This is a genomic window from Kosakonia sp. BYX6, assembly GCF_038449125.1.
In the GTDB taxonomy this organism is placed as follows: domain Bacteria; phylum Pseudomonadota; class Gammaproteobacteria; order Enterobacterales; family Enterobacteriaceae; genus Kosakonia; species Kosakonia calanthes.
Window position 1 is genome coordinate 2173207 of sequence record NZ_CP151800.1, and the last position, 230686, is coordinate 2403892.

Here is a 230686-nt window from a genome sequence, read left to right on the forward strand (position 1 = left end):
ACCGTCACCAGCACTTTGCGCCGCCCCAGCCGGTCGCCCATTGATCCGAAAAACAGCCCGCCGAGTGGACGCATTAAAAAGCCGGAGCCGAAGACGGCGAAGGATTTCAGCAAGCCGACCGCCGGGTCGCTGCTGACGAAAAAGTTACTGGCGATGATCGCCGCCAGCGTGCCGTACAGCCCGAAGTCGAACCATTCGATAAAGTGGCCGACGCCCGCCGACAGCATGATTTTGGCGGTGCGTCTGGCGGGAACTTTCTGCTGCGCGGCAGCATAGTTTCCCGGCGAGGATGTTGTGTGCTCCATTTAACCTCCCGAGGTTAAGTAGGGTAGTCGGTGTGTTGTTATCGTCATCGGAGTGTTAAGGATTGGCGGGAAACAGGCGAGCGCAGTGCCAGGTTGCGTGAGGCTTATCAAAGATTGTCAGGAGAAATTGCTTCACATAGTGAAGCAGTGGGTATTTCGCCATACGGGCGGATGCCAACGCCTGATGGCGCTTCGCTTATCAGGCCTACGCGCTGACAAAACGTGCGCTTATCTTGACAATTTATTGACAGTTATATGCCTGGTCAGTAATTTCAAATGTAATTATTGTCCAGGCAAATATCATGAGTAACGCTGCGGATATTCCTAACCCCAAACTGCATCTCGGTTTGCTGATCCATCTGGCGAACCAGTTCAAAGACCAACTGATCAGCAACTACTTTTCGCCAGCGGATATCACCGCGGCGCAGTTCAAAGTGCTGATCAGCATTTACAAAGGGTTCAATAGCCCGGTGGAAGTGAGCAAAAATTTGCTGATGGACGCCGGGGCGATGAGCCGCATGCTCGAACGCATGGTCAAACGCGAGCTCATTTTGCGCACCACCAACCCCGAGGATAAACGCCAGGTCATCCTGGCCCTGACCGAAAAAGGGCGCTGTATTTGCGATCGTTTTCAGAACGAGGCGCTGGCCTCGATCTTAAGTTCGCTGACCTCGCGCCTGACGCCCGAAGAATCCCAACTGCTGGTAGAGCTTCTGATCAAAATGCTGCCGGACGAGGCAACCCAGCCACATCGCTAAGCTGTCCTGATTAAGGTAAAAAGATGTCAACTACTGCTACACAACCCGAGCGTGCACCGAGTAAACGTAAGCGCAATTTCGCTATTTTGTTCATTGTCTTGTTCTTGATCGCTGCGGGTTGCCTTGCGTGGTATCTGCTGTATGCGCGTTATTACGAAACCACCGATGACGCCTACGTCAACGCCAACCTGGTGACCCTGACGCCGCAAATCGCCGGTACCGTGACGCAAGTTTCCGTTGATGAAGGCGACTATGTGCAAAAAGGCCAGCCGTTGGTGCTGCTTGACCCAAGCGATACCGACATCGCTCTGCAACAGGCGCAAGCCGACCTCGCCAATACCGTGCGCCAGGTGCGCGGGCTTTACAGCACCGCTGATAATTACCGCGCCCAGGTCGCCGCGAAAAAAGTCGCGCTGCAAACCGCGCAAAGCGACTATGCCCGCCGTCAGAAGATTTTCGCCACTGGCGCGGTCACGGCGGAAGATCTTGCCCATTATCGTGACACTGTCACCAGCGCGCAAAGCGATTTAGCTGCCGCACAGCAGGCATTGAACACTAATCTGGCGATGGTGGATGACACCGTGATCGACAGCCACCCGGAGATCAAAAGCGCCGTCGCCACCCTGCGCCAGCGTTTCCTCGATAACGCACGCAGCACCATCGTTGCGCCGGTGAGCGGCTATGTCGCCAAACGCGCCGTCCAGCTTGGCATGCGCGTCGATTCCGGCAGCACGCTGATGTCGATTGTGCCGCTCGATCAAGTTTGGGTGGACGCCAACTTCAAAGAGAGCCAGATGAACACCATGCGTCTGGGGCAAAAAGTCACGCTGACGGCGGATCTCTACGGCGATGATGTCGAATACCACGGCACCATTGAGAGCCTCGGCATTGGTACCGGCAGCGCGTTCTCATTGCTGCCAGCGCAGAATGCCAGCGGCAACTGGATCAAGATTATTCAGCGTCTGCCGGTGCGCATTACCCTTGATCCGCACGACATGCAGAAGCACCCGCTGCGCGTCGGTTTGTCGATGTTCGCCCGCGTCGATATCCGCGAGACGGACGGTCACTTGCTGCCGCAAAAAACCGTGGCAGCACCGCGCTTTACCACCGACGTTTACCAAAACGCGCTGGAAAATGCCGATAAGCTGGTGGCGAAAATTCTTCATGACAACAGCCAGCCGGTAGCGTCATCCCGCGCCCGCTAAGAGAGACGTGATGCAAGATAAATCGGCATTTACGCCGCCCAGCCTGCTGCTGGCGACGATTGCGCTGTCGCTGGCGACGTTTATGCAGGTGCTGGATACCACCATCGCTAACGTGGCCTTGCCGACCATCGCCGGGAATCTGGGCGTCAGTTCGGATCAGGGCACCTGGGTTATCACCTCGTTTGCGGTGTGTAACGCCATCGCGCTGCCGTTAACCGGCTGGTTTACCCGCCGCTTCGGGCAACTGAAGCTGTTTGTCGGCTCTGTGGCGCTGTTTACACTGACGTCGTTCTTGTGCGGCTTCGCCCACAGCATGACCGAGTTGATTATCTTCCGCGCCTTGCAGGGTTTTTTCGCCGGGCCGATGTTCCCGATGTGCCAGACGTTGTTACTCGTTATCTTCCCGACCAGCAAGCGCAGTATGGCGCTGGCGCTATTGTCGATGGTTACCGTGGTCGCGCCGATCATCGGGCCGATCACCGGCGGCTGGATCACCGACAACTACTCGTGGCCGTGGATTTTCTATATCAACGTGCCGATCGGCATTTTCGCGGCAATTGTTGTCTGGACCCAACTGCGCGAGCGCGAGGAAACCACCGTCTCGTCGCCGATTGATTACATCGGCATTGCGTTGTTGGTGCTGGGTGTCGGCCTGTTGCAAGTGGTGCTGGATAAAGGCAACGATCTCGACTGGTTCGCTTCGACAGAAATCATCGTTATGTCGATTATCTCGGCGATTGCGCTGGTGTCGTTTGTCATGTGGGAACTGGGCGAGAAGCACCCGATTGTTAACCTGCGGCTGTTTCGCGATCGCAACTTTGCCATTGGCACCGCGACATTAACGCTCGGTTACGCGGCGTTTTTCGCCATCAACATTATTCTGCCGCAGTGGCTGCAAACCCAGATGGGCTACACCGCCATTTGGGCCGGGCTGGCAGCGGCGCCGATGGGCTTTTTACCGCTGTTGATGACACCGTTTATTGGCCGCTACGCCAACAAAGTGGATTTGCGCATTCTGGCCGCGCTGTCGTTCCTGACCATGGGCGCGTCTTGCCTGATGCGCGCGCAGTTCAACACCAACGTCGATTTTCGCACCATCGCCGAAGTGCAGATGTTTATGGGTATTGGCGTGGCGTTTTTCTTTATGCCAATCACCACCATTGTGCTGTCGAATTTGCACGGACAGGAAGTGGCGGAAGGCTCCGGCCTGGCGACCTTTTTCCGTGTGCTGGGCGGTTCGTTTGCCTCCTCGCTCACCACCTGGATCTGGTCGCGGCGCGAGGTTTATCATCATGCCAACCTCACCGAGAGCGTCTCTGTCTATAACCCGGCGGCAATGGACTACCTGCACAAAATGGGCGGCGTGACGCAGCAGCACCTGGCGGCGGTGGATAACACCATCGCAACGCAGGCGTACATGATGTCAACCATCGACTATTTCTGGCTGCTGGGCTGGGGCTTTATGGCGTTGATGATCTTGATTTGGTTTGCGCGACCGCCGTTTGTGCGCTCCGGTGCGCCGGGCGCGCCGTCGGCAGGGCATTAATAACAACGAAAAGAGAAAAGCTATGGCACCTGTTTTACCCGGCAGTGATGGACGTTTATTGCAGCACCGTTCGTTTGTGGCGTTCTGGCTGGCACGAACCAGCTCCAGTTTCGGTTTCCAGATGTTGTCGATAATCGTCGGCTGGCAGATTTACTCCCAGACCCAGAGCGCGTTTTGGCTCGGCATGATTGGCCTTGTGCAGTTTATTCCCTCCGTCACGCTGGCGCTGCCTGCCGGGCATATCGCCGATCAGTTTGACCGGCGTCGCGTCGTGCTGCTGGGGCAGATTTGTGAATGGGTGGCAATTGTCGCGCTGGCGTGGCTGACATGGCAGGGCGATGCCAGCGTGTGGGTGATCCTCGCGCTGATTTTTGTTATCTCCTGCGCGAAAACCGTGGAATCCCCGTCGATGATCTCAATGCTGCCCGCGCTGGTGCCGACGTCGATTTTGCCACGGGCAACCGCGGCGAATGCCGTTTCCGGCCAGGCGGCGCAAATCGTTGGCCCGGCGCTCGGCGGTTTTCTCTATGCGGCAGGCGCGGATGTGGTCTACAGCGTCACCGCCGCGCTGTATCTGGTCTCGCTGCTGCTGGTGATCACGCTGCGTTATGAGCAGGCGCCACCGAAACGCACGCCAGCCACGCTTTCCTCGCTGTTTGCCGGGGTGAATTTTATCCGCAACCGCCCGGATGTGCTGGGTGTGATTTCGCTGGATCTGTTCGCCGTGCTGCTCGGCGGCGCGACCGCGTTGTTGCCGATTTTCGCCCACGATGTGTTGCACACCGGCCCGCTTGGGCTGGGCCTGTTGCGCAGTGCGCCCGCCGTTGGCGCCTTGCTGATCGGCTTCTGGCTCAGCCATCGTTCACTGAAACGCAATGTCGGCATGATCATGTTTATGTGTGTGGCGGGCTTTGGCGTGGCAACGCTGGTGTTTGCCTTCTCAAGCTGGATGTGGCTCTCGCTGCTGGCGCTGTTCGCCCTCGGTGGTTTCGATATGGTGAGTATGGTGATCCGTGGTTCGCTGGTGCAACTTGATACCCCCGATGACATGCGCGGGCGCGTCAACGCGGTGAACTCCATCTTTATCAATACCTCCAACCAGCTTGGCGAGTTTGAGTCCGGCATGCTGGCCGCCTGGCTCGGTGCGGTGCCCGCGGCGGCGCTGGGCGGCATCGGTACACTTGTCGTGGTTGGGCTGTGGATGAAGTGGTTCCCTGGCCTGCGCCATCGCCAGCGCCTGGAAAGCACGCCGGAATAAGGGGACGTTATGCCGGATAAGCGCAAGCGCCATCCGGCGAAACTTACAGCCCCAAATCCGACAACCCCGGATGATCGTCCGGGCGTCGGCCGAGCGGCCAGTGATATTTGCGATCGGCTTCGGCGATCGGCAGATCGTTAATGCAGGCGTAACGCCGCGTCATCAGGCCGTCCGGGCCGAATTCCCAGTTTTCATTGCCGTACGATCGAAACCAGTTTCCCGAATCATCATGCCACTCGTAGGCGAAACGCACGGCAATCACATTTTCAGTAAATGCCCACATCTCTTTGATCAGGCGGTAATCCAGTTCTTTTTTCCATTTGCGCTCCAGAAACGCCTGACACTCCGCGCGCCCGGTAACAAACTCTGCGCGGTTGCGCCATTTTGTCTCCGGCGAATAGGCCAGCACCACTTTTGCCGGGTCACGGCTGTTCCAGCCATCTTCCGCCAGGCGTACTTTTTCGATTGCCGATTCGCGGGTAAACGGCGGCAGGGGCGGTCGGGTTGTGTGTTGTTCAGACATAAAAGCCTCTCTCATCAAGGTGTTGTTGAAACATTGGCGGGTTGCAGCAAGGCGAGGGCAACGGATTTCGCGCTTTCTGCCGCGTGGATATCTCCGGTGACTCTGGCAACCGTGATCGCGCCGTCGATCAGGATCAGCAACTGCCTGGCAAGCGGCTCCGGCTCGGCGCAACCCGCCTGCTCGCACAAGTGCTGAACGTAACTGAGCAGCCGCTGTTTGTGCCGTTTGCAGATCGCGCGCACTGGCGCCTCGGCGTCACCGATTTCGCAGGCGGTGTTGATAAACGCGCAGCCATAAAACTCCGGCGACGCGAACCAGCTAGCCAGCACGTTAAACATTTCAATCAGCCGGGCGTGCGGCGTCGCGGCTTTTTCGGTTTCCTCGCAAAACCAGTGCATCCAGCGATCGTCGCGGGCATCCAGCACGGCAATGGCGATGTCATCTTTATTCGTGAAATGGTGATAGATACTTTTCCGGGCGACACCGGAAACTTTCACCAGCGCGTCGAGGCTGGTGGCCTGGATGCCCTGTTGATAGATAAGCCTTTCCGCCGTGGAAAGGATTTTGTCGCGCGTCGTGGGGAGTTGTGTTTTCATGCCGACAAAGTAGAACGACCGTTCTACCTTGTCAATCGATGAAAAACGAAAGGGTACTCTGGCGCGTCGTTTTGCCCCTGGCACAGATGCGGGATGTTTCCGTTTCGCCTAATCTTAAAACAGCCAACGCTTTCGCAAGGAGTCGCATGAAAACTGACAGCAACACCATTACGGTTATTGATAAGCATGGGATCATTGGCAACCTGCAAACCTGTGCGCTGGTGACCGTCGAAGGCATGATTGATTTTCTCTGCTGGCCCAATTTAGACAGCCCGTCCATTTTCACCTCGTTGCTCGATCCTAAAAAAGGCGGTTATTTCTCCCTCGCGCCGGTGGGGGACGCGTGGCGGGCGATTCAGCATTACCTGCCGGACAGCAATGTGCTGCAAACCCGCTGGTTGTCGAAGGGGGCAATGGTCGAGCTAACGGACTTTATCGCCATCAATGACGACGTTGATGCCAACCCGGTGATCATCCGCAAAATCAAAATGATATACGGCAGCGCGACGATCAAACTGCACTGCTCGCCGCGCTTCAATTACGCCAGTGAAATCCCTGAGGTGAGCGTCGATAAAAAGGTTTACTGCTTTAAGGGCGAGCAAAACGTCGCCATGACGCTGGCGTCCTCTCAGCCGTTGAAGGTGAAAAAAGGCCAACTCGACGGCGAATTTACCCTGATGGAAGGCGAGTGCGCCGAGTTTGTGTTTGGCGACGCGAAGGTGAAACACGCCGCCTTAAAACACGTGGATCAGGAGTACCACAAGACGCTGGCATTCTGGCAGCAGTGGGTCAGCCAAAGCAAATATCGCGGACGCTGGCGCGAAGCGGTGACGCGCTCATCGCTGGTGCTGAAACTGTTAACCTCGCAGCGTTACGGTTCGATCGCGGCAGCGGCGACGTTCGGTTTGCCGGAACTGCCCGGCGGTGAACGCAATTGGGATTACCGCGCCACCTGGCTGCGCGATGCGTCGTTCAGTTGTTACGCGTTGATTCGCCTGGGCTATGTCGAGGAAGCCAAAGCCTTTAGCGCGTGGATTGGTCGCTGCATGGAAAACAGCAAATTCGACCCGAAACGCTTACAGGTGATGTACCGGCTGGACAGTGAAACGGATTTGACCGAGGAAATCTTGCCGCATCTTGCCGGCTACCTGAATTCAAAGCCGGTGCGCAAGGGCAACGAAGCCTATAAACAACTGCAACTGGATATCTACGGTGAATTGCTGGACGCCGTGTATCTCACCACCAAATATGGCGACAACGTGTCGCACCGCGGTTGGGGGCATGTGGTTCGGCTGGTGGATTATGTCTGCGAGATTTGGGACTCGCCGGATGCGGGGATCTGGGAAATGCGCGGCGAACCGGCGAATTTCCTCTACTCGCGTTTGATGTGCTGGGTGGCGCTGGATCGCGCGCTGCGTCTGGGCGCCAAGCGTTCACTCTCAATGCCGTTTGCCAAATGGGAAGCAACGCGGCAGAAAATTCGCGACGATATCTGGAACAATTTCTGGAACGATGAATTGGGGCATTTCACGTCGACGCGGCACGGCACCGATCTCGACGGTTCGATGCTGCTCATGCCGCTGTTTCGTTTTATCGGCTCGAAAGATCCGGACTGGCTGGCGACGCTTGCGGCGATTCGCAAAAAGTTGATGCGCGACGGCATGGTGCGTCGCTATCTGCAAGCGGAAACGCCGTCGGATTCACTGCGCGGCGAAGAGGGTTATTTTGTGCCCTGTTCGTTCTGGTATGTGGAGTGTCTGGCGCGGGCGGATTTTGTTGATGAAGCGAGGATCGAGTTCGAACGCTTGCTGCATTACGCCAACCATTTGGGGCTGTACGCCGAAGAGTTTGATGAGCGCGGCTTTCCACTCGGCAACTTCCCGCAGGCGCTTTCGCATCTCGCGCTGATCAGTGCGGCGTTCTACCTCGATAAAAAGATGTCCGGGAATCAGCAGACCTGGCAACCGTAATCGTTGGGTTTTACTCGCCGTGAATCGCGACGGTGAAACCCTGCTCACGCCAGTGCGCTAACTGCTGCGTCTGGCGTTGGGTTAACGCTCTGCCTGTCCAGACAAACAGATGCTGACCGGGGAAAAATTCCGGGTGAGGGGAGTCGAGCGGTTCGGCAAGCACATCAACACGCCATCCTTGCCCGGTCAGCCGCCAGGCTTCCAGCCATAAACGCGTGCGATCGTCATTACCCCACGAAACCAGCAACGCGTCTTTCACGGCGTCTTTGCGCGCCGCAGCAATGCGCAACACGGCGTAATCAATCAGCGCGCCATCCAGCAGGCTTAAAATGACCCGCGCCGTGTTGTGATCGCGCGCCAGACGCAGGCGCACCGGCATGATGATTTCGTCGATCAGTTGCTCAGACGAATGTTGGCGGCCTAATTCGACAAGGGCCGCGCGTAGCCGGGCAGGGTTCACCTGGCGCAACATGGACATCATCTCTTCCTGAATGGATCTCCAGCCGGGAACGTCGGTAACAACGTTTTCATCAAGCAATGCTTTAACTTTGCTAACGGATACGCCGCTTTCAATCCAGCGCTTTATTTCCATAATGCGCTGGATATCAGACTCATCAAACTGGCGATGCCCGCCTTCGCTACGCTGAGGTTTTAGCAATCCATAACGACGTTGCCATGCGCGTAGGGTGACCGGATTTATGCCGCATCGCTCGGCGACCTCGCCAATACTGTAAAAAGCCATGACCCCTCGAACTATTGATGCCGATATATTCTTTGCAAAGACTAATTAACCTCAACAAGCTGTACAAGCACTTTGTACACATTTGCTTATCGATTTATTCTCATTCTTCTTTCTTCTCAGGCCACGCCACCGCAGGAATACCGCCCAGATCCGGGCGGGCGAACAGAAAACCCTGGAACTGCGAAATGCCCGCAGACTCCAGCCACATCCACTCTTCCGCTTTCTCAATGCCGACGGCGGACACGGCGATTTCCAACGATGTACAACATTTAATAATGGCCTGGACAATCGCCTGGCGCGAGCCGCTCTTGTGCACATCCTGAATCAGATCACGATTAATTTTGATGCGATCCGGCTGGAACTGCGCCAGCAGCACCAGGCCCGCAAAGCCCGCGCCAAAGTGATCAATCGCCACGCGAATACCGGCGCCTTTCAGCAGTTTCACCGCACGGGTGAACTCATCAAGACGGGAGATGATTTCGCTTTCGGTAAACTCGACAATCACCTGCTCAGGTACCAGCCCGTTGGCGTTGATCTCCTGCAAAATAAACTCGACCGCGTGCGGGATTTCAACCAACGTCATTGGCAACAGGTTGACGGAGAGCGTCTGCGCGCCAAGGTTTAACGCGGCGGCCATGGCGAAAGCGACTTTCTTACTTTGCAGATCGGCCTGGTACAGCGCATCGCCCGTCAACCCCGCGAAATAGGTTTGCGGCGAATCACCGGCGGGCGTGCGCAGCAGCGCTTCAATGGCGACAATTTCGCGGGCAAACGGATCGATCAGCGGTTGAAACGCAAAGCGGCAATCGGCGGGGTTATCGCTTGCCGAGGCAGGCAGGGCGATGGCGTTGCCATCGGCAATAAACTCCCAGCTATCGGCTGACGGGATCTCAAAGTAGTTCTCTTTTTCACCCTCTTCGACAAAGGTTTGAAAAAACTGCAACGCGCGATCGTCATAAATCAACTGGTACTTAGAGGTACCTTTGTCGAGCACCGTCTGCAAAACCGCCTCACTGTTGTGATCGCGTAAATCAAAGAGCTCCATGCCCGTTTTACCAAAGCGGCGAGAAGGCGCGTAATCACGCAGCAACTCCACCACATTGTAATGACGTGGGTCCGCGCAAATGGCGTCATAGATGGGAACAACCGTCTCCTCCGGCCCTTCCAGCAACTGGAAGAAATGCGTGCCGTTGAACAGCAAAATGCCGGTGACGTTTGCCTGACCATTCTTGATATTGGCTGCTGCGACCATCTCTTCAAGCATCTGGTAGGTAACGTCGTCACGCAGATGGCTACGGTAAATAATGGTAGTGAGCATAGGAGCCCCGGTTGGCGGTGAATGAGCGACCACACTAACAGAAGCACACCATGGCGTCATGCTTGATTACCTTACGTTTTTCGCCTGCCAAACGCCCCACCGGCGACGATTTCTCACCTTTTCCTGAACTTGTACAGACTTCCGTTAACAGTCAGAAAAATTCTATCTCCGTAACCGACTGATAAACTGCAACATTATAAGATATTTCTTAGAGTGATAAAAAACTTGTACAAACTCTATGTACATATAAACCATTTTTGTATAAGTTTTAAGTCAACATTTACTGACTCAATGAATCGAGAGGCGTGACATATGCACCAGAACGGTTACCACCCGAGCACCGCTAATGCCATTACCCGCTACTTCAACAAAGCGACGCTGCCAACGCAGCAGCAGACACTGGGTCAAATTGCCGTGGAAATCCTTAGCGAAGGACGCAATCTGAACCGTAAAGCCATCTGTACTAAATTACTTTGTCGACTTGAGCAGGCTTCCAGCCCGGAAGAGGAGAGCCACTATCACGTGCTGATTGGTATGTTATTTGACCGCTAAGGCTGAGTGACCAATCGCAATTCATCAGACTTTTTGAGCTAATTCTCGCGGGGTGATAAGGCGTTTCTTCGCTCTGACTAGCATGAGTTAATCGTCCCCTCGGGAGAATTGGCTTCATGCCGCACGAGTCGTTCGGCAAGTCGCGGCAACCGAGATGCAGTTATGAACAGTAGTGAAAATGAGCAACTGACAGATGAACTTATCGGCGTGGCGGTACTGTCACTCCTGAATGACAACGCCCCCATCAGCACGAAGGCGCTCATCACCCGGTTGAGGTCGATGGAGGCCCACGAGCCAGACAGCGAGCGGCGTCAAACGCTGGGGCAGATCATCGCTGAAATCGATAGTGACAATCTGGCCGCGATGCGCCGCAGCGCGATAAGCCAGCGCAATCCGGATGAGGAAAGCCATGATAACGTCTATCAATTGTTTGGCGAAAAACAGCCAGGCGGCTCAAAAAAACACTAACCGGTAACCATTTACACAACACGGGGGGAGAAATCGATGAGCCAGGCGACGCTCGAACAATCAGAGGGATACGAAAATCTGCCCGACATCACGCTCGCTGACTATTTTCGCAGCCGCGGCGATTTGCTGGCAGAGGAGTCTGCGGTACTCGGTGCCGTGATCCGTCGTATTCTCGCTGCGGGTGAACGTATTAGCCATAAAGCGCTGATTCTTGAGCTGATAAGAATGCTGGAAACCACCGAAAACGTGGTGAAAAGTGATGTTATCCGCCATACGCTGGAAATCGTTGTTCACCACACCACCGACGATATTTAGTTCCCTGTCTGGCGCTGCCACCTTCCAGGTCTTCCGGCAGCGCCTTTTCTTTTTCCTTCCTGACTTTCCCCTTTTCCCGATAATGTCATTTTCATGACGGCTTTTCGGGAGTGATACCCGTAAATTCGCGCGTTTCCCCACACTTCATGCCCGTTAGCGGGAAGTTCTCCCGAGTGCATTACATCAAGTTGACACTCTGATTTGAGAATATTCCCCGGGATAAAAAGGTGTGACACGGAGACGGGGATGAAAAGTCGATTCGCCAGATCGATGTGCGCAGACACGCATGTGCAGCGTGGTTTCTCACTGATTGAAATCATGGTGGTGGTGGTCATTATGGGGGTGCTGGCGGCGCTTATCGTTCCCAATTTGCTTGACCGGCCAGACCAGGCGCGCGCCACGGCGGCGCGTCAGGATGTGGGCGCCATCATGCAAGCCCTCAAATTGTACCGCCTGGATAACGGCAGTTACCCGACCAACGAACAAGGGTTACGCGCGCTGACCGAAAAACCCACCACCGGCGTGGCGCCCGCCAACTGGCATAAATACCTCGAACGTCTGCCCAACGATCCCTGGGGAAACCCGTATCACTATCTCAACCCAGGCGCCAATGGGGAGATCGACGTGTTTTCGCTGGGCGCCGATGGTAAGCCCGACGGGGAAGGCACCCGCGCCGATATCGGCTCGTGGCAGCTCTAAGGCTGCCCAATGATCAGGCCCGCGAACGCGCAGTCTGGAATGGCGGTGATCGCCATGTTGCTGCTGGTGGCGGTCATCGCGCTGATGGCCTCGGCACTGCTGGCGCGCCAGACCACCGTGTTATACGGGGTGCAAAACGAACACACCCGGCTACAGGGACAGTGGCTGTTGCGCGGCGAAATCAGCCGCAGTCAGGTCGTGCTGTACGACGAAGCGCGCCGCACGCCGGTCACCCGCCTTGATGGCCGCTGGCGGCAGCCACGCAACGGGGCGATTGTCGGTCAACTGGGCGGCGCGACCGCACGTATCTTTTCTGAAATCGACGACGAGCAGGCAAAGTTCAACCTGCGCAACCTGGTGGATAACGGCGAAATGGATGCCCGGGAAACGGCGGCGTTCCTGCGTTTATGCGCCCTTGTTGGGGTTTCGCGCGAGCAGGCGTCGCTGATTGCCCGCCGGGTGGCGACAAGCCTGGTCGACGCGGAATCCCCTGGCAACGAGCAACTCAACGATCAAGATGCGCAAGCCGCGCAGGCAGCAGCGGAATCGATTGGCCTTAGCCATCTGAGTCGCCGCGAGTTGGCACCGAGGCTGCGCGATCTCAGCGATTTGCTCGCCGTGCCTGGCATTAGCGCCAGCAGCATCACCCGCCTGCAACCCTACGTGACGATGTTGCCGCAGCGCAGTTGGATCAACGCCAACACCGCCGGGCCTGAAGTGCTGGCCGCCTGGGTGCCGGGGTTAACGCTTGAGCGGGCAAAAGCGCTGCTGGTGACGCGCGATAACGGCCAGTGGTTTATCAACCGGGGCGATTTCACGCGGCGCCTGCAAATGCCGGAGCTTGATGAAATCGACATCATGATCGGCATCACCAGCCAGTGGTTTCGCTTCAACGGCGCGCTACGCACCCCGCAGCGCACGCTGCTCATCCAGGCGCTGCTGTTTGATAACAAAGCTAACCTGCCGCAGGTGATCTGGCTGAGGGAGGGAACATGACACCCCGGCACGTTGCCCGCTTGCATGTGCGCCTGCCGCCCCTGCGCGAGCTGGCGACCCGCGAGATAACTCTCGCGTGGCAGCCGATCAATGGTGAATGGCAGACCGAAACCGTTGCCAGCCTGCACGAAATAGCTGCGGGTTTTCAGGCTAGCCGCGTCGAGGTTTGTCCGCATCCGGCGGATGTCTCAATGACGGAAATCGACATTCCACCGCTGCGCGGCAGTGCGCTGCATAAAGCGGTGCGCGGCGCGGTTGAGTTGCTGGCGCTGATGCCGCCGGAACAACTCATCATTGGTTATGGCGAGCGCCATGATAGCGGCACGTTGCCGGTGGCCTGGCTTTCGGCAGCGCACCTGCAAGCCTTGCTGGCGGCACTGACTCACGCCGGGCTGCGCATCGACGCGCTGCTTCCGCCACCGGCGTTTTTACCGCAGCCCGTGGCGGATGAAGCCAGCGTCGCGCGTGTCGATAACTGGCTCGTGCTGCGTAGCGGCGCGGCCAGCGGGGCGATGTTGCCTTTCCCGCACGGCGCGCAAGACCCGGAAAGCCGGCTGCGCGACCCGTTTCCGGCGATCAATGCATTTCACTGGGTGCAGGCGAGTGAAGAGGGTGAAGGCTGGCACTGGTCATTTCCGCTTTCACGCCCGCGCAGCGATTCCCGCGCGTCAGAGTGGTTGCGTCCGCTGGTCGGCTGGACGCTCGCCGCCGCCGTGGTTTGGCTGGGCGGGCTGAATCTTTACGCGTGGCGTTTACAGCGTGAAGGGCTGGCGCTGAAACAGCAGATGGCTGAACAAGTGCAGGCGACATTTCCCGATGTGTCGGTGGTGCTGAACCCCTTGCAGCAGGCGCGGCAACTTCGGGATGCGCGCATCAGCGGCAACGCGCAGCAAAACAGTGCCGATTTCCCCACGCTGTTGCGCCTCGCCGCCACGTTGCTGAGCGCAAGCGACGGGCAAGTGGCGAAGGTGAGTTATCAGCAAGGCCAGCTTGATATCCGCTGGCGCGAAGGTGCCGCATTGCGCCGCGCCGAGGTTGACGCCCTGCAACAACAGGCGCGCGAACACCAAGTGCTGGTAATGAGCGACGCGCAGGGCCTCCATCTGCGCGCCGGGCAGGAACAGAGCAAACCCTCACCATGAAAACGCGGGTCGTTTTGCAGACGCTGCGACAACGCGTGGTGCTGCCGCTGCGTCAGGTGGTTCTCTACTGGCGAGGATTAACCCGGCGCGAGCGCCAGCAAGTGGCAGGGATGATCGCCGTGCTGGCGATTGCCCTGGTGTGGCTGCTATTGACCCGCCCGGCGCTGAACACGCTCAGCCACTGGCAGCAGGAATTACCGCGCCTGCGCTCGCAGCATGCCGCGCTGCAAAAGGTGCTGGCGGAGGTTGGTGGCGGGCCAATCAATAACGGCGCGCGCCAGGAAAGCCCCGAACAACGGCTGGCGCAGAGCATTGCCGCCGCTGGTTTGACGGAACAGCACGCGGTACAGGCAGAGGGCGCAAGTTGGGTGCTTATCTTTGCGCAACCGGTGAATGCGCAAAGGCTAGTGAGCTGGTTACTGAGCGCGTCCGCCACCACCGGCATGGCGGTACAGCAGGTCAGTATTGAGCGAGTGGACGCGGGTGAAACCGATACGCGCGTCACGGCTTCAGTGACGCTGGCAGCACCACAACAGAGGAAGGGAGAATGAAGCAAACTGGCCTGTCACGAAGCCTGACGCTGGGAATGGTGGCGTACTGCTTGATGCTGGCGGGGTGTAGCACCCATGGCGACGGATCGCTGTTTCGCAACGGGCCGTGGGTGGTGAGCACCTCATCACGCATGCCGAAAGAGAGTGCCGGAACCTTTGGCGCCGATCGCCCGTCGGACAGCCCTTCCCGGCGCGTTGAGCGCCAGACCACACACCGCTACGGCGGCGCCGGCGGCAACACCGGCGCGGCGCAGGCCAGCGGCGAGAAAGTGACGCTTAATTTTCGCGACACGGAGATTTCCGCTGTCATCGGCGCGCTGGCGCGCTTTCTCGGGCGCAACTTCCTGATGGACCCCCGCGTAAAAGGTCAAATCACCCTGGTTTCCGACGGCGACGTCGATCTCAACACCGCGTACACCATGCTCGGCTCCGCGCTGCGCATGCGCGGGTACACCATTGTCGATGTCGGCAACGTCAGCCGGGTGGTGCCGGTGGCGGATGCCAAAATGCAGGGTGGTGCTGTTAACAGCGCAACGTCCGGCGGCGGCATTGCCACACGCACCTATCGGCTGGCCTATGAGAGCGCGGAAGCGCTGGTGCCGGTATTAAAACCGATGATTGCCCCGGAAAGCAGCATTACCGCGTACCCGGCCAATAACACGGTGGTGATCACCGATTACGCCGACAATCTCGATCGCATCGCGCGGATTATCGCCAGCATCGATACGCCAACCTCGTTAGATACGCGGGTGGTGAAAATCTATAACGGCGTGGCGGTGGATATCGCCGCGCTGGCGAACGACATCCTGCAACAGCAGGGCGGCGCCAGCGGGCGTCAGGACATTGCCATTCTCGCCGACCCGCGCTCCAACAGCGTGGTGATCCGCGCCAGCAGCCCGGCGCGCAGCGAACTGGCGAATAATTTGTTAATTGAACTGGATAACGTGCAGGAAGATCCGGGCAATCTCCACGTGGTTTATCTGCGTAACGCCCAGGCGGTGTCCCTTTCCAAGGTGCTGCGCGGGTTGCTGAAAGGCGAATCCGACAGCACGAAACTCTCTGACAACGCGCGCAGCACGCTCGGCGCGGGCGGCATGACCAGCGGCGCGGGCACCAGCGCAAATACCACCGCCAGTAACTCTTCCTCTTCCACCAGTAACAGTAACGCCCTCAATACCGGCAGCCAGCGTTTCGGCACCGCGCCGGAAGACACCGTCGCAGAAGAAACGGGCACGGCCTTTAGCGCCGAAGGGGTGACCGTGCAGGCGGATGCCAGCACCAACACGCTGATTATCTCGGCGCCCGATCCGATGTACCGCAGCCTGCGCAAAGTGATTGATCTGCTCGACCAGCGTCGCGCGCAGGTGCTGGTGGAAAGCTTGATTGTCGAAGTCACCGCCAGCGACACCGCCGAGCTGGGCATTCAGTGGATGAAACAGAGCGGTCGGTTTATCGGCGGGAGCAATTTTGGCGGCACGGGCATCAATACGTCGGCCAAAACCGGCATTGACGCACTGCCTGCGGGTCTGAATCTCGGCATTATCGATGGCACCATTAATTTGCCGGGTGTCGGGCAGATTCTGAATCTGGAAGTGTTGGCGCGGGCGCTGCAAACCCACGGCGGGGCGAACATCCTGTCGACCCCGAACCTGCTCACGCTGGATAACGAGGTGGCGTCGATCATGGTCGGCAAAACCGTGCCTTTCGTCAGCGGCCAGTACATTACCTCCGGCAGCGGCGGGTCGGACAATCCATTTCAGACCGTCGAGCGCGAAGACGTTGGCCTCAAGTTGCAAATCCGCCCGCAGATTTCCGAAGGCGGCACCGTGAAGCTCGATATCTACCAGGAAGTGAGCAGCATTGATGCGCAAAGCTCCACCAGCGCGGGCATTGTCACCAATAAGCGCGCGCTGGACACCAGCGTTTTGCTCGACGACGGGCAAATTATGGTGCTCGGCGGCCTGCTGGAAGACTCCGTTACCGGCAACCGCCAGTCGGTGCCGATTCTCGGTTCGATCCCGCTCATCGGCAACCTGTTTCGCTACGACACCCGCGAGCGCGTGAAGACCAATCTGATGGTGTTTCTGCGCCCGTATGTGATCCGCGATGCCAGCGCGGGACGCGGGTTGACGCTGGATCGCTACGACTATATGCGCTCGGTGCAAAGCGACACCCAGCCGGGCAGCCATCCGCTGTTATCCGATATCAATGCGCCCATTTTGCCGCCTGCCGACATGCCGGTGGCGGGCAGCAATGATGCTGTAGATATGCGCTCGGCAGCATTACGCAGCACCGACAGCAATAAAACCGTGATTCAAGCCGCCGACGTTAGCCAGCGCGAAGAAGCGATTCGTATCGCCAGCCGCTTACGCATTAGCGGCCTTACCGCGTACATCGTGACCGCGCCTGGCGGCAGCGGTTACGCGGTGCGCGTCGACGTGGCGCGCGACGCCCGCACGGTGGATGCTTCCACCGAAACGTTGCGTGAATTGGGCTACCAACCGGAGCTTGTTGTGACACCGTAACTGAATTTCAGGAGGGCATAATGAGTGAAATGCAACTCCCGCACGGCTGGGCGCGCAGCCAGCGGATTGTATTACAGCGCGACGGCGAGGAGCCGTGGCTGACCACCAGCCCACGCACGCAGGGCTGGGCGCTGGCAGAAGCGTTGCGCCGCACCGGAGCACTGCGCTGGCAGGAAGTGGACGAAGCGCAAATGGACGCGCTGTTGGCAGCAACCTACGCGGAGGCGGGCAGCGCTGCGGAAGTGGTCGGTGCGGCGGAATCGGAAGTCAATCTCGAACGCCTGATGCAAGACATGCCTGCAATAACCGACTTGCTCGACGCCGACGATGACGCGCCGGTGATCCGCATGATCAACGCCTTGCTCACCCAGGCGACGCGCGACAGTTCCAGCGACGTCCATTTTGAAATTTTCGAAACCCATTCGATGGTGCGTTACCGCGTCGACGGCACGCTGCGTGAAGTGGTCTCCCCGCGCAAAGCGCTGCACGCGGCGCTGATCTCGCGCATCAAAATCATGGCCAAACTCGATATCGCGGAAAAACGCGTGCCGCAGGACGGGCGCATTACCCTGCGCGTCGGCGGGCGCGCCATTGATGTGCGGGTTTCCACCGTGCCGACGGTACACGGTGAGCGCGCGGTATTGCGTTTGCTGGAAAAAGATCTCGGGCGCTTGCAACTGGCGAATCTGGGGCTGGCAGGGGATGTGCAGCTTGAGCTGATACGGCTGATTCGCCAGCCGCACGGCATTGTGCTGGTCACCGGGCCGACCGGCAGCGGCAAAACCACCACGCTGTACGCCGCGCTTGGCGAGCTGGATAAAGGCGCCAGCAATATTTTGTCGGTGGAAGACCCGGTGGAGTATGACCTGCCGGGCATTAACCAAATTCCGGTGCACAGCAAAATCGGCATGACCTTTGCCGCCGCCCTGCGCGCGGCGCTGCGCCAGGACCCGGACAACATCATGATCGGCGAAATCCGCGATCTGGAAACCGCGCAAATTGCCGTGCAGTCCTCGCTCACCGGCCACGGCGTGCTGGCCTCGTTACACACCAATGACGCCGTTTCCGCCATCACGCGCCTTATCGATATGGGGATTGAACCCTATCTGCTTTCTTCTTCACTGCTTGGCGTGCTGGCTCAGCGGCTGGTGCGCTGTCTGTGCCCGGCGTGTCGCCAGCAAGAAACCTTGCCCAATGGCGAAACGCGCTGGGTGTCGGTCGGCTGTGCGCTCTGCAATCATTCCGGTTTTCGCGGGCGCACCGGAATTCATGAACTTTTCATTATTGATGACAGCATCCGCCGTTTGATTCACGAAGGCGGTAACGAACAGGCGATGCGCGCTGCCGCCCGACAGCGCGGCATGCGCACTTTGCGCGAAGACGGGCAGCGCTGGGTGCAGGCCGGGGTAACAACCGTTGACGAGATCCTGCGTGTCACCCGCGATGACGGTTAGGAGGGGATATGCCACGTTTTCATTTTGAAGCGGCGACGGCGCAGGGGCAGATCCAGCGCGGGGTGATCGATGCGGAATCTTCCCGCGCGGCGCGCTTGCAACTGCGCGATCGCGGCTTAACCGCACTGGAAGTCAGCGAAGCCGTCGCCCAACGCGGGCCCGCGTGGCTGGCATCTAAACTCGACGCCGCCGACCTGTGCTGGGCCACCCGCGAACTGGCGAGTTTGCTGGGCGCGAGCCTGACGCTGGAAGCCGCATTAACCGCCACGCTGGAGCAGGCGGAAAAACGCACCGTCAACGCCGCTTTCAGTGAGGTGCGCGACCATGTGCGCGCCGGCATGCGGCTGGCGGATGCGCTGGCCGAACGCCCGCGCGACTTCCCGGAGATCTACCGGGCGTTGATCAGTGCCGGGGAAGATTCGGGCGACCTGGCGAGGGTGATGGAGCAACTGGCCGATTACCTGGAAAACCGCGACACCCTGCGCAGCAAAATGCTCACCGCGTTTATTTACCCCGGCGTCATAGCCTGTGTTTCGGTCGGCATTGTCATCTTCATGCTCAGTTACGTGGTGCCGCAGGTGGTCAGCGCCTTTACTCAGGCGCGCCAGGACTTGCCGACCCTCACGCTGGTGATGCTGGCGGTCAGCCACTTTGTGCGCGAGTGGGGGCTGCTCACCAGCACGCTGCTGAGCGCTGCTTTTTTCCTGTGGCGTGGGTTATTGCGTGATCCGGCGACGCGGTTGCGCTGGCATCGCACCGTGCTGCGTTTGCCGATGATCGGCAAATACACCCTCGGTGTGAATACTGCGCGGTTCGCCTCGACGCTGGCGATCCTGATGAGCGCGGGCGTGCCGCTGCTACGCGCGATGGATGCCGCCCGCCAGACGCTGGGTAATGATTGCCTGAAACAGTGCGCCAGTGACGCCGCCGCTCGCGTGCGTGAAGGCGCGGCGCTGGCTTCGGCGCTGCGGGCGCAAAAAATCTTTCCCTCTAATCTTGTGCACCTGGTGGCCAGCGGCGAGAAAACCGGGGCGCTGGCGATGATGCTCGAGCGCGCGGCGGCAAACTTGTCGCGGGATCTGGAACGCCGCGCCACGCGTTTGACCGCCTTGCTGGAGCCGCTGCTGATCCTCGTGATGGGCGGCGTAGTGATGATGATTGTGCTGGCGATCATGCTGCCGATTATGTCGATCAACCAAATGGTGCAGTGATGATTTCGGGGGTACTTTTCGCGCGATTCGGGAGTGGCGGCGTGGGTGTAAAAACCCAAACCCGCAGGCGCGCGTACAAAAAAGAGAGGCTGTATCAACGGGATAACGATGAAACGACGAGCCGGGGAAGCCGGTCGTTATGCCCGCCAGTACACCCGGTTAATCCCCCGCGTTTCGGGAGATTTATTTTGCGTTCTGGGGATTTATCTTCGCTCAGATGTCACTGACGCCCCCAAAAATGGAACCCGTTACCAGGACGGGTAACGTAGCAGTCCGCGGATTTACCGTGTTACCTCGCACAGGCGGGGAAACACCAATCGAGTTTCAGTCGGTAGTTTTTTTCATTGCGTACTCGCAACGGAGTTAATCCTATGAAAGCGTTCCAACTGAAAGGGCTGGCCGCAATGTTTGCGGTTGGCATGATGGCGATAACGGGTGCTGCCTCGGCGCAAACAGTCAATGGCGCAGGTGCGACCCTACCGCAGCCGCTCTATGAAGACTTGTTTGGCCTGGACGGTACCAGCAAGGATGTGATCGGTACCTGGACCTACGACGGTGTCGGGAGCGGTGGCGGGAAAAGCCGTTTTCTGACCACCACCAACACTGTTAATTTCGCCGGGAGCGATTCCGTGCTCACCGCGACGGAATTCGCCACCTACAACTCATCGCAGCGCGCCAGCTGGGGGCCGCTGATCCAGATCCCATCCGTTCTGACGTCGGTCACGCTACCGTTCAAAATGCCGGCCAACGCATCGCAAACGACGCTCAATCTCACGCGTGATCAGGTGTGCCGCATTTTTGCCAACCAGATAACCACCTGGGGGCAAATCCTCGGTAACACCAACACCACGCCGTTTGTGGTGGTTTACCGCACAGAAGCCAGCGGAACCACCGAATTGCTCTCTAACTTCCTGACCTCTGCGGCGTGCAGCGGTTATAACTTCCAGAAATCCAACCTCTTTACCACCGTGGTGGCGAATTCCGGCGGTGTGAACAGCAACTGGATTGCGGCAACCGGCAGCGAAGGCGTGTCTAACGCGCTACAGACGGCAGGGCGCTTTGGCTACCTTAGCCCCAGCTTCGCTTTCAACCCTGGGTCGGCGACCGCCGTTGCCACCATTGGCGGCGCGCTACCTACTTCTGTGCAGCTTCCGGCCAGCGCGACACCGCCAACCGGTACAGCACGCAACAACCCGCTGAACTGGGTTCCGGCTTATGTGCTGCCTACCAATACCGCCGTTTACCCGATCTACGGGACGACGAACCTGCTGGTGGGTCAGTGCTACACCGGCGGAATTACCTCTGACAGCGTGGGCGGCGCGGTCAGAGACTTCCTGACCAAACTGAACAATGGCAGCTATGCATCGCAGATTGCCACACATCTGTTTATCAGCCTACCGGCCAGTTGGCGCACCGCTATCACTGACGCGTTCCTCACGCAGTCAAGCAGTCTTGGGATTGGCAACACCTCGGTCTGTAACGGGGTTGGCCGTCCACTGTAAGTGTTGTTGACAGGGCAAAGGCGGCGGACACTTCGGTGCCTGCCGCCCTTTACGTTGTAAGGCAGACCGCCGGGTAACGCGGTCTTTTGGCGTATTTAAAATAACAAGGGTGAGCCTGTCCTATGTCCACTACGTCATGTTTGCCGCGCAAAATAGCGCACCGCGTAAAAATGAAGCCCCTCGTCGAGGCCATTGCGCTGGCGCTGCTCGGCTTTGCCAGTGCGTCGCACGCCGCCACGCCGGTTAACAGCAACTGGTTTTCCAGCGCCAGAGCGGTGAATAACGCCCGCAGCGAGCGTGCAGGCCAGGTAGCAATCAACGAAGGCCTTGAAGCCGCGCGGCTCAGGCAGCAAGCGGCGGCGAAACAGACGTTACAACACTCGGTGGCGAACCTCGGGCGCACGGCGGCGGCGATTGCCGCCCAACAGGCGGCACAAAATGCGGCGCGCGCAAATGCGAATCAGACGGCCAGCAGTGTGCCGGACGGACTCGGGCAGGGCGGATTATGGGATCGTGACGCCAACGGCAATTTATTGACCTGGACGGGTGCCAACCGCGCGGTGCAAACGCAGAACAAGGGCAAAACCACCGTGGCGATTAAACAGACCCGCGACAAAGCGATTCTCAATTGGGACAGCTTTAACGTCGGGCGCAACACCACTGTGGATTTCCAGCAAAACAGCAGTGATGCGTTGCTCAACCGGGTGGTCGGGGCCGATACGCGCCCAAGCCAGATCCTCGGCGCGGTAAAAGGCGATGGCACGGTGATGGTCGTCAACCAGAACGGCGTGATATTTAGCGGCAGCAGTCAAATCAATGTGCGTAACCTGGTGGTGGCTGCCGCCAAAATCAGTGACGACCAATTCACCCGCAACGGCTTGTATGTCGACACCAACGGTAGTCAACCCACCTTTACTGACGCGCTGGGCGATATCGTGATTCAGCCCGGCGCACAAATCACCACCCTGCAACCGGCCAGTTCCACCGTCGGGGGCGGCTACGTGATGTTGCTGGGCGCTAACGTCAATAACGGCGGGCAGATAACGACGCAAAACGGGCAGGCCGCGCTGGCGGCGGGCGACAGTTTTTACATCCGCAAGGGCGTGGGTACGGAATCTAATGTCGATTCCACCACTGCCGGGAACGAAATCTCGACGCTACGCACCGCAAACAGCCAGGCCGGGCGCGTGGAAAATAACGGGTTAATCACCGCCACCACCGGCGATATCACGCTAACCGGGCATGACGTGGTGCAAAACGGCGTGGCGATTGCCACCACTTCTACCCGCCAGCGCGGCACGGTGCATCTCTCAACGCGCGCCAGCGACAACAGTGGCAGCGTGACGCTGACCGGCAATGGCGTCACCGCTGTGCTGGTGGATGGCAGCAACACAACCGCCTATGACAGCCAGCGCGACACGGCGCTTGAAAAACTCAACGGCAACAATAGCAACCTGCTGGCGCGTGGCAATTTTGACAACCTCAGCACGCTTGTTGATCGGCGCGATCTGTCGCGGATCGAGATTGTCAGCGGCAACACGGTGGATTTTGGCGACGATTCGCTGACCCTCGCCACCGGCGGCGAAATCGCCGTGACCGGTGCGAAACGCACGCTGATCGACAACCGCGCAACGCTGGATGTCGCCGGAGCGATTGGCGTCAAAGTGGCGATGGAGAGCAACAACCTCGCGGTGAATATTCAGGGCAACGAGCAGCGCGACAGCGCCAGCAATCGCGACAGCGGCAAACTGAACAACACCGATGTCTGGGTTGATAAACGCACGCTGGTGTTTGTCCCGGCAGGCACCAACGGGTACAGCACCGACCGCTGGTACACCGCAGGCGGCCTGCTGGAGGTGAGCGGTTACCTGGCGACCAGCGGCCACGCCGCCGGTGAATGGCTGGCGCAGGGCGGTACGATCACCGTAAGCGGCGGCGATGTGGTCACCCGCGCCGGATCCGACATTAACCTCTCCGGCGGTACGCTGGATGTGCAAAGCGGCTACCTGCGCCAAAGCTGGCTGAAAGGCAGCGACGGGCGGCTGTACGAACTTTCCCGCGCGCCGGGCGACCTGCTCTACGACGGCCTTTATCAGGGGTATCAAGTCACCAGCGCGCGCTGGGGGCAAACCAATACGTATTACAACCCGCTGATTGGCGCGAGCCAGCGCTATCAACCCGGTTACACCGTCGGGCGCGACGCGGGCAAACTGGTGGTCTCCACCACCAGCGCCGTGCTCGAGGGGAATATCATCAGCGATGTCTATCAAGGCGATGACCAAACCGAAGCCGCCCGTGCAGGCGTGGACGGTTACAACCAGTCGCACTATGCGGTGGCGCGCAAAGGCCAATTGATTGTCGGACAATATACGCCCATTTACGATGCGGCCGCTGGCATGCTGCGCTATGCGCTGTCGGCAATGATGAACAACGTCACGTTAAAAGCGAATGCCAACGGCGTGGCGCAAGATGTGCAACTGCAAGACGATGTGCCTGCCGACCGGCTCGGCGTTTTGCAACTTGATACTGATTTGCTCAATGACGCCCGACTCGGGGCGCTGCACATTGCCGCCAGAGAGACGCTGGCGGTGAAAGACGCGCTCAACGTCGACGCGGGCGGGGACATTGTCCTTTATGCGCCTGTCGTTGAGGTGGCGGCAGATCTCACCGCCAAAGGCGGCAGCATCCATCTTGGCAACGTGCTCAAGCAAATTTATGCCAACCCTGGCGACGACCCGCTGCGCGACACGGAAATCACCCCGCCGGACGGGCTAACAGGCGGTGTGCGGGTGGGCGAAGGGGTGACGCTGGATGCCTCCGGGATGATTGGCGATCTGCGCGAGCGCGGTGCGCAGCGCGACAGCGAAATGGCGTGGATTGATGGCGGCACAATCAGCATCCGCTCGACGGGCAGCGTAACGCTGGCGAAAAATTCGCTGCTGGATGTCACCTCCGGCGCGATAGTCAACAGTGACGGCAGCGTAAGCGGCGGCAAAGGCGGCAACGTTAAACTCGGTTCGGGGCTGATCGTCGCCAGATCCGGGAACAGCAACGCGGTGTTAACGCTCGATGGCACCATCCGCGGTTACGGCGTGCGCGGCGGCGGCACGCTGGAGATTGAATCGGCAAGTTCCGCCTCGATTGGCGGCCAGTGGCAGGATGGCCTGTTAAAACCGGGCGAAACCGTGCCATTCGGCCTGGTGTTACTCGACGATTACCAAGTGAAAGCGGGCGAACGTTTGCCCGCCGATTATCACTACTTATCCACCGTCGCACGGCCCGGCGAAGAAGTGGCGGCGAAGCCCTCGCTGGTGGGCATCACTCTGGCATCGGAGTGGACGCTGCCTTACGCCGTAAGAGGGAACTCTTACATTATTTTCTACCGCTTGCCGGGCGGCACCAGCGACCAGCAACTCCAGGTCAATCCTGCCGGTACGGCGAACGGCGCCGTCTATAAACTGCCTGCGGGGGCCACCATCACAACGTTTGTTCGCCCGAACAACTTCCCGCTGGATTACATTGTTCCGGCAAACGTCTTCCCCGACGGTATCCCGACGGAAGCCACGCCGCGCACTGCGGTTGCGGGGTCGGTGCTGGCAAGTGATGCGCTGTTTAAAGCCGGAACGGTGATCGAAGCCGGAATGAGTGTGGCGCGCCCGGTGGCCGTCGCCAATACCACCCATCTCGATACCGCGCTGTTCCAGTCCGGTTTCGCCAATTACGACGTGCGCGCGCATCACGGGTTGCTGGTCTCCGACGATGTGACGCTAGCCGTCACCCAGCCGGTGCTGTATGCCGATGCGAAAATCCTGCAAGCCGGCGGCAGCGCCGAACAGGCTTTGCAATGGCAACTGCCGGAACTCTGGCAAGCGGACAATAATGCGCGCAGCGTCACCCAGCGTGGCGGCACCAGCTTAACGCTTTCCGCCGGTGTCAAAGATGGCCTGACGTCCGGTATCACCGTGGTGGCTGACACCGGCGATAAAGGCACGCTGACCATTGCCGAAGGCGCGCGTTTACTGGTCGATCCCGGTTCATCTATCTCCCTGAATAGCCGTGGCAACCTGAATGTCGATGGCCTGTTGCAGGCGCGGGGCGGCAATATTACGCTGCTCGGGCCGCAAACCGCCGGGGCGAAAAGCATCAAAGAAGGCGGCGGGCTTGGCGACCCGACAGCGTCGCAGCGCGCGATTACGATCGGCGAGCATGCGGTGCTGGACGCTTCGGCAATAAGCTGGAGCACGCGCGATGCGTCCGGTCACCCGTTCGGTGTGGTGACAGACGGCGGCAACATTGTGGTGGGCGGCACGCTGCTGGAGTCCCTGGCGACCCGCGCATTGGCATCTGATGCGTTTGTGGTTATCCGCAAAGGCGCCTTGCTGGATGCCAGCGGCACTGCTGCCGTGCTGGATGTCGACGGGCGCGGCAGCCAGCGTGTTGCCAGCAATGGTGGGGCCATCAGCATCGCGTCGAATAACGGTCTTTTGCTGGACGGCACCCTGCGCGCGCTGGCGGGTGGGGCGAACGCCGCCGGTGGCAGCCTGACGGTGGCGTTAGAAGCGCCGAACTACAGTAGCAGCAACTCGGTGAATAAAGCGGTGCTGGCGCTGCGCGAATTGCGTCTGGTGCAACAAGTGCAAGCCAGCCCGGGCAATCTGATTTACGGTGACGGGCAACTGGCGGCAAGCCAGGTCTCGGACGGCGGCTTTTCGGCGCTCACGGTTTACAGCAATGGCGCCATCAGCGTTGACGGCGATGTCGATTTGACGCTTGGGCGCGAGCTGCGCCTGTATGCGGGCGCACTGACGCTGGCGCAAGGCGCAGATCCCGCGTCGAAAGTGTCGCTGACGGCGCCGTATTTGTTATTGGGCGGCGTCAGCGACAACATTGCTATCGCCGACGGTTTTCAGCGCCCGGCGTTTAGCGGCGGGGTCAGCAGCCTGCCCAGCCAGGCGGTGCTGAGCGCCAGCGCCGATCTCATTGATATCAAAGGCATGGTTGGCCTTGGGCTGAATGCCACCCGCAATGGGATAAACGCCGAGCGAGCCGGGTTTGCACAACTTATCCTCAACAGCCGGGGCGACCTGCGCTTTGTTAATGCCCAGGCGATCAGCGGCACCTCGCAGGGCGTGGTGTCGGAGTTGCGCTCGCCAGGCGACATCACCCTGCGCGCGACGCAAATCTACCCGGCGAGCGGTGTGAGTGCGCGGGTGATGGCCGGGATGCAGGCCGACGGCACCTTTGCGCCGGACAGTTGGTTGACCCTTGCGCGCAGCCAGGCGGGCACACCAGCGCAACCTTATTCGGTGTTTGGCAGTTTGCGGCTGGGCGCGGCCAATATCGCGCAAAACGGCGTGCTGCGCGCGCCGCTGGGATCGATTGTGCTGGGCGGCGGCGTGGCGGGCGGCGAACAGGGTACTCGCTCGGTAACGCTCGGTTCCGGCAGCCTGACCTCGGTGAGTGCCAATGGGTTGGTGCTGCCGTGGGGCGGCACCTCCGATGGCGTAACCTGGTACTACCAGGGCGAGAAAGTCGCGCTCACGGGTATCGGCAATGGGCCAACGCTGACGCTTGCCGCCACGCATGTGGCGGTGAATGATGGCGCGGTGCTGGATCTTTCCGGCGGCGGCGATCTGCTCGGTGCAGGCTTTGTCTCGGGTCGCGGCGGTTCCACCGACGCGCGTTTTTACCCGCTGGTGCAGGTCAGTAGCAACGGTTTTACCTTGCCGGCGCTTGGCAGCAACCCGGTGTACGCCATCATTCCCGGCTATGATTCCGCCTATGCGCCAGCAGATAACACTGGCGCAGTCAGCCCGCTCGCCGGGCAGCAAATCACCCTTGCCAACGGCGACATTCCGGGGCTTGCCGTCGGAACGTATACGCTGTTGCCGTCCAACTATGCCCTGTTACCGGGGGCGTTTCGCGTTGAACTCAACGGCGGCGCCACGGGCCTGAGCGGGTCGAAAACCGTGGCGCTGCGCAATGGTTCCTGGGCCAGTAGCGGGCGTTTAACCGTGGCGAACACCGCGATTGCCGACAGCCTGACCCGCCAGTTCATTATCACGCCTGCCGCTGTGCTGCGAAAATATGCGCAATACAATGAAACGCCGTACGCAGATTTCGTGCAGGCGCAGGCGGAACGGGCAGGTGGCGTGCGCGCGGTGTTGCCCGCCGATGCCAAAACGCTGTCGCTGCTCTCATCGGGCAACGACAACACATTTCGCTTTAAAGGGTTGGCCGATTTTACCCCGGCGAAAGGGGGTTATGGCGGCACGGCCAGCCTGATGATTGGCGATGACAACGCCGTGGGATCGATTGAGATCCTGGCGCGCGGCGCGACGCGAAGCCGTGATTTCGATGGCATCGCCGTGTATGCCGATGATCTGAACGCCATCGGCGCCAGCCGTCTGACCATTGGCGGCACGCTGGTTTCCAACTATCAATCGTCCAATGGGCAAAACCTCAGCCGTTACTTGCAGGTTATCGGGCGCGAAAAAAGCGTGGTACTGCGCGAAGGCGCTGTGCTTGCCGCGCCGGAAGTGTTTCTCTTCGCCGTTGGCAAAACCGGCGGCATCACCCTCGAAACCGGTTCGGGGATTAACACCATCGGGCAGGGCGATGTGGCGTATGACTCGACCGACGGCTTTGTTTACCAACCGCTGGATAGCGCCGTGGTCGCCGCCTCTAACGGCTGGCTGGATATGTTGGCCCCGCAAGCCGACCCGAACCCCGCCCCCGCCGATAAAGGTGCTGGGCCCGTCAATATCGGTGCCTGTGGCATAACCTGTCGCGGCATCACGCGGCTTTATTCCTCCGGCACATTGCTGGCGGCGACGCTGGCGGATTTCGATCTCGGCGAAGCGGTACGTTACGGTACGCGCAACCTGGTGCTGGGGGTCGGCACGGTCAATGCCGGGAGCAGCGCCGACCTTAACGCCGTTGCCGCGCGCGGTGCGTTGACGCGCGGGTTAGTGCTCAACCAGACGGTGCTCGATCGCCTGTTGCAGGGCGACACCGCGTACGGCGCGCCCGCGCTGGAGCGGCTGGTGCTCACCGCCGGTGAATCGTTTAATTTCTTCGGCAATGTCAGCCTGAACACTCTTGACGCCGCGACCGGCAAATCAAAACTGGCGAATCTGGTGCTCTCGACGCCCGCGATTTACGGCTATGGCGATGCCCGCGATGTGGCGACCATCACCACCGGGAAATTGACCTGGGCCGGGCTGAAAGGGGATGCGCCCGCGCCGGTGAAAGGCGGGCGAGGAACTGGCGAGGGCAGTTTGCGGGTCAACGCGCAGGTCGTGGAATTCGGTTACGACGAAAACGCGCAACCTAACGCTATCGATAACTTTGGCCGCACGATCCGCGGTTTTAGTGACATCACATTTGCGGCGAGCGATCGCATCACCGCCAATCAGCACGGTTCGTTGCAGGTTTTCGGCAATGTCACGCTCCGCGCGCCGCTGGTGACGGGCGAAGGCGGATCCGTTAACAGCATCACCGCCAGCGGCGCATTGCGGGTGGTTGCGCCGTTGTCCGGTGGCGGGGACGCGAGCAAGGTCTCGCTCGCCAAAAACGAAGAAACCGGCGCCGAGTTGAACCTGACGGGTAACACGGTGCTGCTGGATACCACCGTGGCGCTACCGAGCGGCAAATTAACGGCCAGCGCTACCGGCGATGTCACGCTGGCGGATGGCGCATGGCTGGATCTCGCCGGACGGGCGCTTAAATTTTATGACGCGACCAGCTATTCATGGGGCGGCGACGTGGCGCTGACGAGTAAGGCGGGCAACATTGTGCAATCCGCCGGGTCGACGATTGACCTCTCGGCGCAGAACAACAATGCCGGGACACTGAGCGCGGTGGCGCTGGCGGATACGGCGGGGCGTGTGGATTTGCGCGGCACGTTACTGGGCAGCAGCAACGGCCATTACAATGCGGGCGGCACACGGGTGCCCTATCGCGAAGGCGTGGCGATTATCCGCGCGCAAACGCTCGGCGACGGTGGTGTACTCAGCGAGCCGTTCGCCGCACTCAATAACCGCCTTAATGCGGGCGGTTTCTTTGGCGAGCGCAGCTTCCAGCTTAAACACGGGGATCTGCGCATTGGCGATGACGTGCGCGCCCATAACGTGGCGATCTCCCTGGATGGCGGCCATCTGAATGTGGTCGGTACGATTGATGCCAGCGGCGAACAGGTTGGCGCGATTCGTCTGGCGGCGGCAAATGGCTTGACGCTAAGCGGCAACGCGCGGCTCGATGCACACGGTACGGTGCTGCGCGTCGACAGCTATGGCGAAATCATTGATAGCCCGAACCGCGCGGTGGTTGAGCTGGACTCCGGCCACGGCACGTTGACGCTGGCGAACGGCGCGCGCATTGATTTGCGCCACGGCACTGCCTCAACGACGGGTGACGGGCAAGCGCGTGGCACGCTTGATCTCTATGCGCCGCGTATTGATGGCGCAGGGCAGGCCAACACGACCGATTCGGCAACCTTTGGCGATATCGCCATTGACGCCCGTGGCGCAATCGCGGTGCTGGGGGCGAAGTCGATAGCCGTCTACGGGCGGCAAATTTACCGCGATGCGCCCAGCGGCAACGGGCAAACGGCGGACGGTCACCCGTGGCAGGAGATTACCCAGACGTGGTTGGATGGCAAAAACGCCGACGCCAACCGCTTTATCAATGCGGCGCTCGCCAACAATACGTTGCTGAACAGTCGGCTGGCCGGGCTGAACAACAGCCGCTATGCCGATGTGTTCCATTTGCGCCCGGCGATTGAGGTGGTCAGCGCCACCGCAAACGGCGATTTGATCGTCAGCGGCGATCTGGATCTTTCCGGCTATCGCTATGCCAGCCTTAATCCGCATACAGCGAAAACGGGCGTTGCCGGTTCCGGCGACGTCGGGCAGTTGACGCTGCGTGCCGGGGGCAATCTGTCGATTTTTGGCAGTGTCACCGATGGTTTTGCCAAACCCAGTACCACGCCGGATGACGAAGGCTGGCTGCTGACACCGGGCGTGCAGGCTTTTGCCAGCGACGTAGTGGTGCCGGTCGCGGGCGTGACGCTCGACGCCGGAACGAAATATCCGGTCGGGAAAACCCTCAACTACGCGATCACCGCCGGGAATGTGACGCTGCCTGTTGGCACGACATTACCGGTGGCGGTCACGCTCGACAGCCCGTTAACGCTGCCTGCGGGCACGGTGCTCGCCAGTAATGTACTGGCTGCCGATGGTCAGGTTTTGCTGGCGGCGGGCACGGTAGTCGGCGCCGATGGGCTGGCGCTGCCAGCGGGCGCTCAACTCTTGGCGGGCGCGCATTTGCCGGTGGCGGTCACTCTCAGTCAACTGACCTGGCCGAAAGGCGTCGCGCTACCGGTCGCTATGGTGCAGGTGGGTTCCCTGACGCTGCCGGTCGGCGCGCTGATTGCCAGCGGCACCGATGTGGTGTTGCCGGATGACGCGCTGTTTGTCGATTTACGCCCGAAAAACGCGCAGGGCGAGTACATCGCGCGCAGCAATTGGGCGGTAGCGGACATGCTGCCGGCGGGTTCTCAGTCGTGGAATATCCGCGTGGTGGGCGGCAGTGATCTGCAAGCGGCGGACAGCCGCCTGACGCGCGAGGATGCCGGTGATGTGCAACTCGCCGACACCCATTACATCTCGCAAAAACAGTGGAAAAACGAAGGCGGGCCGGTCTGGTACTGGGCGGATAACAATAGCTGGGGCTTTGAAGGCGGCACGCCGTTTAACTTCGATGATGTCGGTTTTGATGTCTGCGGCTTCACCCCGTCCGAGTGTGTGAAAGTCACCTGGGTGTGGGCAGACGGCAACTTTTACGGCGGCGCGCCGGGCAAACCGGTCAATTTTGATGACTGGGGCGACTATAACGTCTGCGAACTCGAACCGGGCCAGTGCGTCAATGTCAGCACGCCGGGGGAAAACGTGCTGGTTGGCATCACCCCGACCTCGCCAATCTTCAGCGTGTTGCGCACCGGGACCGGCGATCTGGATGTCATTGCCGGGGGCAATGTGGCGATGCGCTCGGCGTGGGGCGTTTATACCGCCGGGACACAAAGTAAAAACCTGGATGTGCGCTGGAACCGGGCGCGCGGCAAGGTGGCGGAAGATGGCACGGTATTGGGCAACGGCGCAGGCGATGCGGCGCCAGATTACGAAGCGCTGGTCAGCGGTGACAACAGCCTTTACCAGGCCTGGTATCCGCAGCAGGGCGGTAATCTGACGATCGTTGCCGGCGGCGATCTGACCGGTGATGCCTGGAGCGCCGGTAGCCTGTTGCCGACCGCCAGCGCCAGTGTCGGAAATTGGCTGTGGCGACAGGGCTCGGGCAACACTGCCGGGGTCGATAATGTGCCGACGGCGTGGTGGATAAACTTTGGCACCTACACCTGGCAACCACAGACCGGCAGCGAGATGCCGATGGTCTCGGGCTTTACCGGCTTCGGCACGCTCGGCGGCGGCAACCTGTCGGTGCGTGTCGGCGGCGACGCTGGTGTATTAACGACGCCTGCGGTGAGCGGTGATTACCGGCAACTGGCGCGCAGCCAGGGCCTGGTATTGGCGATAGGCAGCACCGGGCGCGTCGGGCGCGATGGCAGTATTGCGTTTACCGGCGGCGGCGATCTCGATGTGCGGATCGGCGGCGGCTGGAACAGCCATGCGCAGGCGCGCGTGACCACAGACAACGGCACGCTGTTTCAGATGCACGATCTGTACGGATCGCTGGTGAACCTGCGCGGTGACATTGCCATGACGTCCTCACAAATTGGCACCCATCAATTGTTCTATGGCATTAACGGGCGCGCCGCCCAGCAGGATAACCACGAGGTGCGCCCCTCAACGCCCTGGACTTCCAGCGCCTCTAATGCCAGCGGCGGCTTGACGTTGGTGCTCGGCGACAGCACTGCGGCGATCGGTAGCCGGGGCGATCTGGTGCTCGGCGCGACGCTGGATGCTGGCTTGCTGGATATGGCCAACTATAGCGCTTACCGGGGCACGGCGGGTTCCGGGGAAAACGGGCAAAGCTGGTTTAGCCTGTGGACGGACAACACCGCGCTGAATTTACAGGCGGCGGGCGGCAATCTGGCATTCGACACGCGCCCGAGCGACAACCTGATCGCCACGACTGTCAATAATGATTTCGTCAAAAACGGCGGCTGGTATCTGTTGCCGGGTAACGTCAGCGCGGTGGCGGACAGCGGCAGCATTTACTATGGCAGTTCCGCGGCTTACACCAGCCAGAGCAACTACTCCAACAGCGGCGGGTTGCTCCTCGCCCCGCTCGGCAGCGGCAACATTAGCCTGCTGGCCGGTGAGTCGTTGTATGGCGGCGGTTTTGCGATCAGCCGTTCCGGCGCGGAAACATCGAGCATCGCCACGGTCTTCCATCCGGCATTTTATGCGCCGCTTGCCGATGGCACGGCGGTGACCAATCTTAGCGATACGTCACCGATCGCCGACGCGGGTGTCTATCCGCTGTTTGCGTTCGGCCTCAACACGGTTGGCAGTACGGCGGGGATTCGCGAGGCGGCACAAGCGCCATCACGCTTTTATGCGCTGAACGGCGATATCGTCGGGTTGCGCACGGGTTCGGTGGTCAGTTTCCAGAACGCGGGCGTGCGGGCAAATCAGGTGGATTATGTCGCTGCCGGGCCAGTGAGGGTGCGCGCCGGGCGCGATATTGTTTATACCGGCACGCGGGGTGATGAAACCTTGCCGCCACTGTTTGATTTTGCCAACGACATCTCCAGCGCTACCGTCAGCGGCAACCTGATTGTTCACACCCAGGCGAACGATGTGTCACTGTTCGAGGCCGGGCGCGACATCCTGTTTGCCAACATTGATATTGCCGGGCCAGGCACGCTGGAAGTCTCCGCCGGGCGTAACATCATCCAGAACGATGTTGCCAACCTGACCAGCATCGGCCCGGTGGTCAGCGGCGATCATCGCCCCGGCGCGAGCATTGTGGTGCAGGCGGGCATGGGCAGCGTCGGCGCACAATACGACGCGCTGTTGGCGCGCTACCTGGATATCGCCAACCGCGCCGAAAGCGGGGTGCCGCTGGCTGACCAGCCGGGAAAAGTGGTGAAAACCTACGATCAGGAACTGATCAAATGGCTTGCGCAGCGCTACGGATTCAGCGGTGATGCGAATGCGGCGTTGCGCTTCTTCGCCAATCTTGCGCCGGAGCAGCAGCGCATTTTCGCGCGGCAGATTTATTTTGCCGAACTGCTCGCCAGCGGGCGCGAGTACAACGACCCCGACGGCCCGCGTAGCGGCAGCTATTTGCGCGGGCGCAATGCCATCGCGGTGCTTTTCCCGCAGCGCTACAGCGGTGAATTGCTGATGTATGGCGCGTCGGGCATTCACACCAATCTTGGCGGCGATATTCAGATTCTGACGCCCGGCGGCGGGCAAACCTACGGCGTGGAAGGCGAGGCGCCACCGGCAACCGCGGGGCTGATCACCCGCGGCAGCGGCAATATCGCACTGTTTTCGAATGACAGTATTCTGCTCGGCCAGAGCCGCATTATGACCACCTTTGGTGGCAACATTCAGGCGTGGTCGGCGCAGGGCGACATCAACGCCGGGCGCGGGAGCAAAACCACGGTGGTCTATACGCCGCCGCGCCGCGTTTATGATAACGCGGGCAACGTGACGATTTCCCCGGATGTGCCGAGCACCGGAGCGGGTATCGCGACCCTGAACCCGATCGCCGAAGTACCGCCGGGCGATGTCGATCTGATTGCGCCGCAAGGGACGATTGATGCCGGAGAAGCGGGCATTCGCGTGTCGGGCAGTGTCAACATTGCCGCTCTGCACGTAATCAACGCCGCTAACATTCAGGTGCAGGGCGATTCGGCGGGGATCCCGGTGATGGCGACGGTAAATGTTGGCGCACTGTCTTCGGCGAGTGCGGCGGCGAGCACCGCCAGCCAGGCCGCACAGGCGGTGGTGCGCCAGCAGCAAAACGCCGACCGGCAAGGGCAGCGTTCATCGGTGGTGGTACAAATTCTCGGCTTTGGCGATCAGCCGTTATAAATCGCGGCGCGAAGCAGGGGCTAAAACCCCTGTTTCGCGATACTCAGCGCGGCGATAAAAAGCGTAGCCAGAATCAGCGGCGGGCCGAAGGGGCGGGGGGTGCGCAAATCGATGCCACGGCGCAACTGTATGAGGGCGAGCAGCAGGCCAAACAAGCCGCCTAACACCACCACCCATAACGTATCGTGCCAGCCAAGCCATGCGCTGACGGCGGCAACCAACTTCACATCGCCGCGTCCTAACCCTTCGCGTTGGCAAATCAGCCAGTAAAGCTCACTCACTGCCCGCAGCGCCAGGTAGCTTACCATCGCGCTGATGAGCGCAACGTCCAGCGTTACCAGCCCGTCACCCGTCCAGGCGAGCGCTAAGCCGCCCCAAAGCAAAGGTTGCGTTAACGCGTCCGGCAATAAACCGGTGCGCCAGTCAATGCGCGCCAGTTGCACCAACACCACCAGTGCGGCGGCGAACAGGCAGCCGGCCAAAAGTGTCATTAGTTGAAGACCAGCACGCGGCGATACGGCTGCGCCGGGCCTGCATTGCGGCGAACCGCGAGGGAAATTTCCAGCCCGGTTGCCGCAGAGGGGCTTTGTCGGGGGCGCGGTAAGGTCTGCCAGCCGCGCGACGGTATCCACACGCGAAGATTAAAGCTGGCGACACCGTCGAGCACCGCCACGCGGGCGTTCACGCGTGGCGCGGGGAGCGGATACTGCGCCGAAGGGAGACCGGCGGCACGCCATAACGTTCCGCCTTGCAGCCACCACTGCACCTGTTGCCATTGACCTGGCGCGGCGGGCGCGGCGCGCACTATTGTCATGCGCAATTGCCCGGAGGCGAATTCGGTGATTTGCATGCCCGCAGGCAGCAAATCCCCAGGTTGCAGATGCTCGCCGACACTCGTGCGCGGCGGCAACTCGACGGTGGTATGCCAGGCGATATCGCGATCAAGCTGCTGTAGGGCGCGCACGAGACGTGAATCCTCTTCACTGTGCAGTTGCAATGTGGTGTTGGCGCGGCTTAACACATCAATGCCGCGCCAGGCCATCAGGTTGATGATCGCCATAATGACAATGGCGATCATCACTTCAATCAGCGTCAGGCCGCTTTGCGAACCGGTGATGTGCGCGGGCGTCATGGCGCGGCGTCCGGCAGGCGCGTTTGCAAACTGAGGAGCGAGGAAGGGTCGCTGCGGCTGACGTACACCTCCACGGTGACGGTGCGTAGCCCTTGCTGCGGCGGATCGCTGCGCACGCGGCAGACAAATTTTTGCTCGGCTTGCGGGCAGTCAACCAGGGTGACCTCTGGCAATAAGGGGCTGTGCAAACGGCTTTCCGCCAGCGTGTTTTCGGCTGACATCATTGCCAGCGTGCGTTGTTCAATAAGCCCGTAATTGTGGGTGGTCTGGCTGCTTACCCGCAAAAACGCCGCCAGCGCTACGCTGGCAATGGTCAGCGCGATCAGCACTTCAACCAGCGTAAAGCCGGACTGGCGGGAATGTTGCGGGGCAGGCATTTCAAAGCACCCGAAACGCGCCGCTGGCATCGCGCTCCAGCGTCACCGTGGCGGTGGCGCTGCGTAGCTCCAGACGCAGCGGTTCGCCCACCCATTCGGCGGTCAGCAGCAGCGGTTTGCCGGGAACAACGGTGACGGCAGCCGCGCGCCAGCTTGCCGGGTGTAGCACCTCGTCGTGCGAAAACGTATCCAGCGCCTCGCGCGTGGAAACCTGCGGTACTACGCTGTCAGGCCGATTAACCCACACGCCGCGGCTAAACCGATAGCCATTGCCCACCGTTTGCCAGACGATCACGCGCCCATCAACGCGCACCGCTTGCTGGGCGGCATTCAGGCGCAGCGCCAGTTCACGGGCATCAAGGCGCAACGTATCCGCCGGGTTGGGCATCACGCTGAGGCTAATGGCCGCCGACGCAATACCGATAATCACCAGCACCACCATCACTTCAATCAGGGAAAACCCCGCACTGTGAATGGCCTGTTTCATCGTTTTTCCCGACGCGGGAGTGATAAATGGTCACATTTTAGGGCTGAAATATGGCACTGACATGAAGCGACAACATAAATCTGTTAGCGCTAATTCCGGGCATATCAACAGGAGAAAAGGATGGCGATCAGAGCGTCATTTTCAGCCGTCTCACCCGCACGTATAGCGCATATTCTCGGCGTTGCGCTGGTGGCGAGTGGCCTGCTGTTTTGGGGACTACGCGGGTGGCACATCCCGCCGCGCAGTGCGGCTTCACTCGCTGTTCAACCTGCGATTGAGAACCCAACGGCCAACGCGGTGGCGAAATGGCTGGGGCCGGGCGATATTCGCCTCAACGTGGTGGTGCAGGGGGTAATGATTCGCCGCCATCGCGCGGTGGCGCTATTGAGTATTAATGATGCGAACCCGGAACCGTTTATTGCCGGGGAACGTGTTATGGAAAATGTCACCGTCCACGCCATTAATGCCGAAGGCGTGGTGCTCGACCGTAAAGGAAAATTGTTCCTTATTACCTCCCCAATCTCTCCACAATTGCCGAAAAATGGCATCGTTCGCCGCGAACAATCGCGTTAAGTTCGGGAGTGGTTGTCATTATTTCGTCATCAAACGCGTGCTGATTAGGCTTATTTATCGGTTCCATTCGTCGCGCGTGCAGGGCGAACACTGTTAATGCCCGGTAAGCAATGGCGAGCTGATCGGCGCTGGCGAAGGGCGTTGTGACTGCGCGGAATGGCCGAAATTTGCCCCCATTCGCACCGCCGTCGCGGACTGGTTAAACAGCCCCAGATGATTGGCAGGTTGGTTGATTTGGCGAGCGGAAAGCGCGTTCAACCCTTTATTCTCACTGGTTTTTTCACTCATCTTCGGCGGCAACAGCCGCTGGCTCAGACAGTCATACGGCAGCGTACGGTTGCCATTGACGGTGACCGAGACACACGATTTTTCACCCTCGTTGGCGGCTACCATTGTGCTACCGACAGCCGTCAGTAGCAGTGTGATAACGATCACTCTATTGCGCATATTCCGCCTCGTTATGATCACGCTGACTATTAATTATCCGTCCGAGTCATGGGGCTGTCTATTGTCATAAACAACATAAATATTTACGGGTTTTTACTTAATTACTTTGTCACTTACAAAGAATAGGGTTTTCGCATTACGGAAATGAGTCGAAGAAAAAAGAATGGTGCGCAAGGGAAAATGTGCCGCAGTCGTTCACCTCATCCCGCCGTCGCGTATTGGGTGCTAAATCGGTCGGAGAATCCTTATGCAAAAAAGAAGGACGACGAAACAGAGCAAGCCGGTCAAGAAAGGAAACCGCGTCACGATGACCGAACTTGACGGGAAACTGGCGGAGTGGGTAGCCATCGCACGCAGTGAAGGCCCGGTGATTGTTGACCGTTATGAATCTCCCTGGGTTTGCATTGTTTCCTACCCAACCTGGCAGAAAATCAGTCACTTAAAGTCCTATATTCCTGCAGATAACCACGCGCTGATTAACCTGCGCGAAGCCATTGATAACGCGCTTGCCTATGCCGGAGACGCCCTTGTGGACCTGGCAGAACGCTGTGAAAGCGGCGTCGCGCCGAAAATCGTCATTCGCGCCTGGGTACTGCAAGTGGTGTATTCCGTCTGGCGAGACGAAATGGTTTGTGAGGCGCTGCATTACAACATGCTGTGGCGCTGGTTTGTCGGCTATACCGACGTGTGGGAAACCCTGCCGGAAGACACGATGTTCCTGCGCGATATGCAGCGTGTGAGCGCCGATCCCCGCGTCGTGGACATGATCCATCGCTGCCTGCTCAACAATATGCAGATGCTGGCGGATGCGGGGCAGTTTGTCGTCAATTACGGGTTGCTCAATACGTTGCGTGCGCATTTTGCGGTGACCGAGGGAAGTCACGAGGCCAAAGAGAGCCTGACGCCGCACGCCGCAGATCAAAAACCAAAGAGGAACGGCCCGATCATGCCTGGTTAACGTATGCCCGATTAACGCCTCAAAGCCACTTTCCCGAACTTTTTGAACAACGCAGGCGCAGGTTTTGCGGGGAATTCTGTATGCCAAATTTACGAACAAAACAGGTCCGGCGGTTAGTGCGAGTTGTCTTGTTAATGCCGGGAATGCTGGGTGTGGCGCAGGCTGCCGGGGAAGCGGCAACACCCGCGAAAGTGACGCTTCGCGAGTACATCGTGCGGGGCAACACCGTACTGGATACACAGACCATCGAACGGGCGGTGTACCCGTTTCTGGGGCCGGATCGCGCAATGAGCGACCTGCAAGCCGCCCGCGAAGCGTTGCAGAAAGCGTACAACGAACGGGGGTATGAATCGGTGTATGTCGATCTCCCCGAGCAGCGCGTGACCGGCGGCGTGGTGCTGTTGCTGGTGACGGAAACTCGCGTCGGGCGGTTGCGGGTGACCGGTGCGCAACATCGTTCGCCGCTGGAAATCCGCGACCAGGTTCCGGCCTTGCGCGAGGGCGAAGTGCCGGATTTTCGCCTTGCGCAGCGCCAGCTTGGCGAGCTGAACAGCGCCTCGCAGGAAGTGATCCCCAGCGTCAAACAGGGTGTGGTGCCAGGCACGATGGATGTTGATTTGCAGGTGAAAGATGAATCGCCGTGGGGAGCCAGTGTTGGCCTGAACAATGATTACAGCGTGGATACCACCACGCTTCGCGCGATGGCGACGCTCAGCCACAACAATCTGTGGCAAAAGTCGCACAGCGCATCGCTCACCTTTTACACCGCCCCGCGCGATAGGGACGACGCGAAAGTTTTTTCGGCGTCTTACTCGTTGCCATTGGCTTCCCGCTGGAGCCTCGATTTCAGCGGTTACACCAGCGACAGCGATGTCGCCACTGTCGGCGGCACCAACGTGTTGGGCAAAGGTTACTCGTTTGGTACCAGCGCGACCTATCGCTGGGAGCCGATAGGCAACGGGTATCACTCGGTTTCGCTGGGGCTGGAGCTGAAAAACTTCGACGAAGACGTGACGTTTGGCCCGGACAAACAGCATGTGCCGATTCGCTATGTGCCGTTCACGTTCGGTTACAGCGGCATGTGGTCGGCTGACACCTCGCAATCAATGGTGGATTTAAGCCTGACCGGTGCCTCACGCAGTTTCTTTTCCATCGGCAGCGATGAGGCGCGTTTTCAGGACAAACGCTGGCTGGCGAACCCCAGTTTCATGCTGTTTAAAGGCAATTTAAGCCACACGCAAGACATCTGGTGGCGCTGGCAATTGCACGGGCGGCTGGGCTTTCAGTTCGCCTCTGGCCCGCTGGTCTCTAACGAGCAGTTTTCCGCCGGCGGCGCGACCAGCGTGCGGGGGTATTACGCGGCGGAAAGCACCGGTGACGACGGTTATATGGCGGGCGTAGAACTGCGCACGCCGTCGTTGAGCAACTGGGTTGGCAAGCCGTTTAACGAATGGCGTTTCTACCTGTTCGCCGAAACGGCTGAGGTGAAACTGCAAGAACCGCTGCCTGAACAACGCTCGCGCTATCAACTGAGCAGCGTCGGCATTGGCACGCGTCAGCAGCTTTTCGATGGGTTTTCCACCGATGTCGATTGGGGATACCCGCTGCAAGATGGCCCAAACACCGACAAGTACGACTCGCGCCTGAACATGAACCTGAGCGCCAGTTTTTGATTTTTCAGAGACTTTCGGAGCTATGACGATGCTACTACGTTCTTTCATCAGTTTGCTCATCGTAACGGCAAGCCTGCTGTTGCCTTCGTTATCGCATGCCGCCGATTGGTGGCAAACGGAGTGGAAATACCGCAAGCAGATTGCTGTCGATGCGACGCCCAACAATGGCAACGTCAGCGAAACCGTCAGCCGCGTGCCGCTGCTGATCCGTCTGCATACCGGCAACTTTAGCTTTGACGGCGAAGGCGCCGAAGGTAAAGACCTGCGTTTTGTCACCGACGACGGGAAAACCGTCCTCAACTACCAGATTGAGAGTTTCGATCCGCTGCTCGGCATGGCGACCATTTGGCTGGATATGCCGCAAATCGAGGGTGGAACCCGCCACGACATCAGCCTTTATTACGGCAACGACGACGCGCCGCAGACTTCCAACGGTCAGACGACCTTCGATGCCAATTACACGCTGGTTTATCACTTTAACGGCGCGGCCGATGCGCCACCGCGCGATACCACCGCTTACGGCAACCACGCGCAAACCGTTGCCGGAACGCCAGTCGACAGCGTGATTGGTCGCGGTTTATTGCTGACCGGCACGCCGCTGATGCTGCCCGCATCGCCTTCTCTGGCGCTGGCGGCGGGTGGGGCGTTCACCTTCAGCGCCTGGGTGCGCCAGGATCAACCGGCGGGCGACCAACTGCTGTATGCCCGCCGCGAAGCCGGTAACAGCCTGTTGATCGGCGTGAGCCAGGGCACGCCTTTTGTTGAAGTGAACGGCCAGCGCAGCCCGCAGGCGCAACCGCTGACGCCCGGCGCCTGGCAGCATCTGGCGGTCGCCGCCGACGGCCAGCACGTGGCGCTGTATGTGCAGGGGCGACAAACCGCCGTGCTGGCGGTGGCGCTGCCCGCGCTGACCACGGCGGCGGCGATTGGCGGCGATGTGCCTGCGCCCGCCGAACCGAACCTTGCCGCGCCTGAGACCGGCGCAACTCAACCAGTGGCCTGGCTGCCCTTTACGGGCGCGATTGATGAAGTGCGCCTGTCGAAAATTGCCCGCCCGGCGGCGTTATTGCTGGCCGATGCCACTTCACAGGGCAGTGAATCGCGGCTGGTGCAGTACGGCGCGGATGAACAGCAATCCGGTTTTGATTTCGGCGGACTGGCTTTCCTGGTGAAAGCCGTGCCGTTCGACGCGTGGATCGTGCTGGTGATCCTTGGCTGGATGATGGTGCACACGTGGATTGTGATGATTGGCAAAAATAAGCGTACCCGCCAGTTACAGGTCGGCAACGAAGCTTTTCGCACTGCCTTTTCCAACGTCGGCATGCACCTTGAATCGCTGGCGGATAACCACGAAGCCCAGGCGCACCTGCGTGATTCCTCGTTGTGGCGGCTGTATGAAGTGGGCGTGCATGAGTTGCGCACGCGCCGCCAGCAAGGCGTCGACACCGCGCGCGTAACCAGCGAAACCCTCGAAACTCTGCGCGTCTGTATGGACGCGACCCGCACGCGCGAAATGCAGATGCTGGCGGCGCGTATGGGCGTGTTATCCAACGCCATCGCCGGTGGCCCTTACATCGGCCTGCTCGGTACGGTGCTCGGCATTATGGTGGTGTTTCTCGGCACGGCGATGGCCGGTGACGTGAATATCAACGCCATTGCCCCCGGCATGGCAGCGGCGTTGCTGGCAACAGCCGCCGGGTTGTTTGTCGCGATCCCGGCGCTCTTTGGTTACAACCGCATTCTCAGCCGTAACCGGGAGATCAGCGCCGATATGCGCGTGTTCGTCGATGAGTTTATCGCTCGCCTCGCAGAACACGGCGCTGCGCAACCCCAATCTTGAGGAGAGAGAATATGGCTTCCCCAACGTCATCCCCGGACGACGACGAAGGCAGCGCGGTCGATAGTATTAACATCACACCGCTGGTGGACGTGCTGATGGTGGTGCTGGTGATGTTTATTCTCACCGCCACCGCGCAGATTGCCGGTATTCAGGTCAATTTGCCGAAGGCTTCATCCAGCGTCTCGCTGTCGCAGCCGAAAACCAAAGCGATTTCGATCAACGATGCCGGGCAGGTGTTTCTTGATGCCTACCCGGTGACGCTGGCGGAGCTTGAAGAGCGCTTGCGCACCGAGAAGGCGCTTAACCCGGAATTCCCGGTGATTGTGCGCGGTGACCAGGTGGTGCAGTACCAGCGAGTGGTTGACGTGCTGGATCTGTTGCGCCGCCTGGAGCTTACACAAATCGGTCTGGTGACCGGTAAGCCGAGTTAAGCCCGTGAACGCACCCCTTTCAGCGCTGCGGCGGCTGGGCAAATACCTCATCGCGATAGCGCTGGCGGCGGCTGTCGGCTGGCAACTTTGGCAATGGTTGAGCGCGCCGGCGGGCGTGCAGCGTAAAGCGCCGGAAGTCACCACCATTATTCCGTTGCCGCCACCCCCTCCGCCGCCGCCAAAACCCGAGCCACCGCCGGAGCCAGAAACACCACCGCCGGAGCAGACGATGGTTGAACCCACGCCGGTGGAGAAGCCTGCGCCCGAAGAACCGAAACCGGCAGAGGAGCCAAAAGCCGCCGACAACAATGCGCAGCCGATGCAGATGAATTCCGACGCGCAGGCCGGTAGCGACGCGTTCAATATTGGCGCGGGTTCCGGCGGCGGTATGGCCGGTTCGGGCGGAGCCGGGCGTATCGGCAATGCGACGTACGGGCAGTATCTCGGCTATGCCCTGCAAAAACTGGTGCGCGAAAACGACAGTACCGGTTACCTGGCGTATCAGCTGGATGTCGATATCTGGATCGATCGGGAAGGGCGCGTAACACGCGCGGAAATCCGCCGCTCCAGTGGGGATGCCGATGTAGATGAAAAGGTCGCCACGGTGCTGCGCAACGCGGTACTGACGCAGCGACCCACCACAACGACAACCATGCCGGTGAAGGTCCGGCTGAATAGCCGCCGCCCGACCTGACGCGGGTGGTTTTGATATCCCTGTGGAGCACAACATTATGCTTTTTCAACCAACACCACGAGCAAGCTTGATGGTCATGGCGCCGATCGTTGGCCTATGGCAAACCCCCGCGCAGGCACAAACCCCGGCAAACGACGATGTCACCGTCGAGCTGATTCAACTGCTGGTCGAATCCGGCGTGCTGAAAAAAGAGCAGGCCAGCGCGCTGTTACAACGGGCGCAGGCCAGAGCGGCACAGGCCGCGCAAGCGCAGCCCGCAGCGCAAAGCGATACGGTGACTGCGCAGCCGGGAGATGTACGCGTGCCGTATGTGCCGACCACGGTGCGAAAAGAGATCGAGAAGAACGTCAAAGACGACATGCTTGCGCAGGCGAAAGCCGAGAACTGGGCGCAGCCGAACACCTTTCCGGACTGGGTGTCGCGCATTACGCTGGAGGGCGACGTGCGCGTGCGCGACGAGTCGCGCCTGTACGACAGCCGCAACAGTAATGAGCTGATTGATTTTGCGGCGTTCAACCGTGACGGGCCGGTGCCGACCATCGTCGCTAATCAGGCCAACCCGTTTGATTTCAAATATCTCAACACGCGCAAAGATCGGCGCAATCTGTGGCGCTACCGCGCGCGGCTGGGGGTTAAAGCCGACGTTAGCGACAACTGGCGCGCCGGCATTCGCCTCGCCAGCGGCAGCGATAACAACCCGGTGTCGACGTCCGATACTTTCGGCGACGGCATGAGCAAAAAGGATATCTGGCTCGATAACGCATGGATTAGCTGGCAGGCCGCACCCTGGGCGACCTTCACCGCCGGGCGCGCGTCCAGCCCGTTTATGGCGACCGACATGTTATTTGCCGATGATTTGCAATTCGACGGTATCTCCGCGCAACTGGCGCAAAACACGAGCGAAAATCCGTTAGCCCTGTTTGGCAACCTCGGGATGTATGCCCTCGATTTTAGCCACAACCCGTGGCGTGCGGAGTCGGGCACCGAAGGCGAGAGCGAAAACAAATGGCTGATGGGCGCGCAGGTTGGCGCGCACTGGCAACTCAATGAGGACAACCGGCTGACTGGCGCGCTGGCGTATTACCGCTTCGACAATGTTGAAGGACACCGCTCGTCGGCCTGTACCGTTTTCAGCGCGTCTGATGGCTGCGACAGCGACTGGTCGCGCCCGGCGTTTATGCAAAAAGGCAACACGCTGTTCCTGCTGCGCGACATTCGCCAGTGGTCGTCCGATCCCAATGACTGGAACGAGTGGCAATACGTTGGTCTGGCGTCGAAATTTGACCTGCTCGATCTGAACCTCGCCTGGGAAACCGCGCTGTTTGACAACCTCGACTTACGCCTTGACGGCAACTACATCCGCAACCTGGCCTACGACAAAGACGAGATGATCCGCCGCGCGGGCGGCATCGACAACATCGTCACCAACGCAGAAGGTTCGACACAAAGCGGCACGGCGGACGTCAAAAGCGGCCCCAACGCGTGGATGATGCAGGCAACATTCGGGCGCGGCATTGCGCTGGCGCAGCAGGGCAACTGGCGGTTGTTCACCGGGTACAAATACATCCAGCCGGACGCCTTGCCGGATGGCTTTAACGACAGCAGTTTCCACCAGGGGGGCACCAACGCGCGCGGATACTTCCTCGGCGGGGCGTACGCCTTTGATAAACATCTGTGGGGGCAGGCGAGCTGGAGCAGTTCACGCGAGGTCTACGGTGCGCCGTTGTCCATCGACGTGATCCGCGTCGACCTGAATGCCCAGTTCTGACGGAGGGGTGAGATGAAACATGGGTTATCTCTTGCGAGCGTCATTGCGCTGCTGCTGGTATCGACGTTCGGCCAGGCCGACACGATGGAGGAGCGCTTACGTGCGCAGTTGCGCAGCACCGCGCAACAGCTTCAACAAGTGCAGAGCCAGCAGGCGCAAATGACAGCGGCAAAAGCCGCCGCCGACGCCGAGCGTGATGCGCTCAAACGTGAACTGGCGGCGCTCAGTGCGCGTGAGAAAACGCAGCGCAGCCGCGCAGAAAAACGGGAAAGCGAGCAGCAGGCGCTGTATGCGCAGGCCGAGGCGCAGGTCAATGACAGCCGCCAGCAAGCGGCAAAACTCGCGGCGGCGTTGCAAACACTGCAACAGCAGGCGAACACCTTGCAAAGTGACGGTGTCACACTGAAGGAGAGCCTCAAAGAGCGCGAGACACAATTGGCGCAGTGTACGGTTAAAAATGCGCAGATGTACCGCGCCGGGCGCGAGTTGCTCAGCGCCTATGAGGCGTTTGGCAAGGGCGATCTGTTGGCGATTCGCCAGCCTTTTGCGGGCAAGGCGCGGGTGGAATTTGATGAACACGCACAGGCACTTGGCGACCGGCTTTATCAAAGCCAGGTGCAGGCGGCAACCGTCAGCAACAAATAATCGGCAGGGACAACAATGATCACCAAACAATTTCTCTTTACGCTGATGCCGCTGGCGTCGTTGATACTGTCGGCGCAGGCCGCGCAAAGCAGCTCGATTGCCAGCGCCGGGGATATTCAGCTTTCGCGCCAGGAGGTGGCCGGACGCGTCGCGGTGCTATCGGCGGCGCAACGCGAACAACTGGCGAAGAACCCGGCGCCGCTGGAAGCGTGGGTCCGCGAGCAACTCGCCGACCGTTTGTTGTTGCAGGAAGCCACAGCCCAGCAATGGGATAAACGCCCGGAAGTCGCCCAGCAGATCGCCGAAGCGAGCCGGGAGGTTATCGCCCGATCATATCTGCTCTCTGTCAGCCAGGTGCCGGAAGGCTACCCCAGCGATGCGGAGTTGCGCGCGGCGTATAACCGGGCGAAAGGGAACCTGCAAAAACCGGCCAGCTATCGCCTGAGCCAGTTGTTTATTGCCGCAGCGCCCGATGATGCGGATGCGCAGGCAAAAGCGCGCAAGCGGGCGTTGGAAGTAGTGCAAAAAGCGCGCAGCCCGAAAGCGGATTTCAACAAACTGATTGCCGAGTATGGCAAAGGCGAGAGTGACCAGGTGCAGAACGATACTGGCTGGGTGACGCTCGGACAGTTGCTGCCGGAAGTGCGCCCGGTGGTCGCCAGCCTGCAAGCGGGGGAAGTTTCAGATCCGATACAGTCCTCGGCGGGGTTACATGTGCTGAAATTGGTGGAAATGCACGAGCCTGAGCAAGCTTCCCTTGATGAAGTGCGCGACGCGCTGGCCGCACGCATGCGCCAGGAGCGGCAGGCACAAATTGCCCGCGCGTATCTCGACAGCCTTGCCAACGGCCCGATGGTGAAAGTCGATAACAAAGCGATTGACGAACTGCTCAAAGAGGGCACGACGACGGTGAGGGATGGGAAAAACAAAGAGGGCAGTAAAGGCGCGCGGTAACGGTGCGAACCTGCTGCCACAAAATATATCCTTACAATATCGCAATAACAAACTAACAAATAATCGGTATCGTTGCGCAAAAAATAACCGAATAGCGTTTTCCCTAAACACAGGAAGCTCATCATGAATGGTGCGGAAAGTTTGTTACGTACGTTGATTGCGAATGATGTTTCGGTCTGTTTTGCGAACCCCGGTACGTCAGAAATGCATTTTGTGGCGGCGCTGGACAAAGTACAGGGAATGCGGCCGGTTTTGGGTCTGTTTGAAGGTGTGGTAACCGGCGCGGCAGACGGCTATAGCAGAATGCTGGGTAAACCCGCGTGCACTTTGATGCACCTGGGGCCAGGCCTGGCAAACGGGGTGATGAATCTTCACAATGCGCGCAAGGCTTCATCGTCGATCGTCAATATCATTGGCGACCATGCGCGTTATCACAAACGTTACGATACGCCGCTTGCCTCCGACGTTGAGAGCATCGCCAGGCCGGTTTCCCACTGGGTTCACACTTCCAACAGTTCGCAGACTATTGCGACAGATGGCGCGCTCGCCGTGCAGGCCGCACGCCAGGCACCGGGCAAAATCGCCTCGCTGATTCTGCCTGCTGATGTCTCCTGGGAAGAGGCCGTCGTGCCCGCGCAGGCTTACCCGGTGCCCGAGCGGGCAAAGGTGAACCCGGAACTGGTGGTTAAAGCCGCCGAGCATATTCGCGCGGGCAAACGCGTGGTCTTTTTACTGCGTGGCGATGTATTACAGGCCGAAGGGCTAACCCTGATGCAGAAGATCGCCACCCAAGGGCAGGTGCGCATCATGGCCGATACGCTCTACCCGCGCATGCGGCGTGGCGCGGGTCACGTTGTTGTCGAGCGCATTCCTTACTTTCCTGAACTGGCGCTGAAATCGCTGGCGGGAACGGAACTGCTGATCCTTGTCGGAGCGGAACCGCCGGTGAGCTTTTTCGCCTACCCTGGCGTGCCGAATTGGCTGACGCCGGAAAACTGCCAAATCTTTACCCTCGCGCATCCTCATGAAGATGGCGTGGCCGCGCTGCAAGGGCTGTGCGACGAACTTGGCGCAAGCACGGCGTTGATTCGTCTGCCCACCCCGCAGCGCATTGAAATTAGCCATGACCAGCCGCTTAACGGTTTAACCATTATGCAAACCGTCGCCCGCCATCTTCCTGAAAATGCCATTATCTGCGATGAGTCCATTTCTGAGGGTTTGCCGTACAACGACTTGCTCAACGCGGCCGCCGCGCATGATTTCCTCAACCTGGCTGGTGGGGCGCTTGGCAGCATGATGGCGGTGGCGATCGGCGCGGCTGTCGCTTGCCCGGATCGTAAGATAGTCAACCTGCAAGCGGACGGCAGCGCGATGTACATCTTGCAGGCACTGTGGACACAGGCACGGGAAATGCTCAATGTCACGACCGTCATCTATTCCAATGGCGGCTATCAGATATTGCGCAAAGAGCTGGAGCGAACCGGAGCAACGGGGGAAAATCCGCTGGCTGAATCTTTATTTGATATCGAAAACCCGTCACTGAACTGGGTGGCGCTGGCGAACGGAATGGGCGTGCGGGCAATTTCCGTACGTACGCCGCAAGCGTTCGAGCACGCCTTTGTTGAGGCGATGCACAACCGTGGCCCGATGGTGATCGAGTGTCTTATCGAATAACAAAAGATGTCGAATGAGAAAGAAAAATCCACGCATTAGCGTGGATTTTTTGAAGCGAAGAAGGGGGAATCAGACGTTAATCCGTGATTTAAATTGTATCATATTGATATTTATGTTTTATTTAAAAATTTATCTTTATAATACTCATTGTTGTACTCATTTTGGAGTTAGCTTGCTTTCGCAATGCGAAGGTCGTAGGTTCGATTCCTATTATCGGCACCATCCTACCTATTTTAACGTCTCCCTAAGTCTACTCAAACACCCTTTAAACCCTTATAATACGCGGTTTCACGGCCCTTATTGTCTCTGCTCGTCTACTCACGTTCACAGATATCTACGGTGAGTTGGGGCATTGGTGGGGGCATATCGTGTTCGGTCTGGAGGAGATGCCCCCAAATGAAGCTCAATGCCAGATTGGTAGAGACTGCCAAGCCAAAAGATAAACCCTACAAGTTAGCGGATGGTGGGGGCATGTATCTGGAGGTGTTCCCGAACGGCACCAAAAGCTGGCGCATGAAATACCGCATCGCAGGTAAATAAAAACGTGTGGTGTTTGGCGTCTACCCGACCATTACCTTAGCCGATGCCAGAAGCAAAAGAGATGATGCTAAAAAGCTGCTGGTTAATGGCGTTGATCCGAGTGCGTTTAAGCAAGAAAGCAAACAAGCCCACATCGAAGAAGTCAAAAACACCTTTCAGCAAATTGCACTCGAATGGCACAGCATGAAAGTGAAGAAATGGTCTGCGGGATATGCCTCTGACATTCTTGAAGCTTTTAACAAAGACGTTTTCCCGTTCATTGGTCAACGCCCTGCTGCAGACATTAAGCCGCTGGAATTGCTAAACGTGCTGAAAAAGATGGAAGACCGAGGCGCGACCGAAAAAGCCAAGAAAGTGCGTCAACGCTGCGGCGAAGTGTTTCGCTATGCCATCGTGACAGGCAGAGCCGAGTATAATCCCGCGCCAGATCTCACCAGTGCCATGCAGGGGCATGAATCTACACATTACCCATTCCTGACCACTGAAGAGCTTCCTGCTTTCTTTAAAGCCCTTGCTGGCTACTCTGGTAGTGAACTGATGGTGCTGGCAGGTGAAAAACTGTAAACCCCCGGCCAAACCTAACTCCTCTAATTTGACACTTTTTCGTGAAAAATAGGGAAAAGTGTCAACCCAACCTAACGGATCCTAACGCTCACGCACAACAGCTGCAGCCAACGTGTAAAGGGCTGATGCGAAGCAGGGCAGTGTCAGCCTGTTATGGTTTGTTATGCCTTACTAGGGGGAACTGTCAACCGCTCCCCCTTTAGAAAACTTCAGGTACAGCTCGTTGGATGCATCTGTCAAAACTTGTCACTCACAGGCACAGCCAGCGGGGATTTTGGGCTGTAGGCGCTCTAAGTTACAGTTGCTTCCTTAAGTTGTTATCGTTGTAACGTTTATAAGGATTAATTGACCCTGACCCGAAATCCTGCGCCATTCAGAAACAGAATTCCGGCATGATCCATACTTCCCTGAACGGAGGGGGTGCCGATGAAAAAATCACGATTCACCGAAGAGCAGATTGTCTTTGCCCTGAAGCAGTCTGAGCTGGGTACGCCGGTGCCGGAGGTCTGCCGTAAGCTCGGCATTTCCGATGCCACGTTCTATACCTGGCGCAAGAAATACGGCGGCATTTCACCCTCAGAGCTGAAGCACATGCGCCAGCTGGAAGAGGAAAACCTGCGGCTGAAGAAACTGGTGGCCGATCTGAGCCTTGACAAGGCCATGCTGCAGGACGTTCTGGCAAAAAAGAGCTGACGCTGGCACGCCTGCGCGAGTGGGTCAGGGACTTACAGACTCGCTACGGGGCCAGCGAGCGGCAGGTCTGTTTTGCGCTGCGGGTCAGCCGCAGTTCGTTCCGTTACCGCTCAGTGGCGGCCGATGACAGCGCCCTGCGCCTGCGTATCCGCGAGATCACGGAAAGCCGTGTGCATTACGGTTACCGGCGGGTTCACATCCTGCTCAGGCGGGAGGGCTGGCGGGATAACCATAAACGCATTTACCGGCTCTACCGTGAGCAAGGCCTGTCCCTGCGTCTCAAACGTCCCCACCGGAATAAATCGGCACAGCGTCGCCAGCCACAGCCTCAGGGTCTGTATCCGAATCATGTCTGGGGCATGGATTTTGTCTCCGATGCGCTGTTTGACGGCCGCCGGTTACGTCTGCTGACTGTGATTGATCTCTACACGCGCGAATGCCTGGGGATCTGCGTGGGCCAGAATCTGCGCTCTGCGGAGGTGGCAGGGATGCTGAACACCATTGCGCTCAGACGTCCCTTACCACAGTTGCTGAAAACCGATAACGGGTCTGAATTTGCAGGAAAGATGCTGGACAGGTGGGTGTATGAAAGGGGGATACGTATTGACTTCTCGCGTCCGGGAACGCCAACGGATAATGCGACGGTGGAGTCCTTCAACGGCAGGCTGCGTCAGGAGTGCCTGAACGAGAACTGGTTCATGTCCCTGGAGGATGCGCGGTACAAAATCGAGGCCTGGCGCATACACTATAATCAGAGACGTCCCCATTCTGCACTGGACTGGATGACGCCATCTGAATTTGCTGAGAAGTCTGCCGGTTGCCAGAATATGCAGCCAACATGAAGCCGGTTATTCCTGATTACGGCTGGATCATATTCGGGGTCAGGATCAATTATAAATTTGTCTGATTGGTTTAGCAAGGCTGTTAGGGAGGTTGCATTCACTTCAATTTCACCCCCTCCCAGTTAACTAACGCCCTGTTCGCCGGTTCAGTCGGTCTAGAACTTTATTAGTGTTTTAATTTTTTGATTAATTTCTCGGCTATTTCTATACCTAGTTCGATACGCTTCATGTCGATATTTTCTGACGTAGAATGTACTTGGGAATTTCGAATTAAGCGTAACTCGGTAAGCTGATTGATATCAGTTATTTCCAGCACGCCCTCACGTTTTGCCATTTCCCATTTAAACGTATGGCCGGTATCTACACCAGAAGCCTCGAGTATTTTACGAACTAATGTCTCTACTTCGTTAAATAGTAATATAAGGTTTTCTAGCGTGGCCTCGGTGCCTTTTTGAACAATCATTACACCAAATAAATTATTCAATAAAACGGCTGCTATTTGCCGATAAGCATTTAGGTATCGTCTATCAACGGCTAAACCAGTTCCATCATGATATAGCCGATTTCTAATGCGATGATAATGCTCTATGTCACCATCATCCAAACCAGCTAATTTTGACTGAGCTTTATTGAACAAAAGATCAACCATCTTTGGAAAGCTATTACCTGCATCTTCAACTTCTTTTCGCTGGAATTTTACGCCTGATATTTTTTCTGGAAGAGATAGAAAAGTTCTGATGGATGTCTCAACTGAATTATCAACACTAATGAAGGCAATTCTGCTATCAAAAGCTGTTTCTAGTTTGAGGTGCGAATCAGCATGTCTTAACAACTCTAGTGATCCGGATGCCCAAGTTTTTTCCATATTCGATCTCTTATTTGTGAGCCTAAATTTTATTCTGCAGAAAGATCTGTACTTAAGCACTGACTTTTCCGTTTTTGTAAGTTTAATGAGCAGAACATTACATTGCAATATCAAAACTTACAATGAATTATAGATACAGCTTAGATTTTCTTAAGTAGCTAATATAGATTAAACTATCTAACAAGTAATAGAAGCATCTAGATACGAACAGGACATAATTATAGCATTGATGACTTAGCCAAGCGTTAGGAATGTCTGCTTCGGGTTCTAAAGTAGACTCGGAAGGATACTCGGCGATGAGTTATATCGTCGTGGTCCAGTAGATGCAATTGGTTTTTTATTTGAATGCTGTCATCCATGCATCTAGTTTATCAGCCCATTCCTGCATCATCACTTTACGTTCTTCAAGGTAAGTTGCATGGTTGTATGTGCGACGAACATTGTTGGTATCAGCGTGTGCAAGTTGGGCCTCAATAGCATCAGGTCGATAGCCCAATTCGTTTAAACGCGTACTTCCTGTAGTTCTTGTAGCATGGGGGCTATAAATGCCACTCCAGCCGAGGCTTTTAAGTAGCTGGCGCAGGGAGTGCGATGTCATTGGACCTAGCGGATTATCTCTGCCCGGGAAAAGGTTCTGCCGATGCCCGGTTAATCCCTGTAGTGTTCTGAGCATTTTGACAGCCTGGGAGGGAAGGGGAATAACGTGTTCTCTGCGGGCTTTCATTCGCGTTGACGGAATAGTCCACAGTGCGTTATCGAGATCGAATTCTGTCCATTCTGCCTCAGTTACTTCGGCTGGTCGCGCCAGCGTCCACCACATAAGCCACATGCAATAGTTAACCTGGTACGAGCCGCGACTGTTGTCAAAACAGCTTAATAGTTTCCCGATTTGCTGCGGATTCAATGCCTGTTTGTGCTGCGTTTTGTTTGCCGGAATCGCCTTACGCACCGGCCAGACAGGATCGCTATCTGCTCTGAGCGTCGCTACTGCCAACTCGAAAACTGATGAAATGGTTCGACGGGCTTCAGCGGCAACGGTCGGTGCTCCTCGTTTAGCAGTTTCTTGAAGAATTTTAAGAATGTGGTGTGGGGTGATCTCCCTGACTGGGAGCTTACCGATTGCGGGAAAAACCACTCGTTCAAGCATATCCAGTCGCCGCGTTTTGGTGATTTCGGCCCAGTCTTTCATCTGCAACCACTCTTTGGCGATCAGCTCAAAGGTGTTGGATGCGTCATTGACCTTGCGGATCTTATCTAGCTGACGAGCCTGTGTCGGACTAACTCCATCTGCGACTTGCTTACGCGCTTGCTCGCATTTCTCGCGAGCTTCTGCAAGTTTGACCGTCGGGTATTCACCCAATGCAAACATGCTGGATTTACCGTTGAGTTTAAACCGATAGCGCCATGCCTTTTTGCCATTGGGTTTCACTTCGAGGTAGAGACCATTGAAATCATTGAGTCGATAGAGTTTTTCTTTCGGCTTGGCAGTGCGGCATTGCGTATCGGTGAGCATAACGGGGCCTTGTTTATTTATTATACCGTTATTGTACTCACTTAAAATGAAGATGGAAGAATGTTGTACTCATCCGTGTACTCATTTTTGACAGCGTTGTTACGAGATGAATTGCGACATTGTGAAATGAAAAATCCACGCAATTGCGTGGATTTTATAGGGTTTCGCCGTTGTTATGAGATTCAGTGAAACCACATGAGACAACAAATTTAATTTAGACGTTGAACAGGAAGTTCATCACATCGCCATCTTTAACGATGTAGTCTTTACCTTCTGCACGCATTTTGCCGGCTTCTTTCGCGCCTTGCTCACCTTTGTAGGTGATGAAGTCTTCATAGGCGATGGTCTGCGCGCGGATAAAGCCTTTCTCGAAGTCGGTGTGGATTTTACCGGCTGCCTGTGGCGCGGTTGCGCCAACCGGGATGGTCCAGGCGCGGACTTCTTTCACACCAGCGGTGAAGTAAGTTTGCAGGTTCAGCAGCTCATAACCGGCGCGGATCACGCGGTTCAGACCGGGTTCTTCCAGACCCAGCTCGGCCATAAACTCGTCACGATCGGCATCGTCCAGCTCGGCGATATCCGATTCCACTGCCGCGCAAACCGCAACAACCACAGAACCCTCTTTCGCGGCGATTTCACGCACCTGATCCAGATACGGGTTGTTCTCAAAACCATCTTCATTGACGTTGGCAATGTACATGGTTGGTTTCAGCGTCAGGAAGCTCAGGTAGCGGATTGCCGCTTTGTCTTCTTCGGTCAGATCCAGCGAACGCAGCATGCCGGCGTTTTCCAGCTGCGGCAGGCATTTTTCCAGCGCGGCCAGTTCCGCTTTCGCGTCTTTATCGCCGCCTTTGGCTTTCTTCTGCACGCGGTGAATCGCGCGTTCGCAGGTATCGAGGTCAGAAAGCGCCAGCTCGGTATTGATAACATCAATATCTTCTGCCGGATCGACTTTGTTATTCACGTGAATGATGTTGTCATTCTCGAAGCAACGCACCACGTGACCAATGGCTTCTGTTTCGCGGATGTTGGTCAGGAACTGGTTGCCCAGACCTTCGCCTTTGGATGCGCCTTTAACCAGACCGGCGATATCCACGAATTCCATCGTGGTGGGCAGAATGCGCTGCGGTTTAACGATTTCCGCGAGTTTGTCCAGACGCGGATCGGGCATCGGTACGACACCGGTGTTCGGCTCAATGGTACAGAACGGGAAGTTAGCCGCTTCAATACCAGCTTTGGTGAGCGCGTTGAACAGGGTGGATTTACCTACGTTAGGCAGACCAACGATACCGCATTTGAATCCCATGATGTAATTACCTTAATCTCTTGATAATCAACCCGTTGCGAAAAACGGATTGTAGAAAAGTGAAAAACTTCGCCTAGTATACACGTAACCGTTGTAACGCGCGGCAAAAAAGCCTACGCAGCCCGGTTACTGGGCTTTGAAGGCATGCAGGCGGTTAGTGGCTTTCGTCAGACCTTCTTTCAGCCAAATTTCAGTGCAACGCGCCGCTTCGTCTACCGCTTCATCGATCAGTTTCTGCTCGGAAACCGGCGGTTTGCCTAGCACAAAACCGACAACTTTGTTTTTATCGCCCGGATGGCCGATTCCGACGCGCAAACGGTGGAAATTAGGGTTATTGCCCAATTTGCTGATGATATCTTTCAACCCGTTATGACCGCCGTGACCACCGCCCAGCTTAAACTTCGCCACGCCTGGAGGCAGATCCAGCTCGTCGTGGGCAACGAGAATTTCATCCGGGTTGATGCGATAAAAGGTTGCCATCGCCGCGACGGCTTTACCACTCAGATTCATAAAGGTGGTAGGGACCAGCAGGCGCACATCTTCACCCGCCAGAGTGATGCGTGAAGTGAAGCCAAAAAACTTCGGCTCTTCGCGCAATGGCGCGCGGGAGCGTTCCGCCAGTAGATCTACATACCAGGCGCCCGCATTATGGCGTGTCGCGGCGTATTCCGCGCCAGGGTTTGCCAGCCCGACAATCAGTTTAATCGTCACGTTCTCTTCCTGACCAGGTCAATGTCCGGCGCGTAGTTTACGTTGTGCAGCGCGCGTTGACAAAATTCTCACAGCGCAATGAAAGAAATTGAAATAATTGCGCCCATCAATTATTCGAAGATCAGGTAGTTCATAGGGTTATATGTAAATTTGTGTTAGCCCGATATGTGTAATTGTGATCGCCCCCGCAACCGCTAAAACGGTCACTGCCTATACTTTGTTCACAAGGATTGGGGTTATCCCATCCAACCCATCGTTCCGGAGGTGACAGATGAAACGCAAAAACGCTTCGTTACTCGGTAATGCGCTCATGGGGTTGGGGTTGGTCGTGATGGTTGTCGGCGTCGGTTACTCAATTTTGAACCAGCTTCCGCAGCTTAACCTGCCGCAATTTTTAGCCCACGGCGCTGTCCTGAGTATTTTCCTCGGCGCTGTTCTCTGGCTCGCAGGCGCGCGCGTAGGAGGCCATGAGCAGGTGTGCGATAAATACTGGTGGGTACGCCACTATGACAAGCGCTGCCGCCGTGACCGACAAAATCACAGCTAACAAGCACTAAAATTTCGATAACGGTTCCTGCGGGAGCCGTTTTTTTTGCTATTTACTCTCTCACTTAATGTGACGCCCGCAGTGCTGCAACGGCTCCTGCGGGCGATTGAAAGGATTACACGTCAGCTAACGCGGCGTCGCGATTGGGGAAGAAAGCCAGTCGACCGGGGATTGGCTGGACGCCAGCGCGCGCCAGCGTGCGCAGCGGCTGAAACTCCAGGTTGCTGACGCGAAGCTCCGTGCCTTCCGGCAGGCGGCTGACAAAGCGGCGGAATGCATCCAACCCACCGGCATCCAGCACCGGTACTGCATCCCATTTCAGCACCACAATGCGTTTGCCCGTGATACGTGTTTCCAGATCGCTGAACACGCCTTCTGCCGCGGCAAAAAACAGCGGGCCAATGACGCGAAGTACCAGCACGTCATCCGGTACGCTGACATTCACCGCCGCGAGGTGCGTCATGCGCGCGATGCGGCGCATAAATAGCAGGGAAGCGAGCACAATCCCGACGCTTATCGCGATAACCATATCGAACAGCACCGTCAGCGACATACAGAGCAGCATCACCACAATGTCATCCGCGGGCGCGCGCCTAAGCAGGTCGATGACTTTGTGCGCCTCGCTCATATTCCACGCCACCATTAAGAGCAGCGCGGCCATGGCCGAGAGCGGCAGCCACGAAAGCAGGGGGGCCAGCGCCAGCAGCGCCAGGATCACTAATAGCGAATGGATTATCGCCGAAACCGGCGATGTCGCCCCGGCGCGCACGTTCGCGGCGGAACGGGCAATGGCCGCCGTGGCGGTAATGCCGCCGAAGAACGGCGCGACAAGGTTACCCAACCCTTGGCCAATCAATTCACTGTTGGCTTTATGTTTAGTGCCGGTCATGCCATCCAGCACCACCGCGCAGAGCAGGGATTCAATCGCCCCCAGCATCGCCATTGAAAAAGCGGCAGGCAGCAGAGCACGTAATGAATCCAGGCTGAGGGTAAATTGTGAACCGGGCAGATCCCACGGCAACACCAGTTGTGGAAGAAGCTGCGGAATACCATTGCCCTGGCTGCCATCGGCCAGCACGTAATGGAACTGCGAACCGATGGTGGCGACATCGCCGCCGAGAAGGTTAACGACCAGCATGACCGCGCAACCAGCCAGCAGCGCGGGCAAGTGGCCGGGCACACGTAAACGCAGGCGCGGCCAGAGGATCAGCGTGCCGAGGGTCACAATGCCGATGGCCGCATCACCGGGATTGAGGGTTGGCAACGCCATCACCAGCGCTCCCACTTTTTGCAGATAATGTTCCGGCACATGCGCCATTTGCAGGCCGAGAAAATCTTTGATCTGCATGGTACCGATGGTGATGCCGATCCCGGAGGTAAAACCGAGGGTGACCGAGAGCGGAATGTATTCGATCAGACGGCCAAAACGCGCCAGCCCGAAAAGGATCAGAAACACGCCGGACATCAGTGTCGCGACCAACAAACCCGAAAGGCCAAACTGCTGCGATACCGGGTAGAGAATGACCACAAACGCGGCGGTCGGGCCGGAAACGCTGTAGCGGGAACCGCCGCTCAGAGCAATGACAATACCGGCGACTGCCGCAGTATAAAGTCCGTATTGCGGCGCAACGCCGCTACCAATGGCCAGCGCCATTGCCAGAGGAATAGCAATAATGCCGACTGTTATCCCGGCAATCAGATCGCGGGTAAAGCGCGCGGCAGTATATTTCTCTTTCCAGCACGCATCGATAAACGCGCGAAAAGGCATGATATGAGGGGAAAGCAACTTGTTCACAATGGTGATCGTCCGTGGGCGTCAGTTGTAAGGTCTTAATAAATCATACAAATAGTTTTTGGCGCTAAAAAAACCCGCCGGAGCGGGTTTGTTGTTCAGCATCGATCAATGTTCGAACATTGCCGAAATTGATTCTTCGTTGCTGATACGACGAATAGCTTCGGCCAGCATGCCTGAGAGCGTCAGCGTACGTACGTTTGGCAGCGCTTTGATCTCTTCGCTCAGCGGAATGGTGTCGCAGACAACCACTTCGTCGATAACGGAGTTGCGCAGGTTATTCACCGCATTACCGGAGAAAATCGGGTGAGTGGCATAAGCGAACACGCGTTTCGCGCCACGTTCTTTCAGCGCTTCTGCTGCTTTGCACAGCGTACCGCCGGTGTCGATCATATCGTCAACCAGTACGCAGTCACGGTTTGCTACGTCACCGATGATGTGCATCACCTGGGAAACGTTCGCGCGCGGACGGCGTTTATCAATGATCGCCATATCGGTATCGTTCAGCAGTTTGGCAATGGCACGAGCACGAACCACGCCGCCGATGTCCGGAGAAACCACAATCGGGTTGTCCAGGTTCAACTGCAGCATATCTTCGAGCAGGATTGGGCTACCAAAAACGTTATCAACCGGTACATCGAAGAAGCCCTGAATCTGTTCAGCATGCAGGTCTACGGTGAGGACGCGGTCAACGCCAACGCTTGAGAGGAAATCGGCAACAACTTTTGCGGTAATCGGCACACGGGCAGAGCGCACGCGGCGGTCCTGACGGGCATAACCAAAGTAGGGGATTACGGCGGTGATACGGCCTGCGGAAGCACGGCGCAGGGCATCGACCATGACAACCAATTCCATCAGGTTGTCGTTCGTTGGAGCACAAGTGGACTGGATGATGAAAATATCACCACCGCGTACGTTTTCATTGATTTGTACGCTGACTTCGCCGTCGCTAAAGCGACCTACAGCGGCGTCGCCGAGAGAAGTGTACAGGCGGTTGGCAATACGTTGTGCTAGTTCCGGGGTAGCGTTACCAGCAAAAAGCTTCATATCAGGCACGAGAAGAACCTCAGGCATGCGTCCAGTGGTGGATAGAATACGCCGAAATTGTGCGGTCAGGGCGAAAAACTATCCATGCGGTGTATTAAAGAGCACGATGCAACGTCTGGAACAAGTAACGTTGTCACCGGAGCTCAGCTTGCCCGGCGATGGTTTGTGCTAGCGGCGAGAGGTTGACGCCTCGCGCGACAAAACCGTGCAGCCATTCCGGGGCTTGCTCAAGCACCTGACGAGCGGCGGATTCGGTGTCAAATTCAGCAAAGACACAGGCTCCTGTGCCAGTCAGGCGCGACGGCGCGTATTCTAACAGCCAGGAAAGCGCCGCATCAACCTCGCGAAAACGTTTTCTTGCGATAACCTCGCAATCGTTGGCGAATTCACAGTTTAGTAACGTATCAATTGACCTGACGGGGGTATTTCGCGTCAGTTCGGGATCTTTGAAGATAACCGGGGTGGGAATGCTGACGCCCGGATGCGCCACCAGATACCATTTTTCCGGTGGGTTGACCGGCGTCAAAATCTCGCCGACGCCTTCCGCAAAAGCCGCGTGACCGCGCACAAACACCGGCACATCCGCGCCGAGCGCCAGGCCAAGCTCGGCCAACTCATCAAGGCTTAGCCCGCAGTTCCACACATGGTTAAGCGCGACCAGCACCGTTGCCGCATTCGACGAGCCGCCGCCCAGCCCGCCGCCCATCGGCAAGCGTTTTTCGATAACGATATCCGCGCCGCTGGCTGGTGCTAAACGCCCGGTTTCTTCGGCACGTTTCATCAATAGGCGCGCAGCGCGCACAATCAGGTTTTCTTCATCAGCAACGCCTTCAACCGGCGTCAGCAGGCAGATTTTACCGTCACTACGCGGTTCAATGGTCAACGTATCGCCATAATCGAGAAACTGAAAAAGCGTTTGCAGCGTGTGGTAACCATCCGCACGCTGGCCGGTAATGTATAAAAAAAGATTGAGTTTCGCCGGAGCAGGCCACTTCATCATTTGACGATCCAGTTATCCATCTTCAACTTGATGCGCTGCTTACCGTCGCTGAGCTCCATATTGGCGGGCAGAGCCGGCTGGGTTTTGCTGTCGTAACCGCCATACACCACTTTCCAGCTTTTTCCATCCTGGCTGTAATTCAACTCGCTCAGGCGATACTGGGAGTCAAGTTTGTAATCGGTGGCATCGCCCGGCAGGCCGAGGATCCACTGGCGCAGGCTGTTGAGCGGGATCGGCATGCCGGTCAGCTTACCGATCATCTCTTCGGCGTCATCGGCGGTATAGCGTTGACCTTTGTTATCAACCAGTTGCACGTTACCCGGTTGTGCATTCAGTTCCAGCTCCGTGCTGCCCAGCGGGTTGGTCAGCAGTAAACGGTAGCGATCCTGGCCGGTTTGTTGCCAGAAGAAGCGGGCATAGACTTTTTGTTCATCAGAAAGATAAGCAAACGCGCCGCGGGTTTGATACTGATTTAAATCACGCACCTGCTGTTGATGCTGGCGCCATTGCGGTGAGTCGGGGCTTTTACCCGGACCTTTCGGGGCATTGAGCGTACAGGCGGTGAGAACGAGGCTTGCCAGCGGTAGCAAGCGAATGAGGCGAAAATCCGGCAGAATCATAACGATGACGAATCCTTGGTCGAGTGTGCTGAGAGTAGGGTTAATGCTAGCGCCGCTCAGAAACAGCGTCTACGTTCAAGTTGTCTTAAATCATTAAAATACCAATTACTCCGAAAGGATAGTCTCTCTTTTATTGACTCCACTCATACTGTATGATGCGTCCAGTCTAACCTTATCAACGTTGGTACTATTCCCGCGCTCATGACCCTTTTAGCACTTGGCATCAATCACAAAACGGCCCCCGTTTCGTTGCGAGAACGCATTGCATTTTCGCCGGAAACGCTTGACCAGGCTCTGGAAAGCCTGCTGTCACAGCCGATGGTGCAAGGTGGCGTAGTGCTGTCGACGTGTAACCGTACCGAACTCTATTTGAGCGTCGAAGAACGGGATAACTTACAAGAAGCGCTGGTGCGCTGGCTATGCGATTATCACCACCTGCGTGAAGAAGAAGTCCGCCAGAGCCTGTACTGGCACCAGGATAACGACGCCGTCAGCCATTTAATGCGCGTGGCGAGCGGTCTGGACTCACTGGTGCTCGGCGAGCCGCAAATTCTCGGCCAGGTAAAAAAAGCCTTTGCCGATTCCCAACGTGGTCACGATAACGCCAGCGATCTGGAACGTATGTTCCAGAAATCATTCTCCGTCGCCAAACGCGTGCGTACGGAAACCGATATCGGTGCCAGCGCTGTGTCTGTCGCCTTTGCCGCCTGTACGCTGGCGCGTCAAATCTTTGAATCTCTCTCTTCCGTCACAGTGCTACTGGTCGGCGCGGGTGAAACCATTGAACTGGTTGCTCGCCATCTGCGCGAACACAAAGTGCAGAAGATGATCATCGCGAACCGTACGCGTGAACGCGCGCAGGTACTGGCCGATGAAGTCGGTGCGGAAGTTATTTCCCTGAGCGATATCGATGAGCGCCTGAAAGACGCCGATATCGTCATTAGCTCGACCGCCAGCCCGCTGCCGATTATCGGTAAGGGGATGATGGAGCGGGCGATGAAAGCGCGGCGTAATCAGCCGGTGCTGTTGGTGGATATCGCCGTTCCGCGCGATGTCGAACCGGAAGTCGGTAAAGTCGCCAACGCCTATCTTTACAGCGTGGATGACTTACAAAGCATCATTCAGCACAACCTGGCGCAGCGTAAAGCCGCTGCGGTGCAAGCGGAAACTATCGTTGCCCAGGAAACCAGTGAATTTATGGCCTGGCTGCGCGCGCAAAGCGCCAGCGAGACTATCCGTGAGTATCGCAGCCAGTCTGAAGATGTTCGCAATGAGCTGACCGCAAAAGCGCTTGCCGCGCTGGAGCAGGGCGGCGATCCGCAAACCATCATGCAAGACCTGGCGTGGAAACTCACCAACCGCTTGATTCACGCACCAACCAAATCTCTTCAGCAGGCCGCCCGTGACGGGGATGATGAGCGCCTGCATATTCTGCGCAACAGCCTCGGGCTGGATTAGCACAACACTCTCTTATTATTAAAAGGTGCATTTACGCCTATGAAGCCTTCTATCGTTGCCAAACTGGAAGCCCTGCATGAACGTCATGAAGAAGTTCAGGCGCTGCTGGGTGACGCGCAAACTATTGCCGATCAGGACCGCTTTCGCGCCCTGTCGCGTGAATATGCGCAGCTGAGCGACGTATCACGCTGCTTTACTGACTGGCAACAGGTTCAGGAAGATATTGAAACCGCACAGATGCTGCTCGATGACCCGGAAATGCGCGACATGGCGCAGGAAGAGTTGCGTGATGCGAAAGAAAAAGGTGAGCAGCTCGAACAGCATTTGCAGGTCTTGTTGCTACCAAAAGATCCCGACGATGAACGCAATGCGTTTGTCGAAGTGCGCGCCGGAACGGGTGGTGACGAAGCCGCGCTGTTTGCCGGGGATCTGTTCCGTATGTATAGCCGTTATGCTGAAGCCCGCCGCTGGCGCGTGGAAATCATGAGCGCCAACGAAGGTGAACATGGCGGTTATAAAGAAGTGATCGCCAAAATCAGCGGCGAGGGTGTTTATGGCCGTCTGAAATTTGAATCCGGTGGTCATCGCGTACAGCGCGTACCGGCCACCGAATCTCAAGGGCGTATTCACACTTCCGCCTGTACCGTGGCCGTTATGCCGGAGTTGCCGGAAGCCGAACTGCCGGATATCAGCCCAACCGATCTGCGTATTGATACGTTTCGTTCTTCCGGGGCGGGCGGTCAGCACGTTAACACCACCGATTCCGCCATCCGTATTACCCATTTGCCAACCGGTATTGTGGTTGAGTGCCAGGATGAGCGTTCACAGCATAAAAACAAAGCCAAAGCGTTGGCGGTGCTAGGTGCGCGCATTCGCGCGGCAGAGATGGCGAAACGTCAGCAGGCGGAAGCGTCTACGCGCCGTAACCTGCTTGGCAGCGGCGATCGCAGCGATCGTAACCGCACCTATAACTTCCCGCAGGGACGCGTAACCGATCACCGCATCAACCTGACGCTCTATCGCCTGGACGAAGTGATGGAAGGCAAGCTCGATATGTTGATCGAACCCATTGTGCAGGAATACCAGGCCGACCAACTGGCGGCGCTTTCCGAGCAGGACTAATGGATTATCAACAATGGTTACGCGAAGCCGTCAGCCAATTGCCGGCGAGTGAAAGCCCGCGGCGTGATGCCGAAATTTTGCTGGGTTTTGTGACCGGCAAAACGCGGACGTTTATTCTCGCCTTTGGTGAAACGCCGCTGAGCGCCGACCAGCAGCAACAGTTGGCAACGTTACTGGCCCGTCGCGCGCGCGGCGAGCCGGTGGCGCATCTGGTCGGGGAACGGGAATTTTGGTCACTGCCACTGTTTGTCTCACCGGCCACGCTTATTCCACGCCCGGATACCGAATGTCTGGTCGAGCAGGCGCTGAGCCGTCTTCCTGCTTCGCCGTGCCGCATTCTCGATTTGGGTACCGGCACCGGCGCGATTGCGCTGGCGCTGGCGAGTGAACGCCCGGATTGCCACGTCATCGCTGTTGATGTGATTCCGGAAGCGGTGGCACTGGCGCAGCGCAATGCGGCGCATCTTGGCATGAACAACGTCGAGATTTTGCAAAGCAGCTGGTTTAGCGCGCTGGATGGGCAGCCATTCTCCCTTATTGTCAGCAATCCTCCCTATATTGATGAGCAGGATCCGCATCTTGCGCAGGGCGATGTGCGTTTTGAGCCATTAACTGCGCTGGTGGCAGCGGAAAATGGGCTGGCGGATCTGCACAGCATTATTGCCGACGCTCGCCAATATTTGCAGGCGGGAGGTTGGTTGCTTCTGGAGCATGGCTGGCAGCAGGGCGCAGCCGTGCGAGAGATTTTCGAACGCTATGGCTGGCAGCAGGTGGAAACCTGCCGGGATTACGGTGGTAACGAACGCCTGACGCTGGGGCAAAAGCCTTCACAGGAGTGACATGCGATGAGCGGCTTTAACATCCTGATTATTCTGCATTTGACGTCGGTGGCGCTGACCATTAGCCTGTTTGTTTTACGTTACTGGTGGCGTTGGTCGAATAACCCACGCATCAACGCGCGCTGGGTGCGGGTTGTGCCGCACAGTGTGGACACCGTGTTGTTCCTGAGCGGAGCGGGGTTGATGTGGGTTACGGGTTATTTACCGTTGACTTCACAAGGCGCATGGCTGACTGAAAAGCTGTTTGGCGTTATCATCTACATCGTTTTGGGTTTTATTGCGCTGGGCCGATATCGCCCGCGCAGCCAGCAAACCGGTTTTATCGCCTTTTTGCTGGGGCTGGTGGTGCTGTACATCATCATTAAACTCGCCGCCACAAAAGTACCGATACTGGGGTAAGACATGAGGTCGTTAGCTGATTTCGAATTTAACAAAGCGCCGTTATGCGACGGGATGATCCTCGTTTCCGAGCTGATTCGCGATGATTTTTCTTCACAGTATGTGCAAGACGAACTGGAGCGGTTGCTCAGCCTTGCGCGTGAGGAGATCAGTCAGGCGAAGCCTCAGGACTGGCAACTGGAAAAACTCGTTGAGCTGTTTTACGGCGAATGGGGCTTCAAAGATACCCGTGGTGTCTACCGTTTATCCGACGCGCTGTGGCTTGATAAGGTGCTGCAAAATCGCCAGGGCAGCGCGGTGTCGCTGGGCGCGATTTTACTGTGGGTTGCCGGGCGGCTGGATATTCCGCTGACGCCGGTGATTTTCCCGACGCAGCTGATTCTGCGTGCCGAATGGCTGGACGGCGAAATGTGGCTGATCAACCCGTTTAACGGCGACACGCTGGATGAACACACACTGGAAGTGTGGCTGAAAGGCAATATCAGCCCGGTGGCCGAGCTGTTTAACGAGGATCTTGATGAAGCCGACAACGCTGAAGTGATCCGCAAATTGCTGGATACGCTCAAGTCGGCATTAATGGAAGAGCAGCAGATGGAGCTGGCGTTGCGCGCCAGTGAAGCGTTATTGCAGTTCAACCCGGAAGATCCCTATGAGATCCGCGATCGCGGGCTGATTTACGCGCAGCTCGATTGCGACCATGTGGCGCTGCATGATTTAAGCTATTTTGTGGAGCAGTGCCCGGAAGATCCGATCAGTGAAATGATCCGCGCGCAAATCAATACGATTTCACACAAACAGATTACCCTGCATTAAGCATTCACACTCGATAAGGCGATTTTATGAAACAAAAAGTGGTCAGCATTGGCGACATTAACGTCGCGAACGACCTGCCGTTTGTACTGTTTGGTGGTATGAACGTGCTGGAATCCCGCGATTTAGCAATGCGCATTTGCGAACACTACGTCACTGTGACCCAGAAACTGGGCATTCCGTACGTGTTCAAAGCCTCTTTTGATAAAGCCAACCGTTCTTCCATCAAGTCCTATCGTGGGCCGGGTCTGGAAGAAGGGATGAAGATTTTCCAGGAACTGAAACAGACTTTCGGCGTAAAAGTGATCACCGACGTGCACGAAGCAAGCCAGGCGCAGCCGGTTGCTGACGTGGTTGATGTGATCCAGCTTCCGGCATTCCTTGCTCGCCAGACCGATCTGGTGGAAGCGATGGCGAAAACCGGCGCGGTGATTAACGTTAAGAAACCGCAGTTTGTCAGCCCCGGACAGATGGGTAATATCGTCGATAAATTTATTGAAGGCGGTAACGATAAAGTGATCCTCTGCGACCGTGGCGCTAACTTCGGTTATGACAACCTGGTTGTGGATATGCTCGGTTTTAGCGTGATGAAGAAAGTCTCCAACAACTCGCCGGTGATTTTCGATGTGACCCACGCGTTGCAGTGTCGCGACCCATTTGGCGCAGCGTCCGGCGGCCGTCGTGGTCAGGTGGCTGAACTGGCCCGTGCAGGCATGGCGACCGGCTTGGCTGGCCTGTTTATTGAGGCGCATCCGGATCCGGATCATGCAAAATGCGACGGCCCGTCCGCGCTGCCGCTGGCGAAGCTGGAGCCGTTCCTCAAACAGATCAAAGCTATTGACGATCTGGTGAAAAGCTTCGACGAACTCGATACTGAGCACTAAGAGAAACCCCGCGAAAGCGGGGTTTTTTGTTCTGGTGACAGGCCGTTATGAACGTGCGTAATGGCTGGGCGGCTGCCCGACATGCCGGTTGAACGCCACGCTGAATGTGCTGGTCGAGCCGTAGCCCACACGTTCCGCAACCTCCGATACTGACAGTTGATCACCACGCAGCAAATCCTTTGCGACGGCCATGCGCCAGGCAAGCAGATACTGCATCGGCGCTACCCCCACCAGGCGCGTAAAGCGCTCAAAGAATACGGAGCGCGAAAGAACCGCGATTTTCGCCAGCTCATCAATGCTCCAGGCGTGAGCGATACGTTCATGCATCTGCCTCAGAGCGCGAGCAAGGCGTTCATCCGCTAAACCGCGTAACAGCCCGGGCGGAGCGCTCCCGGCTGCGGCCGAGCGCATGGCCTCCACCAGCAACAATTCTGGCAATCTGGACAGCATAAACTCGCTGCCTGGCTTCTGCTCTGCGGATTCTTCCGCCACCATCTGCACAAGCTGCGATAAACGAAGCGATTCCCGGACGTGGACCACACTGGGCAGCAGCGAAACCAGCAGGCCCGGATCGGCACAATCAAACAGAAAAGCCCCGCCCATTGCGCGCATATCCGGGGAACCGCCTTGTTCGCCATAACGAATCTCGCTGTGCAGGCTCGCGACTTGATGAGGATCGAGATAAACCGGGGGCGCAGGGACGAAGCTCGACAGGATGAAGGCGGGTGTTGTAGGCAGCAGGATGAAATCACCGGCGCACAGAGTAACGGGTTCATGTCCGTCCACCGTAAGCTGGCAGCTTCCTTCCAGCATGATGCAGAAACTGGGTAAACCGTATTCAAAATAACGCACGGCCCAGTTACCTTTGCCGCTGATGATATTGGCAAAGGCCGCACCCGGATGGAGTAGCCGAACGACTTCTGAAAGCGGATCGCTCATTTCAGGACTCTCGCTAAATAAAAACGGACGATGCATTATCGGCAATCCGGCGGCGTACGTCTATTGTTCAGGTTGAGCTAACCCACACCTGGAGCCTGCAATGAAAACTGTACTGATCACCGGCTGTTCATCCGGCTATGGCCTGGAAACGGCCCGCTATTTCCTCAAACAAGGCTGGAAAGTCATCGCCACCATGCGCACGCCTCAGGAGGCGTTATTTCCCGCTTCCGCGAACCTGCGCATGCTGCCACTGGATGTGACGAAACCCGACAGCATCGCTTCTGCCCTCGACGCAGCCGGCCCGATTGACGTGCTGGTGAATAACGCCGGGATCGGCCTGTTCGGCGCGTTTGAGGTCACGCCTATGTCCACCGTACGCGAGATCTTCGAGACCAATACTTTCGGCGTGATGGCGATGTGCCAGGCGGTGATCCCGCAGTTTCGGGCGAGTCGGGCGGGCACCATCGTCAACGTCACGTCAAGCGCCACGCTGGCTCCGTATCCACTGGTAGCGGCCTACACGGCCAGCAAGAGCGCTATTGAAGGGTTTACCGCCTCACTGGAACCTGAACTAAGGCACTTCGGCGTACGGGTCAAACTGGTGGAGCCGGGTTATGGTCCGACGACCCGTTTTGCCGCCAATGGTCAGCAGCGTATGCAGGGACTGATATCCGAAGCCTATGAACCTTTCGCCCGCAGTGTCTTTGCCGGCTACGAAACGTTTTCGGTATTTACCCGGGAAATCGAGGTCGCCGAAGCCGTGTTTAGGGCTGCGAGCAGGGGGGAGGATCAGCTTCGTTTCCGGGCGGGGGCCGATGCTCTGGCACTTCCCTGAGCGCCACAACCGGAGGCGTATTGCGCGCCTCCGGTCATCATCAGGCAAATATGGTCATGAGATAAGCCGCAAACAATGCCATATGCGCCGCGCCGTTGAGCACATTGGTGCGGCCGGTCGAAAACGAAATCTGGCAGAGCAGCAAAGAGGCCACCATCACAATCATTTCCGGCGCGCCAAGACCAAACACCAGATGGTTACCGGTAATCCATGCGATAAGCGTCACTACTGGTACGGTCAAGGAAATGGTCGCCAGCACCGAACCGAAAAAGAGATTCATCGCCCGCTGGACCTGATTATTCAGCACCGCTTTCAGAGCACCCAGACCTTCCGGCGAAAGGATCAGCAACGCCACCAAGAACCCGGTAAAAGCCACCGGCGCGTTCAGTTCCGTTAACAGGGCTTCCAGCGGTTGCGCATTCATTTTGGTCACGGCAATGACCGCAATCAGGTGCACAATCAGCCACGCGGTATGCCACAAATTGCCGTGTGCGGAAGGTTTACCGTGGTGCGGATCGTCGTCATCGCTGTCGTCTTCGTGCTCATAAACAAACAGGCTCTGATGAGTTTTGGTCTGGATCAGCAGGAAGACGCCATACATTGCCGCTGAAATCACCGCCACTAACAGTGACTGACCAATCGTGAAATTGGCTTCCGGCAGCGCCATCGGGAAGACCAGCACAATAATCGACAGTGGAAAGAGGGCAATCAGATACTGCTTGATACCAAACAGATTCATGTACTGGGTGGCAAATTTGCGGCCGCCCAATAACAGTGAAAAGCCGACCAAACCGCCGGTCACAATCATGATGATGGAGTAGAGCGTATCGCGCATCAGCGTTGGCGCAGCGTCGCCGGTTGCCATCAACGCGGAAATTAGACTTACCTCAAGAATAACTACCGAAAGGCTGAGGATCAGTGAACCGTAAGGTTCCCCCAGGCGATGCGCGAGAACGTCGGCGTGACGTACCACGCTAAATGCACTGGCTAAAATTCCCACCAGCGCCAGAAGGTTTATGCCAACTACCACCGGCAGCGACTGCGAACTTCCCCAAAAGAGCAGCACGGCCAGCGCCAGTACCGGGAAAATGAGGGATGTCTCCTTGTGGCGGGTTTTAACCGCCTCATGCGTTGTTGTCATTATGATTCTCCATCACAGTGCAGGTATTAGTGAATTATAGATAAAAATGCGTTGCACTTTAAAATAGCAAATAGCGCGGTTTTAACGGGTTTTTTTACGTAATTTTACTGACATCGTTAAACTTTCATGTGAGATGCCAGAAAGTAGTGGTTTAACTAAAATTATTATTATCTAACAATAAGATAAAAATATAGATGAGTAACGATTTTGTGAAAGTGGCGCAGGCGGCGATTATCGTCCAGACTTATCTTTTTAGCCGAAAAGGAGCAGGAAAATGCCGTATAAATCAAAATCCGATCTGCCCGATAGCGTGCAACACGTGCTGCCAGCCCATGCGCAGGAAATTTATAAAGAGGCCTTCAACAGCGCCTGGGACCAATACAAGGATAAAGAAGACCGGCGCGGCGATGCCAGCCGCGAAGAGACGGCTCATCGAGTCGCCTGGGCGGCGGTAAAAAATGAGTATCAAAAAGGTGATGATGATAAATGGCATAAAAAGAAATAACCCCTAAGGGCATTTGCTTTCGCCATATATAGCTCTAAATGATGAATTGACGCTATTGCAAGCGCCGCGTGAATTGAATATCTTCCCGGTAAGCTGTGTTGAAAATAAACAGCCGATGTCGGGAAGGCAGCAATAAAGCAGTCGCAAGGAAGTTGGTCGTGGCGGAGGTAGAAGATGTTAACGCGTGATTTCTTGCGAACAGTAGATTGTAAAACAGCGTTTGGGGACATAGACGAATCGTTGTTGTGGTCGGCAGAACAGCGGGCGGCATCGCTCGCGGCGACGCTGGCGTGCCGCCCGGATGACGGGCCGGTATGGATTTTTGGCTACGGTTCGCTGATGTGGAACCCGGCGCTGGAGTTTGACGAATCGAGCACCGGCACGCTGACCGGCTGGCACCGTGCGTTTTGTTTGCGTTTAACGGCGGGTCGCGGTACGGTTTGCCAACCTGGGCGCATGCTTGCCCTGAAAGAGGGTGGGCGCACCACAGGTGTAGCCTATCGGTTACCTGAAGCGATGCTGACCGAAGAACTGACTCTGCTGTGGAAGCGCGAAATGATCACCGGCTGCTATTTGCCAAGCTGGTGCAAATTAGCCCTCGATGATGGACGTGTCGTCAATGCGCTGGTGTTTATTATCGATCCGCGCCATCCGCTGTATGAATCGGATACCCGCTCGCAAACCATTGCTCCGTTGATTGCGTCAGCCAGCGGCCCGTTGGGAACCAACGCGCAATACCTTTTCTCGCTGGAGCAAGAGTTGATTAAGCTCGGCATGCAAGATGACTGCCTGAATGATCTGGTGAATAAAGTGCGTGTGCTGCTGGGGGGAGAAAAACCAGGCTCGAACTTGCTGCCTGGTTTTGCCTGCTGACAGTTGCGATTACGCCGCAACGTAGCTGATCGAGTGTTCCAGTGACTGGCTGTGGCTATCGATCAGCACACTCCAGACGCCGCTGTAAGGCACAGACAGATACGCGTTAGCGCGATTCTGTACACTCAGGATATCGGTCTGAGCGTTCGGGCTGTGACTCTTCTCGCTCATTAGATGGATATGACAATTTTCAGAACAACGAACAACAACTGTGTCCCCGCCAAATAACTTCAAACTTGCTTTTACCACCGCCATTTTAAACCCCGTAGTTTTTTAACAACGCGATCCGTGCGGGAAATTCCCCGTGCGTAACTTTACTTACAATTCGCTTACGGAATAACACCAAAGGGAAGGGGTTCTAATGCTGATTTTGATCAAAAAATGACGTAACGATTAAACAAAAATTACATTATTCGGTTCGGGTTAAGGTCGGCGCGTAAAAGCGTGGCTAAAACGCGCCGACAAGAGATTAAATGCGGAAATGCCCGGCGGTGTCGGCCAGCTCACTGGCTTGTGAACGTAACGCACCGGCGGCGGCGGTGGATTCCACTACCAGTTCAGCATTCTGCTGCACCATGCGGTCGAGATTGATAACCGCATGATTGATCTCCTGAATCCCTTTCATCTGCTCACTGGTGGCGACAGTGATTTCACGCATGATCACCGACACGCTGTCGATGCTGGAAACAATATCGGTCATGCTTTCGCCCGCTAGCCGCACGTAGCGCGAACCGGTAGCGACACTTTCCGTGGTCGAATCGATCAGTGATTTGATCTCTTTCGCCGCTTGCGCACTGCGGCTTGCCAGGTTACGGACTTCTCCAGCCACCACCGCAAATCCGCGACCTTGTTCACCGGCGCGTGCGGCTTCCACCGAGGCGTTGAGCGCCAGGATATTGGTCTGGAAGGCAATGCCGTCAATCACACTGGTGATATCGCCGATTTTCGCTGAGGCCACTTCGATGGATTGCATAGTATTAATCGCCTGATTCACCACCTGGCCGCCGCGCGAAGCCGCTTGCGAGGCGACATGCGCCTGATCATTGGCCTGCGCCGCCGCGTCGGTTGATTGGGCAACAGAAGCGGTGATTTGCTCAACGGCGCTGGCGGTTTCGCGCAGGCTGGAGGCCGCCTGTTCTGTACGCCCGGAGAGATCCTGGTTACCGGCGGCAATCTCTTGCGCCGCCAGTTGCACCGAATTGGTCGAATCGCGCAGCTTCACCATCACCACCGCCAGCTTGTCGCTGAAGGCGTTAAAGGCGTGAGCGATTTGCGCAACCTCATCATTACCGCCGACCGGCAAACGCTGGGACAAGTCGTTTGTACCGCTGCTGATGGCATTCATCGCATCACGGATGGTCAGCAGCCGTTTAAGCATTGTCGACACGATCCATTGCATAAATGCTCCGGCAATCAGCACCAGCACTACCAGCGACAATGAGGAGGCTTTCAACTGCGCGCGTAGGCCGGTAGTGGAATCGGCGCTATCCAGAGCGACCACCAGCAACCAGTTGGTGCCTTTGATCGGGCTTGCCCGCAACGCTTTGGCGGCGCCAGCATAAAGCCCGGTGGTCGCTTTACCGGCGCGAAGATCGGCAAAATTGACCTCGCTAATCGCTTCCGTAAAAGGTTTCATCGTCAGCTTATCGTTGGCGGCCGCAATGATGGCGCCATCGCTGGCGAGCAGCATACCGGTGCTGTTTGGCGTTGGGCTTATTCCACGCACGTTTGCTACGACGCTATCCATTGACACGTCGCCCGCCACAACGCCTTTCAGCGTGCCGTTCTCTTTCACCGGTACGGCAAAGGTGACCACCAGTGCGCCGGTGCTGGCATCGACATACGGTGCGGTGACCACCGGCGCATCCGCTTTGACCACTTGCTGATACCACGGGCGAATCGTGGGGTCATAATCCGCCGGTACGCCGCCGGGATCGGAGAACTTCGCCGTTTTGCTGGCATAGCCGACATAGACGTTGATGAAACCACCCGCGCGCGCTATTTGCGTGAATACCGGCACGGGATCGTCGGTTAATGCAACGCTTTGCAGCGATGCAATCATGTTCATTTTGCTGGACACCCAGTCAGCAATGGCAGCGCTGTGACTGGCGCTGGTGCTGGAGAGAATATCTTGCTGGGTTTGCTGATTGTGTTGGCGAGTGACCTGATAGTTAATGACGGTGTTAAGAAGCAATGCGATCGCGAGACACCCCGCTGTCGCCGAAATAATACGGGCTTTAATCGATCTGAACATTTTTATAGTACCTGCTGTGTTTGTCTTAAGTTGTGCTATCGGCAACACAGCAGGCAAACTTGATGACCTAACGTCATCCATAAGAAAATCGTATTAAACCTGTCGCAGGTTAAAACGTTAATACTTTATCTGCGGCCAGCGTCCACTGCGCCAGTTCGACCAATGTGCCAATTTCCACACCGTCGGCAAGCGGCAGCGAGGTGACGCCGCGGCCGTCCGTACAGGTTTTACACAGCTTCACCGGCACGTTCTGCGCGGTAAGAATCTCCAGCATTTGTTGGATGTTATAGCCCTCGGCAGGTTTTTGCCCGCGCAGCCCGGCGGTCACGGCATCGGACATCAAAAACAGCTGCAACGCGAGGCTTGAATCTTGTTCACGCAGGGCAATCGCCAGACGCAGGCTGTTAAACAGAGATTCACTTCCATAAGCCGCGCCGTTGGCGATGATCACTATCTTTTGCATCTTCACTCCTTCGATAAAAAGTAGACGTGCCGGCTATGCTACTGCGCCGCCGCCGTAGGTGAAAGGGTGGCGGCACAAAGTGTGGCGTGAAGAGCAAAATTACTGCCCGAAGCGGCCAATTAACCCGGCCGCCGCCAGCGTATGGCCTTTGAGTTTGCCGAACAGTTCTTCGCGGGTTAACCCCTCCGGCAATGTTGGCGCAAGAGACGTGGCGATCAGCGTAAACGTGTAGTGATGGGCGCCGCTGCCCGGCGGTGGGCAGGGGCCGTGCCAGCGGAAATTACCCGGCGTGTTTTTCCCGCCGGTATAGCCTTTGCCGTCACGCAGATCGTTTTGCGCGAACCCGGCGGCAGACGCGGCGATGTTATAAGCCACCAGATGAGTCACGCCCAGCCCGCTTGCGCCTTCGGGATCGTGGACCACCAGCGCGAAGCTTTTGGTATTGGCGGGTGGATGGTTCCACACCAGCGAAGGTGACAGGTTTTCACCGGTGCAGTTGGGGTTATTGCTGGCATTGCCGGCGAATTTCTTCTCCATCAGCGCGTTATCGGCAAAAGCCGGCGATTGCAGGATAAACAGCTCATCGGCGCTGGCCTGCACGCCGTAAAACAGCATTGCACTGCACAATACGTTGAGTTTCTTATTCATGGCGCATCTCTTTTGGCAATGGTGCATTAACTTTAGTCGCAGCGAAGCGCAAGGGATAAGGATTTTCCTGATATCTGCTCCGCGACTGTAAAGAGTGGCTAAAACCGTTAAACTTAGCGCGTGACTTCACAAAAATAGGACGGGAACTTCATCAGCGTTGTGATACGACATCTTTTCACTTATCCACTCTTTTCGCTCCTTGCCTTCATGCTGGCGGGGAGCACTGCCGGTGCCGCGCAGAACAGTTTCGTGCAGCAAGCGGAAAACCCTTTCGATAATGACGGCGACGGTTTGCCGGATCTCGGTATGGCGCCGGAAAACGGCGCGCAGGAAAAACATTTCGCCGAAATGGCAAAAGCGTTCGGTGAAGCGAGCATGACCGACAACGGCCTGACCACCGGTGAGCAGGCGCGCCAGTTCGCCTTTGGGCAAATTCGTGATGTGGTGAGTGATGAAGTTAACCAGCAGGTGGAATCGTGGTTATCGCCGTGGGGCAGCGCCAGTATTGATCTGCAAGTGGATAACGAAGGCGGGTTTAACGGTAGCCACGGCAACTGGTTTGTGCCTTTGCAGGATAATAACCGCTACCTGAGTTGGAGCCAGCTTGGGTTGACGCAGCAGGACGACGGGCTGATCGGTAATCTCGGCGTTGGCCAGCGCTGGATAGCCGGAGACTGGTTGCTGGGTTACAACACCTTTTATGACAATCAGATGGATGAGAATCTTGGTCGCGCGGGGTTAGGCGCCGAAGCGTGGGGGGAATACCTGCGGCTTTCCGCTAACTATTATCAGCCTGTTAGCCACTGGGATTACCAAACCGCCACGCAGCAGTTGCGCATGGCAAGAGGTTACGATGTCACGGCCCAGGCGCGTTTGCCGTTTTATCAGCAGCTTGGCACCAGCGTCAGTGTGGAACAGTACTTTGGCGATAACGTCGATCTGTTTGATACCGGCACGGGGTATCGCAATCCGGTTGCCGTGAAATTTGGCGTGAATTACACCCCGGTGCCGCTGGTGACACTCACCGCCGAGCACCGGCAGGGTGAAAGCGGCGTCAGCCAGAATGATTTAGGTCTGAAACTCAATTACCGTTTCGGCGTGCCGCTCTGGAAGCAGCTTTCTGCCAGCGAAGTGGCGGCAAGCACGTCATTGCGCGGGAGCCGCTACGACAGCCCAACCCGCAATAACGCGCCGGTGTATGAGTATCGCCAGCGTAAAACGTTATCGGTGTTCCTCGCCACGCCGCCGTGGGATCTTCAGCCGGGCGAAACCGTGGCGCTGAAATTACAGGTACGCAGTACACACGGCGTGCGCTCCATTACCTGGCAGGGCGATACGCAAACTTTAAGCCTGACGCCACCGGCGAACGCGCAAAGTGAAGAGGGCTGGACATTAATCATGCCGCGCTGGGACAGCAGTGAAGGGGCAACCAACCATTGGACACTGACGGCGCTGGTGGAAGATGATAAAGGGCAGCGAGTTCAGTCCAATACCATTGAGCTGAAACTGACCGAGCCGGTGATCCCACCGGCCAGCGAAAGCAGCGCGGGCTGGACAATGTCCGGCCCGTAATCCTCAGAAAATACGTTCCTGATGCACCCAAACGGCGGCTTCCACACGGGATTTGAGCTTCATTTTTTTCAGCATGTGCTTCACATGCACTTTTACCGTGCTTTCGGTGATATCCAGACGGCGGGCGATCATTTTGTTTGGTAAGCCCTGGGCAATCAGCTTGAGGATGTCGCGCTCGCGCGGCGTTAACTGCGAAATATCGCGATCGGTCGTAGCGCGGTTAGCACGCAGGCTGGCTGCCAGCACCGGCGTTAATGCTTCGCTGAGCACCATTTCGCCCGCCGCCGCTTGCTGCAACGCTTTCAGCAAATCCTCAGGTTCCATATCTTTCAGCAGGTAGCCGTCCGCACCGCGTTTCAGCGCGGTGACCACATCCTCTTCGTGGTTAGAAACGCTAAACACCACCACGCGGCCAGACAGGGTTTTTTCCCGCAGTTTATCCAGCGTTTCCAGCCCGTTCATGCCCGGCATATTGAGATCCAGCAGTATCAGGTCCGGATCCAGTGATTCCGCCAGTTCAATGCCTTGCTCCCCGTTACTGGCTTCGCCGACAACGGTGATATCAGGTGCCATGCTGATCAACTGCTTCACACCGGTTCGCAGCATTGGATGGTCGTCGATCAACAGGATAGTAGCGGGATCCTGATTACTCATGGGTATCTCCTTGCGTGGATGAGAGAAACGTCTCAGGTATAAACGTAACGACAACCTCGGTTCCCCCGGTTGCTCCGGGGCGCACCTGGCAATCGCCGCGCAGACTTTGCGCGCGGTCACGCATAATTATTAATCCATAGTGGTTGGTCCGTTCGGCATTGACCGGAATCCCACAACCGTTATCGGTAATGCGCAATATTACCCGGTTTTCCTGTTGTTGAACTGCGACGCTGACCGCGGTTGCGCCGGAGTGTTTTAAAGCATTGCTCAGTGCTTCACGGGCGATTTGCAACAGATGAATCGCCTGATGCGCGGGCACTAAACGGGGCGGTAACTGGTAGTCAAGCCGCACATCGAAACCGAAGTGCGCGCTGTACTCCTGGCAACTGGATTCCAGCGCCGGGCGTAACCCCGGTTCGCTTAATTGTAAGCGGAATGTGGTGAGTAGCTCGCGCAGTTGCGCCCATGAGGTGTTCAGTTCATTGCGAATTTGCCCCAGTAATTGCTGGCTGCTTTGCGGTAACTCGTCGCCCTGCATTTGCAAACAACTGACCTGCATCTTCATACAAGAGAGGGACTGGGCAATCGAGTCGTGTAATTCGCGGGCGATGGTGGCGCGTTCTTCCATCACCATTAATTGCTGCTGTTTGTCCTGATGCCTGTCCAGCGCCAGCGTGGCGGTGAGTTGTTCAACCAGCGTATCGACCAGTTGCTGCTGATCGTGGCTTAAATGCCGACCCGGCGGCAGCTTGGCCAGCAACAAACCGTACTGCATATGCGCATCCGCCAGCCGCCATTTGAGCGTCGAACCAATGCCAGTGGACTCGACAAGCTTGCCGTCGCGCGGGCATAAATGGCAGCCCCTTACATCACAGCTACTGGTCGACTGGCAGGTAAATTCCTGGTGGTTTTCCTCATCTTCCATATCGTAAACACGCAGTTCGATATCATGCAGCAACGTCAGATTTTGCAGGCCGTTGAGCACGGGCGACAGGCGCTCACAAAGTGGAATGGGTGAATGCAGGCGATGGTTGGCCTGCCATAAGAAAGAGAGAATTTGGTTTTTTTGCTCAAGCCCGGCGGTTTTCTCTTGCACGCGGCGCTCGAGCACCGCGTAACTTTCGCCCAGTTCTGCGGACATATTATTTAGCGCTTCGCCTAACGTCGCCATTTCATTCCGCCCGCTGATATGTGCGCGCTGGGTAAAATCGCGCTGACTGACGGCGCGCGCCATATGTAGCAACTGCTGCCACGGACGGAGTAGACGCGCCCGCAGCCAGACCACGGCAAACAGCAACAAAAGCCCCATTAACACCGCCATCACCCGGTGCATCACGATCACCTGTTCAATGCGCTGTTCAGTATTGCTATCAAATGCGGTGACCAGTTGGTCGATGCGACCCACGAAGAGAGTGATGATATTGGCGACTTCACTCGGTTGGCGAGCCTGTTTGATTGCCGGAACCACCACGCTGTGCCAATAAGTTTGCAGCTCGGCAAGTTGTTTTTGTTGGCCGTCGCGCGCTGCAGCCTGCGCCAGTTCCGGGCTGAATGCGGTGTGTTCCATTTCATCCAGCAGCGGTTGTTCATCTTCATGCAACGGGATTGCCGACAGCAACCGGTAGCTCTGCATGCGTAGCGATCCCGCCTTATTAATGGCATGGGCGCTGCCCTGAACGCCTTGTACCAGCCAGCCGGAAATCGCCATGCCCGTCACGCCGATAAGCGTGGACAACAGCATCAGCAACGCCAGTTGGTTAACCAGCGACATTGGTGAAAAAAGGCGTTTTAGCATAGGCGATTGAGGCTCCTCGGCCGCTTGGGGGGCGGGTGGCGTTATTGTCAGCTATCGCCTGGGGTATACCCATACCTCTAAAGGATTACTCCTTTATTGCCAGTGAGTCGACATTCGGGGGAAGAACCTGAGTAGAGGGGGTCAGAACCGTGAAAAACCACACCTTTTCTGCCAGTAAGTGCTACTCATAAATGAGCATGATGATTTTTTGCGCATTATAACGGCCGCTTTTCCTTTGATTTATATCAACTTAACTCGCGCCGTAGAAACTAATGTGGCACCCATTAACGTCATCAGCAGAGGTGTATATGCAACACTCATCCATCCCGGACAAGAGTGCGTCATCGCGGGTTATTACCGAGTGGCGTCCTGAAGATCCGGCCTTTTGGCAACAACAGGGACACGCGATTGCCAGCCGTAACTTGTGGATTTCCGTTCCTTGTCTTCTTTTGGCGTTCTGTGTCTGGATGCTATTTAGCGCAGTGGCCGTGAATCTACCAAAAGTGGGCTTTCAGTTCACTACCGATCAACTTTTTACGCTCACCGCGCTGCCGGCTGTTTCCGGCGCGTTGTTACGCGTGCCGTACTCTTTTATGGTGCCGGTATTTGGCGGTCGCCGCTGGACGGCATTCAGCACCGGGATTTTGATCATCCCGTGCGTGTGGCTGGGCTTTGCCGTACAGGATACGACGACGCCGTTTAGCACCTTTATCATCATCGCGTTGCTGTGCGGTTTTGCCGGGGCTAACTTCGCGTCCAGTATGGCCAACATCAGCTTCTTTTTCCCGAAACAGAAGCAGGGCGGCGCGCTGGGTATCAATGGCGGTTTCGGCAACCTCGGCGTCAGCGTAATGCAGCTGATTGCGCCGCTGGCCATTTCATTTTCTATTTTCGCCGCGTTTGGCGGGACGGGCGTTGCCCAGCCGGATGGCACCCTGCTGTATCTGGAAAACGCCGCCTGGGTTTGGGTGCCGTTACTGGCAATCTTCACGCTGGCGGCCTGGTTTGGCATGAACGAACTGGCCACCTCAAAAGCGTCGCTTCGCGCGCAATTACCGGTATTGAAACGCGCGCATTTGTGGATTATGAGCTTCCTCTACCTGGCGACTTTCGGCTCGTTTATCGGTTTTTCCGCCGGGTTCGCCATGTTGTCGAAAACCCAGTTCCCGGACGTGCAAATCCTGCATTTCGCTTTCTTCGGCCCGTTAGTGGGCGCACTGGCGCGTTCTGCGGGCGGGGCGATTTCTGATCGTCTTGGCGGGACGCGCGTGACGCTGGTGAACTTTATGGTGATGGCCGTTTTCAGCGCACTGCTGTTTCTGACCTTACCGACGGGCGGGGCGGGCGGTAATTTCGTTGCGTTCTTCTGCGTTTTCCTCGTGCTGTTCCTGACGGCCGGGCTGGGCAGCGGCTCTACATTCCAGATGATTTCGGTGATTTTTCGCAAAATGACCATGGATCGTGTGCAAAAAGCGGGTGGTAGCGAGAGCGACGCCATGCGTGAGGCTGCAACGGAAACGGCGGCGGCGCTGGGCTTTATCTCCGCTATTGGCGCGATCGGCGGTTTCTTTATTCCTAAAGCATTCGGCACTTCTCTGGCGTTAACCGGTTCGCCGGCGGGCGCGATGAAAGTGTTCCTCGTGTTCTATATTGCCTGCGTGGTGATCACCTGGGCGGTATACGGGCGTAAAAAACAATAATACTGAGTCATTGTTGATTATCGTTGCGCGGCTTTTGCCGCGCTTTTTTTGCTTTGCTATTAGTTACAACATACTTTTATGTTTTCGCTTAGGTGAGCTTCGGCAAGCACAGTGACGAAAGTCGCAGAGCAGGGCGTCTACCCCTTAATACCTCGCGAGCCAGATACTTCTCTGTAATTTCGTGAGTAAATCAATAAATGCATTATTTATCAAGGAGATAAAAAGTATAAAATAATAACCCTTTGGTAGTACTCCACGTTTTTGGCCTGTAAACCATGCTCTGGCGGCTTGATCGTCATCAATTCTCTTTGTCTTTGTGAGGGTTACCTTCGCGGCAAATGCAGCAATGTCGATTTAGCAAGAGAGCCGCACAGGCTCCAACAGGAGAACCCCGATGAGTAAATTCCTGGACCGGTTTCGCTACTTTAAACAAAAAGGCGAAACCTTTGCCGACGGGCACGGCCAGCTCTTAAACACCAACCGGGACTGGGAGGATGGATACCGCAGCCGTTGGCAGCACGATAAAGTTGTGCGTTCAACCCACGGCGTCAACTGCACCGGCTCGTGCAGTTGGCAGATTTTCGTTAAAAACGGGCTGGTCACCTGGGAAACCCAGCAGACTGACTACCCGCGCACCCGCCCTGATATGCCAAACCATGAACCGCGCGGCTGCCCACGCGGCGCGAGCTACTCCTGGTATCTCTACAGCGCAAACCGCCTAAAATACCCGCTGATGAGCAAACGCCTGATCAAACTGTGGCGTGAAGCGAAAGCGCAGCATAGCGATCCGGTCAATGCCTGGGCTTCAATTATTGAAGACGCTGATAAAGCAAAAAGCTTTAAACAAGCGCGCGGTCGCGGCGGTTTTGTTCGCTCCTCCTGGCAGGAAGTGAACGAACTGATTGCCGCTTCCAACGTCTACACCGTGAAAACGTACGGCCCGGACCGCGTGGCCGGTTTCTCGCCGATCCCGGCGATGTCGATGGTGTCTTATGCTTCCGGCGCGCGTTATCTGTCGCTGATTGGCGGGACTTGCTTAAGTTTCTATGACTGGTATTGCGACTTGCCGCCAGCCTCCCCGCAAACCTGGGGCGAGCAGACCGACGTGCCGGAATCTGCCGACTGGTACAACTCCAGCTATATCCTCGCCTGGGGTTCCAACGTCCCGCAAACCCGTACGCCAGATGCGCACTTCTTTACCGAAGTCCGTTACAAAGGCACTAAAACTGTTGCTATCACCCCGGACTACGCGGAAATCGCCAAACTGTGCGATTTATGGCTGGCGCCGAAGCAGGGCACCGATGCCGCGATGGCGCTGGCGATGGGCCACGTCATGTTGCGCGAGTTCCACCTTGATAAACCCAGCCAGTACTTTACCGACTATGTGCGTCGCTACACCGACATGCCGATGCTGGTACTGCTGGAAGAGCGAGAAGGTTACTACGCCGCGGGCCGAATGTTGCGAGCTGCCGATCTGGTGGATGCGCTCGGTCAGGAAAATAACCCGGAATGGAAAACCGTTGCGCTGGATAGCGAAGGCAATATGGTCGCACCGAACGGTTCAATCGGTTTCCGCTGGGGCGAAAAAGGGAAGTGGAACCTTGAACAGCGCGACGGCGGCAACGGCGCCGATGTTGAGCTGACCCTGAGCTTGCTGGGCAAACACGACGATGTGGCGCAGGTCGGATTCCCGTACTTTGGTGGCGATAATACTGAACATTTCCAGGGCGTGACGCTGGATAACATCCTGCTGCATAAACTGCCGATTAAACGCCTGCAACTGGCCGATGGCAGCACCGCGCTGGTAACCACCGTTTACGATCTGAACATGGCGAACTACGGCCTTGAGCGCGGTCTCGGTGACGAAAATTGCGCGTCCCGTTACGACGAAATCAAAGCTTACACGCCAGCATGGGCAGAGAAGATCACCGGTGTGCCGCAGGCGCAGATTATCCGTGTTGCCCGCGAATTTGCAGAGAACGCCGACAAAACCCATGGCCGTTCGATGATTATCGTCGGTGCCGGGATGAACCACTGGTATCACCTCGATATGAACTATCGCGGGCTGATCAACATGCTGATCTTCTGCGGTTGCGTAGGCCAGAGCGGCGGCGGCTGGGCGCATTATGTCGGTCAGGAAAAACTGCGTCCGCAGACCGGCTGGCAGCCGTTGGCGTTTGCCCTCGACTGGCAGCGCCCGGCGCGTCATATGAACAGTACCTCTTACTTCTATAACCACTCCAGCCAGTGGCGCTACGAAACCGTGACCGCGCAGGAATTCCTGTCGCCGATGGCGGATAAATCCCGCTATAGCGGTCATTTGATCGACTTCAACGTCCGTGCCGAGCGTATGGGCTGGTTGCCGTCCGCGCCTCAGTTGGGCACAAACCCGCTGCGCATTGCCGCCGAAGCGGAAAAAGCGGGCATGACGCCGGTGGATTACACCGTCAAATCCCTGAAAGAAGGCTCTCTGCGCTTCGCCGCCGAACAGCCGGAAAATGGCAAAAACCATCCGCGTAACCTGTTTATCTGGCGTTCCAACTTGCTGGGTTCATCGGGTAAAGGCCATGAGTTTATGCTCAAGTATCTGCTGGGTACTGAACACGGTATTCAGGGCCAGGACCTGGGCAAACAGGGCGGTGTGAAACCGGAAGAAGTGGAGTGGCATGACAACGGTCTGGACGGCAAATTGGATCTGGTGGTCACCCTTGATTTCCGTCTCTCCAGTACCTGTCTCTACTCCGATATCGTGCTACCGACCGCAACCTGGTACGAAAAAGACGACATGAATACCTCGGATATGCATCCGTTTATTCATCCGCTTTCGGCTGCTGTTGACCCGGCATGGGAATCAAAAAGCGACTGGGAAATCTACAAAAGCATCGCCAAGTCCTTCTCTGAACTGTGTGTTGGTCATTTAGGCAAAGAAACCGACGTGGTGACGCTGCCCATTCAGCATGACTCCGCCGCTGAACTGGCGCAGCCGCTGGGTGTGAAGGACTGGAAAAAAGGCGAATGCGACCTGATTCCAGGCAAAACTGCGCCGCACATTATTCCGGTTGAACGCGATTATCCGGCGACTTACGAGCGCTTTACTTCCATCGGCCCTTTGATGGAGAAAATCGGTAACGGCGGTAAAGGCATTGCCTGGAATACCCAGAGTGAAATGGATCTGCTGCGTAAGCTGAATTACACCAAAGCGGACGGCCCGGCAAAAGGCCAGCCAATGTTGAACACCGCCATCGACGCCGCGGAAATGATTCTGACGCTGGCACCGGAAACCAACGGCAATGTGGCGGTGAAAGCCTGGGCCGCGCTCAGTGAATTTACCGGCCGCGACCATACGCATCTGGCGCTCAATAAAGAAGACGAGAAGATCCGTTTTCGCGACATTCAGGCGCAGCCGCGCAAAATTATCTCCAGCCCGACCTGGTCAGGCCTGGAAGACGAACATGTCTCTTATAACGCCGGTTATACCAACGTTCATGAGCTGATCCCGTGGCGTACGCTGTCAGGCCGCCAGCAGATTTATCAAGATCATCAGTGGATGCGCGACTTCGGCGAAAGCCTGCTGGTCTACCGCCCGCCGATCAACACCCGTTCGGTGAAAGAAGTGCTGGGCGTGAAATCGAACGGTTTCCCGGAAAAAGCGCTCAACTTCCTGACGCCGCACCAGAAGTGGGGGATCCACTCTACTTACAGCGATAACTTGCTGATGCTGACACTGGGTCGTGGCGGGCCGGTTGTCTGGCTGAGCGAAACCGACGCCAAAGAGATGGGCATTGAAGATAACGACTGGATCGAAGTCTTCAACAGCAACGGCGCGCTGACGGCTCGCGCAGTAGTGAGCCAGCGTGTGCCATCCGGAATGACGATGATGTACCACGCGCAGGAACGCATTGTGAACCTGCCGGGCTCGGAAATTACCGGACAGCGCGGCGGGATCCATAACTCGGTCACGCGTATTACGCCGAAACCGACCCATATGATTGGCGGCTACGCGCAGTTGGCCTACGGCTTTAACTATTACGGTACGGTCGGTTCCAACCGCGATGAATTCGTGGTGGTACGTAAGATGAAGAACATTAACTGGTTGGATGGCGAAGGCAATGACCAGGTACAGGAGAGCGCAAAATGAAAATTCGTTCACAAGTCGGCATGGTGCTGAATCTCGATAAATGCATCGGCTGTCATACCTGTTCAGTGACCTGTAAAAACGTCTGGACCAGCCGTGAAGGGATGGAATACGCCTGGTTTAACAACGTCGAAACCAAACCGGGCACCGGCTTTCCTACCGACTGGGAAAACCAGGAGAAGTGGAAGGGCGGCTGGATCCGCAAAATCAACGGCAAACTGCAACCGCGCATGGGCAACCGTGCGCTGCTGCTCGGCAAAATCTTCGCTAACCCGCATCTTCCGGGCATTGATGATTACTATGAGCCGTTCGACTTCGATTACCAGAACCTGCACACCGCGCCGGAAAGCAAACATCAGCCGATCGCGCGTCCGCGTTCACTGATCACCGGTCAGCGGATGAACAAAATCACCGCCGGCCCGAACTGGGAAGATGACTTCGGCGGTGAATTCGAAAAACTGAGCAAAGATCGGAACTTCGAAAACATGCAGAAAGCGATGTACGGCCAGTTCGAAAACACTTTCATGATGTATTTGCCGCGCCTGTGCGAACACTGCCTCAACCCGGCGTGTGTGGCGACCTGCCCGAGCGGCGCTATCTACAAACGTGAAGAAGACGGCATTGTGCTGATCGATCAGGATAAATGCCGCGGCTGGCGTATGTGCGTGACGGGTTGCCCGTACAAAAAAATCTACTTCAACTGGAAAAGTGGCAAATCAGAGAAATGCATCTTTTGCTATCCGCGTATCGAAGCGGGTATGCCGACCGTCTGCTCGGAAACCTGCGTGGGGCGTATTCGTTACCTCGGCGTGCTGCTGTATGACGCGGATGCGATTGAAAACGCGGCCAGCACCGAGCACGAAAAAGATCTCTATCAGCGCCAACTGGATGTGTTCCTCGACCCGAACGATCCGGCAGTGATCGCCCAGGCGCTGGAAGATGGCGTGCCGCAAAGCGTTATCGACGCCGCGCAGAAATCGCCGGTCTACAAAATGGCGATGGACTGGAAACTGGCGCTGCCGCTGCACCCGGAATACCGCACGTTGCCAATGGTTTGGTATGTACCGCCGCTGTCACCGATCCAGTCTGCTGCGGATGCGGGCGAACTGGGCAGCAACGGCATTCTGCCGGATGTCGAAAGCCTGCGTATTCCGGTGCAGTACCTGGCGAACCTGCTCACAGCAGGCGATACCCAACCGGTACTGCTGGCGCTGAAACGTATGCTGGCGATGCGTCACTTCAAACGCGCGGAAACCGTGGACGGTGTTGAAGATACGCGTGCGCTGGAAGAGGTCGGTTTGACAACGGCGCAAGCGCAGGAGATGTACCGTTATCTCGCGATCGCCAACTACGAAGACCGCTTTGTTGTGCCGTCCAGCCACCGCGAACTGGCGCGTGAAGCCTTCCCGGAGAAGAACGGTTGTGGCTTCAGCTTTGGCGACGGTTGCCACGGTTCGGACAACAAATTCAACCTGTTTAATAGCCGCCGCATCGACGCGGTGAATGTGACAGTGAAAACGGAGCCGCACGCATGATTGAACTGCTGGTTATTTCCCGTTTACTGGAGTACCCCGATGCTGCCTTGTGGCAGCATCAACAGGAGCTGTTTGACGCGCTGGCTTCCGGGGAAAACCTCGCGAAAGCGAACGCGCAGCAGGTGGGGATCTTCTTGCGTGATCTCACTTCCCAGGAATTGTTGGATGCGCAGGCCCGTTACAGTGAGCTGTTCGATCGCGGTCGCGCGACATCATTGCTGCTGTTTGAACATGTTCATGGCGAATCCCGCGATCGCGGCCAGGCAATGGTCGATTTGCTAGCGCAGTACGAGCGTCACGGGTTGCAGTTGGACAGCCGCGAGCTGCCGGATCACTTGCCGCTGTATCTGGAGTATCTGGCGCAGTTGCCGCCTGCGGAAGCGATTGGCGGTTTGCAGGATATCGCGCCGATCCTCGCGTTGTTGCAGGCGCGTTTACTGCAGCGTGAAAGCCATTACGCCACGCTGTTTGATGCGCTGCTAGCGCTGACCAAAACCGAGGTGGATAACGCGCAGGTTGCTGAGAAAATTGCCGGTGAAGCGCGCGACGATACACCGCAGGCACTGGATGCGGTATGGGAAGAAGAGCAGGTGAAGTTCTTCGCCGAACAGGGCTGCGGCGATTCCGACATTACCGCACACCAACGCCGTTTCGCCGGTGCAGTGGCCCCGCAATATCTGAATATCTCAACAGGAGGAGAGCGCTAATGCACTTCCTTAATATGTTCTTCTTTGACATCTATCCGTACATTGCCGGTTCGGTCTTTTTGATCGGTAGCTGGCTGCGTTATGACTACGGTCAGTACAGCTGGCGAGCGGGTTCCAGCCAGATGTTGGATCGCAAAGGGATGAACCTCGCGTCGAATTTGTTCCATTTGGGGATCCTCGGCATTTTCGCGGGTCACTTCCTGGGCATGTTAACGCCGCACTGGATGTACGAATCCTTCCTGCCGATTGAAGTGAAACAGAAGATGGCGATGATTGGCGGCGGAGCCAGCGGGGTGATGTGCCTGGTCGGTGGTTTGCTGCTGCTGAAACGCCGCCTGTTCAATCCGCGTATTCGCGCGACATCCACTGCGGCCGATATTCTGATCATGTCGTTGTTGATGGTGCAGTGCGCGCTGGGTCTGCTGACCATTCCATTCTCTGCGCAGCATATGGACGGCAGTGAAATGATGAAACTGGTGGGATGGGCACAATCCGTGGTGACCTTCCATGTTGGGGCGTCTGCGCATCTTGAGGGTGTGGCGTTTATTTACCGTGTTCACCTGGTGCTGGGTATGACGTTATTTGTGTTGTTCCCGTTCTCGCGCCTGGTGCATATCTGGAGCGCACCGGTGGAGTATTTGACGCGGAAATACCAAATCGTTCGCGCCCGTCGCTAATAACGATAAAGATGATAAAAACCCTGCTCTGGCGGGGTTTTTTGTTGCGTGCTATCAAGTTGCCGGATGGCGGCTGCGCCTTATCCGGCCTACATGACGGGATCTGCGACATATAACGTGTTGAATACGCTCGAGTCGAACCTTGATCGAAGGATCTCATCCTGCCCCGAACGGTGGGATATAAAGGAATGGTATCGTCTGAAGATTGAAGTTTTATTTAAGTGATGGTGGTGGGGGAAGGATTCGAACCTTCGAAGTCGATGACGGCAGATTTACAGTCTGCTCCCTTTGGCCGCTCGGGAACCCCACCAAGGGTAATACACATTGTTGATGCAGGATAAAGACGGTGGTGGGCAAGGATTATTCGTCGCTTCGCTCCTCACCCTTCGGGCCATTGCCTTTGGCAACGTTCTCTCGCTTACGCCCGAGTCGAACCTTAATCGAAGGTTCTTGCCCTTCCCGATAAGTGCATACATCAAATTTACATATCGGTTTTATCACAGTGCTGTGATGAATAATGGTGGTGGGGGAAGGATTCGAACCTTCGAAGTCGATGACGGCAGATTTACAGTCTGCTCCCTTTGGCCACTCGGGAACCCCACCACGGGGTAAAACTAGATTGGTACTGACCACTTCCGTCTCGGGAAGCGCGGCGCATCATACCAAATGATGCGCCACTGTAAAGCGTTCAATCGTGAAAAATGAATCGGTTGCCTGCTTTTTGCCCGCAACGCGTTAAAGCCAGGCAATTCATTTTATGAATGATTACAGAATAATCGTTCGGTTACCGTAAACGAACACACGCTGTGCCAGAACCTGGTACAGTGCGCGGCTTAACACATTTTTCTCTACGTCACGACCGGCACGCATCATATCTTCTGCTGTGTAGGTGTGATCAACATGGATCACGTCCTGCATAATGATTGGGCCTTCGTCCAGATTGTCATTCACGTAATGCGCTGTCGCGCCGATGATCTTCACGCCACGCTCATACGCCTGGTGATAAGGGCGAGCACCAATAAAGGCCGGTAAGAAGGAGTGGTGAATGTTGATGATTTTATTGGGGAATCGTGAAACGAATTCCGGCGTTAACACGCGCATATATTTTGCCAGCACCACGTAATCCGGTTGATGAGCTTCAATCGCTTTCACCATCAGATTATCGTGCGCTTCGCGCGTCAGGCCTTCATGACTTACCAGCTCAAACGGAATATCGAACCGCTCTACCAGCGAACGTAAGGTGTCATGGTTACCAATCACCGCCGCGATATCGACATCCAGCCCGCCGTAATTCGCTTTCATTAATAGATCGCCGAGGCAGTGCGCCTCTTTGGTCACCAGAATAACAACGCGGCGACGGCCTGCGGGGTTCAGCTCGCGCACCGAACCTTCCGGCAACGCGCTGTCGAGATCGGCCAGCAGCGTAGAATCGTTGAAAATCCCTTCCAGCTCAGTACGCATAAAGAAGCGGCCAGTACGGTGATCAACGAATTCATTGTTCTGTACGATGTTCAGTTCATGCTTGTAACAAATGTTGGTGATTCGCGCGATAAGGCCCTTCTGGTCCGGGCAGATGGTGCGCAGAATTTTACGTTGTGAAGAATGCATTGCCGGGTAAATCCTGTTGATTGTGTTTGCTATGAGGTGATGCCAGGCTTATTGCCCGCAGCATTTTTTAAATTTTTTGCCTGACCCGCAGGGGCAGGGATCGTTACGGCCAAACTGCGGTCGCGTACCGTCTATATAGAACCACTCGCCGTTTTCCCTTAAGAAACGGGAGCGTTCGATAATCGCGCCGTTTTTACCTTGTTCGCTAAAACGCGCGACAAAACTGACGTAACCTTCATTGTCATCGTCACCGTAAGCATGCTCAAATAGGGTCAAGCCCAGCCACGTGGTATGAGCAAAACCAGCTTCTATTTGCTCGCGAAATGTCTGCGCTGCACAAGAGGGGTGCCAGGTTTTAATCAGGTAATCCGCCTGGTGTAACACAAAAGCCGTATAGCGCGATCGCATTAAATCGGACGGTTCTGGCGCAGCCCGTACACCAGACAGATAAGGCTGGCAACATAAGCTATACTCCAGAGCGCTACCGCAAGGACAAGGTTGAGACAAAATAGCATTCCTGGAACAAAAAATAACGGCGCTGCTGCGCCAGGGTAGCAATATGTTAACTGAGCCGTAGCGCTGTGGCTACAGTAAGCCGGGGGAAGTAAAACAAGCGTAATGAGAACCGTAAAAATTGGCCTGGCGCTGGGATCGGGCGCAGCCAGAGGTTGGTCGCACATTGGCGTGATCAATGCCTTGCAGCACGCCGGCATCAATATAGATATAGTTGCGGGATGTTCCATTGGTTCATTGGTTGGCGCAGCGTATTCCTGCGGACGGCTGCCGATGCTGGAAAAATGGGTGCGTTCCTTTCGTTATTGGGACGTGCTTCGGCTGATGGATCTCTCCTGGCGACGCGGTGGTTTGCTGCGCGGTGAACGCGTGTTCAATCAATATCGCCTGTTGCTGCCCTTTGACGATTTCAACCATTGTGAAAAGCGCTTCGGCGCCGTGGCGACCAATCTCAGTACCGGGCGCGAATTGTGGTTCACCGAAGGCGATTTGCATCATGCCATCCGCGCGTCTTGCAGCATGCCCGGATTGATGTCGCCGGTGGCGCACAATGGCTACTGGCTGGTTGACGGTGCAGTGGTTAATCCTGTGCCGGTTTCTCTGACCCGCGCAATGGGTGCTGACGTGGTTATTGCGGTCGATTTGCAGCATGACGCGCATCTGATGCAGCAGGATTTGCTTTCGGTAAATTTAACCAATAGCGAAATCGAAAACGGCAGCAGCGAAACATTACGCTGGCATGAACGCTTACGTGAAAGGCTAAGCCGCACGACGCCGAAGCGCCCGGTTACTCCCACCGCGATGGAAATTATGAGTACCTCAATCCAGGTGCTTGAAAATCGGCTTAAACGCAATCGTATGGCGGGCGATCCGCCTGATATTTTGCTGCAACCTGTTTGCCCGCAAATTTCGACACTCGATTTTCATCGTGCAGATGCCGCCATCGCCGCCGGACAATTGGCGGTCGAAAAGAAAATGGATGAATTACTGCCTCTGGTGCGGGCACTGGCGTGAATAAAATTTTTAAAAGACTTCAGCAAATTCTGACAGGCGAGCATCGGCGAAGCATGCCACTATTGATCTATTGTCAGGCAGGGGAGAAGAGATGACGCAGCCGTTGGTCGGAAAACAGATATTGATCGTGGAAGACGAGCCCGTTTTCCGATCGCTGCTGGACTCATGGTTGCAATCACTGGGGGCCACGACGTTGCTGGCCTGTGACGGGGTTGATGCGCTGGACCAAATGGCGGTCAATAAACCTGACTTGATGATTTGTGACCTGGCTATGCCGCGTATGAATGGTCTTGCGCTGGTAGAGTCTGTGCGCAACCAGGGTATGCAGATGCCGGTGCTGGTGATTTCTGCCACTGAAAACATGGCGGACATTGCCAAAGCGTTGCGTCTTGGTGTTCAGGATGTGGTTCTTAAGCCAGTTAAAGATTTCAACCGCTTGAAAGAAACGATCTTCGCTTGTTTATATCCCAACATGTTTAATTCACGCGTTGAGGAAGAGGAACGTTTATTTCAGGACTGGGATGCGTTGGTCGATAATCCTCAAGCGGCTGCCAATTTGTTACAAGAGTTACAACCGCCGGTTCAGCAGATTATTTCCGGCTGTCGAGTGAATTATCGCCAATTGGTTTCTGTTGAAAGCCCTGGTTTGGTGCTTGATATTGCACCGCTTTCCGGACATGACCTTGCCTTTTATTGCCTTGATGTCACACGAGCCGGGAATAACGGTGTGTTGGCAGCTCTATTGCTGCGCGCATTATTTAACGGCTTACTTCAGGAACAGTTATCACATCAGCGGCAGCGTTTACCCGAAATGGGCGCGTTGCTCAAGCAAGTAAATCAATTATTACATCAGGCAAATTTACCCGGGCAGTTTCCTCTGCTGGTGGGCTATTACCATAGCGAACTTAAAAACCTGATATTAGTTTCAGCCGGGCTTAATGCCACATTAAATACCGGTGAACATCAAATTCAAATCAGCAATGGTGTTCCGCTTGGTACGTTGGGGAATACTTACTTGAATCAATTGAGCCAGCGTTGTGACTCCTGGCAATGTCAAGTTTGGGGTGCGGGAGGGCGTCTGCGTTTAATGTTGAGCGCAGAATGAGCAATCGCATCACGCCACGCAGATAGATTTACCCGGCGGATAAAAACGGGTGCTACTATCGCCACAGTTTATGCGTATTAGTCCTAATTAGTTGTATGCGCGTCCTTTTCAGACCTGGTCGATGGGTTGGTACTGATATACTCAGACGCGAGTTAATTCATGAACATGTTCAAAGCATGGACAGTCCAGGAGATTTTCAATGGCTGCAATAAATTCGAAAGTGACTAAAGCAGTAATCCCGGTAGCGGGGTTGGGAACCAGGATGCTACCAGCGACCAAGGCAATTCCTAAAGAAATGTTACCGCTGGTTGATAAGCCATTAATTCAGTACGTAGTCAATGAATGCATCGCTGCGGGTATTACTGAAATCGTTCTGGTGACACATTCATCAAAAAACTCTATCGAAAACCATTTCGATACCAGCTTTGAGCTCGAAGCGATGCTGGAGAAGCGTGTTAAGCGCCAACTGTTGGAAGAAGTACAATCTATCTGCCCGCCGCACGTCACCATTATGCAGGTGCGCCAGGGGCTGGCGAAAGGTCTGGGGCACGCCGTGCTGTGTGCACATCCGGTCGTGGGTAATGAGCCTGTCGCCGTCATTCTGCCGGATGTTATTCTTGATGAGTTCGAATCCGATCTTTCCCAGGATAACCTGGCAGAAATGATTAAGCGCTTCGACGAAACCGGAGCCAGCCAAATCATGGTTGAGCCTGTGGACGATGTCACGGCTTATGGTGTTGTTGACTGCAAAGGCGCGCCGCTGAACCCTGGCGATAGCGTACCGATGGTGGGTGTGGTTGAGAAACCAAAAGCGAACGTTGCGCCGTCTAATCTCGCGGTTGTAGGGCGTTATGTCCTTAGCGCTGAGATCTGGCCACTGCTGGCAAAAACCCCTCCGGGAGCGGGTGATGAAATACAGCTTACCGATGCCATCGACATGTTGATTGAGAAAGAAACTGTTGAAGCCTACCACATGAAAGGCAAAAGCCACGACTGTGGTAATAAACTCGGTTATATGCGTGCGTTTGTAGAATATGGTATCCGTCATAATTCCCTGGGCGAGGAATTCAAAGCCTGGCTGGAAGAAACGGTTGGTGCCGGGAAAGCATAATACCTTTCCCTGATTCTGAATAAGGCCGGAGCTAATAGTGCGGTGCACTGATTATCTCCGGCTTTTTTATTTGCGGATGTTTCCGAACGAAACATCTCATAGCAAGCTGAGAGATCTGACCACACGAAAGAATAAGAAATGCTGGCGGGAAATTTAAGCGCTAATCATTTAAGTCGCAAGCGTTTCGTTCGCATACCCTATATTTGTGAAGATATTGTGTAGATTGGGCAAAAAAAATCCCGCCAGAGGCGGGACTTGCAAAGCAGACTACAGATTACTCTTCAGTTTCAAGCAGAAAATCGTCGAGCTGTTTACCTTGTTCGTCGATTGCTTTTTTGATAACTGCCGGAGTACGGCCCTGGCCGGTCCAGGTCTTAGTTTCGCCGTTTTCATCAACATAGCTATATTTAGCCGGACGCGCTGCGCGTTTTGCTTTGGTGCCAGATTTAGCAGCAACAATGCTGTTCAGCAGTTCATTCGGATCAATACCGTCAGCAATCAGCATTTCGCGATATTGCTGCAGTTTACGCGTACGCTCTTCAACTTCAGCAGCGGCAGCGCTTTCTTCCTCACGGCGCTCATTAACCACAACTTCTAATTTTTCCAGCATTTCTTCGAGCGTTTCCAGAGTGCATTCTCTTGCCTGCGCACGAAGAGTACGGATGTTGTTCAGAATTTTAAGTGCTTCGCTCATTGTAGTAATCTCAAACTTATATTGGGGTGGTTTGTTGGGCTAATAATAGAGCGTTAATTTCGCCAGTGCAATAGCTGTGAATGTAAGGAATTCAAAATACCGCTTTATTTAAACGATTTTTAAATAACGCTAACTTAAATTTTTCTTGAAGAAACGCACAAAAAAGCACTTATACAGATGGGTAAACAGCGATGCCGATAGAGTGCGCACAGCAGTGATTTCTGATTAATCAGGGCGAGAGCAATAGTCATTATGGATAAATAACAACCTCATTTATTACAGCGTCTAATGTGCTCACAACCGTAAATTATTAATAGTTTCCGAATGATATGGTGAGAATCTTCCGATTTAAAATCATATGTAAGTTCATGAGTTTCTTATTACTGTTTCTTTGGCAGTAACAACATCAATGATTGCTAAAGCATATCTATGAGTGAACTTCTTCTAAAGGATTTTCTTAAGACGTGGTGGCGCTCCAGGCCAGCCAGATAAAATATGGTACAATCCTCCTCAGGAATATCACACTTTGATTGGGGTTTTGCGCGCAATGGCACAGCTTTATTTCTACTATTCAGCAATGAATGCAGGGAAATCTACGGCTTTACTACAGTCCTCTTACAATTATCAGGAACGAGGTATGCGGTCGGTGGTTTACACCGCAGAAATTGATAATCGATTCGGTGCTGGCAAGGTCAGTTCGCGGATTGGATTATCCTCACCCGCGCGTTTGTTTAATCAACACACATCCTTGTTTGATGAAATCAAAGCAGAACACGAACAAGACGCTGTGCATTGTGTGCTGGTGGATGAATGCCAATTCCTGACACGTGAACAAGTATATGCACTCTCTGAAGTTGTCGATCAGCTGGATATTCCGGTGCTGTGCTATGGCCTGCGCACCGATTTTCGCGGCGAGCTCTTTGTCGGTAGCCAATATTTGCTCGCATGGTCAGATAAGCTGGTAGAGCTTAAAACCATCTGTTTCTGCGGACGTAAAGCCAGTATGGTACTGCGATTGGATCAGTCCGGTCGGCCATATAATGAAGGGGAGCAGGTTGTTATTGGCGGTAATGAGCGTTACGTTTCCGTGTGCCGTAAACACTATAAAGAAGCGCTCGAAGAAGGCTCTTTAGCGGAGATTCAGAAACACATAAGGGGATAATTCCCGCCAGGTATTATTGATAGTGAAGATACAAAAAAACCCGCCGAAGCGGGTTTTTTATTAGGTTAACCAATTAAGCGGTTTTCTTCGCTTTCTTGTCTGTTTTTACCGGTGCTGCTTCAACTTTCGCGACTGCTGCCGGTTCGCCTTCGTTAAACTCACGACCGTAGAACGTATCCATCAGGATTTGTTTCAGCTCGGAGATCAGCGGGTAACGCGGGTTAGCGCCGGTGCACTGGTCATCAAACGCATCTTCAGACAGTTTGTCGACATTGGCCAGGAAGTCCGCTTCCTGCACGCCAGCTTCGCGGATGGATTTAGGAATACCCAGTTCAGCTTTAATGCTTTCCAGCCATGCCAGCAGTTTTTCGATTTTTGCTGCGGTACGGTCGCCTGGAGAGGTCAGACCCAAGTGGTCAGCAATTTCAGCATAACGGCGGCGCGCCTGCGGACGGTCATACTGGCTGAACGCGGTCTGCTTAGTCGGGTTGTCGTTCGCGTTATAGCGAATAACGTTACAAATCAGCAGGGCGTTAGCCAGACCGTGCGGGATATGGAACTGAGAACCCAGCTTATGCGCCATGGAGTGACACACGCCGAGGAAGGCGTTAGCAAACGCAATACCAGCGATAGTGGCAGCACTGTGAACGCGCTCACGGGCAACAGGGTTTTTAGACCCTTCGTTGTAAGAAGCCGGCAGGTTTTCTTTCAGCAGTTTCAGCGCTTGTAACGCCTGGCCGTCAGAGAATTCAGACGCCAGTACGGAAACATAGGCTTCCAACGCGTGCGTTACCGCATCAAGACCACCGAACGCGCACAGTGATTTCGGCATATCCATGACCAAGTTGGCATCAACGACGGCCATATCCGGGGTCAGGGCATAATCCGCCAGCGGGTATTTCTGGCCAGTTGCATCGTCAGTTACCACCGCAAATGGTGTCACTTCAGAGCCTGTACCGGAAGTGGTGGTGATGGCGACCATTTTCGCTTTCACGCCCATTTTCGGGAATTTGTAGATACGTTTACGGATATCCATAAAGCGCAGCGCCAGCTCTTCAAAATGGGTTTCCGGATGTTCGTACATCACCCACATGATTTTCGCAGCATCCATCGGGGAACCGCCGCCAAGCGCGATGATCACGTCCGGTTTAAAGGAGTTGGCTAGCTCAGCACCTTTACGCACGATAGTCAGCGTCGGGTCAGCTTCAACTTCGAAGAAAACTTCAGTTTCGACGCCAGCGGCTTTCAGCACAGAAGTAATCTGGTCTGCATAACCGTTGTTGAACAGGAAACGGTCGGTCACGATCATGGCGCGTTTGTGACCATCAGTAATCACTTCATCCAGCGCGATTGGCAGTGAGCCACGGCGGAAGTAGATTGATTTCGGAAGTTTGTGCCACAACATGTTTTCAGCTCGCTTAGCAACGGTTTTCTTGTTGATCAGGTGCTTCGGACCAACGTTTTCAGAGATGGAGTTACCACCCCAGGAACCACAACCCAGAGTCAGGGAAGGCGCGAGTTTGAAGTTATACAGGTCACCGATACCACCCTGAGAAGCCGGAGTGTTGATCAGAATACGTGCCGTTTTCATCATCTGGCCGAAGTGGGCCACACGATCCGGCTGGTTATCCTGGTCTGTATAGAGACAAGAGGTATGACCGATACCACCCATCGCAACCAGTTTCTCTGCTTTGATTACAGCGTCTTCGAAGTCTTTGGCTCGGTACATCGCCAGAGTCGGTGACAGTTTTTCGTGTGCAAACGGCTCGCTTTCATCAACGACTTTCACTTCACCAATGAGGATTTTGGTCGTCAAAGGAACGGTGAAACCTGCCAGTTCAGCGATTTTATACGCCGGTTGACCGACGATTGCCGCGTTCAGTGCGCCATTTTTCAGGATGATGTCCTGAACGGCTTTCAACTCTTTACCTTGCAGGAGGTAGCCACCATGGCTGGCGAAACGTTCGCGAACGGCATCGTAAACGGAATCAACAACCACAACAGACTGTTCAGATGCGCAGATTACGCCGTTGTCGAAGGTTTTGGACATCAGTACAGATGCAACAGCACGTTTGATGTCTGCGGTTTCGTCGATGACTACCGGTGTGTTACCTGCACCAACACCAATCGCGGGTTTACCGGAGCTGTAAGCTGCTTTAACCATGCCTGGGCCGCCAGTGGCGAGGATCAGGTTGATATCCGGGTGATGCATCAGCGCGTTAGACAGTTCGACAGACGGTTGATCAATCCAGCCGATCAGGTCTTTAGGAGCACCAGCAGCAATTGCCGCTTGCAGCACAATATCAGCCGCTTTGTTGGTGGCATCTTTCGCGCGCGGATGTGGAGAGAAAATGATTGCGTTGCGGGTCTTCAGGCTGATCAGTGATTTGAAGATGGCAGTAGATGTTGGGTTAGTGGTTGGCACAATACCGCAGATAATGCCAATAGGTTCCGCGATAGTGATGGTGCCGAAAGTATCATCTTCAGATAACACACCGCAGGTTTTCTCGTCTTTGTACGCGTTGTAGATATACTCAGAAGCAAAGTGGTTTTTAATCACTTTATCTTCAATGATACCCATGCCAGATTCAGCAACGGCCATTTTCGCGAGGGGGATACGAGCATCTGCGGCAGCCAGGGCGGCGGCACGGAAGATTTTATCTACTTGCTCTTGAGTAAAGTTGGCATATTCACGCTGGGCTTTCTTCACGCGTTCAACGAGTGCGTTAAGTTCAGCGACATTAGTAACAGCCATAATGCTCTCCTGATAATGTTTAAACTCTTTTAGTAAACCAGTTGACCAACTAGAAAGTATAGACAGACCGGCTGCAGGTTGCGTAAAGCAAACAAGAACAGATACTTAACGCTAAGCTATCGCCCACTGATTTACTGAAAGAGCCTCAAGGAAATGATGCAATTATTGACGTTTTTGCTCTCTTTTCGTGCCATCAAGGTTACCCACTTCTGAGTAATCAATGCGTGATCCACGTCAAATTTCTGAGAAGCTGACACCTTTCAGCACGCCTATTTTTGGGCATTTGTAGCAAATGTTAATTGCATCTGCCTGGTACACTCTAAGTGTATTACAATTACTCCAAATAAATAACATGTTGTATTGCCAATATTTTTAGCAGCGAAGCTGATGGACTACGCAAAAAAATCGCGTATCTTCTGCATGGATTTTCTTGTCACGCTAAGGTTTTAAATAACTGGCGACATTGCGGAGCGTACTGTGGAGCAAACCTTTTTTGATTTACCCCTTTATTTTAAATTTTTTATTGGCCTATTCGCGCTGGTGAACCCGGTCGGGATCATTCCGGTCTTTATCAGTATGACCAGTTACCAAATGGCAGGCGCAAGGAATAAAACTAATCTCACAGCGAATTTGTCCGTTGCGATTATTCTCTGGACATCACTTTTTCTGGGCAATGCGATATTGCAGCTCTTCGGCATTTCGATTGATTCGTTTCGTATTGCCGGGGGCATCCTGGTCGTTACCATTGCAATGTCGATGATTAGCGGAAAGTTGGGCGAAGATAAGCAGAATAAACAAGAGAAGTCAGAAACCGCAATCCGCGAAAGTATTGGTGTTGTGCCGTTGGCGCTGCCGCTAATGGCGGGACCAGGGGCGATCAGTTCGACCATTGTCTGGGGCACGCGTTATCACAGTATAGGGCACCTGATTGGTTTTTCCGTGGCGATAGCACTGTTTGCGATCTGCTCTTGGGGGTTGTTTCGCATTGCGCCATGGCTGGTGCGGTTGCTGGGGCAAACCGGCATTAACGTTATCACTCGTATCATGGGCTTGTTGTTGATGGCGTTAGGTATTGAGTTTATCGTCGCCGGTGCGAAATCACTTTTCCCGGGCTTGCTGAATTGATTCAATCTTTCATTTATAAGCATTTTTTATCTCGCCAATGTGTCTTCCTTTATATAACGAAGCGAAAACGGCGGTGAGTCAGAATGTAATGGAACACGCAAAATCAGCAAAACATATGACGAATACGCAAAACGGTGTTAAGCATAACAAATTACACTCATCAGAAAATCTGTTCCCTATCAGTCAATTATAAGTATCGTGAATCTTTATCGCGCGGTTTTTAGGCAAATGGCTCTGTTATTGCCCTCACACAATACTATTGGGCTTGCCGAGACTTTATTGAAATGATATTAGTACTTTCAATCTTCTCGCAGATTAATGTGCTAAAAAGTAATCGATTGTTGATTTTTTGTACAAAAAACTCCTGCGTCAGTCGAAACGCATTACATGGTCGTAATGCTCATTTATCTTATTGAAAGTATTAGATAAAAAATAAACAGGGAGACTGAAGAGTCATCTCTTTGGGGCTAACGCTTTGCCGCAAAAGAGAAATGGTTAACAAATTTGCAAATTGTATTGGCGACAGCGGAGTGCATTTGTTATTTTCCGCCCATTATGTTTATCAGCCTCATAATTTGCAGAGTAAACAGCGTAGATGAGAATCGTTGTCATATATAACGATAATCACTATGAATATATCGTGCCTCGACAGGGGAGGTGCGTTAATGAATCGACGTAAGGTTGCCGTTTGAGCATCCGTAATAAGAAAGTCGGTGATAGCAGCAGTAAAAAGATGTCTGATAGCGCCAAAAAGCTCCTGCGCTATTCAGGCCCCCAGCAGGGGATGAAACAGGCTGGCGTCAACGTCAGTAATTATAATGAGTGGAGTATCAACACAATGTCCATCATCACAAAAAAAAGTCTGATAGCAGCGAGTATTCTAACGGCGCTAATTACCGGTAACGCCGCCATGGCTGCTGATGTTCCGGCAGGCGTTCAACTGGCGGAAAAACAAACGCTGGTTCGTAATAACGGTGCTGAAGTTCAATCGCTCGATCCGCATAAAATTGAAGGTGTTCCGGAATCTAACGTGAACCGCGACCTGTTTGAAGGTCTGCTGATTTCCGATATCGAAGGCCACCCCTCTGCCGGTGTTGCTGAAAAATGGGAAAACAAAGATTTTAAAGTCTGGACTTTCCATCTGCGTAAAAACGCGAAATGGTCCGACGGAACGCCGGTCACCGCGCATGATTTCGTTTACAGCTGGCAGCGTCTGGCCGATCCGAAAACCGCTTCTCCTTACGCCAGCTATTTGCAATACGGCCACATCGCGAATATCGACGATGTTATTTCCGGTAAAAAACCGACCAGTGAACTGGGCGTAAAAGCGATCGATGATAATACCTTCGAAGTGACGCTGAGCGAGCCGGTTCCATATTTCTACAAACTGCTGGTTCACCCATCAGTTTCTGCTGTGCCAAAAGCCGCGATTGAAAAATTCGGCGATAAATGGACTCAGCCAGCCAATATCGTGACCAACGGTGCTTACAAACTGAAAGATTGGGTGGTTAACGAACGCATCGTTCTGGAGCGAAATACCAACTATTGGGATAACGATAAAACCGTTATCAACCAGGTAACTTACCTGCCGATCGCGGCTGAAGTCACTGATGTAAACCGCTACCGCAGCGGCGAAATCGACATGACCTATAACAACATGCCGATCGAATTGTTCCAGAAACTGAAAAAAGAGATTCCTAAAGAAGTACACGTTGATCCGTACTTGTGTACTTACTACTACGAAATCAACAACCAAAAAGCCCCGTTCACTGACGTTCGCGTTCGTACCGCGCTGAAACTGGCACTGGATCGCGACATCATCGTTAACAAAGTGAAAAACCAGGGCGATCTGCCGGCTTACAGCTACACTCCGCCGTACACCGATGGTGCTAAACTGACTGAACCGGCCTGGTTCAAAATGACCCAAGAAGAGCGTAACGCCGAAGCGAAAAAACTGCTGGCCGAAGCGGGTTACACTGCGGACAAACCGCTGACCTTCAACCTGCTGTACAACACTTCCGATCTGCACAAAAAACTGGCGATCGCTGTGGCTTCTATCTGGAAGAAAAACCTCGGCGTCAACGTGAAGCTGGAAAATCAGGAATGGAAAACCTTCCTCGACACGCGTCATCAGGGCACGTTTGATGTCGCGCGTGCAGGCTGGTGTGCGGACTACAACGAGCCGACTTCCTTCCTGAACACCATGCTGTCCGACAGCTCCAACAACACCGCGCACTATAAGAGCCCGGCGTTTGACAAGCTGATCGGCGACACGCTGAAAGTCACTGACGAAGCACAGCGCACCGAGCTTTACTCCAAAGCAGAACAGCAACTGGATAAAGACTCTGCGATCGTTCCGGTTTATTACTATGTGAACGCCCGTCTGGTGAAACCGTGGGTCGGTGGCTACACCGGTAAAGACCCGATGGATAATATCTACGTTAAAAACTTGTATATTATCAAGCATTAATGGCAATGAGTGGGGCAGGGTAACCTGTCCCACAGCGTGTCTTATTTTTATCGCACCAGAACACACATCAGTCGCAGGCAGCGCAATCGCCGCCTGAAAGAGAATGTGTAAAAGGCACAGGCCAGAAGGTACGGGCAATGTTGAAATTTATCCTACGTCGCTGTCTTGAAGCGATTCCAACACTCTTCATTCTTATTACTATCTCGTTCTTTATGATGCGTCTCGCACCGGGTAGTCCCTTTACCGGTGAACGCGCGCTCTCGCCAGAAGTGATGGCGAATATCGAAGCGAAATATCATTTAAACGATCCGATCACGACGCAATATTTCAGTTATCTGAAACAGCTGGCGCATTTTGATTTCGGACCGTCATTTAAATACAAAGACTACACCGTAAATGACCTGGTCGCGGCAAGCTTTCCGGTTTCCGCAAAATTAGGTGCGGCGGCTTTTATTCTGGCCATTGTCTTTGGGGTCACTGCGGGTGTTATCGCCGCGCTGAACCAGAACACGAAATGGGACTACACGGTGATGGGGTTAGCAATGACCGGGGTGGTTATCCCGAGCTTCGTTGTCGCGCCGTTACTGGTCATGATCTTCGCCATCATATTGCAATGGCTACCCGCGGGTGGCTGGAATGGCGGGGCGCCGAAATTTATGATCTTGCCGATGGTCGCCTTATCACTGGCTTATATCGCCAGTATCTCGCGTATCACCCGCGGTTCTATGATCGAAATTCTGCACTCAAACTTTATCCGTACCGCGCGGGCAAAAGGCCTGCCGATGCGCCGCATCATTTTCCGCCACGCGTTAAAACCCGCGCTGCTGCCTGTGCTCTCGTATATGGGCCCGGCTTTCGTCGGCATTATTACCGGCTCGATGGTTATCGAGACGATTTATGGTCTGCCGGGAATCGGCCAGCTGTTTGTTAACGGTGCCCTGAACCGCGACTACTCTTTGGTATTGAGTCTGACTATTCTGGTTGGCGCATTGACCATTATGTTTAACGCGATTGTTGATGTGCTGTACGCCATCATCGATCCGAAGATCCGTTATTAACACTGGAGCTCGCCATGATGTTAAGTAAGAAAAACAGCGAGGCGCTGGAAAACTTCAGTGAAAAGCTCGAAGTCGAAGGGCGCAGCCTATGGCAGGACGCGCGTCGCCGCTTTATGCATAACCGTGCCGCTGTTGCGAGCCTCGCGGTGCTGGTGCTGATCGCACTCTTTGTGACGCTGGCGCCGATGTTGTCGCAATTCAGCTATTTCGATACGGACTGGGGCATGATGTCCAGCCAGCCGGATATAGAATCCGGCCACTATTTCGGCACCGACTCTTCAGGTCGCGACCTGCTGGTGCGTGTGGCGATTGGTGGGCGTATCTCGTTAATGGTCGGCATTGCGGCAGCGTTAGTGGCGGTGGTGCTCGGCACGCTGTACGGTTCACTCTCCGGTTATCTGGGCGGCAAAACGGACTCGGTGATGATGCGCCTGCTGGAGATCCTCAACTCCTTCCCGTTTATGTTCTTCGTCATTCTGCTGGTGACCTTTTTCGGGCAAAACATCCTGCTGATTTTCGTCGCTATCGGGATGGTTTCCTGGTTGGATATGGCACGTATCGTGCGCGGCCAAACTCTAAGCCTGAAACGTAAAGAGTTTATCGAAGCGGCGCAGGTTGGTGGTGTTTCAACCGCTAATATCGTGGTGCGTCATATCGTGCCAAACGTGCTGGGCGTGGTGGTGGTTTATGCCTCATTGCTGGTGCCGAGCATGATCCTGTTCGAATCTTTCCTGAGCTTCCTCGGTCTGGGTACCCAGGAGCCGCTGAGCAGCTGGGGCTCGCTGTTAAGCGATGGCGCAAACTCAATGGAAGTGTCTCCGTGGCTGCTGCTGTTCCCGGCGGGTTTCCTCGTTGTCACCTTGTTCTGTTTCAACTTTATCGGCGATGGCTTGCGTGATGCCCTCGACCCGAAAGACCGTTAAGGAGTGCTGTTATGAGCATAACTGAAACCTCATTAGCGTCAGAGACGCGGCAGCAATCAAACATTCTGCTGGATGTGAAAGACTTAAGGGTCACCTTTGAAACGCCGGACGGCGATGTGACAGCGGTTAACGACCTGAACTTCTCGCTGCGAGCCGGTGAAACGCTGGGTATCGTGGGCGAATCGGGTTCGGGTAAATCGCAAACCGCGTTTGCCCTGATGGGCCTGCTGGCTTCCAACGGGCGCATTGGCGGCTCTGCAACCTTTAACGGTAAAGAGATCCTGAACCTGCCGGAACATGCGCTCAACAAACTGCGCGCCGAGCAAATTTCGATGATTTTCCAGGATCCGATGACCTCGCTGAATCCGTATATGCGGGTGGGTGAGCAGTTAATGGAAGTGTTGATGCTGCACAAAGGCATGAACAAAGCGGAAGCGTTTGAAGAGTCGGTAAGAATGCTCGACGCGGTCAAAATGCCGGAAGCGCGTAAGCGTATGCGCATGTACCCGCATGAGTTTTCCGGCGGTATGCGCCAGCGCGTGATGATCGCCATGGCGCTGCTGTGCCGGCCAAAATTGCTGATTGCCGATGAACCGACTACCGCGCTGGACGTGACCGTGCAGGCGCAAATTATGACGCTGTTGAACGAGCTAAAACGCGAGTTCAACACCGCTATTATCATGATCACTCATGACCTGGGCGTGGTCGCTGGTATCTGCGACAAAGTGTTGGTGATGTACGCCGGGCGTACTATGGAATATGGCAAGGCGCGCGACGTCTTCTATCAACCGTCGCATCCGTACTCCATCGGCCTGCTCAATGCAGTGCCACGCCTTGATGCGGATGGCGAAGCGATGTTGACCATTCCGGGCAACCCGCCGAACCTGCTGCGTCTGCCGAAAGGTTGCCCGTTCCAGCCGCGTTGCCCGCACGCGATGGAAATTTGTAACAATGCTCCACCGCTGGAGGAGTTTGCCCCGGGCCGCTTGCGCGCCTGCTTTAAGCCGGTGGAGGAATTGGTATGAACGCCGTAACCGAAGAGAGAAAAGTGCTGCTGGAAATCGCCGATTTGAAGGTGCATTTCGATATTAAAGACGGCAGACAATGGTTCTGGCAACCGCCGAAAACCCTCAAAGCGGTAGATGGCGTAACGCTGCGCCTGTACGAAGGGGAAACCCTTGGCGTTGTGGGCGAGTCTGGCTGCGGCAAATCGACATTTGCGCGAGCGATTATTGGGCTGGTAAAAGCCACCGACGGCAAAGTGGCCTGGCTGGGCAAAGATCTGCTGGGAATGAAACCGGATGAGTGGCGCGAAGTGCGCAGCGACATCCAAATGATTTTCCAGGATCCGCTGGCCTCGCTGAACCCGCGTATGACCATTGGTGAAATTATCGCTGAACCACTGCGCACTTATCATCCGAAAATGCCGCGTCAGGAAGTCCGTGATCGCGTCAAAGTGATGATGATGAAAGTGGGTCTATTGCCGAACTTGATCAACCGTTATCCACATGAGTTTTCGGGCGGTCAATGTCAGCGTATCGGTATTGCCCGTGCGCTGATTCTGGAACCGAAGCTGATTATTTGTGATGAACCGGTATCGGCGCTGGATGTTTCTATCCAGGCGCAGGTGGTGAATCTGTTGCAACAATTGCAGCGTGAAATGGGACTGTCGCTGATCTTTATCGCCCACGATTTGGCGGTAGTGAAGCACATCTCCGACCGCGTGCTGGTGATGTATTTGGGTCATGCGGTGGAACTTGGCACCTACGATGAGGTGTATCAGAACCCGTTGCACCCTTACACCAAAGCACTGATGTCAGCGGTGCCGGTACCTGATCCGGATTTGGAGAAGAACAAAACCATCCAACTGCTGGAAGGGGATTTGCCTTCGCCAATCAATCCGCCATCAGGCTGCGTGTTCCGCACCCGTTGCCCGATTGCCGGGCCGGAGTGCGCCGAAACCCGGCCGGTACTTGAAGGCAGTTTCCGCCATGCGGTTTCATGCCTGAAAGTTGACCCGTTATAATCGACGCGTAAAAAAAGGGCTGACAATGAATGTGTCAGCCCTTTTTGTTTCCCGCGCTTATTCGCGCCAGAGGATATGGCAAAGTTTATGATCTTTCTCGCGGCACAATAAGACGCGCGCGAAAACATCGTTAATTTCACCACCGTCGGTATCCGCCAGTCCGATGACCACTTCGGCGAAGAAGTCCGGGTTTAAGTCGTAATCCACATGTTCCTGCCAGTCTTCGCCTGGATCAAACAGCTCCGCGCCGCCACGCTCTTCAAACTGCAAATTGAAAAGAATGATGTCCGCCGGATCAAGATTGTCCACAGCCAGTTCGAGGAAGATGTCATATGCCTGCTCAAGCGTTTCGTCTTCGGTCAGGCGATTGTTCAGATCCATTTCCATGATTACCTCTTCACGTCTGTTCGGCACGTTTTACAGCAACGGACTAAAGAAGTAAAACAGTCGTTCAGCAATGCGGTGCCAAAATGGGCGTTTTACCCACAAACGTGCATCAAGTAACCGGGAACGGGAAATATAATCATCCTGCACGGCGGCCAGATCGCCGCCAAAACCGGCATCGTCAATCACCAGCGTTATCTCAAAATTGAGCCACAGGCTGCGCATATCCAGATTCACCGTACCGACCAAACTCAGTTGTCCATCAACCAGCACGCTCTTGGTATGCAGCAAACCACCTTCGAACTGATAAATTTTTACCCCGGCGGCCAGCAACTCGGTGAAGAACGCCCGGCTGGCCCAGCCAACTAACACCGAGTCGTTTTTGCGCGGCAGAATGATGCTCACATCGACACCGCGCTGCGCTGCGGTACAAATGGCATGCAGTAAATCATCGCTCGGCACGAAATAAGGCGTGGTCATGATCAGGTATTCACGGGAGGCATAAACCGCTGTGAGCAGCGCCTGGTGAATCAAGTCTTCCGGGAAACCGGGGCCGGATGCGATGGTATGAATGGTGTGCCCGCTGGCTTCCTCAAAGGGCATGATATTGGCATCGGGAGGCGGGGGAAGAATGCGTTTACCGGTTTCGATTTCCCAGTCGCAGGAGTAAACAATACCCATCGCTGTGGCGACAGGGCCTTCCATTCGCGCCATTAAATCGACCCATTGTCCAACGCCGGCATTTTGCTTAAAGAAGCGTGGATCAACAAGATTCATGCTGCCGGTATAAGCAATGTAGTTATCGATCAGCACGATTTTGCGATGCTGGCGTAGATCCATGCGGCGCAGAAATACACGCATTAGATTTACTTTGAGCGCTTCGACCACGTCAATGCCGGCGTTGCGCATCATCGACGCCCACGGGCTGCGGAAGAATGTTACGCTGCCTGCAGAGTCCAGCAACAGGCGGCAATGGACACCGCGCCGCGCTGCCGCCATTAATGATTCGGCTACTTGATCCGCCATACCGCCGGGTTGCCAGATATAAAACACCATCTCAATATTGTGCCTGGCGAGCTGAATGTCGCGGATCAGTGCCTGCATTACATCTTCGGACGAGGTGAGCAACTGCAACTGGTTGCCTTTCACCCCGGCGATGCCCTGGCGGCGCTCACACAATTTGAATAGCGATGCGGCGACACTGCTATTCTCATCGGCAAAAATTCGTTTGAAATTCTTGAGATCGTTCAGCCATTTGGCGGTGGAAGGCCACATCGCGCGGGCGCGTTCCGCCCGTCGTTTGCCAAGATGAAGCTCGCCAAGCGAGAGGTAAGCGATGATCCCAACCAGGGGAAGGATATAGATAATTAACAGCCATGCCATCGCGGAGGTGACCGCGCGGCGTTTCATCAGAATACGCAGGGTTACACCAGCAATCAGTAGCCAGTAACCTAAGACAATCAGCCAACTCATCACGGTGTAAAAAGCGGACATCGATAAAAATCCTTTTAAAATCTACATCTGATGAGTTTACGCATCAGGATTCATCTGGCAAATAAAAAGGCGGAAAACCGCTGGTCTGCCGGAAGCGACGGACTATAATGGCGGCTTCTGTTGAGTATAGAGTCATAAAAATGAAGCGTAGTCGTACGGAAGTAGGGCGCTGGCGCATGCTGCGGCAGGTTGGCCGCCGTAAAGCGCGTTGGCTTGAAGCGCAGTCGCGCCGTAACATGCGCATTCACGCCATCAGGAAATGCGGCGTCAATCGCCATCGTAATGTGCTGCTTTTTGCCATCTACGATATCTGAAACCCGGGCACCGAAAAGGTGCCCGCGGTCGTTTTTACGATCTAATAACTTTCAGGGAGATAAGCCATGTCCATTATTGACAGCCTACTGGCGTTTACCTTTGCCGCAACACTTCTGACATTGACGCCCGGGTTGGATACGGCGCTGATACTACGCACAGCAGCGGTAGAAGGGCGTAAAGAGGCTTTCAAAGCGCAGATGGGCATTAACACCGGCTGCCTGATTTGGGGCGCGATGGTGGCCTTTGGTCTTGGCGCGTTGGTTGCCGTCTCTGAACTGGCTTATAGCATTCTTAAATATTGCGGCGCGGCGTACTTATGTTGGCTGGGCATCATGATGCTGCTGCGGCCACGTGGTTCGCTGGCAGGTGCAGAGCGCCTTGAAACGAAAGCGCAGAACGGGTTTATCAGAGGTATGTTCGGCAATGTGCTCAACCCGAAAGTTGGGATTTTTTATGTGTCGTTTTTGCCGCAGTTTATCCCTCATGGACAACCGCTGATTGCCTGGACCTTTGGCCTGGTGTTTATTCACTTGCTGCTGGGAACGTGCTGGTCAATCGCGTTGATCTCAGCGACCCGTCCGCTTTCGGCATTCCTGCGTAGGGAAAAAGTCATTCGTTGGATGGATCGCTGCACGGGGATGGTGTTCCTGCTCTTTGCAACCCGTTTGGCATTGAGCAAACGCTAATAATAGAGGAAGGTAACGACGAAGATGAATAAAGAGGCTCTTGTCTTTCTTGCTATCGCCATTGTGATGGAAGTGATTGCTACCACGGCGCTGAAATCTTCCGACAGTTTCACACGTTTGATTCCAAGCGTTATTTGCATTGCCGGTTATTGCATTGCTTTCTGGTGCCTGACGATTCCCATGCGCAGCATTCCGACGGGGATTATTTATGCCATCTGGTCTGGTGCCGGGATTGTGTTGATTGGCATTGTCGGCTGGTTAGTGCACGGGCAGAGATTGGATTTTCCGGCAATGGCGGGAATAGGGCTGATTATCGCCGGGGTGATCATTATTAATCTGTTTTCAAAAAGTGTCGGGCATTAAACCCGGTTAAATAAAAAGACCCGCGACTGGCGGGTCTTTTTATATTCAAAATACTTTCTTGAAAGGCTTCACGATAACGTTCTGGTAAACGCCCGCGGCAACATAAGGATCGGCTTCCGCCCAGGATTTCGCCGCATCCAGCGATTCAAACTCTGCAATAACCGTTGAACCGGTAAAACCCGCGGCACCAGGATCGTTGCTATCAACCGCAGGCATTGGGCCGGCGGTTAGCAGACGGCCTTCATCGCGCAACAGCTGCAGACGCGCGAGGTGGGCAGGGCGCACGGACGAGCGTTTTTCCAGGGAATCGGCAATATCTTCAGCAAAAATAACGTACAGCACAGAGCATGCTCCTTACTTATTAGAAAGCCATAACGTATGTGAAAGGCTGAATGACTGCAATGCAAAGATGTCACGGCGTAAAAATCCCTGCCAGCAATGCGGATTTTTTGCTCGTTTATCCAACTAATTTATCCGTGACAGTGATGGCTTGTTGAATATGATTGCTATTTGCATTTAAAATCTAGCTCTGGTTTTTTAACTGACACGATTATGACTTCAATGACCCTTGATTTACCTCGCCGCTTTCCCTGGCCGACGCTGTTGTCTGTCGGCATTCACGGAGCCGTCGTGGCGGGTCTGCTTTATACTTCGGTACATCAGGTTGTTGAACTGCCCGCACCTGCTCAGCCCATTTCAGTCACTATGGTTGCGCCTGCCGAGCTTGAACCGCCACAGGTTGTACAGCCACCGGAACCGGTTGTCGAACCAGAACCCGAGCCGGAACCTATTCCGGAGCCGCCAAAAGAAGCACCGGTGGTGATTGAGAAACCTAAACCGAAGCCAAAACCTAAGCCGAAACCGGTGAAAAAGGTTGAACAGCCGAAGCGTGAAGAGAAACCAGCTGAGCCGCGTCCGGCCTCGCCGTTTGAAAATAAAACGCCGGCCCGTCCGGTCGCTAACCCAACACCGTCTGCTGCAACGCAACCTGCGCCATCGGTTCCCGCAGGGCCGCGTGCGCTGAGCCGTAACCAGCCGCAATATCCGCCGCGCGCCCAGGCGTTGCGTATTGAGGGCCGCGTAAAAGTAAAATTTGACGTGACGTCAGATGGCCGCGTTGAGAATGTAGAGATCCTTTCCGCACAGCCGTCGAATATGTTTGAGCGTGAAGTGAAAGCCGCAATGCGCAAATGGCGCTACGAATCCGGTAAACCGGGATCGGGGTTGATTGTGAATGTGGTCTTCCGCCTGAATGGCGGCACGACAATGGAATGAGAAAAGCCTCCAAATGGAGGCTTTTTTTACGACTGTTGCGGCAGTGGGCGCGGTTTCCCATCGTTATCCACGGCGACATAAATAAACAATGCCTCTGTTGCTTTATAGCGCTGGCCAATTGGCTCGGAAGAGACTTTTTTCACCCATACTTCAACATTGATGGTGACTGACGTATTACCGCGCTTAACGCAGCGGGCGTAGCAACAAACGACATCCCCAACGGCAACCGGGCGGTGAAACGTCATACCATCGACCCGAACCGTTACAACACGACCATGGGCAATCTCTTTGGCCTGGATCGCGCCTCCCATATCCATTTGCGACATTAACCAACCGCCAAAAATATCGCCGTTGGCATTGGTATCTGCTGGCATTGCTAATGTGCGTAAAACAAGCTCTCCCTGAGGAGCGGCTAACGGAGTTGTCATTATTATCTCTTCTGTAGTAAGGGATTTCTGGCGGGATGCTACTACGAATTCGGGGCGTTCGGAAAGAAAAAAGCCAGGCACATGGCCTGGCTTATGGGGTCAGGATTTATCATCCTGTGCCGGCATATGCCGGTAAATATAGACACCGCTTAGGACGGTAAAGACCAGCGTCAGAATAGTGAGGCCAAAGACTTTGAAATTCACCCACACATCGAACGGCAGCCAAAACGCGATGTAGATATTCGCCAACCCGCACACAATAAAGAACATCGCCCAGGCAATATTCAGTTTCGCCCAGACGGCATCCGGCAGGGTTAGCTCTTTACCGAGCATGCGCTGGATCAGCGTTTTTTTCATCACCCACTGGCTGAACAGCAGCGCGACAGCAAACAGGCCGTAAATAACCGTCACCTTCCATTTAATAAACTCAACGTCATGGAATTTGATGGTCAGGCCGCCAAAAATAGCGACCAGCACAAAGGTAATCAGCGCTACTTTTTCCACTTTGCGATAGCGGATCCAGCAGTAAATCAGCACGATCGCCGACGCAACAATCAACACTTTGGTCGCGGCGAAGATGTCGTAAAGTTTGTAGACCACGAAAAAGAGTGCCAGCGGGAGAAAATCAAGAAACTGCTTCATTCTACGATTCCATCAAAAGGGGTTACCCGCATGAGCGGGCAACCGGGACAATCATGAACGCATCAACATATACAGGCGGAACAGGTAAATCAGCAGCGCCGCGGAAATCAGGTTGCTGAGCGTATTTGCGATAACCGCGCCCACTTCCGGCGTGAAGATTGCCAGGTTATGGGCAAACATCAATAACACGGTTTTTGCCAGCAACCAGCCGATCACAGCCGGCGCTACCAGGCGCATATTGGCCCAGCTCAAACGCATACTGCTACGCATTGCCGCAAAAATGCCCATCTTATCCTGCACCAGCATCACCGGGGCAAACGACAGCAAAATCGCCAGAATCACGCCAGGCACGATGATAAACATAATGCCAATCTGCACAATCAGTGTGGTCAGCAGAATCAACAGAAACAACTTCGGCAGCACCGGCGCGCTGGTACCCATCGCGCGCAGGGCGCTAACGCGATGACCGGCAGAGATCATCTGGATAAGCAACAGCACGCCGCCTGCCAGAATCGCATTGCCAATCAGGCCAGAAAAGGTGGAGGCCGCCGATGCACGCAGCAACACCTGTTGTTGTTCCGGCGTCATGTTCTGCACCAGATCGAACAAGCCGACACTGCCTGCCAGATTGTCACCTGCAGTAAGTATGGAGAGTTGCTCTTCACTGGGCGAGAAAGCATGCCCAAGTACTGCGGTGATAAAGGCACACAACAATGCGATCAGTAAAATAGTAACGAACTGATTACGAAAAAAATTCCCCGTGTCACGGTAAACGGACTTCGCCGTGATAGACATGCACTCTCCTTGAGTATAGCGGTGTTAAATTGCGGGCAATTGTACCCTGAATACACCCTCAGTGGCAGCATCGCCGCTTGTATGGAAAAGCATATCTTTGTAAAGAGGCGCTAATCCGTAGCGAGCGCGGGCGCGATCGCAGGCTTCATTTACTTTGCCATCTTGACCGGACATGGAAAATTCACGACACGGTGATGGCCTTCCTTCATAAATTCGGCAACTGGCCGACACACCCGGCGTGCCGTCCAGCGCCACACAGCGGCTCTGCTTTTGATTGGTTCCGCTCATACAGCGCAGAAAAGGGGTGAGAGGCTCAGTGAATTGAACCGGGACGGGGCCGCCGGCATCATCGGCTTCAGCCCAGTAGAAAGAGACACGAAAATACGCACAACAGGCTCCGCACGACATGCACGGATTGAGAGAGCTCATAGCACACCTGCACTTGATGACGCATCAATATTAATAGTCAGGCGATTAAATTACTGCTGGCGTAAAGCGGGCACAAGATGGCGTTATCGGAATATTTTCGTCACGTCACAAAGCAAAAATTGATGCAATAACAAAAAGTAATGAGTGCAACAATCAGTGAAAATTAATCCAGATCAATGAATGTTAAATTACGGAGGCAAGTGTGATCTGTGTTGGATCACTTTGTACTTAATAGTGAGTATATTCACGGCGCGATAAAAACCTAAACATGGAGTGGATATGAAGAAATTAGCCGTGGCAGCATTGATCCTGAGCAGTTTATCTGGAGGCGCATACGCGCACGAAGCAGGCGAGTTTTTCATTCGTGCCGGTTCGGCCACCGCCCGTCCAACAGAAGGTTCAGACAATGTTTTAGGCAGTCTGGGCAGTTTTAATGTCAGCAATAACACACAACTTGGCGTCACCATGACATGGATGGCGACTGATAACGTCGGTATTGAATTGTTGGCTGCAACACCGTTCCGCCATCGCGTCGGCACCGGACCTACCGGTGACATCGCGACCGTTCGCCACCTGCCGCCTTCGCTGATGGCACAGTGGTACTTCTTTGATTCACAGAGCAAAGTTCGCCCGTATCTCGGCGCTGGCGTGAATTACACTACCTTCTTTGATGAGAAATTTAACGACACCGGTAAAGCCGCGGGTCTGTCTGATTTGAGTTTGAAAGACTCCTGGGGTGTTGCCGGGCAAGCGGGGGTGGATTATTTAATCAACCGCGACTGGCTGATTAACATGTCGGTGTGGTGGATGGATATCGATACTGACGTGCGTTTTAAAGCCGGTGGCGAGCAGCAGAGCGTGCATACGCGCCTCGATCCGTGGGTATTTATGTTCTCTGCGGGTTACCGTTTTTAGACCTAACAAGGAAACGGGTCATCCCTGGACCAGTTTCCACTTCCCCAGCATTAATGGCTTTCTTGCACCACCAATTGATCTCTCGAATGATAATCGCAGGAAATAAATGAGTGGGAAAATTAAACGCCGCCTGGGAGCTCAGGCGGCGCGAAAGATTAACGCGGCAGTGTCGCGGCTTTCAGACTTTGCACAAAGTCTTTCAGTTCAGCCAGCATTGCCATGGGATTAGCGACATTCTTCTCAATAATTTTCACAATCGCTGAACCGGAAATCGCGCCCGCGGCTCCTGCTTCAACCGCCGCCGAAACTTGTTCCGGAGCGGAAATACCAAAGCCCTGCAATGGCGGTGCTGCGTGATATTCAGTGAGTTTTTCCACCAGATGGTGAAGCGGTAGCGCGGCGCGGTTTTCCGCACCCGTTACGCCAGCACGCGACAGCAAATAGGTGTAGCCGCGGCCATAAGAGGCAACCTGACGCAGCAGGTCATCGTCAGCATTCGGCGGGCAGATAAAGATCGGCGCGATCTGATGGCGCATCGCCGCCTGACGGAAGGGCGCTGACTCTTCGATTGGCACGTCGGCGACCAATACAGAATCGACCCCCACTTTGGCGCACAGTGCATAAAACTCATCAATGCCCCGGCTAAATACCAGGTTGGCATACATCAACAGGCCGATAGCAATGTTCGGGTGTTTTTGGCGAATCGCCGCCAGCATCTCAAAACACTGGCTTGGCGTAACGCCGGAGGCAAAAGCGCGCAGGTTAGCGTTCTGGATCGTCGGGCCGTCAGCCAGCGGATCGGAGAATGGAATGCCCAACTCCAGTGCATCCGCGCCCGCTTCGATAAGCGTATCTACAATCTTCAGCGACAGTTCCGGGGAGGGATCGCCAAGCGTGACGAAAGGAACGAATGCGCCTTCCCCGCGAGCATTAAGCTGTTTAAACAGGTTGTCATAGCGTTCCATCAGATTTCGCCTCTCGCTTTCAAAATGTCATGTACGGTGAAGATATCTTTGTCGCCGCGCCCGGAGAGGTTCACGACCAGCAACTGCTCTTTGTCCGGGTTTTCACGCATCATTTTCAGCGCGTGAGCCAGCGCATGAGAGGATTCCAGCGCCGGAATAATGCCTTCCTGGCGGCACAGCGCTTTAAACGCCTCGAGCGCTTCATCATCGGTAATGGACACATAATCCGCGCGCCCGGTGCTGTTCAGGAATGCATGTTGCGGCCCAACCGACGGGAAATCCAGCCCGGCGGAAATGGAGTACGACTCTTCAATCTGGCCTTCATCGGTCTGCATCATCGGCGATTTCATCCCGAAATAGATACCCACGCGACCGTGTTTAAGCGGCGCACCGTGTTCACCAGTTTCAATACCGTGACCCGCAGGTTCAACGCCAATTAAGCCAACAGCGGTTTCGTCGATAAAGTCCGCGAACATGCCAATGGCGTTAGAACCGCCGCCCACGCAGGCGATCACTGCATCCGGCAGACGGCCCTCTTTTTCGAGGATTTGTGCTTTGGTTTCTTCGCCGATCATGCGCTGGAATTCACGAACAATGGTCGGGTACGGGTGCGGACCAGCTGCGGTACCGAGCATGTAATGCGCTTTTTCGTAACTGCCAGACCAGTCACGCAGCGCTTCGTTACAGGCATCTTTCAACGTTGAAGAGCCGCTGTGTACCGGAATCACTTCCGCGCCCATCAAACGCATACGGAAGACATTTGGTGACTGGCGTTCAACATCTTTCGCGCCCATGTAAATACGACATTTCAGGCCGAGCAGGGCGCTGGCGAGCGCAGAAGCCACACCATGCTGGCCTGCGCCTGTTTCAGCGATAATTTCTGTTTTACCCATGCGTTTTGCCAACAACGCCTGGCCCAGCACCTGGTTGGTTTTGTGCGCGCCGCCGTGCAGCAAATCTTCACGTTTGAGGTACAGCGTGGTACGTGTGCCGGCGGTGATATTCTGGCATTTGGTCAGCGCGGTCGGACGTCCGGCGTAGTTTTTCAGCAAGTCATTAAATTGCTGCTGAAATTCAGCATCGCTCTGGGCGCTAACAAACGCTTCTTCCAGCTGGCGCAGCGCGGGCATAAGGATTTGCGGAACGTACATCCCGCCAAACTCGCCAAAATAGGGATTCAGTAGTGTTGTCATCTCTTATTCCTTAATAAGCGCGCAGCGTGCGGAAAACCGAGGCCAATTTGTTGGCATCTTTAATACCCGGTTCCGACTCTACGCCTGAATTAAAATCAAGTCCGGCACAGCCGGTTTTCGCCGCCTGTACGCAATTATCTGCACCTAAACCGCCTGCCAGCAGCACATTATCAAGCTGAAGCCCTGCCAGCAGTGACCAGTCAAATTGTTTACCGCTGCCGCCCTGACCGTTGTCGAACAGGTATTTATCCACCTGCTGCAACGTGCGTGGCGGTAGGGTGTCGCCAACGCTGAGGGCTTTCCAAATTTGTGTATTCGCAGGAAGTACGGCACGTAATTCATCGATATAACGCTGGTCTTCATCGCCATGCAGTTGCACCGCGCACAGCCCCAGCTTTTCGGCTTTTGCCGCCACGTCGTTGATGGGCGCGTTACGGAACACGCCGACATATTGTAACGGTGCCGCTTGCATAACTTGCTGCGCCTGCTCGTCGTTGACCGCGCGAGGCGAGGTGCTGACAAAAATAAGCCCGCCATAAATAGCACCGGCTTCATACGCGGTCTGAGCGTCTTCGGCGCGGGTCAGCCCGCAAACTTTGTTTTCGCCCAGCAAGACGCGCTTCACAGCGGCATTAAGATCGTCGTGGGACATCAGCGCGGAACCAATCAGGAAACCGTTGGCAAAGTGGCTTAATTCGCGCACCTGAGCATAAGTATTGATGCCGGACTCGCTGATCACCGTAACACCAGCACCGAGGCGCGGCGCCAGTTGGCGCGTGCGGTTTAAATCGATGGAGAGATCGCGCAGGTCGCGGTTATTGATGCCGACCACTTTGGCTTCCAGCGCAATCGCGCGTTCCAATTCTTCGTCATTGCTGACTTCGGTCAGCACGCCCATATTCAGACTGTGCGCCACGGCGGCCAACTGGCGATACTGCTCGTCATCAAGCACCGAGAGCATCAGCAGGCAGGCATCGGCCTGGTAGAAACGCGCCAGATAGATCTGATACGCGTCGATAATAAAGTCTTTGCACAGGATGGGCTGCGGGGCGATGCCGCTGACAATCGGCAGAAAATCGAAGCTGCCCTGGAAATACTTTTCATCAGTCAGCACGGAAATCGCTGACGCATGATGCTTATAAATGCTGGCGATGCGCGCCGGATCGAAATCGTCGCGGATCACGCCTTTGGACGGTGAGGCTTTTTTGCACTCCAGGATAAAAGCGGTACGCGTACCTTGCAATGCATCGTAAAAACGCCGTGAACTGGGAACCACTTTATTTTGAAAGCTGGCCAGCGGTTGTTGCTCCTTGCGCGCCGCGACCCATACAGCTTTGTCGCCGACAATCTTCGCTAAAACGGTCTGCATTATTTACCCTCTTGCCGCAAGTGCGGCGACTTTGTCGTAGGCTGCCCCGCTGTGCAGCACATCCAGTACTTTTTGCGCGTTCGCCTGCAAATCCTCTGCGCCATGTAAACGCATCAACATCGCGACGTTGGCGGCGACGGCGGCTTCATGCGCGGGCTCACCTTTACCTTGTAATAAGCGTGTCAGAATGTCACGGTTTTCTTCCGGCGTGCCACCAGCCAACGCTTCCTGATGGTAAGGCGTCAGACCAAAGTCAGCGGCTGTCAGCTCGTAGCTGCGGATTTCGCCGTTATGCAGTTCCGCCACTTGCGTTGGCGCATGCAGTGACACTTCATCCATTCCGCCGCTATGCACTACGGCTGCGCGCTGATAACCCAGCACGCGCAGGGTTTCGGCAATCGGTAGCACCAATTCCGCGCTGTAAACGCCAATCAATGCCAGCGGCGGATGCGCCGGGTTGATCAACGGGCCGAGCACATTAAACAGCGTGCGGGTTTTCAGTTGTTGACGCACGGGCATCGCGTGGCGAAAACCGGTGTGGTATTTCGGCGCGAACAGGAAACACACGCCCAGTTCGTCCAGCGCCGTGCGGGATTTATCGGCGTTCATCTCAAGATTAATACCAAACGCGGCCAACAAATCCGACGAGCCCGAACGGCTGGAAACACTGCGGTTACCGTGTTTTGCCACTTTCAGCCCGCAGGCGGCGGCGACAAACGCGCTGGCGGTGGAAATGTTGATGCTGTTGCTGCCATCGCCACCGGTACCGACGATATCGGCGAATGCATAATCAGGGCGCGGGAAGGGCGCGGCATTTTCCAGCAATGCGGTTGCTGCACCGGCGATTTCTTGCGGGTGCTCGCCGCGAATTTTCATGCTCACCAGCGCGGCCGCCAGTTGTTCTGGTTTTAACTCACCGCGCACCACCGCAGAAAAGAGCTGGTGGCTCTCTTGCTGGCTCAGCGTCTGCGCTTGATAGAGTTTCTCCAGAATCGGTTGCAGCGTGTTGGTCTGCTCCAGTTTTTGCAGCGCCCAGGCCAGCGTTTGCTCAAGCAGGCGCGCGCCCTGGGTGGTGAGGATGGATTCAGGATGGAACTGAAGACCGCAAACACGATCGGCATCATTGCGAACTGCCATCACCATGCCATTAAAGTGCGCGTTGATGGTTAACCCGGCCGGAATATTGCTGCCGACCAGCGAGTGGTAACGCGCCACGGGCAGCGGGTTACTCAGACCAGCAAACATCGCTTGGCCATCATGTTCAATGCTGGATGCTTTGCCGTGCAGAATTTCGCCCGCCTGGCCAACGTAGCCGCCATAGGCTTCCACAATCGCCTGATGACCGAGGCAGATGCCAATAATCGGTAACTTGCCGCGCATACGCGTTAGTAATTCAGGCATGCAGCCAGCTTCCGACGGTGCGCCGGGACCAGGAGAGAGCATCAGCACCGGGTTTTGCATGGTTGCCAGGCGCTCAATTAAGGTTTGTGCCGGAACATGGTTGCGGTAAATCACGACGTTATGTCCGCTCGCGCGCAGCTGATCCGCCAGGTTATAAGTAAAAGAATCAATATTATCGAGCAGCAGAATGTCAGCCATCAGAACGTCTCCTGTGCGTGGTGTGCGGTGGCGATAGCGCGCAGAACCGCGCGAGCTTTATTGCGTGTTTCGTCGGCTTCAGACTGCGGTACTGAATCCAGTACCACGCCTGCGCCTGCCTGAATCGTCGCGACACCGTCTTCAACCCATGCAGAACGAATCACAATGCAGGTATCCAAATCGCCATGCGCCGTGAAATAACCGACTGCGCCACCATAGCTGCCACGGCGCGAACCTTCGGCCTCGGCAATCAGTTGCATCGCGCGAACTTTCGGCGCGCCGCTCAGTGTGCCCATATTCATGCAAGCGCGGTAAGCGTGCAGGACATCCAGATCCTGACGCAATTCACCCACCACGCGAGAAACCAGATGCATCACATAGGAGTAACGATCCACTTTGGTCAGGTCGGCGACGTAACGGCTGCCCGGCGTACAAATGCGTGCTAAATCGTTACGGGCTAAATCGACCAACATCAAATGTTCAGACAGTTCTTTATGATCGGTACGCATGTCCAGTTCGATACGGCTGTCGAGATCGCGGTCCAGCGAACCATCCGGGCGGCGGCCGCGCGGGCGCGTACCGGCGATAGGGTAAATTTCAATCTGGCGGTTGCTGGCATCGTATTTCAGCGAGCTTTCCGGCGAGGCGCCAAACAGGGTGAAATCCTCATCCTGCATAAAGAACATATACGGGCTCGGGTTGCTCTTTTTCAGCACTTCATAGGCAGCCAGCGGCGACGGGCAGGGCAAGGTGAAACGGCGCGAAGGCACCACCTGGAAAATCTCACCGGCGCGAATCGCTTTTTGCATTTTACGCACCACATCACCGAACTCTTCATCGCTCTGGTTGCAGTCGCAACGCATATGCTCCACGGTTTCCACCGGCAACGGCGCTGCGGGAATATCCAGCTGTTTACGCAGCGTTTCAATACGTTGCAGCAGACGATCTTTTTCTCTCGCGGACTCGCTAAATAAGCTGGCCTGAATCCGCGTTTGCTGTTTCTGGTGGTCGATCACCAGTAACGTTTCGGCGAGATAAAAGCAGTAATCCGCGCAACGGCGGTCGTGATTGAGTTTGGGCAGATCTTCAAAACCGGCAACAAGGTCATAAGCGAACAGGCCGCCGAAAAACATTGCTTCGCGCTCGTCGGCTGGGACATCGACAAGGCTTTGCAATAAACGAAAGGCATCGAAAACGGAGAGCGAGCAAAGGCGGGCGTCTTCATCAAGCAGATTACTGACAGCGGGAAAGCGCAGTTCGCGGCCATCGGGCAAAACAGTATTTTCCACCCCGGCAGGTAATGCGGCATCCAGCAGTGTGAGCAGGGCTGCGCCATTATCGGTTAACGCCCGAAGAGTGACAGTGTCACCTAATGCGGTAATGCGCAGTGCGCTATCGACCAACAGCAGGCTTTTTAAATCATTTTTACTGTCGATATCGGCTGATTCGAGCAGCAATGTTGCTGGCCGGTCAGCGCAAAGTTGGTGAAACAGCGCAGTAGGATTGCCACGATAGCTGGCATTACTGGTTAATAATTCGAGTGCCGGTTTTTGCATTTGCATTGTCGCTCTCATAAATTTGTTCAAAAAAAAGCCCGCTGAGTGAGCGGGCCGGGTATCGGTATGCTGAATGCGCACGTGATCTCACAGCCCTTGTCAGGGAGTGCGCCACCAGCGGTTGACAGAGAAATGAGCATTCATTTTTGCGATACCTTGTTGAGTGAACTTGCGTACTAGTTAACTGGTTCATGAAAAGAAAGTCAACCTTGATTTTAGAAAATGTGGGCTACCCGTTATGATAGGACACAAACAGATGTCTTGATGAATTAGCGGAGCCGCTTTGAGCGACACGAATTACGCCATTATTTACGACCTTCATAGCCACACCAGCGCATCCGATGGTCTTCTCTCTCCTGAAGAATTGGTGCACCGCGCGGTAGAAATGCGCATCGGTACACTGGCCATTACCGATCACGATACAACCGATGCAATTCCCGCAGCGCGTGCCGAGATCGCCCGTGCCGGGTTGAATCTGCAATTAATCACCGGCGTGGAAATATCTACCGTCTGGGAAAATCATGAAATTCATATTGTTGGGCTGAATATTGATATTGAACACCTGACGATGCGCGAATTTTTGCAGGCGCAATCCCAACGTCGAACCGATCGCGCACGACTGATTGCCGATCGTCTGGAGAAAGCGCATATTCCCGGCGCATGGGAAGGCGCGCAGCGATTGGCGCAAGGCGCAAACGTCACGCGTGGGCATTTTGCCCGTTTTCTGGTGGAGCAAGGCAAAGCGAGCAATATGGCCGATGTCTTCAAAAAGTACCTTGCCAGAGGGAAAACGGGTTATGTTCCGCCTCAGTGGTGTACAATAGAACAAGCCATTGAAGTGATTCATCATTCTGGCGGAACGGCAGTAATGGCCCATCCGGGGCGTTATGACCTATCCGCTAAGTGGCTGAAAAGGCTGCTGGCGCATTTTGCTAAAAGCGGCGGTGAGGCAATGGAAGTTGCCCAATGCCAGCAGGCTCCCAATGAACGAGCACAGCTCGCTGTTTATGCCCGTCAGTTTGGTTTACTGGCGTCGCAAGGATCGGATTTCCATCAGCCCTGCCCGTGGATCGAACTGGGGCGCAAACTCTGGCTTCCGGCCGGTGTTGACGGCGTCTGGCTTAAGTGGGAGCAGCCGCAGAACACCACAGAGAGGGAAGTATGAGCCAGTTTTTTTATATTCATCCGGATAATCCCCAGCCGCGGTTGATAAACCAGGCGGTAGACATCGTGCGTAAAGGCGGTGTCATTGTCTATCCCACCGATTCCGGCTATGCACTGGGTTGCAAACTTGAAGATAAAAGCGCGATGGAGCGTATTTGTCGCATTCGCCACCTGCCGGATGGTCACAATTTCACACTGATGTGCCGCGATTTGTCGGAGCTGTCGACTTACGCGTTCGTCGATAACGTGGCGTTTCGCCTGATAAAAAACAACACGCCGGGCAATTACACGTTCATTCTGAAAGGGACGAAAGAGGTGCCGCGCCGTTTGTTGCAGGAAAAACGTAAAACTATCGGTCTGCGTGTACCGTCAAACCCGATTGCGCTAGCACTGTTGGAAAATCTCAACGAGCCGATGCTGTCGACGTCATTAATGCTACCGGGCAGTGAGTTTACCGAGTCGGATCCGGATGAAATCAAAGATCGTCTGGAGAAAGTGGTGGATTTGATTATCCACGGCGGTTATCTCGGCCAGCAGCCAACGACAGTTGTCGATTTAACCGATGATGCGCCAACGGTTGTCCGCGAAGGCGTCGGCGACGTTAGGCCTTTCTTATAGCCACGCAAGTCGCTATACTACGCGGCCATTTCAGCAGCGGCTTCGCCGAACTGATGACCCTATTCGACGCCTGTGAAGGCGACATCTAAGGATGCTCTATGAGCGAGAAACTACAGAAAGTGCTGGCGCGGGCTGGCCACGGTTCCCGCCGTGAAATCGAATCAATTATTGAAGCAGGTCGTGTCAGCGTCGACGGTAAAACTGCCACTCTGGGTGACCGTGTGGAAGTCACGCCGGGGCTGAAAATCCGTATTGATGGCCATCTCATTTCGGTGAAAGAGTCCGTCGAGCAGATTTGCCGCGTACTGGCGTATTACAAACCAGAAGGTGAGCTGTGCACGCGTAATGATCCGGAAGGGCGCCCGACAGTGTTCGACCGTCTGCCGAAACTGCGCGGCGCGCGTTGGATCGCGGTAGGGCGTCTTGATGTCAACACCTGCGGCCTGCTGTTGTTTACCACTGACGGTGAACTGGCGAACCGCCTGATGCACCCGAGCCGTGAAGTTGAACGCGAATATGCCGTGCGTGTTTTTGGTGAAGTTGATGACGCGAAACTGCGCGATTTAGCGCGTGGCGTACAGCTTGAAGACGGCCCGGCTGCATTCAAAACCATCAAATTCAGCGGTGGGGAAGGCATCAACCAGTGGTACAACGTGACCCTGACGGAAGGGCGTAACCGCGAAGTTCGCCGCTTGTGGGAAGCCGTTGGCGTGCAGGTAAGCCGTCTGATCCGCGTGCGTTATGGCGACATTCCGCTGCCGAAAGGTCTGCCACGCGGCGGCTGGACGGAGCTGGATCTGGCGCAAACTAACTACTTACGTGAGCTGGTGGGTCTGGCTGCGGAAACGCAATCGAAAGTGGCGGTGGAAAAAGATCGTCGCCGTATGAAAGCGAACCAAATCCGCCGCGCGGTGAAACGTCACAGCCAACCGGCCGGTAACCGCCGCGCGGGTGGCGGACGCACCAAAAACGATTAATATTTGAAGAAGTTGTAGGCCGGATAAGGCGTAGCCGCCATCCGGCGAAATTGCCCGGTGGCGTTTACGCTTACCGGACCTATAAATCAACAACACCTGTCAGTAATCAATCCCTATCTGCGCTTTCACGCCGGCTTCGAACGCATGTTTTACCGGTCGTAATTCGCTAACTGTGTCGGCCAACTCCAGAATATCTCGATGACAACCGCGCCCGGTAATGATCACCGTTTGCGTAGCAGGGCGATTTTTCAGCGCGTTCAGCACCGTTTCCAGCGGCAGGTAATCATAAGCCACCATGTATGTGAGCTCATCCAGCAGCACCATATCCAGACTCGGATCGGCCAGCATACGTTCGGCATGCTGCCAAACCGCCAGGCAAGCGGCAGTGTCGCTTTCACGGTTTTGCGTGTCCCAGGTGAAACCCGTTGCCATTACCTGAAACTCTACGCCCAGTGGCTCAAGCAAGTTACGCTCGCCGTTCGGCCAGGTTCCTTTGATAAACTGGATGGTGCCCACTTTCTTGCCATGGCCGACGGCACGGGTCGCGGTACCAAATGCCGCCGTGGTTTTACCTTTCCCATTGCCAGTAAAGACAATAATGATCCCGCGTTCATCTTGCGCCGCGGCAACGCGTGCATCGACGCGATCTTTTACACGCTGCTGGCGCTGCTGGTAACGTTCTTCGCTCATTGTGAAATTCCTGGTTTGCGCCCGGGCTGCGCATCGAAGCTCATCCCGGTTTTGCGGCGGCTATCATCGCCCATTAGCCATAAATAGAGCGGCATAATATCGGCGGGCGTTTTCAGTTTTTGCGGATCTTCCGTCGGGAATGCGTTGGCACGCATTTTGGTTCGCGTGCCGCCTGGATTGATGCAGTTCACGCGCAGACGGTTTTGATACTCTTCCGCCAGTACTTGCATCATGCCCTCGGTGGCAAACTTCGACGTCGCGTAAGCACCCCAGTTCGCGCGTCCTTGGCGTCCCACGCTGGATGAGGTGAACACCAGTGAGCCGCTTTCCGCGTTGAGTAATAAAGGAAGAAGCGCTTGGGTGAGGTAAAAAGTGGCGTTGACATTCACTTGCATGACTTCATCCCAGACGGCTGGAACCTGCTCGCTCATCGGGCAAATATCCCCCAGCAAGCCAGCGTTGTGCAGCACGCCATCAAGGTGAGGCGTGGTGGACGCAATAGTTTCCGCCAATTGGCGGCACTCTCCGGGCGTGCAGGTCGTCATATCGAGTGTATACCACTGCGCCGACCGGCCTTCGCCATTGATTAATTGCGCGACATGGCGCAGTTTTTCTTCATTACGGCCCAGCAGAATAAGATTGGCACCGTGGCGGGCATAAGTCAGCGCCGCTTCTTTTCCAATACCGTCGCTGGCACCAGTGACCAGAATAATGCGGTCATTTAACAGATCGCGTTGTGGCTGGTAATGCACACTGTCTCCTCAGACCAAAGCCTGTAAACACCTTCACGTGTTGGCTTTATGCCTCAAACAGCGGGCTATTTCAATCGGTCAAGCGGAGAGTTGGGTAACCTTTACGCCCAGGAGTGCTAAAAAATTCAGCAACATGACACACATGGTGCTTTGCTTGCGAGAGACGCGCCCGAATGGCTCATGTACACTGGTGCGATTGTTGAGTGGTGTAATCGAGGTGGTATGCATGGAATTACTGTCTGAATATGGTCTTTTTTTAGCCAAAATCGCAACCGTTGTTGTGGCGATTGCCGTTATCGCGGCGCTTATCATTAACCTGACACAGCGCAAACGCCAGCGGGGAGAACTTAAAGTCACCCGCCTGAGCGAACACTATAAAGAGATGCAGGAGGAGATGTCTGTCGCATTACTGGATGGGCATCAACAGAAGCTTTGGCATAAAGCGCAGAAGAAAAAGCTCAAACTTGAGGCGAAAGCTGCAAAGGCTAAAGCGAAAGCGGGGGAGCCAGAAGAGAACGGCAAATCACGCGTTTACGTACTCGATTTCAAAGGCAGCATGGATGCCGGGGAAGTGAACTCCCTGCGCGAAGAGGTCACTGCCGTGCTGAGCGTGGTGAAACCGCAGGACCAGGTGCTTTTGCGTCTCGAAAGCCCGGGCGGTGTTGTGCATGGTTATGGCCTTGCGGCCTCTCAGTTGCAGCGCTTGCGTGACAAAAACGTTCCGCTGACCATCGCCGTTGATAAAGTGGCCGCCAGCGGCGGTTATATGATGGCATGTGTCGCGGATAAAATTGTGGCAGCGCCGTTTGCCATTATCGGCTCGATTGGCGTTGTCGCGCAGATCCCCAACTTCAACCGTTTCCTTAAAGGCAAAGATATCGATATTGAACTGCATACCGCCGGGCAGTTTAAACGCACCCTGACGTTACTGGGCGAGAACACCGAAGAAGGGCGGCAGAAATTCCGCGAAAGCCTGAATGAAACGCATGATTTGTTTAAAGGTTTTGTCAGCCAGATGCGCCCGTCTCTGGATATTGAAAGCGTGGCGACTGGCGAACACTGGTACGGCACGCAGGCGCTGGATAAAGGGCTGATTGATGCCGTTGGCACCAGCGATGAATTGCTGCTGGGCTTGATCGAGGCGCACGAAGTGATCGGTATTCGTTATCAGCATCGTAAAAAGTTGATGGAGCGTTTTACCGGCAGTGCGACCGAGAGTATCGACCACTTGTTGATGCGCTGGTGGCAGCGCGGGCAAAAACCGATGATGTAAGCAAAACGCGAGGCCAGGGCCTCGCGTTTGTTTTTAATCGATCAGATGGTATTTCTCTGAAAGCTCATGCGCCAAATATTTGAACATGTTAAACACCGCCGTGCTCTTTGCCGTCGGTAACCCTTGTTCATCAAGATAGAACTCGCCGCTAAAGACCAGCACTCCATTGCGTTGCGTCACTCCGGTCGCCTCAATACCGGCCAGCGTGTCTTCATGGTCGCGGATCAATTTGTTAGCCAGTTCGAGCAAAGACTGGCGATCGATAGGTTGAGATGTACCATTCATTTTCATCCTCCTCAAAAAAATGGCCTGAGTTTAACGCTGGCTCACTTCAGGGGCAAATTTTCCCTGTTTTTGCAATGGGTTTGCGCATTCGTTACGCTGGCGCGAATTGCTTTTGCATGCTAATAAAGTTGCGTAACAAATTTTATCAGGTACAGTGTGACGCTTTCGTCAATCTGGCAACAGATTTGCTTGACATTCGACCATAATATCGTCGTGCTATACCACCCCGACGCGAAAAAGCCTGAAAACTCAGTCACCTGAATGCTTCTTTTTTACGCGATTGGTTACAAAAGGGGTTGATATCCACTGCCGCCGTCGCAATATCGACGGTTCCTCGATGGGTATGAAGCAACGAGCGACGAATTTCCGGAAGAATTTAATTAGGTAAAGGTGAATATGGGTAAAGCTCTCGTTATCGTTGAGTCCCCGGCAAAAGCCAAAACGATCAATAAATATCTGGGCAATGACTACGTTGTGAAATCCAGCGTAGGTCATATCCGTGATTTGCCGACCAGTGGCTCAGCACCTAAAAAGAGCGCAGAATCCACCGCCACCAAACCGGCTAAGAAGCCTAAAAAGGATGAGCGGGGCGCGCTTGTTAATCGTATGGGGATTGACCCATGGCACAACTGGGATGCGCACTATGAAGTGCTGCCCGGAAAAGAGAAGGTGGTTTCCGAGCTGAAATCGCTGGCTGAAAAAGCCGACCACATCTATCTCGCAACCGACCTTGACCGCGAAGGGGAAGCCATTGCATGGCACCTGCGGGAAGTGATCGGCGGCGACGAAAAACGCTACAGCCGTGTAGTGTTCAATGAAATTACCAAGAATGCGATTCGTCAGGCGTTTGAAACGCCGGGCGAACTGAATATCGACCGTGTTAATGCCCAGCAGGCGCGTCGCTTTATGGACCGCGTTGTGGGTTATATGGTTTCCCCGCTGTTGTGGAAGAAAATCGCCCGTGGTTTATCTGCCGGGCGCGTGCAATCCGTGGCGGTTCGCCTGGTGGTTGAGCGCGAGCGCGAAATCAAAGCCTTTGTTCCGGAAGAGTTCTGGGAGATTGACGCCGTTACAGCAACGCCGGGTGGCGATTCTCTGCCGCTGCAGGTTACCCACGATGGCGATAAAGCTTTCCGTCCGGTAAACCGCGAACAGACCATGGCGGCAGTAAGCCTGCTGGAAAAAGCGCGCTATACCGTTCTCGATCGCGAAGATAAACCGACCAGCAGCAAACCGGGCGCGCCGTTTATTACTTCCACGTTGCAACAAGCCGCCAGTACGCGTCTTGGTTACGGCGTGAAGAAAACCATGATGTTGGCCCAGCGCCTGTATGAAGCGGGTTACATCACCTATATGCGTACTGACTCAACCAATTTGAGCCAGGATGCGGTGTCAATGGTTCGCGGCTATATCGCTGACAACTTTGGCAAAAAATACCTGCCGGAAAATGCGAACCAATACGCCAGTAAAGAAAACTCGCAGGAAGCGCACGAAGCGATTCGTCCTTCCGATGTCAGCGTTCTTGCTGAGTCGCTGAAAGACATGGAAACCGACGCCCAGAAGCTGTATCAGCTGATTTGGCGCCAGTTTGTTGCCTGTCAGATGACACCGGCGCAATACGATTCAACAACGTTGACCGTCGGTGCGGGCAATTTCCGCCTGAAAGCGCGTGGCCGTATCCTGCGGTTTGATGGTTGGACGAAAGTGATGCCTGCGCTGCGTAAAGGCGATGAAGATCGCACGCTGCCGGCAGTGAATAAAGGTGATGAGCTTTCACTTGTCGACCTGACGCCAGCACAGCACTTTACTAAACCGCCTGCGCGTTTTAGCGAAGCATCGCTGGTAAAAGAGTTGGAAAAACGTGGTATTGGCCGCCCGTCTACCTATGCGTCGATCATTTCGACCATTCAGGACAGGGGTTATGTGCGCGTTGAAAACCGCCGTTTCTACGCGGAAAAAATGGGTGAAATCGTTACCGATCGGCTGGAAGAGAATTTCCGTGAGCTGATGAACTACGACTTTACTGCACAGATGGAAGATAGCCTTGACCGCGTGGCGAATCACGAAGCCGAGTGGCGCAAAGTGCTGGACAGTTTCTTTGGCGATTTTTCTCGTCAACTGGCGCAGGCCGAGCAAGATCCTGAAGCCGGTGGTATGCGTCCGAATCAGATGGTGCTGACCAGCATCGACTGCCCGACCTGCGGCCGTAAAATGGGGATCCGTACTGCCAGCACAGGTGTTTTCCTTGGCTGTTCTGGTTATGCATTGCCACCGAAAGAGCGTTGCAAAACCACCATCAACTTGGTGCCGGAAAACGAAGTGCTTAACGTGCTGGAAGGCGATGACGCTGAAACCAACGCGCTGCGTGCCAAACGTCGTTGTCAGAAGTGCGGCACGGCCATGGACAGCTACCTGATCGATCCGAAACGCAAGTTGCATGTGTGCGGTAATAACCCGACCTGCGACGGCTACGAAATCGAAGAGGGTGAATTCCGCATTAAGGGTTATGACGGCCCAATCGTCGAGTGCGAAAAATGTGGCTCCGAGATGCACCTGAAAATGGGGCGTTTTGGTAAGTACATGGCATGTACAAACGACGATTGTAAAAATACGCGTAAGATCCTGCGTAATGGTGAAGTTGCGCCGCCGAAGGAAGATCCGGTACCGCTGCCTGAGCTGAAATGCGAAAAATCAGACGCGTATTTTGTGCTGCGTAATGGCGCTGCGGGGGTATTCCTCGCTGCCAATACCTTCCCGAAATCGCGCGAGACGCGTGCGCCGCAGGTGGAAGAGTTATATCGCTTCCGCGATCGCCTGCCGGAAAAACTGCGTTATCTTGCAGACGCGCCGCAGGAAGATCCGCAAGGCAATAAAACCATCGTACGTTTTAGCCGTAAAACCAAGCAGCAATATGTTGCCTCTGAGAAAGACGGAAAAGCGACCGGTTGGTCTGCATTCTTTATCGACAATAAGTGGGTTGAAGCTAAAAAATAATAAACTTCAGCTACTTACCTTAAGGGGCCGGCTTCCGGCCCTTTTTTATTCCTGCGTTATTATTCTTAGTTCGCCGCTATACACAGAAGCTATAAATGATATAGTTGTTATAGCTACTCACTTTTTTATTATGAAATCGTATTAAGCGATAACCCGTTTGCGCACTCCGGATGGCCCGTCATGAAACTACAGCAGCTTCGCTATATTGTTGAAGTGGTGAATCACAACCTTAATGTCTCCTCCACGGCGGAGGGGCTTTACACTTCCCAGCCCGGCATCAGTAAACAAGTTCGTATGCTGGAAGACGAACTGGGAATTCAAATTTTCGCCCGCAGTGGAAAACATCTCACCCAGGTGACACCGGCCGGGCAGGAAATCATCCGTATCGCCCGCGAAGTTTTATCCAAAGTTGAGGCGATCAAATCGGTGGCGGGGGAGCATACCTGGCCGGACAAAGGTTCGCTGTATGTTGCCACCACCCATACACAGGCGCGTTATGCGCTGCCAAACGTCATTAAAGGTTTTATTGAGCGCTATCCGCGCGTCTCTTTGCATATGCATCAAGGCTCGCCGACGCAAATCGCTGAAGCCGTTTCAAAGGGCAATGCGGATTTCGCGATTGCGACCGAAGCGCTGCATCTGTATGACGATTTAGTCATGCTGCCGTGCTACCACTGGAATCGTTCCATTGTGGTCACGCCGGATCACCCGCTGGCCGCGAAGGAATCGGTGGGGATTGAAGAGCTGGCGCAATATCCGCTTGTTACCTACACCTTCGGCTTTACCGGGCGTTCTGAGCTGGATACCGCCTTCAATCGCGCAGGGTTAACGCCACGGATTGTCTTCACCGCAACCGACGCAGACGTTATCAAAACTTATGTTAGGTTAGGCCTTGGTGTGGGCGTGATTGCCAGTATGGCCGTTGATCCGGTATCGGATCCGGACCTCGTTAAACTTGATGCGCACGAGATTTTCAGCCACAGCACCACCAAAATTGGTTTTCGTCGCAGCACCTTCCTGCGCAGCTATATGTATGATTTTATTCAGCGCTTCGCGCCGCATTTAACGCGCGATGTCGTTGATGCTGCCGTTGCATTGCGTTCTAACGAAGATATAGAAGCAATGTTTAAGGATATTAAGCTGCCTCAGAAATAATGACGGAGGGTATCTTATCGCCCGAAAAGATACCCTTTACGCCGCCTAAACCTAAATTAGAATTATCATCCTCTCTGATACAATCATCTCGCCGGGTGATTGACTTCACGAATCTAAAGCAGCGATGTCGCTATTTTGTGACAAAAATAGAAACTAAATTGCGACTCTGCAAATTTATTACTTCAATAATTTATTTCTTGTCAAAAGATTAAATATTTCTTTGGAAATGGTGAGTAAATTCACTGGATTTTCAGCTAAAGTTCTTTTAGGATTTGTCTCATCTCATGATTAATTCTACCGATTGTTGGTGCCCTAAATGATAAGTGATGTCGATTGTACGAGGTTAGCAATGCCATCAGGAAGTGAAGAGCCACAAAGGGATCCTGAGCTCAAGCGTAAAGCCTGGCTGGCGGTATTTCTTGGCTCTGCCGTGTTTTGGGCAGTCGTTGCATTCTTGGTCTGGAAATTCTGGGGTTAAAATGGCTATAGCGGGTCGATACGAACCAGTTAAGCAAGTGTGTCAGCTTCGTGACACGCCACCGAAAGCAAAAAACAAACCTGTGACCTCTATCCCAGCTTCGTGGAAGCTGACGCCACAGCAGAAAGCTTTTATTGATACATTCGCTGAAGACAACATCAAAAAACAATAAATATATCATCAGAATGAATGTGGGAAATTATCCCGCTATTCATTGATACGATCTTTTGTACTCTTTAATTAATACACAGCATAAATGAATTGAGTAAAGACTCAGTTTTGATGAATAGATTCTCGGGTAATAAATTCATGAGTAATGGTTGCAGAATGAAATATTGGTCGTGGATGGGAGCCTTCTCCGTTTCTCTTCTTTTCTGGGGCGAAATCGTTTGGCTCGCTGTGCAGTAATGAATTGAAAAACCTCGCATCTGCGAGGTTTTTTTATTCCCTGTTTTCCCTTTTGTAGCAATTTTGGTTGTTATCAAAACGTTACGATATGTTTGTGTTATCTTTAATACAGACCCTGAAGAGCATCAGGGTAAAGCTATCCCTGTTATTAAGGAGGAGCACATGTCGTCGACCCTACGCGAAGCCAGTAAGGACACGTTGCAGGCAGAGAACAAAACGTACCATTACTACAGCTTGCCGCTGGCCGCTAAACAACTTGGGGATATTGCCCGTTTACCCAAGTCACTCAAAGTTTTACTGGAAAACCTCCTGCGCTGGCAGGATGACGTTTCCGTTACCGAAGAAGATATCCACGCGCTGGCAGGTTGGCTAAAAACCGCCCATGCCGATCGTGAAATCGCTTATCGCCCGGCAAGGGTGTTGATGCAGGACTTTACCGGCGTTCCCGCTGTGGTTGATTTAGCGGCGATGCGCGAAGCGGTAAAACGCCTCGGCGGTGATACCGCAAAAGTTAACCCGCTTTCCCCGGTCGATCTCGTTATTGACCACTCCGTTACTGTCGACCATTTCGGCGACGATGATGCCTTCGAAGAGAATGTCCGCCTGGAAATGGAGCGTAATCACGAGCGCTACGTTTTCTTGCGCTGGGGACAACAAGCCTTTAGCCGATTCAGCGTAGTGCCGCCCGGCACCGGGATTTGCCACCAGGTCAATCTTGAGTACCTCGGTAAAGCTGTCTGGAGCGAGTTACAGGATAAAGAGTGGGTGGCTTACCCGGACACGCTGGTCGGCACCGATTCGCATACCACCATGATTAACGGGCTCGGTGTGCTGGGCTGGGGCGTAGGCGGTATCGAAGCCGAAGCGGCAATGCTTGGCCAGCCGGTGTCGATGCTGATCCCCGATGTTGTCGGTTTTAAACTGACGGGCAAGTTGGGCGAGGGCATTACCGCCACTGATCTCGTACTGACGGTCACGCAGATGCTGCGTAAACATGGTGTGGTCGGTAAATTCGTCGAGTTTTACGGCGACGGGTTGGATTCACTCCCATTGGCTGATCGAGCCACCATCGCCAACATGGCACCAGAATATGGCGCAACCTGCGGCTTTTTCCCCATTGATGGCGTCACGCTCGAATATATGCGCCTGAGCGGGCGCAGCGAAGAGCAGGTCGCGCTGGTGGAAGTCTACGCGAAAGCGCAGGGCATGTGGCGTAATACTGGTGATGAGCCGGTCTTTACCAGCACGCTTGAACTCAATATGAATGATGTTGAAGCCAGCCTCGCCGGACCGAAACGTCCACAGGACCGCGTTCCGCTCGGCGATGTGCCAAAAGCATTCGCTGCCAGTTCAGAACTTGAACTGAATACCGCGCAAAAAGACCGCAAACCGGTCGATTATGTGTTGAAGGGTCATCAGTACCAGTTACCTGACGGTGCGGTGGTAATTTCGGCCATCACGTCCTGTACCAACACATCCAACCCAAGCGTGCTGATGGCGGCAGGATTGCTGGCGAAAAAAGCGGTCACCGCCGGGCTGAAACGTCAGCCGTGGGTGAAAGCCTCGCTCGCGCCGGGGTCGAAAGTGGTGTCCGACTATCTGGCTCAGGCGCGATTAACCCCGTATCTTGATGAGCTCGGTTTTAACCTGGTCGGTTACGGATGTACGACTTGTATCGGTAACTCAGGCCCGCTACCGGAACCTATCGAACAGGCGATCCGGCAGGGTGATCTTACCGTTGGCGCGGTGCTTTCCGGTAACCGTAACTTTGAAGGGCGTATCCATCCGCTGGTGAAAACCAACTGGCTGGCCTCGCCGCCGCTGGTGGTTGCCTATGCGCTGGCGGGGAATATGAACATCAACCTCGCGACGGACCCGCTTGGCCACGATCGCAAAGGGGATCCGGTTTACCTGAAAGATATCTGGCCTTCCAGCGCTGAAATTGCCCGCGCCGTTGAGCAAGTCTCCACGGAAATGTTCCGCAAAGAGTATGCCGAAGTGTTCGAAGGCACACCGGAGTGGAAATCCATCCAGGTTGAACGCTCCGATACTTACGGCTGGCAGAATGATTCGACTTACATTCGTCTGTCGCCGTTCTTTGATGATATGCAGGCACAGCCGAAACCGGTTGAAGATATCCATGGTGCGCGCATCCTCGCCATGCTGGGCGATTCGGTGACAACCGACCATATCTCGCCTGCGGGGAGCATCAAGGCAGACAGCCCGGCCGGACGCTATCTGCAAAGCCATGGTGTTGAGCGTCGCGATTTCAACTCCTACGGTTCACGACGCGGTAATCATGAAGTGATGATGCGAGGAACCTTCGCCAATATTCGTATCCGCAACGAAATGGTGCCGGGCGTGGAAGGCGGAATGACGCGCCATCTGCCGGGCAGTGAAGTGGTTTCTATCTACGACGCTGCGATGCGCTACCAGCAAGAAGGCACGCCGCTGGCGGTGATTGCCGGTAAAGAGTACGGTTCCGGCTCCAGCCGTGACTGGGCGGCGAAAGGGCCGCGCCTGCTGGGGATTCGCGTGGTGATTGCCGAATCTTTCGAACGTATTCACCGTTCAAATCTGATCGGTATGGGGATCCTGCCGCTGGAGTTTCCACAAGGCGTAACCCGCAAAACGCTGGCGCTGACGGGTGAGGAAAGGTTGGATATTGCCAATCTGGAAAACATCAAACCTGGCGGCGATTTGCCGGTGACATTAACCCGTGCCGACGGTACGCAAGAAATCTTGCAGTGCCGCTGTCGTATCGATACGTCAACCGAGTTGACCTATTACCGCAACGACGGCATTTTGCATTACGTGATTCGCAACATGCTCAACTAAACAACAAGGCCTGCATTTGCAGGCCTGTTTCTTTCATTACTTCAGCAAATGCCCCATCTTTTCCGCTTTGGTATCGAGATAGTGCGCATTTTTCGGGTTGCGTCCGACAATCAGCGGTACGCGCTCCACGATGTTGATTCCGGCTTCGGTGAGGATCTCAACTTTCTTCGGATTATTGGTCAGAAGACGCACTTCGTCGACGGCCAATAGTTTGAACATGTCTGCGCAGAGCGTGAAGTCTCGTTCATCGGCTGCGAAACCTAACTGATGGTTGGCTTCTACCGTGTCATAACCCTGATCCTGCAACGCATAAGCACGAATCTTATTCAGCAGACCGATATTACGGCCTTCCTGGCGATGGTAGAGCACCACGCCGCGACCTTCTTCTGCAATATGATTAAGCGCCGCTTCAAGCTGGAAACCGCAGTCACAACGCAAGCTGAACAACGCATCGCCGGTCAAACACTCAGAGTGAACGCGCGCGAGCACGGGCCGTTGCCCGGAAATATCGCCAAAAACCAGGGCCACATGATCCTGCCCGGTTGCCAGTTCTTCAAAACCCACCATCAGGAAGTCGCCCCATGGGGTTGGCAGTTTGGCTTCTGCCACACGTTTAAGTTGCATGTGAATCTCCGGATTATATTGGTGCAGTACGCACCATTAGCCTGTTGGCCTTCTGTATCGCGTTATTTTGCCACAATGCACTAAGCATCGCCTACAGATGACCCGCGCGTTGCTGTTTAAACGCACAAATGTGCCGCTTTCTGCGGAAATGTTATTTTTCGGTTATTATTGTGTCACTTACGCACAAGGAGAAGAGATGTTGTCAATTGCAAAACGAACCACAGCGGGAGCGGCAATTTTGTTAGTCATGCCGTTAGCAGTCTGGATTTCCGGTTGGAGTTGGGAACCCGGACAAACGCGCTGGTGGTTACGATTTTTGTTCTGGATGACGGAAACAGTGACCCAACCGTGGGGAATAATTACGCATATTGTGCTGTGCGCATGGTTCTTATGGTGTCTGCGTTTTCGTCTGAAAGCGGCGCTAATGCTCTTTCTTATCCTCGCCTGCGCGATTATGGCCGGGCAGGGGTTGAAAAATCTCGTTAAAGAACGTGTGCAGGAACCGCGCCCGTACGTGTTGTGGCTGGAAAAGTCACACAATATTCAGGCCAGCGAGTTCTACACTTTAAAACGTAAGGATCGGGGATCGCTGGTCAAAGAGCAGCTCACCAGCCAGCATGATATTCCTGGTTTTTTGCGCAAACATTGGCAAAAAGAGACCGGATTTGCATTTCCTTCCGGGCATACCATGTTCGCCGCCAGTTGGGCGCTGTTAGGTGTTGGGCTGTTATGGCCGCGCCGACGGACCTGGACCATCGTGATTTTGCTGGCCTGGGCGACAAGCGTCATGGGCAGCCGTTTGCTGCTGGGTATGCACTGGCCGCGGGATTTAGTGGTGGCGACTTTAATCTCCTGGCTGCTGGTCACGCTGGCAACCTGGCTGGCGCAGCGGATTTGTGGCCCACTTACGCCGCCTGCTGAAGAGGTGCCGGAAATCATTGAGCGGGATAGCGATACTTGATTTCCGCCATTTTGCCCGCAAATCAGAAGTTAACTCCGCGCATTTCCATTTCACGCCGGGCGCTAAAATGGTAGTTTATAAGGCTTGAAGCCGTCAGTTGCGCATAATTCCATCGCTCGGAACCACATAACGGGATGTAATGTGAAATATTTACTCATTTTCTTACTGGTGTTAGCGATTTTTGTCGTGTCGATTACGCTTGGTGCGCAAAACGATCAGCAAGTGACGTTTAACTACTTGCTCGCGCAGGGGGAATATCGCATCTCAACTCTGCTGGCTGTATTGTTTGCTGCGGGTTTCGCCATCGGCTGGCTGATTTGCGGTCTTTTCTGGTTGCGTGTTCGCGTCTCGTTAGTGCGCGCCGAACGTAAAATCAAACGTCTTGAACACCAGCTTGCTCCCGCCACAGATGTTCCGGTTACGCCCGGCACACCGGCGGTGAAGGAATAATATTCTATGCTGGAGTTGTTGTTTCTGTTGTTGCCTGTCGCAGCGGCCTACGGCTGGTATATGGGGCGCAGAAATGCTCAACAATCAAAACAGGATGAGGCTAACCGGCTGTCACGTGAATACGTTGCCGGGGTTAACCTTTTACTGAGCAATCAACAAGATAAAGCGGTAGACCTCTTCCTCGATATGTTGAAAGAGGATACCGGCACTGTTGAAGCGCATCTCACTCTCGGTAATCTGTTCCGTTCGCGCGGCGAAGTCGATCGCGCGATTCGTATTCATCAAACCCTGATGGAAAGCGCTTCGTTGTCCTACGATCAACGCCTGTTAGCAGTACAACAGCTTGGCCGCGATTATATGGCCGCTGGCATGTACGATCGCGCTGAAGACATGTTCAATCAGTTAGTTGACGAGACCGATTTTCGCATTGGCGCGCTTCAGCAACTGCTGCAAATTTATCAGGCCACCAGCGAGTGGCAAAAAGCCATCGATGTCGCCGAGCGTTTGGTGAAACTCGGCAAAGACAAACAGCGCGGAGAAATTGCGCATTTCTACTGCGAGCTGGCATTGCAGCAAATGGGCAATGAAGACATGGATCGCGCCATGGCGCTGCTGAAAAAGGGCGCCGCGGCGGACCGAGACAGCCCTCGCGTTTCCATCATGATGGGGCGCGTCTTTATGGCCAACGGTGATTACGCCAAAGCGGTGGAAAGCTTGTTACGCGTTATCGATCAAGACAAAGAGTTAGTCAGCGAAACGCTGGAAATGCTCCAGACTTGTTATCTGCAATTGGGCAAGAATGACGAGTGGGCGGCATTTTTGCAGCGTTGTGTAGAAGAGAACACCGGTGCGACCGCCGAATTAATGCTGGCGGAAATCATGGAGCGCCGTGACGGGCCAGATGCCGCGCAGGGTTACGTGACGCGTCAGTTGCAACGCCACCCGACAATGCGCGTATTCCATAAATTGATGGATTACCATCTTAACGAAGCCGAAGAAGGCCGCGCCAAAGAGAGCCTGATGGTGCTGCGCGAAATGGTGGGCGAGCAGGTACGCAGCAAACCGCGTTACCGTTGTCACAAATGCGGTTTCACGGCGTTTACCATGTACTGGCATTGCCCGTCTTGCCGCGCCTGGTCGACGGTGAAGCCAATTCGCGGGCTTGATGGACAGTAATTTTTAAAAAGCACATTATTTAGTTACAACATACTTTTTATTTTTTGAATCACAATGCTGCACCTGCGCCCATTCATCGCCTGGCAGAAAGAAAATGGAACCTGTTATTTCTCGGCGCTCGCAGGTAGAATGCACGCCGTTTATCCCTTTCGCGCCTGAGCGGGTGCCCTCATTTCAGAAGGTCTGATCATGACGTCTACTGCTTTATCGACTTCCCGCGCTGTTACTGATTCCCCGGTCGTCGTTGCCCTTGATTACGATAATCGCGACAGCGCCTTGGCGTTTGTTGACCGCATCGATCCGCGCGATTGTCGCCTGAAAGTCGGCAAAGAGATGTTTACACTGTTCGGGCCGCAATTTGTGCGTGACCTGCAACAACGCGGCTTTGATATTTTCCTCGATCTGAAATTCCACGATATCCCCAACACCACGGCGCATGCGGTAAAAGCGGCGGCCGATCTTGGTGTGTGGATGGTTAACGTTCACGCCTCAGGCGGGGCGCGAATGATGGCTGCGGCAAAAGAAGCGCTTGTTCCTTTTGGCGCAGATGCGCCGCTGCTGATTGCTGTCACCGTGCTAACCAGCATGGAAGCCAGCGATTTGTTGGACCTCGGAATTACCGCAACGCCTGCGGAACATGCGGAGCGTCTGGCGCGTTTAACCCAGCAATGCGGCCTTGATGGTGTTGTCTGTTCCGCTCAGGAAGCCGTGCGTTTCAAAAGCGAGCTGGGCCAGACATTCAAACTGGTTACCCCAGGTATCCGCCCGCAGGGCAGTGCGGCAGGTGATCAGCGCCGCATTATGACGCCGGAACAAGCGCTGGCTGCGGGTGTCGACTATATGGTGATTGGCCGCCCGGTGACGCAATCCGTCGATCCGGCGCAAACGCTAAAAGCCATCAATGCATCGTTGGGCAAGGGGGCGTAATGAGTGATGACAACAGCCGTCTGGTCTATTCAACCGAAACCGGACGCATTGACGAAGAAAAAGCACCCGTGGCTCGCCCTAAAGGCGACGGAATTGTGCGCATTCAGCGTCAGACCAGCGGGCGTAAAGGCAAGGGCGTCTGTCTGATCACCGGCATTGATCAAGATGATGACGCGCTGGCAAAGCTGGCCGCTGAACTGAAGAAAAAGTGCGGCTGCGGTGGCTCCGTGAAAGATGGCGTGATTGAAATCCAGGGCGACAAACGGGATTTACTCAAATCCCTGCTGGAAGCCAAAGGCATGAAAGTGAAGCTTGCCGGTGGCTAAAAACAGAAAGGCCGCGGTGTAGAAGACGCGGCCTTTTATTTACATTTTTTTAAATCAGACCTGAAAAGAAAGTATATTTATTTAGGTTTATTTGCCGTAGAACTGACTAATTACTTACCAACCTGGTGGCCGATAATGCCGCCGACAGCCGCGCCGCCCAGAGTTCCCAGCGTGCTACCATCCGTCAGTACAGCACCGCCTAACGCACCTGCACCCGCACCAATCGCGGTGTTACGAGAACGTTTATCCCAGTGACCACAAGCACTCAGAGACATTGCCAGGGTAACTGCCAGTACTGCTGCGGCCATTTTTTTGCTTGTTAACATCATCATACTTTCTCCTGAATAATCGATTCACGGAAAAGTGTTCTCTTTAAGTATAGTGCCTAACTACTGTCCTAAAGATCTTCCGTGAAACCTTGCTGCGCAGACATAAAACAATCACGTGAGTGATAGTTACTGCCTGTTATATCGCTAGTAATAATTTTACGCCGCCGGTGGGAACAAGCCAGGTAAAAACTCTTAATACAATGGTCGGAATAGTCTCAGATATGAGGAAGATAGCCCGCTTTCGCGGGCTTCAGTATTAACGCAGAAGAGTGGGCTTGATGATGTTAACGGTAAGGCCGTCTTGTTGAAGCTGGCGCTGCGCTTCAGGATTGATGTTTTCGTCAGTGATGACGCGCTGAAAGCAGTCAACAGGGCCAAGCGTATAAGGATGAACGACGCCGAATTTTGAGCTGTCCGTCAGCACAATGGCTTCGCTGCCTTTTTCCAGCACCGCATTAACCACATCGGTACGCATCATATCGCGCCCCGTAAAACCCGTTTCGGGCTGCCAGCCATCAATGCCGATAAACGCTTTGCTAAAGTGCACCTGCTGAATGTACTGACGCGTCAGCGGGCCAACCATGCTTTCGCTCTTTTTCTGGAAGATGCCGCCAAGCAGAATCACTTCACAAAGGGAATCTTTCAGTAAATGGGCGATATAGCTGCTAACGGTGATAATCGTGATATCGCGCTGTTCGCCGAGCTTACGGGCGAGCAGGGCGTTGCTGCTGCCGTTTTCGATAAACACCGTTTCTCCGGGGCTGACCAACGATGCGGCAAAATCTGCCAGATCGCGCTTCACGGCGTAGTTATTCAGCATGCGCGTTTCGACATCTTCGCTGTCCAGCGGCACGGCAAAACCGTGCGTGCGGCGTAAATAGCTCTGTTTTTCCAGCGTATTGAGATCCTGGCGAATCGTCACTTCAGAGACGCCCGTCATTCGGGCGAGGTCTGAAACACTCATCTGGCCCTTATCGATGACCGTTTGCAAAATAAGTTGTTGTCGGGAATTCATAGCCACACATATTTAATAGTTAGCACGAATGGAAATCGCCAAAACGCGGGTGCATTCCCGGCTGCCGCGTCATGGCGAAAATGGGTCATTCAAATTTCCCAGGGCGTTTTCGGCGTGCCTGAGGAAGACGATTTGTCGTTGTTGTCGAGATCCAATAATTCCGTCTTTAGAATTTCCAGGTTGCGGATAGCGGACTGATAATCCCCGGCGACCAGGATATCGAGAACCGTATCGATCCGCGCAGCAAGCTGTTTCACATCGATATCTGCCATACCTTCACCTTTATGATGTCGAAAAATGAATGAATTCAATGATGCAGAAAACAGTTTAAAAAGAGAAGGGAAAAAACGAAATCTCAAAATCTTATAAGTACGAATTATATATTCATGACCCTCAGCGCAACCCCCCAGGACCGTGATGTTGCAGTACCGCCACTCATCGGTCGTACTGCGTAAAGCCAGTTAACGCACCTTGCGTGCCTGATAGCGTTTAAACCAACGCTCAAATGCGGCAGCGGGCATCGGTTTGGCGAACAAATACCCCTGCCGCTCATTGACGCCATTCTTGGTCAGAAAGGCGTCTTCTTTTGCGCTTTCTACGCCTTCGGCGATAACTTGCAAATTCAGCGCTTGTGCGACAGCGACAATGGCGCGCACCAGGGATTGTGAAATCGGCTGCTTATGAATTTCGCGCACAAAAGATTGGTCGAGTTTGATGGCGTCAAGCGGGAAACGCGCCAGTTGAGAGAGTGAAGAGTAACCTGTGCCGAAATCGTCGAGATGCACTTGTGCGCCCAGCGCGCTGAACTGCTGGATGACCGATAAAGCTAGCTCTTCATTTTCAATCAGGCAGCTTTCGGTCAGCTCGACATCAATGGGGCAATAGTCGTAATGCAGCTCTTTCAGCGCCTGTTTCAAATCGCTAATCAGTGTTTGATCGGCCAACTGGCGCGCGGAAACATTGACGGCCACGCGCAGTATAATGCCTTTGTCCCGCCATTTCGCCATCTGGCGTACCACGTCAAGCATCACCCAACGGCCCAGCGGCACAATCAACCCGGACTCTTCGGCGTAAGAGATAAAATCCATCGGCGGGATCAACCCGCGTTCGGGAGAGTGCCAGCGCACCAACGCTTCCAGGCTGCGGACTTCGCCGCGCCAGGTGATTTTGGGCTGATAATGAATCACCAATTGGTCTTTATCCAGCGCTTTACGCAGGTTGGTATCGAGCCACAAATATTCGAACACGCGCTGGTTCATCTCGGGCGAAAAAACGCAGAACTTGCCGCGCCCGTTCTCTTTGGCGGTGTACATCGCGGTATCGGCGTTGCGAATAATACTTTCGCGATCGTTGCCGTGCTCTGGCGCGATGGCGATGCCCAGCGAACAACCGGTATAGATTTCGATTAGGCCAATGCGAAAGGGCTGGCGCAAGCGGGTCAGAATGCGTGACGACATCGCTTCCAGCGCAATCTGCGACGTGTTCGTTGCTAACACAATAAATTCATCGCCGCCAAGTCGTGCCAGCACCTGGTCTTCGTCCAGACAGCTTAATATCGCCAGCGACACCGTCTGCAAAAGCTGGTCGCCAAACATATGCCCGTAGGCATCATTCACTTTTTTAAAGTTATCGAGATCCAAATAGACCACGCCGACCTGCGTATTTTCGCGCCCGGCAATCGCATCGCTGATTAATTCATGAATGGCATTTCTATTGGGTAAACCGGTCACCGTGTCGGTATTGGCTAATACCCGCAAGCGCTCTTGCGCGCGCCGCTCCTCGGTAATATCGGTCCCGGAGCAGATAAGATAAATTTCGTTTTTCCCGCTGCCGCTGTGCACGAATTTATTGCGGAAGATAAACAACCGCTGGCCTTTGCGCGTTTTAATCCAGCGCTCCACTTCATAGGGTGAACCGTCGCGAAAGAATTGGGTGATATTGCGTTTCGAGGCGGCCGCTTCGCTGCGGCTCATAAATAATTTGAAGACGTTTTGCCCGATAACTTCATGCTCTTTCATGCCGGTATATTCTTCACTCAGACGATTAAAACGCTGAATATTGCCGAGCTTATCGAGAATAACGATCACCGAATTGGCTTCCGAGACAACCTGCTCGGCAAAAGACAGCCCTTGCACCAGGTCACGCGCTACCGATGTAGTGTCATGCCAGGCCGATGCGCTGCCAGCCCAGGCATTGCGCGAGATTTTTCTGCCGACCAGGTGCACGGAAACTTGCTCGCCGAACAGGGAAATGTGCAGGGTGAGGCTGGACGTAATCACCGTCATCTCTCGGATCTGCGCCGCTTGTTCGTCGCTCAGCGTGATAACCTGGCTGATATCAGCCTCTTCATCAGGGGCAAAGTGCAGGACGTTACTGTCAGCCGTCAGCCGCCAGTATGGACTGTATGAACCCAGGTGACGAAACAGCAAGTTCTGTTCCTGCAACTCTTTCATGCTATCTCCCAACCTACCTAAAAACGCAACGGGGCATGTATTAAAAAGGAGGCAATCAGGTATGAACGTCTTTGTTTTTTCTTAGAATGTGTGACGAAACGAATTAAGGCGCGGAAAAATCTGGCGTGTAATAAATAACATGATTGTGCAGTAAATAAACAGTTGCCTGACTCTGTATTGTGGTCGGTTTTGCAGGAATGTGGGAGGAATAAACGAAAAATGCGTGCGGTATCGCAACTGAGAATTAGCGTCCTCCCAGACGGGAAGACGCCAAAATAAAGCGCGTTATAGCACCGGGCGGGCAATAACGCTGCGGGTTTCCATGCGGACTTCCGCAATCGTCACATCAATAACGTCAGTCACTTTAAATGCGACTTCGCCTTTGATCTGCACGGTGCCATTTTCCTGGCTGCACACCAGTTCATCACGCACGGCATGAATAAACGGCGCCGGAATAAAGGCGACCGCGCCGTTATCCACCAGACGAACGCGCATACCACCGCGGCTGACATCGATAATTTCTGCGGCGAAGCGGGTATCGGTGCCGGCTTTGTTTTGCAGGAAACGGGCATACAGCCAGTCGCCGACATCACGTTCTGCCATGCGGTTCAGGCGACGACGTTCCGCCATCTGCACGGTGGTATCGTCCTGCGGACGCGCCGGTGTTTCACCTTTAATGATCGCTTTCAGCAGGCGATGGTTAACCATATCGCCGTACTTACGGATCGGGGAAGTCCAGGTCGCGTAAGCTTCAAGGCCAAGACCAAAGTGCGGGCCTGGTTCGACGCTGATTTCCGCGAAGGACTGGAAGCGGCGAATGCGGCTGTCGAGGAAACCTGAAGGCTGCGCATCCAGTTCGCGTCGCAGTTTGCAGAAGCCGTTCAGCGTCAGCACCTCTTCGGTGTCCACATGCATGCCGTGGGTTTTCAGCATCGCAGCAAGTTGCTCGCTATTGGCCGGGTCGAAACCGAGATGCACGTTATAAATGCCAAAGCCCAGTTTGTCGCGCAGAATGCGTGCCGCACAGATGTTGGCGGCAATCATTGACTCTTCAACGATGCGATTGGCAATGCGGCGCGGTTCAGCCACGATATCCAGTACTTCACCTTTTTCACCCAGCACAAAGCGGTAATCCGGACGGTCTTTGAAGACCAGCGCGTGAGTTTGACGCCATTGTCCGCGCAGTTGGCTTACGCGTTGCAGCAGACGAATCTGCGTCGCGATAGCATCGCTCGGCGGTTGCCAGCTGCCAGTGTTTTCCAGCCAGTCGGAAACATCGTCATAAGCCAGTTTGGCTTTTGATTCGATGGTTGCGGCGAAGAATTCGATATTGTCTTCAATGGTGCCTTCGCTATCCAGCGTCATGCGACAAACCAGCGCTGGGCGCACTTCATTGGCGCGCAAAGAGCACAGATCGTCAGACAGTTCACGCGGCAGCATCGGGATATTGAAACCCGGCAGGTAGTTGGTGAAGGCACGAATTTTAGCGGCATCGTCGAGCTTGCTGCCTTCGGCAATCCACGCGGTGGGATCGGCGATAGCCACCGTCAACAGCAGCTTGCCGTCCGCGGTTTCTTCGACGTACAGCGCATCATCCATATCTTCGGTGCTGGCGCTGTCGATGGTAACGAAATCCAGCGCGGTTAAATCCACGCGCTCAAGACCATCGTCCAGCATTTCTGTTGCCACGCCGTTCGGCGCTTCTTTTTCGAGGTTGTGACGTGCGAGGGTAACCCACCACGGCACAAAATGATCGTCGGCGAAGGTGATGAATTGCGTCAGTTCTGCATAAAAACCACGATCGCCTTTTAGCGGATGGCGACGCATTTCGGCAACGGCCCAGTCGCCTTCTTTGAAATCATGTTCCACGCCACGCACCGCGCGGCAAGGAATGGCGTCTTTTAGCAGCGGATGATCGGGAACGATAGAAAGACGGTCGTCTTTCTTCTGCACTTTACCGACAAAACGGGTCAGAAACGGTTCGACCAGCTCTTCGGGTTCAGCGCTTTCGCGCTCTTTCTCACTATGAATAACGGCAATAATCCGATCGCCATGCATCACTTTCTTCATCTGCGGCGGCGGAATGAAATAACTTTTTTGCGCGTCGACTTCCAGAAATCCGAAGCCTTTTTCAGTGCCTTTTACAACACCTTCAGCACGCGGTGTTTGGGAATGAAGCTGCTGTTTAAGCTGCGCGAGCAGCGGGTTGTCCTGGAGCATAGTTATGTATTTTCGTGGCTAAAAGAGCGGCTGACAGTTTTACGCGATTCTGCCTGTCGCAGCAAGCGCTGTTTAAGCAAAATCTGCGCGATCGGGCGCGGCCAAACCCGCCGCCGCCGCGCTTTGCCAGCCGGTTAGTCGGCGGTTTGCCCTAAGGCGATTTTCAGACGGTTGACCCAGCCACACAGTGCGCAACGCAGCAATAAATTTACGGCGGCCTGGCGGCTAAACCCTTGCTCTATTAGCAGCGAAAACTGCACCGGGCTGAACCTGTCCGGCGCGCAGGTTAAAAGTTGAACCGCTTGCGCGAGTGTATTCTCTTTACTTTGTCCGCCGAGCGTACGGCTTAGTTCGCGGCCGCCACCCCGCAGGGCATGTACCAGCTCGACATCATGGGCACCGTTTTGCACGCGTTCCACGAAGCAGTTCACGCTGCCGTTAATACGCGCCGTGTAAGCGGCCACCAGCCAACCGAGATGTTTGTTGGGGTTAAGCGAGGTCACGCGCTGGCAAATTTCCCCCAACTCGTTGAGTTGCAAATGTTCATGCGCCAGAACGGGCGCGAGCAGGCGCAGTTCGGGCAACGGCTGCCAGTGGGCGAGAGATTCCATTTGGGCCGCATTGGCAATGCGCAAATCCACGATGTCGATGCCCGGTTTCCACGTCATCGGCATCTCGGCAAAATGCGTAGCCTCCGCTTCTTGCTGCGTCTCCATGCCGGGGATAAACCGCACCGGCTGGCCCAGCAGCGCTTGCAATATCGCCAGTACACGCGCCTGAAACGCGATAAAGCCGATGATTTGATTGATAACCACCAGGTCGTACAACGTCAGGCCGACATCTTCTAACTGTTGGCGTGCGCGGGCATCAATCACGGACGGGGAGGCCGCAAGCTGACGGGCATACTGCGTAATTTGCGCCAGCCGGTAGTTACTTTCCCGTGACGAGTCCGGGCCGGGCAGTGGCGCAAGACGCGCCGCATAGTGATTGCACAACCGCTGAATGCCAAACACCTGCGCGACGGTCAGCGCGGTGCTAAGGCGATCGTAAGCGCTGAAGGTGCGCAAGCGGCTGGTAGGAACGCGCTGCGGGAACAGCAGGGCATAAAGTTTGCGGGCAGGGGCGACAATCGTGTCGAGGTCGGTAATCAATTCATCCGGTAGGGCGAGGTCGAGCAGAAAGGGATCATTGACGGTGGCCGCTTCGGGAACCAACGGTAGCGCTTGTGCACGGCTGGTGCTTGACTGGGTCTCATGATACCAGTGGCTTTTACCGGTAAAACGGCGTTGTTCCATGGTCGTTCCTTGGTCTGAAAGTGGCGATCCGGATACGACGTCAGGTCTTTTGCGCCGGATCTTTTTTGCTGCTTAATCCTGGCGTAAGGGCGGTGAGGGATGAAAGATTGTTAGGTGATAATAAATATCAGAAAGGCATATCGAAAAACGCCCCTTCAGGAGAAGGGGCGGCGGGAATTATTTGATTTCCAGCTCGTTCATGGCGGCGATGTTGAAACCGCCGTCCACGTGCACCACTTCGCCGGAGATACCCGCAGAGAGATCAGAGCACAGGAACGCCGCAGAGTTGCCAACGTCTTCGATGGTCACAGTGCGGCGAATTGGGGTAACCGCTTCGCAATGTGCCAGCATTTTACGGAAGTCTTTGATGCCGGATGCAGCCAGAGTACGGATTGGGCCAGCGGAGATACCGTTAACACGCACGCCTTCCGGACCCATCGCGTTCGCCATGTAGCGCACGTTCGCTTCCAGAGACGCTTTCGCCAGACCCATCACATTGTAGTTCGGGATAGCGCGCTCAGCGCCCAGGTAGGAGAGGGTCAGCAGTGCAGAGCCCGGGTTCAGCATTTCGCGGCAGGCTTTTGCCAGTGCAACGAAGCTGTAGGAGCTGATGTCATGCGCGATTTTGAAGCCTTCACGGGTAACCGCGTTAACGTAGTCGCCATCCAGCTGATCACCCGGTGCGAAACCGATGGAGTGAACGAAGCCGTCAAATTTCGGCCAGACTTTCGCCAGGTCAGTGAACAGCGCATCGATGCTTTCATCTTTAGCAACATCGCACTCCAGTACGATGCTGGAACCCAGCTGGGCGGCAAACTCTTCAACACGGCCTTTCAGCTTGTCGTTCTGGTAGGTGAATGCCAGTTCAGCGCCTTCGCGGTGCATAGCCTGTGCGATGCCGTATGCGATGGACAGTTTGCTGGCGACGCCAGTTACCAGAATGCGCTTACCGGAAAGAAAACCCATAGCTCTAATCCTTATATTCATTGTTGTGGCGATCGCCATTATTGTGGGGCGATCGTCGTTAAAACGCGGCGATTCTATCATGAGTCGCCGAATCAGTTAATCCGACCACTGAAACTATTGAATCAACGGTCTTTTCGCCAGGCATCGGCGGTTAACGCTTCACCAAAATGCCCGGCAATCAAACGTTTTGTTAAATCATGTAGCGGAGAGGCGAGCACATCGGCGGTACTGCCGCGCTCCACCACTTCACCCTGATGCATCACCAGAACCTGGTCACTAATGTGTTTCATCATGCCGATGTGCTGGGTGACATAAATATAAGAGATACCCTGTTTTTCCTGTAATTCCAGCATCAGGTTAATTAACTGCGAACGCATCGACATATCCAGCGAGGCTAACGCTTCGTCGGCAATGATCACTTTCGGGCGCAGAATCAATGCGCGCGCCAGCCCAAGACGCTGTTTTTGCCCCGGAGCCAACATATACGGGTAGTAACTGACGTGATCCGGCAGCAAACCGACCATGCGCAGCGTTTCGAGAATGCGCTTGCGCCGCGCTTCCGGTTCGAGGTCGGTATTCAGGCGCAGCGGAAAATCAAGGATTTGCGACAGCCGCTGACGCGGGTTCAGCGAGGTCGTCGGGTCCTGAAAAATCATGCGAATGTGCTGGCTACGAAAGGTGTAATCGCCGTAATGCAGCGGCTGATCGTCAATCACCAGTTCGCCGGATGACGGTTCAATCATTCCCGCCAGCATTTTTGCCAGTGTCGATTTCCCGGATCCGTTTTCGCCAATAATCGCCAGCGTTTGTCTTTCCCGCAAAGTGAAACTGAGCGGTTTCACCGCTTCGACCGTTTGGCGGCGAAACCAGCCGGTACGGTAGCGGAAGGTTTTGCTCAGATTGCGGACTTCAAGCAAGGTTTCGACCATTTCACTCACTCTCCATGTTCAGCGGGAAATGGCAGGCGTACAGATGGTTTCTCGCTCCGGTAAGCCGTGGTTTTTCAATGCATTTACGCTGCGCGTAAGGGCAGCGCGGCCCCAGGCGGCAGCCGATCGGTAACTGCTCCAGCAGCGGAATCGCGCCCGGCATGGTGTTCAGTCGGCTTTTATGCGGCATCGCGCTGCCAAAATCCGGTATCGCGCGGATCAGCGCCTGGGTATACGGGTGATGCGGCGTGCTGATCAGTTCTTCACTCGGCGCGGTTTCCACTGTCTGGCCGCAATACATCACGTTGATGCGATCCGCCCATTTGCTCAGCATCTGCAAATCATGGCTGATCAGCATAATCGTGGTGTTGTTGTTCTGGTTGAGACGGTCGAGCAGGCGGAAAATTTGCGCCTGCGTGGTCGGCTCCATTGCGTTAGTGGGTTCATCGGCAATCAGCAGACGCGGCTGGTTGGCCAGCGCGATGGCAATCATCACTTTCTGGCATTCACCTTCCGTCAGTTCATAGGGAAAACTGCGCATCGCGTCTTTATGATCTTTGATGCCAACGCGGTGCAAAAGCTCGATGGCGCGGCGTTTGCGCCAACCAAAGCGCTGCCACCAGTTGCCTTTCCACGTCCAGCCGGGAATATTTTGCGTCAGTTGTTTGCCAACGCGCTCCGAAGGATCGAGACAGGATTGCGGCTCCTGGAAAATCATCGACACGTTATGGCCCAGCAGCTTGCGCCGCTCACGGGCAGACAGGCGCAACAAATCGATATCATCGAAGCGCATACGGTCGGCGGTGACGCGCCAGTTATCTTTGGTGACGCCACAAATCGCTTTAGCAATCAAACTTTTGCCAGAGCCGGACTCACCGACCAGACCGCGAATCTCACCTTCCGCCAGCGTCAGGCTGACACGATCGACCGCTTTAACCCACTCTTCGCCGGTTTTGACTTCAATCGTCAGGTTACGGATATCAAGCAGCGGCATTATTCCACCCCCGCCGTAATTGCGCGGCGAATACCGTCGCCCAGTACATTGACCAGCAACACGCTAATCATAATGGCCGCACCCGGCAGCATCACCGTCCACGGCGCAACATAAATCAGCTCCAGCGCGTCGCCGAGCATTGCTCCCCATTCCGGGGAAGGAAGCTGCGCACCGAGATCAAGAAAGCCGAGCGCGGCGATATCCAGAATCGCCATCGATAGCGCACGGGTAATTTCCGTCACCATGCCGGCAGTAATATTCGGCAAAATCGCGAACCACAAAATGTTCAGCGTTGATGCGCCATCGAGGCGGGCAGCAACCACATACTCTTTTTCCAGTTCGTCATGCACCATGCTGTAAACCGAACGCACCATGCGCGGCAATAATGCCAGCCAGACGGCAAACATTGCATGGGTTAGATGCGGGCCAGCAAAGGCCACAATAATAATCGCCAACAGAAGTGTCGGCAGGGAGAGCAGCGTATCGAGAATATGGTTCAGCACCGCCGAGCGCAGGCCATGCGTCGCCCCGGCGAACACGCCAAGCGCCAGGCCGAACAGCGTCGCCGCCAGCGTGACAACAAACGCGCCACCGACCGTTGGCGCCGCGCCGCTCAGCAAGCGGCTTAACACATCGCGGCCTAAATCGTCGGTACCGAGGAAAAACGACACATCGCCATAGCGCGACCAGGACGGCGGCAAAAGCTGATAGCCGAGGAATTGCTGATCGATGCCATACGGGGCAAACCAGTGCCCGAAAACGCACAGCAGCAGTAACGCGCTACAGCCATACAGGCCGATCATCGCGGTGGTATCGCCATAGAATCTGCGCCACGCGGTTCGCAGCGCGCCGGGCAGGCGTTTTTCGCTGTAGACGCTATCGTAAGGCATACCATTCCTTATGTTTCAACGGGTTCGCCAGCGCACCCAGGATATCGGACAGCACATTGACAATAATGACCAACGAACCGATGACCATCACACCGGCGGAAATCGCCGCGTAATCCTGCTGGCGGATGGCGTTGATCAACCAACGGCCCAACCCTGGCCAGCTAAAGACCATTTCGGTGATCATCGCCAGCGTCAGCATGGTGGAAAATTGCAGCCCGAGACGCGGAATAACCGGCGGCAGGGCATTGTGTAAAACATGGCGGCGCAAAATCGTCAGCCGGGAAAGACCGCGCGTGGCTGCTGCTTTAATATAGTTTTTATCGAACACGTCAATGGTGCTGATGCGCATCAGGCGGATCACTTCCGTGGTTGGCGCAACCGCCAGCGTCACTACCGGCAAAACGACGTGGCGCAGGGCGCTGATGATCATCTCCTCGCGCCACGGTGAGTCAGAAAGCCAGGCGTCAATCAGTGAAAAACCGGTCACCGTTTTCACTTCGTAAAGCAGATCGAAACGCCCGGATACCGGCAGCCAGCCGAGATTGAGCGAGAAAAACAGTGTTAGCAGCAGTGCCAGCCAGAACACCGGAATCGAAAAACCGAGCAGTGCCACCGCGCTGACCAGTTTGTCCTGCCATTTTCCGCGCATCACGCCGGCCAGCATGCCAACCGGGATGCCGACCAGCAATGCGGAACCAAATGCCAGAATGCACAGTTCCATCGTCGCGGGGAAGACCTCTTTCAACTGCTCGGAAATCAATTGGCCGTTGATGCTGGAAACGCCAAAATCCCAATGCAGCAGACCGGTAAACCAGAACACCCAGGCATTCCACAGCGTCGCGCCTTGCAATGGCGCATGTGGCGTAAAGTAGCTCAGGCTAAAGCCAACGAAGGTCAGTAAAAACAGCGTGACCAGAAGCAGCAGCAAACGACGCAGGGTAAAGATAATCATGGCGGTGACACCTCTTGTTTTTCCCGCGAGACACCGGCGAACGAGGCGCTGCCAAACGGGCTGAGCACCAGGCCTTTAATATCGTAGCGATACGCCTGCAAACGCAGGGAGGAGGCCAGCGGCAACACCGGCAATTCGCGCGCGAGGATTTGCTGCGCTTCGTCATAATCATCAATACGTGCGGCAAGCTGCTGGGAAGCCAGTGCTTTTTGCAATACGTCATCGAACCCGCGGTCGCACCAGTGCGCAAAATTGGTCTGCGAATTAATCGCGGCACAGCTCAGCATCGGGCGGAAGAAACTGTCCGGGTCGTTACTGTCGGTGGCCCAGCCAGCCAGAGTTAAGTCGTGGTTCATGTCCATCAAGCGTGCTTCCTGGAAACGGCCTTCCACCGGCACGATGATCACTTTCACGCCGACTTGCGCCATGTCCGCCTGGATAAGCTCGGCGGTTTTCAGCGGGCTTGGGTTCCACGCTTGCGAACTGGTGGGCACCCACAATTGCAGCGTCAAATTCTCCAGCCCCAGCGCTTTCAGGCGTTCACGCGCTTTTGCCGGATCATACTCGGTAATTTTCGCTTCATTGTCATACGCCCAGGAGGCGCGCGGCAGGATAGACGCCGCGGTTTCTGCGGTGCCGTAATAGATGGATTGCATCAGGCGCTGATTATTGATCGACAACGCCAGCGCGTGGCGGACTTCCGGGTTATTCAGCGGCGGTTTGTTGGTGTTAAACGCCAGATAAGCGATGTTCATGCCGGGGCGTAGCGTCAGGCGCAAACGCGGGTCGTCGCGCAAAATTGTCAACTGGCTGGCGGCAGGCCAGGCCAGCACGTCGCATTCGCCAGTTAACAGTTTCGATAAACGCCCGGTTCCGCCAGAACCCAAATCAACAACCACTTGTTGCATCAACGGCTTACCGCGCCAGAATTTTTCGTGACGTTGTAACCGAATATATTGACCTGCGCTGTATTCATCGAGTTGATAAGGGCCGGTGCCGATCGGCTGGCGATCAATCAATTCCTGACGGTCTTTTTGCGCCAGTTGTTCGGCATACTCGGCAGACATAACCGAAGCATAGTGTGTGGCGAGGTGCCATAAAAATGACGCATCCGGTTTTTTCAGGCGAAACTCGACGGTGCGGTTATCCAGCTTACGTACGCTGTCGACGGAATCGGCGAATTGCAGGCTATCAAAATAGGGGAAATTACTGCCGTTAACGTTATGCCACGGATGATTGCGATTGAAGATGCGCTGGAAGGTAAACACCACATCGTCGGCATTCAGTGTGCGATGCGGGGTAAACCACGGTGTGCTCTGGAAATTGACGCCATCGCGCAGACGAAAACGGTAGGTTGCGCCGTTATCCAGCACGTCCCAGCTTTCCGCCAGTTCGGGCACCAGCCGGTAGGTATAAGGATCGACATCCAGCAAGCGGTCGTATAGCTGCGCCGCCAACGTATCGACAATCAGCCCGCTGCTCGCTTTTTGCGGGTTAAACGTATCCACCTGGCCACTGACGCAATAGACAAAGCCGCTATCGCGAATATCCGCAATCGGCGCAGGCGAGGGAGCCGCCTGGGCAATACCCGCCGCCAGGCTTGCGCTCAATAACAGGGAAGAGAAAACCAGACGCATGATTTATTCAACGATTTTAAATTCATGTGCAAAGTGTATCGCACTTAACCTGGCTTCGTACAAATGTCTGCTAACGACTGCTGTTATTGTCGGCGATTTCAACTGATTTGATGTTTTTTCAGCAGCGCGCGCAACTGGTGATAGGTCAGCCCTAATAATTCCGCCGCCCGTTTTTGGTTGTATTTCGCCTGTTGCAGACTGGTTTGCAGCAATTGCTTTTCCTGGTCGTGCTGGAAGTTGCGTAAATCCAGCGGCAGTTGCGGCATCGCAGAAGGCGCAGTTTCAAGCTGCGGTTCGGCAGGCGTTTCGCGGTTAAACGGGTCGAGAATAATGATGTCCAGCGGCGTTTCGCTGTTGCCGTGGCGGTAAACCGAGCGCTCAACAACGTTTTTCAACTCGCGGATATTTCCCGGCCACGAGTAGTTCATCAGCACGTCGCGGGCATGTTCCGTAAACCCGGGAAACAGCGGCAGATGCAATTCCCGGCACATCTGAATCGCGAAATGATCGGCCATCAACATAATGTCGCTCTGGCGCTGTCGAAGCGGCGGCAGCAGCACAACATCAAACGCCAGCCGGTCGAGCAGATCCGCGCGAAACGTGCCGTCCTGTACCATTTGCGGCAAATCGGCATTGGTGGCGCAAACCAGCCGCACATTAACTTGCAAAGGCTGGCTGCCGCCAACGCGCTCCAGTTCGCCATATTCGATCACACGCAGCAGTTTCTCCTGCACCAACATTGGCGCGGTCGCCAGTTCGTCAAGGAACAATGTCCCGCCGTCAGCACGTTCAAAACGGCCTGGGTGGCGTTTTTGCGCGCCGGTAAACGCTCCGGCTTCATGACCAAACAGTTCGGTGTCGAGCAAATTTTCATTCAGCGCCGCGCAGTTCAGGGAGATAAACGGCCCTTGCCAACGGGAAGAGAGGTAGTGCAAGCGGTTGGCAATCAGCTCTTTACCGGTTCCGCGCTCGCCGATAATCAGCACCGGTTTGTCGATTGGCGCCAGGCGGGAAACTTGTTCCAGCACTTCAATAAAGCTGTTGGCTTCGCCGAGCAGGTTCTCTTTTTGTTCTGACATGATGAATTTCGCCACTTGTTGGTGTGATTAACCACTCTAGCTGAAGTTATCGGTGCGGTAAAATTATTCATCCGCTTTATAATCAACAACATAAAAAGTTGGCACGAAGCTTGTAATACCGAGTTAGCAGGGCTGAGCCCGATTACAGAAATCAAGAGGAACAGATTATGGGTATTTTTTCTCGTTTTGCCGACATCGTGAACGCCAACATCAATTCGCTGCTGGAAAAGGCTGAAGATCCGCAAAAACTGGTGCGCCTGATGATTCAGGAGATGGAAGACACGCTGGTCGAAGTGCGTTCGACTTCAGCGCGTGCGCTGGCGGAGAAAAAACAGCTGTCTCGCCGCATTGAGCAGGCGAGCGCGCAGCAGGCCGAATGGCAGGAAAAAGCCGAACTGGCATTGCGTAAAGAGAAAGAAGATCTGGCGCGAGCGGCGCTGATTGAAAAACAAAAAGTGACCGCGCTTATCGACACGCTGGAACAAGAAATAACGCTGGTTGATGAAAGCCTGACGCGCATGAAAAAAGAGATTGGCGAGCTGGAAAATAAACTCAGTGAAACGCGCGCCCGCCAGCAGGCACTGACGCTGCGCCACCAGGCGGCCAGCTCTTCTCGCGATGTTCGCCGTCAACTGGACAGCGGCAAAATGGATGAAGCGATGGCGCGTTTTGAATCTTTCGAACGCCGTATTGACCAGATGGAAGCCGAAGCGGAAAGCCACGGTTTCGGCAAACAGAAATCGCTGGATCAGCAATTTGCCGACCTGCAAGCGGATGACGAAATCAGCGAGCAGCTGGCGCAGTTGAAAGCCAGAATGAAACAGGACAATCAATAAAAATAGCGGCGGCGTCAGAAGATGCCGCACGTCATCCCTGTAAGGAGTACACATGAGCACGCTTTTTCTGGCTATACCCTTGACCTTATTCATCCTGTTCGTTTTGCCGGTCTGGTTATGGCTGCATTACAACAACCGCACTTCGCGCGGCGAACTTAACCAGAATGAGCAACAACGGTTGCTGCAACTGTCCGAAGAGGCCACCAGGATGCGTGAACGCATTCAGGCGCTGGAAGATATTCTTGATGCTGAGCACCCGAACTGGAGAGATCGCTAATGGCTACCCTTAATCTGAATAAAAAATTATGGCGTATCCCGCAGCGCGGTAAAGTCGGCGGCGTATGCGCCGGAATCGCGCAGTACCTTGATATTCGTGTCAAAGTTGTGCGCATTCTCGCCATTCTGGCGATGTGTTTCGGCCTGTTTTTCTTTGTCGTCGCCGCTTATATCGTGCTGTTTTTTGTCCTCGACCCGCTGCCGGAAAATTACGCGGAAGGGGAAACTGTACCGAGCAGCAGCGAGCTACTGGATGCTGTCGATGCGCAACTCGCCGCCGGGGAGTCTCGCCTGCGGCAGATGGAGCGTTATGTCACCTCCGATACGTTCTCGTTGCGTAGCCGTTTTCGTCAGCTTTAAGAGGTCATTTATGAATCGTCACTGGCAACGCGTAAATCGCAACGTCAAACCGGGTTTGAAATTCGCCGGCAAACTGGTGTTGCTTACCGCGCTGCGCTATGGCCCGGCGGGTGTGGCGGGCTGGGCGGTAAAATCCGTTGCCCGTCGACCCGCAAAACTGCTGCTGGCTGTGGCGCTGGAACCGTTACTGAAACGCGCGGCGGATAAATTATCGCGCCACTTCAAACAAAAAGCCTGACCGTATCAGGCATTGATAAGTTAAAACCCGCCCACATCTCATACACTGTTTGTATCTTTTGGACTTCAGGGCGCACACGCATGGCGATGGATCGATTTCGAAACGAACTGAACGCGCTGGTTAACCGCGGCATGGACAGGCATTTACGCCTCGCGGTAACCGGCCTGAGCCGCAGTGGCAAAACGGCGTTTATTACCGCGCTGGTCAATCAACTTCTTAATATTCATACCGGTTCGCGGCTGCCGCTATTGAGCGCTGTGCGCGAAGAGCGGTTGCTGGGCGTTAAACGCGTCCCGCAACGTGATTTCGGTATTCCCCGTTTTACCTATGATGAAGGGCTGGCGCAGCTTTATGGCACGCCGCCGGTCTGGCCAACGCCGACGCGCGGCGTGAGCGAGATTCGCCTGGCGCTGCGTTTTCGTTCGCGAGACTCGCTGCTGCGTCACTTCAAAGAAACCTCTACGCTCTATCTGGAAATTGTCGATTACCCCGGCGAATGGCTGCTGGATTTGCCGATGCTGGCGCAGGATTACCTGAGTTGGTCGCGGCAAATGACCGGGTTGCTGCAAGGCCAGCGCCAGGTGTGGTCGGAGAAATGGCGTGCGCTGTCCGCCGGTCTTGATCCGCTCGCGCCTGCCGATGAAAACCGGCTGGCGAACATTGCCGCCGCCTGGACGGATTATCTGCACCAGTGCAAACGCGAAGGGCTGCATTTTATTCAGCCGGGGCGTTTTGTATTACCGGGCGATATGGCCGGCGCGCCCGCGCTGCAATTTTTCCCGTGGCCGGATGTTGACGGCGCAGGCGAGGCGAAGCTGGCGCAGGCCGGTAAACACACTAATGCCGGGATGCTGCGCGAGCGCTACAACTACTACTGCGAGCATGTCGTAAAAGGCTTCTACAAGAATCACTTTCTAAAATTCGATCGCCAGATAGTGCTGGTCGATTGCCTGCAACCGCTGAACAACGGTCCGCAGGCGTTTAACGATATGCGCCTGGCGCTGATGCAACTGATGCAAAGTTTTCACTATGGCCAGCGCACACTGTTTCGCCGCCTTTTCTCGCCGGTGATCGACAAGCTGCTGTTTGCCGCCACCAAAGCCGACCATATTTCGGTCGATCAGCACGCCAATATGGTGTCGCTACTGCAACAACTGATTCAGGACGCCTGGCAAAACGCCGCGTTTGAAGGCATCAGCATGGATTGCCTCGGGCTGGCGTCCGTGCAGGCCACGCAAAGCGGGCTGATTGAGGTGAATGGCGAAAAGATCCCGGCGTTACGCGGTCATCGATTGAGTGACGGTTCGCCGCTGACCTTTTACCCTGGCGAAGTTCCGGCGCGTTTGCCGGGACAGGCGTTCTGGGACAAGCAGGGTTTCAGCTTCGAGGCGTTTCGCCCGCAAATCATGGATGTCGACTCACCGCTGCCGCACATTCGAGTGGATGCCGCGCTGGAGTTTTTAATAGGAGATAAATTGCGATGACCGAGCCGCTAAAACCGCGCATTGATTTCGCCGGGCCGCTGGATGCGCAAAGCCACGAGCAGTTTAAGCATGCGCAAATTTTTAATGAACAGCAGGGCGAAAACTTCGCGCCGGTCGCCGCCGATGACTTGCCGGAAGAGGGGCAAGCCGAAGCGGTTGTTGAAGCCGCGTTGCGCCCGAAGCGCAGCCTGTGGCGCAAAATGGTGTCCGCTGGCCTGACGTTGTTTGGCTTAAGCGTTGTCGGCCAGGGCGTGCAATGGACAATGAACGCCTGGCAGACGCAGGATTGGGTTGCGTTGGGTGGGTGTGCCGCCAGTGCGCTGATTATCGGCGCGGGTGTGGGTTCTGTCGCCAGCGAGTGGCGGCGGCTGTGGCGTTTACGCCAGCGTGCGCAGGAGCGTGATGAAGCCCGCGACTTGTTGCACAGCCACGGAGCCGGAAAAGGGCGCGCGTTTTGCGAAAAACTGGCGCATCAGGCGGGTATCGACCAGTCTCATCCGGCGCTGCAACGCTGGTATGCCGCCATTCACGAAACGCAAAGCGATCGCGAAATCGTCACGCTTTATGCCCACCTTGTGCAGCCCGTGTTGGATGCGCAGGCGCGGCGCGAGATCAGCCGTTCGGCAGCAGAATCAACACTGATGATCGCCGTTAGCCCGCTGGCGATGGTCGATATGGCGTTTATCGCCTGGCGCAATCTGCGCTTAATTAACCGCATCGCCACGCTGTATGGCATTGAACTGGGCTACTACAGCCGTTTGCGCCTGTTTCGGCTAGTACTGCTGAATATCGCGTTTGCCGGCGCAAGCGAGCTGGTGCGCGAAGTCGGTATGGACTGGATGTCGCAGGATTTGGCGGCGCGGCTTTCCGCCCGCGCGGCGCAAGGCATTGGTGCCGGGCTGTTAACCGCGCGTTTGGGTATCAAAGCAATGGAATTGTGCCGACCCCTGCCGTGGCTGGAGGATGACAAGCCGAGGCTTGGGGATTTCCGCCGTCAACTAATCAGCCAGGTGAAAGAGACGCTGCAAAAGGGCAAGCTTTCGCGCCCGGTTGCGTAAATAAGCGGCGCTGCGCGTTTACCTTTACAGCGCTGCGCCGCTTTTTCCGTCATGCTGTCAATATTTGTTGACAGAAATCTTCCTGCCAGCCGGGAAGTGGCATATCATCCCAGACATTACGTGAATGAATAAGGGTGAGTATTCCCATGCGTCTCGAAGTGTTTTGTGAAGACCGTCTTGGTCTGACTCGTGAATTACTTGATCTGCTGGTGCTGCGCGGCATTGATTTACGCGGGATAGAAATCGACCCTGTCGGGCGTATTTACCTCAATTTCGCCGCACTGGAATTCAACACCTTTAGCAGCCTGATGGCAGAAATCCGCCGCATCCCAAGCGTTACTGATGTTCGCACGGTGCTGTGGATGCCTTCCGAACGCGAGCACCGCGCGCTCAGCGCATTGCTTGAAGCGTTGCCGGAGCCGGTTTTATCGCTGGATATGAAAAGCAAAATCGAGCTGGCGAACCCGGCGAGTTGCCAGCTTTTCGGCCAGGATCTGGACAAATTACGCAACCATAACGCCATTCAACTGATTGCCGGTTTTAACTTCCAGCGCTGGCTGGACGGCAACCCGCATAGCTCGCATAACGAACATGTGGTGATCAGTGGGCAAAATTTCCTGATGGAGATTACCCCGGTGCATCTGGAAGGGGAAAGCGGCGAGCCGGTGCTGACAGGTGCGGTGGTGATGTTGCGTTCCACCGTGCGGATGGGGCGGCAGTTGCAAAACCTCAGCCAGCAGGATGTCAGCGCGTTCAGCCAGATTGTCGCCGTCAGCCCGAAAATGCGCCAACTTCTTGAACAGGCGCGGAAACTGGCAACGTTGACCGCACCGTTGTTGATCACTGGCGATACCGGCACAGGAAAAGATTTGCTGGCGCACGCCTGCCATCTTGCCAGCCCACGCGCGGCGAAACCGTACCTGGCGCTGAACTGCGCGTCTATCCCTGAAGAGTCGGTGGAAAGCGAACTGTTTGGTCACGCGCCGGAAGGGAAAAAGGGCTTCTTTGAGCAAGCCAACGGCGGCTCGGTGCTGCTGGATGAAATCGGCGAGATGTCGCCGCGTATGCAGGTGAAACTGCTGCGTTTCCTGAATGACGGGACATTCCGCCGCGTTGGAGAAGATCATGAAGTGCACGTTGATGTGCGCGTGATTTGTGCCACGCAGCGTAACCTGGTGGAGTTGGTGCAAAAAGGGCTGTTCCGCGAGGATCTCTATTATCGCCTGAATGTGTTGACGCTAAATCTCCCACCTCTGCGCGACCGCCCGCAAGACATCATGCCGCTGACCGAACTGTTTGTTGCCCGTTTCGCGGATGAACAAGGCGTTCCGCGCCCGAAACTCTCACAAGATCTGCATCAGTTGCTGAGCCGTTACAGCTGGCCGGGCAATGTGCGGCAGCTTAAAAACGCGATTTATCGCGCACTGACGCAACTGGAGGGTTACGAACTGCGGGCGCAGGATATTCAACTGCCGGATTACGATGCCGCATCCGTTCCGGTGGGCGAAGATGCGATGGAAGGGTCGCTGGATGATATCACCAGCCGTTTCGAGCGTTCGGTGCTGACGCAGCTTTATCGTAATTACCCGAGTACGCGCAAGCTGGCCAAGCGTTTGGGTGTTTCGCACACCGCGATAGCCAATAAGTTGCGGGAATATGGGTTAAGCCAGAAGAAAAGCGAAGAGTAAAAAGATGCAGACTCTTTGTAGGCCGGATAAGCGTTAGCGCCATCCGGCGATCGAAGCGCCACCGAGCATGTTGCCGGATGGCGGCTGTCGCCTTATCCGGCCTACACCAGGCCGGATAAACAACCAATTATTAACCTTTCAATACTTCCAGCGCTGCCGAGTAGTCCGGCTCGTTGGTGATTTCGTTGACCAGTTGGCTGAAAACAACGTTGTCGTTTTCATCAATCACCACCACCGCGCGCGCAGCGAGGCCTTTCAGCGCGCCGTCAGCAATACCAACGCCGTAGTTTTCCAGGAAGTCTTCGCTACGCAGAGTGGAAAGCGTGATCACATTACCCAGGCCTTCAGCGCCACAAAAACGGGACTGCGCGAACGGCAAATCAGCAGAAATACACAGCACCACGGTGTTGTTCATTTCAGTCGCCAACTGGTTGAATTTACGCACAGAGGCGGCGCAAACACCGGTATCAATGCTCGGGAAAATGTTCAGCACTTTACGTTTGCCCGCAAACTGACTCAGCGGAACATCAGACAGATCCTTCGCCACCAGCGTAAACGGTTTAGCTTTTGCGCCGACCTGTGCAATCGTGCCGATAACGGGAACCGGGTTGCCCTGAAAATGAACGAGTTGTGACATATTATCTTCCTGTTTACATATAGTTAACGTCGGCGCTAGTGTATGTCATCGGCGGAGATCACGGCAAACCTATTTTCGTATCTATACTGGTTTACATTCCGGCAAAGGAGCGAGCATGAGAAGCGTCAACGTTTATGAGGAAACATGGCCGCTGCATACGCCGTTTGTGATTTCGCGCGGTGCACGCAGTGAAGCGAGAGTGGTCGTGGTCGAACTGGAAGAAGACGGCATTAAAGCGTCCGGTGAATGCACGCCGTATGCGCGTTATGGCGAAAGTGAAGCATCGGTGATGGCGCAAATCATGACGATTGTGCCGCAACTGGAAAACCGTCTGACCCGCGAAGCGCTGCAAACGTTGTTGCCGCCGGGCGCGGCGCGTAACGCGGTGGATTGCGCGCTGTGGGATCTGTCGGCGCGCAAAGCGGGGCGAACACTGGCGAATTATACCGGTGTTGAGTTACCGAAAACGGTGATTACCGCGCAGACCGTGGTCATCGGTACGCCTGAACAGATGGCGGCCAGCGCGGCGGCATTAAGCGAAAAGGGCGCACAATTACTGAAAGTGAAACTCGACGATCACTTGATCAGCGAACGGTTGGTCGCGATCCGCGCCGCCGCGCCTGATGCGACATTAATTGTGGATGCCAACGAAGCGTGGCACAGCGAAGGACTGGCGGCGCGCTGCCAATTATTGGCGGATTTGGGCGTCGCGATGCTCGAACAACCGCTGCCCGCCGGAGACGACGATGCGCTGGCGAACTTTATTCACCCCATCCCCATTTGCGCAGACGAGAGTTGCCACACGCGCGAAAACCTGGCAGCGTTGCATGGACGCTATGAGATGGTCAATATCAAACTCGATAAAGCGGGGGGATTGACAGAAGCGCTGGCGCTGGCGCATGAAGCCTCTGAACAGGGTTTCACATTGATGCTGGGCTGTATGATCTGCACCTCCCGCGCTATCGCGGCGGCGTTGCCGCTGGTGAACTGCGTGCGTTTCGCCGATCTGGATGGCCCCACTTGGCTGGCCGTTGATGTCGAACCACCGTTACATTTCACCACCGGCGCGCTTCATCTTTGAGGATCCCAGTGCAGCAGGGCGGTCATCGCCGCAAGGTATTTCTCACTGGCTTCATCGGATGAAATCGGCGGAAATTCGACGGTAATGCAGTGCAGATTGATGTCCGCACACCAACTGCCAAACGAGCCGGGCGTCTCATACCCGACGCTGGTCACCAACGGCAGGGAAAAGCCGTTCGCCAGCCATTTCCCAAGGGCGCTTTCGCGAGGGTCTTCAACGCAGGCCAGCGGATCGTGAAACGTCACCACCCACGCCGGATGAATGCGGTGAATCAACTGACAGAGTGCCTGGGTTTCCGGCTCTGAACCGGGCGTATCGCCCGTCTGCAACACCACATCACGTTCTTTCGCAGCACTGTTCCAGCGATACACCGTTTCACCGGCTTTCCAGTTGGCGGCGGGGAAGTTGCGATTGAGATCGACACCGTTCGCATTGGCGCGCAGGCCTAGCTGGCAACCATCCGGATTGACCACCAGCACCACATGATGGTGGCGCAAATCATGGGTGAGTGTGCGTAGCGCGCAGGAAAGTGTCACCACGGAGGAATTTTCATCGCCGTGGGTTCCGGCAATGATCAGCCCGCTTTCGTGCGTGGCGATGGGCGCCGGAAACCACATCAGCGGCGCGCCCAATACCGAGCGGCCAAACTCTTCACTGCCGTGGGCAAAAGCTCCCCGTTGTGCGCGTGGACGTGTGACAGTCATGATGTTTCCTGGTCAGGTTTACTTACCGCAAGTGTTGAGTATAAAACGGTGCGACGCAAATCATTTCCTGTGTGTATGAATTTGCTTTCCTTAGTGTTAAAACAAATAATTACACCACCTTTTTCCGGGACGTGGCACATCACAAGGGGATCCTATGAAGCATCAATTTTCAAAGCTGAGCTGTGCGCTCTGGTTGTGCGGTTTTTCTGTTGCCGCATTCGCGGCGGATGTGCCCCCAGGTACCCAACTGGCGGACAAACAGGAAGTGGTGCGCCACATTAAAGATGAACCGGCGACATTGGATCCGGCAAAAGCCGTTGGCCTGCCGGAAATTCAGGTGATTCGCGATCTGTTCGAAGGCCTGGTGAATCAAAACGAGAAGGGCGAAATTGTCCCCGGCGTTGCGGAAAAGTGGCAGAGCAGCGATAACCGCGTCTGGACATTTACGCTGCGCAATAACGCCCGTTGGTCAGATGGCTCGCCGGTCACCGCGCAAGATTTTGTGTATAGCTGGCAGCGGCTGGTCGACCCAAAAACCACGTCGCCTTTTGCCGGGTTTGCCGCACTGGCAGGGCTGAGCAATGCCAAAAGTATTACGGAAGGGAAAACGCCGGTGGAACAATTGGGCGTTAGCGCGGTGGATGCGCGGACACTGCGGGTGCAACTCGACAAACCATTACCGTGGTTCCCCAGTTTAGCGGCTAGCTTCGCGCTGTACCCGGTGCAAAAAAAGAACGTGGACAGTGGCGCGGAGTGGACGCGCCCAGGCAACCTGGTGGGCAACGGCGCGTATGTGCTGACCGATCGCGTGGTGAATGAAAAACTGGTGCTCGATCGCAACAAACAATATTGGGACGATGGCAAAACGGTAATTCAGAAAGTGACCTTTGTGCCCATCAACCAGGAGTCTGCGGCCACCAAACGCTACCTGGCAAATGGTGTCGACATCACCGAATCTTTCCCGAAAAACCTCTATCAAAAACTGCTGAAAGATATTCCCGGCCAGGTCTACACGCCGCCGCAACTCGGTACTTATTACTATGCGTTTAACACGCAAAAAGGGCCGACGGCGGATGCGCGTGTGCGCCTGGCGCTGAGCATGACCATCGACAGGCGAGTGATTGCGGAGAAAGTGCTTGGCACCGGTGAGAAACCGGCCTGGCGCTTTACGCCGGATGTCACTGCCGGGTTTACGCCGCAACCTTCACAGATTGAGCAGATGAGCCAGGCAGAGCTGAACGCGCAGGCGAAAACGCTGTTACAGGCGGCAGGATATGGCCCGCAGCGTCCACTGAAACTGACGCTGTTATATAACTCTTCGGAAAACCATCAGAAAATCGCCATTGCTGTGGCGTCGATGTGGAAACAGAACCTTGGCGCGGAGGTGAAGTTGCAAAATCAGGAGTGGAAAACGTATATCGACAGCCGTAATAGCGGCAATTTTGATGTGATTCGCGCTTCGTGGGTGGGCGATTATAACGAGCCGTCGACGTTCTTGTCGGTGTTGACCTCCAACAGTAGTAGTAATATTCCACGTTTTAGCGATGCGACCTATGACAAGGTACTGAACCAGGCCACGCTGGAAACCACGGCGAAAGCGCGTAACGCTGACTATAACGAGGCGGAGCATATTATTGCGGAGAAAGCGCCAATCGCGCCGATTTATCAGTACACCAACGGGCGTTTGATCAAGCCGTGGTTGAAAGGGTACCCGATCAATAATCCGGAAGATGTCGCCTACAGCCGCACTTTGTATATTCTGAAACACTGATAAAAAAAATCCCCTTACATCACGGGAAGTAAGGGGAAACTCATTGATTACGGAATGGTTCCTGTCTAAGCAGGAGTGAAAAAAATTTTACTTATGGAATGTGAAGGGACAATGGAGGAAATAAGGAGACGAACCCGCGCCGCCAGAGGCCTTAAACGAAAAAATGCCCGCTGCATGAGCGGGCAAAAAATACTGGAAGCAATGTGAGCAATGTCGTACTGAATACCTGAGTGATTCACTCAACTATTCAGTGTTGAGAAAGATAATCTTTATCATTTAATCATGCAACCCCTTTTTTTGTGGGGTGGGAATGCCTGTGAAACCAAGCGCCCACGCAGGTTTGCTTTATGGTTTGGGTCAAAAAATAATCAGTTCGGTGTGCTATAGTGAACAAGGTTTAACCACACAAGAGGATTTTATGGCAACTGAACTAAACCCCACCCAATTGGCAATCGAATACCTCAAGCGCGACAAAAGCTCCATCACGCCGGCTGAGTACTTAAAAAAACTCAAACAACTCACGCTGGAATTTGAAGACCTGCTCACGCTGTCGCACAGCGAACTGAAAGAAGAGATCGACTTTGCCTGGCGGCTGGGCATCCACTAGCCCACACGCCAACATACCTGTGAAACCAGGCGTTATGCTGGCTTTTTATGTGACGGTTCTGAACATTCCAGTGATGAAGTGAAATCGCTTTGTTGCAGCAACGCAGAAATCTGCTCGACCGGAAGAGGGTGAGCAAACAGGAAGCCTTGCAAGAATGAGCCGCCCATATGCGTCAGCAACGCCTGTTGTTCCGGCGTTTCAATCCCTTCCGCTACTACCCGCATATTCATTGAGTGCGCAATATCAAAGTTGATAAGTAATCCTGGCACTAATTTTAGCAGCTAACCTGATGAAATTAATGGTTGTGCTGTTTTTATTATTGCCAGAGCGAATTAAATAACGGCGATATTAGTTTTATTAATCGGCTGTGGTGACAACAACGTAAATAATCGAATGATTTAAGCAATGCTAAAGTTAAATTTAGAAATTAATAAGAAAAGAGCGATTAGAAATTTCTATATGATATATTTTAGCGCGAGATGGCGAAAACTTGGTGGGATATAAGGTGTCATGCCAGTAAGAATGCATCAAGCCTGGTAATTGAGTTTACTTAAGTAAAATCTCAGAGATTTAAAAGCAAACATTATACTGCGTCAATTTAGCCGTGAAAAAGTGCATCTCAGATGCTATAACCACTCTACCGTTTCCCGGTAATTTCGCGAGTGTCATTATGTTAAGGAATATTAGTGTCAGAACATTTATTATTTTATATCTGCTTGTCTCCTTTATTATCATGGATTTGATAGTGATCGTTGTCTCAAAAAATATCACCTTGTTTGCCGCGACGAGTGCAGTTTCAATCGTATCGCTCGGGCTCTTGTGGATATATATGACGCAATATCTGGTGACGCCGATTAATACCGTGAAAAAAAGTATTGAAGAGGTTACGTCCGGTAATCTTTCTATTGTCATTCCCGAGTTTGGCAACAACTGTGCCGGTCGATTAATTCCTGGAATTAATGGTTTATCTGCCAGTATCGCCGCGTTAGTAAAAGAAATTCGTTCTTCCTCCGATACCGCTTTAGAACTTTCTGCGCAATTGGCTTCGCGCAGCGCGGACCTTTCCGTGAAAACGGAAGAGCAATCTGCCGCGCTGGTGCAAACGGCATCAAGCATGGAAGAGATGGCCTCTAGCACCAAAAACAATGCCGACAACACTCGTCTGGCAAGCACTCGCGCGAAAGACGCCACATCATGTGCATTGAAAGGCGGCGATTTAATGGGGCAGGTAGCGAAAAATATGCAATCCATTACTGATTGCGCCGATCAAATGACGGAAATCATCTCGATTATTGATGGCATCGCTTTCCAGACCAATATCCTGGCGCTTAACGCAGCAGTGGAAGCAGCCCGCGCGGGCGATCACGGAAAAGGTTTTTCCGTGGTTGCCGGTGAAGTTCGCAACCTGGCGCACCGTAGTGCGGAAGCCGCGAAAAACATTAAATCATTGATTGCCGTGACAACGGACAACGTTAATCAGGGCGCGACGGTGGTCAGCGAAGCGGAACAAAACATGCAGGAGATCGTCTCCGGCGCCAGCGTCGTCAGCAAATTGATGGATGAAATTGCCGTGACCACGTTGCAGCAGGAGAAGGGGATTTCGCAGATTACGCTGGCGTTGGCGGAACTGGAGCAAGTCACACAAAGCAACGTCACCATGGTTGATGAACTCGCCGGTTCTTCTGATGTACTGAAACATCAGGTGGAAGAGTTACAGCATCGCACGGGGAAATTCCGTCTGTCAGATGGCGCAGCGCCAGCAAGAGCGCCGTCCGATATTCGCCGCCCGCGCCTTGCGACGCCACTGGTGCGTAACCAGGAAAACTACTGGCACTCCTTCTGATTTCACCTCGCAATACAAAAAGGCTCGGGAAATCGGGTCTTATTTTTGCATTCTGCTTAAATTTGTTAGCAAATTCAGCGCGATGATTGCTTAACATTTCCATGCGACTAGACTGACATCAACACCATGTTGATTGTGGAGGCGCAGTGGAAGCCATTAAAGGAATCGATGTAAAAGTGCCGGATGCGGTTTATGCCTGGCTGCTGGACGGCAAAGGCGGCGTAAAACCGCTGGAAGACAGCGATGAAATCACCGCCCGCACGCCGTGCTGGGTACATTTGAATTACACCAACCCGGAAAGCGCCCAGTGGCTCGAATCCACGCCAGTTTTACCGAACAGCGTGCGCAACGCGTTGTCGGGTGAGAGTATGCGCCCCAGAGTGAGCCGCATGGGCGAGGGCACATTGATCACCTTGCGATGCATCAATGGCAGTACCGATGAACGCCCGGATCAATTAGTTGCCGTGCGCGTTTATATGGACGAGCGCATGATTGTTTCGACGCGACAGCGCAAAGTGCTGGCGCTGGATGATGTGGTTAGCGAGCTGGAAAACGGCTCTGGCCCGGCCGATTGCGGCGGCTGGCTGGTGGATGTGTGCGATTCGCTGACCGATCACGCCAGTGAATTTATCGAATCACTCCACGACCGCATTATCGATCTCGAAGATAATCTGCTCGACCAACAAATCCCGCCGCGTGGCATTTTGGCGCTGTTGCGAAAACAATTGATTGTCATGCGGCGTTATATGGCCCCGCAACGCGATGTGTTTGCGCGGTTGTCCAGTGAGCGCCTACCCTGGATGAGCGATGACCAACGTCGGCGCATGCAAGATATTGCCGACCGGCTTGGCCGCGGGTTGGACGAAATTGATTCTTGTATTGCACGCACCGCAGTCATGACAGATGAAATCACCCAGGTTATGCAGGAATCACTGGCGCGACGAACCTATACCATGTCACTGATGGCCATGGTTTTTCTGCCGAGTACGTTTTTGACGGGGTTGTTTGGCGTCAACCTGGGAGGTATCCCCGGCGGCGGTTGGCATTTGGGATTCTCGATTTTTTGCGTGATGTTGGCAGTGTTGATCGGCGGTGTTACCTGGTGGTTGCATCGTAGTAAATGGCTGTAAAATTTCACTTTTTTAACAAAAATTGAACATAAAAACGCCAGTTAACTTGAGCGAGGTCAATAAATAATATTCTTAGTCAGGGCAATATTTATCTCGCAGGTGAATGCAACGTCAAGCGATGGGCGTTGCGCTCCATATTGTCTTACTTCCTTTTTTGAATTACTGCATAGCACAATTGATTCGTACGACGCCGACTTAATGAGTCGGCTTTTTTTTTGCCTCTGCGCTGTGAGCTTCTACCTTTAAGAAGACACCCACCCATTGTGGAGGTAAACATGGACCATTTCACATTGCTCGATCCCGCTAATTCCTTACCGACCGATCCGATTCCGAATGATCCGGTGCCTGTTCCCGATCCTATTCCACGTCCGCAACCTTTACCGGACCCGCCACCGGATGAAGAACCGATTAAATTGTCGCGTTAAAAGGGCAGATCTGAGAGGATACGCGCCTGCTGAACCTTAGCCCTTTATCGCGAGACTATATTGTGACCGCTTTTTCAACATTGAATTCGTTGCCCGCAGCCCAGATCGAAAACCTTAACGAGCTGGGCTATCTCACTATGACACCCGTGCAGGCCGCCGCGCTTCCCGCGATTCTGGCCGGTAAAGATGTTCGCGTGCAGGCAAAAACCGGTAGCGGTAAAACAGCGGCGTTTGGCCTGGGTTTATTACAGCACATTGATGCCAGCCGTTTTCAGACGCAATCTCTGGTACTGTGTCCGACCCGTGAACTGGCAGATCAAGTTGCCAACGAACTGCGTCGCCTGGCGCGTTTTATGCCCAATATCAAAGTGCTGACGATTTGCGGCGGTCAACCTTTTGGCGCGCAGCGCGATTCGCTGCAACATGCGCCGCACATTATTGTCGCGACGCCTGGCCGTTTACTGGATCACTTGCAAAAAACCACTGTAACGCTGGAGAACCTGCAAACACTGGTGATGGATGAAGCCGATCGTATGCTTGATATGGGTTTCAGCGATGCGATCGACGAAATCATCCGTTTCGCGCCAGCCACACGCCAGACATTGCTCTTTTCCGCCACCTGGCCTGAGGCGATTGCCGCCATCAGCGGCCGTGTACAGCGCAATCCGGAAACTATCGAAATCGACACCGTCGACGATCTGCCTGCCGTTGAGCAGCAATTTTTTGAAATTTCCCGGCACGGCAAAGCAGCACTGTTACAAAAACTGCTGAGCGAGCATCGTCCGGCATCCTGCGTGGTGTTCTGTAATACCAAAAAAGATTGCCAGGAAGTGTGCGACGCGCTGAACGCCGCAGGGCAGGATGCGCTGGCGTTACACGGCGACCTGGAACAGCGCGACCGCGATCAAACGCTGGTGCGTTTTGCCAACGGCAGCACTCGCGTGTTAGTTGCGACCGATGTTGCGGCGCGCGGGCTGGATATTAAATCGCTGGAACTGGTAGTGAACTACGAGCTGGCGTGGGACCCGGAAGTGCATGTGCACCGCATCGGGCGCACCGCGCGTGCCGGTAACAGCGGTCTGGCGATCAGCCTTTGCGCGCCGGAAGAGGCACAGCGTGCCAACATTCTGTCGGAAATGCTGCAACTCAAGCTGAACTGGCTTAACGCGCCGTCGAACGTAAAAATCGTGCCGCTGGAAGCGGAAATGGCGACGCTGTGTATTGACGGTGGCAAGAAAGCCAAAATGCGCGCAGGCGATGTGCTTGGCGCGTTAACCGGCGATATGGGGCTGGATGGCGCAGATATCGGCAAGATCACTCTTCACCCGGCGCATGTTTATGTCGCGGTGCGTCAAAGCGTCGCGCGTCAGGCGTGGAAGCAATTGCAAAACGGGAAGATTAAAGGCAAGGCCAGCCGTGTGCGGTTGTTAAAATAAGAAATAAGCCGCTCTGGCGTGTTGCCAGAGCGGCTGCAAAAATTACTTCACTTCGATAACGTTCAGGCGCAGTTCATCTAACTGCGTGTCATCTTCTTCCGGTTGCCAGCCCACAGGTTGCACCGGGATCTCTTCGCGGTCAAACGCCAGATCGCCGCCGTTCACCACTTCAGAACCGTGGGTGATGCCTTTAAAATCGAACAGGTTGATATCACTAAGATGCGATGGCACCACGTTCTGCATCGCGCTGAACATGGTTTCGATGCGGCCCGGATAACGTTTATCCCAGTCGCGCAGCATATCGGCAATCACCTGGCGTTGCAGGTTAGGCTGCGAACCGCACAAGTTACACGGAATAATCGGGAAGCCTTTCGCCTCAGAGAAACGTTCAATGTCTTTCTCGCGGCAGTAAGCCAGCGGGCGGATCACAATGTGTTTGCCGTCATCGCTCATCAGTTTCGGCGGCATCCCTTTCATTTTCCCGCCATAGAACATGTTCAGGAATAAGGTTTGCAGGATGTCATCGCGATGGTGGCCGAGGGCAATTTTGGTGGCGCCAAGTTCAGTTGCGGTGCGGTACAAAATGCCGCGGCGTAGACGAGAGCAAAGTGAACAGGTGGTTTTTCCTTCCGGGATCTTTTCTTTGACGATACCGTAAGTATTCTCTTCAACAATCTTGTACTCAACGCCCAGATTCTCCAGGTACGCTGGCAGAATATGCTCCGGGAAACCCGGTTGCTTTTGATCGAGATTTACCGCTACCAGCGAAAAGTTGACCGGCGCACTCTGCTGCAGGTTGCGCAGAATTTCCAGCATGGTGTAGCTGTCTTTACCACCAGACAGGCAAACCATAATGCGGTCGCCTTCTTCAATCATATTGAAGTCGGCAATGGCTTCGCCCACGTTACGGCGCAGACGCTTTTGCAATTTGTTGAGGTTGTACTGTTCTTTTTTGCTAACTTCTTGATTTTGCGACATGAAAAAGGCTCAATTCGGGTTTTTAGCGCCAACGATACGGACACCGCTGGCAGACATACGCTATTAGGGCTGGATTGTAGCAATGATTTGCGCCGGAGGCAGGTATTTATCGCGCATGCAAGGCGAGACACTGTTCACGCTACTTTCTTTTCCGGGTATTTGCCTTTCACCACGCCGTCATAAAAGCGGCCTTTGGAAACCACAGTAAGAAACACCGAGAAAACGCGTTCAGGAACGCCATGATATTGATAGATGCTTTTGTCGTGGAAACGGATTTCAAGCGTGCGGCTGCGGTTGTCGTAACCCACTGATGCGATTCGAGAAGAGATAACAGAGTGATGCCGCATAATATTCGCTCCTTGCCGCTCGGTTTGAATTTCGATTATTAGCCAGCTTGCGGTCGGTTGTCATGCGAAATACGTGCGTTATAAAAGCCACTGGCCTGCAACCAGTGGCTTTTTTTGCGTTTACTTATTCAGCCGAGCTTTTTTCCGCTTTCCCGGCCAGCTGCGCCAGGAAGTCGTAGCGTTTTTGCAGATCGGCAGCAGCATCTTTCCACAACTGTTCAGCCACATCGGGCTGCTGGGCGTTGAGGCGACGGAAACGTTGCTCGTTAAGCAGGGTTTCCGCCAGCGCATCGGAAGGCGGGCGGGAATCCAGCGCCAGCGGGATTTTTCCTTCGTCTTCACGGCGCGGATCGTAGCGATAGAGCGGCCAGAAGCCGGTTGCGGTGAGCTGGCGCATCTGATCATGGCTGAGCGCCAGATCATAGCCGTGTTCCTCGCACGGGCTGTAAGCAATAATCAGCGACGGGCCGGGGTAGGCCTCCGCTTCCTGAATCGCTTTCACCGTCTGGTTCAACTGCGCGCCGAGCGAAATCTGCGCAACATAAACATGACCGTACATCATCATGCTGACGCCGAGATCTTTACGCGCTTTGCGCTTGCCATGCTCACCAAACTTAGTCACCGCGCCCAGTGGCGTCGCCTTCGACGCCTGGCCGCCAGTGTTGGAATAACACTGGGTATCGAGCACCAAAATGTTGACGTTTTCGGTCAGGCTCATCACATGATCCAACCCGCCAAAACCAATGTCGTACGCCCAGCCATCGCCGCCAATCAGCCAGATTGACTTCTCGACCAGCGCGTCCGCATCGGTCAGCAACTGCTGTGCACTTTCGACATTCGCCAGATGAGTACGCAGCTCGGCAACCTGATCACGACGCACTTCCGGCGTGGCATCGCTATGCAACGCCGTATTCAGTTCCGCCGGAATCTGGTCGGCGAACTGATCGACCAGGCGCATCACGCGCTGGCGATGCTGGTCGACACTCAGGCGGAAGCCGAGACCAAATTCCGCGTTATCTTCAAACAGAGAATTCGCCCACGCCGGGCCACGACCGTTGGCATCCGTGGTGTAGGGCGTCGACGGCAAGTTACCGCCATAAATCGACGAACAACCGGTAGCATTGGCAATCATCATGCGGTCGCCATACAACTGCGTCAGCAGCTTGATATACGGCGTTTCGCCGCAGCCGGAACAGGCGCCGGAGTATTCAAACAGAGGGGTAATCAGCTGTGAAGTACGAATATCGATGCGTTCCAGTTGACTGCGGTCAATCTCCGGCAGGTCGAGGAAGAAGTCATAATTCACTTTCTCCTCTTCCACATGTTCAAGGCGCGACATCATATTGATGGCCTTGATCTCCGGGTTCTGGCGATCTTTCGCTGGGCACACTTCGACGCACAGGTTACAACCGGTGCAATCTTCCGGCGCAACCTGCAAGACATATTTTTGCCCGCGCATATCACGGGATTTCACATCCAGCGAATGCAGGCTGGACGGCGCGTTTTCCATCGCGTCGGGGGAGACCACTTTCGCGCGGATCGCCGAATGCGGGCAAGCCGCCACGCAATGGTTGCACTGGGTGCAAAGCGCTTCCTTCCAGATCGGGATCGCTTCGGCGATATTGCGTTTTTCCCAACGCGTGGTGCCAACCGGCCAGGTGCCGTCCGGCGGGAGTGCGGAAACGGGCAGGGCATCGCCAAGCCCGGCCAGCATGGCTGCGGTCACGGTTTTGACGAAATCCGGCGCGGCATCGGAGACGACCGGCGGGCGGTGGGCGCTCTGCGGGTCAACCGCTTCTAACGGCACTTCAAACAGCGATTCTCGCGCCAGCGCTAGCGCCTGCCAGTTGCGCTCAACCAGCTCCTGGCCTTTGCTGCTGTAGCTTTTCGCAATCGCACCCTGTAACGCAATCAGCGCGCTGTCGCCCGGCAACACATTGGTCAGATGGAAAAACGCCATCTGCATTACCGTGTTGATACGCGCCGCCAGGCCGCATTCGCGGGCGATTTTCGCCGCGTTAACCACATAAAAACGGGCTTTTTTCTGGTTCAGTACCGCCTGAACTTCCTGTGGCAAGCGCGACCACACTTCGTCGGGGCTGTAAGGGGTGTTGAGCAGGAAAATGCCGCCTGGCTTCAGGCGCTCGGCCATCTGGTATTTATCAATAAACTGCAACTGGTGGCAGCCGACAAAATCCGCTTGCGACACCAGGTAGGCGGAGTTAATCGGCTTTTCGCTGACGCGCAGGTGTGAAACCGTCAGCCCGCCGGCCTTTTTCGAGTCATAGACAAAGTAACCCTGCGCGTACCACGGCGTTGAGTTGCCGATAATTTTGATGTTGTTCTTGGTGGCGGAAACGCTGCCGTCACTGCCCAGCCCGTAAAACAGCGCTTCCAGCTTGGCCTGCGTTGGCAGGGTATTTTCCGGCAGCGGCAATGAGAGGTTGGTCACGTCATCATAAATACCGACGGTAAAGCGTGGTTTTGGCTTCGCGGCGCGCAATTCGTTAAATACTGCCAGTACGCATTCAGGGCCGAACTCTTTGGACGATAAACCATAGCGTCCACCGATCACGCGCGGCAGGGTTTCGCGCTCGCCATGATTAAAGGCTTCCGCCAGTGCGGTCATCACATCCAGATAAAGTGGTTCCGCCGGTGCGCCCGGTTCTTTGGTGCGATCGAGCACTGCCACGGTACGCGCGCTTTCAGGTAATACCGAGAGCAGATGCGCCGCACTGAACGGGCGATAAAGCCGCACTTTCAACACGCCGACTTTTTCCCCGCGCGTCAGTAATTCATCAACCACTTCTTCGCAGGTGCCGATGGCAGAACCCATCAACACAATCACGCGATCTGCCTGCGGGTGGCCGTAATATTCAAACGGTTTGTACTGGCGCCCGGTGGCAGCGGCGAAATCATCCATTGCCTGATCAACGTGGCTGTAAACTGCGTCGTACCACGGGTTGGTGGCTTCGCGGGACTGGAAGTAGGTGTCCGGATTGGCAGACGTGCCGCGGATCACCGGATGTTCCGGGTTCAATGCGCGCGCACGATGTTCATCTATTTCCTGCTGTGGGAGCAGGGCGCGGATAGTGTCATCCGCCAGCGGCATGATTTTGTTGATCTCGTGAGAGGTGCGAAAACCATCGAAAAAGTGAATAAATGGTACCCGGCTTTTGAGGGTCGCAATGTGCGAAATCAGCGCGAAATCCTGCGCTTCCTGCACGCTACTGGCGCAGAGCATGGCACAGCCTGTCTGGCGAACGGCCATTACATCCGAGTGGTCGCCAAAGATCGATAACGCGTGAGTGGCAACGGTACGCGCTGCGACATGCAGCACAAACGGCGTTAACTGACCGGCCAGTTTGTAGAGCGTTGGGATCATCAGCAGCAAACCCTGCGATGAAGTGAATGAAGTGGACAGCGCACCGGTCTGCAACGCCCCGTGTACTGCGGCGATCGCGCCTGCTTCAGATTGCATTTCCACCACGCGAGGAATATCGCCCCAGACGTTTTTCAAGCCGTTTCCGGCCCAGGCATCCGCCTGTTCCGCCATCGTCGAACTTGGGGTAATCGGATAAATGGCGATAACTTCACTGGTGCGGAACGCAACTGATGCGACCGCGCCATTACCGTCAGTAGTGATCATATGGCACCTTGCATTGCTCAAAAGAGGGGGCTCGTGAAACTGCGGCGAGTCCTGTAATTATCCCTACATTTTAGCAAACAGCCCGCCGCGCAATTTTCGCTTTTGTGTCCTGAGGCATAACTCTAATCAATGAATTGCAAATTAATTTGCCTGGTTTGCGGTATGGAAGGCAAAGAATTCATTCTAGATTCTTCAACTGAATCATCTTTATTTCGCTAATACGTCGCTTGTTCATATTGATGTTGCAACCTACAGATGAGGCTCCGAGAAAGTGAGTACCTTGAGAGCCTGTGGTGGCAACATTGCAGTAATCATTTCTGTATGTGAGCCATTCTGCTTGGTTTTTTTTGAACGCCTCAATCATGGTGGATTTGCGATTTTTATCGCCCATCCACCATTGCGTATAATCGAAAGCCTCCATTGCTTTTAGCTTTTTGTTATACACCTGATTGAGTTCGTCTTCTGTTTTATCGTTGAGGTCTTCCAGACATTCACTGCTGTTTTCGCCATATTTTTCCAGGCAGGTTTTCACTTCTTTATTCGTCGTGATATCGAGAGTTTGTGCGGCAAGTGAAGCGTGATATGCCAGCAACAGGGAGAGAACGATCGCCGATTTTTTCATCACTGCAAATTCCTTACTCTTATGTTTGTTCTTCTTGAGTCACGAGACAAATTGCTATCACTGCGTAGATAGTCGATGACCTCTTGCCTGCCACCGCCCTCAGCCATGATTTTGACCATCTTACGTGCAGTTATATTGCCTTGAAAAAGGGTATCAATAAAAGAATCCCTAATTGCTGGGTCTAAACTGTTCCACGCGAGAGCATTGATTATTCTTAAACGTCGTACCTGACGGCTATAAACACCTTTTGAATATTCGATTTTTTCGCGATAGGAAATTTCGAAGAGCCGTATTTGCTGTTGATGTGTAATTTCACCTACAAAAGGACCATAAACTCCGACGAACTGACTGGCCTCGCGATTTTTAAGCCCGGCCGCTTTCGCACATAACTGCGCTTTGTATTCCTCAATTCCTGCTTGTCGGAGTGTGGACAGAATTTCGCCTGAACTGCGGCTTCCCATATCATATCCTCTGCCCAGAGTAACTCCGGATCCGCCAACTTCCGGCCAATGAAGAATTCTGGAAAAAAAGGGATAGCTGTTTTGTCTGAAGGGTGCAACTGCGGTGATATAGTCGGAACCTTCGGCATCAAATGTCATTTGTCCGATACTTACCTGGAGTGGTCCGCTGACATTTTTGGGCCTCCAGTGAGGGGTCGAGGCTTCTTCAAGTGCCTGCATAAACCATATATCAGTTGCATTGATCAAACCTGACGGCGATAAATTCAATAATCTTTGATACCAGCGTATTGCTTCAATGGTATCAATATTGCAGTTACCGGTCGGATAGATGTGCCTCCCCGTGGCAACGGCGTATCCGGCATCAATAAGTTGCTGTTGGACAATTTTGACTTCTTTAGGATTATTTGTGCCGCAATCTCCTACAGAAGATGTCAGCCTGAATATCATGGGAGCGTATTGCTGGATGCGTTTCATTTGACTCTCCTTTGTCAACGTTCATCAAATTGCCATTGGCAATGCGATATTTTTCCCCGCGTATAATATCGTGCTCGTTTGCTGATATCTGATAAAAGCTGTGGATTTTAGAATTGGCTCACACCGCCATCGTATCCTTTCATGACAAATAAGAAAAATCGCAAATAAATGTGTCCAAACTGCATAAAGATGACTTTCAGCCCTCGACGTATTGCGCTGTGCTGCCTATGATGCTTGGGTTTCGCTTTTTTTGAGGGGAAGAGAGAATGCGTTCAGCGTTTTGGGTAGGATGTGCCGCTTTGTTGCTGTCGGCTTGCAGCAATGAACCCGTTCAGCAGGCAACCGCCGCACATGTCGCGCCGGGATTAAGAGCCGCGATGTCGAGTGGTGGGCAGGCAAATTGCGCAATGGTTGGCGGTTCGGCGTCGGTGGCTCGCCAGCTTGATGGTTCGATGGTGGGCATGTGCGCGCTACCCAATGGCAAACGATGTAGTGAACAGTCGCTTGCCACCGGAAGCTGTGGCAGTTACTGACTCTGCGTTACACGTTTATAAATTAGCGTCTGTGTCGCCGTCGCCAGCGTTAGCTGATTGTCGGTCAGGTCGACCTGCGCTCCTTCGCTGAGCATCGCGTTAATGGTGTGATCCAACGCGTTACGCTGCGGATCGGCACACATCATCATGGTCATGCCCATGTTTTTCACGGTTAATTCGCCGTCGGAAAGTTTTCCCTGGCCCATGAAGCTGTTGCACATTCTGCCTGCTACGCGCAGATCTTTATCGAAACTGATTTCGGGTGCTTTATCGTCCGCCGCAACAGCCTGACCGTTAAATGTCGTTAATACAAAACGCTGATTCTCCAGTTGCTCCGATTTAAGCAATACGGTGCGGGAGCTGACGCAACCAGAAAGCACCACGCTCAACGCAACCAAAGTCATAATCTTCTTCATCTCGTCCTCTAAGGGCTTTTCCATCAATACGGTGGGGATTGTACCAAGTGAAACCGCAGTGTCATTGCGGGTTTATCTTAAAGAGTTCCCCTGCGAACAGGGGTACCGGGGGATCAGGCCAGCGCGTTCGGGCAGCTTTCTCCGTCGCGTAACTGACGCAAGTTTTCCAGCGTAGTTTCAGAAATACTGGTTAACGCCTCGGCGGTCAGGAAGGCCTGGTGCCCTGTAAACAGCACGTTATGGCAGGCCGACAGACGGCGGAAAACATCATCCTGAATCACATCGTTGGATTTATCTTCAAAGAACAAATCACGCTCGTTCTCATACACATCCATACCAAGCGCGCCGATTTTCTGCGTTTTCAACGCTTCAATGGCGGCCTGCGAATCAATCAATCCGCCACGACTGGTGTTAATGATCATCACGCCATCTTTCATCTGTTCAAACGCGCTGCGATTGAGTAAATGGAAGTTTTCCGGCGTCAGCGGGCAATGCAGGGAGATAACATCGGACTGCGAAAACAGCGTTTGCAGATCGACATACTCAACGCCCAGTTCCAGCGCAGCCGCGCTCGGGTAAGGATCGAACGCCAGCAAACGCATACCGAATCCTTTCAAAATTCGTAACGCAGCAATGCCGATTTTACCGGTACCGATCACCCCGGCGGTTTTGCCGTACATGGTGAAACCGGTCAGCCCTTCGAGTGAGAAGTTGGCATCACGGGTGCGCTGATAAGCGCGGTGAATACGGCGGTTCAATGTCATCATCATGCCAATGGCATGTTCCGCCACGGCTTCAGGCGAGTAAGCCGGAACGCGGACCACGTGCAGCCCCAGCTCTTTTGCTGCATCTAGATCGACGTTATTGAAACCGGCGCAGCGCAGGGCGATGAATTTCACGCCAAGCTTCTTCAATTCTTCGAGAACCGGACGGCTGCCATCGTCGTTAACGAAGAGACAAACCGCCTCACAACCGTTTGCGGTTTTCGCCGTTTTTTCGGTTAATAGGAAGTCGAAAAATTCAAGATCGAAGCCAAAGATCTCGTTTACCTGCTGCAAATACTTTTTATCGTATTGCTTTGTGCTGTATATCGCGAGTTTCATAAGACTTTCTCCAATGATTTTCTGCCCATATTATCACGTTTTAAAATTATTCTGTAAACGTTCAAATCCAGTTGATAAATATGGGGTTGGTGAATGCTTCCAATTTCAGTATATCTGCTGATGAGCTATTGATCTCAGCGCAGTTGCCGCAGTGCGCCTCTGGCGCTCCAGCAGATGGCGATAGCAATCAATACGCTGATAATCCAGGGGATTTTTGAATCATGAAAGTAGTGCGCACTCAGGTAATCACCAAAGGTAAAACAGGTGAAAACGGTCGCGCCGGTAAACCAGCCACGTATCAGGGAACCTCTCGTAAACATTCATTACATCCATAAGTTAATGATAATAAAGCACTCTTTTTACACACTACTGTAAATGCAGCAGCCGGACTATGATTAAGACGGTTCGCGCCTTCTAAGGGGCGTCTTAACATGTAACAATAACCGCCAGAACCGGCTCAATCACATGCAAAATCAGGATATTAGCTGCCCATGAAGGGTAAATACAAAGCCGCCATCGCACTGGTTTTATTGTTCATTCTGCTGCCGCTCACGCTGCTGATGACCCTTGCGCAATGGGTGCCGACATTGGCGGGCATCTGGCTTCCTGCGGGTACACGCATTGCAATGGACGAAAGCCCGCGTCTCACACGGCACGCATTGCGTATCCCCGATCTGCGTTATCTGGTTGACAATTGCACACTGGCATACGTCAAGAATGCCGAACTGACCCATCCCAGCCGCTGGCGGCTTCACATTGACGCGCTGGATATTAACACCGCTTGTTTCAATAAACTGTCGCAAAGTGAAACAGCCTCTTCTACACCACGCACACTCGCCGAATGGCAAGCGTTGCTGCCTTATAGCTGGCTCACCGTCGATCGCTTAACGGTTTCGCCCTGGAAAACCTGGGAAGGCACGCTGTCACTGGCGCTAACGCCCACCGTTCAGGAACTGACATACAGCGGCGAGCGCGTCGAGCTGAATGCCCGTTTGCGCGGCCAGGCGCTGAGTGTCAGCCGCATGTCGCTGCGTCTTTTTGATGATCAACCTCCGTTCACTCTGGGTGGCGAATTTACGCTGCCGAACATCCCTAATGGTGTGCCGGTGAACGGCCATATGGAGAGCACGCTAACCCTGCCGCAGCAGCCCGGCGTGGTGGATGTCGACCTCGACTGGCGTGATAACGAAGGGCAACTGATTGTGATGGCGCGCGACCAGGGCGATCCGCTGTTGGATCTCCCCTGGCAAATTACGCCGCAGCAACTCACCCTCAGCGATGGGCGCTGGAACTGGCCTTATCAAGGTTTCCCGCTAAGTGGGCGAGTGGGGTTAAAAGTTGAAAACTGGCAGAACGGTTTGGAAAACGCGTTAGTCAGCGGTCGGCTCAACGTCCTGACGCAGGGCGACGCCGGAAAAGGTAACGCCGTGTTGACGATCGGGCCGGGGCGGATCAGCGCAACAAACAACGACATGCCATTGCAATTGACTGGCGAAGCCAAACAGGGCGATCTGGTGTTTTATGCGGTGCTGCCCGCACAGCTCACTGGCAGCGTTGACGATCCGCAACTGGCGTTTACTCCCGGCGCGCTGTTGCGCTCGCGCGGCAGGGTGATTGATTCACTGAATATTGATGAAGTGCGCTGGCCGCTGGCGGGCGTCAAACTTACCCAGCGGGGAATTGACGGGCGCTTACAGGCGATTTTGCGTGCCCACGAAAATGCGACGGGTGATTTTCTCCTGCATCTGGATGGGCAGGCGCAGGATTTCCTGCCGGATAACGGTTTATGGCGCTGGCGCTACTGGGGCGATGGCCATTTTACGCCGATGCATGCTCGCTGGGACGTGGCCGGGCGCGGGGAGTGGCGCGACAACACCATTACGCTGACGGATCTGTCGACCGGTTTCGACCAACTGCAATACGGCACCATGCGCATGACTACACCAAGGTTGGTGCTGGATGCGCCCGTGCAGTGGGTGCGTGATAAAAACAATCCGCAATTTAACGGCGCGTTAACGCTGGATGCCGGACAAACCACCTTTAGCGGCGGCAGCGTGTTGCCGGCTTCAACGCTGCAATTCAGCGTGGATGGCAGCGAACCGACACGCTTCCAGTTCAAGGGCTCTCTAAGTGCTGATGCGATTGGCCCAATACGGGTGAATGGCCGCTGGGATGGCGAGCGTCTGCGCGGCCGGGCGTGGTGGCCGCAACAATCATTGATGGTGTTTCAACCATTGATCCCGCCGGACTGGAAAATGAAGCTGCTTGATGGTTCGTTGTACGCGCAAATCGCGTTTTCAGCCGCCGCCGATCAGGGCTTTGAGGCGGGCGGGCATGGTGTGCTGAAAAGTGGCAGTGTCTGGACGCCGGACAACCAAATTCACGGCGTGGATTTCATCCTGCCATTCCGTTACCGCGACGCCACCTGGCAATTGGGCACGCGCCGGCCGGTATCGCTGCGTATCGGCGAAATTGTGAACCAGGTAACGGCCAAAAATATCAGCGCAGATTTGCAAGGCGCCTGGCCATGGAGCGAGGGCAATCCGCTAACATTAAGTGATGTCAGCGTCGATATGCTGGGCGGCAAAGTGACCATGCAGCAGTTGCGCCTGCCGCAGCGCGATCCGGCGTTACTGCGTTTAAGCCATATTGAATCCAGTGAAGTGATCAGTGCCGTGAACCCGAAGCAGTTTGCACTTTCCGGAGCGTTTGACGGTGCCTTGCCGCTGTGGCTGGATAACCCGCAATGGATAATTAAAGACGGCTGGTTGCATAACCCAGGCCCAATGACGCTGCGTATGGACAAAGACACCGCCGATGCGGTGGTGAAAGATAATCTGGCGGCTGGCGCGGCGATTAACTGGCTACGCTATATGGAAATTTCCCGCTCATGGACAAAGATAGATCTGGATAACCTTGGCGTGTTAAATATGCGCGCCAACCTAACCGGCACCAGTTTTGTGGATGGAAAAAGCAGTACCGTTAATTTGAACTATACCCATCAGGAGAACGTGTTCACCTTATGGCGCAGTTTACGTTTTGGCGACAATTTGCAGTCATGGCTTGAGCAAAATGCGGCGCTACCTGAAGCCCGTTGCGCGAAGGGCAAGTCGTGCGAGGAAAAAAAATGAGAACCCTGAAAGCTGTGCCAGGCATGCTGATGGCGACCCTGCTTGTCGCCTGTACGCCGCGTATTGAAGTAGCGGCGCCGAAAGAGCCGATAACCATCAATATGAATGTGAAAATTGAGCACGAAATCCATATCAAAGTCGATAAAGATGTGGAAACCCTGCTGAAATCCCGCAGCGATCTGTTCTGAGGCGATGATGAAAAAACGAGTTGTAATGGCGCTGCTGGCTTTAAGCCTGGTCAGCGCAACCGCTCAGGCGCTGACGCTTGACGAAGCCCGCACTCAAGGACGCGTAGGGGAAACATTAAACGGGTTTATCGCACCGATAAGTCACGATCAAGAAACATTAGCACTGGTCGAACGCATCAACAAAGCGCGCACCGAAAGCTACCAACAACTGGCTGACCGCAACAACATCCCCGTTGATGACGTGGCGAAAATGGCGGGGCAGAAACTGGTCGAACGCGCCAAACCCGGTGAACATGTGCAGGGCATTAATGGCAAGTGGCTGCGCAAATAATGCCTTGAAACATCTGAAAGCGGCGAGAACAAAGGGCGATCATCGCTACGATCAAAAGGTGCCATTGCCCGGAGATAACGCCTATGTACGCCTACAAAAAAACGGCCCGCGAACCCCCGCTTTTCAGGAGGCCGCTGAGCAAGAATCAGAAAATTTTGCCTCGCCCAGACGAGGTTCCTCTCTTCGCGATGAATTAAAGAAGCTCCCTTCTTTATTTAAAAGAAGAGAGCCTCAGGTGGAAGGTGGGGCAAAACCCGAAGCGGAAGGCAGTTATCGTAGACCTGAAAACCTTATCGCGACGGGATCGATCGGCAGTGTTTACCAGTACGGCAATGACTACGTCATGAAAGATTACAGCGGGGTCGTTGAACCCGGGATGAAAGGGAGGTTGATTAAAGCGCAGAACAACACTGCGGCTTTCAATCGCTATTACGGTCAGGGAAGCGCCAGCATGATGATGCGAGAGACGGCGAATCCCTTGCAGAAAGCGGTATCCGTAAAACTGAAAAGAATTAAAGGCGAACCGTTAGCTGCTATCCTCGCCACGAAAAACATCGCGCTTGCACAGAAGGCGCTGGAAAGTTTGTCCCGCAGCGATGTTGCCGCAGAGCTAGTCAAAAAACTGGAGATGCTCGGCATTGAACATATGGATATTAATGCCGCTAATATTTTGTACGATCCGCAAAGCGAAGAGTTTAATTTGATCGATTTTGACGACGCCAATATTAATAAGCCAGGCGAGCCATTAAATGAGTTCGCTGTGGAGCAACTGGTGAAGAAGATGGCTGTTGTTTTTCGTGTCTTCAGGCGGGAGGTCGAAGAGATGAGAAGCGCGATGGCTCAGCAATAACCAGTTCCCCCTCTCCCGGAAAAGAGAGAGGGGGAAAATCTTACGCCGCAACGACGCTGTCGATTGCCGCTTTTGCATCGGTCTGCGCTTTGGTCGCCACTTCCGGACCGTAAGCGATACCTTCTGCAAACACGAAGTTCACATCAGTGATACCGATAAAACCGAGGAACAGTTTCAGGTACGGCGCGACCAGGTCAGACGGGGTGTCTTTGTGAATACCGCCGCGGCTGGAGAGGATCACCGCGCGTTTGCCTTTCACCAGACCTTCCGGGCCGTTTTCGGTGTAACGGAAGGTGACGCCAGCGCGTGCAACCAGGTCGAAGTAGTTCTTCAGCTGCGTCGGGATGTTGAAGTTGTACATCGGGGCATTAATCACGATCACGTCATGCGCTTGCAGTTCAGCAATCAGTTCATCAGACAGCGCCAGCGCTTCTTGCTGACGCGGCGTCAACGGCGCATCGCTCGGGCGCAGCGCGCCAACTAATTCGCCATCCAGGACCGGTACCGGGTTAGCGGCCAGATCGCGCACGGTGATTTGGTCACCAGCGTGCTTTTCGCTCCATTGTTCAACGAAATAATCGGCCAGTTGAGAAGACTGTGAATACCCTGCCAGAATGCTGGATTTAAGAACTAAAACTTTACCCATCAGGTGTTTCCTTTGTTGTATTTGCTCTGGGTTGCCCCGTAATTGCGTGACACTTTATTCACAATCTTGCGACATGAATAGCGCAATATATCGATTCCTATGTTCGAATTTCTTGAACAAGAAAAGGATTATCGCGATGTGTTATTCTTCGGCCATTGCGAACTTAAGAAGTTTCCCGGCAGTGCTCTGCCCGATAAATCTATGACTGAACAATATAAATTAACCATCTCCGAACTCTATACGCAGCTCGATAACCTGATGTTGCGCGACCGGCAACGCTTCGCGCGCCGTTTGCAGGGCTGCAAGAAAGTTAAAAATCCTGAATCTCAGCAGGCGCTTTTACAACAGATCGCGCAGGAAGCAGCACAAGCCGCTGAAAAAGTGACGCTGCGCGAAGCGTCGCGCCCGACGATTGATTACCCGGAAAACCTGCCAGTCAGCCAGAAAAAACAGGCCATTCTTGAAGCCGTGCGTGATAACCAGGTGGTTATCGTCGCCGGGGAAACCGGCTCCGGTAAAACCACACAGTTGCCGAAAATCTGCATGGAACTGGGGCGCGGAATCAAAGGGCTGATTGGTCACACCCAACCACGCCGTCTGGCGGCGCGTACTGTGGCAAACCGTATTGCCGAAGAACTGAAAACCGAGCCGGGTGGCTGTATCGGTTACAAAGTGCGTTTTAGCGATCACGTCAGCGATAACACCATGGTCAAACTGATGACTGACGGTATTTTGCTGGCAGAAATCCAGCAGGACCGGCTGCTGATGCAGTACGACACCCTCATTATTGATGAAGCGCACGAACGCAGCCTGAACATCGATTTCCTGCTCGGTTACCTGCGCGAGTTGCTACCGCGCCGCCCGGATCTCAAAATCATCATCACGTCCGCGACCATCGACCCGGAACGTTTTTCCCGCCATTTCAATAATGCGCCAATCATCGAAGTTTCAGGCCGGACGTACCCGGTGGAAATGCGTTATCGCCCGATTGTCGAAGAAGCGGACGATACTGAACGCGATCAATTGCAGGCCATTTTTGATGCCGTGGATGAGCTGGGACGTGAAAGCGCGGGCGATATTCTGATCTTTATGAGCGGCGAACGCGAAATCCGCGATACAGCAGACGCATTGAGCAAACGCGATTTGCGCCATACCGAAATCCTGCCGCTGTATGCGCGTTTATCCAACAGCGATCAAAACCGCGTATTTCAGGCGCACAGTGGGCGGCGCATCGTGCTGGCCACTAACGTCGCGGAAACCTCGCTCACCGTTCCGGGCATTAAATATGTGATTGACCCCGGCACGGCACGAATCAGCCGCTACAGCTACCGTACCAAAGTGCAGCGTTTGCCGATTGAGCCGGTATCGCAAGCCTCGGCGAACCAACGTAAAGGGCGCTGTGGTCGCGTATCGGAAGGGATCTGTATCCGTCTTTATTCGGAAGATGACTTCCTCTCGCGCCCGGAATTTACCGACCCGGAAATTCTGCGCACCAATCTCGCATCGGTCATTTTGCAAATGACGGCGCTGGGGCTGGGCGATATCGCCGCGTTTCCGTTTGTCGAAGCGCCGGATAAACGCAATATCCAGGACGGCGTGCGTCTGTTGGAAGAGCTTGGCGCGATCACCACTGATGAGCAGCAGAGCGCCTACAAATTGACGCCGCTGGGCCGCCAGCTATCGCAACTACCGGTCGATCCACGTCTGGCGCGCATGGTGCTGGAAGCGCAAAAACATGGCTGCGTGCGCGAAGCGATGATCATCACCTCGGCGCTCTCTATTCAGGATCCGCGTGAACGGCCGCTGGATAAAAAACAGGCCTCGGACGAGAAACATCAGCGCTTCCACGATAAAGAGTCCGACTTCCTCGCTTTTGTGAACCTGTGGAACTACCTCGGCGAGCAGCAAAAAGCGCTCTCGTCGAACCAGTTCCGCCGCCAGTGTCGGCTGGAGTATCTGAACTATTTGCGCGTACGCGAATGGCAAGATATCTACACTCAGTTGCGCCAGGTGGTGAAAGAGTTGGGCATTCCGGTCAACAGTGAACCGGCGGAATACCGCGAAATTCATATCGCGCTGTTAACCGGTTTGCTGTCGCATATCGGTATGAAAGACGCTGATAAACAAGAGTTTACCGGTGCACGCAATGCCCGTTTCGCCATTTTCCCCGGTTCCGGCTTATTCAAAAAGCCGCCGAAATGGACGATGGTTGCCGAACTGGTGGAAACCAGCCGGTTATGGGGGCGCATTGCCGCGCGTATTGATCCCGAGTGGGTGGAGCCCGTCGCGCAACATCTGATCAAGCGTTCTTACAGCGAGCCGCATTGGGAGCGGGCGCAGGGCGCGGTGATGGCGACAGAAAAAGTCACCGTTTATGGGCTGCCGATTGTCGCGGCACGTAAAGTGAATTACAGCCAGATCGATCCGGCGCTGAGCCGCGAGTTGTTTATCCGCCATGCGCTGGTGGAGGGTGACTGGCAAACGCGCCATGCGTTCTTCCGCGAAAACCTGAAACTGCGCGCAGAAGTGGAAGAACTGGAGCATAAATCGCGGCGCCGCGACATTCTGGTCGACGATGAAACCTTGTTTGAATTTTACGATCAGCGCATCAGCCATGAAGTGGTTTCCGCGCGCCATTTTGATAACTGGTGGAAAAAGGCCAGCCGCGAAACGCCGGACTTGCTCAACTTCGAAAAGAGCATGTTGATCAAAGAGGGCGCGGAAAACGTCAGCAAGCTCGATTACCCGAACTTCTGGCATCAGGGCAACCTGAAACTGCGCCTGAGCTACCAGTTTGAACCCGGTACCGATGCCGATGGCGTGACCGTGCATATTCCGTTGCCATTGCTCAACCAGGTGGAAGAGAGCGGTTTCGAGTGGCAAATTCCCGGTCTACGCCGCGAACTGGTGATTGCGTTAATCAAATCGCTGCCCAAACCGGCGCGCCGCAATTTTGTGCCTGCGCCGAATTACGCCGAAGCGTTTCTTGGCCGCGTCACGCCGCTGGAAATGCCGCTGCTGGATGCGCTGGAGCGCGAGTTGCGCCGCATGACGGGTGTTACCGTGGATCGCGATGACTGGCATTGGGAACAGGTGCCCGATCATCTGAAAATCTCCTTTCGCGTGGTGGATGACAAAAACAAAAAGCTGCTCGAAGGACGTTCGCTCAGCGAATTGAAAGAGCAACTGAAAGGCAAGGTACAAGAAACCTTATCTGCGGTGGCCGACGACGGTATTGAGCAAAGTGGGTTGCATCTCTGGAGTTTCGGCACCCTTGCAGAAAGTTACGAGCAAAAACGCGGCAACTATAAGGTGAAAGCCTGGCCAGCGCTGGTTGATGAACGTGACAGTGTCGCGATCAAGCTGTTTGATAATCCGCAGGAGCAGCAACAGGCGATGTGGCGCGGTATCCGCCGTTTGCTGCTGTTAAACATTCCGTCGCCGATAAAATATCTGCACGAAAAACTGCCGAACAAAGCCAAACTCGGTCTCTACTTTAACCCCTACGGCAAAGTGCTGGATCTGATTGATGACTGCATCTCGTGCGGCGTCGATAAGCTGATCGACGAAGCGGGTGGGCCGGTGTGGACGGAAGAAGGTTTTGCCGCGCTGCATGAGAAAGTGCGCGCCGAGTTGAACGAAACGGTGGTGCAGATTGCTAAACAGGTCGAGCAGATCCTGACGGCGGTGTTCACTATCAACAAACGCCTGAAAGGGCGCGTGGATATGACCATGGCGCTGGGGCTGTCGGACATCAAAGCGCAAATGAGCGGGCTGGTGTATCGCGGTTTTGTCACCGGCAACGGTTTCCGTCGTCTTGGCGACACGCTGCGTTATCTGCAGGCGATTGAGAAGCGGCTGGAGAAACTGGCGGTCGATCCGCACCGCGATCGCGCGCAGATGCTGAAAGTCGAGCAGACGCAGCAGGCGTGGCAGCAGTGGTTGAACAAGTTGCCGCCCGCGCGGCGCGAAGATGAAGACGTGAAAGAGATTCGCTGGATGATCGAGGAGCTGCGCGTCAGTTATTTCGCGCAGCAACTCGGAACACCGTATCCGATCTCCGATAAACGGATTTTGCAGGCCATGGAACAGATTAGCGCGTAATGTTTTGCCATTGCCCGGTGGCGCTTCTGTATGACCGGATACATAGGTGACAGATCAGACCGGGAACACAGGTAACACTTTTCTAATCTATCCGGACCACACTCTGGGTTTTCCGGTCGTAGTAAGCAAGTGTTATTCCATTGAAGATGATGGCTTCCAGGCCATCATCTTGTTCCTCCAGCATGATGTGCTCCCCTGTCAGTGCTTCACTCAGGAACACCGTACCCTTTTTACCCATAAACAGTGTTCCTCTCGACTTCACTTTATGGACTGTCGCACCTGACGGATAAACGTACTCCGGTACCCTGCCATCCCACTGCCGTTGCGACGGTTTCCACACGGTCCCGGGAGTTACCCCACACAGCGCTTCATGCGGTCTTTCATGATTAAACTCTTCCCGGTAATCGCTGAACCAGTGCTGCTGCTCTTCCATCGTCATGAACGTATTGCCACATTCCAGCGCCCGTTTTAGTGAACGGTGCATGCGCTCATGGCGGCCATTTTCTTCCGGATGCCCCTTTCTGATACGCTCCGGTCTGACACCCAGTTTTATCAGCCAGACCGCCAGCCGACTTAACCCGGCGATACCTGTTCCGGCAAAAGGCTGCCCGTTATCTGTCCGGAGCACGTCCGGCAGGCCATACTCCATGAACGCATCCGTCAGGCACGCTCTGACAAACGGTTCACTCTCCCGGTCTGTTGCCCGGCAGCTCAGGAGATACCTGCTGTGATTATCCGTCAGCGTGAAGGGATGGCAGTATTCCTGGCTCAGCATCCTGAACCTGCCTTTAAAATCCGCGCTCCAGACCTGGTTGTTCTCACTGATGGTGGTCAGCGGCTGGCGGTTGCCCGGCGTTCTGCGTCTGCGCTTTTTATCCGGGACCAGGCCTTCGCGCTTGAGGATATCGCCGATAGTGCTGGCTGCCGGTACGGTAAAATCAACCCCATGATTGAGGCACCACATCCTCAGTTTTTTAGGGCCCCAGTCAGGATGTTTATGTCGCAGGGCGATCAGATGGCTGGCGATATCATCCGGGACCGCCCGGGAATGAGAACGGGGAGCGCGTGAGCGATCAGCGAGAGAAGAAAGGTCGGAAGGGTCGAATCGTTCAAGCCATTTATAGCCGGTTTTGCGGCTGATGCCGAAGAGGCGACACAGAGCTGAAAAGGAGTCCGTACCTGCATGGCAGGCACGGACAAAATCAAGGCGTTGCATAGGTCGGGTCTCAGTCCAGGGCATAGGGAGTCTCCTCTTCTATGCCAGTTAAAACTGTTACCCATGTATCCGGTCTAAAGTGTTACCCATGTTTCCGGTTCATACCCTTCGCTTACCGGGCCTACAAAATCGCATCACGCGTTTACCCATGCCAGGGTAAACCCATCCCAACCTTTCACGCCGACGGTTTGCATTGCCGTCGCTGTAAGGCGCGGGTCGGCGCCGATCATCTCAATAAACTTACGCACCCCTTGCACGCTGGTATCGGTGGTCACCGGGTTGGTCACCTCACCGCTGCGCACCACGTTATCACCAATGATCAACGTACCGGGACGTGAATAATGCAGCGCCCACTTCAGGTAATTGGGGTTGTTGGGCTTATCGGCATCAATAAAAATCAAATCAAAAGGCGGGCGGTCGCCGAGATTTTCCAGCGTATCCAGCGCCGGGCCTTCCGCGACGGTAACTAACCGATTAACCCCGGCAAGGTGTAAGTTTTCGCGGGCAATCGCCGCGTGTAACGGATCGGCTTCCAGCGTCAACAACTCGCCATTAGAGGGTAATTCACGCGCCATCCACAGCGTGCTGTACCCGCCCAATGTGCCAATTTCAAGAATGCGCTTTGCCCGTACCATGCGGACAAACAGGGCCAATAACTGCCCCTGCGTGGGGGAAACATCAACGCCCGGAAGCCCGGCGCGCCGGTTATTCGCCAGTATTTGCGTCAGGATTTCATCTTCCGGAATCAGATTTTGCTCTAAGTATTCATCAACCGCGGACCACTTCTGCTGCATAGCATCACTCCTGGTTTTGTCATCACTTAATTCAGCCCGGACCAGCCACCTCCCAACGCGCGATAAAGATCGACCTGCGCCAATAACAGGTTATTTTTCACCTGCACGGCGCTCAGTTGGGCGGAAAACAGCGTGCGTTGCGCATCGAGCACGTCTAAGTAAGAGGAGTAGCCGTTACGATAACGGTTTTGCGCAATGCGCAACGTCTCCTGCGCGACCTGCTGTTGGCCCTCAAGCTCGGTCAACTGCTCGCCAAGCCGGGTAATGGCATCCAGACTGTCGTTAACCTCTTTGAAAGCGCTACGAACGGTCTTTTCATAGGTGTAGAGCGCCTGATTGCGCTGCGACATTGACACATCCACTTGCGCATTCAGCGCCTGGCGGTTCAGCAACGGCGCGAGAATACTGCCGCCCAGGCTCCATAGCCGTAGCGGGTTATCCAGCAAACCGGGCAGGGTGTCATCTTGCATACTGCCGGTCGCTGTCAGGTTGATTGACGGCAATAATTTCGCCTGTGATGACGCAAGCGTGGCGTCGGCGGCGACCAACTGGCGCTGCGCCTGCACAATATCCGGGCGCCGGTTCAGTAACGTTGATGGCAATTGCGACGGCAGTTTGAGCGGCGTCAGCGCGGCAAACGCATTGCGATCAAGGGTTCCGGGATTATTGCCGAGCAACAGGCTTAAGGCATTTTCCTGCTGGCTTATCTGGTGTTGTAGCACTGGAACCTGCGCGCGCGCCGTGCGTAATTCCGCGTCCGATTGCATCAACTCCAGCCGGGAAGTATAGCCTGTTTCATACTGACGCCGGGCGAGCTGCAAGGCATCTTCGCGCGCTTTAAGTGTTGAGCGGGTCACTTGCAACTGCTCATCCAGCGACAACAGCGTGAGATAACCGGACGCCACATTAGTCGCGACCGTTAAATCGGCGGCGGCCGCCGCGGCTTTCTGCGCTTCCAGCGACGCATCAGCCGCCCGTGACGCGCTGCGGCTGGCACCCCAAATATCGACATCGTAACTGGCGGTCAAATTGCCTTTATAGACGGTGCTGTGAATCGGCAGGCCGGTCGCGGCGGATTGTGAGCGGGCGCGCGTGCCGGAAAAGCCCGCGTCCAGTTCGGGAAACAATGCGCTGTCGGCGGCGTAAACACGCGCCTGGTATTCATTAACCCGTTCGCGGGCAATTAGCACATCGCTGTTGTGGCGCAGGGCCTGATCGACATAACGGTTTAACTGGCTATCGTGGAAATTGCGCCACCAGACACTGTCTGTTTTGCTGGCGGGGCCTGCATCGTTACGCCAGGCGGCGGGGATCTGTAATGACGGCTGCGCTTTTTCAACATCGGCGGACTGGCAACCCGCGAGCACAAGGCTCAGTGCAACAACGGCGGGATGCAGCCTCATTTCTGCGCCTCCCGCGTATCAATGCTCACCTGCACGGACATGCCAGGACGCAGACGCGCTACCTCTTCCGCTTTGCCTTCAACCTGAATTCGCACCGGAATGCGCTGGGCGATTTTGACAAAGTTTCCAGTGGCGTTATCCGGGCTAATCGCGCTGAATTCAACGCCAGTGGCGGGGGAAATACTCTCCACGCGCCCGGTAAAGGCATCGCCGTTCAGGGCATCGACGGTAAACCGCACCGGTTGGCCAATCAGCACATCGGCCAGTTGCGTCTCTTTCAGGTTCGCAATCACCCAGCGCTGCGACGGCACCAGCGACGTAAGGTGAGTTCCAGCGGCGACATACGCACCCAACCGCACGCTGATTTGCCCCAGTTGCCCGTCGCGCGGCGCGACAATGCGCGTGTTTTGCAGGTCGATTTGCGCCAGTTCCAGCGCGGCTTTGGCATTTTCCACATCCGCCTGCAATGACGCGCGGTTAACGATGGTGGTTTGCAGATCCTGGCGCGACATCTCAAGGGTCGCTTGCGCCTGGGCAATATTCGCCGTGTTTTGCGCGGCGGTGGCGAGCGCCGCATCACGCTCACGCACGGAAAGCGAACCATCGGCGGTCAACTCTTTAACGCGTTTTAAATCCGCCTGTGATTGAAGATTTTGCGCTTTGGCACTGGCGAGGGCGGCTTCGTTTCGCGCAATCACCGCCTGGGCGCTTTTACGCTGCTGGAGATTGTTCTCAAGGGCCGCTTTTTTCATCGCCAGTGTGGCTTTCGCCTGATCGACGCGCTGGCGGTAAATGCGGTCATCGATCTGCATAATCAGATCGCCTTTTTTTACCACCGTAAAGTCCTGCACCGGCACGTCGGTGATATAGCCATTCACCTGCGGGCTGATAAACGTTGTTTGTCCGCGCACGTAGGCGTTATCCGTGAACTGCGTGTGGCGGGTAAACGGCGGCAGTTGCCAGGCGTACAGGATCACCAGTACGCCCACAATGCCAATAGCGGCGGCGCTGAAGAGGGAAACAATTCGCACATTGCTGCGGGTATTGGCCCGCTCTTTCGCTGCGTCCTGCTGACTCATTAGATACTCCGATAAAAATTATTTGGTTCCAGTTGCCCGCTTCAGTGCAAGACGGGCCGTAATACGCAGGCGCAACAAGCGCCATAAAATCCACAACAGCGTCGCGGCGGCAATACTTGCCGTCAGCAGATAAGTATCGTTGTAAGCCAGAATATTCGCTTCCAGCGTAGAGACGTTTTGCAGTTGCGTGGCCGCTTGCGTGCTGAGCAACGCGCTGTCGCCAATCATGCTCTGGTACAACTGGCTGTAAAGTTGCAAGCGGTCATTGACCAGCGGGTTTAATGTCGTGAGCTGATCGGCCAGCAAACTGGAGTGATACTTTTCGCGCCAGGTCTGGAAGGTGCCGAGAATCGCGGAACCCATCAGACCGCCGATGTTCTGGCTCATGCCGAACAGCACAGAGAAACTGACCAGGTTGCGCGGTTCGGCCACCACGCCGCCGATGCCCGCCAGCATCGCCGGGGCGATAAAAAACGCGCTGGCAAAACCGAGCAGGAACTGGCTAATCATCAACTGATCCGGGCGCGTCAGGCTGGTTGACTGGCTGTCCATCAGCGAGGCGATAATCATCAGCACCAGCGACGTAACAATCGGCCACGCCAGCCGTTGCGGTTTGATCGTCAGGCAACTGGCGGCAATACCGCAAATAATCCCCGCAAGAATCGACCAGGCCAGCCGCGTCATCTGCTCATTTTGCAGCCCGACATATTGCAGCCAGCCAAAAACACCGGTGTTCTGCTCGGCGAGCACAATGCGGATCAACAGCATAATCAGCCCGAGGCGCACAATACTGCCGCTGGAAAGCCAGCGTGTGTTAAGCAGCGGGTTGCTGCGGTTGTGCTCAAACACAATCGCCGAGACAATCAACACCAGCGAGCTTGCCAGCGCCCAGCCAATCCACGGCGCTTCAAACCACCAATCGAGGCGGCCCATTGAGAGCACCGCACAGAGCAGCGCCATGCCGGGGGCGAGCAAAAAGAAGGTGATGAAATCTTTCTTCTCAAACACCTGTTTGCGGTCGCCCGGCGGCAGTTTCAGCGCGATAACGCAACCGAGAGAAATCAGCGCCAGCCCAAGTTCAAACAGATACAAACCGCGCCACTCGTCCAGTTGCAACAGTTCCGTTGAGAACAGGCGAGCAATGGGGATCGCCAGCGTCGAGCCAGTGATGCCGATGGTGAGCGCTTTCAAGCGGTGTTTCGCGGGCCAGGCCTGAATCTGGTAATAGATGCCGAGCGAACTGAGCGCCGCCGCCACCATACCGTGCGCGGCGCGGACAAGCAGCGCCGAACTGAGATCGTTAATAAACAAATGGAAGAAGGTGACCAGCACATAGAGCACCAGGAACCCTTCCGTAAAGGCGCGCAAACCATACTGCTGGCGGAATTTCACCAGCAACAGGTTGATTGAGACATTGGTCATCACATACACCGCTGGCAGCCAGGCGATTTCTGTCGACCAGGCGGCAAAGGTGCCTTGCAGGTTTTGCAGGTTCGCGGTCACCATCGCGTTGCCGAGCGCGCCGGTCATGCAGACCAGCAAGCCGACAATGCCATAAGCGATGCGTCGCGGCGTGCTGTGCCAGGGCGTGGAGGGGGAGCCCAGCAGCATTGGTTTTTCGTGGGCGGCCCATTCACGAGGCGCGTAAGGATCGCTTTTCGGCAAGCGCATTATTTGTCGACCTTATGAGAAGCCATTTCACCCAGAGACAGAAAAAACAGATAAAAAATGCAAAAGTTGCGGTTATCCATGAAGACCTAAAAATTGACCAGCTGAATAGTTAGGGGGCTAACGATTCTACGTGCGCCCATAAATGCATTGCAAGTGCATAACAAAAATATAGATTACGCACGGAAAGCAATCGGCTTAAGTGTTCAGAAATTCATAACAATCAAGGTGACAGTGTCACCATAAAAGCGATTATTTCAGAGTATATCGATTGAGTTACAGAAACTTACAGGAACAGGTTTAGGAGTGATCCGCTATTCAGAACCTGTTGACGCGGTAGTCTGTATACAGTAACGCGAAGGAGGTATTGATGCTGAAGACAACTTTTCCCGCTTTGCCGGAGCCGACGCTAGCTGCCGCGAACACGCTCGGGGAATGGCTGGCGCAGAATGATTTTGTGGGTAAACCAGCACCGGTGCGTGCAGATGTGGTGATCCTGGCGGGTAACGCCGTGATCCCGACAATTGATGCGGCATGTGCGCTGGCGGCGGCGCAACAAACGCCGTTGCTGATTAGCGGCGGCGTCGGCCATTCGACGACCTTCCTCTATTCGGCGATTGCCCGTCACCCGCGTTATAACGTGATTCGCACCACCGGGCGGGGTGAAGCCGCGATTCTGGCCGACATTGCCCGCCAGTTCTGGAAACTGGATGACAAACAACTCCTGATTGAAGACCGCTCGACCAACTGCGGAGAAAACGCCCGTTTCAGCGTCGATATGCTCATCACTAAAGAAATCAAACCGAAGACAGTCATGGTGATGCAGGATCCGACCATGCAGCGCCGCACAATGGCGACCTTTGCCCGCGTCAGCGAGCAATGTAACGATGCGCCGCACTGGTTGAGCTGGCCGGGTTTAACCCCATTACTGATCAACACGGACAACGGGCTGGAGTTTCAGCCTCGTCAGCGCGGTCTGTGGTCGGTGGAACGCTATTTGTCTCTGCTATTGGGCGAGATCCCGCGTCTGCGTGATGATGCCAACGGTTACGGGCCGAATGGCCGTGACTACCTTGTTCACGTTGATTTTCCTCAACATATTGAAGATGCCTGGCAGGTTTTGCACACGGACCGCACCCTCGCCGAGGCCATGTCCTTCCGTTCGTTGTAAAGCCAATGCCCGTTTGCGCCAGCCGTATCGCAAACGGGCATGCCTGCTTCGCCAGTTGCTATTTTTTTGCCCACTTTTCTCTGCTCTTTTATGCGTTCTCTCACAAAAGCGGCGTATCTGCCTGGGAAATTTGCCGTCTGAAGATAGATTTTTAACAATGAATTCACTTGTTAAAAACAATGTAATTACAGGAGCGGATCATGACGGCACCCGTACAACACCCTATGTTTATTGATGGGCAATTTGTCAGCTGGCACGGGGACAAATGGCTCGACGTCGTCAACCCGGCGACAGAGGAGATACTGGCGCGCATTCCCGACGGCAGCGCGGAAGATGCCCGCAAAGCGATTGATGCCGCCGAACGCGCGCAACCCGCCTGGGAAGCACTACCGGCCATCGAACGCGCGGGTTGGCTGCGAAAAATCGCCGCCGGCATTCGTGAAAAAGCCAGTGAGATCAGCGCATTGATCGTGGCTGAAGGCGGCAAAATCCAGCAACTGGCGGAAGTGGAAGTCGCGTTTACCGCCGATTACATCGACTATATGGCGGAGTGGGCGCGCCGCTATGAAGGTGAAATCCTGCAAAGCGATCGCCCTAACGAGAATATTTTTGTTTTCAAACGCGCCCTCGGCGTCACCACCGGCATTTTGCCGTGGAACTTCCCGTTCTTCCTGATCGCCCGCAAAATGGCGCCCGCACTGATCACTGGCAACACAATTGTGATCAAACCGAGCGAGTTCACGCCGAACAACGCCATTGCGTTTGCCAAAATCGTTCACGATGTGGGATTGCCAAAAGGTGTCTTTAACCTCGTGTTGGGGCGCGGGGAAACCGTCGGCCAGGAACTGGCAGGCAACCCGAAAGTAGCGATGGTCAGCATGACCGGCAGCGTCGGCGCGGGTGAAAAAATCATGGCGGCGGCGGCGAAAAACATCACCAAAGTGTGCCTCGAACTGGGCGGCAAAGCCCCGGCGATTGTGTTGGATGATGCGGATCTGGAACTGGCAGTGAAAGCGATTGTCGATTCGCGCGTCATCAATACCGGGCAGGTATGTAATTGCGCCGAGCGCGTTTATGTGCAAAAAGGCATTTACGACCGCTTTGTGAACCGCCTTGGCGATGCGATGAAAGAGGTGCAGTTTGGCGACCCGGCGCAGCGTAACGACATCGCGATGGGGCCGCTGATCAATGCCGCCGCGCTGGAGCGGGTTGAGCAAAAAGTATCGCGCGCGGTTTCCGAAGGGGCGCGTGTGGTGCTGGGTGGTAAACCGGTGGTCGGCACCGGCTATTTCTACCCGCCAACGCTGCTGCTGGATGTCACCCAGCAGATGGCGATCATGCACGAAGAAACCTTCGGCCCGGTGTTGCCGGTGGTGGCGTTTGACACCCTGGATGAGGCGTTAGCGATGGCGAACGACAGTGATTATGGCCTGACGTCGTCGGTCTACACGCGGGATCTGAATACAGCCATGAAAGCGGTGCGCGGGCTGAAATTTGGCGAAACCTACATCAACCGCGAGAACTTCGAGGCGATGCAAGGTTTCCATGCCGGCTGGCGCAAATCGGGTATCGGCGGAGCGGATGGGCGCCACGGCCTAAACGAATATCTGCAAACGCAGATGGTTTATCTGCAATCCTGATGAACGTGGCCCCCGCCTGATGCGGGGGCGCGTTTCACACTTTTGTCGCTATCCACGCCATCATTAATTCCGGCCAAATCGCCACTGGCAACCCCAGCGCATCGCGAATGCCGAAACCGTGTTTTCCCTGCTCGAACAGATGCATTTCCACCGGCACACCCAGGCGGCGCAATGCGCTAAACATCACCACACTGTTTTCCACTTTCACCGCAGGATCATCGACCGCATGCAATAAAAAAGTGGGCGGCGTTTGCGCGTCCGCCATTTGCTCGGCGGAGTAATGGTGAATCTGCTCATCGTTGGGGGTATCGCCAATCAACTGCTGGCGCGACATAGGGTGGTCGATCTCGGCATGCATGGTGATGACCGGGTAGACCAGCGCCATAAAGGCCGGGCGAGCGCTCTGTTCATCGACAGTATCCAGCGGGGTGTAAACCGGCTCGTTATAACGCGTGCCTAAACTTGCCGCCGCGTGTCCTCCGGCAGAAAACCCCATAATGCCAAGACGCTGCGGGTCGATGCGCCACTCGGCTGCGCGCGTACGAATCACGCGCATCGCGCGCTGGACATCGGCGAGCGGGGCGTCAGCGCCTTCGGCGTGCCCATCGCCCGGCAAGCGGTAAGTCATCACAAATAAGGTGTAGCCTTTGGCGTTAAAAACCGGCGCCAGCGCGCTGCCTTCTTTATCTAACACCACGCGGCGATATGAACCGCCCGGCGTCACCAGAATGCCGACACCGTTGGGGTTTTGCGGCGCATAAACCGTGATTTCCGGGGCGCGAACGCCGGTGACAGAACGGTCGAATGGCGAGGGGCCAGTGTGTTGCTCTTCAAGTTGAAAACGGACCGGGCTGACACTGGCGCCCGAAGCCTCGCCCTGCGGCCAGACGGGGAAGGTCGTTGCGTGCTGAACCGCCACGTCCATTAAGGTTAACAAATCTTGCGGGGTGATATTTCTCACTCGTTCTCCTTCGTTGCCCGATGGCGCTGCATCATTCACAACGCGCGATATTTCTCCAACACACGCACCAATTGGGTGACAAAACCGTATTCGTTATCGTACCAGGCGACGGTTTTTACCAGTTGCAAATCGCCCACTTCGGTGACTTCGGTCTGCGTGGCATCAAATAAAGAACCGAAATGGCTACCAATCACATCGCAAGAGACAATCTCGTCATCGGTGTAACCGAAGGATTCATTATTTTCGGTCGCCTTTTTCAGCGCCTGATGAATGTGATCCACCGTCACTTTTTTCTCTAGCACCGACACCAGTTCGGTGACGGAACCGGTTTTGACCGGTACGCGCTGGGCATGGCCTTTCAGTTTGCCGCTCAGCGCCGGGATCACCAGACCAATCGCTTTCGCCGCGCCGGTAGTATGAGGAATGATATTTTCCGCGGCGGCGCGGGAGGCACGCAGATCTTTACCGCGTGGGCCATCCACCAGGGCTTGCGTACCGGTATAGGCGTGAATAGTGGTCATGGTGCCCGCTTTAATGCCGAAACTGTCGTGCAACACTTTTGCCATTGGCGCCAGGCAGTTGGTGGTGCAGGAAGCGACAGAAATAATGGTGTCCTGCGCGTCGATGGTGTCGTCATTAACGTTGTAGACCACCGTTTTCATTTCGCCCGCAGGTGCGGAGATCAACACTTTCTTCGCCCCGGCATCAATATGCGCCTGGGATTTCTCGGCAGACGTATAAAAACCGGTGCATTCAACAATGATTTCCGCCCCGGCGCTGCGCCACGGAATATACTTCGCCTCTTTTTCGGCATAAACGATGATGGTTTTGCCATCGACGATCAGCGCGTCTTCGGTGAAATCGACACTCCAGCCAAACGGGCCGTAGTTAGAGTCGTGCTTTAACAAATAGGCCAGTACTTTCGGTGAAGTCAGATCGTTGATCGCGACCACTTCCGCGCCGCTGTTGGTTTCCAGAAGACGACGTAAGACCAGGCGGCCGATGCGCCCAAACCCATTGATGCCAATTTTACTCATAATTCTCTCCAGTCGGGATGTCACCCTTCATCGTTATGCACTACATCAGTGATAACCTGGCGGGCGGTATTGGGCAAACGAATAGCATTCAGCGAAGGCTAAGTTGCTGAAAATTGATAAAGAAAAGTTAATGAATTTTTAAGCAAAGCTCGTTATGTTGAAGGCCGGTCCGTTCGTTTTGGGGTTTCTTTATGCGTAGCAAATATTCCGGCGTACAAATCGCCATCCACTGGTTGGTATTTTTGTTGGTGGTCGCGGCTTATTGCGCCATGGAGTTTCGCGGGTTCGCGCCGCGCAGCTACCGCCCGTATTTCAATATAGTCCATGTCTCTTGCGGCATCTCGATTCTGGTGCTGATGGTGGCGCGCTTGTTGGTCAGGCTGAAAAAAACCACACCGCCGATTGTGCCGAAGCCCTCAGCGATGATGACCGGGCTTGCTCATCTTGGGCATTTGGTGATTTATCTGCTGTTTATCGCCTTGCCGATCCTCGGCCTGCTGATGATGTACAACCGTGGCGGCCCGTGGATTGCGTTTGGCATTGTGATGCCGCATGCCGCCGAGGCGAATTTCGATTTGGTCGATGTGTTTAAGGAATACCATGTGTTGCTGGCAACGCTGGGTTATTACGTCATTGGTCTGCATGCCGCTGCCGCGCTGGTGCATCATTATTTCTTCAAAGACAATACGCTGCTGCGCATGATGCCGAAAAAACGCGATTGATGCCCTGCCGGAGGGCGCTGAACGCCTATCCGGCCTACAAAAATCCTTTCCCTTTTGTGCGATTAAAATGTGATCCTGTCTGGCTTTTCGCCGCGAAAAGCCGGGTGGAAATCACATTTTACGCCATCTGTGCTGTGCGCAATTCGTACAAGCGGTGTAGATAGTATATCTATTATAGAAACACTATCGAGGAGGGAGGGGGAAAATGACACAGCCAGTTCAGGAATCACTCGATCGCATGTCCGCTCAAGAACAGGCCTCCGGGTCGCGAAAATTACGCAAAGTGCTGCTCGCCACTGGTATCGGCCACTTTGTCGAATGGTTTGACTTTGGGCTGTACGGGACGCTGGCGGCGATTATCGGCCTGCAGTTTTTCCAGTCGGCAAACCCCAGCGTGGCGTTGCTCTCATCGTTCGCGGTGTTTGGCGCGGGCTTTATTATGCGCCCGCTTGGTGGCTTGTTTTTCGGTTCGCTGGGCGATCGAAAAGGGCGGCAAAAAGTGCTGGCAACGGTGATTTTGCTTACCTCCGGCGCGACATTCGTCATGGGCTTGCTGCCGACGTATCACCAGATTGGTATTAGCGCCACGGTGTTGCTGGTGATCACGCGCCTGGTGCAGGGGTTTGCGGCTGGAGGCGAAAGTTCGGGGGCAACGACGTATCTGGCGGAATATGCGCCGACCGAACGCCGCGGCTATTTTACCTGCTGGATCGATAACTTCGGTTTTATGGCCTTTGTTGTCGGTTCCGGGCTGGTTTTCCTGCTGACCGCGACGCTCGGTGAAAGCACGATGAACGACTGGGGTTGGCGCATTCCGTTTTTGATCGCCGGTCCGCTGGGTTGGGTTGGTCTGTATCTGCGAAAGCATCTTGAGGATTCGCCGGAATTCCTCGATGCCATGAAAAACGGGCAGGTCGAAGCCGCACCGCTGCGCAAAGCCGTCACGACCGCCTGGGGCGCATTGTTATTCTGCGTAGGGTTTGTGGTGATCAAAGCCGTAGGGCACTGGACGCTGCAAACGTTTATGCCTAGTTACCTCTCCACCGAGCTGCACTTTAGCAAGCTGAACGCTTACGCCATCACGACGATTGGCCTGTTTTCCGTTGCCGTGCTGGTGCCGTTTATGGGGTATCTGTCGGATAAATACGGACGAAAACCGCTGATGCTGGCAGGCTGCACCGGGTTTATTCTGCTCAGCTACCCGGCAATGATGGTGATGGCCAACGGCGATGTGCTCTCGGCAGTGTTAGCGATGGTGATGCTTGGCGCGTTTATCGCCGCGTTTGATGGCGCCTGTACAGCCGCAATGGCTGAACTGTTCCCAACCAGCGTGCGCTACGGCGGGCTTTCTATTGCCTACAATTTTGCTGTCGCGTTTTTCGGCGGTATCACGCCATGGTTCTCTGCTTACCTCATCACCAGCACCGGTGATAAATTCTCACCCGCGTTTTATGTGATGGGCGCGGCGCTGATTACGTTCCTCACCGTGTTGCGCGCCCGTGAAACAGCAGGGCAACCGCTAAAACGTTAATTGCTTGCCCGGTGGGAATGTTCACCGGGTTATTAGTTGGTCGAAATATCTTGTATTTGGACAAATTATTAGCAGATCAAGAATATAATATATCGACGTAGCAGTAACTTATGAGACCATCTTAATGCCATAAGGACAAAGCTCAAATAAACACCCATGTTGTTGATCACATGTTCGCAAAGAAATATTATCATTTCCTGGACAATGGCAACTATTTTTTAATTTTTCCCAGGTGTGATGGAAATAGGGCATGGTATGAATAACGCTAAATTGGTGCATTTTCCCATTGACGATAATACCTTTTGCATCAGTCTGTAAGCTATTGTTTGGGCGAAGAAAATAGTCTCCTTTATACCAAACAATCACCGATTTTCCCGCCGAATTGCTGGCCACAGCGAATGCCGTACCCGTGGTGGGAGAAACTAACATATCCGTAATATTCCAGCGCATACATCCTCCTTGCTGATTATTTACTTTTTCCACTAAGAACAATCTTAGCAAATAAATAAGAAGAATCTAAGGTAAATAATTTTATTTAAGGAGTGCTGGACAAACCCAAAAGTTATTTAACTACTTTTACGCTTTATATTGATGTGGCACAAATAGTGCTGGCTATATGACCACTCCAAAATAATCGTCGGATGAATACATCGTGGTTTGTTTGATACCTGATCTGGCTGGTAGTGAAGATCTTTCGCGGTGCAGCGCAGCCCTATGATTCTTAACTTGAGCACGGGCAGGGCGCACAAAGGAATGTGGAAAACTTTCCGCGATGGCCTGGTTATCCAGCTGAGTAATCCTAAAACCGCATTTGTATTTGCGTCCGTTTTTACAGCGCTGCGGCCTGCAAATATCTCATCTGCGTTCTATTGCATCATCCCACTGATGAGTTTCGTCATTGATGCAGGCTGGTATGCGCTGGTCTCTATTTTGTTGTCCTCTGCAAAACCCCGCCGGGTTAAGACAGCGATAGATAAAACGTCGGCCACAGTGCTGAGCCAGCTGGGCATAAAGCTGATTTTCTCGCCGATGTCTAAGTGATGTAAAGCGCGCGCCCTGATTCCCACTCCCATATGTCCCGTCCACGCGGAATAGGGCCGAGATCGCCGCACAGTGCATTTTAATAATGGCTGCCGTATTTAATATTCACATAACTCATCATATCCTAAATATACATTTGCAAATCCAATAAAGCGGAATGCAAATGCGTCAGTCACGCTGGATTTTTTATTCATATTTAATATTTAGCCTCGGTTGGACGCCTAATTCCTCATAACTTGAGGATGGTTCACATCACAAGAATTTATTCCGGGATAAAACATCCTCGATGAAAAATAACATATGCATTCGGTATTTCTTCGTAACGTAAATGTTTTATTTTCATTTCAACTGATTTATACAAGATCCATAACATGGAGAAATAAATGAAAAAGGCAATAGCGACTATTGCAGGGGCGGTTTTGTTATCAGGATGCGCAACGATTATTGGCGATAAAACCCAGCTTGTTCAGGTCAATAGCGACCCTGCTGGCGCAGAGTTCAAGATCCAGGATGAAACTGGCAGGGTGGTATCTCATGGGAAAACACCCCAGGGTGTTACGCTGGACAAATCTGATGGTAGCTATTTTGGTGGTAAACATTATCAAATCACATTCACGCGTGAAGGATATGCACAAACTACGCTGCCTGTGAAATCGACACCTAACGGTTGGTATATTGGTGGAAATCTTCTGTTTGGCGGTTTAATTGGTTATCTGGTTGTGGATCCTTTTAATGGCGGTATGTACACGCTTACTCCAAAGGAAGCGAATGGAATTATGCAACCGCAACCCTAAAGACTCATATAATTTACAGCACGATATTAAACCTCGCTCTCGCGAGGTTTTTCATTATTCATATTTCCGCGGAAGTTTTTACTCAACGCACTCATCCATTTACATCGTGTTGTAAATCACGTTACCATACCCCCCCATAGTATCTACGGAGGTTCTATGCCCCATTCACCTGAAGACAAAAAGCGGGTTCTGACGCGGGTGCGGCGCATTCGTGGTCAGGTTGACGCACTGGAGCGCGCGCTGGAAAGCGGCGAGCCGTGCATCGCGATTTTGCAGCAAATCGCCGCCGTGCGCGGCGCAGCCAACGGCCTGATGGGCGAAATGGTTGAAATTCATCTTAAAGACGAGCTGGTCGCAGGCGACACCACCGCCGATCAACGTGCGGTTCGCATGGCAGAAGTCGGCCATCTTTTGCGCTCTTATCTAAAATAAGCATCACGGTTCTCACAAAAAGGAAAAGACATATGAAATCACGTGCAGCTGTGGCCTTCGGTCCGGGCCAGCCTCTCAAAATCGTTGAGATCGACGTTGCGCCGCCGAAAAAAGGCGAAGTACTGGTACGTATCACCCATACCGGCGTCTGCCACACCGATGCATTTACCTTGTCCGGTGACGATCCGGAAGGTGTTTTCCCGGCAGTGCTGGGCCATGAAGGCGGCGGTATTGTTGTTGAAGTGGGCGAGGGCGTCACCAGCCTAAAACCAGGCGACCATGTTATTCCGCTGTACACTGCCGAATGTGGCGAGTGTAAATTCTGCAAATCTGGCAAAACCAACCTTTGCCAGGCCGTTCGCGCCACCCAGGGCAAAGGCCTGATGCCAGACGGCACTACTCGCTTCTCCTACAACGGCGAGCCGATTTATCACTACATGGGCACCAGCACGTTTAGCGAATACACCGTGTGTGCGGAAATCTCGCTGGCAAAAGTGAACGAGCAAGCGCCGCTGGATAAAGTCTGCCTGCTCGGCTGCGGCGTAACCACCGGCATTGGTGCAGTTCACAACACGGCGAAAGTAAAAGAGGGTGACACCGTGGCGATCTTTGGCCTCGGCGGCATCGGCCTGGCAGCAATTCAGGGCGCAGTACAGGCGAAAGCCGGTCGCATTCTGGCGATTGATACCAACCCGGATAAATTCCCGCTGGCAAAAGAGATGGGGGCCACCGACGTTATTAACCCGAAAGATCATGATCGTCCGATTCAAGAAGTGATTGTTGAGATGACCGACGGCGGCGTGGACTTCAGCTTTGAATGCATTGGCAACGTCAATGTCATGCGCGCCGCGCTGGAATGCTGCCACAAAGGCTGGGGCGAAAGCGTCATTATCGGCGTGGCGGGCGCGGGCCAGGAGATCAGTACCCGTCCGTTCCAGTTAGTGACAGGCCGCGTATGGCGCGGTTCCGCATTCGGCGGCGTGAAAGGCCGCAGCCAGTTGCCGGGCATGGTTGAAGACGCAATGGCAGGCAAAATCCGCCTCGACCCGTTCATCACTCACCGTCTGCCGCTGGATCAAATCAACGAAGCGTTTGATCTGATGCACGAAGGCAAATCCATTCGTACCGTCATCCATTTCGGCGATAAATAATCCCCCCTCACGCCAGCGGGTCCTCCGCTGGCGCTACCAAACTCCAAATCTGTGACCGCCTTGGCGCTTTTAGCCATAAGAAAAATCCAATTATTGCCGATGCCTATATATCATTCCGGTTGTACGTATCAGACAAATATGAGAGTCGATAGCCATGGATAACAAAGCAGCAATGCAAAAAACACAAGGCATTGGATTTATGCACAATATTCGATTGGTTCCCCTGTTTTCCTCCATACTCGGCGGCATTTTGGTGCTGTTTGCCTTAAGTTCTGGTCTGGCGGGATATTTCCTGATGCAAGCGGATCGCGACCAACAGGATGTAACGCAGGAAATCCAGGTGCGCATGGGTTTATCCAATAGTTCCAACAACTTACGCATAGCGCGTCTTAAACTGATTCACGCAGGCGCGGCAAGCCGTATCGCAGAAATGGACGATATGAAAAAAAATATCGCCGAAGCGGAAAAACGCATCGCGCAATCGCTGGATGGCTTCAAGCAATACATGGATCGCTCGGTGAAAACCCCGGCCGATCTGGCGCTGGATGACGATCTCACTACCCGCTTTAACGCCTACAACGCGGGCATGCAACCGATGCTGAAATATGCCAAAAACGGCATGTTCGAAGCGATCATCAACCACGAAAGTGAGCAAGCACGCCAGTTGGATGATGCCTTTAACGAAGTGCTGCTAAAAGCCATCCAGATCCGCACCGATCGCGCGCAACATCTGGCGGATGAAGCGCACAGCCGTACGCAACTGGGCCTGATGTTTATGGCCGCCGCATTCGCCTTCGCGCTGGTGTTAACCATCATCACCTTTACCGTGTTGCGTCGCGTGGTCATTAACCCGCTGCAACGCGCGGCTCAGCGTATTTCCCGCATCGCTTCCGGGGATTTGACCGTTGCCGATGAAGCCGCCGGTCGCAGCGAAATTGGCCGCCTGAGCAAAGATCTGCAAGCGATGCAGCACTCGCTGGTGACCACCGTCGCTACGGTGCGCCAGGGCGCGGAAGAGATCTATCGTGGTACCAGCGAAATTTCTGCCGGTAACACCGATCTCTCTTCGCGTACCGAACAGCAGGCGGCGGCGATTGAAGAAACCGCTGCCAGCATGGAGCAACTGACTGCAACCGTGAAACAGAACGCCGACAACGCGCATCACGCCAGTGGTCTGGCGCGCGACGCTTCCGGCAAAGCGACCAAAGGCGGGCAGATTGTTTCCGGCGTGGTGCAAACCATGGGCAATATCACCACCAGTTCGCGCAAAATCTCTGAAATCACCGCAGTGATTAACAGCATCGCTTTCCAGACCAATATTCTGGCGCTGAATGCCGCCGTCGAAGCCGCCCGTGCCGGTGAGCAGGGCCGTGGCTTTGCGGTGGTCGCCAGCGAAGTGCGCACCCTGGCAAGCCGCAGTGCGCAGGCAGCGAAAGAGATTGAGGCGTTGATCAGCGAATCGGTCACCCTGATTGAGCAAGGTTCCGGTGAAGTGGTTTCCGCCGGGGAAACGATGGATGATATCGTGACGGCGGTAAAACGCGTGACCGATATCATGCTGGAAATCGCCGCCGCGTCGGATGAGCAGAGCAAAGGCATCACGCAAGTGAGCCAGGCCATTACCGAGATGGACAACGTGACGCAGCAGAACGCCTCGCTGGTCGAAGAAGCGTCTGCCGCCGCGACGTCGCTGGAAGAGCAGGCCGCGCGTCTGACCGAAGCGGTAGACGCATTCCGTCTGTCGGAAGACGCACCGCAGCGCCAGAGCAGCAACTCGACGCCAACGGCAAAACCCTTTACGCCACAGCGACCTGCGCTGACAAATGGCGATAATTGGGAAACGTTCTGATAAAAAAGAGGCTGGAAATTCCGGCCTCTCACTTATATGCCCGCCAATTTGTCGAGTGGCGCTGACGCTTACCCGACCTACAAAATCCATAGGCCTGATAAGGCGTAGCCGCCATCAGGCGATTAGCATTTACCCATATTGATGGCGCTGATCATATTGTTGTAATTCTGCAACAGAGATTTCGCGTCCTGCGTCTGCTGAGACTCCATCAACCTGAACTGTTTGGGTTCTTTGGCTTCTTTTTCATACTCGCCATTTTCGGTGCGCTCAATCGCATCGCGGCCTTTAGACAGGTAAGCGTTGGCGGTAAACAGCAAATTCGAGCAGCCAACTTTGTTATGTTCGCGCATTTTGGCGTCATAAGCGGTGAGCATGCTGTTGAGCTGATTAAGCGCAGTCTTAAACGCGTCTTTCTTATTGCCCAGACCTTCGCCATTAATAAAGTCACCGGCGGCATCCATGCTCTCTTTGAGATAGTAAATTGAACCCATGCGGTAGTACTCGAGGGTGTCTTTTTTCGTTTTCTCAAATTCCGCTTTGATACGCGCGCGGTCTTTCGCGTCAATGCCATTCAGGAAGTCAGCCTGCGCAACCACCAGGCTCTGCATGTTGGTCAGGTAAGCCGGTTGGACTTCGCGGCCATGATCGCCATTGTCGCTTTTATAGGTTTTCGCGCCGATGTAATTATACAGATCGCGGCTGACCGGCCCGGCTTTCGCCAGTGCTTCGCTATACATGCGCGCCGGTTCGTCCAGCTCGGCCATCGCCGGCTTCATGGCGCGGGCTTTGTCTAACTGCTGTTGAATTCGGTCCATCGCACCTGGCTCAGAAAAGAACAGGTCTTTCATCGGCTTTTTGCCGTCAAAAACGGGTTTAATGTACTTCTCGTACTGCGCCAGATCGTTGCCAAACGAGGACGACGCCATATTGGCTGCCTCAACATAGGCGTTGTATTTCACCACTTCAGCCTGTTCGGCAGAGATTGGCGGTTCCTGCGGTTTGTCAGCGTTTTTATCGTCACAGGCCGACAGTGCAAAAAAGCAGGCGGCAACGGCCAGCGATCGCGCGATGTGTTTTGCGAACATCCCATTCTCCTTGTCCAAAATGCAAAAAATGTTTTTTTATTCCTCACCAAACCGATGAGCGGGGCACAGAGTAGCATCAATGCATCCCTGTTCTGGTGCGTGCTACTTGATTTGGTAGGTGGCGTGTCTGAAAAACGCCGTAGGCCTGATAAGGCGCAGCCGCCATCAGGCAATGATGCCGCTGCTTTTTTTGCCGGATGGCGCGTAAACGCTTATCCGGCCTACAAGAATCTTCGCCACCGGGCACAAAAAAGGCCCGAAGATTCGGGCCTTATAAGCGACAGATTACTGCTTATCCGGTAGCGCATACGCAATGATGTAATCGCCGCGATCCGGCGATTGACGCGCACCGCCCGCATTGATAATCACATACTGCTTACCGGTTTTCGGTGACACATAGGTCATCGGGCCGGACTGGCTGCCAACCGGCAGACGGTCTTTCCAGACTTCTTTCCCGGTGGCGGTATCAAACGCGCGCAGGTAGAAATCTTGAGTACCGGCGAAGAACAACAGCCCGGACTGCGTGGAAAGTGACGCGCCAAGCGTCGGCATGCCAATTGGAATCGGCATATGCATGCGAATCCCCAGCGGGCCAGTATCCTGCACGGTGCCGACCGGAACCTGCCACACCAGTTTGCCAGTAGAAAGATCGACTGCTGACATCGTGCCGAACGGCGGTTTCTGGCACGGAATACCCAGCGGTGACAGGAAACGTTCGCGCATCGCGCCAAACGGCGTACCGTCCATCGGCACAATTCCCATCTCGATGCCGCTGGCATTTTTCGCCACGTTCGCGCGCGGCACCATATAGTTCGCCAGACCCAGACGCATATCGTTGACAAACATCAGGTTGTTGTTCGGATCGACAGAAACGCTGCCCCAGTTCATCCCGCCAAGCGAGCCTGGGAATTGCAACGAGCGATCCAGCCCCGGCGGGGTGAAGACGCCCTGGTGGCGCATCGATTTAAACGCAATACGGCAGATCAGCAGGTCGATCGGCGTCGCGCCCCACATGTCGGACTCTTTCAGCGTCTGGTTGCCAATCATCGGCATGCCAACAGAGTACGGCTGTGTCGGCGAATAACGCTCGCCCTGCACATTACCGGCCGGAACCGGGCGCTCTTCCACCTTCGCCACCGGCTCGCCGGTTTCACGGTTGAGCATAAAGATCATGCCCTGTTTACTGATCTGCACCAGAACCGGGGTGGTGTGACCTTTGCCATCTGGCAAGTCAAACAGCAGCGGTTGCGCAGGCAGGTCGAAGTCCCACAGATCGTGGTGCGTGGTCTGGTAATGCCAGCGCACTTTACCGGTGGTCGCATCTACCGCAACAATCGACGAGCTGTATTTATCATCCAGCGCGGTACGTTCGCCGGCCCAGAAATCCGGGGTGGCGTTGCCGGTTGGCAGGTAAACCAGGTTGAGTTTGGCGTCATACGACATTGCCGACCACACATTCGGCGTGCCGCGTGTGTAGGTCTGGCCTTCCGGTGGCAGGCCGGTGAGGTTCGGGTTACCCGGATCCCACGCCCAGGCCAGTTTACCGGTGTGAACGTCATAAGCCCGTACCACGCCCGGCGGTTCGCCCGTTGAGAAGTTATCCGCGACGCGACCGCCAACCACCACCACATTCCCGGCGACAAGCGGTGTGGAAGTTTGCTGGTAGTAACCCGGTTTCACTTCGCCCATACCCACGCTCAAATCGACCACACCGTTATCGCCAAAGTCGTCGCAGACTTTGCCGGTATCGGCATTGATCGCAATCAGACGTGCATCAGTGGTCGGCAGGAACAGGCGACGCGGGCAGGCGGCAGGCGAGGTGTTCTGCGCCGGAGAGGCAGCAACCAGGGTCTCTTCAAAATAACCAAGACCGCGGCAGCGTTGCCAGTTTGGTGCTGTGGCTTTTGAGTCGTAACGCCATTTCTCTTTGCCGGAATCAACATCCAGCGCCAGTACTTTGCTGTACGGCGTACAGACATACAGTGTGTCGCCAATTTGCAGCGGCGTGTTCTGATCTTCCGCACCAGAGCCGTTGCTCACCGGGATATCGCCGGTATGCGCAACCCAGGCAACCTGCAACTGGTTAACGTTCTGCTTATTGATCTGATCAAGTGCCGCAAAACGATCGCCGTGGGTGGTATTGCCCCAGTGTTTCCAGTCCTGTTGCGTGGTGCCAGGCGCGACCGGTTTAACCGGCACGTTTTCCGTGGCATCAATCACATTCCAGGTTTTGAACATGCCGCCCGCGCTCAGCAACAGCAGCACCGCCAGCACGGCGGCAACGCTGAATGACGACTTACGAACAGGCGTCACGTTTTGTTGCGCGCGCAGTAATGGCCATAACAGCGCCGCGAGGAAAGCCAACACGCCAAAGGTGAACAGGCGCGAGAACAGCGGCCAGAATGACCAGCCCGCGTCGCTAACCGCCCAGATGATGGAAACAATAAACGCCAGCGCGTAAAGCAGAATGCCGCTGGTGCGATTTTTGATGATTAAGCCTGCCGCGACAAGCATGACCACGCCCATGACGAGGAAGTAAACCGTGCCGCCGACGGCGACAAGCCTGTAACCGAGTATGCCAATAGCCAGACCGATGACAATCATCAGAACGGCGAGTAACCACTTCAGGATGCTAGCGAACCTGTGTGGCGTGCTGCCAAATGCCATGTCCTTCTCCTTAAAACACACCATCCTTCAGGTCGAGAGGGAGATTTCCATCTGAACCAAATGGATAACTTTTGAAGGGATGTTGTTATGAACGAAAGGCCTTAAACCTTTTTTATCGTGAAATGAAACACCATAAGAAACCTGAATGAACCATATGGTGAATCGACAGTATGATAAATCTGTTAAATTGTTTTGCGCAATTGTTAAAAATTAAGATCGCATTATTTGAGAACGCCCGCAGACGCAGGCGTTTTTATCAGGCAATACGCAGGGTTTCGCGCGCTTGTGCAGGGGTAACGGTGACCGGAATCGATTTTGACGTAGGCGTGCCGGTTCCATCCCCAAAGCGGGTAAGAGGAACCAGGGGGTTCGTTTCCGGGTAATACGCGGCCAAATTACCGCGCGGGATGTCATAAGACACCAGGCGGAAATCCTCAACGCGGCGCACAACGCCATCCGTCGATTGCGTTTCGATATTAACGCGATCGCCGTCCTGCAAACCGAGCGCGTTGATATCTTCCGGGTGCATAAATAACACATCGCGTTGACCGTAAACCCCACGGTAGCGGTCGTCGAGGCCGTAAATCGTGGTGTTGTACTGGTCATGGGAACGCAGCGTTTGCAGTACAAACGGCGCGTCGACTTCCGGGCAAACCGCGTGTGGCAGTGCCGCAGCACTGAATTCTGCTTTGCCAGACGGCGTAGTAAAACGCAGCTCGGCGGCGGCATTACCCAGCCAGAAGCCGCCAGGTTCTTCACAGCGGGCATTGAAGTTCTGAAAACCGGGCAGGGTAGCGGCAATATGATCGCGGATCAGAGTGTAATCATCCGCCAGGGCCAGCCAGTCCAGTTTTTCGTTGCCAAGCGTGGCGTGCGCGATACCGGCGACAATCGCCGTTTCCGAACGCTGGCTGGCTGAGAGCGGTTTACCGATCCCTTCCGAGGCATGCACCATGCTGAAGGAATCTTCCACGGTGACAAACTGGCGGCCGCTGGCCTGCACATCTTCTTCGGTGCGACCCAGAGTCGGCAGGATCAGCGACGCTTTACCCGGCATTAAATGGCTGCGGTTCAGCTTAGTGCTGATATACACCGTCAGGCCGCAGCGGCGCAGCGCCTCGCAAGTCAACGGCGTATCCGGCGCGGCAGCGGCCAGGTTTCCGCCCAACGCCAGCAGTACTTTCACTTCATCGCGCAGCATCGCCTGAATGGCTTCCACAGTGTGATGACCGTGTTCGCGCGGCGGCTCGAAATGAAAGTGGCGGGCCAGGCTGTCGAGCAGTGCAACGGGCGGTTTCTCATCAATGCCCATTGTGCGGTTGCCCTGCACATTACTGTGCCCACGCACCGGACACAGCCCGGCGCCCGGTTTGCCAAGATGGCCGCCGAGCAGTTGCAGGTTCGTAATTTCGCGTACTGTGTCCAGCGAATGTTTATGTTGAGTAATGCCCATCGCCCAGGTGCAGATCACGCGTTTGGCACGCTGCCAGACGGCAGCGGCATCGCGCAGTTGCTGTTGGTTCAGGCCAGATTGCTGCTCAATGGTTTGCCAGTCGGTGGCATCGATTTGCGCAAACCACGCGTCAATGTTCTGCGTGTGCTGCGCAATAAACGCATCATCAAAAATACTGTCTTCACCTTTTGCCAATCGCTGGCGCTGCGTTTCCAGCAACGCTTTGGCGATCCCGCGTACCGCCGCCATATCACCGCCGAGGTTCGGCTGGTAATAAGAGGAGCTGATGACACCGGCCTTCGGCGTTACCACTTCCAGCGGTTTTTGCGGATCGGCAAAACGCTCCAGACCACGTTCGCGCAGGGTATTAAAGGTGACGATACGCGCGCCATGATCGGCGGCGTGACGCAGGCTATGCAGCATGCGCGGGTGGTTCGTTCCGGGGTTCTGCCCGAAGACAAAAATAGCATCGGCTTTATCAAAATCGACCAAATGAATAGTACCTTTACCGACGCCGATGCTGCGTTTCAGCCCGGCACCGCTGGCTTCATGGCACATATTTGAGCAGTCCGGGAAGTTGTTCGTACCCACCATGCGCCCGAACAACTGGTAAAGATAAGAGGACTCATTGCTGGCGCGCCCGGAGGTGTACAACTCCAGCTGGTTGGGGTTGTTCATCGCGCGGATATGCTCCCCGATCATCGCGAAGGCGTCATCCCAGGAAACCGGTTCGTAGTGATCTGTTTGCGGGTTGTAGCGCAGCGGTTCGGTCAGGCGCCCCTGGTATTCAAGAAAGTAATCGCTCTGGCGATTCAGCGCCGAGACACTGTGTTGCGCAAAGAAGGTGGCGTCAATCTGGCGACGGGTGGCTTCCCAGGTGACGGCTTTCGCGCCGTTTTCACAAAAGCTGAACGTGCTCTTATTGTCATCGCCCCAGGCACAACCGGGGCAGTCGAAGCCGCGGGCTTTGTTCATGCGCAGTAGGTTGCGCATATTTTTGAGGGCGTTTTTGCTGTCAATAACGAAGCGGGTGGTGGCTTCAAGCGAGCCCAGACCACCGGCAGCAGCGTGGTAGGGTTTGATAGCGGTTTTGAATTTCATCTGTTCTTCCGGATGCGGGTCGTTACGGCGTTAGTCTACGTTGCGTAACAACAACCCTTAATCAACAACCATCTTTTATCACACAATTAACGAAATGTTTACCTGTTGCGCAACGGGAAGAGCAGGGAAGGCTGCCGGATTAATCCGGCAGGGTTTTGCGAATAAAGCTGATCAACGTATGTGCGGCAGGTGGCAGCGCGGTATCCACGCGCGTGATAATGCCAATCGGATCGCCAATGCCCAACTGCGGAATCGGCAGCGCCACCAGTGAACCAAGGCGCAAATCATCTTTCACCGCGCCAGATGGCACAAACCACACATAATCATATTCAACGGTAAGCTGGCGTGATAACGACGCCGACAGGGTTTCGATACAGCCGGACGGCAACGTACAGTTCTGGCTGGAGAGGAGATCTTCAGTATTCTGCCGCGGTACCGTGCCTTGCGGTAATACGACCACCGGCCATTCCAGCACGCGGCTAAGCGTCACCGTGTTTTGCAGCAGCGGATGACGCGGGCGAACCACCAGTTTCAGGGATTCAAGAAAGAGCAGTTCGTAGTTTAAACCACTCATCAGTTCAGGATCAGACATGCGGCCAATGCCGACATCCAGCTCACCGGATTTCAGCCCGGCGAGTAGCATCGGGTTATTGGCGGTAGCGACCTGAATCGTGATATCCGGCTGTTGCTTATGTAACTGGCCGATTACCGCAGGCAAAATGCCCAGCGCGGCAGTAGGGAGCGCGCCAATGCGGATAAGGTCATTTTTTTGTTCGGCCTTATGCGTTAATGACTGCCCGGCAATATTGACCGCGTCCAGCACCCGCACAGCATGGGTAAGAAACTGCTCGCCGACAAGGGTCAGTTGCGCCCCCAGACGACCGCGCTCGAACAGACGTTTGCCGGTCAGTTGTTCAAGTTCATTTAAGGTTTTCGACAGCGCAGGCTGACTTAGGTTAAGGGTTTCTGCCGCGCGCCCCAATGTTCCTTGTTGAGCGACGGCGACGAATGTATGCAAATGGCGCAGGCGAATGCGCTGAGAGAACAGACCGTTTTTTTCCATAAGATGATGTTAAAAACCGAGCGGAACCGGTGGCAAGGGAAATCGTTTAATTTTGATAACTTGATAGCAAAACATTATTAACATTTAATCTTCTTAAGTTACAAATACATTCTCCCCGCAGTGTGACGTAACCAGCAGGTTTTCGGGGTTTTTACGCGAACCTTTTCCATAATCTTTTGTTATGTTCGATTGCGCGCAAAACGTGCGCGTTTTTTGCCACGATCACACTTTGTAAATTTCCCATCACGCGCCTGAGTAGCCTTCTCTACACTCCAGAGAGAGCTGAATGGAGAGATGAGACTATGACGTACAGCACCACTGCTGATGAGATCAGGGAACAATTTTCACAGGCGATGTCGGCAATGTATCAGCAGGAAGTTCCGCAATACGGCACCTTGCTGGAGCTGGTTGCGGATGTAAATCTGGCTGTACTGGAACACAACCCGCATTTGCATGAACAACTGGCGAATGCCGATGAACTCGCGCGGCTCAATGTCGAGCGTCACGGCGCCATTCGTGTTGGTACAGCGGAAGAACTCTCCACTCTGCGACGCATGTTCGCCATTATGGGGATGTTTCCGGTCAGCTATTACGATCTGTCGCAGGCTGGCGTTCCCGTGCATTCCACGGCGTTTCGCCCGATTGACGACGCCGCGTTATGCCACAATCCGTTTCGCATTTTTACCTCGCTGCTGCGTCTTGAACTGATTGAAAACCCAACTCTACGCGACAAAGCGGCGGCGATTCTGGCGAAGCGCGATATTTTTACCCCGGCCTGTCGCCAGTTGATTGAAGTGCATGAGTTAAATGGCGGTTTCACGCCGCAACAGGCGCAGCTTTTTGTTAAAGAAGCGCTGGAAACATTTCGCTGGCACCGCCAGACCACGGTCGATGAACAAACCTATCACGCGCTGCATGATGAACATCGGTTGATTGCCGATGTGGTCTGTTTTCCTGGTTGTCATATCAACCACTTAACCCCGCGCACGCTGGATATTGATCGCGTGCAGGCATTGATGCCGGAATATGGCATTGAGCCAAAAATCCTTATTGAAGGGCCGCCGCGCCGCGACGTGCCGATTTTGCTACGCCAGACCAGTTTTAAAGCGCTTGATGAGCCAGTGCTGTTCAACGGAGAACATCAAGGCACGCATACCGCGCGTTTTGGCGAAATCGAGCAACGCGGTGTGGCGCTCACGGTGAAAGGACGCGCGCTCTATGATCAACTGCTGGCGAGCGCCGGAACGGGCAAAGATAACCTGACGCACCAATTACATTTGCAGGAGGTGTTTAAGGCATTCCCTGACAGTGAAATGTTGTTGCGCAAGCAAGGGTTGGCGTGGTTCCGCTACCGTTTGACGCCTGCCGGAGAAGCGCATCGCCATGCTATTCGTCCCGGTGACGATCCACAGCCATTGATTGAACGCGGTTGGTTGATCGCGCAACCAATCACCTATGAAGACTTTTTGCCGGTCAGCGCCGCCGGGATTTTCCAATCCAACCTCGGCAATGAAACGCAGGCACGCAGCCACGGCAATGCCAGTAAAGCGCAGTTTGAAGCTGCGCTCGGCAGCCCGGTATTCGATGAGTTTGCGCTGTATCAGCAAGCTGAAGAGCGCAGCAAACGGCGTTGTGGGTTGTTATAAAAAGCGAACGAGATGAATAACCATGCAGATTTAGCGGCTGCATTTCCGGCGCTTCAACCTGCATTTACCCCCAATAACCCTTCACGAAAAGCCGCCAGCCCGGTGGCTTTGGTGCGTGATTCACGGATCACCAGCCGGTAACTCGCCCCAGTGCGCACGCTAAGCGCGAAAGGGCGCTGAAGCCGCCCGGCACGGATATCTTCCTCCACCAGCGTTTCATCGGCGATGGCGATTCCCAGCCCCTGTATGGCGGCGGTGATCGCCAAATCCATGGTGTCGAAGTGTTGATTTTTCCGCATGCCGGGCTGAAATTCCGCCTGTTTTGCCAGCCACAGCGACCAGTCGGTTTTATCGCGTGTTGGGTGCAATAAGGTCGCTTTTTCCAGCGTATTGCGCTGCGTTAGCGTTGCGTTCATCACTGGCGTCAATGCTTCCTCGAACAGCAGATCCCCGGCGCTAAGCTGTGTGCCAAACACAATTGCCGCGTCATAAGGTTCGGTTTTGAAATTGATGGTGTGATCGGTGGTGGTAGTGAGCGCAACTTGCAACTCCGGGTAGTGCTGCTCAAGATCCAGCAAACGCGGCACCAACCAGCGCATCGCGCAGGTCGGCGCTTTCAGTCGCACCACCGTTTGCTGCGCGCGCGCCTGTTCGGCCACCGTCAATAAGTGCTCGAAAGCACTGCGCAATTCCGGCAACAGCACGCTGCCCTGCGGCGATAAGTGCAACCCCCGCGCATGACGTTCAAAAAGCGGGAAACCAAACCAGCTTTCCAGCGCGGCAATTTTGCGGCTCACCGCGCCTTGAGTCAGGCACAACTCGTTGGCGGCGTGGGTCAAATTAAGATGGCGCGCGGTCACCAGAAAGGCGTTGATGGCATTCAGCGGCAGGGAACGATGCGGCATGGTGACTCCAGCTATGCGATTTATTCATGGCTATTATGACAACAATTCGATTGTCGGCTCAACACGCTTTTGGTTTGAATGGTTATGCACTTTTAATGAGAAAGGATTAAACATGACGTTGCGAACGCCGGTGACCACTCGCTCCAAATTACCTGATGTCGGTACCACCATTTTTACCGTGATTGGCCAGCTTTCCGCGCAGTACAATGCGATTAACCTTTCTCAGGGCGCGCCAAATTTCCCCTGCGATCCGCAATTGATCCACGGGGTGACCCGCGCCATGCAGGATAACCACAACCAATACGCCGCGATGACCGGCCTGCGCGCGCTGAAAGAGCGGATTGCGCAGAAGATAACAGACCTCTATCACACCGATTACGACGTCGACAGCGAAATCCTCGTGACCGCCAGCGCCAGCGAAGGGTTGTATTCCGCGATTAGCGGGCTGGTGCATCCCGGCGATGAGGTTATCTACTTCGAACCCTCGTTCGATAGCTACGCGCCCATTGTGCGTTTGCAGGGCGCAACGCCGGTCGCTATCAAGTTAACGGTGCCAGATTTCGCGGTGAATTGGGATGAAGTGCGCGCGGCAATTACGCCACGCACGCGGATGATCATTATCAATACGCCGCACAACCCGAGCGGGCAGGTCTTTTCTCGCGTCGACCTTGAGCAACTGGCGGCCATCACGCGCAACACCGATATCGTCATTCTTTCCGATGAAGTGTATGAACATGTGGTGTTTGACGGTGAGCCGCATCACGGTATGGCGACGCACCCGCAGCTTGCCGAGCGCAGCGTGATTATTTCGTCGTTTGGCAAGACCTATCACGTAACGGGTTGGCGCGTGGGTTATTGTGTAGCGCCGGCGGAATTGATGGACGAAATCTGCAAAGTGCACCAGTTTTTAATGTTTTCCGCCGATACGCCGATGCAATATGCCTTTGCTGATCATATGCGCGATCCGCAAAGCTGGCTGTCGCTGTCGGCGTTTTACCAGCGCAAACGCGACCTGTTGCAAACGCTGCTGGCCGCGTCGCCATTCCGCTTGTTGCCGAGCGCAGGCTCGTTTTTCCTGCTGGCGGATTACAGCCATTTCAGTGATGAAAGCGACAGTGAAATGGTCAAAAGGCTGATTATTGACTGCGGTGTGGCGACGATTCCGCTGTCGGCGTTTTACACTGATGGTACTGATAACAAATTGATTCGCCTCTCGTTTGCAAAAGATGAGGCGACGTTAAGGGCAGGCGCGCAGGCCCTGTGTCGTGTTAAGCCACGCTAAGGAACGTTGATAATGAAATTAAAAGCACTCTGTCTGGGCATGGGTTTGCTCTGCTCACTCTCGACTTTTGCCGCCAGTGAATTGCGTTACGGCGTGGAAGCGGAATATCCACCATTCGAAAGCCGCAACGCGTCGGGCGAACTGGAAGGGTTCGATATCGAATTGGGCAATGCGATTTGCCAGGCGGCACAGTTGAAATGTAACTGGGTGGAAACCGCGTTTGATGCGCTGATCCCAGGGCTGACCGCGAAAAAATTCGATGCCATTAACTCGGCAATGAACATTACCGACCAGCGCCGCAAAAGCATCGATTTCACCCAGCCGATTTACCGTATCCCGTCGCAACTGGTGGGCAAAAGCGGCGATGGGATGGAAGCAACAGCGGAAGGGCTGAAAGGCAAAACCATTGGCGTGTTGCAGGGTTCGATTCAGGAAACCTACGCCAAAGAGCACTGGGAAAAACACGGTGTCACGGTGGTGTCGTATAAAGATCAGAATATGGCGTGGGGAGATTTGCTGAATGGCCGCATCGACGCCTCTCTGGTGATGTCCGCCGCGGGGCAGGCAGGTTTCCTGAGTAAACCGCAGGGTAAAGGGTTTGGCTTTATCGGCAAACCGGTATCGGACGATACGATCCTCGGCAGTGGGATTGGTTTTGGGTTGCGTAAAGGTGATGAGGCCACCAAAAAACAGCTCGACGCCGCAATAGATAAAGTACGTGCCGACGGCACCATCAAAAGACTGGCGGAAAAATACTTCCCCGGCATTGATGTCAGCGTCGGCAAAGAATAAAGCGTGTTTTTTTATCGCCCCTGTCGCTGATGTCAGGCAGGGGCCTTTTTCATTCCGCTCTTCATCACCCCCGCGGTTATACAGATCTTTACTTAGCTTTCAGGCTGCTCTGAAAGACAGGAAAAATTTCACGATTTGCGCAGATAATCACCCGCCAACAATTGGATTCTCAATGAATTTTGTCTAGAGTGATGCCTTCATTAGCAAACGCTTTTGCCGCTGTTTCGCGACATCGCGAAATGCCATTTGACGACCAGAAGGACGTGTTACCAGGCATGAACCGCAGACGATTTATTCAAGCATCCATGGCCCTTGCGGCAACTTACGGCACCACCGGCGTTGCATCGCTCTTTTCGCGAGCGGCCTCTGCGGCGCAGACCGATATTGCCGATGGTCAGAGCCGCCGTTTTGACTTCTCCGTGCTGCAATCCATGGCGCACGATCTGGCGGAACAACCCTGGGGCGGCGCACCGAAAGCGCTGCCAAATACGCTGGCGAATCTCACCCCGCAGGCCTACAACAGCATCCAGTATGACGCGCAACATTCGCTCTGGAACAACATTGAAGGCCGTCAACTGGACGTGCAGTTCTTCCATGTTGGCATGGGTTTTCGCCGTCGCGTGCGCATGTTCTCGCTGGATCAAGACACCAAACAAGCGCGCGAAATTCACTTCCGTCCGGAGCTATTTAACTACCACGACGCGGGCGTCGACACTAAACAACTGGAAGGGCAAAGCGATCTCGGTTTTGCCGGGTTCCGCGCGTTTAAAGCCCCGGAACTGGCGCGTCGCGATATCGTTTCCTTCCTCGGCGCAAGCTATTTCCGTGCCGTTGACGATACTTTCCAGTACGGCCTTTCCGCGCGCGGCGTCGCGATTGATACCTTCACTGATACGCCGGAAGAGTTTCCGGATTTCACCGCCTTCTGGTTCGAAACCGCCAAACCGTCCGATACAACCTTCACCGTTTACGCGCTGCTTGATAGCGCCAGCATCACCGGTGCCTACAAGTTTGTGATCCACTGCGAAGAGAGCCAGGTGATCATGGAAGTGGACAACCGCCTGTATGCGCGCAAAGACATTAAGCAGCTCGGCATTGCGCCGATGACCAGTATGTTCAGTTGCGGGAATAATGAGCGCCGCGTTTGCGATACCATTCACCCGCAAATTCACGACTCCGATCGGCTGGCGATGTGGCGCGGCAACGGCGAGTGGATCTGCCGCCCGTTGAACAACCCGCAAAAACTGCAATTCAATGCCTTCCAGGATGAGAACCCGAAAGGTTTCGGCCTGCTGCAACTGGATCGCGATTTTAGCCACTATCAGGATGTGATGGGCTGGTACAACAAACGCCCGAGCCTGTGGGTCGAGCCGCGCAACAAGTGGGGCAAGGGCGCCGTCAGCCTGATGGAAATCCCGACCACCGGCGAAACGCTGGATAACGTGGTTTGTTTCTGGCAGCCGGAAAAACCGGTGAAAGCCGGAGATGAGTTCGCTTTCGAATACCGTTTGTACTGGAGCGCGATGCCGCCGGTGCGTTCACCGCTGGCACGCGTTTACGCGACCCGAACCGGGATGGGCGGTTTCCCGGAAGGTTGGGCACCGGGCGAACACTACCCGGATAAATGGGCGCGCCGTTTCGCCATTGATTTCGTCGGAGGCGATCTGAAAGCCGCCGCGCCGAAAGGGATTGAGCCCGTTATCACGCTGTCGAACGGCGAAGCGAAGCAGATCGAAATCCTCTACGTTGAACCGTTTGACGGTTACCGCATTCTGTTCGACTGGTACCCAACGAGCGACTCTACCGATCCGGTTGAAATGCGCATGTTCCTGCGCTGCCAGGGCGACGCGATCAGCGAAACCTGGCTGTATCAGTACTTCCCGCCAGCGCCGGACAAACGTAACTACGTTGATGATCGCGTAATGCGTTAATTTTTACGTCGCCCCCGCCTGGGGGCGATGGCTTTCAGGAGTAGTCATGACGCCGGAACCCCAAACCCCCGACACCGTTATCAAAGTCAATGAACATATCGCGCTGCATGCGGCAGACGAGCGGTTTGTTCACGATCTCTACCAGTTGATTGTCAAAAACCGCGGCTGGTTACAGCAATTTCTCGACTGGCCGCAGCATGTTAGTTCCGTTGAAGACACCCGCAAAACCGCGCAGAGCAATATGCTGCTGCACCAGCGCGGCTACGCGAAAATGTTTATGGTGTTGGTCGATGAGGTGCTGGTCGGGGTGCTGGCGTTTAACGCGATCGAGCCCTCAAACAAAACCGCGTATATCGGCTACTGGCTGGATGAAGAGGCCCAGGGGCAGGGGATTTTGTCGCAAGCTATGCAGGCGATGATCGCTTTTTATGCCCATCGCGGCGATATCCGTCGTTTTGTCATCAAATGCCGCGTTGCCAACGTCGCCAGTAATCGCGTTGCCGAGCGCAATGGTTTTACACTGGAAGGCTGCCTGAAGCAGGCGGAGTTCCTCAATGGCCACTTCGACGATCAGAATATCTGGGCGAAAATCGTCGATAACGGCTAACGCGTTTACGCCTCGCGCAGTGCGTCGATCAACGCGCGCATTGCCGGGGACATCGTTTTCCCCGCCGTCCAGCACAGATAATAGCCATCGAACTCCATTTCCCATTGCGTTAACACCGACACCAGCGCGCCGGAAAAGAGATGGTCGATCACTCTTTCAGCCGTGACTTGCGCAAGGCCGGTTCCCGCCAATGCTGCCTGGTATTGTCGCTCCCGATCGTCCACCACCAAATTGCCAGTCACCGGAACGGTGATGGTTTGCTCGCCATCCCAAAACTGCCACGGCGCAGGCGTCACGTTGCCCGGCCAGCGCCAGCCAATGCAATTGTGCTGCCGCAAATCATCAGGATGTTGCGGAGGGGCATGTTGTTCAAGGTAAGCGGGCGCCGCGACGACGATTTGGTGCAGCCGTTCACCAACGGGTACAGCGACCAGACCCGGCTCCAGCACTTCGCCCAGGCGCAGCGAGAGATCATACCCCCCGGCGACCAGATCAACCGCGGCATCGGTGGTGGTGATATCAATATGCACGTCAGGAAAAGCGGTAAGGAAAGCGGGCACTTTGTTATCGAGATACATCTGCGCCGCCGAACGGAATGCGTGAATTCGCACGCTTCCTTTGATGACCAGGCTTTTAGCCTGCACATGGCTGAACGTTTCCGCCAGGTTTTCAAGCAGCGGCGCGACTTGCCGGTACAGCACTTGCCCATCGTTCGTCAGATTCACGGAGCGCGTTGTACGGTTAAACAAGCGCAATCCGAGACGTCCTTCCAGCGCGCTGATTTGCTGGCTTGTGGCAGACGGGGCAAGCCCCAAAAGATCGGCGGCGCCTCTGAAGTTCAACTGCTCCGCCACCACGATAAAGGTCTTTAATGCAACAAAATCACTTCTGCTAATCATTTCTCACCCATTCGATTGTTAAGGCTGGCTGAACACTGCATGCAAAAAAACGCTGATTATGTCAGCGCCAGCAACAGATATAGTCGCCGCTCTGGCCCCCAAAACAGGAGCAACCATTGATGACTGAACAACACGATGCACTGGAACAGCGGCTTCGCATCATTGAGGACAAACTGGCGATTTACGAACTGATCGCCTCACATCCTCCCAGCGCCGATACTGCATTTGCGGACTATACCGCCTCGGTGTATTTGCAAGATGGCGTGTTTAATCGCGGCGAAAACCTTGATGGCGCACAAGGGGTAGACGAAATCGCCGCGTTTATCCTGCGCCCGGCGCATGAAGAAGCGATTCGCGGCGGGCTGGCGCATTTCACCGGTTTACCGCTTATTGATTTACGCGGTGATCAAGCCGTCGTCACCTCGTATTTACAGATAGTGCAGCTCGATAAGCAGGGTAAATGTCGCCAACTGGCGAACCATGGTGTTTCGACCGGCTACCGCATCCACCGGGTTGTGGTGAACCGTTGGGAACTGGAGCGCCATGCCGGGCGCTGGAAAATACGCCGCCGCACGTTGCTCCCTGTTGACGGCACAGACGCACCGCGCCAGTTGTTAGCGCGCGGCCTGGCAGATCTTCTGGCGAACCGCTAAATTGTCGCCCGCAACATCGCTTTACGTAACCCGTCAACCGCCGTTGAATCCAGCGGCGTCAACAGGGCGTAGTTATAGTGATTGTCGCTCCAGTACTGCGCCATCACATCATCGGCCTGACGTTCGCCGTGCGGCAATTTCACCGGGCTGAGCGGGCGAATGTACCAACCCACCCGCGTGCCGTGCGGATCTTGATACATAATCAATGCCGCCGGGCCTTGCGCGGTGGAGATAAGCCGAGCACCCAGCAAAGAAAACCCGTAACGTTCAAGGTTTGGCGGCTGGTTCCCGTTAATAAAATAACGCGCCACCCAGCGGTTTAACTCGGTCTGCCTCGATGCCACCACATCCATTGGCGTCAACTCGGCATTATCAAACAACTTGTAGGCCTGCACGCCATCTTCCATGGGCTGCTGAGTCAGCAACATCTGCGACTCTCTTAATTGCCAGCCGGAATAGCCGCCAACGCCTAACGCCATCACTAAGGTGAACGCCGTTGCCAAACGCCACAGCCGCAACTGGCGCACCTGGCGACGCAGGTAGTGAGGCTCCGGCGTTTCCAGCGCCACATATTGCTCATCCAGCGCCTTGCGCAAGCGCGTGGCATCTTTTCGCCAGTTGGCAATTTGCGCGGCGGCCTCAGGGTTTTCAGCCAGGTAATGCAGAATGCGCTTTGAGGTTGCTTCATCGGTTTCGCCATCCATCCAGGCTTGTAGGTCGTGTTCATCAGGTGGCAAAGTCATTTCAATCTCCTCATAGGTAACGGCGTTACCTGGCCCTCTAGTTGATCATGTAGCAATTTACGTGCCCGGGAGAGGCGCGACATCACCGTTCCGGGCGGAATATCCAGTGTTTCAGCGACTTCTTTATAGCTCAGACCTTCAACACTCACCAATAACAACACTACGCGATAGTCGGTTGGCAACGCAGCAAACAGCGCCAGCGTGTCATCGGCCATCGCCAGCGACTCGGTTGAATAACCCGCAGACTCCTCCTCAGCGGTGAAAAAGCTGAGGAGTTTCTGGTAGCGTTTGCGCCGCCGCTCACCATCCACAAACTGGCGATACAAAATGGTGAACAGCCAGGCGCGCAGACCGTGCTCATCGTCATTTTGCGATCTGTGGGTTAACGCTTTCATCAGGCAACTTTGCACCAAATCTTCCGCCGCGTGTGGATTACGCGTCAGCCACAGCGCAAAGCGTTGCAGGTGCGGCATTACCTGACGAATTTCATCGTCAGTCATCGTCTCCGCTTCCCGTCATACTTTCAAACACCCCGTCGCGCAGGACTAATGCATGAAATAACGCGGCGGCCAGATGCAGCATCACGGTAAAAAACAGCGCCAGCGCAACCACGGAATGCAGCGGGCGCAGGATCGCATACCAGTCATTATCCACCGGTGCGATAGGCGGCAAGATGAGTGTGCCCCCTAACGCGGCAGGGTAACCCGCCGCAGACAGCATCGCCCAACCGATCAATGGCTGTGCGAGCATCATGGCATACAGCGCCCAGTGCGAAAGGTGAGCCATCGCCCGTTGCCAGCCGGGCAACGAGTCGGGTAAGGGCGGTGTGTCGGTAACAAAACGCAGCCACAAACGCACAATCACCAGCACCAGAATCATGATGCCGAGCGGTTTGTGGATAGCGATCAGCAGGTGATGCAAAGACGAGACGGTGGAGACCATCACCACGCCGATAAACAGCATAATAAGAATGGCCGTTGCCATTAACCAGTGCACACAGCGCAGAACCGGATGGAAATAAGCGACCTGTTTCATAAACGAGCTCCTGCCTGGCGAGATTGTTCGCGCGTGCGCAGATTGTACGATTTGGCATACGCCGCCGAGCGCGCGCTGAGTAATGGATCGTCCGAACTGGCGATACCGTCCGGCAAGATTAACGGGTCATAATTGATGTCATTACACGGTCCATGCTTTTGTTCGATGGCCTCTGTTAGCACCAGTGTTCCGGCATTGATGGTCTGCCGATTGGCAGGCCAGGCCTTCGACGCGTCGCGGCCGCTGTCTTGCGCGCTGGCGACAGTGACCACCAAATCCCATTTCAACGGCCCCTGCGACAGGCGCTGTTCAAGATCGTTTTGCAGAAAATCCACATCGTTTTTTTGTTGCTCGCTGATCGGCTGGAATTCGGCGTGCGGCACCATGCTCCAGCGAACCAGGTGGTCATTGTCCGCGTCATCAACAAAACGGAAGGCATTCAGGCTGTTATAGCGATCGCTGGCCCAACTGCTGGAGGGCACATTCTGTTTTGCCCACGCGAAAAACTGATTAATTTCAGGGTGTTTACGCACAAAAGATTCCAGCTTCTTTGGGTTCGGTTTCCCTGTCGCCGGGTCCGGCAACGTAGCAACTTGCAGTTCGTAAAATCCTTCGACGCTGGCGACCGGGAAAAATGGCATCGCATTCATGCCGGTGCGCCACTGCGCGCCATCCGCCTGTTTGAACTCCAGCGCCAGGCTGCGCACCGGCGCGGCGTAATCCGGCGCCATAGGGTTACCGCCGGCGATGGCAAAGCGCCCGGTGACCGGGGTTTCTCCCAGCGCAAACACGCTGGCGCGGGAGAGTTCACTGGCATTGCCGTTGGAGATAAAACGCCCCGTCACGCACACCCCTTTGGCATGGTTACGGCGATAGCCTGGGTGTTCACCGCCGGCCTGTTGTAAAACGGAAACCAATTTCCCGGCGGTCAGCCGCTGGGGATCCAACCAGCCGCCTCCCCATAAAAACAGCATGATTAATGCAACTGGCGCAGCAGCAATCAGCGCGAGACGCGCGATTAATTGTCTTGTCGTAAAAAGGGGTTTTCTCATGATTCGCTCATCCTGCTCACAATGAACAGATAAGACGAAGAGGCCGGGGGTTTATTCCCGGCGAATGAAAAAAAATTTCATTATTTGTTAAAGCAGCGTGAAACATGCGTAACTGCTGCGTTTACGGATTTACCGCGCGAAAGAGCGCCTCGAAGGTGCCATCCTTTTCCGCCCAGCGCCGCGGTTTATCCCGCGCCAGCAGGATCTCGCCGCCGGGATGTTGCTGAGACTCAAGCAGCGTCAGCACTTCATCAACATAGGCTGGCAGCGGCATCGCGCGTGGATCGCTGATTTGCTCCTCGCCGGTCAACGCGGTCTGCACGTAAGGCGGGGAGAGCTCAAGCACCTCAATGGGCAAATGGCGCAATTGATGCCGCAGGCAAACCAGCCAGGTATGCAGAAAAGCTTTGCTGGCGCAGTAGCTCGGGAAATCTGCTTTTGGCACAAATGCCAGCGCGGAACTGGTCGCCATAATGATCGCGTTTGTTTGCGTCTTCAGTACCGGCAACAACGCGGCGACCGTGCGAATCACGCCCAAAATATTGGTGGTAATGATGTCTTCGGCAACGTTGGCCTGCCAGTTATCGCGGGTCATATCCTCCGTGCGCGAAATCCCGGCGTTGGCAATCAGCACATTGAGCGCCGGGAAGCGCAACCGGACCCATGACGAAAGTTCCGCCAGCATAGCATCATCGCCGACATCCAGCCGAAACCCGGCCATGCCGGGGTTGGCTTGCACCATTTCATCTAATAGCGCCTGGCGACGCCCGGTGATAATCACCTGGTTGCCGCGCGCGTGAAACGCTTGCGCCAGTGCGCGCCCGATACCGCTGGTGCCGCCGGTAATAAGAAGGGTATTGCCGCTCATATTCATAGAGTTTCCTCTCCAACAAAGACATGGAAAGGCGACGACACAAGTCGCAATTGATTGATTAAAAAAGATGTGCCGCGCCTGAAGATGACCCCTGTTTCTCTGCTGAGACCCTCGGGACCGGGGCGCGTTGGATGACGGTAACGCCTACGGCATGATGGGAGATGCCCGGTGATTATATTTATGCCGTCAATAAGAGGCAAGCAGATCAGAGGGAACCGACCAACGGCGTGCGGGTGATCCGCTGCGCATCGTTCACCACTTTTGGCCCGCGCAGCAAAATGCTCTCGCCATCCAGCGCTTCAACCACCGCATTGTCGGTGATCTCAATTTGGTGTTCGATCAGCACATTGCCGTGAATACGCGCATTGCCCTGGATAACCACTTTTTCATCCAGTTGCAGCGGCCCGCCGCGTAACCACGCCTGGCCGCCGACCAAAACATGGTGTTTCAATATGCAATTGCCTTCCACCACGGCGTTTTCCGCCACTTGCGAGCTGTAACGAATGGTCGGGATCTCATCTTCCTGCGTACCGGCAATAATGCGGGCGTGGCCGTAAATTTTGGCGCAGTCGCACACCCAAACATCATTCAGTTCATTGCCTTCGAGTAGGGCAAAATCAAACACCTCTGCCCGGTGTTCAATAAAGGCGTAATTGACGATGGCATCGCCGTAAATTTGCGCTTGATGCACGACGCGAGAGTGGCTGACGGTAGCGCGGTCGTAAATTTGCAAAAGCTGTTCTTCTTCCTGCGTTAAACCGCGCGCGGCGATAATGCCGCAGCCGCTGAGAATGCGCGCATCGCCGTGCAAATGGCAGGCACCATGCACCGTTGACGATTGCACGGTGACGTTGTCACTTAAAATCGCACCGTGGCTCAGTTCACAGCCGTCCACCCAGGCGTTATCGCGGATTTCAACATCGTGGCAAATCACGCAGGGCTGGGTGATTCGCGCATTGCCCCGCACGGTGCTGCCGAGAAAAACCATGCTGTTTTCATCGTAAATCCAGCAATCGCCGTGCTGATCCAGCACGTTTATCGTATCGACCCAGCCGCCCGCACTGCCTGCGCTGACATCATTAAAATCACGCAGGGCAATAATCTGGCGCAGCGCGACGGTTTTTTTCTCGCCATCAAGCTGGTAACTGAACATGCGTTGCTCATCGCTGAGCCGGTACTTAGTCATGCTACGTTTCTCCGGTTTACCTGATTTAACCGTAGCAAATTTTACGGCGCTGGCGATCTGGCGATGAAATTCTTAAAATGCATACAAAATGCAAATTAAAGGCAGCAAAACAATGACTACCCGTGATGAGAATTACTTTACTGAAAAATACGGCATGACGCCGACGCACTCGGAAGTGCTGAACGCGATGAATTACATTCAGCCGGGCAAAGCGCTGGATCTCGGCTGTGGAAATGGGCGTAACAGCTTGTACCTCGCCAACAAAGGTTTTGATGTCACCTCATGGGATAAAAACCCTAACAGCATCAGCAATCTGCAAACTATCCGCGCGGCAGAAGGGCTGGGAAACCTGCATATCGCCACCGCCGATTTGAACAACCTGAGTTTTGACGGCGAATACGACTTCATTCTCTCCACTGTGGTGCTGATGTTCCTTGAAGCGAAAACCATTCCGGGGTTGATCGCTAATATGCAGCGCTGCACCAAACCAGGCGGATATAACTTGATTGTCGCCGCCATGGATACCGCCGATTTCCCGTGCACGGTCGGGTTCCCGTTTGCTTTTAAAGAAGGGGAATTGCGTCACTATTATGCAGGCTGGAACTTGTTGAAATACAACGAAGAGGTGGGTGAACTGCACCGCACCGATGCCAACGGCAACCGCATCAAACTGCGTTTTGCCACGATGCTGGCGCGTAAATCTGCTTAATCTAATGAAATTGCAGCCCGTTTCCGGGCTGCTTTTTTGTTTAGCGCGCCGCCAGCAGGCAGAGTTGTCGCGCCACATTGTATGACGCTTCAAACGCGCGCAGGGGAAGGAACTCAAAGCGTGAGTGGAAGTTATGTGCGCCGGTAAAAAAGTTCGGCGTTAACAAGCCTTTCGCAGATAGCGCCGCGCCGTCTGTGCCGCCGCGCATCGGCGTCGGTTTTGGCGTAATGCCGAGCGATTCCATCGCTTCAAACATCAAATCAATGGCCCGGCGATCTTCGCCCACCGCGTTACTGATATTGCTGTAAGTATCGCTGATACTGTATTCCACTTTCGCCGTTGGGTGTTGGGCGGCGATTTTCGCGGCAACTTCAGCAATCTGTTGTTTGCGGCGGGCAAAACTTTCGTTGTCGAAATCACGAATGCTGGCATTCAACGTCGCATAGCTTTGCACGGCGTTGATGCCGTTAAACCAGACATAACCTTCGCGGCCTTCGGTGTGTTCCGGCGTCTGCTGGCGATCGAAATGGCTGATAAAATCCATCGCCATTAACAGCGGGTTCACCAGCACGCCTTTTGCCGACATCGGGTGCGCGGTAACGCCGGTGAAATGGATTTGCGCGCTGGCGGCATTGAAGTTCTCGTAGACAATTTCGCCGAGTTCGCAGCAATCGATGGTCCAGGCAAAATCAACATCAAAACGTTTTAAATCAAGCGCTTTCGCACCGCGCAGGCCGACTTCTTCATCCGGCACGAACGCCACCACGATATCGCCATGGCGCTGTTCTTTCGTCAGGTTTTCCAGCAGGGTCATCACCACCGTAACCGCTGCTTTGTTGTCTGCGCCGAGCACGCTGGTGCCATCGCTAAAAATAATCTCTTCGTTGGGGTAAGCGAGAATTTCCGGGTGTTCATTCACGCGCAGCCAGATATCTTCTTTCGGGTTCAGACAGAGATCTTCTCCCTCAAAGCGCAAAATCTGCGGATGAATATGCGGCGACAAACCGACATCTACGGTATCGATATGGGTGATAAAACCGATGCGTGGCGCACCGGCGACATTGCCTTTTTTCACCGCAGTCACGGTGGCATGATCATCAATCACAATCTCATCCAGCCCGAGCGTTTTCAGCTCATTCGCCAGTTCGCGCGCCATATCAAATTGCCCAACAGTCGTGGGTAATGTGGTGGCAGAGGGATCGCTTTGGCTGGTGATACTCAGGTAACGAAAAAACCGATGCGTTAATTGACTGGCGAGCGACGACGACATAGTGATTCCTTCTTTATTTGAATTATCAGGTGTTTGCAAATTCACTTTAATGTTATTTATGAGAGGGCAAACGACAAGCATTTAAAATAAAACAACAGGAAACACTATGATTAGCAAACCGACAACACTTGCTCTTGCGTTGGCCTCGCTGATAGTCAGTTCTTCTGTGGCTGCCAAAACTCTGGTCTATTGCTCAGAAGGCTCACCGGAAAACTTCAACCCACAACTTTACACCTCTGGCACCAGCGTCGACGCCAGCGCCGTGCCGGTTTACAACCGATTGGTGGATTTCAAAGTCGGCACCACCGAACTGCAACCTAGCCTCGCAGAGAGTTGGGATGTCAGTGAAGATGGCAAAGTCTATACCTTCCATTTACGCAAAAATGTGAAGTTCCAGAGCAACAAATACTTCAAACCAACGCGCGATTTTAATGCTGATGACGTGATCTTCTCGTTTATGCGGCAAAAAGATGCGAAAAACCCGTACCACAACGTGTCCAATGGGACTTATTCCAACTTTGAAAGCCTTGAGTTCGGTACGCTGATCACCGCCATTGATAAAATCGACGACAATACCGTGCGCTTTACGCTCGCGCACCCGGAAGCGCCGTTTGTCGCTGATTTGGGCTGGTATTTCGCCTCGATTCTGTCGGCGGAATACGCCGATGCGATGCTCAAAGCCGGGACGCCGCAGCGCGTCGATAGCGATCCAATTGGCACCGGGCCGTTCCGCCTGGCGCAATATCAGAAAGATTCGCGCATTTTATTCACTGCTTTTGACGATTACTGGCAAGGTAAAGCAAAAATTGACCGGCTGGTGTTCAGCATTACGCCAGATGCCTCAGTGCGTTTGGCGAAGCTGGAAAAGAATGAGTGCCAGGTGATGCCATTCCCGAACCCCGCCGACTTGCCGCGCCTGAAAGAGAACAAAGACGTTACGCTGATGAGCAAAGCGGGCTTGAACACGGGTTTCCTTGCTTTCAACACGCAAAAGGCGCCGCTCGATAACGTGAAGGTGCGCCAGGCGCTGGCGATGGCCATCAATAAACCGGCGATCATTAAAGCGGTGTTCCAGGGCACGGGTTCAGAAGCGAAAAACCTGTTGCCGCCGGGTGTATGGAGCGCCGATAGCGAGCTGAAAGATTACGAATACGATCCAGAAAAAGCCAAAGCGCTGCTAAAAGAAGCCGGTTTACCGGCGGGCACCACCATTGATCTGTGGGCGATGCCGGTACAGCGCCCGTATAACCCGAACGCCAAACGCATGGCGGAAATGATCCAGGCGGATTGGGCGAAAGTGGGCGTGCAAGCCAAAATCGTCACTTATGAATGGGGCGAATACTTACAACGCGTGAAAAGCGGCGAGCACCAGGCGGCGCTGATGGGCTGGACCACCGCAACCGGCGACCCGGATAACTTTTTCGGCCCGCTGTTTACTTGTACCTCCGCCAATGGTGGTTCGAACTCGGCGAAATGGTGTTATAAGCCGTTCGACAAGCTGATCGCCGATGCGAAAGCCACCACCGATCATGACAAACGCGTGGCGATGTACAAAGAAGCCCAGCAGATGATGCATGATCAAATGCCGGCAGTGATGATTGCGCATTCGACGATTTTCGAGCCGGTACGCAAAGAAGTGCAGGGATATGAAGTCGATCCGTTCGGCAAGCATATTTTCTGGCAAGTGGATCTGAAAAACTAAAAACCACGCCGCCTGTTCACGCAGGCGGTAATTTTATGACAACCCTCTATTTTTTGACCTCACAGACTCTGTTGCCCTTTGCTATACATTAATGGCGATGGTGCACTTACAGAGAATTCCTCATGCGTACTCATGCGTTAGTTAGCGTTGCCGCACTTTCCGGCCTGTTGGCATTATCAGGCTGCACATCAAAAGTGACCCAGCCGGAAAAATATTCTGGCTTTTTAAAAGATTACTCGGGATTACAGGAAACCCAATCCGCTACCGGCAAACCAGTGATGCGCTGGGTGGCGCCGGGGTTTGATCCGGCGAAATATGACAGCATTGTTTATAACCCAGTCACCTATTATCCGGTGGCGAAACCAACGAATCAGGTGAATCAACAGGTGTTGGACGGTGTGCTGAGCTATACCAACAGCAAGTTGAAAGCCGCTGCCGCGTCGCGTAAACCGCTGGTGACCTCGCCTGGTCAGCGCAGCCTGATTTTCCGCGGCGCCATCACCGGCGTGGACGCCAGCAAAAAGGGTTTGCAGTTCTATGAAGTGGTTCCGGTAGCGATGGTGATTGCCGGTACGCAAATGGCAACCGGGCATCGCACCATGAATACCCATCTCTATTTTGAAGGGGAACTGATCGACGCCCAGACTAACGCGCCCGTGCTCAAAGTGGTGCGTCAAGGAGAGGGCAAAGATCTTAACAATGAAAACGCGCCAGTCACCGTCGACGCCCTGAAACAGGTGGTTGACGATATGGCAACCGATGCCACGATGTTTGATCTCAACAAGCGCTAATCTTTCGCCGCGTTCCGCGCCCGCCCAACCAGTTTTCCGGGCGGGCAAACATCACCAGATTACCGGTAAGAATCAGCAATAGCCCAGCAACCCCGTTCATATGCCAGACATAGCCTTCGAAGAAGGTCGAGACGGTTAGCGCCACAATCGGAAACAGCAGAGTGCTGTAAGCGGCTTTGCTGGGGCCAATCCTGCCGACCAGCGTAAAGTACGCGCCGAAACCGACAATCGAGCCAAAAATGGCCAGATACACCAGCGCGCCGAAATAGCTGGCTGTCCACTGTGGCGTAAAGTCATCCCCACGAATCACGCCAATCGCGCCCATCATCAGCGTGCCATACAACATCGCCCAGCTATTAGTGGTGAGGGTTTCCAACCCGTTGCGCTGGTGACGCAGGCTGATCATATTGCCAAACGAGAAGCCGAGCGTACCGAGAGCCGACAGGCCAATGCCCATTAACAGCGTGCTGCTCCCGCCGCTGTTCACCAAATCTTGCCAGAACAACGTCACGATACCGATCAGGCCAAGCAGGGCGGCGACGAAAAAGCGCGCTGGCGGTTTCTGGCCGAAAAAGAGGTAGCTGTTGACGGCGTTAAACAGCACCGCCATGGAGAAAATCACCGACTCCAGCCCGGTGTTGATCCACGCCGCGGCGGTATAAAAACACCAGAAGTTAAAACCGAAAACACAAGCGCCTTGCAGCAGGCAAAATAGATGGTCGCGCAGCGGCAGGGCGCGCAACTTACGCCGTGCCAGTAACACCAACATCATGGCGGCGGTTGCCAGCGCGAAACGCCAGAAAATCGATACCGGCGCCGGCACCGGGCCTTGTTGTAGATAAATCGCAATCCAGGTGGTACCCCAAATAACCACCACCAGACCATACAGTAACGCGTTCATAGTCATTCCCAATCTCTTCAACGAACGCGCATTGTTGCAGGCAGTAACGCTGGCAAGCTTGCACCGATTTGCGGAGGACTTGCATATTCTTGCGCTTTTCTTTACGCAACGCTGGTATCCGGCAGCAGCTATTCATAGACTGGTGTTCTGGTTGATTTACGATAATTTACGCAAATGTCTGACAGCTATGATGCCTTTGAAAATCTGCGCAAACACAACGCCGTCTTGCACAATTCGGTGGCGCTGCACTCTGGGATCCAGCTTGCCGCATGGTCAAACAAACGCGATAACATCACGCAATATTGCAATCACCACACCCTCAGTTTGTACGTCGCCGACGGCTATGAGAGCTACCACAAAACGGCTTACGGCTGGAAAAATGGCGGTGGGCCAGATCGTTTTTGCTTGATGCCAAAAGAGAGTGAATCCGCGTGGGACATCCGCGATAACTTGTCCTTTGTGCATCTTTATTGCACTGACGAACATCTGCGTGATGTGGGGGAAAAGGTCTGGGATCGCAGCCCGGCATCGTTCACCCTTGATGAAAAAACTTTCTCTCAGGATGCGCACATTACCGCGCTTTATCGCCAGTTTTTGCTCGACTGCGACTGGCAACAAAATGCCAACCAATTGACATTAAGCACCGCTTCAACGCTGCTATTGACACATCTGGTTCAGCGCTACAGCAATGTGCAATGGCAATTGCCAACCGTCACCGGCGGATTAGCGCCCATGGCGCTACGCAATGTGCTGGAGTATATCGATGCGCATCTTGGCGACGCACTGCTGCTCTCGGATCTGGCGGCGCAGGTGCCGCTCAGTGAATACCATTTCGCGCGGATGTTTCGCCAGTCGATGGGCCTCGCGCCACATCAATTTGTGATGCAACGCCGCATGGCGCGCGCCAAAGATTTGTTGCTCAATAGCGACCAGCCGCTGACCACCATCGCGCTGGCCTGCGGCTTTAACTCTGCCAGCCATTTCAGCAACCGCTTCAAAGCGGCGAAAGGGCTGACGCCTTCACAATTACGCGCGACGCGTCGTGTTTGACGAGAAGAGCATTAGGCGGGCATTTAACCTTCAGAAAGATCAGGATGCACCATCCTGATTTCCTCGATACGTCGTATTCCCATATTAATCTGACAACTTGTGGCTATTGCGCCATAGCCATCAATCCCTTCAGCTCCAGCGCTGGCCGCCTTACAGTAGTCCTGACGATACTTCAACCACAGCTCCTGGCTACGTATGAAAGACTTTTTCATCTCTTCCCGTTGC

The 230686-nt window shown here is 54.8% G+C and carries 206 protein-coding genes, 2 tRNA genes, 1 other RNA gene, 2 pseudogenes and 1 other annotated feature (2 of these 212 running past the window's edge); of the genes and pseudogenes, 114 read left to right on the forward strand and 97 right to left on the reverse strand.

What is annotated here, in order from left to right:
- Window positions 1–305 carry the beginning of an MFS transporter gene (locus AAEY27_RS10180; RefSeq protein WP_342325118.1) on the reverse strand. 1015 nt of this gene lie to the left of the window's left edge, so the window shows 305 of its 1320 coding nt (coding positions 1–305); its start codon is at window positions 303–305; the stop codon falls past the left edge of the window.
- Window positions 306–607: 302 nt separating this feature from the next.
- Here AAEY27_RS10180 and AAEY27_RS10185 point away from each other — a divergent pair, with 302 nt between their 5' ends.
- Genes AAEY27_RS10185 through AAEY27_RS10200 form a run of 4 tightly spaced genes read left to right on the forward strand, consistent with a single transcriptional unit; the run spans window position 608 to window position 5072 of the window.
- Window positions 608–1063, forward strand: coding sequence for a MarR family transcriptional regulator (locus AAEY27_RS10185; RefSeq protein ID WP_342325119.1), 456 nt, complete (start codon window positions 608–610; stop codon window positions 1061–1063).
- Between the two features lie 23 nt (window positions 1064–1086).
- Window positions 1087–2268 (forward strand): efflux RND transporter periplasmic adaptor subunit, encoded by a 1182-nt coding sequence (locus AAEY27_RS10190; protein ID WP_342325121.1) that lies wholly within the window; start codon window positions 1087–1089, stop codon window positions 2266–2268.
- Between the two features lie 10 nt (window positions 2269–2278).
- Window positions 2279–3814, forward strand: a complete 1536-nt coding sequence (locus AAEY27_RS10195; RefSeq protein ID WP_342325123.1) for a DHA2 family efflux MFS transporter permease subunit — start codon at window positions 2279–2281, stop codon at window positions 3812–3814.
- A gap of 22 nt (window positions 3815–3836) precedes the next feature.
- The gene (locus AAEY27_RS10200; protein WP_342325124.1) at window positions 3837–5072 is read left to right on the forward strand and encodes an MFS transporter; all 1236 of its coding nucleotides are present in this window, start codon (window positions 3837–3839) and stop codon (window positions 5070–5072) included.
- 43 nt (window positions 5073–5115) lie between these two features.
- Here the strand turns inward: AAEY27_RS10200 and AAEY27_RS10205 are convergent, their stop codons facing one another.
- Together AAEY27_RS10205 and AAEY27_RS10210 are read right to left on the reverse strand one after the other, a co-directional pair.
- Window positions 5116–5595: a nuclear transport factor 2 family protein gene (locus AAEY27_RS10205; RefSeq protein WP_342325126.1), complete on the reverse strand. Its 480-nt coding sequence runs from the start codon at window positions 5593–5595 to the stop codon at window positions 5116–5118.
- Window positions 5596–5609: 14 nt separating this feature from the next.
- Window positions 5610–6191 carry a TetR/AcrR family transcriptional regulator gene (locus tag AAEY27_RS10210; protein WP_342325128.1) on the reverse strand — a complete coding sequence of 194 codons (582 nt, stop codon included), beginning with the start codon at window positions 6189–6191 and terminating at the stop codon, window positions 5610–5612.
- Between the two features lie 146 nt (window positions 6192–6337).
- Between AAEY27_RS10210 and AAEY27_RS10215 the strand changes: the two genes are divergently transcribed.
- On the forward strand, window positions 6338–8161 hold the full coding sequence (locus tag AAEY27_RS10215; RefSeq protein ID WP_342325130.1) for a glycoside hydrolase family 15 protein: 1824 nt from the start codon (window positions 6338–6340) through the stop codon (window positions 8159–8161).
- 10 nt (window positions 8162–8171) lie between these two features.
- On the opposite strand, the gene AAEY27_RS10220 is transcribed toward AAEY27_RS10215, so the two are convergent.
- Together AAEY27_RS10220 and AAEY27_RS10225 are read right to left on the reverse strand one after the other, a co-directional pair.
- On the reverse strand, window positions 8172–8903 hold the full coding sequence (locus AAEY27_RS10220; protein ID WP_342325131.1) for a MerR family transcriptional regulator: 732 nt from the start codon (window positions 8901–8903) through the stop codon (window positions 8172–8174).
- 100 nt (window positions 8904–9003) lie between these two features.
- Window positions 9004–10221: a diguanylate phosphodiesterase gene (locus AAEY27_RS10225; RefSeq protein ID WP_342325133.1), complete on the reverse strand. Its 1218-nt coding sequence runs from the start codon at window positions 10219–10221 to the stop codon at window positions 9004–9006.
- A 312-nt stretch (window positions 10222–10533) separates the two neighbouring features.
- On the opposite strand from AAEY27_RS10225, the gene ycgZ reads away from it, so the two are divergent.
- The 12 genes from ycgZ (at window position 10534) to AAEY27_RS10285 (ending at window position 34703) form a co-directional block, all read left to right on the forward strand.
- The gene (gene ycgZ / locus AAEY27_RS10230) at window positions 10534–10773 is read left to right on the forward strand and encodes a regulatory protein YcgZ (protein WP_342325135.1); all 240 of its coding nucleotides are present in this window, start codon (window positions 10534–10536) and stop codon (window positions 10771–10773) included.
- A gap of 162 nt (window positions 10774–10935) precedes the next feature.
- Complete coding sequence (locus AAEY27_RS10235; protein WP_342325137.1) at window positions 10936–11241, forward strand: hypothetical protein; 306 nt, start codon at window positions 10936–10938, stop codon at window positions 11239–11241.
- A gap of 36 nt (window positions 11242–11277) precedes the next feature.
- On the forward strand, window positions 11278–11556 hold the full coding sequence (locus tag AAEY27_RS10240) for a biofilm development regulator YmgB/AriR family protein (RefSeq protein ID WP_342325139.1): 279 nt from the start codon (window positions 11278–11280) through the stop codon (window positions 11554–11556).
- A gap of 246 nt (window positions 11557–11802) precedes the next feature.
- A complete protein-coding gene (gspG, locus tag AAEY27_RS10245) occupies window positions 11803–12255 on the forward strand; it encodes a type II secretion system major pseudopilin GspG (protein WP_425294662.1) in 453 nt (150 codons plus the stop codon).
- 9 nt (window positions 12256–12264) lie between these two features.
- A complete protein-coding gene (gspK, locus tag AAEY27_RS10250; RefSeq protein WP_342325140.1) occupies window positions 12265–13251 on the forward strand; it encodes a type II secretion system minor pseudopilin GspK in 987 nt (328 codons plus the stop codon).
- Window positions 13248–14393: a type II secretion system protein GspL gene (gspL, locus tag AAEY27_RS10255; protein ID WP_342325142.1), complete on the forward strand. Its 1146-nt coding sequence runs from the start codon at window positions 13248–13250 to the stop codon at window positions 14391–14393. Before gspK ends, gspL begins: the two co-directional genes overlap by 4 nt.
- Window positions 14390–14944, forward strand: a complete 555-nt coding sequence (gene gspM, locus AAEY27_RS10260) for a type II secretion system protein GspM (RefSeq protein ID WP_342325144.1) — start codon at window positions 14390–14392, stop codon at window positions 14942–14944. Before gspL ends, gspM begins: the two co-directional genes overlap by 4 nt.
- Window positions 14941–17469 (forward strand): type II secretion system secretin GspD, encoded by a 2529-nt coding sequence (gspD, locus tag AAEY27_RS10265; RefSeq protein WP_342325146.1) that lies wholly within the window; start codon window positions 14941–14943, stop codon window positions 17467–17469. Before gspM ends, gspD begins: the two co-directional genes overlap by 4 nt.
- A gap of 20 nt (window positions 17470–17489) precedes the next feature.
- Entirely contained in the window at window positions 17490–18923 is a 1434-nt protein-coding gene (gene gspE, locus AAEY27_RS10270) for a type II secretion system ATPase GspE (protein WP_342325148.1), read from the forward strand.
- 8 nt (window positions 18924–18931) lie between these two features.
- Entirely contained in the window at window positions 18932–20134 is a 1203-nt protein-coding gene (gspF, locus tag AAEY27_RS10275) for a type II secretion system inner membrane protein GspF (RefSeq protein ID WP_342325150.1), read from the forward strand.
- Window positions 20135–20505: 371 nt separating this feature from the next.
- Window positions 20506–21636 carry a substrate-binding domain-containing protein gene (locus AAEY27_RS10280; RefSeq protein ID WP_342325151.1) on the forward strand — a complete coding sequence of 377 codons (1131 nt, stop codon included), beginning with the start codon at window positions 20506–20508 and terminating at the stop codon, window positions 21634–21636.
- A 170-nt stretch (window positions 21637–21806) separates the two neighbouring features.
- Window positions 21807–34703: a filamentous hemagglutinin family protein gene (locus AAEY27_RS10285; protein ID WP_342325152.1), complete on the forward strand. Its 12897-nt coding sequence runs from the start codon at window positions 21807–21809 to the stop codon at window positions 34701–34703.
- A gap of 20 nt (window positions 34704–34723) precedes the next feature.
- On the opposite strand, the gene AAEY27_RS10290 is transcribed toward AAEY27_RS10285, so the two are convergent.
- The 4 genes from AAEY27_RS10290 to AAEY27_RS10305 are packed head-to-tail and all read right to left on the reverse strand — an operon-like array spanning window position 34724 to window position 36699.
- Window positions 34724–35194 (reverse strand): prepilin peptidase, encoded by a 471-nt coding sequence (locus tag AAEY27_RS10290; RefSeq protein ID WP_342325154.1) that lies wholly within the window; start codon window positions 35192–35194, stop codon window positions 34724–34726.
- Window positions 35194–35835, reverse strand: a complete 642-nt coding sequence (locus AAEY27_RS10295; protein WP_342325156.1) for a PulJ/GspJ family protein — start codon at window positions 35833–35835, stop codon at window positions 35194–35196. The genes AAEY27_RS10290 and AAEY27_RS10295 overlap by 1 nt, the downstream gene beginning before the upstream one ends.
- Window positions 35832–36212 (reverse strand): type II secretion system minor pseudopilin GspI, encoded by a 381-nt coding sequence (gspI, locus tag AAEY27_RS10300; RefSeq protein WP_342325158.1) that lies wholly within the window; start codon window positions 36210–36212, stop codon window positions 35832–35834. The genes AAEY27_RS10295 and gspI overlap by 4 nt, the downstream gene beginning before the upstream one ends.
- 1 nt (window position 36213) lies before the next feature.
- A complete protein-coding gene (locus AAEY27_RS10305; RefSeq protein ID WP_342325159.1) occupies window positions 36214–36699 on the reverse strand; it encodes a prepilin-type N-terminal cleavage/methylation domain-containing protein in 486 nt (161 codons plus the stop codon).
- Window positions 36700–36819: 120 nt separating this feature from the next.
- Here AAEY27_RS10305 and AAEY27_RS10310 point away from each other — a divergent pair, with 120 nt between their 5' ends.
- Window positions 36820–37272 carry a hypothetical protein gene (locus AAEY27_RS10310; RefSeq protein WP_342325161.1) on the forward strand — a complete coding sequence of 151 codons (453 nt, stop codon included), beginning with the start codon at window positions 36820–36822 and terminating at the stop codon, window positions 37270–37272.
- 93 nt (window positions 37273–37365) lie between these two features.
- Here AAEY27_RS10310 and AAEY27_RS10315 read toward each other — a convergent pair whose 3' ends face one another.
- The gene (locus AAEY27_RS10315) at window positions 37366–37719 is read right to left on the reverse strand and encodes a hypothetical protein (protein WP_342325163.1); all 354 of its coding nucleotides are present in this window, start codon (window positions 37717–37719) and stop codon (window positions 37366–37368) included.
- Between the two features lie 307 nt (window positions 37720–38026).
- Between AAEY27_RS10315 and AAEY27_RS10320 the strand changes: the two genes are divergently transcribed.
- From AAEY27_RS10320 to AAEY27_RS10370, 11 genes and pseudogenes are all read left to right on the forward strand, one after another.
- A complete protein-coding gene (locus AAEY27_RS10320) occupies window positions 38027–38677 on the forward strand; it encodes a transposase (RefSeq protein WP_342325164.1) in 651 nt (216 codons plus the stop codon).
- An 80-nt stretch (window positions 38678–38757) separates the two neighbouring features.
- On the forward strand, window positions 38758–40350 hold the full coding sequence (locus AAEY27_RS10325; RefSeq protein WP_342325166.1) for a ShlB/FhaC/HecB family hemolysin secretion/activation protein: 1593 nt from the start codon (window positions 38758–38760) through the stop codon (window positions 40348–40350).
- Between the two features lie 28 nt (window positions 40351–40378).
- A complete protein-coding gene (locus AAEY27_RS10330) occupies window positions 40379–42190 on the forward strand; it encodes a DUF2341 domain-containing protein (protein ID WP_342325167.1) in 1812 nt (603 codons plus the stop codon).
- 11 nt (window positions 42191–42201) lie between these two features.
- Window positions 42202–42621, forward strand: a complete 420-nt coding sequence (locus AAEY27_RS10335) for an ExbD/TolR family protein (RefSeq protein ID WP_342325168.1) — start codon at window positions 42202–42204, stop codon at window positions 42619–42621.
- A 4-nt stretch (window positions 42622–42625) separates the two neighbouring features.
- Window positions 42626–43315: an energy transducer TonB family protein gene (locus AAEY27_RS10340; protein WP_342325169.1), complete on the forward strand. Its 690-nt coding sequence runs from the start codon at window positions 42626–42628 to the stop codon at window positions 43313–43315.
- Between the two features lie 70 nt (window positions 43316–43385).
- Window positions 43386–45083, forward strand: a complete 1698-nt coding sequence (locus AAEY27_RS10345) for a putative porin (RefSeq protein ID WP_342325170.1) — start codon at window positions 43386–43388, stop codon at window positions 45081–45083.
- A gap of 12 nt (window positions 45084–45095) precedes the next feature.
- Window positions 45096–45728, forward strand: coding sequence for a hypothetical protein (locus tag AAEY27_RS10350; RefSeq protein WP_342325172.1), 633 nt, complete (start codon window positions 45096–45098; stop codon window positions 45726–45728).
- Between the two features lie 15 nt (window positions 45729–45743).
- A complete protein-coding gene (locus tag AAEY27_RS10355) occupies window positions 45744–46682 on the forward strand; it encodes a peptidylprolyl isomerase (RefSeq protein ID WP_342325173.1) in 939 nt (312 codons plus the stop codon).
- A 123-nt stretch (window positions 46683–46805) separates the two neighbouring features.
- Window positions 46806–48356, forward strand: coding sequence for an acetolactate synthase large subunit (locus tag AAEY27_RS10360; RefSeq protein WP_342325174.1), 1551 nt, complete (start codon window positions 46806–46808; stop codon window positions 48354–48356).
- A 396-nt stretch (window positions 48357–48752) separates the two neighbouring features.
- Window positions 48753–49445: pseudogene (locus AAEY27_RS10365) on the forward strand (tyrosine-type recombinase/integrase); the annotation flags it as partial.
- Between the two features lie 441 nt (window positions 49446–49886).
- Window positions 49887–50995 (forward strand): IS3 family transposase gene (locus AAEY27_RS10370; protein WP_425294663.1). Its coding sequence is split into 2 segments (ribosomal slippage): window positions 49887–50142 and window positions 50142–50995, totalling 1110 coding nucleotides; the frame shifts between segments, so codons are not numbered across the junction.
- Between the two features lie 166 nt (window positions 50996–51161).
- Here AAEY27_RS10370 and AAEY27_RS10375 read toward each other — a convergent pair.
- From AAEY27_RS10375 to pth, 4 genes are all read right to left on the reverse strand, one after another.
- Complete coding sequence (locus AAEY27_RS10375) at window positions 51162–51860, reverse strand: hypothetical protein (protein WP_163798346.1); 699 nt, start codon at window positions 51858–51860, stop codon at window positions 51162–51164.
- A 337-nt stretch (window positions 51861–52197) separates the two neighbouring features.
- Window positions 52198–53373 carry a tyrosine-type recombinase/integrase gene (locus AAEY27_RS10380; RefSeq protein WP_342325180.1) on the reverse strand — a complete coding sequence of 392 codons (1176 nt, stop codon included), beginning with the start codon at window positions 53371–53373 and terminating at the stop codon, window positions 52198–52200.
- Between the two features lie 214 nt (window positions 53374–53587).
- A complete protein-coding gene (ychF, locus tag AAEY27_RS10385; RefSeq protein WP_342325181.1) occupies window positions 53588–54679 on the reverse strand; it encodes a redox-regulated ATPase YchF in 1092 nt (363 codons plus the stop codon).
- 126 nt (window positions 54680–54805) lie between these two features.
- Window positions 54806–55390 (reverse strand): aminoacyl-tRNA hydrolase, encoded by a 585-nt coding sequence (pth, locus tag AAEY27_RS10390; RefSeq protein WP_342325183.1) that lies wholly within the window; start codon window positions 55388–55390, stop codon window positions 54806–54808.
- 271 nt (window positions 55391–55661) lie between these two features.
- Here pth and ychH point away from each other — a divergent pair, with 271 nt between their 5' ends.
- Window positions 55662–55937, forward strand: a complete 276-nt coding sequence (gene ychH / locus AAEY27_RS10395; RefSeq protein WP_342325184.1) for a stress-induced protein YchH — start codon at window positions 55662–55664, stop codon at window positions 55935–55937.
- Between the two features lie 115 nt (window positions 55938–56052).
- Here the strand turns inward: ychH and dauA are convergent, their stop codons facing one another.
- The 4 genes from dauA to lolB all read right to left on the reverse strand — a co-directional run bounded on the left by dauA (window position 56053) and on the right by lolB (window position 60396).
- Window positions 56053–57732, reverse strand: a complete 1680-nt coding sequence (gene dauA, locus AAEY27_RS10400; protein WP_342325186.1) for a C4-dicarboxylic acid transporter DauA — start codon at window positions 57730–57732, stop codon at window positions 56053–56055.
- 105 nt (window positions 57733–57837) lie between these two features.
- Complete coding sequence (prs, locus tag AAEY27_RS10405; RefSeq protein WP_007371855.1) at window positions 57838–58785, reverse strand: ribose-phosphate diphosphokinase; 948 nt, start codon at window positions 58783–58785, stop codon at window positions 57838–57840.
- Between the two features lie 124 nt (window positions 58786–58909).
- Window positions 58910–59776, reverse strand: coding sequence for a 4-(cytidine 5'-diphospho)-2-C-methyl-D-erythritol kinase (gene ispE, locus AAEY27_RS10410; protein ID WP_342325190.1), 867 nt, complete (start codon window positions 59774–59776; stop codon window positions 58910–58912).
- Window positions 59773–60396, reverse strand: coding sequence for a lipoprotein insertase outer membrane protein LolB (gene lolB / locus AAEY27_RS10415; RefSeq protein WP_342325192.1), 624 nt, complete (start codon window positions 60394–60396; stop codon window positions 59773–59775). Before lolB ends, ispE begins: the two co-directional genes overlap by 4 nt.
- Before the next feature lie 201 nt (window positions 60397–60597).
- Between lolB and hemA the strand changes: the two genes are divergently transcribed.
- Genes hemA through kdsA form a run of 6 tightly spaced genes read left to right on the forward strand, consistent with a single transcriptional unit; the run spans window position 60598 to window position 65908 of the window.
- On the forward strand, window positions 60598–61854 hold the full coding sequence (hemA, locus tag AAEY27_RS10420; RefSeq protein ID WP_342325194.1) for a glutamyl-tRNA reductase: 1257 nt from the start codon (window positions 60598–60600) through the stop codon (window positions 61852–61854).
- Between the two features lie 39 nt (window positions 61855–61893).
- Complete coding sequence (gene prfA, locus AAEY27_RS10425) at window positions 61894–62976, forward strand: peptide chain release factor 1 (protein WP_342325196.1); 1083 nt, start codon at window positions 61894–61896, stop codon at window positions 62974–62976.
- Window positions 62976–63815, forward strand: a complete 840-nt coding sequence (gene prmC / locus AAEY27_RS10430; protein ID WP_342325198.1) for a peptide chain release factor N(5)-glutamine methyltransferase — start codon at window positions 62976–62978, stop codon at window positions 63813–63815. The genes prfA and prmC overlap by 1 nt, the downstream gene beginning before the upstream one ends.
- Before the next feature lie 6 nt (window positions 63816–63821).
- Window positions 63822–64214 (forward strand): invasion regulator SirB2, encoded by a 393-nt coding sequence (gene sirB2, locus AAEY27_RS10435; RefSeq protein ID WP_342325200.1) that lies wholly within the window; start codon window positions 63822–63824, stop codon window positions 64212–64214.
- Between the two features lie 3 nt (window positions 64215–64217).
- On the forward strand, window positions 64218–65027 hold the full coding sequence (gene sirB1 / locus AAEY27_RS10440) for an invasion regulator SirB1 (RefSeq protein ID WP_342325202.1): 810 nt from the start codon (window positions 64218–64220) through the stop codon (window positions 65025–65027).
- 26 nt (window positions 65028–65053) lie between these two features.
- Window positions 65054–65908 (forward strand): 3-deoxy-8-phosphooctulonate synthase, encoded by an 855-nt coding sequence (gene kdsA, locus AAEY27_RS10445; protein ID WP_342325204.1) that lies wholly within the window; start codon window positions 65054–65056, stop codon window positions 65906–65908.
- A 45-nt stretch (window positions 65909–65953) separates the two neighbouring features.
- On the opposite strand, the gene AAEY27_RS10450 is transcribed toward kdsA, so the two are convergent.
- Window positions 65954–66883, reverse strand: a complete 930-nt coding sequence (locus AAEY27_RS10450; RefSeq protein WP_342325206.1) for an AraC family transcriptional regulator — start codon at window positions 66881–66883, stop codon at window positions 65954–65956.
- A 64-nt stretch (window positions 66884–66947) separates the two neighbouring features.
- On the opposite strand from AAEY27_RS10450, the gene AAEY27_RS10455 reads away from it, so the two are divergent.
- The gene (locus AAEY27_RS10455; RefSeq protein WP_342325208.1) at window positions 66948–67682 is read left to right on the forward strand and encodes an SDR family oxidoreductase; all 735 of its coding nucleotides are present in this window, start codon (window positions 66948–66950) and stop codon (window positions 67680–67682) included.
- Window positions 67683–67722: 40 nt separating this feature from the next.
- Here AAEY27_RS10455 and chaA read toward each other — a convergent pair whose 3' ends face one another.
- Window positions 67723–68823, reverse strand: a complete 1101-nt coding sequence (chaA, locus tag AAEY27_RS10460) for a sodium-potassium/proton antiporter ChaA (RefSeq protein WP_342325209.1) — start codon at window positions 68821–68823, stop codon at window positions 67723–67725.
- A gap of 274 nt (window positions 68824–69097) precedes the next feature.
- Here chaA and chaB point away from each other — a divergent pair, with 274 nt between their 5' ends.
- On the forward strand, window positions 69098–69328 hold the full coding sequence (gene chaB / locus AAEY27_RS10465) for a putative cation transport regulator ChaB (protein ID WP_342325210.1): 231 nt from the start codon (window positions 69098–69100) through the stop codon (window positions 69326–69328).
- 174 nt (window positions 69329–69502) lie between these two features.
- Complete coding sequence (locus AAEY27_RS10470) at window positions 69503–70201, forward strand: gamma-glutamylcyclotransferase (protein WP_342325212.1); 699 nt, start codon at window positions 69503–69505, stop codon at window positions 70199–70201.
- Between the two features lie 9 nt (window positions 70202–70210).
- Here the strand turns inward: AAEY27_RS10470 and AAEY27_RS10475 are convergent, their stop codons facing one another.
- The 4 genes from AAEY27_RS10475 to AAEY27_RS10490 all read right to left on the reverse strand — a co-directional run bounded on the left by AAEY27_RS10475 (window position 70211) and on the right by AAEY27_RS10490 (window position 73566).
- Complete coding sequence (locus tag AAEY27_RS10475) at window positions 70211–70456, reverse strand: DUF1883 domain-containing protein (RefSeq protein ID WP_342325214.1); 246 nt, start codon at window positions 70454–70456, stop codon at window positions 70211–70213.
- Window positions 70457–70670: 214 nt separating this feature from the next.
- Entirely contained in the window at window positions 70671–72455 is a 1785-nt protein-coding gene (locus AAEY27_RS10480; protein ID WP_342325216.1) for a methyl-accepting chemotaxis protein, read from the reverse strand.
- A gap of 109 nt (window positions 72456–72564) precedes the next feature.
- A complete protein-coding gene (locus AAEY27_RS10485) occupies window positions 72565–72918 on the reverse strand; it encodes a DsrE/DsrF/TusD sulfur relay family protein (RefSeq protein ID WP_342325217.1) in 354 nt (117 codons plus the stop codon).
- A 99-nt stretch (window positions 72919–73017) separates the two neighbouring features.
- Window positions 73018–73566, reverse strand: a complete 549-nt coding sequence (locus AAEY27_RS10490; RefSeq protein WP_342325218.1) for a YbhB/YbcL family Raf kinase inhibitor-like protein — start codon at window positions 73564–73566, stop codon at window positions 73018–73020.
- 207 nt (window positions 73567–73773) lie between these two features.
- Here AAEY27_RS10490 and AAEY27_RS10495 point away from each other — a divergent pair, with 207 nt between their 5' ends.
- On the forward strand, window positions 73774–75138 hold the full coding sequence (locus AAEY27_RS10495) for a YchO/YchP family invasin (RefSeq protein ID WP_342325534.1): 1365 nt from the start codon (window positions 73774–73776) through the stop codon (window positions 75136–75138).
- A gap of 3 nt (window positions 75139–75141) precedes the next feature.
- On the opposite strand, the gene narL is transcribed toward AAEY27_RS10495, so the two are convergent.
- Entirely contained in the window at window positions 75142–75792 is a 651-nt protein-coding gene (gene narL, locus AAEY27_RS10500) for a two-component system response regulator NarL (protein ID WP_342325220.1), read from the reverse strand.
- Window positions 75785–77587, reverse strand: coding sequence for a nitrate/nitrite two-component system sensor histidine kinase NarX (narX, locus tag AAEY27_RS10505; RefSeq protein ID WP_342325222.1), 1803 nt, complete (start codon window positions 77585–77587; stop codon window positions 75785–75787). The genes narL and narX overlap by 8 nt, the downstream gene beginning before the upstream one ends.
- A 308-nt stretch (window positions 77588–77895) precedes the next feature.
- On the opposite strand from narX, the gene AAEY27_RS10510 reads away from it, so the two are divergent.
- The 5 genes from AAEY27_RS10510 (at window position 77896) to narI (ending at window position 86341) form a co-directional block, all read left to right on the forward strand.
- A complete protein-coding gene (locus tag AAEY27_RS10510; protein WP_342325223.1) occupies window positions 77896–79287 on the forward strand; it encodes a NarK family nitrate/nitrite MFS transporter in 1392 nt (463 codons plus the stop codon).
- Between the two features lie 394 nt (window positions 79288–79681).
- On the forward strand, window positions 79682–83425 hold the full coding sequence (locus AAEY27_RS10515) for a nitrate reductase subunit alpha (protein ID WP_342325224.1): 3744 nt from the start codon (window positions 79682–79684) through the stop codon (window positions 83423–83425).
- Window positions 83422–84957: a nitrate reductase subunit beta gene (narH, locus tag AAEY27_RS10520; protein ID WP_342325225.1), complete on the forward strand. Its 1536-nt coding sequence runs from the start codon at window positions 83422–83424 to the stop codon at window positions 84955–84957. Before AAEY27_RS10515 ends, narH begins: the two co-directional genes overlap by 4 nt.
- Entirely contained in the window at window positions 84954–85664 is a 711-nt protein-coding gene (narJ, locus tag AAEY27_RS10525; RefSeq protein WP_342325226.1) for a nitrate reductase molybdenum cofactor assembly chaperone, read from the forward strand. The genes narH and narJ overlap by 4 nt, the downstream gene beginning before the upstream one ends.
- Window positions 85664–86341, forward strand: a complete 678-nt coding sequence (narI, locus tag AAEY27_RS10530; RefSeq protein ID WP_342325228.1) for a respiratory nitrate reductase subunit gamma — start codon at window positions 85664–85666, stop codon at window positions 86339–86341. Before narJ ends, narI begins: the two co-directional genes overlap by 1 nt.
- 225 nt (window positions 86342–86566) lie before the next feature.
- On the opposite strand, the gene AAEY27_RS10535 is transcribed toward narI, so the two are convergent.
- The 5 genes from AAEY27_RS10535 to AAEY27_RS10555 all read right to left on the reverse strand — a co-directional run bounded on the left by AAEY27_RS10535 (window position 86567) and on the right by AAEY27_RS10555 (window position 88456).
- A tRNA-Tyr gene (locus AAEY27_RS10535) sits at window positions 86567–86651 on the reverse strand.
- Between the two features lie 34 nt (window positions 86652–86685).
- Window positions 86686–86816, reverse strand: a non-coding RNA gene (locus AAEY27_RS10540) — RtT sRNA.
- A gap of 43 nt (window positions 86817–86859) precedes the next feature.
- Window positions 86860–86944 (reverse strand) — tRNA-Tyr (locus AAEY27_RS10545).
- A gap of 162 nt (window positions 86945–87106) precedes the next feature.
- Window positions 87107–87949 carry a formyltetrahydrofolate deformylase gene (gene purU / locus AAEY27_RS10550; protein WP_342325229.1) on the reverse strand — a complete coding sequence of 281 codons (843 nt, stop codon included), beginning with the start codon at window positions 87947–87949 and terminating at the stop codon, window positions 87107–87109.
- A 48-nt stretch (window positions 87950–87997) separates the two neighbouring features.
- Entirely contained in the window at window positions 87998–88456 is a 459-nt protein-coding gene (locus AAEY27_RS10555) for a YchJ family protein (RefSeq protein WP_342325231.1), read from the reverse strand.
- A 111-nt stretch (window positions 88457–88567) separates the two neighbouring features.
- Here AAEY27_RS10555 and rssA point away from each other — a divergent pair, with 111 nt between their 5' ends.
- From rssA to galU, 3 genes are all read left to right on the forward strand, one after another.
- Window positions 88568–89476 carry a patatin-like phospholipase RssA gene (gene rssA, locus AAEY27_RS10560; RefSeq protein WP_342325233.1) on the forward strand — a complete coding sequence of 303 codons (909 nt, stop codon included), beginning with the start codon at window positions 88568–88570 and terminating at the stop codon, window positions 89474–89476.
- Between the two features lie 91 nt (window positions 89477–89567).
- Complete coding sequence (gene rssB / locus AAEY27_RS10565; RefSeq protein ID WP_342325234.1) at window positions 89568–90581, forward strand: two-component system response regulator RssB; 1014 nt, start codon at window positions 89568–89570, stop codon at window positions 90579–90581.
- A 199-nt stretch (window positions 90582–90780) separates the two neighbouring features.
- A complete protein-coding gene (galU, locus tag AAEY27_RS10570; RefSeq protein WP_342325236.1) occupies window positions 90781–91692 on the forward strand; it encodes a UTP--glucose-1-phosphate uridylyltransferase GalU in 912 nt (303 codons plus the stop codon).
- A gap of 274 nt (window positions 91693–91966) precedes the next feature.
- On the opposite strand, the gene hns is transcribed toward galU, so the two are convergent.
- A complete protein-coding gene (gene hns / locus AAEY27_RS10575; RefSeq protein WP_342325237.1) occupies window positions 91967–92386 on the reverse strand; it encodes a histone-like nucleoid-structuring protein H-NS in 420 nt (139 codons plus the stop codon).
- Between the two features lie 547 nt (window positions 92387–92933).
- Here hns and tdk point away from each other — a divergent pair.
- Window positions 92934–93548: a thymidine kinase gene (gene tdk / locus AAEY27_RS10580; protein ID WP_342325238.1), complete on the forward strand. Its 615-nt coding sequence runs from the start codon at window positions 92934–92936 to the stop codon at window positions 93546–93548.
- A gap of 73 nt (window positions 93549–93621) precedes the next feature.
- Here the strand turns inward: tdk and adhE are convergent, their stop codons facing one another.
- Complete coding sequence (gene adhE / locus AAEY27_RS10585) at window positions 93622–96303, reverse strand: bifunctional acetaldehyde-CoA/alcohol dehydrogenase (protein ID WP_342325239.1); 2682 nt, start codon at window positions 96301–96303, stop codon at window positions 93622–93624.
- A gap of 477 nt (window positions 96304–96780) precedes the next feature.
- Here adhE and AAEY27_RS10590 point away from each other — a divergent pair, with 477 nt between their 5' ends.
- From AAEY27_RS10590 to oppF, 6 genes are all read left to right on the forward strand, one after another.
- Complete coding sequence (locus AAEY27_RS10590) at window positions 96781–97428, forward strand: YchE family NAAT transporter (protein WP_342325240.1); 648 nt, start codon at window positions 96781–96783, stop codon at window positions 97426–97428.
- A gap of 838 nt (window positions 97429–98266) precedes the next feature.
- On the forward strand, window positions 98267–99898 hold the full coding sequence (gene oppA / locus AAEY27_RS10595) for an oligopeptide ABC transporter substrate-binding protein OppA (protein WP_342325241.1): 1632 nt from the start codon (window positions 98267–98269) through the stop codon (window positions 99896–99898).
- A 137-nt stretch (window positions 99899–100035) separates the two neighbouring features.
- Window positions 100036–100956, forward strand: a complete 921-nt coding sequence (oppB, locus tag AAEY27_RS10600; protein WP_342325242.1) for an oligopeptide ABC transporter permease OppB — start codon at window positions 100036–100038, stop codon at window positions 100954–100956.
- Window positions 100957–100970: 14 nt separating this feature from the next.
- Complete coding sequence (oppC, locus tag AAEY27_RS10605; RefSeq protein WP_342325243.1) at window positions 100971–101879, forward strand: oligopeptide ABC transporter permease OppC; 909 nt, start codon at window positions 100971–100973, stop codon at window positions 101877–101879.
- Between the two features lie 11 nt (window positions 101880–101890).
- Window positions 101891–102904 (forward strand): ABC transporter ATP-binding protein, encoded by a 1014-nt coding sequence (locus AAEY27_RS10610; RefSeq protein WP_342325244.1) that lies wholly within the window; start codon window positions 101891–101893, stop codon window positions 102902–102904.
- Window positions 102901–103905 carry a murein tripeptide/oligopeptide ABC transporter ATP-binding protein OppF gene (gene oppF, locus AAEY27_RS10615; RefSeq protein WP_342325245.1) on the forward strand — a complete coding sequence of 335 codons (1005 nt, stop codon included), beginning with the start codon at window positions 102901–102903 and terminating at the stop codon, window positions 103903–103905. Before AAEY27_RS10610 ends, oppF begins: the two co-directional genes overlap by 4 nt.
- A gap of 57 nt (window positions 103906–103962) precedes the next feature.
- Here oppF and AAEY27_RS10620 read toward each other — a convergent pair whose 3' ends face one another.
- Window positions 103963–104292: an HI1450 family dsDNA-mimic protein gene (locus AAEY27_RS10620; protein ID WP_342325246.1), complete on the reverse strand. Its 330-nt coding sequence runs from the start codon at window positions 104290–104292 to the stop codon at window positions 103963–103965.
- 30 nt (window positions 104293–104322) lie between these two features.
- The gene (cls, locus tag AAEY27_RS10625) at window positions 104323–105783 is read right to left on the reverse strand and encodes a cardiolipin synthase (RefSeq protein ID WP_342325247.1); all 1461 of its coding nucleotides are present in this window, start codon (window positions 105781–105783) and stop codon (window positions 104323–104325) included.
- A 140-nt stretch (window positions 105784–105923) separates the two neighbouring features.
- Between cls and AAEY27_RS10630 the strand changes: the two genes are divergently transcribed.
- From AAEY27_RS10630 to AAEY27_RS10640, 3 genes are all read left to right on the forward strand, one after another.
- Window positions 105924–106097, forward strand: a complete 174-nt coding sequence (locus tag AAEY27_RS10630; RefSeq protein ID WP_342325249.1) for a YciY family protein — start codon at window positions 105924–105926, stop codon at window positions 106095–106097.
- Between the two features lie 66 nt (window positions 106098–106163).
- Window positions 106164–106784 carry a LysE family translocator gene (locus AAEY27_RS10635; protein ID WP_342325250.1) on the forward strand — a complete coding sequence of 207 codons (621 nt, stop codon included), beginning with the start codon at window positions 106164–106166 and terminating at the stop codon, window positions 106782–106784.
- A gap of 24 nt (window positions 106785–106808) precedes the next feature.
- The gene (locus AAEY27_RS10640) at window positions 106809–107147 is read left to right on the forward strand and encodes an SMR family transporter (RefSeq protein ID WP_342325251.1); all 339 of its coding nucleotides are present in this window, start codon (window positions 106809–106811) and stop codon (window positions 107145–107147) included.
- 45 nt (window positions 107148–107192) lie between these two features.
- Here the strand turns inward: AAEY27_RS10640 and AAEY27_RS10645 are convergent, their stop codons facing one another.
- Window positions 107193–107489 (reverse strand): YciI family protein, encoded by a 297-nt coding sequence (locus tag AAEY27_RS10645; protein WP_342325253.1) that lies wholly within the window; start codon window positions 107487–107489, stop codon window positions 107193–107195.
- Between the two features lie 219 nt (window positions 107490–107708).
- On the opposite strand from AAEY27_RS10645, the gene tonB reads away from it, so the two are divergent.
- Window positions 107709–108422 carry a TonB system transport protein TonB gene (gene tonB, locus AAEY27_RS10650; RefSeq protein ID WP_342325536.1) on the forward strand — a complete coding sequence of 238 codons (714 nt, stop codon included), beginning with the start codon at window positions 107709–107711 and terminating at the stop codon, window positions 108420–108422.
- A 26-nt stretch (window positions 108423–108448) separates the two neighbouring features.
- Here the strand turns inward: tonB and yciA are convergent, their stop codons facing one another.
- The 4 genes from yciA to AAEY27_RS10670 all read right to left on the reverse strand — a co-directional run bounded on the left by yciA (window position 108449) and on the right by AAEY27_RS10670 (window position 110716).
- Window positions 108449–108850: an acyl-CoA thioester hydrolase YciA gene (yciA, locus tag AAEY27_RS10655; RefSeq protein ID WP_342325255.1), complete on the reverse strand. Its 402-nt coding sequence runs from the start codon at window positions 108848–108850 to the stop codon at window positions 108449–108451.
- A 99-nt stretch (window positions 108851–108949) separates the two neighbouring features.
- Entirely contained in the window at window positions 108950–109492 is a 543-nt protein-coding gene (locus AAEY27_RS10660) for a septation protein A (RefSeq protein WP_342325257.1), read from the reverse strand.
- Between the two features lie 51 nt (window positions 109493–109543).
- Window positions 109544–110287, reverse strand: a complete 744-nt coding sequence (locus AAEY27_RS10665; RefSeq protein ID WP_342325259.1) for a YciC family protein — start codon at window positions 110285–110287, stop codon at window positions 109544–109546.
- A 24-nt stretch (window positions 110288–110311) separates the two neighbouring features.
- Window positions 110312–110716, reverse strand: a complete 405-nt coding sequence (locus tag AAEY27_RS10670; RefSeq protein ID WP_342325261.1) for a YkgJ family cysteine cluster protein — start codon at window positions 110714–110716, stop codon at window positions 110312–110314.
- A gap of 279 nt (window positions 110717–110995) precedes the next feature.
- Between AAEY27_RS10670 and ompW the strand changes: the two genes are divergently transcribed.
- Window positions 110996–111631, forward strand: coding sequence for an outer membrane protein OmpW (gene ompW / locus AAEY27_RS10675; protein WP_342325263.1), 636 nt, complete (start codon window positions 110996–110998; stop codon window positions 111629–111631).
- 155 nt (window positions 111632–111786) lie between these two features.
- Here ompW and trpA read toward each other — a convergent pair whose 3' ends face one another.
- Genes trpA through AAEY27_RS10700 form a run of 5 tightly spaced genes read right to left on the reverse strand, consistent with a single transcriptional unit; the run spans window position 111787 to window position 118319 of the window.
- Window positions 111787–112596 (reverse strand): tryptophan synthase subunit alpha, encoded by an 810-nt coding sequence (gene trpA, locus AAEY27_RS10680; protein WP_342325265.1) that lies wholly within the window; start codon window positions 112594–112596, stop codon window positions 111787–111789.
- A complete protein-coding gene (gene trpB / locus AAEY27_RS10685) occupies window positions 112596–113789 on the reverse strand; it encodes a tryptophan synthase subunit beta (protein ID WP_342325267.1) in 1194 nt (397 codons plus the stop codon). The genes trpA and trpB overlap by 1 nt, the downstream gene beginning before the upstream one ends.
- 10 nt (window positions 113790–113799) lie before the next feature.
- Window positions 113800–115158 carry a bifunctional indole-3-glycerol-phosphate synthase TrpC/phosphoribosylanthranilate isomerase TrpF gene (gene trpCF / locus AAEY27_RS10690; RefSeq protein ID WP_342325269.1) on the reverse strand — a complete coding sequence of 453 codons (1359 nt, stop codon included), beginning with the start codon at window positions 115156–115158 and terminating at the stop codon, window positions 113800–113802.
- Window positions 115159–115161: 3 nt separating this feature from the next.
- Window positions 115162–116757 carry a bifunctional anthranilate synthase glutamate amidotransferase component TrpG/anthranilate phosphoribosyltransferase TrpD gene (gene trpD / locus AAEY27_RS10695; protein ID WP_342325271.1) on the reverse strand — a complete coding sequence of 532 codons (1596 nt, stop codon included), beginning with the start codon at window positions 116755–116757 and terminating at the stop codon, window positions 115162–115164.
- Window positions 116757–118319 carry an anthranilate synthase component 1 gene (locus AAEY27_RS10700; RefSeq protein ID WP_342325273.1) on the reverse strand — a complete coding sequence of 521 codons (1563 nt, stop codon included), beginning with the start codon at window positions 118317–118319 and terminating at the stop codon, window positions 116757–116759. Before AAEY27_RS10700 ends, trpD begins: the two co-directional genes overlap by 1 nt.
- A gap of 22 nt (window positions 118320–118341) precedes the next feature.
- Window positions 118342–118436, reverse strand: a sequence feature (Trp leader region).
- Window positions 118437–118596: 160 nt separating this feature from the next.
- On the opposite strand from AAEY27_RS10700, the gene rnm reads away from it, so the two are divergent.
- The 3 genes from rnm to rluB all read left to right on the forward strand — a co-directional run bounded on the left by rnm (window position 118597) and on the right by rluB (window position 121072).
- A complete protein-coding gene (gene rnm / locus AAEY27_RS10705) occupies window positions 118597–119478 on the forward strand; it encodes an RNase RNM (RefSeq protein WP_342325274.1) in 882 nt (293 codons plus the stop codon).
- The gene (locus tag AAEY27_RS10710) at window positions 119475–120095 is read left to right on the forward strand and encodes an L-threonylcarbamoyladenylate synthase (protein WP_342325275.1); all 621 of its coding nucleotides are present in this window, start codon (window positions 119475–119477) and stop codon (window positions 120093–120095) included. Before rnm ends, AAEY27_RS10710 begins: the two co-directional genes overlap by 4 nt.
- Before the next feature lie 98 nt (window positions 120096–120193).
- Window positions 120194–121072 (forward strand): 23S rRNA pseudouridine(2605) synthase RluB, encoded by an 879-nt coding sequence (gene rluB, locus AAEY27_RS10715; protein WP_342325276.1) that lies wholly within the window; start codon window positions 120194–120196, stop codon window positions 121070–121072.
- A 99-nt stretch (window positions 121073–121171) separates the two neighbouring features.
- Here rluB and cobO read toward each other — a convergent pair whose 3' ends face one another.
- Both cobO and AAEY27_RS10725 read right to left on the reverse strand, forming a co-directional pair.
- On the reverse strand, window positions 121172–121762 hold the full coding sequence (cobO, locus tag AAEY27_RS10720; RefSeq protein WP_342325277.1) for a cob(I)yrinic acid a,c-diamide adenosyltransferase: 591 nt from the start codon (window positions 121760–121762) through the stop codon (window positions 121172–121174).
- Window positions 121759–122514: a YciK family oxidoreductase gene (locus AAEY27_RS10725; RefSeq protein WP_342325278.1), complete on the reverse strand. Its 756-nt coding sequence runs from the start codon at window positions 122512–122514 to the stop codon at window positions 121759–121761. The genes cobO and AAEY27_RS10725 overlap by 4 nt, the downstream gene beginning before the upstream one ends.
- Before the next feature lie 226 nt (window positions 122515–122740).
- Here AAEY27_RS10725 and sohB point away from each other — a divergent pair, with 226 nt between their 5' ends.
- Window positions 122741–123787 (forward strand): protease SohB, encoded by a 1047-nt coding sequence (sohB, locus tag AAEY27_RS10730; protein WP_342325280.1) that lies wholly within the window; start codon window positions 122741–122743, stop codon window positions 123785–123787.
- A gap of 33 nt (window positions 123788–123820) precedes the next feature.
- On the opposite strand, the gene AAEY27_RS10735 is transcribed toward sohB, so the two are convergent.
- The gene (locus AAEY27_RS10735) at window positions 123821–124072 is read right to left on the reverse strand and encodes a YciN family protein (RefSeq protein WP_342325282.1); all 252 of its coding nucleotides are present in this window, start codon (window positions 124070–124072) and stop codon (window positions 123821–123823) included.
- Between the two features lie 396 nt (window positions 124073–124468).
- On the opposite strand from AAEY27_RS10735, the gene topA reads away from it, so the two are divergent.
- The 6 genes from topA (at window position 124469) to acnA (ending at window position 131945) form a co-directional block, all read left to right on the forward strand.
- Window positions 124469–127066 (forward strand): type I DNA topoisomerase, encoded by a 2598-nt coding sequence (gene topA, locus AAEY27_RS10740; protein ID WP_342325284.1) that lies wholly within the window; start codon window positions 124469–124471, stop codon window positions 127064–127066.
- Window positions 127067–127246: 180 nt separating this feature from the next.
- Window positions 127247–128221: an HTH-type transcriptional regulator CysB gene (cysB, locus tag AAEY27_RS10745; RefSeq protein ID WP_342325285.1), complete on the forward strand. Its 975-nt coding sequence runs from the start codon at window positions 127247–127249 to the stop codon at window positions 128219–128221.
- 316 nt (window positions 128222–128537) lie between these two features.
- Window positions 128538–128699 (forward strand): YmiA family putative membrane protein, encoded by a 162-nt coding sequence (locus AAEY27_RS10750; RefSeq protein WP_342325287.1) that lies wholly within the window; start codon window positions 128538–128540, stop codon window positions 128697–128699.
- 1 nt (window position 128700) lies between these two features.
- The gene (locus AAEY27_RS10755) at window positions 128701–128871 is read left to right on the forward strand and encodes a hypothetical protein (protein WP_342325289.1); all 171 of its coding nucleotides are present in this window, start codon (window positions 128701–128703) and stop codon (window positions 128869–128871) included.
- Window positions 128872–129008: 137 nt separating this feature from the next.
- A complete protein-coding gene (ymiC, locus tag AAEY27_RS10760) occupies window positions 129009–129107 on the forward strand; it encodes a small membrane protein YmiC (protein ID WP_342325291.1) in 99 nt (32 codons plus the stop codon).
- Between the two features lie 162 nt (window positions 129108–129269).
- Window positions 129270–131945: an aconitate hydratase AcnA gene (gene acnA / locus AAEY27_RS10765; RefSeq protein ID WP_342325293.1), complete on the forward strand. Its 2676-nt coding sequence runs from the start codon at window positions 129270–129272 to the stop codon at window positions 131943–131945.
- Between the two features lie 36 nt (window positions 131946–131981).
- Here the strand turns inward: acnA and ribA are convergent, their stop codons facing one another.
- A complete protein-coding gene (gene ribA, locus AAEY27_RS10770; RefSeq protein WP_342325295.1) occupies window positions 131982–132569 on the reverse strand; it encodes a GTP cyclohydrolase II in 588 nt (195 codons plus the stop codon).
- 196 nt (window positions 132570–132765) lie between these two features.
- Between ribA and pgpB the strand changes: the two genes are divergently transcribed.
- The 5 genes from pgpB (at window position 132766) to yciH (ending at window position 136409) form a co-directional block, all read left to right on the forward strand.
- Entirely contained in the window at window positions 132766–133530 is a 765-nt protein-coding gene (gene pgpB, locus AAEY27_RS10775; protein ID WP_342325296.1) for a phosphatidylglycerophosphatase B, read from the forward strand.
- Between the two features lie 141 nt (window positions 133531–133671).
- On the forward strand, window positions 133672–133980 hold the full coding sequence (locus AAEY27_RS10780; protein WP_342325298.1) for a LapA family protein: 309 nt from the start codon (window positions 133672–133674) through the stop codon (window positions 133978–133980).
- A 6-nt stretch (window positions 133981–133986) separates the two neighbouring features.
- Entirely contained in the window at window positions 133987–135156 is a 1170-nt protein-coding gene (gene lapB / locus AAEY27_RS10785; protein ID WP_342325299.1) for a lipopolysaccharide assembly protein LapB, read from the forward strand.
- Window positions 135157–135345: 189 nt separating this feature from the next.
- Window positions 135346–136083 (forward strand): orotidine-5'-phosphate decarboxylase, encoded by a 738-nt coding sequence (gene pyrF / locus AAEY27_RS10790; RefSeq protein ID WP_342325300.1) that lies wholly within the window; start codon window positions 135346–135348, stop codon window positions 136081–136083.
- The gene (gene yciH, locus AAEY27_RS10795) at window positions 136083–136409 is read left to right on the forward strand and encodes a stress response translation initiation inhibitor YciH (protein ID WP_342325301.1); all 327 of its coding nucleotides are present in this window, start codon (window positions 136083–136085) and stop codon (window positions 136407–136409) included. Before pyrF ends, yciH begins: the two co-directional genes overlap by 1 nt.
- A gap of 110 nt (window positions 136410–136519) precedes the next feature.
- Here yciH and osmB read toward each other — a convergent pair whose 3' ends face one another.
- The 13 genes from osmB to pspF form a co-directional block, all read right to left on the reverse strand.
- Window positions 136520–136738 (reverse strand): osmotically-inducible lipoprotein OsmB, encoded by a 219-nt coding sequence (osmB, locus tag AAEY27_RS10800; protein WP_034812242.1) that lies wholly within the window; start codon window positions 136736–136738, stop codon window positions 136520–136522.
- Between the two features lie 256 nt (window positions 136739–136994).
- A complete protein-coding gene (locus tag AAEY27_RS10805; protein WP_342325303.1) occupies window positions 136995–137753 on the reverse strand; it encodes a DNA-binding transcriptional regulator YciT in 759 nt (252 codons plus the stop codon).
- Between the two features lie 89 nt (window positions 137754–137842).
- On the reverse strand, window positions 137843–138025 hold the full coding sequence (locus AAEY27_RS10810; RefSeq protein ID WP_342325304.1) for a hypothetical protein: 183 nt from the start codon (window positions 138023–138025) through the stop codon (window positions 137843–137845).
- 189 nt (window positions 138026–138214) lie between these two features.
- Entirely contained in the window at window positions 138215–140206 is a 1992-nt protein-coding gene (gene pdeR, locus AAEY27_RS10815; protein ID WP_342325306.1) for a cyclic di-GMP phosphodiesterase, read from the reverse strand.
- Between the two features lie 285 nt (window positions 140207–140491).
- Window positions 140492–142426, reverse strand: coding sequence for an exoribonuclease II (locus tag AAEY27_RS10820; protein WP_342325308.1), 1935 nt, complete (start codon window positions 142424–142426; stop codon window positions 140492–140494).
- 134 nt (window positions 142427–142560) lie between these two features.
- Window positions 142561–143721: a carboxymuconolactone decarboxylase family protein gene (locus AAEY27_RS10825; RefSeq protein WP_342325309.1), complete on the reverse strand. Its 1161-nt coding sequence runs from the start codon at window positions 143719–143721 to the stop codon at window positions 142561–142563.
- Window positions 143722–143898: 177 nt separating this feature from the next.
- Window positions 143899–144687: an enoyl-ACP reductase FabI gene (gene fabI / locus AAEY27_RS10830; protein ID WP_263100696.1), complete on the reverse strand. Its 789-nt coding sequence runs from the start codon at window positions 144685–144687 to the stop codon at window positions 143899–143901.
- 122 nt (window positions 144688–144809) lie between these two features.
- The gene (sapF, locus tag AAEY27_RS10835; RefSeq protein WP_342325312.1) at window positions 144810–145616 is read right to left on the reverse strand and encodes a peptide ABC transporter ATP-binding protein SapF; all 807 of its coding nucleotides are present in this window, start codon (window positions 145614–145616) and stop codon (window positions 144810–144812) included.
- Window position 145617: 1 nt separating this feature from the next.
- The gene (gene sapD / locus AAEY27_RS10840) at window positions 145618–146610 is read right to left on the reverse strand and encodes a putrescine export ABC transporter ATP-binding protein SapD (protein WP_342325314.1); all 993 of its coding nucleotides are present in this window, start codon (window positions 146608–146610) and stop codon (window positions 145618–145620) included.
- Window positions 146610–147500: a putrescine export ABC transporter permease SapC gene (gene sapC, locus AAEY27_RS10845; RefSeq protein ID WP_342325315.1), complete on the reverse strand. Its 891-nt coding sequence runs from the start codon at window positions 147498–147500 to the stop codon at window positions 146610–146612. The genes sapD and sapC overlap by 1 nt, the downstream gene beginning before the upstream one ends.
- Complete coding sequence (gene sapB / locus AAEY27_RS10850) at window positions 147487–148452, reverse strand: putrescine export ABC transporter permease SapB (RefSeq protein ID WP_342325317.1); 966 nt, start codon at window positions 148450–148452, stop codon at window positions 147487–147489. The genes sapC and sapB overlap by 14 nt, the downstream gene beginning before the upstream one ends.
- Window positions 148449–150089: an ABC transporter substrate-binding protein SapA gene (gene sapA, locus AAEY27_RS10855; protein WP_342325319.1), complete on the reverse strand. Its 1641-nt coding sequence runs from the start codon at window positions 150087–150089 to the stop codon at window positions 148449–148451. The genes sapB and sapA overlap by 4 nt, the downstream gene beginning before the upstream one ends.
- A gap of 98 nt (window positions 150090–150187) precedes the next feature.
- Window positions 150188–151168 carry a phage shock protein operon transcriptional activator gene (gene pspF / locus AAEY27_RS10860; protein ID WP_342325321.1) on the reverse strand — a complete coding sequence of 327 codons (981 nt, stop codon included), beginning with the start codon at window positions 151166–151168 and terminating at the stop codon, window positions 150188–150190.
- Window positions 151169–151335: 167 nt separating this feature from the next.
- On the opposite strand from pspF, the gene pspA reads away from it, so the two are divergent.
- From pspA to tyrR, 7 genes are all read left to right on the forward strand, one after another.
- Complete coding sequence (gene pspA / locus AAEY27_RS10865; protein ID WP_342325323.1) at window positions 151336–152004, forward strand: phage shock protein PspA; 669 nt, start codon at window positions 151336–151338, stop codon at window positions 152002–152004.
- Between the two features lie 52 nt (window positions 152005–152056).
- Window positions 152057–152281, forward strand: coding sequence for an envelope stress response membrane protein PspB (gene pspB, locus AAEY27_RS10870; protein WP_016495895.1), 225 nt, complete (start codon window positions 152057–152059; stop codon window positions 152279–152281).
- Window positions 152281–152640, forward strand: coding sequence for an envelope stress response membrane protein PspC (gene pspC / locus AAEY27_RS10875; RefSeq protein WP_342325327.1), 360 nt, complete (start codon window positions 152281–152283; stop codon window positions 152638–152640). Before pspB ends, pspC begins: the two co-directional genes overlap by 1 nt.
- A gap of 10 nt (window positions 152641–152650) precedes the next feature.
- A complete protein-coding gene (gene pspD / locus AAEY27_RS10880; protein WP_342325328.1) occupies window positions 152651–152878 on the forward strand; it encodes a phage shock protein PspD in 228 nt (75 codons plus the stop codon).
- An 86-nt stretch (window positions 152879–152964) separates the two neighbouring features.
- Entirely contained in the window at window positions 152965–154362 is a 1398-nt protein-coding gene (locus tag AAEY27_RS10885; RefSeq protein WP_342325539.1) for a YcjX family protein, read from the forward strand.
- A complete protein-coding gene (locus AAEY27_RS10890) occupies window positions 154359–155420 on the forward strand; it encodes a YcjF family protein (protein ID WP_342325330.1) in 1062 nt (353 codons plus the stop codon). Before AAEY27_RS10885 ends, AAEY27_RS10890 begins: the two co-directional genes overlap by 4 nt.
- Window positions 155421–155566: 146 nt before the next feature.
- Window positions 155567–157108, forward strand: a complete 1542-nt coding sequence (gene tyrR, locus AAEY27_RS10895; protein WP_342325541.1) for a transcriptional regulator TyrR — start codon at window positions 155567–155569, stop codon at window positions 157106–157108.
- 130 nt (window positions 157109–157238) lie between these two features.
- On the opposite strand, the gene tpx is transcribed toward tyrR, so the two are convergent.
- The gene (gene tpx, locus AAEY27_RS10900; RefSeq protein WP_342325332.1) at window positions 157239–157745 is read right to left on the reverse strand and encodes a thiol peroxidase; all 507 of its coding nucleotides are present in this window, start codon (window positions 157743–157745) and stop codon (window positions 157239–157241) included.
- Window positions 157746–157860: 115 nt separating this feature from the next.
- Here tpx and ycjG point away from each other — a divergent pair, with 115 nt between their 5' ends.
- On the forward strand, window positions 157861–158826 hold the full coding sequence (gene ycjG, locus AAEY27_RS10905) for an L-Ala-D/L-Glu epimerase (RefSeq protein ID WP_342325333.1): 966 nt from the start codon (window positions 157861–157863) through the stop codon (window positions 158824–158826).
- On the opposite strand, the gene mpaA is transcribed toward ycjG, so the two are convergent.
- A complete protein-coding gene (gene mpaA / locus AAEY27_RS10910) occupies window positions 158817–159530 on the reverse strand; it encodes a murein tripeptide amidase MpaA (protein WP_342325335.1) in 714 nt (237 codons plus the stop codon). The two genes, ycjG and mpaA, sit on opposite strands and share 10 nt — an antisense overlap.
- Window positions 159531–159684: 154 nt before the next feature.
- Here mpaA and AAEY27_RS10915 point away from each other — a divergent pair, with 154 nt between their 5' ends.
- Window positions 159685–161301, forward strand: a complete 1617-nt coding sequence (locus AAEY27_RS10915) for a peptide ABC transporter substrate-binding protein (RefSeq protein ID WP_342325337.1) — start codon at window positions 159685–159687, stop codon at window positions 161299–161301.
- A gap of 418 nt (window positions 161302–161719) precedes the next feature.
- On the forward strand, window positions 161720–161908 hold the full coding sequence (locus AAEY27_RS10920; RefSeq protein ID WP_342325339.1) for a YdiH family protein: 189 nt from the start codon (window positions 161720–161722) through the stop codon (window positions 161906–161908).
- 32 nt (window positions 161909–161940) lie between these two features.
- Here the strand turns inward: AAEY27_RS10920 and AAEY27_RS10925 are convergent.
- Window positions 161941–162153: pseudogene (locus AAEY27_RS10925) on the reverse strand (EAL domain-containing protein); the annotation flags it as partial.
- An 878-nt stretch (window positions 162154–163031) separates the two neighbouring features.
- On the opposite strand from AAEY27_RS10925, the gene AAEY27_RS22425 reads away from it, so the two are divergent.
- From AAEY27_RS22425 to dbpA, 4 genes are all read left to right on the forward strand, one after another.
- Window positions 163032–163751 carry a methyl-accepting chemotaxis protein gene (locus AAEY27_RS22425; protein ID WP_425294676.1) on the forward strand — a complete coding sequence of 240 codons (720 nt, stop codon included), beginning with the start codon at window positions 163032–163034 and terminating at the stop codon, window positions 163749–163751.
- A 146-nt stretch (window positions 163752–163897) separates the two neighbouring features.
- A complete protein-coding gene (zntB, locus tag AAEY27_RS10935; RefSeq protein WP_342325343.1) occupies window positions 163898–164881 on the forward strand; it encodes a zinc transporter ZntB in 984 nt (327 codons plus the stop codon).
- A gap of 275 nt (window positions 164882–165156) precedes the next feature.
- Window positions 165157–165306 carry a hypothetical protein gene (locus AAEY27_RS10940; protein ID WP_342325344.1) on the forward strand — a complete coding sequence of 50 codons (150 nt, stop codon included), beginning with the start codon at window positions 165157–165159 and terminating at the stop codon, window positions 165304–165306.
- A gap of 62 nt (window positions 165307–165368) precedes the next feature.
- Window positions 165369–166742, forward strand: a complete 1374-nt coding sequence (dbpA, locus tag AAEY27_RS10945; protein ID WP_342325346.1) for an ATP-dependent RNA helicase DbpA — start codon at window positions 165369–165371, stop codon at window positions 166740–166742.
- Window positions 166743–166784: 42 nt separating this feature from the next.
- Here dbpA and ttcA read toward each other — a convergent pair whose 3' ends face one another.
- The 5 genes from ttcA to AAEY27_RS10970 all read right to left on the reverse strand — a co-directional run bounded on the left by ttcA (window position 166785) and on the right by AAEY27_RS10970 (window position 173273).
- Window positions 166785–167720: a tRNA 2-thiocytidine(32) synthetase TtcA gene (gene ttcA, locus AAEY27_RS10950; protein WP_342325348.1), complete on the reverse strand. Its 936-nt coding sequence runs from the start codon at window positions 167718–167720 to the stop codon at window positions 166785–166787.
- A 134-nt stretch (window positions 167721–167854) separates the two neighbouring features.
- On the reverse strand, window positions 167855–168067 hold the full coding sequence (locus tag AAEY27_RS10955; protein WP_342325350.1) for a KTSC domain-containing protein: 213 nt from the start codon (window positions 168065–168067) through the stop codon (window positions 167855–167857).
- Window positions 168068–168191: 124 nt separating this feature from the next.
- Window positions 168192–171716 carry a pyruvate:ferredoxin (flavodoxin) oxidoreductase gene (nifJ, locus tag AAEY27_RS10960; RefSeq protein ID WP_342325352.1) on the reverse strand — a complete coding sequence of 1175 codons (3525 nt, stop codon included), beginning with the start codon at window positions 171714–171716 and terminating at the stop codon, window positions 168192–168194.
- 178 nt (window positions 171717–171894) lie between these two features.
- Complete coding sequence (locus AAEY27_RS10965) at window positions 171895–172338, reverse strand: lysozyme inhibitor LprI family protein (RefSeq protein ID WP_342325543.1); 444 nt, start codon at window positions 172336–172338, stop codon at window positions 171895–171897.
- Window positions 172338–173273 carry a peptidoglycan-binding protein gene (locus tag AAEY27_RS10970; RefSeq protein WP_342325354.1) on the reverse strand — a complete coding sequence of 312 codons (936 nt, stop codon included), beginning with the start codon at window positions 173271–173273 and terminating at the stop codon, window positions 172338–172340. Before AAEY27_RS10970 ends, AAEY27_RS10965 begins: the two co-directional genes overlap by 1 nt.
- 266 nt (window positions 173274–173539) lie before the next feature.
- On the opposite strand from AAEY27_RS10970, the gene AAEY27_RS10975 reads away from it, so the two are divergent.
- Window positions 173540–173806: a putative hemolysin gene (locus AAEY27_RS10975; protein WP_342325356.1), complete on the forward strand. Its 267-nt coding sequence runs from the start codon at window positions 173540–173542 to the stop codon at window positions 173804–173806.
- Here the strand turns inward: AAEY27_RS10975 and hslJ are convergent.
- From hslJ to AAEY27_RS10990, 3 genes are all read right to left on the reverse strand, one after another.
- Window positions 173800–174222, reverse strand: a complete 423-nt coding sequence (hslJ, locus tag AAEY27_RS10980; RefSeq protein ID WP_342325358.1) for a heat shock protein HslJ — start codon at window positions 174220–174222, stop codon at window positions 173800–173802. The genes AAEY27_RS10975 and hslJ overlap by 7 nt on opposite strands.
- Before the next feature lie 113 nt (window positions 174223–174335).
- Window positions 174336–175325, reverse strand: coding sequence for a 2-hydroxyacid dehydrogenase (locus AAEY27_RS10985; RefSeq protein ID WP_342325360.1), 990 nt, complete (start codon window positions 175323–175325; stop codon window positions 174336–174338).
- A gap of 134 nt (window positions 175326–175459) precedes the next feature.
- Window positions 175460–175645, reverse strand: a complete 186-nt coding sequence (locus AAEY27_RS10990; protein ID WP_342325362.1) for a hypothetical protein — start codon at window positions 175643–175645, stop codon at window positions 175460–175462.
- 171 nt (window positions 175646–175816) lie between these two features.
- Here AAEY27_RS10990 and AAEY27_RS10995 point away from each other — a divergent pair, with 171 nt between their 5' ends.
- From AAEY27_RS10995 to AAEY27_RS11010, 4 genes are read left to right on the forward strand one after another with little or no spacing between them, the layout of a single operon-like run.
- A complete protein-coding gene (locus tag AAEY27_RS10995; protein ID WP_342325364.1) occupies window positions 175817–178456 on the forward strand; it encodes a YdbH family protein in 2640 nt (879 codons plus the stop codon).
- Window positions 178453–178644: a YnbE family lipoprotein gene (locus AAEY27_RS11000; protein WP_342325366.1), complete on the forward strand. Its 192-nt coding sequence runs from the start codon at window positions 178453–178455 to the stop codon at window positions 178642–178644. The genes AAEY27_RS10995 and AAEY27_RS11000 overlap by 4 nt, the downstream gene beginning before the upstream one ends.
- A gap of 7 nt (window positions 178645–178651) precedes the next feature.
- On the forward strand, window positions 178652–178975 hold the full coding sequence (locus AAEY27_RS11005) for a YdbL family protein (protein WP_342325545.1): 324 nt from the start codon (window positions 178652–178654) through the stop codon (window positions 178973–178975).
- Entirely contained in the window at window positions 178953–179825 is an 873-nt protein-coding gene (locus AAEY27_RS11010) for a lipopolysaccharide kinase InaA family protein (protein WP_342325368.1), read from the forward strand. Before AAEY27_RS11005 ends, AAEY27_RS11010 begins: the two co-directional genes overlap by 23 nt.
- A gap of 40 nt (window positions 179826–179865) precedes the next feature.
- Here the strand turns inward: AAEY27_RS11010 and azoR are convergent, their stop codons facing one another.
- Complete coding sequence (gene azoR / locus AAEY27_RS11015) at window positions 179866–180471, reverse strand: FMN-dependent NADH-azoreductase (RefSeq protein WP_342325370.1); 606 nt, start codon at window positions 180469–180471, stop codon at window positions 179866–179868.
- Between the two features lie 201 nt (window positions 180472–180672).
- Between azoR and hrpA the strand changes: the two genes are divergently transcribed.
- A complete protein-coding gene (gene hrpA / locus AAEY27_RS11020; RefSeq protein WP_342325372.1) occupies window positions 180673–184575 on the forward strand; it encodes an ATP-dependent RNA helicase HrpA in 3903 nt (1300 codons plus the stop codon).
- An 82-nt stretch (window positions 184576–184657) separates the two neighbouring features.
- On the opposite strand, the gene AAEY27_RS11025 is transcribed toward hrpA, so the two are convergent.
- The 5 genes from AAEY27_RS11025 to AAEY27_RS11045 form a co-directional block, all read right to left on the reverse strand.
- Complete coding sequence (locus tag AAEY27_RS11025) at window positions 184658–185815, reverse strand: DDE-type integrase/transposase/recombinase (protein ID WP_342325374.1); 1158 nt, start codon at window positions 185813–185815, stop codon at window positions 184658–184660.
- A 110-nt stretch (window positions 185816–185925) separates the two neighbouring features.
- Complete coding sequence (locus AAEY27_RS11030; protein WP_342325376.1) at window positions 185926–186585, reverse strand: O-methyltransferase; 660 nt, start codon at window positions 186583–186585, stop codon at window positions 185926–185928.
- 26 nt (window positions 186586–186611) lie between these two features.
- Complete coding sequence (locus tag AAEY27_RS11035) at window positions 186612–187988, reverse strand: efflux transporter outer membrane subunit (protein ID WP_342325378.1); 1377 nt, start codon at window positions 187986–187988, stop codon at window positions 186612–186614.
- A complete protein-coding gene (locus tag AAEY27_RS11040; protein ID WP_342325380.1) occupies window positions 187985–189067 on the reverse strand; it encodes an HlyD family secretion protein in 1083 nt (360 codons plus the stop codon). The genes AAEY27_RS11035 and AAEY27_RS11040 overlap by 4 nt, the downstream gene beginning before the upstream one ends.
- Before the next feature lie 18 nt (window positions 189068–189085).
- Window positions 189086–190738 (reverse strand): MFS transporter, encoded by a 1653-nt coding sequence (locus AAEY27_RS11045; protein WP_342325382.1) that lies wholly within the window; start codon window positions 190736–190738, stop codon window positions 189086–189088.
- 367 nt (window positions 190739–191105) lie between these two features.
- Here AAEY27_RS11045 and AAEY27_RS11050 point away from each other — a divergent pair, with 367 nt between their 5' ends.
- Complete coding sequence (locus tag AAEY27_RS11050) at window positions 191106–191906, forward strand: YdcF family protein (RefSeq protein WP_342325384.1); 801 nt, start codon at window positions 191106–191108, stop codon at window positions 191904–191906.
- Window positions 191907–192106: 200 nt separating this feature from the next.
- Entirely contained in the window at window positions 192107–193546 is a 1440-nt protein-coding gene (gene aldA, locus AAEY27_RS11055) for an aldehyde dehydrogenase (RefSeq protein ID WP_342325385.1), read from the forward strand.
- 34 nt (window positions 193547–193580) lie between these two features.
- On the opposite strand, the gene AAEY27_RS11060 is transcribed toward aldA, so the two are convergent.
- The gene (locus AAEY27_RS11060) at window positions 193581–194507 is read right to left on the reverse strand and encodes an alpha/beta hydrolase (RefSeq protein ID WP_342325387.1); all 927 of its coding nucleotides are present in this window, start codon (window positions 194505–194507) and stop codon (window positions 193581–193583) included.
- A gap of 35 nt (window positions 194508–194542) precedes the next feature.
- Complete coding sequence (gene gap / locus AAEY27_RS11065; RefSeq protein ID WP_342325389.1) at window positions 194543–195544, reverse strand: type I glyceraldehyde-3-phosphate dehydrogenase; 1002 nt, start codon at window positions 195542–195544, stop codon at window positions 194543–194545.
- 191 nt (window positions 195545–195735) lie between these two features.
- Between gap and cybB the strand changes: the two genes are divergently transcribed.
- Together cybB and AAEY27_RS11075 are read left to right on the forward strand one after the other, a co-directional pair.
- A complete protein-coding gene (gene cybB / locus AAEY27_RS11070; protein WP_342325391.1) occupies window positions 195736–196266 on the forward strand; it encodes a cytochrome b561 in 531 nt (176 codons plus the stop codon).
- A 205-nt stretch (window positions 196267–196471) separates the two neighbouring features.
- The gene (locus AAEY27_RS11075) at window positions 196472–197797 is read left to right on the forward strand and encodes an MFS transporter (protein ID WP_425294664.1); all 1326 of its coding nucleotides are present in this window, start codon (window positions 196472–196474) and stop codon (window positions 197795–197797) included.
- 108 nt (window positions 197798–197905) lie between these two features.
- Here AAEY27_RS11075 and AAEY27_RS11080 read toward each other — a convergent pair whose 3' ends face one another.
- Entirely contained in the window at window positions 197906–198247 is a 342-nt protein-coding gene (locus AAEY27_RS11080; protein WP_342325392.1) for an anti-adapter protein iraM, read from the reverse strand.
- 303 nt (window positions 198248–198550) lie between these two features.
- Here AAEY27_RS11080 and AAEY27_RS11085 point away from each other — a divergent pair, with 303 nt between their 5' ends.
- The 5 genes from AAEY27_RS11085 to AAEY27_RS11105 all read left to right on the forward strand — a co-directional run bounded on the left by AAEY27_RS11085 (window position 198551) and on the right by AAEY27_RS11105 (window position 203064).
- A complete protein-coding gene (locus AAEY27_RS11085) occupies window positions 198551–198838 on the forward strand; it encodes a LysE family transporter (RefSeq protein WP_342325393.1) in 288 nt (95 codons plus the stop codon).
- Window positions 198839–199221: 383 nt separating this feature from the next.
- A complete protein-coding gene (locus AAEY27_RS11090) occupies window positions 199222–199632 on the forward strand; it encodes a hypothetical protein (RefSeq protein WP_342325394.1) in 411 nt (136 codons plus the stop codon).
- A gap of 156 nt (window positions 199633–199788) precedes the next feature.
- Entirely contained in the window at window positions 199789–200064 is a 276-nt protein-coding gene (locus AAEY27_RS11095; RefSeq protein ID WP_342325396.1) for a metal/formaldehyde-sensitive transcriptional repressor, read from the forward strand.
- Between the two features lie 32 nt (window positions 200065–200096).
- A complete protein-coding gene (locus tag AAEY27_RS11100) occupies window positions 200097–201215 on the forward strand; it encodes an S-(hydroxymethyl)glutathione dehydrogenase/class III alcohol dehydrogenase (RefSeq protein ID WP_342325398.1) in 1119 nt (372 codons plus the stop codon).
- Window positions 201216–201369: 154 nt separating this feature from the next.
- Complete coding sequence (locus AAEY27_RS11105) at window positions 201370–203064, forward strand: methyl-accepting chemotaxis protein (RefSeq protein WP_342325400.1); 1695 nt, start codon at window positions 201370–201372, stop codon at window positions 203062–203064.
- 122 nt (window positions 203065–203186) lie between these two features.
- On the opposite strand, the gene AAEY27_RS11110 is transcribed toward AAEY27_RS11105, so the two are convergent.
- The 4 genes from AAEY27_RS11110 to AAEY27_RS11125 all read right to left on the reverse strand — a co-directional run bounded on the left by AAEY27_RS11110 (window position 203187) and on the right by AAEY27_RS11125 (window position 210433).
- Window positions 203187–204149 carry a DUF3829 domain-containing protein gene (locus AAEY27_RS11110; protein WP_342325401.1) on the reverse strand — a complete coding sequence of 321 codons (963 nt, stop codon included), beginning with the start codon at window positions 204147–204149 and terminating at the stop codon, window positions 203187–203189.
- Between the two features lie 285 nt (window positions 204150–204434).
- Entirely contained in the window at window positions 204435–206816 is a 2382-nt protein-coding gene (locus tag AAEY27_RS11115) for a membrane-bound PQQ-dependent dehydrogenase, glucose/quinate/shikimate family (protein WP_342325402.1), read from the reverse strand.
- A gap of 256 nt (window positions 206817–207072) precedes the next feature.
- Window positions 207073–209370, reverse strand: a complete 2298-nt coding sequence (locus tag AAEY27_RS11120) for an FdhF/YdeP family oxidoreductase (protein WP_342325404.1) — start codon at window positions 209368–209370, stop codon at window positions 207073–207075.
- A gap of 139 nt (window positions 209371–209509) precedes the next feature.
- Window positions 209510–210433 carry a LysR substrate-binding domain-containing protein gene (locus AAEY27_RS11125; RefSeq protein WP_342325406.1) on the reverse strand — a complete coding sequence of 308 codons (924 nt, stop codon included), beginning with the start codon at window positions 210431–210433 and terminating at the stop codon, window positions 209510–209512.
- Window positions 210434–210735: 302 nt separating this feature from the next.
- On the opposite strand from AAEY27_RS11125, the gene hglS reads away from it, so the two are divergent.
- The gene (gene hglS, locus AAEY27_RS11130; RefSeq protein WP_342325408.1) at window positions 210736–212079 is read left to right on the forward strand and encodes a 2-oxoadipate dioxygenase/decarboxylase HglS; all 1344 of its coding nucleotides are present in this window, start codon (window positions 210736–210738) and stop codon (window positions 212077–212079) included.
- 53 nt (window positions 212080–212132) lie between these two features.
- Here hglS and AAEY27_RS11135 read toward each other — a convergent pair whose 3' ends face one another.
- The gene (locus AAEY27_RS11135) at window positions 212133–212984 is read right to left on the reverse strand and encodes a LysR substrate-binding domain-containing protein (RefSeq protein WP_342325409.1); all 852 of its coding nucleotides are present in this window, start codon (window positions 212982–212984) and stop codon (window positions 212133–212135) included.
- A 112-nt stretch (window positions 212985–213096) separates the two neighbouring features.
- Here AAEY27_RS11135 and AAEY27_RS11140 point away from each other — a divergent pair, with 112 nt between their 5' ends.
- From AAEY27_RS11140 to rimL, 4 genes are all read left to right on the forward strand, one after another.
- Window positions 213097–214266 carry a pyridoxal phosphate-dependent aminotransferase gene (locus AAEY27_RS11140; protein WP_342325411.1) on the forward strand — a complete coding sequence of 390 codons (1170 nt, stop codon included), beginning with the start codon at window positions 213097–213099 and terminating at the stop codon, window positions 214264–214266.
- A gap of 12 nt (window positions 214267–214278) precedes the next feature.
- Window positions 214279–215058 (forward strand): ABC transporter substrate-binding protein, encoded by a 780-nt coding sequence (locus tag AAEY27_RS11145; RefSeq protein ID WP_342325413.1) that lies wholly within the window; start codon window positions 214279–214281, stop codon window positions 215056–215058.
- 275 nt (window positions 215059–215333) lie between these two features.
- Window positions 215334–216989 (forward strand): glucan biosynthesis protein D, encoded by a 1656-nt coding sequence (locus tag AAEY27_RS11150; RefSeq protein WP_342325414.1) that lies wholly within the window; start codon window positions 215334–215336, stop codon window positions 216987–216989.
- A gap of 46 nt (window positions 216990–217035) precedes the next feature.
- Window positions 217036–217596, forward strand: a complete 561-nt coding sequence (gene rimL / locus AAEY27_RS11155) for a 50S ribosomal protein L7/L12-serine acetyltransferase (protein WP_342325415.1) — start codon at window positions 217036–217038, stop codon at window positions 217594–217596.
- A gap of 5 nt (window positions 217597–217601) precedes the next feature.
- Here the strand turns inward: rimL and AAEY27_RS11160 are convergent, their stop codons facing one another.
- Window positions 217602–218495 (reverse strand): LysR family transcriptional regulator, encoded by an 894-nt coding sequence (locus AAEY27_RS11160; protein WP_342325416.1) that lies wholly within the window; start codon window positions 218493–218495, stop codon window positions 217602–217604.
- 119 nt (window positions 218496–218614) lie between these two features.
- Here AAEY27_RS11160 and AAEY27_RS11165 point away from each other — a divergent pair, with 119 nt between their 5' ends.
- A complete protein-coding gene (locus AAEY27_RS11165) occupies window positions 218615–219148 on the forward strand; it encodes a nuclear transport factor 2 family protein (RefSeq protein WP_342325418.1) in 534 nt (177 codons plus the stop codon).
- Here the strand turns inward: AAEY27_RS11165 and AAEY27_RS11170 are convergent.
- The 6 genes from AAEY27_RS11170 to ydcK form a co-directional block, all read right to left on the reverse strand.
- Complete coding sequence (locus AAEY27_RS11170; RefSeq protein ID WP_342325420.1) at window positions 219145–219891, reverse strand: anti-sigma factor family protein; 747 nt, start codon at window positions 219889–219891, stop codon at window positions 219145–219147. The two genes, AAEY27_RS11165 and AAEY27_RS11170, sit on opposite strands and share 4 nt — an antisense overlap.
- Window positions 219888–220391: an RNA polymerase sigma factor gene (locus AAEY27_RS11175; RefSeq protein WP_342325421.1), complete on the reverse strand. Its 504-nt coding sequence runs from the start codon at window positions 220389–220391 to the stop codon at window positions 219888–219890. Before AAEY27_RS11175 ends, AAEY27_RS11170 begins: the two co-directional genes overlap by 4 nt.
- Entirely contained in the window at window positions 220384–220926 is a 543-nt protein-coding gene (locus AAEY27_RS11180) for a cytochrome b (protein WP_342320573.1), read from the reverse strand. The genes AAEY27_RS11175 and AAEY27_RS11180 overlap by 8 nt, the downstream gene beginning before the upstream one ends.
- Complete coding sequence (locus AAEY27_RS11185) at window positions 220923–221978, reverse strand: catalase family peroxidase (protein WP_342320574.1); 1056 nt, start codon at window positions 221976–221978, stop codon at window positions 220923–220925. Before AAEY27_RS11185 ends, AAEY27_RS11180 begins: the two co-directional genes overlap by 4 nt.
- A 121-nt stretch (window positions 221979–222099) precedes the next feature.
- Window positions 222100–222852: an SDR family oxidoreductase gene (locus AAEY27_RS11190; RefSeq protein ID WP_342320575.1), complete on the reverse strand. Its 753-nt coding sequence runs from the start codon at window positions 222850–222852 to the stop codon at window positions 222100–222102.
- Between the two features lie 205 nt (window positions 222853–223057).
- Window positions 223058–224038, reverse strand: coding sequence for a YdcK family protein (ydcK, locus tag AAEY27_RS11195; RefSeq protein WP_342320576.1), 981 nt, complete (start codon window positions 224036–224038; stop codon window positions 223058–223060).
- Between the two features lie 112 nt (window positions 224039–224150).
- Between ydcK and tehB the strand changes: the two genes are divergently transcribed.
- Window positions 224151–224747: a tellurite resistance methyltransferase TehB gene (tehB, locus tag AAEY27_RS11200; RefSeq protein WP_342320578.1), complete on the forward strand. Its 597-nt coding sequence runs from the start codon at window positions 224151–224153 to the stop codon at window positions 224745–224747.
- Window positions 224748–224787: 40 nt separating this feature from the next.
- On the opposite strand, the gene pepT is transcribed toward tehB, so the two are convergent.
- Entirely contained in the window at window positions 224788–226017 is a 1230-nt protein-coding gene (gene pepT, locus AAEY27_RS11205; RefSeq protein ID WP_342320580.1) for a peptidase T, read from the reverse strand.
- 106 nt (window positions 226018–226123) lie between these two features.
- On the opposite strand from pepT, the gene AAEY27_RS11210 reads away from it, so the two are divergent.
- Together AAEY27_RS11210 and AAEY27_RS11215 are read left to right on the forward strand one after the other, a co-directional pair.
- Entirely contained in the window at window positions 226124–227719 is a 1596-nt protein-coding gene (locus tag AAEY27_RS11210; RefSeq protein WP_342320581.1) for an ABC transporter substrate-binding protein, read from the forward strand.
- Window positions 227720–227841: 122 nt separating this feature from the next.
- Entirely contained in the window at window positions 227842–228510 is a 669-nt protein-coding gene (locus AAEY27_RS11215) for a DUF3313 domain-containing protein (protein WP_342320582.1), read from the forward strand.
- Here the strand turns inward: AAEY27_RS11215 and AAEY27_RS11220 are convergent.
- Window positions 228497–229411, reverse strand: a complete 915-nt coding sequence (locus AAEY27_RS11220; protein WP_342320583.1) for a DMT family transporter — start codon at window positions 229409–229411, stop codon at window positions 228497–228499. The genes AAEY27_RS11215 and AAEY27_RS11220 overlap by 14 nt on opposite strands.
- Window positions 229412–229585: 174 nt before the next feature.
- Between AAEY27_RS11220 and AAEY27_RS11225 the strand changes: the two genes are divergently transcribed.
- Window positions 229586–230461, forward strand: a complete 876-nt coding sequence (locus AAEY27_RS11225; RefSeq protein ID WP_342320584.1) for an AraC family transcriptional regulator — start codon at window positions 229586–229588, stop codon at window positions 230459–230461.
- Window positions 230462–230484: 23 nt separating this feature from the next.
- Here AAEY27_RS11225 and AAEY27_RS11230 read toward each other — a convergent pair whose 3' ends face one another.
- A protein-coding gene (locus AAEY27_RS11230; protein WP_342320585.1) for a lysozyme inhibitor LprI family protein crosses the window boundary here: on the reverse strand, window positions 230485–230686 show its end. It continues 218 nt past the right edge of the window; 202 of the gene's 420 nt are visible here — the last part of the coding sequence; its start codon lies beyond the right edge, outside the window; the stop codon is at window positions 230485–230487.

Bases quoted from the DNA above. Each gene is read 5' to 3' on its own strand.
- AAEY27_RS10185 (WP_342325119.1), top strand. From the start codon at position 608: ATGAGTAACGCTGCGGATATTCCTAACCCCAAACTGCATCTCGGTTTG.
- AAEY27_RS10190 (WP_342325121.1), top strand. From the start codon at position 1,087: ATGTCAACTACTGCTACACAACCCGAGCGTGCACCGAGTAAACGTAAG.
- AAEY27_RS10195 (WP_342325123.1), top strand. From the start codon at position 2,279: ATGCAAGATAAATCGGCATTTACGCCGCCCAGCCTGCTGCTGGCGACG.
- AAEY27_RS10200 (WP_342325124.1), top strand. From the start codon at position 3,837: ATGGCACCTGTTTTACCCGGCAGTGATGGACGTTTATTGCAGCACCGT.
- AAEY27_RS10205 (WP_342325126.1), bottom strand. From the start codon at position 5,595: ATGTCTGAACAACACACAACCCGACCGCCCCTGCCGCCGTTTACCCGC.
- AAEY27_RS10210 (WP_342325128.1), bottom strand. From the start codon at position 6,191: ATGAAAACACAACTCCCCACGACGCGCGACAAAATCCTTTCCACGGCG.
- AAEY27_RS10215 (WP_342325130.1), top strand. From the start codon at position 6,338: ATGAAAACTGACAGCAACACCATTACGGTTATTGATAAGCATGGGATC.
- AAEY27_RS10220 (WP_342325131.1), bottom strand. From the start codon at position 8,903: ATGGCTTTTTACAGTATTGGCGAGGTCGCCGAGCGATGCGGCATAAAT.
- AAEY27_RS10225 (WP_342325133.1), bottom strand. From the start codon at position 10,221: ATGCTCACTACCATTATTTACCGTAGCCATCTGCGTGACGACGTTACC.
- ycgZ (WP_342325135.1), top strand. From the start codon at position 10,534: ATGCACCAGAACGGTTACCACCCGAGCACCGCTAATGCCATTACCCGC.
- AAEY27_RS10235 (WP_342325137.1), top strand. From the start codon at position 10,936: ATGAACAGTAGTGAAAATGAGCAACTGACAGATGAACTTATCGGCGTG.
- AAEY27_RS10240 (WP_342325139.1), top strand. From the start codon at position 11,278: ATGAGCCAGGCGACGCTCGAACAATCAGAGGGATACGAAAATCTGCCC.
- gspG (WP_425294662.1), top strand. From the start codon at position 11,803: ATGAAAAGTCGATTCGCCAGATCGATGTGCGCAGACACGCATGTGCAG.
- gspK (WP_342325140.1), top strand. From the start codon at position 12,265: ATGATCAGGCCCGCGAACGCGCAGTCTGGAATGGCGGTGATCGCCATG.
- gspL (WP_342325142.1), top strand. From the start codon at position 13,248: ATGACACCCCGGCACGTTGCCCGCTTGCATGTGCGCCTGCCGCCCCTG.
- gspM (WP_342325144.1), top strand. From the start codon at position 14,390: ATGAAAACGCGGGTCGTTTTGCAGACGCTGCGACAACGCGTGGTGCTG.
- gspD (WP_342325146.1), top strand. From the start codon at position 14,941: ATGAAGCAAACTGGCCTGTCACGAAGCCTGACGCTGGGAATGGTGGCG.
- gspE (WP_342325148.1), top strand. From the start codon at position 17,490: ATGAGTGAAATGCAACTCCCGCACGGCTGGGCGCGCAGCCAGCGGATT.
- gspF (WP_342325150.1), top strand. From the start codon at position 18,932: ATGCCACGTTTTCATTTTGAAGCGGCGACGGCGCAGGGGCAGATCCAG.
- AAEY27_RS10280 (WP_342325151.1), top strand. From the start codon at position 20,506: ATGAAAGCGTTCCAACTGAAAGGGCTGGCCGCAATGTTTGCGGTTGGC.
- AAEY27_RS10285 (WP_342325152.1), top strand. From the start codon at position 21,807: ATGAAGCCCCTCGTCGAGGCCATTGCGCTGGCGCTGCTCGGCTTTGCC.
- AAEY27_RS10290 (WP_342325154.1), bottom strand. From the start codon at position 35,194: ATGACACTTTTGGCCGGCTGCCTGTTCGCCGCCGCACTGGTGGTGTTG.
- AAEY27_RS10295 (WP_342325156.1), bottom strand. From the start codon at position 35,835: ATGACGCCCGCGCACATCACCGGTTCGCAAAGCGGCCTGACGCTGATT.
- gspI (WP_342325158.1), bottom strand. From the start codon at position 36,212: ATGCCTGCCCCGCAACATTCCCGCCAGTCCGGCTTTACGCTGGTTGAA.
- AAEY27_RS10305 (WP_342325159.1), bottom strand. From the start codon at position 36,699: ATGAAACAGGCCATTCACAGTGCGGGGTTTTCCCTGATTGAAGTGATG.
- AAEY27_RS10310 (WP_342325161.1), top strand. From the start codon at position 36,820: ATGGCGATCAGAGCGTCATTTTCAGCCGTCTCACCCGCACGTATAGCG.
- AAEY27_RS10315 (WP_342325163.1), bottom strand. From the start codon at position 37,719: ATGCGCAATAGAGTGATCGTTATCACACTGCTACTGACGGCTGTCGGT.
- AAEY27_RS10320 (WP_342325164.1), top strand. From the start codon at position 38,027: ATGACCGAACTTGACGGGAAACTGGCGGAGTGGGTAGCCATCGCACGC.
- AAEY27_RS10325 (WP_342325166.1), top strand. From the start codon at position 38,758: ATGCCAAATTTACGAACAAAACAGGTCCGGCGGTTAGTGCGAGTTGTC.
- AAEY27_RS10330 (WP_342325167.1), top strand. From the start codon at position 40,379: ATGCTACTACGTTCTTTCATCAGTTTGCTCATCGTAACGGCAAGCCTG.
- AAEY27_RS10335 (WP_342325168.1), top strand. From the start codon at position 42,202: ATGGCTTCCCCAACGTCATCCCCGGACGACGACGAAGGCAGCGCGGTC.
- AAEY27_RS10345 (WP_342325170.1), top strand. From the start codon at position 43,386: ATGGTCATGGCGCCGATCGTTGGCCTATGGCAAACCCCCGCGCAGGCA.
- AAEY27_RS10350 (WP_342325172.1), top strand. From the start codon at position 45,096: ATGAAACATGGGTTATCTCTTGCGAGCGTCATTGCGCTGCTGCTGGTA.
- AAEY27_RS10355 (WP_342325173.1), top strand. From the start codon at position 45,744: ATGATCACCAAACAATTTCTCTTTACGCTGATGCCGCTGGCGTCGTTG.
- AAEY27_RS10360 (WP_342325174.1), top strand. From the start codon at position 46,806: ATGAATGGTGCGGAAAGTTTGTTACGTACGTTGATTGCGAATGATGTT.
- AAEY27_RS10375 (WP_163798346.1), bottom strand. From the start codon at position 51,860: ATGGAAAAAACTTGGGCATCCGGATCACTAGAGTTGTTAAGACATGCT.
- AAEY27_RS10380 (WP_342325180.1), bottom strand. From the start codon at position 53,373: ATGCTCACCGATACGCAATGCCGCACTGCCAAGCCGAAAGAAAAACTC.
- ychF (WP_342325181.1), bottom strand. From the start codon at position 54,679: ATGGGATTCAAATGCGGTATCGTTGGTCTGCCTAACGTAGGTAAATCC.
- ychH (WP_342325184.1), top strand. From the start codon at position 55,662: ATGAAACGCAAAAACGCTTCGTTACTCGGTAATGCGCTCATGGGGTTG.
- ispE (WP_342325190.1), bottom strand. From the start codon at position 59,776: ATGATGAAGTGGCCTGCTCCGGCGAAACTCAATCTTTTTTTATACATT.
- lolB (WP_342325192.1), bottom strand. From the start codon at position 60,396: ATGATTCTGCCGGATTTTCGCCTCATTCGCTTGCTACCGCTGGCAAGC.
- hemA (WP_342325194.1), top strand. From the start codon at position 60,598: ATGACCCTTTTAGCACTTGGCATCAATCACAAAACGGCCCCCGTTTCG.
- prfA (WP_342325196.1), top strand. From the start codon at position 61,894: ATGAAGCCTTCTATCGTTGCCAAACTGGAAGCCCTGCATGAACGTCAT.
- prmC (WP_342325198.1), top strand. From the start codon at position 62,976: ATGGATTATCAACAATGGTTACGCGAAGCCGTCAGCCAATTGCCGGCG.
- sirB2 (WP_342325200.1), top strand. From the start codon at position 63,822: ATGAGCGGCTTTAACATCCTGATTATTCTGCATTTGACGTCGGTGGCG.
- sirB1 (WP_342325202.1), top strand. From the start codon at position 64,218: ATGAGGTCGTTAGCTGATTTCGAATTTAACAAAGCGCCGTTATGCGAC.
- kdsA (WP_342325204.1), top strand. From the start codon at position 65,054: ATGAAACAAAAAGTGGTCAGCATTGGCGACATTAACGTCGCGAACGAC.
- AAEY27_RS10450 (WP_342325206.1), bottom strand. From the start codon at position 66,883: ATGCATCGTCCGTTTTTATTTAGCGAGAGTCCTGAAATGAGCGATCCG.
- AAEY27_RS10455 (WP_342325208.1), top strand. From the start codon at position 66,948: ATGAAAACTGTACTGATCACCGGCTGTTCATCCGGCTATGGCCTGGAA.
- chaA (WP_342325209.1), bottom strand. From the start codon at position 68,823: ATGACAACAACGCATGAGGCGGTTAAAACCCGCCACAAGGAGACATCC.
- chaB (WP_342325210.1), top strand. From the start codon at position 69,098: ATGCCGTATAAATCAAAATCCGATCTGCCCGATAGCGTGCAACACGTG.
- AAEY27_RS10470 (WP_342325212.1), top strand. From the start codon at position 69,503: ATGTTAACGCGTGATTTCTTGCGAACAGTAGATTGTAAAACAGCGTTT.
- AAEY27_RS10475 (WP_342325214.1), bottom strand. From the start codon at position 70,456: ATGGCGGTGGTAAAAGCAAGTTTGAAGTTATTTGGCGGGGACACAGTT.
- AAEY27_RS10480 (WP_342325216.1), bottom strand. From the start codon at position 72,455: ATGTTCAGATCGATTAAAGCCCGTATTATTTCGGCGACAGCGGGGTGT.
- AAEY27_RS10485 (WP_342325217.1), bottom strand. From the start codon at position 72,918: ATGCAAAAGATAGTGATCATCGCCAACGGCGCGGCTTATGGAAGTGAA.
- AAEY27_RS10490 (WP_342325218.1), bottom strand. From the start codon at position 73,566: ATGAATAAGAAACTCAACGTATTGTGCAGTGCAATGCTGTTTTACGGC.
- AAEY27_RS10495 (WP_342325534.1), top strand. From the start codon at position 73,774: ATGCTGGCGGGGAGCACTGCCGGTGCCGCGCAGAACAGTTTCGTGCAG.
- narL (WP_342325220.1), bottom strand. From the start codon at position 75,792: ATGAGTAATCAGGATCCCGCTACTATCCTGTTGATCGACGACCATCCA.
- narX (WP_342325222.1), bottom strand. From the start codon at position 77,587: ATGCTAAAACGCCTTTTTTCACCAATGTCGCTGGTTAACCAACTGGCG.
- AAEY27_RS10510 (WP_342325223.1), top strand. From the start codon at position 77,896: ATGCAACACTCATCCATCCCGGACAAGAGTGCGTCATCGCGGGTTATT.
- AAEY27_RS10515 (WP_342325224.1), top strand. From the start codon at position 79,682: ATGAGTAAATTCCTGGACCGGTTTCGCTACTTTAAACAAAAAGGCGAA.
- narH (WP_342325225.1), top strand. From the start codon at position 83,422: ATGAAAATTCGTTCACAAGTCGGCATGGTGCTGAATCTCGATAAATGC.
- narJ (WP_342325226.1), top strand. From the start codon at position 84,954: ATGATTGAACTGCTGGTTATTTCCCGTTTACTGGAGTACCCCGATGCT.
- narI (WP_342325228.1), top strand. From the start codon at position 85,664: ATGCACTTCCTTAATATGTTCTTCTTTGACATCTATCCGTACATTGCC.
- purU (WP_342325229.1), bottom strand. From the start codon at position 87,949: ATGCATTCTTCACAACGTAAAATTCTGCGCACCATCTGCCCGGACCAG.
- rssA (WP_342325233.1), top strand. From the start codon at position 88,568: ATGAGAACCGTAAAAATTGGCCTGGCGCTGGGATCGGGCGCAGCCAGA.
- rssB (WP_342325234.1), top strand. From the start codon at position 89,568: ATGACGCAGCCGTTGGTCGGAAAACAGATATTGATCGTGGAAGACGAG.
- galU (WP_342325236.1), top strand. From the start codon at position 90,781: ATGGCTGCAATAAATTCGAAAGTGACTAAAGCAGTAATCCCGGTAGCG.
- hns (WP_342325237.1), bottom strand. From the start codon at position 92,386: ATGAGCGAAGCACTTAAAATTCTGAACAACATCCGTACTCTTCGTGCG.
- tdk (WP_342325238.1), top strand. From the start codon at position 92,934: ATGGCACAGCTTTATTTCTACTATTCAGCAATGAATGCAGGGAAATCT.
- adhE (WP_342325239.1), bottom strand. From the start codon at position 96,303: ATGGCTGTTACTAATGTCGCTGAACTTAACGCACTCGTTGAACGCGTG.
- oppA (WP_342325241.1), top strand. From the start codon at position 98,267: ATGTCCATCATCACAAAAAAAAGTCTGATAGCAGCGAGTATTCTAACG.
- oppB (WP_342325242.1), top strand. From the start codon at position 100,036: ATGTTGAAATTTATCCTACGTCGCTGTCTTGAAGCGATTCCAACACTC.
- oppC (WP_342325243.1), top strand. From the start codon at position 100,971: ATGATGTTAAGTAAGAAAAACAGCGAGGCGCTGGAAAACTTCAGTGAA.
- AAEY27_RS10610 (WP_342325244.1), top strand. From the start codon at position 101,891: ATGAGCATAACTGAAACCTCATTAGCGTCAGAGACGCGGCAGCAATCA.
- oppF (WP_342325245.1), top strand. From the start codon at position 102,901: ATGAACGCCGTAACCGAAGAGAGAAAAGTGCTGCTGGAAATCGCCGAT.
- AAEY27_RS10620 (WP_342325246.1), bottom strand. From the start codon at position 104,292: ATGGAAATGGATCTGAACAATCGCCTGACCGAAGACGAAACGCTTGAG.
- cls (WP_342325247.1), bottom strand. From the start codon at position 105,783: ATGTCCGCTTTTTACACCGTGATGAGTTGGCTGATTGTCTTAGGTTAC.
- AAEY27_RS10630 (WP_342325249.1), top strand. From the start codon at position 105,924: ATGAAGCGTAGTCGTACGGAAGTAGGGCGCTGGCGCATGCTGCGGCAG.
- AAEY27_RS10635 (WP_342325250.1), top strand. From the start codon at position 106,164: ATGTCCATTATTGACAGCCTACTGGCGTTTACCTTTGCCGCAACACTT.
- AAEY27_RS10640 (WP_342325251.1), top strand. From the start codon at position 106,809: ATGAATAAAGAGGCTCTTGTCTTTCTTGCTATCGCCATTGTGATGGAA.
- tonB (WP_342325536.1), top strand. From the start codon at position 107,709: ATGACCCTTGATTTACCTCGCCGCTTTCCCTGGCCGACGCTGTTGTCT.
- yciA (WP_342325255.1), bottom strand. From the start codon at position 108,850: ATGACAACTCCGTTAGCCGCTCCTCAGGGAGAGCTTGTTTTACGCACA.
- AAEY27_RS10660 (WP_342325257.1), bottom strand. From the start codon at position 109,492: ATGAAGCAGTTTCTTGATTTTCTCCCGCTGGCACTCTTTTTCGTGGTC.
- AAEY27_RS10665 (WP_342325259.1), bottom strand. From the start codon at position 110,287: ATGTCTATCACGGCGAAGTCCGTTTACCGTGACACGGGGAATTTTTTT.
- AAEY27_RS10670 (WP_342325261.1), bottom strand. From the start codon at position 110,716: ATGAGCTCTCTCAATCCGTGCATGTCGTGCGGAGCCTGTTGTGCGTAT.
- ompW (WP_342325263.1), top strand. From the start codon at position 110,996: ATGAAGAAATTAGCCGTGGCAGCATTGATCCTGAGCAGTTTATCTGGA.
- trpA (WP_342325265.1), bottom strand. From the start codon at position 112,596: ATGGAACGCTATGACAACCTGTTTAAACAGCTTAATGCTCGCGGGGAA.
- trpB (WP_342325267.1), bottom strand. From the start codon at position 113,789: ATGACAACACTACTGAATCCCTATTTTGGCGAGTTTGGCGGGATGTAC.
- trpCF (WP_342325269.1), bottom strand. From the start codon at position 115,158: ATGCAGACCGTTTTAGCGAAGATTGTCGGCGACAAAGCTGTATGGGTC.
- trpD (WP_342325271.1), bottom strand. From the start codon at position 116,757: ATGGCTGACATTCTGCTGCTCGATAATATTGATTCTTTTACTTATAAC.
- AAEY27_RS10700 (WP_342325273.1), bottom strand. From the start codon at position 118,319: ATGCAAATGCAAAAACCGGCACTCGAATTATTAACCAGTAATGCCAGC.
- AAEY27_RS10710 (WP_342325275.1), top strand. From the start codon at position 119,475: ATGAGCCAGTTTTTTTATATTCATCCGGATAATCCCCAGCCGCGGTTG.
- rluB (WP_342325276.1), top strand. From the start codon at position 120,194: ATGAGCGAGAAACTACAGAAAGTGCTGGCGCGGGCTGGCCACGGTTCC.
- cobO (WP_342325277.1), bottom strand. From the start codon at position 121,762: ATGAGCGAAGAACGTTACCAGCAGCGCCAGCAGCGTGTAAAAGATCGC.
- sohB (WP_342325280.1), top strand. From the start codon at position 122,741: ATGGAATTACTGTCTGAATATGGTCTTTTTTTAGCCAAAATCGCAACC.
- AAEY27_RS10735 (WP_342325282.1), bottom strand. From the start codon at position 124,072: ATGAATGGTACATCTCAACCTATCGATCGCCAGTCTTTGCTCGAACTG.
- topA (WP_342325284.1), top strand. From the start codon at position 124,469: ATGGGTAAAGCTCTCGTTATCGTTGAGTCCCCGGCAAAAGCCAAAACG.
- cysB (WP_342325285.1), top strand. From the start codon at position 127,247: ATGAAACTACAGCAGCTTCGCTATATTGTTGAAGTGGTGAATCACAAC.
- AAEY27_RS10750 (WP_342325287.1), top strand. From the start codon at position 128,538: ATGATAAGTGATGTCGATTGTACGAGGTTAGCAATGCCATCAGGAAGT.
- AAEY27_RS10755 (WP_342325289.1), top strand. From the start codon at position 128,701: ATGGCTATAGCGGGTCGATACGAACCAGTTAAGCAAGTGTGTCAGCTT.
- ymiC (WP_342325291.1), top strand. From the start codon at position 129,009: ATGAGTAATGGTTGCAGAATGAAATATTGGTCGTGGATGGGAGCCTTC.
- acnA (WP_342325293.1), top strand. From the start codon at position 129,270: ATGTCGTCGACCCTACGCGAAGCCAGTAAGGACACGTTGCAGGCAGAG.
- ribA (WP_342325295.1), bottom strand. From the start codon at position 132,569: ATGCAACTTAAACGTGTGGCAGAAGCCAAACTGCCAACCCCATGGGGC.
- pgpB (WP_342325296.1), top strand. From the start codon at position 132,766: ATGTTGTCAATTGCAAAACGAACCACAGCGGGAGCGGCAATTTTGTTA.
- lapB (WP_342325299.1), top strand. From the start codon at position 133,987: ATGCTGGAGTTGTTGTTTCTGTTGTTGCCTGTCGCAGCGGCCTACGGC.
- pyrF (WP_342325300.1), top strand. From the start codon at position 135,346: ATGACGTCTACTGCTTTATCGACTTCCCGCGCTGTTACTGATTCCCCG.
- yciH (WP_342325301.1), top strand. From the start codon at position 136,083: ATGAGTGATGACAACAGCCGTCTGGTCTATTCAACCGAAACCGGACGC.
- osmB (WP_034812242.1), bottom strand. From the start codon at position 136,738: ATGATGTTAACAAGCAAAAAAATGGCCGCAGCAGTACTGGCAGTTACC.
- AAEY27_RS10805 (WP_342325303.1), bottom strand. From the start codon at position 137,753: ATGAATTCCCGACAACAACTTATTTTGCAAACGGTCATCGATAAGGGC.
- AAEY27_RS10810 (WP_342325304.1), bottom strand. From the start codon at position 138,025: ATGGCAGATATCGATGTGAAACAGCTTGCTGCGCGGATCGATACGGTT.
- pdeR (WP_342325306.1), bottom strand. From the start codon at position 140,206: ATGAAAGAGTTGCAGGAACAGAACTTGCTGTTTCGTCACCTGGGTTCA.
- AAEY27_RS10820 (WP_342325308.1), bottom strand. From the start codon at position 142,426: ATGCTCCAGGACAACCCGCTGCTCGCGCAGCTTAAACAGCAGCTTCAT.
- AAEY27_RS10825 (WP_342325309.1), bottom strand. From the start codon at position 143,721: ATGGAACAACGCCGTTTTACCGGTAAAAGCCACTGGTATCATGAGACC.
- fabI (WP_263100696.1), bottom strand. From the start codon at position 144,687: ATGGGTTTTCTTTCCGGTAAGCGCATTCTGGTAACTGGCGTCGCCAGC.
- sapF (WP_342325312.1), bottom strand. From the start codon at position 145,616: ATGGTCGAAACCTTGCTTGAAGTCCGCAATCTGAGCAAAACCTTCCGC.
- sapD (WP_342325314.1), bottom strand. From the start codon at position 146,610: ATGCCGCTGCTTGATATCCGTAACCTGACGATTGAAGTCAAAACCGGC.
- sapC (WP_342325315.1), bottom strand. From the start codon at position 147,500: ATGCCTTACGATAGCGTCTACAGCGAAAAACGCCTGCCCGGCGCGCTG.
- sapB (WP_342325317.1), bottom strand. From the start codon at position 148,452: ATGATTATCTTTACCCTGCGTCGTTTGCTGCTGCTTCTGGTCACGCTG.
- sapA (WP_342325319.1), bottom strand. From the start codon at position 150,089: ATGCGTCTGGTTTTCTCTTCCCTGTTATTGAGCGCAAGCCTGGCGGCG.
- pspF (WP_342325321.1), bottom strand. From the start codon at position 151,168: ATGTCAGAACAAAAAGAGAACCTGCTCGGCGAAGCCAACAGCTTTATT.
- pspA (WP_342325323.1), top strand. From the start codon at position 151,336: ATGGGTATTTTTTCTCGTTTTGCCGACATCGTGAACGCCAACATCAAT.
- pspB (WP_016495895.1), top strand. From the start codon at position 152,057: ATGAGCACGCTTTTTCTGGCTATACCCTTGACCTTATTCATCCTGTTC.
- pspC (WP_342325327.1), top strand. From the start codon at position 152,281: ATGGCTACCCTTAATCTGAATAAAAAATTATGGCGTATCCCGCAGCGC.
- pspD (WP_342325328.1), top strand. From the start codon at position 152,651: ATGAATCGTCACTGGCAACGCGTAAATCGCAACGTCAAACCGGGTTTG.
- AAEY27_RS10885 (WP_342325539.1), top strand. From the start codon at position 152,965: ATGGATCGATTTCGAAACGAACTGAACGCGCTGGTTAACCGCGGCATG.
- AAEY27_RS10890 (WP_342325330.1), top strand. From the start codon at position 154,359: ATGACCGAGCCGCTAAAACCGCGCATTGATTTCGCCGGGCCGCTGGAT.
- tyrR (WP_342325541.1), top strand. From the start codon at position 155,567: ATGCGTCTCGAAGTGTTTTGTGAAGACCGTCTTGGTCTGACTCGTGAA.
- tpx (WP_342325332.1), bottom strand. From the start codon at position 157,745: ATGTCACAACTCGTTCATTTTCAGGGCAACCCGGTTCCCGTTATCGGC.
- ycjG (WP_342325333.1), top strand. From the start codon at position 157,861: ATGAGAAGCGTCAACGTTTATGAGGAAACATGGCCGCTGCATACGCCG.
- mpaA (WP_342325335.1), bottom strand. From the start codon at position 159,530: ATGACTGTCACACGTCCACGCGCACAACGGGGAGCTTTTGCCCACGGC.
- AAEY27_RS10915 (WP_342325337.1), top strand. From the start codon at position 159,685: ATGAAGCATCAATTTTCAAAGCTGAGCTGTGCGCTCTGGTTGTGCGGT.
- AAEY27_RS10920 (WP_342325339.1), top strand. From the start codon at position 161,720: ATGGCAACTGAACTAAACCCCACCCAATTGGCAATCGAATACCTCAAG.
- AAEY27_RS22425 (WP_425294676.1), top strand. From the start codon at position 163,032: ATGGCCTCTAGCACCAAAAACAATGCCGACAACACTCGTCTGGCAAGC.
- AAEY27_RS10940 (WP_342325344.1), top strand. From the start codon at position 165,157: ATGGACCATTTCACATTGCTCGATCCCGCTAATTCCTTACCGACCGAT.
- ttcA (WP_342325348.1), bottom strand. From the start codon at position 167,720: ATGTCGCAAAATCAAGAAGTTAGCAAAAAAGAACAGTACAACCTCAAC.
- AAEY27_RS10955 (WP_342325350.1), bottom strand. From the start codon at position 168,067: ATGCGGCATCACTCTGTTATCTCTTCTCGAATCGCATCAGTGGGTTAC.
- nifJ (WP_342325352.1), bottom strand. From the start codon at position 171,716: ATGATCACTACTGACGGTAATGGCGCGGTCGCATCAGTTGCGTTCCGC.
- AAEY27_RS10965 (WP_342325543.1), bottom strand. From the start codon at position 172,338: ATGAAAAAATCGGCGATCGTTCTCTCCCTGTTGCTGGCATATCACGCT.
- AAEY27_RS10970 (WP_342325354.1), bottom strand. From the start codon at position 173,273: ATGAAACGCATCCAGCAATACGCTCCCATGATATTCAGGCTGACATCT.
- AAEY27_RS10975 (WP_342325356.1), top strand. From the start codon at position 173,540: ATGCGTTCAGCGTTTTGGGTAGGATGTGCCGCTTTGTTGCTGTCGGCT.
- hslJ (WP_342325358.1), bottom strand. From the start codon at position 174,222: ATGAAGAAGATTATGACTTTGGTTGCGTTGAGCGTGGTGCTTTCTGGT.
- AAEY27_RS10985 (WP_342325360.1), bottom strand. From the start codon at position 175,325: ATGAAACTCGCGATATACAGCACAAAGCAATACGATAAAAAGTATTTG.
- AAEY27_RS10990 (WP_342325362.1), bottom strand. From the start codon at position 175,645: ATGTTTACGAGAGGTTCCCTGATACGTGGCTGGTTTACCGGCGCGACC.
- AAEY27_RS10995 (WP_342325364.1), top strand. From the start codon at position 175,817: ATGAAGGGTAAATACAAAGCCGCCATCGCACTGGTTTTATTGTTCATT.
- AAEY27_RS11000 (WP_342325366.1), top strand. From the start codon at position 178,453: ATGAGAACCCTGAAAGCTGTGCCAGGCATGCTGATGGCGACCCTGCTT.
- AAEY27_RS11005 (WP_342325545.1), top strand. From the start codon at position 178,652: ATGAAAAAACGAGTTGTAATGGCGCTGCTGGCTTTAAGCCTGGTCAGC.
- AAEY27_RS11010 (WP_342325368.1), top strand. From the start codon at position 178,953: ATGGCAAGTGGCTGCGCAAATAATGCCTTGAAACATCTGAAAGCGGCG.
- azoR (WP_342325370.1), bottom strand. From the start codon at position 180,471: ATGGGTAAAGTTTTAGTTCTTAAATCCAGCATTCTGGCAGGGTATTCA.
- hrpA (WP_342325372.1), top strand. From the start codon at position 180,673: ATGACTGAACAATATAAATTAACCATCTCCGAACTCTATACGCAGCTC.
- AAEY27_RS11025 (WP_342325374.1), bottom strand. From the start codon at position 185,815: ATGCCCTGGACTGAGACCCGACCTATGCAACGCCTTGATTTTGTCCGT.
- AAEY27_RS11030 (WP_342325376.1), bottom strand. From the start codon at position 186,585: ATGCAGCAGAAGTGGTCCGCGGTTGATGAATACTTAGAGCAAAATCTG.
- AAEY27_RS11035 (WP_342325378.1), bottom strand. From the start codon at position 187,988: ATGAGGCTGCATCCCGCCGTTGTTGCACTGAGCCTTGTGCTCGCGGGT.
- AAEY27_RS11040 (WP_342325380.1), bottom strand. From the start codon at position 189,067: ATGAGTCAGCAGGACGCAGCGAAAGAGCGGGCCAATACCCGCAGCAAT.
- AAEY27_RS11045 (WP_342325382.1), bottom strand. From the start codon at position 190,738: ATGCGCTTGCCGAAAAGCGATCCTTACGCGCCTCGTGAATGGGCCGCC.
- AAEY27_RS11050 (WP_342325384.1), top strand. From the start codon at position 191,106: ATGCTGAAGACAACTTTTCCCGCTTTGCCGGAGCCGACGCTAGCTGCC.
- aldA (WP_342325385.1), top strand. From the start codon at position 192,107: ATGACGGCACCCGTACAACACCCTATGTTTATTGATGGGCAATTTGTC.
- gap (WP_342325389.1), bottom strand. From the start codon at position 195,544: ATGAGTAAAATTGGCATCAATGGGTTTGGGCGCATCGGCCGCCTGGTC.
- cybB (WP_342325391.1), top strand. From the start codon at position 195,736: ATGCGTAGCAAATATTCCGGCGTACAAATCGCCATCCACTGGTTGGTA.
- AAEY27_RS11075 (WP_425294664.1), top strand. From the start codon at position 196,472: ATGACACAGCCAGTTCAGGAATCACTCGATCGCATGTCCGCTCAAGAA.
- AAEY27_RS11080 (WP_342325392.1), bottom strand. From the start codon at position 198,247: ATGCGCTGGAATATTACGGATATGTTAGTTTCTCCCACCACGGGTACG.
- AAEY27_RS11085 (WP_342325393.1), top strand. From the start codon at position 198,551: ATGTGGAAAACTTTCCGCGATGGCCTGGTTATCCAGCTGAGTAATCCT.
- AAEY27_RS11090 (WP_342325394.1), top strand. From the start codon at position 199,222: ATGAAAAAGGCAATAGCGACTATTGCAGGGGCGGTTTTGTTATCAGGA.
- AAEY27_RS11095 (WP_342325396.1), top strand. From the start codon at position 199,789: ATGCCCCATTCACCTGAAGACAAAAAGCGGGTTCTGACGCGGGTGCGG.
- AAEY27_RS11100 (WP_342325398.1), top strand. From the start codon at position 200,097: ATGAAATCACGTGCAGCTGTGGCCTTCGGTCCGGGCCAGCCTCTCAAA.
- AAEY27_RS11105 (WP_342325400.1), top strand. From the start codon at position 201,370: ATGGATAACAAAGCAGCAATGCAAAAAACACAAGGCATTGGATTTATG.
- AAEY27_RS11110 (WP_342325401.1), bottom strand. From the start codon at position 204,149: ATGTTCGCAAAACACATCGCGCGATCGCTGGCCGTTGCCGCCTGCTTT.
- AAEY27_RS11115 (WP_342325402.1), bottom strand. From the start codon at position 206,816: ATGGCATTTGGCAGCACGCCACACAGGTTCGCTAGCATCCTGAAGTGG.
- AAEY27_RS11120 (WP_342325404.1), bottom strand. From the start codon at position 209,370: ATGAAATTCAAAACCGCTATCAAACCCTACCACGCTGCTGCCGGTGGT.
- AAEY27_RS11125 (WP_342325406.1), bottom strand. From the start codon at position 210,433: ATGGAAAAAAACGGTCTGTTCTCTCAGCGCATTCGCCTGCGCCATTTG.
- hglS (WP_342325408.1), top strand. From the start codon at position 210,736: ATGACGTACAGCACCACTGCTGATGAGATCAGGGAACAATTTTCACAG.
- AAEY27_RS11135 (WP_342325409.1), bottom strand. From the start codon at position 212,984: ATGCCGCATCGTTCCCTGCCGCTGAATGCCATCAACGCCTTTCTGGTG.
- AAEY27_RS11140 (WP_342325411.1), top strand. From the start codon at position 213,097: ATGACGTTGCGAACGCCGGTGACCACTCGCTCCAAATTACCTGATGTC.
- AAEY27_RS11145 (WP_342325413.1), top strand. From the start codon at position 214,279: ATGAAATTAAAAGCACTCTGTCTGGGCATGGGTTTGCTCTGCTCACTC.
- AAEY27_RS11150 (WP_342325414.1), top strand. From the start codon at position 215,334: ATGAACCGCAGACGATTTATTCAAGCATCCATGGCCCTTGCGGCAACT.
- rimL (WP_342325415.1), top strand. From the start codon at position 217,036: ATGACGCCGGAACCCCAAACCCCCGACACCGTTATCAAAGTCAATGAA.
- AAEY27_RS11160 (WP_342325416.1), bottom strand. From the start codon at position 218,495: ATGATTAGCAGAAGTGATTTTGTTGCATTAAAGACCTTTATCGTGGTG.
- AAEY27_RS11165 (WP_342325418.1), top strand. From the start codon at position 218,615: ATGACTGAACAACACGATGCACTGGAACAGCGGCTTCGCATCATTGAG.
- AAEY27_RS11170 (WP_342325420.1), bottom strand. From the start codon at position 219,891: ATGACTTTGCCACCTGATGAACACGACCTACAAGCCTGGATGGATGGC.
- AAEY27_RS11175 (WP_342325421.1), bottom strand. From the start codon at position 220,391: ATGACTGACGATGAAATTCGTCAGGTAATGCCGCACCTGCAACGCTTT.
- AAEY27_RS11180 (WP_342320573.1), bottom strand. From the start codon at position 220,926: ATGAAACAGGTCGCTTATTTCCATCCGGTTCTGCGCTGTGTGCACTGG.
- AAEY27_RS11185 (WP_342320574.1), bottom strand. From the start codon at position 221,978: ATGAGAAAACCCCTTTTTACGACAAGACAATTAATCGCGCGTCTCGCG.
- AAEY27_RS11190 (WP_342320575.1), bottom strand. From the start codon at position 222,852: ATGAATATGAGCGGCAATACCCTTCTTATTACCGGCGGCACCAGCGGT.
- ydcK (WP_342320576.1), bottom strand. From the start codon at position 224,038: ATGACTAAGTACCGGCTCAGCGATGAGCAACGCATGTTCAGTTACCAG.
- tehB (WP_342320578.1), top strand. From the start codon at position 224,151: ATGACTACCCGTGATGAGAATTACTTTACTGAAAAATACGGCATGACG.
- pepT (WP_342320580.1), bottom strand. From the start codon at position 226,017: ATGTCGTCGTCGCTCGCCAGTCAATTAACGCATCGGTTTTTTCGTTAC.
- AAEY27_RS11210 (WP_342320581.1), top strand. From the start codon at position 226,124: ATGATTAGCAAACCGACAACACTTGCTCTTGCGTTGGCCTCGCTGATA.
- AAEY27_RS11215 (WP_342320582.1), top strand. From the start codon at position 227,842: ATGCGTACTCATGCGTTAGTTAGCGTTGCCGCACTTTCCGGCCTGTTG.
- AAEY27_RS11220 (WP_342320583.1), bottom strand. From the start codon at position 229,411: ATGAACGCGTTACTGTATGGTCTGGTGGTGGTTATTTGGGGTACCACC.
- AAEY27_RS11225 (WP_342320584.1), top strand. From the start codon at position 229,586: ATGTCTGACAGCTATGATGCCTTTGAAAATCTGCGCAAACACAACGCC.